The sequence below is a fragment of the Thalassoroseus sp. genome (assembly GCF_984380535.1).
The window spans coordinates 57,672-288,357 of the sequence record NZ_CFHRBF010000001.1 but is presented as its reverse complement, the minus strand read 5'-3'; the positions used below and the strand labels follow the sequence as shown (position 1 = coordinate 288,357).

The window sequence follows — 230,686 nt, the reverse complement described above, 5'->3', positions numbered from 1 at the left end:
CCGGTTGCCAAATTTCCACACAGATTACTGCTCCGACGATCATGACTTCTTGGTTGGTATTGACGTCGAGGAACTCTCGAAAACCTTCAGGAACCAGCAATCGCGAACGATTTGCCAGCTTCACCGTCTTCGAACGTGTGGACAAAAGTCGGCCTAATCGCTGAACTTCATCCCAACGTTGTTCCATTCGACCAGCTTGGATGCGTTGCTTGATCAGCCCGACGCCGTCGTCCATTCGCTTCTGCCATTCGGCGGCTCGCCACAGACTGAGACATCCATAGCGTTCCTTGGCAATAATGGTTTCCCCTTCTTCATCGGTCACGGCGGTCGCCATCTCGGTCGGAAGGGAAACGCGAAAGCGATCATCAATGGTCCTTTTGACCTCGCCAGTGATGAACGTTTCCGGCGGCATTACGAATCCTGCCAGTCGTTGACTTCAAACCTCCCCTGTTGAACGCAGCCGATCGATCCGTGGCAGCAAACTCATTGTTGGGCAGTAGTCCCACAATGTATTGTGGTCAGAAGCCACATTGGGAAGAAAACCCACAACACACGTACTTTACCCAGGCCGCACGTGAAAGGCAAATCTGTTTTTCCCGATTTGGGCGGAAATCCCACAGATTTGTTCCGTCAGACGGCCAAGAAACTCTGCCCGGGGCTTCCGCCCCATCGTACTCCATGGGAAAACGAGTGGGATTCCTGCCCACAGACTCAAGCGGGACCCAGAAAGTTGGCGGAGGCGACGTAAGATCGGCCGGACGTCGGTTGGTAAACTCTGACGGTTAGAATGATTTTGTGGATTTGACTTCAGCACCGCTGGATGCCTGCCGATAAATGAAACTGTCAGCGGAGTTCGCTTCGCCGACGCGTTCTCAAAGATCCGAGGAAGTCCGAATTCTTGAAGAACTCGCGGGTTTCTTGGTGTTGGGTCACGCGATACTTTGGAGATCGTTCCAAGATCATTCCGGACGGGAGTCGCAAAACTGTTCGAGACACTTGACTTTAAGTCTTGCATCTCTTTACAGTTGAGACGAACGGACGTCACTCCCCAAGGATGTGATCTTGCCCGAACTGATTCTCCGGGAGATCGGAAACGTGACCAAAAAAGAGATCGTCAAAGCCATCTCCGAGGAACTCAACCTTCCCCAGTTGAAGACCAAAGAGATCGTTCAGAAAACTTTCGATGCCATCATCGACACTCTCGTTCGGGAGTCCCGAATCGAGTTGCGAAATTTTGGTGTCTTTGAAGTCAAGAAACGAGCGGCCCGCAAGGCCAGAAACCCCAGAACCGGTGATCCGGTGGAAGTCGCGGAAAAATACGTCGTGACTTTCAAACCGGGTAAGGAAATGGAAGAACGAGTTCGGCAAATGGAAGAAGAAGACCGGTTGGCGAGGACGCAACAAAATGCGTCACCGACTCAACCATCTTCTCCGCCAAATCCGAATACGTATTCGCAAGAATATGGTTCGGCTCAGCCGTCGTCTCCGCTCCCTTACAACGAATCACCCGGTCATGGGCAATCGTAACTGAACATGATCCGGTTGGCCTCGAACGGCACCGGCGAATGACAACATGGAAGTGAACCGCTGGAAGTGATACGGCGGTGTCGATCAGTTCAACGGGACCGAATCACGCCCTGTTCAGGGAGGAACATGATGCGTAAATTCTTCTGCACCGTGGCGTTGTTGGCGATGATAACGGTCCAGGCGGGTTGTTTCATTCCGCTTTATTCCTCGTCGCCAGACGTGCGTGCGAAACAGCTGATTAACCAGTCGGAAAGTATGCGACATATCCCGGAAATCTGGGAACGCATCTGGTTTCTCGACATGCCTGACTTGCTCACGCCTTACCGGACGCATGGCGGTGTGATCTAGACCGCAGAGCAACAAGAGCAGAGGGCCGGAATGTTGAGTTCCCCTGGCCTTCTGTTTGGCTCTCCACTCACTGCCCTCCGCACTCCGACGGATCGTATTCGGCTGAGTAGCTAAGGGTCCTGAGAGCACATTTGTGTGCCTGAGTGATGAAAGTCGTCACGGGAATCTGCAACGCGTTGCCGATCGGCTTTGCGAATTGTACGATGAGTTTTTCCTCGTACCTTTTGCAAATGAGTGCTTTGCGACGTGTCGAATCTAATTGTCCGATTGAACCGTCTTGAACTCGCCAATCCCATTCTCGTGGCGTCCGGTACATTCGGTTACGCGCGAGAAATGGCGGCATTTATTCCGTTCGAACAGCTGGGTGGCGTGGTGCCTAAAACCATCACGCCCCATCCGCGTGCCGGGAATGCTCCCCCGCGGACGATCGAAACCGCCTCGGGCTTGCTCAACTCGATTGGCCTCGACAACGACGGTCTCGAGACGTTCCTGTCGAAGCATCTCGATTATCTACTTGGCTTAAAAACCAAGATCATTGCGAACATCGCCGCTAAGACGATCGATGAGTTCGCGATGATGGCCCGACGACTCAATGAGTTCCCCACGCTCGGTGGGTTAGAACTCAACATCTCTTGTCCAAACGTCAGTGGCGGTGTCGATTTCGGTACCGATCCCGAGTTGGCCTCCGAAGTCGTGCAGGCCGTGCGTGAGGCATGTAGTCTCCCCGTCATCGCGAAGCTGACTCCGAATGTCACGAGTGTGCCCCGCATTGCGGAAGCCGTCCGAACCGCCGGTGCAGACGCGGTGTCCTTGGTGAACACGTTCCAAGGATTGGCGGTCGATTGGAAACGTCGTCGGCCGATTCTCGGGGGCAATTTTGGCGGCCTCAGTGGGCCGGCCATCAAACCGCTGGCGTTGCGAGTGGTTTGCCAAGTTGCACAGGCGGTCGACATTCCGATCATCGCAGTGGGCGGAATTGCCAATGTCACGGACGTGCTGGAATTCCTCGTTGCGGGGGCGTCGGCTGTTCAAATCGGGACGGCCAACTTCTACAATCCGAAACTCGCCGGAGAGTTGGTCGAGCAACTGGCTCAGGTCTTGCGAGACGAAAACATCCAAGACGTCTCGGAACTGGTCGGAACCTTGCAACTCAACGAACCTCAGTCAACGCAGGCCGTGCTGGGCACGCCACCTGTCACTGACGTCACGCCATGATCAACCTCAACCGGCAACGAGAACTATAACACTTGGGTGCCACCGACTCTGCCAGTGCAAACAACCGGAGTCGGCCAATCCACGAAGCACTGGCGAAGCCAGTGGCACCCCATTCAAATTGACAACTGACCGAACATTACGAAACGGTGCATAACATGAGTCCAAGAGTCCTGTCGGGAATTCAGCCCACCGGACGATTTCACTGGGGGAATTATTTTGGCGCGATCCGCCAATACATTTCCCTGCAGGACCACGATCAAGCGTTCTACTTCATTGCGGATTATCACGCTCTGACGACGGTTCGTGATCCCAAGGTACTCCGTGGTTTTATACAGGATGCCGCCATCGACCTGCTGGCGCTCGGTCTCGACCCCGCGAAGGCAGCGTTGTTTCGACAATCGGATGTCCCAGAGATTCCCGAACTCACGTGGCTGTTGATGACGGTCACGCAGATGCACCTGCTCGAAAAATGTCACGCCTATAAAGACAAGAAAGAAAAAGGTATCGCCGCCGACGCCGGGCTGTTCACGTATCCCGTGCTGATGGCCGCCGACATTTTGGCGTATGACAGCGACATTGTGCCGGTCGGACTAGATCAGGTGCAGCACATTGAAGTCACCCGTGATCTCGCCCAGCGGTTCAATCACCTCTACGGCGAGACGTTTGTGCTGCCGAACGCAAAGGTGCTCGACAACACCGCGAAAGTGCCCGGCACGGACGGCGAGAAGATGTCTAAAAGCTACGGGAACATCATCGAACTATTCATGCCTGCGAAGAAACTGCGGAAGAAAATCATGTCGATCAAGACGGACTCCACCCCAATGGAGGACCCGAAAGATCCCGAAACCTGCTCGGTCTATACGCTCTACAAGCTGTTCGCAGATGAAACCCAGCAGGCGGCACTCGCCGAGCGTTACCGTGCCGGCGGAATGGGTTACGGTGAAGCGAAGCAAACGTTGTACGAAGCCGCCATGGAGTATTTTGGGGAAGCCCGCGATCGTCGAGCCGACTTGGAACAACGCCCTGACGACGTCGAACAGATCCTGCAAGACGGTGCCGTTCGTGCCCGAGCCAAAGCCCGCGAAGTCTTGGATCGCGCCAAGTCCGCATGCGGATTAACCGCGAGGCCGTCATGACGAACGCGACTCTCAGGAATCGCTGGGCGTGCTACGCACTCTGTGCTGTTCTGACGGGTATACTCTCGTTCGTCGTGGCTCATCTGCCGGTGCAATTGCAGAAGCCAATTATCACGGCGATTTGGCTCGGCGGGTTGATTGGCGCGATGGTCGCTTGGCTAGCCAACACCTATGCCGTTCACACGTCACGTCGGATCATCGCAGTCGCGGCATGCCTGGGCGTTGTGGCCTCCATCAGTGTGACCGGGCAACGCTATTGGATGTACCGTCAAGTCAAGACCGAAGAATATCTCGGCGACCTAAATGAAGGACGTACAAGCTCGAATAACACGCCGGACGTTTTCTCTGCGAACACGTTGCCTGCAGCAAATCTTCGTGAGCAATTTCGCGAGGAACGTGAAGCCGCCTTGGAAAGAATTCTGCCGTTTGGGGTCTATCTGCAAACGCGATTGGCTGCTTTTTACACTTCCGAGAAACCATCTACGAAACAAATTGCAATCGCGTTCTGGACGCTCGAAATTCTGCTTGCTGGTGTTGCGTCGGGGAGCGTATCGTTGATGACGGTTCGGTCTTTGCATTCAACGGAGACGCCCGCATGACGATCATCGGATTGGGGACGGACATCGTTGAAATCGTGCGGATCGGTCGGATGATCGAACGGCACGGCGAACTGTTCTTGCGGAAGATCTACACCGACGAGGAAATCAAGTACTGCCAACGTCGACGGGATTCGTATCCCAATTTCGCCGGTCGCTGGGCTGCGAAAGAAGCGGTGATGAAGACACTCGGCACGGGCGTCAGTCAGGGCGTGAGTTGGCAAAACGTCGAGGTCGTTTCGCTGCCATCGGGGGCACCCAAGTTGCGAGTTCGCGGCGGAGCTTGGGATTATGCTCAGACTTTGGGGATTGATGATTTTCTGATTACGATCTCGCATTGCCGATCTCACGCGACGGCAACGGCGATCGCCATTCGCAACGATTGAACGCGACCCACGGAACATATCATGAATGAACCGCAATCAACCGCAGATGCCGCTCACGCCGACATCGGTTTGGTGTGTGCATTGGCGATCGAGGTCAATCCCCTGCTCGATCGTTGCAGTCGCGTCCGCAAATACACCGGCGGCAAATTCACGTTTCGCGGCGGACGGTATGACGATATCCGGATTGCCGTCGTGCAAGCGGGAATGGGTTTCGCGAATGCACGGCGTGCGACACGGGCAATGCTTGAAGCTCACACTCCGCCATGGGTAATCTCCTGCGGTTTTTCGGGAGCGCTGCGAGATGGAATGCGTGTCGGCGATATCGTGCTGGCGAACAGCATTGTCGACACGCATGGGCAATCGATGAAGCTCGATCTCGGCATGTCCGCTGACCCGAAGAACGGTTTGCACGTGGGTCGGTTGCTCACGGCTGATGAGATGGTTCGCACGATCGAGGAAAAAAAAGAACTCGCTGAAAAACATAATGCGATTGCAGTCGATATGGAATCACTCGCAGTCGCACAGGTCTGCCAGGAAATGAACACGAGATTCCTCGCCGTTCGTGTGATCAGTGACGACCTCTCGACCGACTTGCCCCCGGAAGTGCTCAGCATACTCGGTTCAAGTGGTTCCGTGCGGGTGGGAGCGGCCGTTTCATCGCTGTGGAAACGCCCTAGCAGTGCCAAAGACATGTGGCGGTTGCGTCAACAAGCCACTAACGCAGCCGGTCGTTTGGCGACATTCCTCGATGGCATCCTTGTACAACTCCACGCCGCTGCGAATTCATAAGTGACGACCGGAAGCCAATGGAATTGATTGGATGCGGTGCCTGCAACGCGGTTCCATCCATGGGGGCATCCAGCTTGCCCCGGATGTGGTCACTGCCCGGCATGCGGCCGACCTCGGATCGATACCAAAACGCTGCGTCGAGATTGGAAGTGCGAGACCTGCGGAATCGCGTTTTGTTACTCCTGTGGACGCTGTCATGCGTGCGGGCAACTTCGTTTTGCCAATATTGGAGTTTGCGACTGCGGTTATCCGAACGACGAACAAACGCTGCAAGAGACCGAAAAGGCTTTTGGTACCGTCAGTGGGCCTGAATCGGGATGTCTTTCGAGCATCCTCGTGGCAATCCTGGCCTGTCTTTCGATCATTCTGCTCATGATTCTTCCGACTTAGCCGCCGTTCGTTGTAAGCGTTCTTCCGAGCGATCGAGCACCACATCGACAATTTTCGGATGCAAACCCAGCGGTGGACACAGTTCGAATTTCACGTTCGGGAACTTTGTTTCTGCATCCTGGCGATGTTGTTCCAAGTCTTCGATGACGTGCACGCCCGCTGAGAGAAAATACGGCAGTAGTCGCACGCACGTGATTCCCGGTTGCACACTTGCGGCAATTCCGTCAGGGATTGTCGGTGTGGTCAGTTCGAGGTACGCGACTTCGACGACAGCAAACTCGCATCGCTTCCGCACCTGAGCGGCCAGTTCGACAAGATCGGCATTGGCCTCTGGCCGCCGACTCCCGTGGGCAATCAGCAAAATCGCGATGGATTGTTGTTGAACCGACATGAAATCAGTTTCTCACTTCGGAAGGCTGTTGAACAGTTGTGACCGGTTCATAACGACCGCATAATAGTTATGCCACACGATCGTATCGGATTTCGATCGACTGTGTCCAAGTGGCACGTGTGAAATGACATGGGTTTTCGGGCCGCCCAACGGACACCACAATTCTGAGGAATCGACCACGTTAACGGATCTTAGTCGCTAGGCCATGCACGGACAGAGGGCATTCAGGAATTTGTGACATTCATGCGGCAAGGAGAGGATCATTGGAATGATGGATTGCGAGAACACATTGTCGGCGGGTAATTGAGGCGTCATGGACATTGAACAAATTGGACCGTACCTCATCGATCATAAGATCGGCAGCGGTGGCATGGGGACCGTCTATCTCGCTCATCATGAAGACACCGGCGAACAAGTTGCGTTAAAAACTCTGTCACCGACTCTCGCCCGCGAATCGGGTTTTGTGCAGCGGTTTCATCAGGAAATTCACTCGTTAGCCCAGCTCACGAATCCGCATGTCGTGCGGCTAATCGACAGCGGTGCAGCCAACGACACGTATTACTACGCGATGGAATACGTTGAGGGTGAAACTGTCACGCAGCGATTGCGAAAGGTCAAAAAGTTTCCTTGGGAAGAAGTCGTCGATATTGCGATTCAAGTTTGCTCAGGTTTGAAAGCTGCGCACGACGCTGGAATTATTCACCGCGATATCAAGCCGTCGAACTTACTCCTTGCCGATGATGGCCAAGTTAAATTGACGGACTTTGGGATCGCCAAATTGTTCGCGGCGGGGAAGCTTACAGCGACGGATGGCATCATCGGGACGGCTGAGTATATGTCTCCCGAACAGGCTCAAGGGAAACGAGTCACCAATTCGAGCGATTTGTACTCGCTGGGTGCCGTGATGTATACGATGCTCACGGGACGTCCGCCGTACACCGGCAAGACGGCTTTGGAAGTCATCCAGAAACACAAGTTCGGGCAGTTTGACCGCCCGGCCCGCTATGTCGAAAACCTTCCGCATTGGCTCGACGACATTGTGTGCGGATTGCTCAGCAAATCGCCCGATGATCGTCCACCGGATGCTTATGTGCTTTCGCGTCGACTGCAGGAAGTGCTCAAAAAGGTGGAACTCAGTCAATCAGACGAGACTCGCGACGCTCCCATGGCAAACACCTCGGCAGTGGGAGCAGCGCCAACGCAAGCACCGCACGAGCAGGTTGTCGAGGGCACGTTGGTGCGGGATCTTGTTCGCCGGGAATTAGACAAACTCAATCAAAAATCCCCGATCGAGCGGTTTTTCGATAACATTTGGGTGCTGACGACTCTGTTAGTGCTAGTCATCGCGGGTGGTTTTTGGTGGTTTCGTGACAAACCACAAGAAGTCGGCACGACTCCCGTGATTGATGTCCCGCCTGCGGTCCCAACGACGAACGACACTTCAGTTCCTCGACAGGCGATTACTCGTCTCAATGCATGGCTCAACACAAGTTCTCCGACCGATGTCGATTTCTTCGTCCGGGAAGTTGTGCAAGACCTCAGAGATGGTAAGTTGCGATTGGCCCAACAGAAACTCTCCGCGTTGCGGACCTTGATTGGGGCAACTGAGGATGAGAAACTGGCGAAGTTGCGCGATGAAGTTTTGCCGAGTGTTCAGGCAAAAATCGACGAAGCTCTCAGCGAACTTTCGACCGGTGGGTTTCCGCCAGCGTTGATCGAACAATCGCTGGCAAATGCCGAAATCCTGGTCGACGAGGGACGCCTTGCGGAAGCGCGGGAAATCTGGAACAGTATCGTCCTGTTGTACGAGTCTGATCCGCGTGCGTTCACATTGATTGAAGACGTTCGCAGTCGACTCGCTGATTCTGAGTCAGCTCCTTCCGCCGAATAGACCGACCCATGACCGACCCTCTCGATCTGAAATCTAGTATTCGTACCATTGCGGATTTCCCGAAACCGGGGATTCGATTCCGCGATATCACGACGCTGTTGGCCTCACCTTCCGCATTCCAAAAAACGATTGATCAGTTCGCGGATCGTTATCAGAACCAAGGTGTCACGGCGATTATCGCAGCTGAAGCTCGGGGGTTTATCTTTGCCGCTCCGTTGGCTCTGCGATTGAATGCCCGTTTCATCCCTGTTCGTAAGCCGGGCAAGTTGCCGTTTGAGACCCATTCCTTTCAATACCAATTGGAATACGGTTTCGACACACTCGAAATGCATGCCGACGCTCTGAATGCCGACGATCACGTACTTATGCTAGACGATCTGCTCGCCACCGGTGGCACGATGGAAGCCTGTATGCGGATCACAGAGAAACTCGGGGCGAATATCGTCGGGGCGGCGTTTGTGATTGAACTTCCGTTTCTTAACGGTCGGCAACGGTTGGAACCCCATGATGTCTATTCGCTTGTTCAATACTCGGCAGAGGAGTAAATGATGCCCGGGGACGTGGCGTCGACGGACGATGACGACAAGCAGGCCACAGTCAAACGCTGTGAGCAAGTCATGGCTCATCTGTGGATGGTCCGAACGTTCGTCAAGCACAGTGACGAAGTCGAAGATTTCCCGGAGTTGATGATGACTGCTCGGTCGATCTTCGACACGGCACGTGCGTTAGAAACACGCATCGACGACCCGGCAGCCTACCTCCACATGTTGCGGAAAAAGATCGGGAAACTAAGGGCGGCGGCGGAGCAATTCAAGATCGACGCCCCACAAGCTTCGTTGCATACGAACTTTCAACAAGCCGTCATTTCCTTCGACGCCGGTGTGAGCGAACTAGAATCGCTTCTGGCTCGACACTCGTAACCGTTCGAAGAAGCTTGTGTGCCGGTGAAAAATCTGGTCTCGCGGCTTGTCCGGTATTGAACTATGATTAGAGATTAAGGCTGAGGCCGTCATGGATTGATGTGTCAGCTTGTCTTTTGAATTCACCGGACCGGAACGGTCACGCGGAATGGAATCCACAGTTTGCCCAATTGAAACGCCAGAAGACCCGACAGCACCGGCTCCCGGCTGGTTGGCTGTCTCACGGGGAGTGGCATTGTTTCTGGGCACGCTGGCATGGTTGAACTTACTCGGTGATCTTCGTCAAGTCGGACCGGTTGCGACATTGTGGTGGATCGATGGGGTGTCGGTCGCTCGACCGATGGCACGTGGCGCTCTGGCGTTAGCTGCGATCCTGTTGACCGGTTTCGCGGTTGCTCCACGCTTCCCATTGCCTTTGCGTTTGCTCACGATCTGCGGATTGCTGGCAGTGTTCGCGTTGGCCCTGCAGCGAACGTTTCAACACTACCAGTTCGGGGCTCTGGCTGGTCCATCGAACCGAATTCTGTTCCCGCTTTCGCTGCAGATGGCGGCTTACATTGCCACTGTGCTGGTCGGATTGCTTGCCGGTCGACGGGGCGTGGAACATCCCTGGCGTGACGGATTTGTCGCTGCAGTCGCTGTTTGCGTGTGTCTGGCCGGATTTCCATTGGCCCAAATGCAATGTGTGGGAGCTTGTCCGTCAACCGAGACGGCGGAAGCTGTGATCGTCTTCGGCTTCCGAGACGACTATCAAAGTCTGACAGATACCGAACTGAACGATCGCGTCGAATCGGCCGTTCAATTTTTGGCACCGGAAACGACGACCAAAATCGTGTTATGTCGACAGCCCAGTTCGACTGATCCGACCCAGAATTCCATTCAGCCAAAGACACAGGTCTTCGATTGCAACACGTTGGCAGAATCCGTCGAAACGACGATCCAATGGGCCAATGATCAGCACCTGAAGCGGTTGGCGATTGTCGGTGACAACTATCTTTTGCCACGCACGAAGTTGCGATTGCAACAAGCCGGTTTCGTTGTCCAGTCGGTCCCGGTGAATCACCGAGACCAAACGACCAGACGTTGGCGACTCGTTGTGCATGAAGTCGCCGCGTTGTGGTGGTGGTATCTTCGGCCTTTGGGATGAGCGTCTCTGTCGACTATGCGGCAGATGGATCGCCACCTTCGTCAAAGACGCCAAAGCGACGAAACTTTTCGTAGCGACGGTTAAGGAGTTCGTCTTTCGGGATTGCGTGCAGTTCCTTCAGGGCGGCGTTGAGGGAACCACGAAGCATTGTCGCCATCGCCCGGTGATCCCGATGGGCACCGCCCAATGGTTCTGAAATGACTTCGTCGATCACACCCAGTTGAGCCAAGTCCGGGGCGGTAAATTTCAACGCTTTGGCGGCTTTATCTTTGTGTTCCACGCCCTTCCAAAGAATGCCGGCACATCCTTCGGGGCTGATCACGGAGTAATACGCGAACTGCAGGACCGCAACGTGATCTCCAATCCCGATTCCTAATGCGCCACCAGAACCGCCTTCGCCGATAACCACGCACACGATCGGCGTGTTGAGCATCGACATTTCCCGCAGATTCAATGCGATACTGTACGAGATGCCACGTTCTTCCGCATCCACACCGGGATAGGCACCAGGTGTGTCGATCAGGCAAATAATCGGAATTTTAAATTTCGCTGCCAACTGCATTTTACCAAGGGCTTTTCGATACCCTTCCGGATGAGCACAGCCGTAGTAGCACTCATTTCGTTCCTTCAGCGTGCGACCCTTCTGCTGACCGACGAGGAGCACTTTATGATCATCGAGTTTCGCAAAGCCGGTGATGATCGCACGGTCGTCACCGAAGGCTTTGTCGCCGTGAAGCTCAACGAACTCGTCAAAGACCAATTCCAGATAATCCAGGGTCTGTGGACGACTTCCGTGTCGAGAGACTAAACAGACCTGCGCCGGGTCGAGGTTCTCGAAAATCTCCCGCTTCATTCGCGCGATTTCGACACGCATGTTGCGAATGGCGTCTTTGGTACCGGGAGTGGGGTCGGGTTGGTTTTCGAGGATTTCGAGTTGCTGTTCCAATTCGTAAATCGGACGCTCGAAAGGCAGGATGTTGATGGGAGCCATAGTCAATCGATTTCTTGTGGTTCGGGGAACCCTATCGCTGTTCTCAAAATTCGGTCCGGATAGAATAGCAGTCACCCGACCGATTGAAAACATTGCCTCCCTCTTCCCGATGGAATCAAGACCTACAAATGAGTGAACAACCGCGTGACTGGGACAAACGTTACCGTGATGGAGACATGCCCTGGGACTCGGGGTTGCCGTCGCGGGAGTTGTTGCGTGTGCTCGACGAGGAGTCAATCAGAATCGGATCGGCTTTGGAACTGGGATGTGGCACCGGCACGAACGCGGTCGCATTGGCCGAGCGGGGATTTTCGGTGACCGCAGTCGATCTGTCTCCAACTGCGTTGGCTGTGGCGAAGGAAAAAGCACAGGCTGCCGGAGTCGTCGTCGATTGGCGTTGCGATGACATAACGGCGATTTCGTTTCGTGAAACCCCAATGGATTTCATTTTCGATCGCGGCTGTTACCACTGTGTTCGCAAGATCGATTTGCCGGGATTTCAGAAAGCCGTGTTGTCGGCCTGTCGTGAAGGCACGCAAATGCTATTAATTACCGGCAATGCGAACGCTGCAGGTTCCGGCGGTCCGCCCCGTTTATCGGCCGACGAAATCCGAGCGGACTGGGCTCCGTGGTTCGAGATCGAATTCTTGCGAGAGATTCACCTCGAAGATGCCGGTGGTGTCGAAGGACCGTTGGCGTGGTCCTGTCTGATGCGACGAAATTCACAGTCGAGCACTTGGGCGGAAGACAATTAATCGGAAAGGTATTGGAGTTTCGTGTACGATTTGATCGGAGATATCCACGGACATGCGGACGCGTTGGTTCGCTTGCTCGAAAAGTTAGGTTATGCGGAATTCGATGGGGTTTATCGTCATCCGAAACGACGGGTAGTGTTTCTTGGAGATTACATCGATCGCGGTCCCGAAATTGCCCGAACCCTGAAGATTGTCCGGGCTATGGTCGAAGCAGATACCGCAATCGCGTTGATGGGAAACCATGAGTTCAATGCTTTAGCATATTTTCTAAAGTGGCCTGATCGGGAATCATCCTCGGAGCCCGATGCGTGGGTCCGTCCGCATACCTCGGTCAAGACTCATCAACTCTCAGCGACTATGGAGCAGTTCGGAGCCACTCCAGAGTCGTGTTCTGATGAACTCCGCGATGCCTTGGAGTGGTTCCGCACGCTGCCCATGTGGTTGGAACTTGACGGCTTTCGGGCGGCTCATGCATGTTGGGATTGGGAACAGATCCAACTCATCGAGGAATCCACAGTCATCGGCGATCAACCGCTATGGACCGACGAATTCTTCTACCAAGCCGGTCGGCCGGGCACACTGTTGTTCAAAGCCGTCGAGGAGATTCTCAAAGGCAAAGAGATTCGACTACCACCGGGATCGCGACACGTCGATAAAGACGGTCACGCACGGTCAGCGGTTCGGGCTCAGTGGTACCGCTTGCCGGACGGCGAAACATTCCAAACCTATGCGTTGCCACCGAACCAGGAATACCCGGACGATTTGATCACCGAGTACGCACACATCCGCCCGTATCCAGTGAGCGAGCCACCGATGTTCTGTGGACACTATTGGCTCCGAGGCGAGTGTCCGGAGCTATTGGCCCCGAACATCGCGTGTCTCGATTGGAGCGTGGCCAAAGATGGCTTTCTGTGCGGCTATCGTTGGGACGGCGAGAACGAACTCTCCGAAGACAAGTTCGTCTGGGTTCCCGCGAAATCGTGATCGGCAAAGAACCCGACGACAACCGTGCAAGAATCATTTCGAAGTCAGTTGGAAGTCGATCGTCTGACTGCCACTTTCGACAGTTTCTTCCAGTTCCGAATTGGTATTGTACCTGTCAGGGACGATTTCCTGGTCAGTCTTGGCATCGGGGTCTTCTTCGACCGCTTCTCCCGAGTCTTGGCTAAACTCAGGACCACCACCGACGGTAAAAATCCGCACGGTTTTGGGACCTGGTTGGATGCCGGATTTTTCGGTGTTGAACATCAGATGGTAGGTGCCGGATGAATCCGTAAGACCATAGGAATAGCCACCGCCTTCGTTCTCGAATTTGACGCGAGCATTCGGCAGTGGTTTGCCGTCCAACGTGATGGTGCCGCTGACTTCGGCCAAGTCGAGTTTGCTATAATCGGCTTTGGGCCGGCCATCACATCCAAAGCAAGCAGGCAATAGTAGAAAAGCAAAAACGAGCCGAGTCGTTGCGTGTCGTTTTTTATGATCAATCACTGGAAGCCTCAATTAACAAGCGGGTTTCGAGTCAGATTCTGAGGGGCCGGGAAGTCAGCAACATCGGACGATTCGCTGCTCTTATTGTTCAATAACTTCTCGGCCTTTCCGGGTCGAAAGTGCCTGGTAGGCTGTCATATCGATGGATTCGGCGACAAACCTCACCGATCCATCACAGAGCAGGAAAAATGCACCGCCCGCGTGATAACTTCCGAAGGAGATCTCCATGTGCTTTCCGTCAGCCGCAGGATCACGCACTTGGAGGTTCATGGGAAAGTACGTGCTCCCGGCATACTCTGTGAACTCCGTGCCGCCGGTTCCACCATCGCAGCGACACGGATCAGCTTGTGGTGAGCCGATCGCCCAGAAATCCATGGCCTGACCATCTTTGACAAATTCCGGGTCGGTCATTGATTCTCCGATCAGAAACGTGTTGGACGTTCCGTCTTTGATGTCCGCAAACCTGACGGCACTACACGCATAAAAAATTCCATTCTGCCCCAAGTTTTCGAGCGAAATCGTGCCGGAGACAGTCGTGCTGGTGTCGTCGGATGTCGACAATGAGCCAGAGTTTCCACGGTAACTGACAGGAACTCGCCCGGGGATCCCTTGGTTGTCGACATGCTCGGCAACCGGCATGGTGGGGCAACGAAATACCGGAATCAAAGTTCCTGCTGCGGCTTCATTCGGGCTGCCGTCATCTCCCCAATTCCCAGGGCCGCTCTCTTGAAAAATGAGAGTATCGTAGAGATTGCCTTGCTCGATTTCCGGTAAGATCATTGTGGTCCAACCAGAGCCGCGTTGATCCCAACCAAACGGGAATTTCTGAACGCGATCGTGGTAATTGTGAAGTCCTAGTCCCAGGTTCTTCAAATTGTTGCGGCATTGGGTTCGGCGTGCGGCCTCACGCGCCTGTTGCACTGCTGGCAAAAGCAGCGCGATCAGGATCGCAATAATTGCGATCACGACGAGCAACTCGATCAGGGTGAAACCGGAACGGTACCTTTGATTGTCAATTCGCATCGGTAGCCTCAGAGAAAAGATGAATATGTCACAAAGAGGAGGGCAAACTTTGTAACGCACAACCCCGTTTCGTCTCACAGGGCGTGTATGAGTCAGGAAGGAACATCTCTGACGCGAGTATGGCTACGAATGTGAGTTTTTCATGAGTTGATCATGAATGCTTGATGCAGAATCAAATTTCTCAGAACAAACGAACTGCGAGTGGTTTTCTAGCTGTGTTCGTGACTCTTGGTTTCCTGATGATGTGCGACCGGCACCGAATTCGTTGTGATTTGTTGGTTGCGTTTTTCGAATTGCTGACGGAAGGTTTCCCGCGGTGGCGTGGGCAAATCGCGTTGTTTGCCCCACACGTTCAGCGGGTTATAGATCAAGAACCGCGGCATGACTCGGAGCCCTAATCGGGCGGCCCAACCAGCAAACCGATACAGTGTGGGACGTTTGAGGACGAATCCCATGAACTTCATGCCGACTCGTTTCGTCCAAGGCAGATACTTTTTCGCGGCAATCTCTCGACGCCACGTCAATAGTTGATGGTGTAACGGAATTTTCACCGGGCAAACATCTGTGCAAGATGCGCACAGGCTGCACGCGTGTGGCAACGACCAATATTTCTTCGCGTCTCGTGCGGGGTTCAACACCGAGCCAATCGGCCCGGGCACGGTCGCTTCGTAACTATGTCCGCCTGATCGTCGATAGACCGGGCAAGTGTTCATACATGCGCCGCAACGAATACAATTTAAACTGCGGCGAAAGTCATCGCTCCCCAAAAGTTCGCTGCGTCCGTTGTCAACAAGCACGATGTGTAACTCACCACCGGGCTTGGGGCCGTGAAAATGCGATGAGTATGTGGTGATCGGCTGCCCGGTTGCGGATCGTGCCAACAACCGCAGGAACACACTAAGGTCCTCTGCTTTGGGAATGAGTTTTTCGATACCCATGCTTGCGATGTGCAAGTCTGGTAAGCTCGTTCCCAGGTCGGCGTTACCTTCGTTTGTGCAGATGACAATGCCGCCGGTTTCCGCGATGGCGAAGTTCACGCCCGTCAAACCTGCATCGGCTGCCAGGAACCGTTTTCGCAAATCCTGCCGAGCTGCTTCGGCAAGATACTGCGGATCCGACCCGCCCGCTTCCGTTCCAAGATGCTTGTGGAAGAGTTCGCCAATTTCTTCCTTTTTGGTGTGAATCGCCGGCATCACGATGTGGCTTGGGCCTTCTTGCCGAAGTTGCACGATGCGTTCGCCAAGGTCAGTGTCGATCACATCGATACCATGACGCTCCAAAAACGGATTGAGGTGACACTCCTCCGTTAACATCGATTTGCTCTTTACGAGCCGTTCCACGTTATGTTGTTGCAGGATCGTAAGCACGATTTCGTTGTGCTCGGCCGCGTCTTTCGCCCAATGCACTTTCGCACCAAGTGCAATGGCGTTCTTTTCGAACTCTTCGAGGTAGTCGCCTAACTTGCCCTGAGTATGCTGTTTGATTTGGGAAGCCGTCTCCCGCAGATGTTCCCATTCCGGAAACAAATTGACCATCCGGTCACGTTTGCTACGGACAAACCACAAGGACGAATCGTGCCAGCGAGCTCGAAGTTTATCGTCAATAAAAGCGGCAGCGCGTTCAGGATGAGACATGAGTATTCTGTGGTTTGTCTATTGAGGGGGATTCGCTGGCAGTCGCATGTGGCCGGGCATGTGTAGTCGGCACGACCAACACGGCTCGCTGTCAGAGAACAACGGACTCCAATGCCATTCTTTCCCCCCCGGCGTTGTTCTTCAATGCAACGGATCGGAAAATCTCGCGGCGGGACCATATCGACCTGCGAACCCGTCCGCTAGAATGGGCGTCTTCGTATGAAAGGTGATCCGATGCCAGAAATTGTTCCACGTAGCCAAGTTCCGGCGGGCGAAAACTTGTGCAGCTATTGCACGGCTCGCTGTTGCCGCTATTTTGCCTTGCCGATCGAAACGCCGACCGATTGGGACGATTTCGACAATATCCGCTGGTACATGTTCCACGGTCGCGTTGCGATATTCGTCGACGACGGCACTTGGTATCTCATGGTTTATGCCGATTGCGAACATTTACAGGAAGACCACCGGTGCGGCGTCTATGACACGCGACCGAAGATTTGCCGAAAGTATTCCACGGATGATTGCGAATACGATTCGGACGACTGTTACGACAAACTGTTCGAAACCGCCGAGCAGATTTGGGAATACGCGGAAGCCATTTTGCCACCGCGAAAACGTGCCCAGAAACCTCGCGATGTCGCATTGCCCGTTCTGAACGGCCAGTCGGCATAGCATTTTGCAAAAAACTTCAATCACACTCTGACCCTGCTAGTATCGTGGCGAAAACACAACGTATCCAACCCCGGACTCTCAAAGGATTTCGGGACTATCTTCCCAATCAGATGATCGCTCGGGAACGGCTGATCGAAACGGCTCGAAACGTGTACCGGAGTTACGGTTTCAGCCCGATCGACACGCCCGCACTGGAATACGCCGAGATTTTGACCGGCAAAGGTGGGCAAGAGTCTGACAAGCAACTGTTCCGTTTTGAAGACAGTGGCGGGCGAGATGTCGCGATGCGGTTCGACCTCACGGTTCCGCTCGCAAGATTTGCGGCTCAGTACATCAATGAACTGGGGACACCTTTCAAGCGATATCATATTGCATCGGTTTGGCGGGGAGAGAAACCGCAAGCGGGTCGTTATCGCGAATTCATGCAATGCGATTTCGACACCGTCGGCACAACGTCAAACATTGCCGACATCGAGACACTGCTTGTCATTCATGACCTGATTGCCAAGATCGGTTTTGAACGATTCACTATCCGCGTGAACAATCGACTCGTTCTCAACGGTTTGCTTGAGCAACATGAAGTCGCGGAGCATTCGACCGAAATCCTTCGGGCGCTCGACAAACTGCCTAAAGTCGGTCGCGATAAAGTGTTAGAGGAAATGGTCGAAGTCGTAGGATTGTCTCGCGAACAAGCTGACGGGGTGTTGCAGTTGTCCGATTTGTCAGGCGAGCGGACCGCCGTGCTCGACCAACTCGACGAGATGCTGAAGTCTAATGAACAGGGACAGGAAGGTGTGAATCGGCTCCGAGAACTCTTCGCGACCGCAACCTCAGCCGGTGTGCCGGAGGATCGCTTGGCTCTCGACTTGTCCATTGCCCGAGGCTTGGATTATTACACGGGGACGATTTATGAAACGTTCCTGACCGATTTGCCGGGAATCGGAAGTGTTTGTTCGGGAGGACGTTACGACAATTTGGCGAACTTGTTCACTTCGCAGTCGCTGCCGGGAGTTGGGGCAAGTTTGGGGTTAGATCGATTGTTGGCGGCGATGGAAACGCTTGAACTCATCGATTCGGCCGCGACCCCGGCATCCGTATTAGTCACGATCATGGACGCAAATCGTCTCGGAGAATACTTACGGATCGGTAGAAAGTTGCGAGCGGCGGGAATTGCTGTAGAAGTCTACTCCGATACCAAGAACTTCCGAAAGCAAATGAAGTACGCAAACCAGAAGGGGTTTCGACTCGCTTTGATTGCGGGTGACGAAGAATTTGCGAATGGTCAATGGCAGATCAAGGATTTGCAAGACGGGGAACAACAAGCAGTTGGGGAAAATGAACTGATTGATGTAATCCAAACACGTGTTTAACACGTTCTTCATAGTTGGCTGGTCTGATCCGGAAACACTTCACTGATACGAACATCCAAACACTTGACCACCCTGCCCCAACTTCCAACAATATGTCCCCCGCATTAATCCATCCTGCCAGAAGGTTAGCTGCGAAATGTTGAAAGAAGCCGACTTTGAAGAGTTTCGCGAGCGACTCCAGCTTCTCAAAGCCCGACTGCGAGGCGACGTGGAGCATCTCACTGGTGAGGCGCTGGATCGCGGTCGAAACGATGGGGAAAGCCCGACCCATATGGCTGAGTTGGGGTCAACCGCTTACGAGCAGGACTTTTCGTTGTTCTTGATGGAGAACGATCAGGAAGTTCTTAAAGAGATCGACGCGGCCCTTCATCGGATTCAAGACGGCAGCTACGGAGTTTGCGAGGGCTGTATGGCTGACGGTAAACCGGCTTCCAAATGCGGCATTCCCAAAGCGAGACTTCGAGCGATTCCCTACACGCAAGAATGCGTGAATTGCAAACGCAAACGAGAAGAATCCGCAATCTGAATTGCGATGCGACGAGGATCGCAATCCCACTTACTGCAATACTTTGCGTTGGATGGTGCCCGGCGAACCGGGTTTGCATTGAGTGGGCGATCTTGAGATTTCTGGGAGACGGTGGCCGGAAATTTGGCACGCATGCGTTACAATTTCGGTATGACTACATGGGGTTAACGCGAATTCGTCTCCTATTCTTCTCGATTTGTCTTCCATTATGACATCTTCGGTGCAAAAGCCGTTGCGGCGTTGGCCGCATGTTTCCATATCGGTCTTGCTAATGTGTGGCGTTCTCGTGTTGGGCGTGGGGGCGTTTATTGGCTTGGCGTCTCTGAATAAACCGCCAGTTGTCGACAATAGTGCGCGGGTAAAGCGTTACAATGTCGAGGTTTATGACGTTTCGACGGCGAAACTCCGAGAACTGATCGTCTCCTACGGGACCGCTTTGGCCGATCGTGAGGTCACGCTGGCAGCCGAGGTCGCCGGACGAGTTGTTAACGCCGATGATCTCGAACGTGGCGTGCAGGTCTATCCGAAGTCCGAGTCCCCACGTAGCCCCGGCGACAATCGTCCCCAGGCGGGTACGCAAGTGCTGATCATTGATCCTGAGATCTATCGGCAACGGGTTGCTCAAGTGGCGGCTCAAGTTCGTGAAGCGGAGGCCGAAATTAAACGGCTCAAGCAGGAACAGTCTAACAACGCGCGGATGCTGAAGAAGGTCAAAGAGGATTACGAAACGGCATCTGAAGAGTACCGCCGAACGGCTGATTTGCGAAACCGCGGAGTCGCAACTCCCAGTGCACTGACAAAGGCGTTACTGGATCTTCGGCGGTATGAAGATTCCATTGTGAAGGAAGAAAACGAGGCAAATCTTTATCCGATTCGCATCGAGACCGCTCAAACACGGTTGGCGACCCTGCAGGCGGATTATCGAATTGCCGAACGGGACCTAGAACACACCACGATCGTGCCCCCATTCGCCGGTGTGATCAGTGACGTGATGGTTGAAAAGGGGCAATTCGTGCGTGTGGGTGATCCGCTCGTTCGGTTGACAGATGTTTCCGTCGTCGAGATTCCGCTACCGCTGAAATTGTCGGACTATACGAAGATCGAGCGTTTACTGACCAGCGGAGTGCAACCCGTCGTGGAATTGGCCCAGAATCTTCAGGATGAGGTGACATGGCGAGGTCGATTGGTTCGGAGAGCTCCCGAAGCCGACGCCCAAACCCGTACGCTGATGGTTTACGTCGAAGTCGACAACGCCGAACAGGATGTTCCCTTGTTGCCGGGGACTTTCGTCTACGCCAGAATCGAAGGGCCGGTTCTTGAGGATGCCACCGTCATTCCACGCGAGGGCATCGTGAATAATTCCGTCTTCGTGACAGTGACTTCGCATCAAGACGGGAAATTGTCGACGAGCTTCCGCAAAATCCCCCTTGGGAATCATGAGACGTTACAAACCGTCGCGATTGTCGATCGCAGTATCTTCGCTGATCTGGCGGCAGCTGACCGTGATCCGATCCAAGTGATTTTGACAAACCTCGACGTTCTTCAAGATCCCGACCAAACGTACGACGCGATTCAAGTCGATGTGCAGTCTCACATGAATCTCGAAGAACTCTTGAACATCAGTTCGGTTCCCGTTGTCCGACCGGTCACGGAGTGAGTTCCCGAAAACGAACGATAAATCGCTCTTGAGGCATTCCGGCGGTTTCCCTACATTCCGCAGGTTACTGGCCTCCGCGATTTCGATTCCGTTCGTGATGGGAAAATGCCACAGACTCGGCGACCGCGACTCAAACCTTGCTTGCGTGCTGTGGCCGTCATTGCGATTTTGCTCGCGGGCGTTGAAGTGGGATTTCGCGTTCACGACTCTTGGCAGCGGGACGAAAGCAATCCGTTCGATCGGGAATTTGAGCTCACGATGCCCTGTTGGGCGGTGCATCATCGGATGAAGCCGTTGAAGGCTCAAAAGCACCTTCATCCCGATACTCATCAGCCAATTCTTTGGCGAACCAACAGTTACGGCTTACGCGGGCCAGACGTGGTCATCCCGAAACCAGCTGATGTCTATCGTGTCGTTTGTCTTGGTGACGAAAGCGTTTTCGCTGGGGAAGTGTCTGAAGCGGATACCTTCTGTCGGCAGTTGGAAGTTGCACTTCAAGACGTGACGCGTCAGAAGGTGGAAGTCATTAATGCGGGGGTGCCGGGGTATTGCCCGCTTCTTAGCTATCTGCAACTTCGGCAGACATTGTTAACCTTTCAACCTGATTTGCTCATTCTCAATTTCGACATGACCGACGTCGCGGACGATCACCATTACCGGCGACACACGCGAATGGCAGAAGATGGCACTCCGATGGGGTGTCCTAATTCGGAGTTTGAACTGCACAACCCCGAGATGGATCACACGGGACCCCAACGCTTCATGGCGGTTCGGTGGCTGAAGACGCAATTGGAATGGCTGACGGACTCACGTCGACAGGCCGAAGATACGATCGACATCAATTCGCCACAGGGATGTTACGCGTGGTTGCGGGATGAGCCGCCCGATTGGTCGGTTTATATTGATCAGGCATTCTCGCCGATCGAGTTCATGGCGACAGTGGCTCGGCAAATCAATGCCGATTTTGTCGTCACCGCGGTCCCAACGCCTTGGCAGATTTCCGAATCGGCTTCCACCGGTCCGGGGGTTCGGCAGAGTGTCGATGTTCCACAGAACGCGGTGTATCTCAGCAGTCGTCCGCTGGAACTGTTAGGAAATTATTGCCAGGAACGGAACATTCTATTTCACAATTCGGTGCCCGAGTTTCGTAGCCATGCCGAAGCCGACGCACTGTTTCTCACGAACTCTCGCGGACTCTCTGAACTAGGCCACAAGTTCTATGCGATGCAGTTGCAGGGCTACTTGCGACACCGCCTCACACACGCCTTCACAACACGCCCGGCACCTCACTACACGACCCCGGCCACCGTCCAATAGCGATGGTGTGGTATCAAGTCATGTTGGACTCGTAAACCGTATCGGGTCGTAGAATTCCAGACGAATACCTAGGGACGACTGCTGACTTAGTCTACTAAGAGTCGAACGGCAGAAGATATCGCGGTATGATGATTGGAAAACCGATCCTTGTTTTCGGATTCCATCATGAAGCGTTCGCTTGCCATTGCCGGGTATTTCTTTCTTCTAAGTGTGACCACCGGTACGTCACTTTTGGCGGAGAGCCGTCCGAACATTCTGTTCATTTTCCTCGATGATTTCGGATGGCGTGACACCGGTTTTATGGGGTCCGACTTTTACGAAACCCCCCACCTTGATCAATTGGCGTCGGAAGGGATGATCTTTTCGGATGCTTACTCGTGTGCTGCCAATTGTGCGCCAGCACGAGCATGTTTACTTTCCGGGCAGTACACGCCGCGACATGAAATCTACAACGTCGGGACCGGACCACGCGGAAACTCCAAGCATCGTCGGTTAGAACATGTTCCGGGGACGGATACGCTGCGTTCGAACATTAAAACTTGGGCGAACCTCCTGCAAGATTCCGGTTACGCGACTGCCACGATGGGCAAGTGGCATTTGAGCAATGATCCCAAACCATTCGGCTTCGATGTGAATATTGGTGGAACCCATTCTGGTGGACCGCCACGCGGCTATTATCCACCGCACGGAAACGTGCCGGGTTTGAAGAATGCTCCTGCAAACGAGTACATCACCGATCGACTCAGTGACGAGGCCAGTCGGTTCATTCGCGAACATCGCAACGAGCCTTGGCTGTTGTACCTCACCCATTTCGCAGTGCATACTCCGCTCAACGGCAAACGCGAACTCATGGGCAAATACGAGGCGAAACCGAAAGGCAAACTTCATAATCACGTTGCGATGGCCACAATGATTCAAGCTGTTGATGACGGCGTGGGTCGAATTCGGAAGACACTGGAAGAGCTTGAGTTGGATGAGAACACGGTGATCGTGTTTTTCTCCGACAATGGTGGCTACGGTCCGGCGACCGACATGGCTCCCTTGAAGGGATACAAAGGCACGTACTACGAAGGTGGGATTCGCGTGCCGATGTTCGTGAGATGGCCCGGCGTTGTGAAAGCCGGCGGGAAATCTGCCGAACCGGTGATCGGTGTCGATATCTTTCCGACATTTTGCGAAATCGCTGGTATCGAATTGCCGAAGGGCCAACCGGTCGACGGAGTCAGTCTGGTCCCCCTGCTTAAAGGCAAAACACGGGAACTTCCTCCCCGAGGGTTGTTCTGGCATTTTCCGGCCTACTTGCAGTCGTATGCGGTGTGGACCGAGCAACGTGATCCACTGTTCCGCTCGCGACCGTGCAGCATTATTCGCTATGGCGATTGGAAGTTGCACCAGTACTTCGAGGACGGCGGTTTGGAATTGTATAACTTGCGGGATGACGTTGGCGAAGCTCATAATCTCGCCGAAAGTCATCCTGAGAAACGCGAGGAACTGCTGAAACACTTGCAAACTTGGCAACAGAAAACAAACGCCCCGATTCCCACGAAACGAAATCCCAAGTTCGATCCGCAAGCAGAGAAGCAAGCCATTGCAAAGCGAGCGACAAAGTCGGACCGTTAGCCGCTGGGCTGCTTCAGTTCATCGACTAAGACGCGTAGAAATGGTTCGACATCTGTGACCAGTCCCACAGTTTGAAAGGTGCCTCGGTCTGCAAGTTTGGTAACAGTGCTCGGATTGATATCAACGCAGACCACTTTAACCCGTGCGGGAAGAAGATTACCGACCGCGATACTGTGAAGCGTGGTGGCGATCATGAGTGCGAATGTCACTCCCTCAATCATCTCACGCATTTGCCGTTGAGCTTGGATCGTATCGGTAATCACATCCGGCAGCGGCCCATCATCGCGAATACTTCCCGCAAGCAGAAACGGGACGTCATTCTTGACACACTCGTACATGATCCCGGTTTGCAGCAATCCTTGTTCGACAGCCGCGGCGATGCTTCCTGCTCGACGAATCCGATTGATCGAACGCAGATGGTGTTCGTGCCCTTCTTCGATCGATCCGCCGTCTGACATCGACACTCCGAGACTGGTATCGAAGAACGACTGCTCGATGTCGTGCGTCGCGAGTGCATTGCCCGCGAACAGAACATTGACGAAGCCATCGCGGATCATATGACTCAGATGCTCGCGGCTGCCGGTATGCACAATCGCAGGACCTCCGACTACCAGGATACGTCCATCACCTGCGCGAGCACGACGCATCGCGTGAGCAATTTCGCGGATGGTAGCGGCCTTCGGCTTTTCTGTGGAAACGGTACTTTGCATGAAACCGAAGGCGTCGTGGGTTCCGCGATCCCGACCCACTGGCCGAACACGGGTTCCCGCACGACCGATGACAACCGCTTGGTCACGCACGACGTCCGACATCGGCACACATCGAGCGGTCTTGTGTTCATGGTCGATGACGATGCCACAGTCCATCTCTTGTGAATCGACACGGATCCACTCGCCATCGAGACGTACATCGGTATCTTCGTTCGTCGTGGCGTAGAAGCCTTCCGGGAAGGCACCGTCCATGTCGGCTAGAACAGTTTGACAGTCGCTGGGGTTCGTTGTGACGGCGCCGTGATGAGCAATTTGGGTCAGGATTTCTTCGAGCAACTTCGCCGACGGTGCCTTGACCAGCAGCCGAGAGTAACTCGGGTCGGTTCGCCCATGCCCAACTTGCATCTCGCGGATTTCGAATTCTCCGCCGGAGGCTGTGATCTCATCGAGAACTTTCGGCAACAGTAAGCTGTCGACAATGTGACCACTGAGTTCGACTTCTTCTTCGAACGAATCGACCATCACGGACCTCCTGACCTTCCGATAACAAGAACCGCTATGTGCTCATTCTACGGTGAGGAAAAATAGACGACAATTCCGATCTCAACGTTGTAGTACCATGAAAAAAAGCGAGTCCTCGATGACTCGAGAAACTCGCTGTGTTTGTAGTTGGTTATGCGGGTTTGCCTGACCGGCAATTCCGGTCGACTTAGTAACCGCCGCCTCCGCCGGAACCCCGACGGGCACGCAGACGATTCCGGGACGATGACCGACGACCACTTCCCTGCATCGCGCCATATCCGCCTTCGCCGCCTTCACCCATCATACCTTCATAGCCGAACATACCTTCGCCGCCTTCGGGAACTTCCGGAGCTTTGAGATATGCAAAGTAATCGAGCATTTTCTTGATGTAGTCCTTCTTGGAGTCCCGTTCTTTTTCGTCGGTGACCGGGCTCAGAACTTTCAACCGGCCCGACTGATCGACCACTAACGCCTGAGGCATCATACGAACCTGCCCGCGTTGTGAGGCTGGAATCTTCAAGTCCGCATGAAGATCTTCGCCACTAGAACCTGGACCGGCGGAAGTGTCGATCGCAGAGGGTTCGGTATCGATCACATAGTCATTCGATTTGAAGATCACAGTTTGCTCTTCCAGAACGACTTGCGGTTCCACGACCTCGGTCTCTTCTCGCCCGCCGATCATTTGACCAGGAGCCAGAGGAATCTTCGCGACCACAGGTGTCCCGACGTCTGGAAGCCATTGGATGATTTCCATTTCGGCGGGTGCTGGTGCGTCGGGATTCCGAGGAGGCTCGACGTTGTTGACATAGTAGTAAACATCGCGGGGAACGATGGCCGCCGGTGAAGGTTCGGACCAATCGGTCTGCCGCGTGGTTTCTTGGGCAACTTCCGGCCGAGCGATCTGTTCAAGTGGAAGGCCATAGTTGGGGTTGGTAACGATGAGCCGCACGCGGTAACGGTAAGCCGCACCCGGTTCGACGTCAAAATCGAAGAAGCGGAACAGAATCAATTCCGGAATACTTTGGAGTGCAGATTCCAGGCTGTTGAGGTTCATAGCCCCCCCCATCATGCCGCTGCCGCCTTCACCGCCATAGGCGTTTTCCATCATGGAGACAAAGGCTCCGCGAGATCGGGAGTCTGTCGCCATGGAATCCATCATTCCGCGAGTATTCACGGTCAGCAGACTTGCGAATCCACCTTTCTCAACAACGACGGGTTGATTGGCGGTATCGATTTGCATTTCCTTCTGCTGTTTCGCGAGCATTTCCGCCAATGCTTCGTTGGCTTCGATTTCTTTCTGCGACAACGTCTTGAGACGTCTGTGACCGGCATCCCGCGTGATCCAGTTGCGATCCAGTCGGGCCGGCAATGGCATGGTGATGGCAGGATCGATGTCGGACAGGTCAACAATGTCGGAATCGAAATACTCGACCTTGTTGAGAATCCCGAGTGCGAGTTCCTTGTTGATTGTTCGCCAGTCTTCGTCCTTGTCACTCCAAGGATTCGGCCCGGCTTTGGCTTTTTGTCGTTGAATTTCGAAATCGGTGATCTGGAATTTTTGCAGAACAGACTGCCATTGTGTGCGGTCGCTGCGAGCTTCGGCAATCGCTTCGACTTGCTTGCGATAAGGGTAGACCAAGCGAACCGAGACGTAGCGTTCGCCTTGGATGTTGAAGGTCGGCGCTGCACCCACTGCTCCACCGCCGTAACCACCGCCCATTGGCATTTCCATTACACCGCCCCCGTGTCCGCCAGGAGCAGCAAGTTCGCTACCTCCCCGTGGCATCGGTGTCGGTCGTGGCCGAGCGCTACCCCCTCCATGTCCACCGCCACCACCACCATATCCACCATCAGGCAAACCAATGCCTCCACCCATTGGGCCTTCGCCGCCTCCTGCATTGGTGGGGCGTCGTCCGAATGGATCGTCTAAATTGGTGGCAGGAAGACCGAATCCGTCAGCGTTTGAACCCTCGCCGCCTGCGAACTCTCCCATACCCTGGATGCCCATTTGCATATCGGGATTCGCGATGGCGATCGCAATTTGACCCGGATAGACTTCCGGATCTTGCGGCGAGAGCCACTCAGGTTCTTCGATCTTCTTTTGTTGTCGGTGGAGCGGCGCCTTCATCGGATGACTTGGCTGAAACACGTATGGCCGCGAATCGATCGGTCCTTGGCGTTGGGAGACCAACTCCTTGATATCATAAGCCGACGGATACGCGACTTTCTCGGTATCAGGCCAGGTCGCCGCCAATAAGGTTTGTTCCTCAGCGACGACTTGGTCTTTGATTTCCTGAGGCTGTTTCTCTTGGAACGTCGACCACCGAGTACCCGCCGTTACGATGAAAAGCACGAGAAGCCCAACCACACCCAACGCGATTTTCTCGCCGTGGTTGACAACCAATTGCTTCCAATCGATGTTCTTGATACCCGAGAGTGAAGGTTTCATAACGTGCTCATCCTAGCGGAATTGAATTGACAGACTGAAAATCGAACTGGCACAACGATCGGATGCAAACCCACTAAGGATTCCCAGCAGGATCGGCGGCTGGTGGATTTTCTGTCGGCGGCACCGCGGCAGGCGGCGTATTCCCGTCGGGAGTTCCCGGCGTCGGATTGCCTGCGGTCCCGTTCGGGTTAGCGAGGGGATTCGCAGGGTTCGGCGGATTGCCACCCGGAACCGGTGATGGTTGACCGGATTGCAAACCGTTTTGCGGCGTCGTTTCGTCGCCAGTACCAGGATTCGGGTTGATACCGTTCGGCTGTTCTTGGCCAGGTGGCATCGGAGCCCCGTCAGCTGGCATCGGTGTCTCGCCCTCGCCTGGTGGCGTTTGATCGGGTGTAGCATTTTGTTGAGCGGCTTGTTGCTTCGCGACGTCTTCCGCCTCAGCTTCTTGAATCGCTTCTTCGTCGATGTCTGGTGAAGAATACAAAGTCATCAGACCAGCAATCGCAACGTCGGCGAGATAAGGATCTTCCATGGCAGCATCCCAGAGCGTTTGTTGCTCTTCGATACCTGGTGTCAGGACGACACCACCTGGGCCGGCAGTTCCGCCTGGTCCGCCCGGTAGTCCGCCCATCGGACCTTCACCGTAGCCACCGCCCATTGGCGTGAAACTTCGTGGACGACGTCGCATTGGGATCCCGCCGCCACCGCCAGGGCCTTCAAAGCCCATTCGACCACGACCGCGGCCGGTGCTGTTGGTATCCATGCCTTGAAAATCATGATGTTTTGAGACGTATTGCACTCGCAACAGCGTAACTGGCCAACCTCGGCTGACCAATGCGGCTTGAAGTCGGGGCAAATCGCTATGAAGCATGGTGACGTGCAGGTAGAAGCCACGAGTCTTGTAAGGGAGATCGGGCGAATCGTCGACATAGCGACGACGGTTTTCAAGACCCCCTGCACCCTCACGGCCGCCACCTCCGGGCATGATCCCTCCACCACCGTAACCACCTGGCATCATGCCGCCACCGCCACCGTGTCCACCGCCGCCACCAGGTGAGCCTTCCATGTCTCCACCCATCGAGGCTGCTGCGATCGGTGCATCAGAGCCAAAGACTGCGTCGAGTTCCGAAGAGAAATCGGCACTTTGCATGCCACCCATTCCCATTCCCTCACGACCACCGGGTGAGCGTTGACCGAACACTCCACCCAGTCCACCGCCACCGCCACCGCCATATCCGCCGCCTTCGGGCATACCGCCCATTCCTCCCATGCCTCCAGCGGTCGCTGCGAGGGCATTCGGGTCGGGACGGCTTCCGCCACGTAGGAACAACGTGTGAATTTCACGGATCGGAGCATCGGAAACCCGTCGGGCTCCATCGTTGACATCGGCAACGGCTTCCAAAAGTTGTTGGATCAGCCACAAGTCTTCTTGGGCATCCCACATTTCCTTCGGCGTTGGAGGTTCGGTGGCCCATCGACTCTTGGCGTCAATATGCTGAATGCTGCTTGGGAACCAGTTGTTACCGAACCCGAGACCGCCACCAGCCCCACCGGGCATCATCTCTCGGCCGCCCATACGACCCATTCCACCGCCACCAAAATTCCCTGTTCCACCGTCGACTTTCACCAGGCCCGTTTCCTCGCCGGTGTAGCTGACTTTGTAGGGACGAATCGTCGCTTCGACGACATCTTTCACGAAATGGTCGGTATAGGCGAAACGGTAGTCTTGCAGAATACTATTCGAGACCCGATCGCGGTACGACTTGTCCTGCATCCGGTCGGCCACTTCCGCCGGCCAGAACCAGAGCTGTTTTTGCTCATCGTAAAGAACGCGTTCCAGTTCCTTTTGACGTTCGGCCATCGACTTATTGACGAATTGGATACCGTCGATATAGCTCTGGTTAGGAGTGTTCGCACCACTGGGTGGAGCAAGTTTCGACAGCGTATCCCAGCGTTGCTGAATACGTTCGGCAATCGCACCGCGATCCATGAACCAACCGATGATCGGAACCAACAACGCGATTCCGCTGATGATCCAGAATTTGTGTTTCAGGATGGGTTGCAGTTTTTCCATGATGACATCCGCGTCAAAAATTGTTCGCCTAGGGAATGGCCAGCTTGAAGTTCGTTCAGACTGGCATTGTCAAAATCGATTCCCAAATCAAATGACGTCGTTCGTGAATCTTAAGTTCCATCAGCGAAAGCCGATTTCCAATTTTAGTAACCGCCGTGTCCGCCACCGCCTGGCATGCCCATCGAGCCTTCACCGCCCATGCCACCTACGGCACCGGCGGGAACCACTGCACTCGGCATGACAGCTTCCGTATCGAAGTGCTTCTTCTTGAAAGCGGCGAATTTTTCTTCCGTCAGTTCGATTTCCTGCTTCTCGGTATCTTCGCCGAGAAGTTTCCGTTTCCGAAGTGCCTCGTTAAACGCGGTGACCTGAGCCGTCACATCCTGCATTGTGGCTTCCGGGTTCTGCGAGAGCACTTGCCACAGGATGTTGTTGAGGTCGCGTTCGCCAAGCGGAGTCGGTTGCCAAACGAACTGTAGGACGAACTTCCACTCCATGAGTTCGGTGTTGCTGTCCAAGAGCTTCTTGTCTTCCATGGAAAGACCGGAATCCGTCCCGCCGCCCATGGGAGTCATTGGACCTCCGAAACGCATCCCGGTACCACCGGGCGGTTCGCCGTATCCACCGCCTCCACCGCCACCTCGCCCCATAGTGTTGCCCATGAGCATTTTCTGGATACGAAGATCGGGGTTGTACGTCCATTTCGTGTTCTGGGTGTCGATCAACGTTGCATGACTGATGCCGATTTCTCGAATCGGGAAGCCATCTTCGGCACGCCACTCCTGCAAATTCTTCAGGAATGTCGCTTCCTGGAATTTATGGCCGAGCGAATGGAAGTGATAGCCGTTGATCGTCACAACAAATCCGGGGCCTTCCGGCGGTTTGCGGTCGGCTTCTTTCATATACAACGCAGCGGTCTCGCTGAGACCGGCGTACCATGTCGATAGGTCGTCATAGTGCTGCTCGACAACGGACTGCACATGAATTCGGTTCTGCTGCTTGATGTCGCTGAGGTCGGCATCGACCTGCTGTTTCGGCAACGCTTCGTTGATGGCTTTATAGAGTTCGAGCCATTGCGTGCGTGACTCCAGGTTCTCGATAAGAACCGCACCCTTCTCCATGATTCCGGCGTGGGTGGTCTGCTCTGCCTGATAAGAGCTTTGGAATCCGCTGACCTTCGTCTGGAAGTTGGCAACGGCTTTTTCAGCGTCACCGAACCGGTCTTCGCTCACGGACTTCGCGACTTGGGCATACCCGATGCCTGACAAAGCAATGCCACCCAACAAAGCCGCTGCGGCTGTTGCGGCCCACGGCTTCTTTGCACGGATCTTGCGTGCAGTCACAATCTCTGGTGGCAGGAGTGTGGTGTGAATCCGCGTTAGTTTGAGTCCCTGCAACGCGAGACCGTATGGGACGGCAAACGTCAGAATATTCTCTTGGAACATCGAACTGCCAGTGACCGCGTCACCGGCGAGTTGGTCATATCTCGAGAGCCGGACGACATCGTACTGCAGATTCTGATGCAAGAACTTTTGCAGCCCTGCCAACTTGAAACCGTTACCAACGCCGATGACCTGTTTGATCTTCGCGCTGCGATTCACGCTGGAGAAGTAACCGATCGAACGTTGAATTTCCGAGACATAATCGTTGAAGACCGGTCGCAACGCTTGGAAGACGGCTCGGGGATCAGGTGCTTTCGTGGCGTTGCACTTGAGGTGTTCGGCCTTGGCGAAGGTCAGTTTCATTTCCTTCGTAAGTGCCCGGGTAAAGTGATTCCCGCCGATCGGCACGTTGCGAATCCAAATCTTCGCACCATTCGTGACAACCAATGTCGTGTTGTCGGCACCCATGTCGAGGACGATGTTGTACTCGTCGGTCGGTTCTTTATCACCGTCGAGCCGCAGTCCCATCTTGTCATAGCTGACCATATTATACAGGGCCAGCGGAGCCATCTGGATGCCGTCCGGCTCAATCTTTTGAGCCTGGAAGTACTTCAAGCGAGCGGCGATCTCATCGCGTTTCATCGCGAAGATGCCGACTTCGGCGTCGAGGAGGAAGTCACTTTCTTCGCTCCCTGCCGAGAGCACTTGGTAATCCCAGATCACGTCTTCAAGTGCAAAGGGAATGGTCTGCTTGGCTTCGTATTTAACAATTTCAGCAACTTTGTTGCCTGGAACCGGCGGGAGGTTCACGAACTTCGCAAGCGCCGTCTGGCCGGGCACACTGATAACAACCTGATCACCCTGCACGGAATTCCGAGAGAGAAATTCCGTGAGTGCTTGCGGAATGAGTTCCTCTGGGACGGCGTCTGGTTGGCTGAGGATTTTCGGGTGAGCGACATAGTCAAACGCGACTGCCACCACTTGGTTCGCAGCCTCGGCGTACCGCAAGCGGACGGCTTTCAAACCGGCTTGACCGATCTCGATTCCCCAAACTCCGCCACCAGTTTCGGCCATAGTTCGTCTCCTATCAACTCACACCACGATTCGCCAAAGCGGTCGCGGTTAAAACGTTTTCTTCGTTACGATTGGCAATATCGACTGCCCAATCAGCTCCGGTGATCCGTCGCAAGATTGGAATTTTCAACAGGATTGAGCAGCTTGGTTCGGTATTCAAATTGGACCGCGTGACCGAGGTGTAGATCCTGGCCGCAATCACTCAAGTGAAAGCTAACACGGGGTTTGAATAAAAGTCAACGAAAAAGGTGTTCTCGGCGGGTTCGCCTGGAACTCATACAAAGACTTTGTGGGTGATGCGGAAAACACCGTTGAACGCGTTGACGGTTGCCCGTTTTGCTGCCCAATCGTCGATGTGTCCGATTTGCCCTCAATATGTCTTAGAATGGTACGCATGTTGATAGGATGCTGACCAGTCCCTTTTCGTTCCCAAAAAACGCAAGAAATTTTCAGAGTCGAAGTTTTCCCGGCGGATTCGTTATCATACGCTCCGATTTGAATTCCGTTTTTCCGCCAATCGACAACCGGACCGCTATGACTATCCGGAGCGTAACCGTTCTTATCCCCTGCCACAGCTTGGAAGATTTTCCGACCGAGCTTCCCGACGATCAGGCGAGCAGTCTGCTCAATGCCTTTGCGGTCGCGTGGCATCCGAGTTTACTGGCCGAAACCCAAGCATTACCGGTTTGGGACCGATCCGATGAACCGCCCGACGATTTGGACGATCGTTTGTTCATCGTTCCGACCGCCTGTGACGATTGGCTTCCCGGTGGTTGGGTGGAACATGCCCAACTCCAAGGGGCGATCGTAATCTCCGGGATGTCCAGTCGTACGGAAATGCTGGCGGAAATCAAACGCATTCTGACACCAGAGAGAACGGCGAAATCGGATTTCGTCGCGGATTTCCTGGCCTTGGGCACGTGTTGGCTGCAAATGGAGTTGCTCACGCGACACATGCACCATTACAGCAACCTCGATGAAGTTCACCTCGAACGCGAAGCTGTGACCGCTGCAACGGCCGTACAGAATGACGATCTGGAAACGGCCGCCCGACATCTCAAGAATGCTTTTGAAGAACTGCTCGAAGCTCGGGAGCGGTTTTATCCGATTGGTTGCTACATCATCGATTTGTGTCTGCTGATCCCCCGCCTCGTCGAAGAACAACGCGTTGCATTCGAACAGTTATTAGAAGCAAACACCTGCGTGAATTTCGTCACCTCGGCTGAAGATTGGCAAACGATTGCCGAATCGAACGGCGAGTTGGTCGACCAAGTCAAATCCCGTTGGCGTGACGATCGCTTAGATCTTATTGGCGGTGATCTTCGAGAAGCACCACTGACGTCGCTGCCGATCGGGTCCGTTTTGTGGGAATTCGAGCAAGGTCGTCGGCAGTTCCAACAACTTTTCGACCGCAGTCCGGAAGTCTGGGGACGACGACGTTACGGTTTGTCGGGACAACTGCCGCAGATCCTCTCGAAGTCGGCGTTTATCGGGGCATTGCATTTGGTCATGGATGATGGCCTGTACCCTGAGGAAGATTCCAGCAAGATTCGTTGGGAAGGAATTGATGGCAGTGCGATCGATGCTGTCTGTCGCTTTCCGTTGACCGCCGAAGGAGCCGCCAGTTTCTTGCGGTTCCCGTTGCTGATGGCGGAGTCGATGGAACAAGACCAATCCGCTGCCGTCCTGTTCGCCCGTTGGCCGGAAGTCAAATCGCCCTGGCTTGGCGACTTGCACCGCATGAGTAAATACGCTCCGGTGCTCGGCGAGTTCGTGACTCTATCGAAGTTCTTCACCGATACCGATCAACCCATTCGCGTGTCGAACTTCGAAGCCAAAGAATACGCTCCACCATTTTTCATCCAGACGGCCGCACGATTGTTGCCCGATCCGATTAGTCGGTTTGCCGATCATGTCTCGCGACGTGACCGCTTCGAAGCCGGCCAGTGGTGTATGGCGATGACAAACACCCTATGCGGGAAGCCAGTCGATGACTCGCAGACCGACGAAGTCGAAGCCCTGGTCGAAAAAGCCAATCCCGACGCAGAACCGAACGAAAAACAGAACGTCGAGGAACGACTTGAAGACTTTCTACAGACTGCCGGCCGACGTTTGGCGAACGTGATTCTTCACGGAGCGACGGGGCAACCCGGAATTCTATTGTTGAATACACTCAGTACTGCACGAACGGAGACGGTCGCACTATCCGAACTGGCGAAGCCGCCGGTTGTCGAAGGGCCTGTAAAAGCGGTGCAATTTGACGACTCCCGCAAGCTCGCTGTCGTCGAGATTCCCGGTTCGGGTTTCGTATGGTTGCCTCGTCACGGGGCGGTTTCGAAGACCAAAAGCGAACCGCCGATGGCCGTCGAAAATATTCTTCGCAATGAGTTCTTCGAGGTCATGATCAATCCCACGACCGGGGGAATTTCGCGAATCAAGAATTACGGGCGGTCTCCCAACCGGTTGAGTCAACAATTGGCGTACCGTTTCCCGCACGAGCGGCAAGTCCCGGTCGGTCAATATGGCGATACGGAACCATCGTACTATTCGCGGATGGTTTGCCGGGATTTGGCGATCACGTCGGTCGGTCCCGCGGTCGGTGAGATCGTCACGAAAGGCGACTTACTCGATGACGCCACGGAAACCGTCCTGGCGGAGTATCGCCAAACCGTTCGAGTCAGTCGCTTTCGACGAGTCGTGGATGTCGAAATCGAACTGACACCGAAGAAAACTCCCGATGCCGACCCGTGGACGAACTACTACGCTGCCCGTTTTGCCTGGCACGACCCGGGAGCGGTACTCACGCGGGCGATTCAACAGGGGGCTCACGGTTTCATGGGCGAACGGTTCGAGACCACCGATTACCTCGAAATCGCTTCTGACGATGATCGCACAACAATTATCTTCCACGGTTTGCCGGCACATCGGAAGACCGATAGTCGCTTGCTCGATACTCTGTTAATTACACAGGGCGAATCAAAACGCAAGTTCCAGCTGTCGATCGCCGTCGATGAACCCTACCCGATGCAAGCGGCACGGGCGGCACAGACGCCGATTGTGGCGGTGCCAACGGAAGTCGGGCCGCCGAAATCTGGGCAAACCGGTTGGCTGTTCCATATCAATGCGACGAACGCTCAGGTTCTCCGAGTCTTGCCAGCGATGGCGGATTCGAAAAACTCCGAATGGAAAGCCAACGGTTTCGGGTTGCGATTGTTGGAAACCGAAGGGCGTAGCCGAAACGTGGTGATTCGATGCTTCCGCAATCCCTCGAAAGCTCGGACACGCGACTTCAACGGCCGCACCTTAGACACCCTTGTGGTGAAAGACGATGCCGTCTATGTGCCGATGAACCCCTATGAAATTGCCGACGTCGAATTCGAGTTTTGATCCTTCCGCAAAAGTTTGCGATTCATGATAGTAACAATTGATGGTCCGGCTGGGTCGGGCAAAAGTACGGTGGCTCGACAGCTCGCCAACCGATTGGGGTTTGAGTTCCTCGATACCGGGGCGATGTACCGTGTTGTCGGCTTACTGTGGAGTCGCGGCGAACATACGGACGAAGCCGCGATTCATGTTGCCAACATTGTACGGATCGAGTTTCAGCACGGGCATGTCTTAGCGGACGGGCATGATGTGACGGACGCAATCCGAACCGCGGAGGCTTCCGAAGTTGCGTCTCGTGTCGCCGCGATTCCAGCGGTGCGAGAGTCGATGGTGTGTTTGCAACGTGCGGCCGCGGAAAACACCGACATCGTGACCGAAGGGCGTGACCAGGGAACCGTGGTGTTCCCGCACGCCGAACGCAAATTTTTTCTGAGCGCAGCCCCGGAGGAACGGGCACGTCGGCGGTTTGAAGATCTCAAGTCGCAGCAAACCTATGGCGAGTTGGAAATCACCGAATCCGACGTGCTCCGGCAGATCCTGGAGCGCGACGAACGCGATCAAACACGCGAAGTAGCACCACTTGTGCCCGCTGACGATGCTGTGATTATCGACACGACCAACGTCGACGTCGAAACCGTGATTCAGCAACTCCTCGAACGGATTTGACCGCATTTGCGGTCGGCAAAAGACCGGTGCCCAGGGGCGGAAAGAACGAACCCGATTTGGCTCTTGCCCCTGGTTTTATGTCCCAGCCTCTATCAGAATCCGCGACGACGTTGAGTGCTGTAGCGGGCAAGCGCGTCTTCGATGACCGGATAGGCTTCCGAAGCCGGTTGGAACTCGTCGACTTCGACGGCTTTGCCTTCCAGAAGTTTGTAGTCCTGGAAGAACCGTCGCAGCATGCTGAGGCGGTGCTGGGGAAGTTCCATCGCCTCGTTGAACGAATTGTATTCCGGGTCGTGCGTGGCGACAGCCAGGATTTTGTGGTCCGGTTTGCCGCTGTCGATCATCGTCATCAGCCCGATGGCACGACTCTCGACGAGCGTCAACGGGGAGACAGCTTCTTGACACAGAACGAGAACGTCTAATGGGTCGTCATCTTCGGCCAACGTTTGCGGGATAAAACCGTAGCTGGTCGGGTAGTGGACCGCTGAGTACAACATGCGGTCCATTTTGAGCAGCCCGGTGCCCTTGTCCAGCTCGTATTTGACCTTCGAACCCTTGGGGATCTCGATGACAGTCATAAACGTGTAAGGTGCTTGTGCCCCTGGCGTGACATCATGCCAAGCGTGAGTCATGATTCGTCCGTTGGAAGAAGTAAAAGAAGTGCGCGGCGCGATTGTAGGCACATTGCCCACGCAGGCAAAGCCCGGAATGGGACCGTAGGATATCGGCCAAGAATTGAAATTGGAACGAATGGCAACCGTCTGTCGCGTGGCGGTCGGGCAGAGTCCAAAGAAAAAGCCTACCGAATCGGTGATTCGGTAGGCACGTTGTTCGTCTCGTGTCTCAACAGAACAAGGGGAGAGCGTTTCCCGTAAGGTAGTTAGGGGCAAACTGGTGACACGATCCGATGTCCAAGGTCCCTTTGGATCGGTCCTCATCCATGAGGTTGCATGATGGTTTTGCTTGCGATTCGTGGATGACCGGTACTATTGCAACCGGCGTTGTTCACGAATCATTCAGCGGGTTTTCTCTCGCGGGAGACTTCTAGAAACCGCAAGCACCGCCGACGCACGATGAGGTAGGTGAGGAGTAGTAAGTGGCGTGGGAAACTGGAGCGTAGCTGCTGTAGCTAACGTGCCCGCAGGACGAAGGAGCCGGGCTGGAGCAAGTGGTGGCAGGGGAACAGGTGGATGCACAGGCGGAGCTAACGACCTTGTAGGACGTTTGGCAGCTGGTCGTCGGGCAAGCGGAGTGGTGCACGACGTGGCTGGTTGTGCCGCAGCTGCTCGAACAAGCCGATTCGTAGACGACATTGCAAGAAGACTTGCAAGATGTGACGGTCGGTGTGCTGCAGGACGAGTAAACCACCGACGAGCCGCACGATGTCGTGCCGCAAGAGGTGTAGGTTGGTGTGCTGCAAGACGACGTGCCACACGAAGTGTAGGTTGGCGTGCTGCAGGACTTCTTGAAGCATCCGGCCTCGACCATGGTGGCTCCAGCGAGAACCAAGCCGAGTGAGAACACTGCGTTGAACAGGGGACTAATCTTCCTCATGGGGATTTTTCTTTCCGTAAGTAAGTTGCCAAAGGAAACGCTCTCCACGACGTTTCAGGGCCCGCCAATTCCGAACACAGACTTTGTCATCCGTTGTCTGCGTTCATCTCGGCTTTTGCCGTTAATTCGGGCAGATTGTACAGAACAGGTAGAATCGCGATGTTAGCTACCTCACACAAAATCAAATCATTCAGAAAAGACAGGCTAACTGCTTCAGCCGGATTTTTACCGACCTGGTCCCGTCTGTCTAGGAGGTGATAGGGTTTTCCTGGCGACTTCGAGGAAACTTACTTGTGTTCATGTGGTCATGTCTTGTCGGGAGGTGTTGTGTTTCTCTGGGCGGGAAAATCGTTTCTCCAAGGAATCCCAAGAGAAAAGCCGATGTGAAACTGCCGACCTCGCCGAAATAACAGAAACAATCGGAATAACCTGACCAAACTGGTCCGGAAACGCCGAAAGTTAGAGGTAGCGTGTCAAGTGCGGTTCTTTACCGTGACCGGCACGCTGAAGTGCGAAAGTGGTAGCACACGGCCGCAATGTTCCGTTTCGACCGATTGGGCAGACGGAAGTTCGGTGACAGATGCAACCCGTGAGTTTCGCTGCGGGAAAACGGACATTGTAGGCTCCCCGCATGGGGGCGGGACGGAGACGACCAAGTCGGTCGGCTCCTTGCGAGAACAAGCAGGAGATTCTTCATGCTCAGGTATCGGAACTGGATTCTCGGTCTGGGAATCATGGCCGCCCCCGGTGTTGTGTGGGGTGGTCCAAACGACTTCCCAACCGCACCGGCGAAGACCACGCAGGCGGCGAAAAGCAACCAAGAGTTAGCGAATGACGTCGCCTCCGTGTTGCGGTCGGCTCGGTTGGCTGGTTCAAATATCGACATCGTTTGTGGCAACGGAACTTGCAAACTGACCGGCCAAATCGCCAACGCTCAACAAAAAGCGATGGCGACCAAGTTGGTCGGCAAAGTCCCGGGTGTGACTCGGGTCGACAACCAACTGTCTCTGATTTCCGCACCATCGACCGTGCAACAAGCCGGTTACGATCAGCGGGAAAACAGCAACTTCGTTCAACAGGTCGGCTTCACGAAGTCGTCTTGCGGAACGACCGGATGTGCTGACCCGTCTTGCTCCAGCTGCGGGACGGCTCCTTCGATGTCGGCTTTCCCGACGCCGGGAGCTCCAAACGGCATCATGCAAGCTTCGGCCAACTCCGCACCGAAGGTTGGAAATCAAGAAGTTGCCGAACGGATCGGTGTCGCGTTGCGGCAATCGAACTTGGGTGATCAGCCCATCGTGATCCGCTACAAGAACGGCAAAGTCGTGTTGGCCGGTTCGGTGGCCACCAAAGAACAAAAAGCTCTCGCCGAGCAAGTTGCCGGCAGTGTTTACGGTGTCGGACAGGTCGAAAACCAACTGCAAGTCGGTTCGATCATGCAGGCATCCGCCTACCAACAAGACGGTGCCGGTGCTCCAATGGCACCGATGCCAATGGGAACACCTCCAATGCCTCCGGCAGCCGGTGGATATCCAATGCCAGGTGGTGGATATCCAATGCCAGGCGGTGCATACCCTGGTGGCATGCCAGCCGCTCCGCCACAGTATGGAATGCCGGGACCGGGAGCAAATCCCACCCTCTACAACAACCCCGCTATGCCACCATATGCATGGCCAGCTCAAGCCCAATACCCGAACGCTGCCGCGATTCAGTATCCGAAGCAGTACTCGGCAAGTGCTTGGCCTTACATCGGACCTTACTACCCTTACCCCCAAATCCCACTGGGATGGCGTAAAGCCAGCTTGGAATGGGACGACGGACACTGGATGCTCGACTTCGACTCCAAAACCGACCGTTGGTGGTGGTTCGTCAATCCGAAGAACTGGTAAGCCATAACGCTTCCGTGGGTCGCGCTAACATCACGACCCACGTAGGCTCACGGGATCGCACAATCTGTTAAACAGAACGCCTTCGGCTCACACCGAGGGCGTTTTGTTTTGTCCGAAGGTGTTGAGCGATAATGGGTTGCGTCGGAAGAATTATTCTCGTTTCGACCCGTAAAATCCGAACTTTTTCCCCAAGTTATCGCACCCTTCGACACGATATTAATGATGCAAGCCCAATTTTCGGGCGGTCAAACTTTGCAATGCGAATCATTCGGAACGAGACACCACGGATGTCGATCTTCTCGCGATTCACAAACGACCAAATCAAAACGCAGGCCACTGGGCCTGACGCAAGATCATCTCATCTCGACCAGAGACTCCGCCAAGATTCGTACGGGCGGGACGACCATTCACGGAGGGATCCCATGACACGTTTTCAGCAACTGGTCCGGCGGTCGGTCCTGGTCCTTGGACTGTCGACCGCACTGATCGGCTCTAGCGGTTGCTTAATCATCGACGGCTTTTTCCAAGTCCAGTCGGCCTTCTCGACCTTCTGGAAGACGGCCCCGTTCATTCCGGTCGGTGCGTACTTCAGTCAACGGATTGAAGACGTTTACCACGAAGAAGAGCGATACGGCCGTGTTCCGGTTTTGGACCCGGTCGAAGGTGAGAACGCTCCGTTGTTCTGTCTCGATCCACCAAGCCCGGATGAAGTTGTGCGAGCGTTGCCATCATCCGAAACCGGTGAAGGCGGATATGCGTTCCTCGCGGAAACGCAAATCAACAATGTGCGGATTGTGGTCGAGCCTATCGTGGACCGCATCGACGAATGCAAGTTCTACCCGCTCGTTGGACCGGCTCGCTTGCATCACTGTCACTACAAGTGCACGGTGTACTACGACAAGACCATCCGTTCCGACTGGCCGATTCCCTTCAGCCACGAAGACGCGACCGAATCGGTGGTTTACATCGATCACGACCACCTGATCCGCTGTGCCGGCCCAGTCGTTCGCTGATCGACAACCAAAACCATATCGCAAAATTCATAACACCTCGGAGTTTTCGGACTCCGAGGTGTTTTGCTGCGCTTCTGGTGCTTTGCGAAGATACACCAGAAGCAAAACGGAATTCGCCTTCGAAAATGCGACCAATTGACCGGTTGGGCCATACAGTCTTGTCGCATGGCCCGCTTGCAAGATACCATACGGCGATACAGCGTTCGCGGTTTGGTTTTCGTGGGAGTGCGAAAGCCGGTTCGCTTTGCGGAGGAGAGGTATGAAACCATATCAACCGAACGGGCGGATTTCGGGATCTTGGTCTCTGATCGCCGGTTTGCTGCTGCTGAATATTGCGGGTCTGGTGGAAACCGGCTACGCCCAGAGTCCCATCGAAACCTACAATGCCGCCGCCGGGTTCTATCGCCAAGAACGTTGGCAGCTCGCGGCTGAGAATTTCGGGAAGTTCGCCGACAACAATTCGAAGCATCCTCAGGCGGAGACGGCACGTCTCTACCAAGGTTTATCGCTGACCAACGCGGAAGACTACAAAACCGCACGTCCGATTTGGGCGAAATTTCTCAATGAGTTTCCGCAGAGCAAACACCGAGCGGATGCACTCTACCGGCTCGCGGAATGCAGCTACATGATCGATGATCTCCCCGCTGCCGAAAAGGATTTCAAAGCCTTCTTGAAAGACTTTCCCAAGCACGAACTGGCTGAATGGGCCTGGCCATTCTTGGGAGAGACGGAACTGGAATTGAAGAAACCGACCGATGCGATCGTCGCTTACAAGACGGCCGTCGAGGAGTTTCCCAAGGGGCGATTGGCGAATGAAGCAGAGTTCGGCCTCGCACAGGCATACGAAGCTGCCGAGCAATTCAGTGCCGCCGCCGACACGTACCGCAAAGTCGCAGAAAAACCGATCCCGCGTTTGGCGAACCAAGCGAGTTTCAATCTCGCGACAATCCTTTTCGATCAATCCAACTTTGCCAAGGCGGCGGAAACCTACGATGCGTTGCTCGCCAAATTGGACGCCAAGGATCCGCTCCGTCCACTGACGACGTTGAACGCTGGTTACGCTTACTATCAATTAGGCGATTTTCGCAAAGCGATTGCGCATTTCAAGACCGCTGAGGAAGACGCATCACAAGCGGTGACTGCGGGTTATTGGCGTGGGGTTTCTCATAAGTCGCTCAATGAATATTCCGAAGCCGCTCGAATCCTGGAAGAAACCTTCGCATTAGCGACAACACCCGATTCAGATACCGACCCAGACCTGATCGAAAAAATTCGGTTTCATCAAGCGGACAGTCTTCTTCGCAACGAAGACTACGAAACAGCAAGGGACTTGTTTCTCGACTTGGAAAAACGCTGGCCCGAGGGGATCTATGCCGCTGACGCTGTTCATTTAGCCGCGGAAGCTGCACTGCGGTTGGCCCGTGATACATCCGACGAGCAAACTCGTGCCAAGCGATTGACGGAAGCCACCGAGATCGCTGATCGGTTTGCGGAGAAATACCCGAACTCATCACTCGCTGTACAACACGAGTTGCTTTATGGCCGGTTGCTCGATTTGAAAGGCAGCCCCGAAGACTTGGAAGCAGCGATTAAGCGTTTTCAATCTGTCTTGGATGGAGCAGCGACCGAAGACACCAAGAACATGGCTCGTTTTCACCTTTGCCGGGTATTGCAGAGGCTCAAACGCGATGACGAAGTTTTGACGATCGCTCAACCCTTGCTGAAAGAAGTGCGGGAAACGGGGGCATCATCGGAATTCATCAGCACGTTGATTATCGCAGCCCGGAGTTACCTCGCGGAAGAAAACGACGATCGCGCTATCGCATTGGCAACGACGTATCTGGAGTTGGCTCCCAAGGGGAACGAAGCCGACCTTGCCTTGGCGGTCCGGATTGTGGCGGCCACGCGAAAAGGCGACAACGAGCAAGTTCGCGTCGATCTCGCGGCGCTCCGCGATCGCTTTCCGAATAGTCCGCTGTTGGCTGAGAAAACTCTCGAAAGTGCGGAAATCGCCTATGACAATCAGGACTGGAAATTCGCGGAAGAACTCTTCGAGATGTTGGTGAAACTCGGTTCGAAGACTCCGCAATATCCGGCGGGGGTTTCGGGCCTGGCATGGACTCGATTTAATTTGATGGAGTACGCAGCCGCGGCTGCCGACTTCCGCAAGTACGTTCAGGAATTCCCGGAGAACAAACTCCAAGCGGCAGAAGCTGCGTACATGCGGGGGCAATGTCTGCAGTACGCGGATCAACTCGCCACCGCGGTCCAAGCTTATCAGTCTGCCTTCACGACGTTCTCGCCGGATTCCGTTGCCGAAGCCGGTACCGAGAATTCCGGCCCAACGCGGTATGCATTTCTAGCCGGTCTGTTGGCTGCCCGTGGATTGGAAAAACTTGAAAAACCCGAGGAAGCCGACGCTGCGTATAAAGCCCTACTCGATAAATTCCCGGAAGCCAAAGAACTCGACAAGTTGCTCGACGAATGGGCACTCGCGAACTTGCGAGCCGGACGCGAAGCCGAGTCCGATGCGGTCTACAAACGACTCATCGAAGAGCGGCCGAACAGCGACCTCGTCGACAACGCCAAACTAAGCCTCGCCGAAAGTGATTTCATCGCCGGAAAACTCGATGAAGCCAAAGCCGCCTTCGCAGCACTTCTGACGAACCCAAAGTCCGATAAGGAAGTCCGTGAGCACGCGACTTACCGCCTCATGGAGATTGCCGTTGCAGAAACGGATTGGGACACGGTTCAGAAGTACGCGACCGAAATCGAAAAAACGTATCCTCAAAGTCCGTACCGGTTTACCGCCAAATTCCGAACCTGTGAAGCGTTGTTGGCCGATCAAAAATTCGATGAAGCTCAGAAACTGCTTCTCGAACTGAAGGACCAGCAGACGAACACAGACGTCTCGCAGTCGTATTGGTATCCCCGCGTGTGGGTCTTGCTAGCGGAGACTTATCTTCGGCAGAAAAAATACGACCAAGTCGCCGAGACGGCAGCCGCGTTCGAAGCCTGGAATCCGAAAAGCGACCGACTGTTCGAGGTATTCGAGATTCTCGGCCGTGCCTACAAGAATCAGGCTGAGTGGGACAAAGCCCGCACCGCTTTCCAACGGACGTTAGACGATCCTAATAGTCGCGGGACCGAGACCGCTGCGAAAGCACAACTTTTAATTGCTGAAACGCATTGGCATCAGGAGAAGTGGGCACTAGCGCAAGAAGCCTATCTCAAGGTTTACCTGTTGTACAACTTCCCCGAATGGCAAGCACCCGCGTTATATCAAGCAGCGTTGTGTGACGAAAAACTTGATCAGTGGAACAAAGCCAAGAAGACTTACGAAGAAGTCCGAACCGAATTCCCGATGTCGCCGTTCAGCGAGAAAGCCGCCAAGCGTCTGATGGAAATTTCGACGAAAGTCTCCGGCTGAACGGAAGGCTCGTCACTCTGCCGTCGCAGGCAATTCCGGGTGTTCCAGGTGGAACCCGGTCGCCTGTTGGTAGTGATACGCGACATGGAGTAAGTCCTCGTCGCGAAACAATCCTCCCACCAGCCTAATTGCGATCGGAGTCCGTACGTCGTTAGCGTCCGTGCGAAATCCGTTGGGGAGCGAGATCATCGGGTGTCCGGTGAGGTTGGTTAGAGAGACCAAATTGCTGCCGAGTAAGACGTCGATCTCTTCGAAAAGTCCGCGTAGTTCCTGAATCCACTTGGAACGAATGCGATTGGCTCGCAGGTACTCGACGGCTGGGACGAACTCTGCGGTTCGAAATATTCTTGGCCATGCATTGAGTCCCTGTGTGTCTCCCGATCGCGTGAGTTCATCGAACACAGTCGCTGCTTCGCACTCGAGAATGATCAGCAATTCCCGGATCGGGCGATCCTCGGACAGTCGTACCGGTTTCGTTTTCAGACCGAGCTCGCGGAGCACATCCAACGACTTGCGATCGTCGTCGGAGAGTCCAGCTTCGATGTATCCGACACAAATTTCTCGCAGATCTTTTTGGATCGGCCAGTGGAACGGTTCATTGACGGCGGCGGCATCGAGTCCGTCGGCTCCATGGATGGCTCCGAACACCAGGGCACAGTCTTCGACGGAGCGGCAAATCGGTCCGAGTTTGTCCATTGTCCAAGAGAGCGTCATGCAACCATGTCGGCTGACACGTCCGAATGTCGGTCGAAAACCGGTAACACCGCATCGTTGAGACGGGGACACAATGCTGCCATTGGTCTCGCTGCCGATCGAAAAACCGACGAGTCCGGCGGCGGTTGCAGCGGCAGAACCGGCGGACGAACCGCTCGAACCCTGCTTCACGTTCCATGGGTTATTGGTCCGTCCACCGAACCATTGATCGCCCATCGCAAGGGCACCGAGCGACAGCTTGCCGACCAAAACTGCCCCCGCGTCTTCCAAGCGACGTGCAACCGTTGCGTGCCCGGGTAATTCTTGTTTCTGAAACTGAGGCGCACCCCATGTCGTGGGATAGCCTGGCACGGAAATCAAATCTTTGGCACCCCATGGAATTCCGTGAAGCGGTCCGTGGTAAATTCCTGCCGCAATTTCTCGGTCTGCCTGTCGAGCTTGTTTCAATGCCAAGTCTTCAGTCAGCGTGACGACACACTTCAAATGAAGATCAAACTGTTGTAAACGATCCAGATAAAGACGTGTGAGTTCCTCCGAGGACACCGCTCGTGTCCGGATTAACGCCGCCAATTCGGTGACGGGGAGGAAGGCAAGTTCGTCAAGTTTCGTCGGCCGAGGAAGAGCAGATGATTCCGTCGGGCGAACCGACGTCGGCGTACGATCGACGGTCGATGTTCTCCTCCAGGGAGCCGGTTCGAACGTAAACGCAACAGGCGTGTCGTACGACACTTCGGCGGAACGCAATGTACTGAGCTCTTGCAGTAGCGATGTCGCTGACCGGGCCGTTTGTTGACGCGTTTCTTCGTCCAGTTCGATGCCCGCAATCCACTCGGCAGATTGAACCATTTCGGGCGTCACCTGCGTATGCGTTGGCAAGTTCGCGGCTAGTGCTCGTCGAAAAACGGCCGTTCCCACTCCCGCGGTCGTTAGTGCTAGCAAGACAGCACGACGTGTGGGGTGTTGTTCGAAATCGTCGCTCATTGGCGATCTCCGCGGAGGAATTAATCCGTCTCTAAAACTTCATCCAACAATCGCAATTCTCGCTCAAATCCGCCCGAGAGGATCGGGAATCGGCACCAGGTTTTCGGGTCGAGGTTCTTGTCGTCAACGTGAAACGATGGGGCGTACCGCTCTCGTTTCCATTGGTTCCGCGACCACAGACGGAAGAATCGCCGGATCCATTCGACGAGTTGCCCTTGTTCGTATTGAGGAAATTCCGCTTGCATGTACTGTAGGACTTCGACCGGCATTTGCTTGTCACGAATCGCGGCTCGTTCGATTGCATCCAGCAATGGATATGGCATCAAGTCATCTTCGTCGGTTTGTTTCGCAGATTGCGGACGAAGTTCCGCAGTCGGGGCTTGCTCAGTGATTTGCTTCAGTGCTGGAATTGGCTGGCCGCCATCCGGCCCGATCGTTTCCAACCACCGCAGCCAATTGCGGAGAAACGCTTTGTCGATACCCGCAATGGGGCTGAGTCCGCCGGAAGTGTCACCGTCCATCGTTGCATAGCCGACAGCAGCTTCCGACCGATTGCTCGTCGACAGCAGTAACGCATTGTTGAGGTTCGCGAGCATCCAGACGCTGGGGGATCGCACGCGGGCTTGAATATTCTGAAGCGTAATGTCGTCGCGATCCCAGTCGAGCGGGCGTCCGATGGCTTCAGAAATTGTATCACGATAGGCCGCTGCGATCCGTTCCACATCAAACTCGTAATGCGTCGCCCCGATGGTTTCTGCCACCGTGTGCGCAGCCGACCGCGTCACGTCACCACTATTCGCGGTCGCTTGATATGCAGTCGTCAACAATCGTTTGACGCATTCCTGGGGTGTCGTGAATTCTCGCAGTTCCGGAATGTAGCTCAGCTTCTCAGCGAAGCCCTCGAATCCCAAATCGCGGACAGCAAATTCGACCATCATTGCAACCAGTACCGCACAGGCCGCCGAATCGGCACCTCCGCTCAGTGACACCACGAAACCTCGCGACCGGCTTTTTCGCATGTAGTCGAACAAGGCCAAAGCAATTGCCCGGGTGAATTCTTCTTCCTTGACGTGCGACCCGGTTTCCCAGGCGTTGAAACTGGGTTCGTGTGCCAAAGGGTTGAACGTCGCGTCGCTGACTTCTTGTATGGCGGCAGCACCAACGTCAGGAAATTCGAACGGGACCGCGATTCGGGATCGCGGGTGGACGTCCAAGTCGGGGCGGAAACTGACGATCCGGGCTTGGTTCATCCGCGTGAGATCAACATCGACCACAGCGGATTCGAGACGTACGTCCTGATAGCGAAAACGACTGCCAACGCTTTGCAGGCGACCACTCGTTGCAATCATTGTGCCGCCATCGTAAATCGCCCGCCCCGACTCGTTGCCCAAGAGATTCGCGTAAACGTAGGTCACACCGAAGGCTCGTGAACCTTCAAGCACGAATCGTTTGCGGATCTCGTTTTTGCCGAACGCAAAGTGACTGGCAGACGGATTCAAGATGACGTCCACACCCGCGCCGGCCAACCGACTGCCCGGACGATTCGCGACCCAGGCGTCTTCGCAAATTTCGAAACCGAGTGAAATCGATTTGCCGTTCGCACTTTCGCAGCGGAACACCAAATCTCCGAGCGGGTACGACTCTGATCCGCGATGCAGCGTGGTGACGACACCAGCCGGCCACGCTTTGAACCAACGGGGTTCGTAATGGATGCCGTCACCGGCGAGGTACTGCTTCAAAACGAATCCGCACAATTTGCCGTCGCAGACGACCGCGACGGCATTGAAGACCGCGTCTTGGTGGAAGATCGGCAGACCGAGGCCAACGATCAAACCTTGTGTCTGTGGTAACAGTTCGTGAAGCACCTCCCATGCTGTCGACCATACGCCGGGGGAATGGAATGCGTCTTCGCAGCCGTAGCCTGAGATGCACAATTCCGGCAGGCATAAAACGCTGATCCGTTCGTCACGCGCTCGCGTAAGAACGTCTGCAATGTTTTGGGCATTTCCTGTCCAATCCAACGGCGTCTGATTCAACGCCGCCGCTCCCACTTTGATCAACTGCATCTGTTGTCTTTCCCGCGAACAGTCACCAGTTGCCGATCTTCCCATGTCCGACTTAGAGAGTCGCGACGTAAGGTTCTTTTCAAAACGCAATCAACTATTGCTGTGCCTTCCACAGATTGAAGGTGATATGAGCCTGGCCTTGATGATGAGGCTCATGCCAGGCCATCACCTGAATGACTTTGCCGATCGACCAATTCCGCTCCCGCAATGGTTCGGGAACGTTATCGAGTTCCGTGTCGTTGAACTTCGAAATGGTGGCTTTGAGGTGTTCCCGACTCTCGTTGAGAACGGTGCGGATCATCTCGACGCTGGGAATGTCGTCGTCCGGCGTACTCCCACCTTTGAAACGCGGAACGAGATCGGAAAATGCGGCAGATGTTTGCAGGATTCGTTCTGTTGCGAACAGTTCTTCCGTAATGCCGACATGGACCAACTGCCAAGCGATGTGAGCTCGTCCCGGTCCTGGTCGCCATCCGAGAATCTCTGTCGCGTTGGGATGTTTGGCGATTTCGTCCAACGTCGCGAGGGTTCGCTGTCGGTTCGATTCCCAAATCTTGATCGTTGTTTCGATGATGCTCATGAGTCATTCCATTTTGGGGTTATAAGTTTTTCGTTGGTAGAAACATTTGCCGGGTCGCTTCGGCGTATGCGCCTTGGACGAGTACAACAGCCGTATCTCCTGCTTGCAATTGATCATCGGCTCCCGGCACACGGACAAACTCGTCACGTTCAATGGCTGCAATTAAGGCATGCGTGAGTTGCAATTCTTTCAGCGGGGCCTCTGTCACCGGACTGCCGGCAAGAATCTCCACTTCCCACACCTCCGCTTCACCGGAAAGCAACGTCCGGTCCAAAACGGGTCCGGCATCCACGAGCCCGAGAACTTGTCGAGCTAAAACTTCGCGGGGACTGACGGCCACATCGATCCCCAATTTCGCCAAGACGTTCGCGTAGTCTGGGCGTCGGACAACGCATAAAATGCGTCGACAACCGAACTCTCGCGCTTCAACACCACAGATGATGTTGTCTTCATCTCGCCCCGTACATGCGATGAACGCATCCGCTTTTCCGATTCGGGCTTCCTCCATTTCGCTGCGTCGGGTGGCATCGGCGTGAAGGATTGTCGTTTTATCCAGTCGTCGCGAAAGTTCTTCCGCTCGATGTTCATCGGACTCCATTAAAGTCACATTGAAACGACGGTTTTCGAGCAACTTGGCTAAGTGGTAACCGATCTCGCCACCACCGGCAATCACCACATTCATCGTCTTCGGCTTGCGGGCTTCGAATCGTTTTTTAATCGCCTCGACTGCATCGGTTGTGCCGATGAGTGTCACATGATCCCCCGACCGAACGACATCATCCGCACCTGCGATGATCGACCGATTGCCGCTGGTAATCACACCGACTCGAACCCCACGTGGCATATCCAGGTCGCGCATCGGAACGCCGATGATCGAAGCTTCCGCGTCCACGCCCACTTCCCGGACTTCGATTCCGCCACGGGCGAAGTTTTCGACGGTAAACAAACCGCGTTCGCGAACCTGCTTCGCCAACTCCAAAGCGGTCAGAAATTCCAAACTGAACAATCGGTCGATCTTGAAGTGTCGACGATAGTCGAAGGTACTCGTATCCCGTAGAGCCGGGCGATAGATTCTCGCCACACTGCGGCCGGCCCCCATCGCTTTGGAAATGCTGGCTGCGACCAAATTCGTTTCGTCACCGCTCGTGACCGCCAGACACAGGTCGGCACTTTGGACGCCAGCTTGAAATAACGTTGCGACATCGCAGGCACTCCCCTGTACACTCTGCACATCGAGTCGTTCCTCGACCTCGCCCAACGCTCGGGCAGATGCGTCGACGATACACACATTGTGATTGTGTTCTGCCGAGCACAGCAATTCGGCGATGGATGTGCCCACCGTACCCGCGCCGAAGATAACAACATTCATTTCGTTGGTCTCAGGGTTCGAATCGTGAATTCTCCGGCTATTGTCGGTGCTTGGAGTCTCCGCGCCAACGGCACGAGGCCGACTTGCTGACCCGAGAAGCAAAATCGGCTCCGGACCCGCCAGTGCAAACGACCCAGGACGTCGAATTCCTCTGGTCAGATTTGGCAATCTCGCCTAAACTCCGCTGAAGTCGAGTATTACGACCTCTCTCAGTTTTTCTAGTTTCTCCATTCTGACGCCGAAAATGCGATTTGACCTCCGAACAATCCGGAGTCGTCAATCCATCGCGGTGAACGCACGACGCGTAAGCCGACCGATGACCGCTATCGGTCCGTCGACTCGGTTGGGAATTCGGGTCTTCACGTTGCTGGGGATTCTCGGTCTGTTCGCGGTGAATTTTAGCGGATGTCATTGGCTGCAGCAGTTTTGTGACCGATCGTGTAACGAGGCGCGGTTTCTGACCGAGCAGGCTTATCAAGCGGAGTGTGACGGCGATCTCGATCTCGCGTATCAGTATCTCCGAAAAGCCGTAGAAACGAATCCGGAAGATCCCGAACTTCATCGGGAAGTCGCACGACTGGCGATTGATCGTGGAGAATCGCTGGCGGCTATTGAACATCTTCGATTCACGACGGCGAATCTGCCCGACGATTCCGAAAGTTTCGTCACCCTGGCGCGATTGCTGGAAGCTGAAGGACGCCAGCAGGACGCAGTCGCTGCGTTGAACTCTGCCTTGGTTGCCGATCCATTGCAACCAACCGCATTGCTCAAACGTGCGGACTACGCCGAACGTGATCATAACCTTGAGTTGGCCAGCGAGATTTATCATCGATTGTTGGCTGTCGACAGTCACCATACCGAGGCACAGATTCGTCTAGCGACTCTGCAAATGAAGGACGGTCGGGCATCCGAAGCGGCTCCGTTACTCCGTGCGGCGGCCCAGTCACCATTGGCGACCGTCATGCAGAGACATTTCGCAACTTGGAAACTCGGGATTGCCTACGGACAGATGGAGCGATGGTCCGACGCGGCAACGACGCTGGCATCGGCCGCCGAATCGCTGACTGGCGAAGTCTCTGCTGACGATTGGTACCGGATCGCTTACGCTCGACATCGTAGCGGCGATGTCACCGGTGCTCAGGCCGGATTGGAACGGGTCTTGCAGATCAATCCTGGTCATGAAGCCGCCCATGTGATGGCCAACCTGCTGAAGTTGGAGCCGCCGACGTCCGATGGGATTCGTCGCATTGGCCACAGTGTTGCGTTCGCCGCACCGGCTCCTGCGGAGTGGTCGGCACCGACCGAATGATTTCCCGCGAGTTCGCTGCCCGCTGGAGTTCATATTCGCTTCCGTTTATTCTCAAGCCGACTATCCGCCATTGACGGGCACCAAACATCGGTTTTGAGAAGGAAACGTCTGTGAAGAACATCGCTCGAAGTAGCCTAGTCGATATTCGAACCGGCATCGGATACATCGTCAGTTGCATCATTCTCCTCGTCCTGACCGTGACGCGACCGGTGATCGCTGACGACGTCATTTCTTTGGACGATGCCACCCGAGCCAAGTGTCTCAGTGTCTTGCGGGCCGGACTGCGGTCGTCGGAGTTTTGGCCGTCCATTCACGCGGCAGAGGCGCTCACCCTCGGTGGACACGGCAAGGAAGTCATCGCCTTTCTCGAACCCCTGCTCGACGGCCCATTCGATGATCAACAATGGTGTGGCCTGGCACGGGAACTTGTACGGGCCGGTCAGCGGGAGCATGTGAAAATCCTGCTCGATATTCTCGCTGGGGAGGATTCTTTCGGGCACACGCATGCCGCGGAAAGTCTCTACAAGGTTGGCGAACTCGGTGATGGAGTTGCCATGCGAAAACGGTTCGATCAGGACGATGATCAACGATTAAAGCTCATGGCCGCCGCTGCGTTGGCGAAATTCGGAGACGCGTCCGCCTTGATGCATATCCGAAAGATGGTGAATCACAAGGACCCAGAATTGGCCCGCACGGCGGCTTGGATTATCGGACGAGTCGGCGATTCCTCGGACATCGAACGACTTCATGGGGCATACGAAGCAATGCCGGACGAACTTAGCCGATGTTACTTCGAGCACTCGGCAGCGGTTCTGGGGGGACGATTCGGACGAGTCGCCCTAATCAGAAACTTGGGTTCCGAAGATGCCGCCGTCCGCACGTATGCCGCGACATTCGCCGGTGACGGTCGCCACACCGAAGCCGAGCAAGAATTGAAATCGATGCTCGATGATGAGGTCCTCGACGTGCGGGTGCGAGCTGCACAAACACTGCTAGTGCTCACGCAGGAACCGACTGACTCCGCAAGTTTCGCCGTGCTGCCGAATGCACGGGAATCGGTCTATGAAGCATCCGTGCAAAGTGCAAAACATGCGTTCGCGAAACGTCGAGAGGCGTTCGAGGCATTGAAGACTCCAGAAGACTGCGAGACTTGGCAACACGCACGACGCGAGTTTTTCGTGAACCAACTCGGCGGGTTCCCAAAACGAACGCCGCTGAACGCAAAAATCACAGGCACAATCGATGGTGCGGAAATCGGTAACGATGACATCCGCGTCGAAAAAGTTCTATTCGAGAGTCGACCGAACCATCATGTGACGGCAGTCGTGTATTTGCCCAAGTCCGGGAAATCTCCATTACCGGCCGTATTGATCGCGTGCGGGCATTCGAAGACCGGTAAAGCTGCGGAATACAACCAACGGCTTGGCATTCTGCTTGCCAAGAACGGAATGGCTGCGATGTGTTACGACCCCATCGGTCAGGGGGAACGATCGCAAGTCGCTGATGAACACGGACACCCCGAAGATTTGTCGTCGGTCACCGAACACTTTCTCACTGGCGTGGGTGCGATTTTGACCGGCACCAATACCGCCCAATATCGCATCTGGGACGGCATACGGGCGCTGGATTACTTGGCAAGTCGGGACGACATTAACGCCGAACGACTTGGCTGCACCGGTTGCTCTGGTGGCGGCACACTCACAAGCTATCTGATGGCGTTGGACGATCGGATTCTGTGCGCCGCTCCGGCGTGTTATATCACAACCATGGAGCGGCTCATTGAAACTCTCGGGCCGCAAGACGCCGAGCAAAACATCTTCGGTCAAATCAATTTCGGAATGGAGCAGACCGATTACGTCCTGATGCGGGCTCCAAAACCCACATTGATCTGCAGTACCACCAACGACTACTTCGACATCGAAGGTTCATGGGATACCTTCCGTCAGGCAAAGCGGTTCTACGCCATGTTGGGAAGCCCGGAACGAGTCAATCTCGTCGAATCCGCTGGCCAACATGGAATCACGCAGACCGGTCGGGAAACGATTGTGCGATGGATGAAGCGGTGGTTATCGGATGTCGATGAAGACGTGGCTGACCCGGGCTTCAATGTTTGGCCCGTCGAGAAACTCTATTGCACGCCAAAAGGACAAGTCTTGTTACTGGACGGCGAGCGAACGGTTTTCGATTTCAACGCAGACCGGGCGAGTCAGGCACGTCAGTCACGTGAGATCATGCGAGACTCCCCAGACAATGCCGCTCGAAAAATGATTCGCCGAGTTGCAGGCGTACGACCGGTATCTGAATTGCCGATGCCTCAGCTTAGGACTCTTGGTCTGGGAAGCAGCGGGAACATGGAATTCCGCCGACTGACAATCGACATCGGTGATGGGGTAGAACTGCCAGTTCTACGGTTACTGTCGTCCAAGCCGAATGGTCGTCGCGTGCTGTACCTCAGTGATGCAGGAAAGGCGGTCGCGGCCAGAACTGACGAGGTGCAACAACTCGTGAAAGACGGTGCCGACGTGTGGTTGGTGGATGTGCGTGGGATCGGCGAACTCCAGACGAAATCCGCTCAGAAACTGTACGGTGATTGGAAGGCATTCTTTCTCGCCTACCTATTGGGTGATGCATTCGTCGGGCAGCAGACCGAAGATGTGCTGCAATCTCTACGGGTGGTCGGAGCCGGCCTGTCAGGTGACGCGAAGGTTGAAGTCGTCGCGACCGGACAGACACGCATTGCGGCCCTTCATGCCGCTGCCCTCGAGCCGGAATTGTGTGAGCTTCATAAGTTCCGTAAGACGCTGCCGAGTTGGACAGAAACGCTGACTCAACCGCAACTGCCGGGACAACTCGTTACGACCATTCACGGCGTTCTCGACCATTATGATGTCGATTTGTTAGAACGGCTTGCGACATGGACGACCGCATCTAAGTAAGTTTCACCCCCGCGAAATGCAGAAAGACCGCCACGACGAATCACTCGTCGGGCGGTCTTTCATGTTTGTCTTCCCTAAGCCGGTATTGGCTTAGCGATTAAGCGCGTTTTCGTCGTCCATGAAGAAGTCTGTCGGTCCCCGCGTGGTGTAATACGGATAGACCGTCACACCGGCCGGTTGTCCGGCACGTGGATACACGAGATTCTTCGGGGCGTGATACTCGAATTTGTATTTATGGGTCGGAAACGTGCCAGCCGGAGCTTGTGGATTCGTCGGTTGGACGTATCGGCCTTTCCACGTCGCAGCATATTCCGGGTACGACGTCCCACGGACGCCGGGTGGAAGTTGGCCGGTACCCAGAGGGGCTTCACCATACATTCCCGGGCCATATTGGCTCATGCCAGCGGGGACTCCCGTTTGGCCATAAGCGCCCATTGAGTATGGGTTTGCTCCCGGTGGGCAATACTGCTGGCCGCCACCGTATTGTGGGCTGCCGCCATATTGATATCCACCGTATTGTGGACTGCCACCGTATCCTTGGGCCTGGGCTGTCGATTCACCGACAACCACCGCGACCGTCACGGCGACCGCCAGCATGCCAATCATTCGTCGCATTCTCTATCCCCCTTTTGCAGCCGATCCTGTGACGGGTCGGAACAGAAACTCACCCGATGTGGAGTGAATTCCCGAGACCGCTCGGAATTCGTGGACGAGAATCCTCGTCCCCCTGCTTGTATATCGGACAATCAACCGCAAAACATGGAGAATCGTTGCGAAACGCCCGCTTGGAATAACGGGATTGAGCCGTCGCACTTGCAGAATCCGCGTAATCGCTATAGATTAACACCATTCATCATTGCGAACACCGTCACGGTTGGCGGCTTTAAATTATTGTCAGAACTATGCTTAGGACGACGGTCCAGGAGTAGACCGAGTGTTTGTCGCCGCTTCGACCCACTGCTTCCGCGATAAAACCTTTGAGGAAGCCTGTGTACAGTTAACCGATCTGGACTACGATAAAGTCGAGATCTGGATGAGTTCGCAAGGCGACCATTTGCGACCCGAAGACGTCGCGGCTGATCCAGACGGGTTTCTTTCCAAATTCCGGGAGCAAACCCGACTCACGCCGATTGCATTCTGTCTCGAGGAAGACATTTCGCCGGAAACGCTGACGGCACTTTCGCGACTCGCCAAACAAATGCGGGTGACGCAAATTACGGTGCCGTCCTCGGAAATGGGGACGCCATTCAACATGGAGGTCGATCGGCTGCGGGAATTCGTCGCGATTACCAACCGCGATTCCGTGCGATTGTCGATCAAAACCAAAACCGGGCATCTTACTGAGGATCCGCATACCGCTGTCGAACTATGTCAGGCAGCGAAGGGCTTGGGGATTACGCTCGACCCGAGTTATTACATCTGCGGCCCGAGTCGGAATCAGACTTACGATCAGGTGTTTCCGTATGTGTATCACACTCATCTGCGAGACACCTCTCCGGAACAAGTGCAGGTACAGATCGGTCTGGGAGAAGTCGACTACAACCGCTTAGTTTCGCAACTCGAACGGCAACCGTACTCGGTCGCGTTGTCTGTCGAATTGCTGCCGGAACTGCTGGACGGTTCCGATCGCCTGCTGGAAATGCGGAAAATGCGGCGGTTGCTCGAAACACTTCTTTAAGTCCAGACTCTTCTAATTGACTTCGAACAGGACAATCGATGGCCGACGTGAAGCGGATTTTGGTCCTCGCGGGTGATTTCGTCGAAGACTATGAGTTGATGGTGCCCGTGCAGACCCTTCAAACCTGTGGGTATCAAGTGGATGTCGTCTGCCCCGATAAATCAGCAGGCGAGATCGTCCGCACCGCCATTCACGATTTCGAAGGCGATCAAACTTACACCGAGAAACCCGGTCACAATTTCACGCTCAATGCGACTTTCGCAGACGTGAAAACAGATGACTATGTTGGATTACTGATTCCCGGCGGGCGGGCACCGGAATACATTCGGCTCAACGAGCGGGTTCTCGAAATTGTTCGAGAGTTCGCCACAGCCGAAAAGCCGATTGCGGCGGTTTGTCATGGTGTGCAAGTTCTCGCGGCAGCGGGTGTCGTGAAAGATCGGAGTTGCTCCGCCTATCCGGCATGTCGTCCGGAAGTGACCAACGGCGGCGGTAAATTCGTGGAAGTGGCAATTGATGCTTCGCATGTCGACGGCAACTTAGTCACCGCACCTGCATGGCCCGCCCATCCGAGTTGGCTGCGAGATTTTCTGAATGTACTGGGCGCGAAAATCGAGATCTGATCACGCTCTGCCTGCAGCGATAGAAGGTTGACATCGATGACGTGGTCGGCTCTTGGGGCACTGTTGGCAGGGTTGGCGGTTGTGACCGGCGCATTTGCGGCACATGGTTTAGACGGCATGTTGCAACGCAAGTACGAAGGTCAAACGCGAACCGTGCTTGGACGGGATATCCCCGCTGCTGAAAAATACCTAGGCGACTTCAAAACGGCTGCTCATTATCAAATGGTGCATGCATTGGCTTTGTTGTTCGTTGGTCTGTTGAGTGCCACGCGAGTCTCTTCCGGTTTCCAGGTGGCAGCTTGGAGCTTTTTGGTCGGCATCGTTCTATTTAGCGGCAGCTTGTATTTGCTGGTGGTGGCCGGTCCACGTTGGCTCGGCGTGCCCTGGGGAGCCATTACTCCGATCGGCGGAGTTGCATTTCTTGTCGGTTGGGCTGCATTGTTTTTTGCGACGCTCGCGAAATCACCAGACGGGCCGTAAGCGAACTCTGTCGGTCGACACTCTACGAAAACTCATCGCGCGGTTTGTTGCCTTCGTCAAACCCAGTGATTACCCTGCACTTCTGGGGAATCACTCCGACTTGTTCGCTCGTTGATTGAAGGTTAATCCATGTATCGCGTTGTGTTTGCGTGCCTGCTCACGGCACTGATTAGCTGCTCTTGGGGATGTCAATCCGACGAATCGGCTCAACTCGCTGCCGATCTCGAAAAAACACAACTCGAACTCAAGCAAGTCCAAACTGCGAAAGACGAGCTCGAGAAAGAATTGGAGTACGTGCGTCAGAAGGCGGATACACTCCAAGACGAGAAAGACAAAATCCGAGACAATTTCGACAAGAACGTAAAAGCTGCCAAAGATGCAGCCCAGCAGCAGATCGAAGAAGCTCAGAAAGGTGTCGTTGCGGCGATCGAGTCGTTCGGCGGGAAAGTCGTCGAGCAAGACGGAACGGTCACACGGGTTGATTTCAGTAACAGTTTCGCGACCAAGAACGACCTGGTATTGCTCGCGGCATTGCCGCGGATTGAACGGCTTTATCTCTCCGGGCCGAACTATGACGACGCCAGTATGTCTCGCTTGGCACCGCTGAGCCGGTTGGTCGTTCTCGACTTGAGCGACACAACCATCGGCGACGAAGGGTTGGCAACGCTTGCCGACATCGAAGGCATGAAAGGCCTGAAAGCGCTTTACCTGCGTCGAACCAACGTCACCGGCGACGGCATGAAGCATCTCAAAAAGCTGCCCTCCGTCAAGGACCTCGATCTACGTTATACGAACATTGATGACGTCGGCATTACACATCTCAGTGAGATGAAGCAGATCACGAATCTGAAGTTGGAACAAACGCAAATCACCGAAGCGGCAATTGACGACCTGACGAAACTCGAAAATCTGGCGGAGTTGAACCTCAACAAGCAGTACTTCGGCAACGACATCATGCCGAAACTTGCCGAATTGCCGAAGCTTAAGGTTTTGTATCTCGGTTCCACACAAATTGATGACGCCGGATTGGCGGCGTTGAAGGACGTCAAAACACTCCAACGGCTCGAATTGTGGAATGACTTCGTTACGGGCGAAGGTCTGGCGCACCTCAAAGATTTAACCGAAATGCGACACCTCAACCTGCGTCAGACGCTGCCAGATGATGAAGCCATGAAGCACTTGCTGGGGATGAAGAAACTGGAAGTTCTGGATCTGAGTGAAGTCACGACAGTTGGAGACGCCGGAATCAAAAATTTGGAGCCGCTAAAGTCGCTGCGAAACCTTGATCTTTGGCAAACGACGATCACCGACGAAGCAACCAAGTCGCTCGCGACCTTGGGGAATCTGCGAAAGCTGAGTTTGGAAGCGACGCAAATCACCAACGACGGTGTGAAGAATTTGACAGCACTGAAAAACCTCGAACATTTGAACTTGGCCAAGACGCAACTCTCTGACGATGTGCTTGCAACACTGGCCGAGTTTCCGAACTTGAAGGAAGTTGTGCTCACGTTCGCCGGGGTCTCAGACGCTGCGATTGAAGCATTCCAGAAAGATCATCCGAATCTCAAATTCCTCGACCAAGCTCGGTAGTCGCTGACTATCTGACTGTCTCGCTGCAGCCCGGCTCGACGAGGTTCGTGCGTCGAATTCGCGTGTTTTGACGCGCCCTACATTCAAGAGTGTGCCCTATGAAACTCTGGAGCGGACGCTTCGCCCAGGAAACCGACCCGCGTGTGGAGTCGTTCACCGAGTCCATTAGTTTTGACGTCCGGTTAGCGCGACACGACGTTCGCGGTTCACAGGCTCATGCGACGATGCTGGCGAAAGTCGGATTGTTGACCGAGCAGGAACGTGACCAGATCGTTCATGAATTAGATGCGATTCTCAAGCGGATCGAAGCGGGCGAACTCGAGTTAACGCCCTCGCTGGAAGACGTGCATATGCACATTGAGTCGGCGTTGATCGAGAAGTTGGGCGACGTCGGTCGGAAATTGCACACGGGGCGGAGTCGGAACGATCAAGTTGCCACCGACATGAAGCTGTTCACACGGGAGGCGATCGAACATATCGATCGTCTACTGCAAGATGTGCAGTGTGCCCTTGTGGATCGAACGGATCGCGATGTCGATGTGATTCTGCCCGGTTACACGCATCTCCAACGCGCGATGCCCGTCATGGCTGGTCATTATTGGTTGGCCTATTGCGAGAAGTTTCAACGCGATCGGGATCGGCTTGCTGATTGCAAAAGCCGTGTGAATGTTAGCCCGTTAGGATGTGCGGCACTTGCGGGTACAAGTTTGCCGATCGATCGACATTACTCGGCAGAGTTACTCGGATTCACCGACGTTGCGGCGAACAGTCTGGACGTCTCAAGCGATCGAGATTATCAAATCGAATTCGTGTCGACGCTGGCACTTATCGCCACCCATCTCAGTGGTTGGGCGGAAGAGTGGATCTTGTGGTTTAGTACGGAATTTGGTTTTCTCAAGTTGCCCGATGCGTACACAACCGGTTCGTCCATTATGCCGCAGAAACGGAATCCGGATGTGCTGGAGTTGATCCGCGGGAAGGCGGCTCGGGTGATGGCGGGCGTATCCCAATTGCTGCTGTTGGTTAAGAATCTGCCGATGGCCTACAACCGCGATTTGCAAGAAGACAAACTTGCATTGTTCGATGCCTACGACACCATCGCCGCTTGCTTGGAACTCGTGCCCGATATCATTGCCGGAGCAGAACTTCAAACCGATCGAATTCAAGCACGTTTGGACGAAGGATTTCTCGATGCAACCGCGTTGATGGAATACTTGATCAAACGCGGAGTACCAATGCGATCGGGGCATGGGATCGTCGGGCGATTAGTGGCTGAGTGCGAACAACGTGGGTGTCGGTTACGCGATCTATCTTTGGCTGAGTTTCAAGCGGCCTCGGATCGAGTGGATGAAACCGTGTTCGATGTTCTCGGTCCAGAGAACGCGGTGGCGGCACTTCAGAGCTATGGTTCCGGTGGTCGCAATGCCGTAGCGGAGCAAACGCAGCGTTGGAAACAGCGACTCGCCGAAGCGTCTTCGTAGGCGATTGTCACTCCTAAAATATGGGCTCGGCTTGTTCGTCGCGTGACGAGCGGTAAAATATGGAGTATGGACTCCACGACCCTGACCGCTTTGGCATTGTTCGCGCTGGCCGCCGTTTTCGTGCTGCTGGAGTTGGTCTTTGGCTCCGACGGTTCGTTGTTGATTCTCTCGGGAGTCGCAGCGATTGGCGGGATTGTGTTCATGCTGCGATCGAGTTGGCTACCAAACGATGTCGCGTGGTGGGCCTATCCGGTCATTTCTTTGGGCGTCGTTGTCGCAGTCGGGGCTATTGGAATTTTCGTCTTTCCCCAATCTTCCTTGGGGGAGAGTTTACTCGCCGAACCCGATGACGCAGAAACCGCTCCATTTGCCCCGCAAGGTGATGAACGCCTACAATATATTGGTCGTCGTGGGAAAACCTTGACGGACATGAACCCAGGCGGGTTGGTGCTGTTGGATGGGAAACGCGAGCATGCAGAAACCGAGGGGGCAGTCATTGAACGCGGTGAGACCATCGAAGTGATTGATATTCGTGGTCATCGACTGTTGGTGCGTTTGATGCGAGAAGCCGAACCCAACACAAAGGGCTTGCCGCCAACATCGAACGCATTGCCGCCTGCCGTCGTGGATGAAACTCGTAACAGAATGGTGTAATGGACTATCAGACGCTGATTATTTTTGTTCTCTTCGCCGTGGGCTTGGCGTTGATCGTCGCGGAAATTTTCATTCCGTCCGGCGGCTTCATCGCGATCCTTTCGATCCTGAGCTTCGTTGCATCTGTGGTGTATGCTCATCGCGTGTGGTGGGCGAGTAATCGCGATGCCTTTTGGATTTTCTGCGGTTCGACATTGGTCTTGATACCCGTGACGGTTGTCGGAACCTTCTGGGTGTTGTCGAGAACTCGGTTGGGCAATCATGTATTGTTAGAGGGGCCGAGCCAAGATGAAGTCGATCCTTACGCCGCCGACGCCGACAAACGCATGAGACTTATCGGCCAAGTGGGTGAAGCGGTAACCTTGATGGCACCCGGTGGACTGGTGGCTGTCGATGGCGAGCGTTACCATGCGGTTGCTCAAGGGGGCATGATCGATCCCGGTGAACCGGTGCTCGTCATCGCCGTTCAAGGGCATCGAGTGATGGTTCGGCAACAACTTCCCGAAGAAATAGAGGCTCGGACAACGGAATCAACGTTGGACGATTCTCCAGACAATAACGGAACAGAGCTTGGTGTATCGGACAGGTTGAACAATCAACTCGCGGAACGTCAGCCGCCCGAGCACTCGCTTGACTTCGATATCCCAGACTAAATGTCGTTACTGACGAAACTCCAGCGGAAATTTTACGCCCTGCTATGAGGCTACACCGTGTTTGAGAACTTTCAAGATTTAAGCACTCCGATCGTCGTCGTCGCCTGTTTCGTGCTGCTGGGCGTCGTGGTGTTCCTGGCTGTTTTTGCTCGCTACTTTAGCCTGTGGATTCAAGCCAAAATGACACGAGCCTCGATCACTTTTGCCGATTTGGTAATGATGTCATTCCGAAAAGTGAACGCCTCTGTGATTGTGCGGGCCAAGATTATGGCAGTGCAATCGGGCGTCATGAATGAAAAACGAATTAGCACGAGAGCATTAGAAGCCCATTATTTGGCTGGTGGAAACGTGCCGAATGTGATTCGGGCTTTGATCGCTGCTCACAAGGCGAAGATCGATCTCGACTGGCAATCAGCTCAGGCAATTGATCTCGCCGGTCGTGATCTGCTTGAAGCGGTTCGGACGAGTGTGTATCCGAAAGTAATCGACTGCCCCGATCCACGCAAGAAAGCTGGCACACTCGACGCAGTGGCCGGCGATGGGATCCAATTGAAAGCCCGCGCCCGTGTGACCGTGCGAACCAACATCAAGCAACTCGTCGGTGGAGCGACGGAAGAGACGATCATTGCTCGTGTCGGCCAAGGGATTGTGCAGGCAATCGGTTCCACGAACTCCTACACCACGGTGCTAGAGAACCCGGATAACATCTCCCGAATCGTATTGAACCAAGGCTTGGAAGCACATACCGCCTACGAAATTGTTTCGATTGACATTGCCGACATCGATGTCGGCGAGAATATCGGTGCGAAACTATCAGCGGATCAAGCGGAAGCAGACATGCGAGTCGCACAGGCGAAAGCCGAGCAACGTCGTGCCGATGCCATGGCCCGCGAACAGGAAATGGTGGCCAGTGTGCAGGCAAATCGGGCTCAAGTCGTTCTGGCCGAAGCCGAAGTTCCAAAAGCGACTGCTGAGGCATTTCAGCAACGTCGGTTAGGCTTGATGGATTATTATGAACTGAAGAATGTGCAGGCCGATACGAAGATGCGATCTGCGATTGCCGGTACGGGCGAAGAGTCAAGTTCCTCCCGGCGAGACTAAGTCACGCAAGATCGGAAATCGTCCGAAATGCTTCAGACCGCGATCACGAAAGTTGTCGATTGATGACGAATTTACTAGCCGACCCAATTTTCGCGGCCGCTGGTGAAGCGGTGATCTATCTGCTCGTGGTGGTGTTCACTCTGATTAGTTGGATCGTGAACTTAGCGAACAGCCAGAAGCAGAAGAACGAGCAAACACGGGAGCGGTCGCGACCGCAGCAGCAACGCGGCCAACAGCGAACGCCTCGACGTGAACGGACTGACGAACGCATCCAGAACGAAATCGAGGTCTTTCTGCAGGACGTTCGCAGCAAACGTGATACCCGCCGGCAACCCCCGGAACCGGAACTAGTCGCCGAACTGGTTCCAGAGGAGGAACCGCATCACGAGTCGCTTCGCAGTCAGTTGGAGGAAAAACGGAGACTGGCTGCACGCGAAACAGAAAAGGCCACCCGAAAGAAAGCACGTCTGCGTCCTAAGGTGGGTGCGACCGAGTTGCCACACTTGGAAAGCAATTTAGCCAAAGCCGAAGAAGTGATTGCGCTTGGTCCAGACGGCAAAGTTGTGCCGCTCACTGAGGCTCAGCGTTCCGCCAAGCGGGCCGAAGAGAGCGCTCGCGAATTGCAAGCAGTTTATGGTGCCCAGGCGATTGGAAATGCGTGGACCGAGATTTTTCGTGATCCCGAGCAAGTTCGGCGAGCGATCGTGTTGAACGAGATTCTCGCAAAACCGAAATCACTGCGGTAGGAAAATGAGCATGGCGAATGACTCTGTGATCCGGGTCGTGCTCCTTGCCGACCGTTTTGAAGTTCGTGGATCGTCCGCCTACACGCTCCGTTTGGCTCAGAACCTCGGCACGCATAATGTCTCGGCCGAGATTGTCACCCCAGATGCCGAAGTCATCGAGTCGGAACTTCGGGAGCGACTACCGCTGCGAGTCTTCCCGCATTTGCAGACACCGCTGTGGAGGAACGTCGTTCGGGGCGCCGTATTGAAGCAACTGAAGGAGTTCAAACCCCACTTAATTCACATCCAGTCGCGACCGATGTTATCAACTGGCAATTGGCTTGCACGACATTTGGATGTGCCAATTGTCTTCACGCTACATGGATACCTCGAAAATCGCGAACGTTTGCATTTCGACCGATCCGCCCAACGCCACATTATCTGCGTGAGTCGCTCGGTTCGGTCCGAACTTCGACAGCGGACTGGCATTCGTGAAGATATGACGAGTATCGTTCACACCGGGGTGGAAACACCCGCAGTGGTCGATCGCATTCCCGTGCTTTCGCCTACCAAGACACCGGTTGTTGGTACCGCATGCCCCTTGGAAACGGTCAAAGGGTTGCCGTTCTTTTTGGGGGCCGCCCACGCAATTCATCAAGTCCGTGATGATGTAATCTTTCTTGTCGCAGGTGCCGGGCCTGAGGAGGCGAATCTTCGGCGGTTAGTCCGTGTGCTGGATCTGACAAACTCCGTGACGTTCGTGCCCAAGCTTCACGACTACAAGACAAGCATTCGCGCCATGGACATTTTTTGTCTACCGTCTCTCAAGCAAGGGCTCGGAACGATTATGCTTGAGGCGATGGCGTTGGGAAAACCGGTCATCGCCACGGGTGTGGGTGGTGTCTATAGCGTGATCCGCGACGAAGAAACCGGCCTGGTCGTTCCGCCGTCCGACAGTGCACGGTTGGCAGAACGGATTTTGGAACTTTTAGAGAACCCTGAAGAAGCTCGTCGTCTCGGAGCCGCGGGACAAGAACTCGTTCATGATGAGTTCAACGTCGACAAAATGGTTCGAGAGACCGTGGCCGTGTACCGTCGAATGCTCGGGAAGCCGACGGTCGTCGAACCGGCCGAAGCCGCTGTCGCAGTCGGTTAAGTCAACTGTTTGACGACTCGTTCACGTCCAAGCCCGGTGGAAGAAATCGACGAAATTCTGACAGAGGATTCCATCGATATCCTCCTGAGAATAACCACGTCGAGCGAGTACGTCGGCGAATTTGCCCAACTCGGCAATCGTTTCCATATCGCCGGGTGATTGCTCTTTGCCAAAGCCGCCGTCGAGGTCCGTCCCAATGCCACAATGTTTCGCATTGCCGGCGATTTGACAGATGTGATCGGTATGGTTGGCGATGTCTTCCAGACTGACGGTTTTAGGGTCGCTCACATGCTTTTTCCAGCCAGGTTGAATCATCCAATTGTCAAACGCCGCGCCGATAACGGCCCCGCGTTCAATCAACGCTTTGATCTGTTCGTCAGCCAATTGTCGGTCGCCGGGAACTAACGCCCGGCAATTGTGATGGCTGGCCAGAACCGGTCCTTCGAAAATCTCGAGTGCTTCCCAAAAGGATTGATCCGCCAAATGGGTCGCATCGAGCAACATACCCACTTGATCCATTTGCCGAAGCAATTCGGGACCGTCCGCTTTCAATCCGCCTTCGCTTCCGGTTCCAAAGCAATAGGGATTTTCGCCATAGTGGGCCGGTCCAAGAATTCGCAATCCCGCCGCGTACCACTCGTGAATTTGCTCAGGGTGGAGAATCGGCTGGCTGCCTTCCATGCTCAGAATGTAGCCGATGGGTAAACCGTTTTGCCCGTCGGGGCTGTCGTCTGCTTTCCACTCTTGGACATGCTGTTCCAAAGTGGGCCAATCGGAAATTTCGCGGAGTTCACCACGTTGGACCATCGCACGGTAATACGACAACTGTCCGTAAGCTGCTCCGTAGTCGGCTTCGCGAGATTGGAAGAACGTCAATTCCGGGTACGATCGGTGCAATCGCGGCAGCAAGGTCGAGATCGTGATGCCAACGCGACCACGTCGCAACTCGACCCAGGAAACAGAGCAGTCCCCAGGAATTTGATCCGCGAAATGTTTCTCGAAAGTGCGGATTTCCGACACCGGTTTCATCAGGTCCCGATTCCAATCGAGAGCGTTCCAGGCCATATCGAGATGAGCATCGAAGATCAACATGAATGACGTTCCGTTTTGGTCTAACCGATCCACAAGCACTGATGGAATGGCAAAGCGACACTTTACTGGGCTACGCTCGAATCAACAAGCGAGCGGTCATCGGCTGCTCGACTGTGCTGAGGTGTAAATTTTGGTATCGTGATCGACGACAGATTCCGTATGTCGAGGGAACATAATGTCACAGAGCACTCCTGGGGAAATTCAAGCGTTCGAGCGTGACGGCTTCTTTACCGTCTCCGGGCTGCTTAACACGTCCGAAACCAAGTTACTGCGCGACATCGCCCGGGCAGATCGCGACCTCGCGAACGATCGCTCAAGTCGGGCTGATGGTGAAGGTGGAGCCGTCGAATTGGTTGTTCGAAATGAATTGCCGACGGATTCGATCTATGGGGCGATTGTACGGAGTCGCCGGATCGTGGAGCGAATGAATGGTTTACTCAGCCAGTCACCGGGTGATGCGGTCTACCATTATCATCATAAGATGATCTGCAAGGAACCTCGGACCGGCGGAGCCTGGGCGTGGCATCAGGATTACGGGTACTGGTACAACTTCGGGTGTCTCATGCCAACGATGGCAAGTTGCTTGATTGCAGTCGATCGGGCGACCGAGGAGAACGGTTGTTTGCAGGTACTACGCGGTTCGCACCGAATTGGACGAATTGATCATGGCCCAGTCGGACAGCAAACCGGTGCTGACCCGGAACGCGTTGCTGTCGCTTGTGAACGATTCGAACGGGTCTATGTGAACCTCGAACCCGGCGATGCAGTTTTCTTTCACGCGAATTTACTACACCGATCGGACCAGAATCACAGCGAACACCCCCGCTGGGCGTTCATCTGTTGTTACAACACCAAGTCGAACAACCCTTACAAAGATTCGCGACATCCACGATACGCGGAACTCGAAATCTGGGATGACGAAAAGGTCGCTGAAATCGGAAAACAGCATTGGGAGTCGATTCCAAAGCTTGCGTAAGACCGGCAGGGTTTTGGAATCGAACCCACAGTTGGCTGTAGCTTGGTCAAGCACTGCGAGCAAATTTGACGACGAGGAACACGACAGCAGCCACGACCAATTTGATGACAATCCCGACGCCGGAAAACCCGCCACCGAATTTTTTATGGCACTTGGGACAGCTGTAAGCAACCTCCTCACTTGCCGCCCATTGATAGCTGCAATATTCACAGTCGTACTCATAATACACCATCGAGGTTTTGTCGGTTCGATGATCCGCCAAGCCGGGTTTGATGCCACTGGAATTGAAAGCCGATGAAAAGTCCGGCAGATTCATTTCAGGTGATGATGGAGTTGTATAGTCCGGTGTTTCCATGGGTGCATGGCTGGCCGATCCCATATCGTGCTGCGGCCACGATGGTTGAGTGCTGGCCTGCTGATTGCGGTTTTCTTTGCACTTTGGGCAGTCCCAGGCATGCGAAGACGTCACGAATTTGTAGCCGCAATCACGACACACATTTTGATAACTAAACAGGCCGCCGCCGGTCCGCAAATCGTCATAGCCAGGCGGGACATCGTTCTGCGGCTGCGATGGCATCTCCGCATGACTTCCGGGGCCGAACGCTCGACCCGGGCCGAAGTTGCCAGTCGGTGGAGTCGTTCCGGCGAATTCTTGTGACTGTGCAGCTTGCTGGGCTTTTCGTCGTTGCAGTTCCGAATCGACCCAGTCTCGATCGGCGTCCGAGAGACCGACTAACTGGAACGATTGATCTTCACCATCCACTTCAAGCACAACTTCTTTCCCGGAGACACGCTCGAACTTTGCCAGCAGCGTCCGTCCATTGCGATCGGTCCAAGTCCGAAACCCATCGGATTCTTGATCGGTCGTAAGTGGTTCTTGCTCGATTTCCGGAAAGACGTCGCGGGTTTGGTCCTTGGCGATGGCGTCCTCAATGTACTTGATGTCTTCGCGTACGAAGTTTACCAAGGCGAAGTTATCGGTCTGTCCATCTTCGGTCCGCAGTTTCGCGTGGGCCGGTGCGATCAGTTCGAGATACACTGCAGAAACTTTATTGCCACGGAGGTCAGTCCAGACACGTGCGGCCTCTTCCTGCAAAAGTTCAGGCGAAGGTACAGTAAGGCCGTAAACCTCGCGTTTTGGGATATTTCGATTGGGGCGAATGCCAATGTCAGGCAGCGGATTGGTCGCTGCGGGAAACCCTTCGGCACCAGGAAAAGCAGGCATTCCTGGTCCGTTTCCACCGGGAAATCCTGGAATGCCCGAAGCCGCTGCAACTTGCTGGCGTGCTCGGTTATTCTCGAAGGCCATCAATTGAGCAAGTAGGCCCTCATGCTTCCGCTTGAGCATGAGATCAACCAGGTAATCTCGATCTTCCAAACTGAACGCCGAGAGCGGAAACAGCTTCCTGGAGGAATTCAACGAAATGACGACCTGACCGTTTCGACAGCCAAAGTACTCGCCACGGGCGAGGAGTTCGCCGGAAGGGTCTTCCCAGTTTCTCGGCCGTCCACCGAACGCCAACGTGGGCAAAATAAGGCACAGTAAGATGCCAGACGTCAGAAATTTCATCGCATCGGTCCGCAATAGATGAGGGAGAGATAACCCCAACGCAGAAAATTATGAGGGCCCGCGGAACTCGCCTAATGCTCAAAAGAGACCGACATGCGCCATAGAGTTGAACAAAGGCTACCCGATGCTACCAGGCAAGAATTCATTCATCAAGAATTATTTAGAGTCAAATGAGTCAGCGCTCTCGTCGCGACTTTCACGGAGGGGAAGTGCGGGATCTGAAAAAATGATCCACACCCGACAGGCATGGTTTCGTTTCGTGGGAAAACGTGTCAGACTGTGAACAGTCACGGCATTTTCGCAGGATTGTAATGGAATTGGTATGGGCTCAAATGATCTGAAATTAATTGTGCTAGCGCGTGACCAAAGTCCGCGAGTGCAGCAGGCCTGGCGGGATTTGTCCGAGTTTCTGCAAATCCAACCGGCAACGGAGCTTGTGGCCGCCGAGGTCACCGAAGACTTGCAGTTGGACGGGTTGCATGCCGATCTCGTGGTCGTGCTCGGCGGAGACGGGGCCATCTTGCGAGCTTGTCGCCAATTGGGTGAGCAACAACTTCCGATCTTGGGCATCAATCACGGAAGACTGGGGTTTCTTGCGGATCTCTCAAACGAAGAGTTTCAGGAGAGTTATCAGCACATCGAAAATCGCGAGTACCGCATTGTTGAACATCTGATGTATGAATGCCGACTTGTTCGCCCTGATGGAAGTTCCGAGCGATGGCTCGGCTTGAATGAAGTTGCGATTACCGCGGGGGCTTCGTTCCGGATGATCCGGGTCGAACTCAACATCGATGGGGAGAAAGTGACAACCTACTCATGCGATGGGCTGATCGTGAGTACGCCGGTCGGTTCGACAGCGCATAGCTTATCGGCAGGTGGTCCGCTATTGCGACAAAACCTGCAGGCGTTTGTGATTACGCCGATCTGTCCGCACACATTGTCGAATCGACCATTGGTCGACAGTGCCGATTGTGTGTATCGGCTCGCTGTGCCGGAAGCACCAGAAGGCGTGCTGGTTGTCATCGACGGACAAATTCACCGACCAATTGAGAACGGTGATATCGTCGAAATTCGACGCGCACCAGTCACATTTCAACTAGCGCGATTGCCGAATCATAGCTACTACCGGACGCTCCATCGAAAACTCGGTTGGAGCGGGCAGCCGCATTATCGCCGATGAGGAATGCCGGCGAACTCAAGCACTATTGCAAGTTGTAACTGATTCTACAGTTTGAACTTACGTCGTTTTTGCTTGCGTGCTTTCGAGCTTGCAGGACGTCGGCCATGATTGGCTTTTTTCAATTTGCGTTGTGTTTTCGCCATGAGATTCGCTGCTACTGTTTGATAAGTCGTCAAAAAGTTGGTTAGATTCTTTTGAAATCATAGTACTTTGACGACAAAATCGAAAGAGGCAAAGGGTGTGTATTTTGGATCGCACCCCATAACCGATTGACGAAATAGGCCGATTTCACTGTTTATTACGGCAGGTTGGGATCGCGTGTTTCCTAGATCGACTTACTACGGCGAGTCCGTAGACGCATTTGGCGTCATGGGAGTCTGTTCAGAGTGTCATTTCAGAATGAGACTGCCTATGTTACATACACACGCGGAGGGCGGCAGGTTCGCGTCGATCTGGGCGAGAACCCCACCGTGTTCGGTCGTGGTCGCGACTGTGAGGTCGTGTTGCCTCTGAAGGGGGTCTCACGGATTCATTTTGAGATCTTTCAGACAGATTCTGAATGGTTTGTTCAAGATCTCAATAGTACGAACCATACCTTCGTCAACAAGCGACAGGTCAACCGTGTTCGGCTCCAAAACGGTGATCAGCTTACACTTGGACCACCAGGTTTAGTGCCGCTGACGTTGGTGTTTCATTCGGCATCTGGCGAGATGCCGGACCCGGCGGACGAAGAACCGGTTCCCAAAGATTTCTGGTCCGACGATGACCCGGTCCGGCAAATCGACGACGAGTCGCCGAGTCAGAATGCTCCTGACCAAGTCGAATTGCAAGCCGAGTCTGATCCGTCGTCGGCTCCCAGTGTCAATGCCATGATCAACATGGCCGATTACGAAAAGCGGATTTCGCCGACCAGTTCCGACTCGTCTCATTTTGAGGCCGGGAAGTCGAGCGTTCTCAAAATGCTCGGCACGGGTTCGCAGGACTCCAAATCGTCGCAGGCGTATTCCAGCGTCGTGGATTCCGCGGTCATCATTGGGCTGTTCACAAGGATGGGGCAAGCACTTCTGAAGAGCAAAACGCTCGACGAAATGCTCGATAAGGTTCTGCACTTGGGGTTCGAGGAACTTCCCGCCGAACGCGGTTCAATTTGGCTGGTCGACACGGATGAGGGCACCGCGTCGATCCGAGCGACTTACAGCAAGAATCCTGATCGGTCGGAACGGATCATCGTTAGTCGCACGATTGTCAATAAGGCGGTTCGGGCGAAACAGTCGCTGTTGGTCAGCAATGCCGTCGAAGAATTTGCCGGCGTTCACAGTATCGATCAGGCGAATATCCGTTCCGCGATATGTGCCCCCTTGTATTTGGAAGGTCGAGTTCTGGGGTTCATCTATGTCGATACGGTGAGCCATTTATTTTTGGAACAACACCTCGAAATCCTCACAGCACTCGCGATTTTTGCCGCGGTCGGTGTGGAAAAGTGGCAGATGCAGGAAAAGGCCGACGAAGAGCGTCGGCAACGTCAGGAAGTCCGGTTACGCGTCGAAGCGTTGCTTGAGGTGGCAGCCACGATGTCGTCTCACTTGGACACGCGGCGATTGATCGCCATGATCATGACCCGTGCGCGAGAGTTATTGGGAGCAGAGAGAGCGAGTGTTTTCCTGGTCGATCGTGAAGCCAACGAGTTGTATTCGGTCTTCATCGAGGGAGCTGAAACCGACGTGCGGTTTCCTCTTGGAGTCGGAATTGCAGGGCATGTTGCGACCACCGGTTTGACCGCCAATATCCCCGATGCCCACGCTGACGAACGATTCAATCCTGCCGTCGACCGCGAAACGGGTTACCGTACGCGAAGTGTGCTGTGTATGCCGTTGCTTAGTAAGAGCGGCGAGGTTGTTGGTGTGACGCAACTCGTCAACAAAAGTGCCGGAGGTTTTACCGAGGAGGACGAAGAACTCTTTCGCGCGTTTTGTGGTCAAGCGGCCATTGCGATGGAGAATTCTGCGTTGTTCGATGAAGCCCTTGAGATGCGGAATTATCTCGAAGGCATCATGCAAAGTATCAGTCAGATCGTGTTGACTCTGAATGAGAAAGGTCACCTCGTTAGTCACAATCGCCCATTCGAGCGATTACTCGGCGGTTCCTTGGAGCATATGCGGAGTTCACCGTTCACCGAATGGTGGCCGGCGAACAAAAATGCCGACTTGGTCGAGCATATTCAACGAGTCTATGACGATCCGACGCCAATTTATGCCGCCGATGTGGACCTCGATGCCAGCGGCAGCATGATTTCGTTCAACTACAATATCGTGCCACTCCGCGACCCGAAGGGCAATCACGACGGCGTGGTCATTGTGCTGGAAGACATCACCGAACGCAAGCGGGCCATGAACACGTTAGGACGTTATATGTCCCCGGTTTTAGCTCAGAAAGTTCTCGACGAAGGCGGCGACCGACTTGGTGGTGTTCGACAAGATGTCACGGTGCTGTTTTCTGACATTCGGGGATACACCTCGCTGACCGAGTCTTTGGACGCCGGTCGGATCGTGGAGATTCTGAATGCCTATTTCACCTTGATGGTGGACGGAGTGTTTGCAGAAGGTGGCGTACTCGACAAATACATCGGCGATGCGTTGATGGCGGTTTTCGGCGTGCCGTTTGTACGCGAAGACGATGCCGCCCGCGCATGTCGATCGGCATTGCGAATGTTGCGAGCACTCAAGGAATTTAATCAATGGCTCGCCAAGTCCGACCTACCACCGGTCGGTATTGGTATCGGTATCAGCACAGGCACGGTCATCACCGGCAATATCGGATCCGAACGCCGATTGGAATACACCTGCATTGGTGACAGCGTCAATGTGGCTTCGCGATTAGAGGGGGCCTCGAAGATTTACGGGACCACGATCATCATCAGTGAGTTCACGCGGGCGGAAGTTTCCGACGATTTTCTGATCCGCGAGTTGGACATGATCCGTGTGGTCGGCAAACAGCAACCGTTGCGAATCTATGAACTCATCGGTGATCTGCAGGATGACATCGACCCGCGTATGTTGCGGGCACTTCCCCATTACCGGTCCGGCTTGGATGCCTATCGACGAGGAAATTGGGAGTCTGCCGGGCGGGCGTTTCAATCGGTGCTGGATATCATTGACGACCCGCCCTCACGTCTATTCCAAAGACGCTGTCGCACACTGATGGAAAACCCCATCGAGAATTGGGACGGCGTTTGGGACATGACGCACAAATAAGGTTGCGGTCTCCCAAGCTGCGTTTCAATGAGCCATAATCAATGCGTGTCACGGTCGGTGAACCGTGACACGCAGAACTTTGCTTAGTTGGACTGTAAGCGGATGGTCGCTGGTTCCACGAAAAGATCCTCGTGTTGCTCACCACCGGCGGATGGAACCGGTAAGGTCCATTCAATCAGTTCTTCCTGGCTTCGATCGGAATCGGGATCGGAATCCGGAGCCGGTGCGAGTGGTATTGGGGTTTCCAACTGGAAGTCTTCGGTTGGGATTGGTCCGACTTCCGCTGGCAACGGCGAGAGTAAGTCGTCGATGCTCGGTTGCATGGCTTCCGTCGGTGTGAACGGCATCATCTCTTTCGTTTCGCCGGTCGCGAACGGTTCCGGCGTCGAGTGCAACAGTGGATCGGCTTCGAATGCGTGCGTCCGGCTCCAAGCTTGACGCAATGCCATCGTGTAGGCTTGAGGATCCCATCCGCCTTCGGCTAGTTGCACATTGTTTTGCATCAGCAATGTGCCTTTGCGGAAGTGTAATTCCGCGACGGCTTGGTTGTACTCGATTAGGCTGCGGAAGTAGGAGACCTCCGCCTGAGCCACTGCGGTTTGGGCTCGTAACAGCAAGTCGACAGTCGTTTCCTGGCGACCCGCATCGTAGCTGGCACGTGTGGCGGCCAACCGTTTGCGGGCGGCTTCTCGGCGGTTGTAATTCGTGCGAGCCGTTCGGTAAGACCGATCCAGCCGTCGAAACGCCTCAGCCAATTCATGACTGACTTCCAACTCCTGAGCCGCCAACGCCGCCCGCGCCTTCGCCACTTGGAGTTCCTGGTTTCGGACCTGTGTCTTCGCCAATCGCAATCCGATCGGCACAAAGAATTCGAAACCCAGTGTCCAACCGGTTTGGTCTCCTTGTGTCAGCGTTTCGTAGGCACTGTTCAAACCCTGAGCCGTGTTCCCCTCGTCATCGTCCATACTGCCAAAGAGTTGGTCGCCGAACATATTGACTTGGTAGCTCGAGACGAAGTCCAGACGGGGTCGGGACACACTACGAGCGGCCTGCAAGCTAAGTTCGAAACTCTTGAGCTGCCATTTCTGACGACGAAGTTCTACCCGATTCGTGAGTGCTTCCGCCAATGAGATTTCCCAGTTCGGTACGATCTCCGCGGTTGTCGGAGTGTCGATCGGCCGAAGGATCGTGCCGTCGCCCGGAGGCATGCCGAGCAGCCGACGAAGTCGTCCTTCAGTGCTATACAACTCCGCAAGTGCGGTTTCTGCCCGAGCGCGGGCGTCAAAGTATGTTTCTTGAGCTTGGGCTTCGTCGGTGATCGAACGCCGACCCGCTTCCAAGTCTGCTCGTAACGTTCGCCAAGTTCCCAGCGCTGCGTCACGCGAGACGACTTCCGCATCCCACGTGCGATAAGCCAACGCCAAATTCCAGTAAGCGTCTTCGACGTCCTTGAGCAGATTTCGGACGGCCAGTTCGAAGTCCGCCACGGAGATGCTGGTGTTGATTCGGGAGATGACCACACCTTGGTTCACGCCGACCACACCACGGATCGCCTGCGAGATCGGACCGGCAATGCGGGTGTATTCCAATCCATGCCCGGCGAGCAACGGTTGACGGTATTCCGTCGACAACTGCCCGGTGAACACCGACGGGAACAACCGCGAGGGCACATTGTTCCCGGAGTAGTTCACGTCGTGCTGTACTGCCAGAATTCCCCCGTTCGCCAGGGTTTTCTGCAATCGCGTTTGGAACTGACCGCCTTCCTCCGAGAGCGTTTGTCCGGGACGAAGACCACCCGAGGTGAACAGGTTATTTTGAACCTGTTCGTTGCGGCTCCACGTTAGGCTACTTGTGAGTTGGGCATCGAAGTCTGCAAGAGCAGCTTCCACACCACGGTTCCCGAACAACACACCAGTTTCGCTGAGAGCCGGATCGTAAACACTCGGGATACTTACAGTATTTCGCAGCAGCGTGTTGTTGGGCGAAAAGAACGAGCCCTGGTCACGAATCACTTCACTCGACGCCAATGCGGTGTGAATGGCCTCGCTGAGTGTGATATCACGAATCTCGCGACGTTCCGGGTTCGTAATACGCAGTGGCGCTTCGGAACCGGCAAGCGGATCGTCTTCGAAGGTTTCTACGTGAGCCGGAAAATCGACTTCCGTCGCGACTTCGCGGTAATATTCCAACTCGCTGTCGCGGAGGGCAAGGTATCGCTCGGGAATTCCCTTCATTTGGGCACAACCGACGGCAAAACACGTCAGTAGTAACAGTGCCCGAGAAGGTCGGCCCAGCCGACGATCCATCATAGTTTGTCTCCAGCGAGGCAAAGGATCGGCCATCCGCATGGCGGTTCGATACAATAGTCAACACTCGACGCAATTCGCCGATACAATCGGTATCGGTTGACTAATCCGACCTTCTACATCGGAATTCCCGAAATTTAGATTTTGGCGCGCGGAAAGTCCTTAAGTGTCGTGGAGTCAACGGTTTGACATTGTTGCATCGATCGGGTTTGATGGGTACGACATATGCCGGTTTGAATTCATCGCCTTCTTCTACAAAGGTTTCCCGATCCGATGCGGAAAACTCCCTACTATTTGGCCGCCTGTCTGTTGGTTTTTGGTTTGACTGGAACCATGTTCTGGCCAGACTCAGCCAAGCCAATCCGCCTGCCTGGTGCACGTCCGGTCATTGACGCCACCGATTTTGAGTCGATCCAAGCGGCTCTCGATGCCATCCCGGCCGAAGGTGGAGTTGTGCGGTTGCCACCGGGGCGATTTGAGTTGTCCGAGCCACTCTGGATCAAGCACGGGGATGTGCAGTTGCAAGGCTCTGGGGCGGCTACGCAGCTTGTGAATATTAGTGAGGATGGGAAGCCTACGATTCTTGTTGCTCATCCTGACAGAAAAAAAGTCGCCAACAAGGATCGCTTATGGCGGGTTCATATCAGTGACCTTCGGCTGACTGGGCAAGAGAAGAGCGGTCACGGGATTTTGGCGGAATACGTCAATGAGATTTATCTCGAAGGTGTAACCGTTAGCGAACATGGCGGGGATGGCATTCGACTCGACTTCTGCTACGAGGACCCCCGAGTCTGTGATTGTTTGATCACGTACAACAAGAAAATCGGTCTGAATTTGATCGGATGTCACGATATCGTGGTTTCCGCAAACCATTTCGAAGAGAATCAAGATGCCCTGCTCTGCACCGACAGCTTTAACCTGTGCATGACGGGCAACAATCTTGACGACCACCTGAGACACGGTGTGATTGTGGAGAACACTTATGGCTCCGTGATCTCCGGCAATATGATCGAGGAGTGCAACGGCACGGGTGTTACGCTCGATCGCGATTGTTACGGCGACACCGTGAGTGCCAACGTCATTGCTCACAACGGTGCCGGCATCGATCTCAAAGATGCCCACGGTTGTTCGGTCAGTGCGAACACCCTGACAATCAATCAGGAATTCGGTGTGCGAATCGGTCCGAATAGCGGGCGGATTACGGTCACCGGCAATAGCTTCTCGAATAGCTACATTGGCGACGGAAAAGTCCGCAGAGGTACAACCGATTTGGCAGCTGGCGGATTGATTCTCGAAAAGACGCGTGACATCACGGTCACGGGTAACGGTTTCTCATCCGTCCGTCCGAAAGCAATTGCCGTCACGGCTCCAACGGAGAACGTGCTAATCGACGGAAACGTCTTCACCGACGTGGAAGCCGAACTCAACAAACTTCCACGCAATGCCGCCGGGAATAATCTCGTCTCCGAGTAATCGAGGTCCGCTTTGACGCCGTATTGTGGTTCGTAGGGTGCGTTGCAACGCACCGCAGAAAGATCATTTGCAGACCGCAGGGCGTCGCGAACGATTGTGAAATTGCAAGGAACGCAAACTATTACAAGGAAAGACGTTGTGTGCCACTGCTAGCTTGCCTAGCAGTGCGAGTGACCAGCCATCCGGGAGTCGCTATAAACACTGCTGGACAAGCCAGCAGTGGCACACAATGCCGTTGAAAGATGCGAAATCGTGCATACTGCACCCTACGAGGTTCCCAAGACGTTACACTCTCAGAAACCACGTGATATTGTCGCGTTCCCACTTTCCGCATCGACCTCGACTGCAATGAGTTGTTCGCCGTCGTCAATGGTACAATTAGCGGGCGGCGGCTTCAGGTACACAACAACCCAACGGGCGGGTGAAGAATACCGCCCTGTCCGTTCATTGTAGAAATCGCAGCTGTCGAACTTGTGTTTAGTAGTCCCCCGTGTTTTCTTGAGTCGATCGTTCGCGATTTGGATCGCCGCTTCTTTGTCGATCATATTTGCTCCTAAAGCAATGCCAGGAACTCGCGCATTTCTCTTGCGGCGTGGGCGTCGTTGACGCGGTCGGCGACGGTAATGCCTTCAGTGATGATGGCTTTGGCCTCATCGACCTTCTTCAATTCCGCAAGCGTCTGGGCCTTCTGAAAATAGGAAGGCACGTGCTCGGCGTCGCGCGCTAAGACGTCGTCGAAAACCTCGAGTGCCCGCTCGTGATCTCCATCGGATCGGTACGCCATCGCCAAGGCGTAACGGAGAAAGACATCGTCCGGGGCGGATTCCAACATCGCTTCGAGTTGCTGTGGGCTGGGCATGATCGTGTTCTTTGAATGAGAAGATAGGCAGTCTTAGCGGTCCGTTCCAAATTTACCGGAAGCTCCGATTCCGCATTGGAGGCAGAAGCCGTTCGCAATCCGGTTAGGCAAGTTATGCGTCATCGGCTGCAGCGTTTCAAGGGTGCTTGGCCGGTCGGACGATGTCTCTCCCTGCGGAGACCTGATGGAACGTTCTCCGGTCGGCCCAAGGGATGAGGCACTCACTGGACAGCAACTTGATCGAGCAATCAATGCTCGGCTCGGGATTTCACAGTCGCAATGCGGCTTTGAAATCCGTCGCGCCTAGCCATTTTGCACGGTCCACCAGCGAATCGACTGAACCGGCCTATGATTAGACGCATTTTGCCATACGGACTCTGTCTGGCGCTCCAAGTCGTGTGGCTGTCGCTCGCGTCGGCTTCGGAATTGCGACAGACGCCTATCGTCCGAGCCGTTAAGCGGGCACAAGCCTCCGCTATTAATATTCACAGTGAAAAAACCGCCTCCGCGGATACCCTCTTCGCGCCCAACAAAAGCCGAAAAGTCAACGGCATGGGCACGGGGATTGTCATCGACGAACGCGGTTACATCGCGACCAATCATCACGTGGTCAAAGGTGTCGACGTCCTGCGGTGCACGCTTAAGGACGGCGGTGTCTATACGGCCCGTGTTCTGACATACGATGCCGCCAAGGATTTGGCGATCATCAAAATCGAACCGAGTCGTCCATTGCAAATCATGCCCTTGGGCACATCGTCGGACTTGATGCTCGGCGAAACCGTGATTGCCGTCGGCAACGCATACGGCTACGAACACACCGTAACCTGCGGTATTCTCAGTTCGTTGTCACGCGATGTGGAAGTCAACGAGACGCAATCGTACGACAATTTGTTGCAAACCGACGCGAGCATCAATCCTGGAAACAGTGGCGGTCCGCTGCTGAACATGGATGGCGATCTCATCGGCATCAACGTTGCGATTCGGGCTGGTGCCCAGCGAATCGGATTCGCGATTCCCATCGACGATGCACGAGAAACCATCGCTCAATTGATCAGCATCGAACAAATCGATGGCAATTGGCATGGGTTGCTTGGTAACAGTGTCAAACGTGCAGACGAGCGGCGTTTCGAAGTTGTGACGACGATGGTCAACAGCCCTGCCCGTAAAGCCGGTCTGCAAGCTGGTGATGTGGTTGTCCGTGTCGGCGACACGCCGATTGTCGATGCCGTGGACTTCGAACGGTCTTGGATCGGCGTACGACCGGGCGAGACGAAACCGGTTGTCGTGAAACGAGATGGCGAAGAGAAAATTCTGTCGATGTCGATCGAAGCCCGCGACGGTGGCGTCAAACCGCAATACGGGATGCTGGCAGTCGCTGCACACGACACCGATCAAGAGAGTCAAAGTTGGAAAACCTTGGGATTGCAACTAGCCAAGACCAACTTGATTCAACTGGGTTCTCTGTCATCCCGCTATCGAGGCGGAATGAAAGTAACGGATGTCCGCACCGGAAGTCCCGCTGATCGGAATGGAATCCGCAAAGGCGATGTGCTCGTCGGTCTGCACATCTGGGAAACCGTGAATGCGGAAAATGTGGCTTATGTCCTTGAGCACCCCAAATTGAACACGTTCAATCCACTGAAGTTTTATATCTTACGTGGCAGTGAAACGTTGTTTGGCCATCTAGCGATTCCCACGGAAATCAGCCAGAAGTAACCGAATACGCAAATCCGATTTCAAAACCCGAACTGACGCTATTCGTTAGTTCGGGTTTTTGCATTTGTGGGTTCGAATCGTCATGCGTTGGTCGTCCGGCGGCCAGACCGATCGACCAGACGACACGCGAGTCTGGCACGAAGCAGAACTCGCAAACTCTTGTGGCTGAAGGTTTTAATTGAATGTCATAGAATCTTTTTGATTTGGTCTGCAATTTGCGATCTCATTCATTGGCCAAAGACGGGCCTGAACCAAAATGAAGGAGATCACGATGAGATTCACAAACTTGATGACCCTTTGCCTCGGTGTAATGGCGTACGGGGCAACCGCTTCTGTCGGACAAGCTGACGACGACTACGAAGACTATCTCGAAGAACGCCAGGAAGCTCGGGAAGAATACCTGGAAGAGCTACAAGAGCGACGTGAGGAATTGCGAGACCGATTCGAAGATCGCTGGGAAGACCGTGACAACCACCTGCGTGGCTATGTCCGCCCATACGGTTCTTACTTCTCCAGGCCGTATCAGTCGACGCCGTATCAAGGTTATGGTTTTAGCCAACCCTACAGCGATTACTACCAGTCTCAGCAACGGAACCGATACGGTTACAGCCCCCGTAGTTACGTTCGGCCATACAGTTACAGCCCCAACTACAACTACCGCCCATACGGAACCGGTTACCGGTCGTATCGGAATGGCGGTTGGAGTTTGAGCGTACCCGGCGTCCGGCTCGATTTTGACGATTGATTTTCCCGCGCAGAATTCTTTTGATGGAACGCCGTCGGCAAAACCGACGGCGTTTTTCTTTTCGATAGAATGCGAGTGTCAATGAACGAATTTGATTGGATCAATGCCTTTCGGAAATCGAACCCTGCTCATCCGCGTGTGCCGTTGGGGATTGGCGACGATGCCGCTGTCGTGACATCCGCCTCTGGCGATCGCGTGGCAATCGCCGTGGATACACTGATCGAAGGCGTGCATTTTGTCTTCGATGAGGCTGCCGATGGTTATCCACCTGCAACACCGGAGTTAGCCGGACGGAAAGCATTGGCGGTCAACTTGAGTGATCTGGCAGCAATGGCTGCTCGACCGATTGCCGCCGTCGTTGGTGTGGTGTTTGATCGACGACGGGGAAGCGATTTTGCAACCCGTGTGATGGATGGAATACGAGGACTGGCCACCGAATTCGACATGGCGATTGTCGGTGGAGACACGAACACTTGGGATGGGCCAATGATGATCAGCGTCACGGTCTTCGGAGAATCGTCCGGCCCGATGATCACGCGAAGCGGTTCAAAAGTTGGTGACTTGGTCTGCGTGACGGGGCCGCTCGGTGGCAGTCGATTCGGTCGACATCTCACATTCACGCCACGCATTCACGAGGCTCAACAGCTTCGTGATACTCTCGAAGTCCATGCCATGATCGACGTGAGTGATGGTTTGGCGTCGGATATTCGTCACCTTCTTGAAGCGGCCGATGTCGGCGTTCGGATCGATGCCGACGCAGTTCCGCTGAACCAAGAATGCGAAAGTTGGCGGAATGCGTTCGAAGACGGTGAAGATTTCGAGTTGCTGTTCACGGTTCCGGTGGCCGAGTCGACGCGAATCCCCGACTTCAATATTCCGGTTCACATCATCGGGACAATCGAGGAACCAGCGATTCGAGAGTTAAATGTCGCAGGTGAAATCCAACCACTGCCTGAGGGAGGATGGAATCATCGCTTCTGATGGTGCTCTGGCGGTTTACGCTGGTGAAAATTTTTGTTCCTTTTGTGCGTTCGCCGATTCCAGGATCTGTTATACGGGCGAAGTGTGGTAGAATGCGGTTCCCGACATATGGTCGGAAAGAACAAATTCAATATTTCTACATTGAGGCATTTCATGGTGACGGAAGATCCCAAAGCCGATGGCCCGCTGGGGAGTTCGGTCGAAAAGTTGCGATCCGAAATGGACAAGTGGATCGAAGTTGTGCGGAGTTCCGGTTCCCGCGCTTGGGAAACGTTGAAACCGCGTAGCGTGGATCATCGCTTCATTGCGGATGCAGATATGGTCGAGACGACCGAAGACGTTCGAGTTTTTCTCGATATTCCCGGTGTCGACGCGAGAACGTTGGAAGTCAATCTGACAGGTAACATGCTCTCGGTGAAGGGAATTAAATCGCCTTCCCCGAGCGGTGAGGGGCAAGTCACGCACTTGGACGAGCGTCCGGTGGGTAGTTTCTCTCGCGCATTGCCTCTGCCTGCGCCAGTTGACCCGGAACAGGTTTCGGCGGAAGTCAAAGATGGCGTGCTGACGATCGTCCTGATGAAATCCGAACGGGCCAAGCCGCACACGATTCAGGTTCAAGTCGGCGGCCAAGGAAGTTCCGTTTCACTCGGCTCTGGCAACTAACGGTCTCGAAAACCGACAGCAGCCCACTGCTAATGTTGCAGAACTGCAACCAACAATTCGAATCCTCGCAGTCGTACCATTCGATCGCGGGGATTTTTTTTGCGCTGGTTCTGCGGGATTCTCGGTGCGTTGTCATACCGGCATTCCTTACACTGAACGGCATTCAGCAATAGAAACGGTCTCTCAGGAGTTCCTTATGCGATTGTTCGTTCGTACGTGTTGTGGATTGGGGGCAATGGCGGTTGCCGTTTGCGGATCGGTTTGGGCTCAAGAAGATACCGGGGGAAGTTCCGTTCCCGCACCGGCACCGGACAAAATAGCGGAAGCACGGGAACTTGTTGACGCATTGGCTCATCGCGATCCCAACATTCGACAGGCAGCCGCCAGTGCCATCCAAGGCTTGGATAACGAGCCCCTGATGGCGGCAGTCGGTGCACTTGTGGGAGTGATCGAGCGTGGTGACGAACCCTACGCGATCGTTGCCGGGTCAGCGTTGATCGAAATCGATCTCTCCGCGGCAGCACGGAAACCAGTTCAGGAAGCGCTCGTGCAGTCACTTTATGATCGAATGGAAAGTGGCAGCTTGTCACCGCGACGTTGGGCGATCGCAGCTCAGTTGATCCGTACATTCGCGTCGGAAACTGCAGTCGATCATATAGAAATTTGGGCCGAAGGTCTGAGGTCGCCGGACGAATTTCGGACCTACGAAGCGGTAACGATTATTGAATTCGTCACCAGCCGAAATGCCGCTGAGAATCGGCAGGCGGCGATGGAACGTATTGATGCCCGCCCCAAATCGGAGCGTACCAAAGCCGAGGCGAATGTCCGCTCTGCATTGCAAGCGGCTAATGCACGACGTCAGAAATTTCTCGACGCCCGAGCGATGTTCGAACCAGCGTTGATGAACGTGCTGCACCAACCACGAATTCGATTCACAGAAGTTGAACTCGACGCCAGCGTAATCCCCGTCGGTTTGACCGGATACATTCGACGCAATTCCGAAGTGAATCGGCTGCTCGTCTTGCGAACGCTGATTGATCTTGAAACCGATCCCGTTTTGCTGACGGCGTCGCTGTCACGAGCAATGGACACCGCCAACCAATACGCCGCGGTTGAGGCCGCGACGTTGATTGGCATTCTGCCCGGTGAGAGTGCTGCGGTTCATTCGTTGCAACAAGAAGCCGTTGCGAGACTCGTTCAGTTGGCCGGATTGCCAGGCGGACGAGTTCGCGGTGTAGCTGCTGGAGAAATCGGCGGATTGGGGAACGCCGCGATTCCGGTGTTGCCACAATTGATCGCGATGCTTCGTGATTCTGACGCCGATGTCCGTACAGGAGCCGCTCGGTCACTCGGCAATTTAGGACCAAAGGCGAACATCGCCATTCCTGCACTGAGAGAAGCAATCAAAGTGGAGGGACTCGTGAGCAAGCTTAACGTTGCGATCATGGAGGACGCACTCAAAGCGATTGATCCTGCTGAAAAGAAAACGGACACCCAGGACGAGACGTTGTAATCGCTGCTTAGTCCGTGGACGCAATCGAAACCTTGGCTTCGGGGTGAGCGTTGTGATCGCATGAGGGCGGCGTTATCTTCGGATGTGGCGAGAACCCTCGCCCTTCCTAGCTAACGCCCTCGCATCACACCGCCCTGACTGTCAAGGTTTTTCGTCGTTATGATCGAACGAAGGTTAATCTTCCAAGAAGGTGACGCTTCGCTTTGGCTATTGGCGACGGTCGTGGTTGCCGCTGTAGGGGTGATTGGCTTAGCAACGAACGCCACCAAACCGGACCGACGGTGGTTTCCGATCGCGTTGTTCGGTGGACTGACTCTCGCTGCGGTAGGTCGTTTGGTCTGGTTTTCATTGGGCGTTTGGACGGTTTGCTCGATCCTAGCGGTGTTATTGGCCGTCGGGTTGATCTTTGTGCTGTTGCAATATGAAAGGCGACTGGTTCGCCGATCTGTCGGCAACACGCTCCTGCTGTTGCGGCTGATCATTCTATTTGTATTTGTGGTCACGCTGCTCAAGCCGTCTCTGGTGTGGGACCGGATCGAAACGCACGAAGGCCGGGTTCTGGTCGCGATTGATCTGTCCGATAGCATGGATACCCTCGATTCCCACGCCAGCAAAGCGGAAAAATTGCGATGGGCTCGTGGGTTGGGAATGGTCGGCAACTCGCGGATTGACGAGCGTCTCGACGACTACCTTGCCGCCTTCGAACGAGGTGAGGAACCCGAATGGGTCTCGCCTGATGAAGCCGGCACCATCGAGGAACGCCGCGAGTTGGCAAATGCGCGACGGGAAAATCTGGAAGCGGTGTTCGCTAGTGTTGACCAATTGAGCCGAAAGACCGTCACTCAACGCTTACTCTACGCCGGTGAGTCGCCCGTCTGGCCCGCGTTGGCGGAAATTGGCGAGATGGAATTGCTTGTCTTTGCGGGGCGATCGGACAGCGTTGCCTCGTCGAGCGCCGACGAGACCGCCCAAATCATCGAGCAAATTGCGATCGATCCACCGGCAAAGATTCAAGTGGAAACGACGAACCTTGCCCAGGGTTTGCGTTCGCTCAATGCGGACTCGGAAAAACCGCTGATTGGTGTCGTGTTATTCACCGATGGCCGCGATCAAGCCGACAGTGAGGCCGTGGAGTTGGCGGCTCGATTAGGGAACGTATCCGCTCCTGTGTTCCCCGTCATGATCGGTTCCGAACGACGACCGCGAGACTTAGCCATCGCACACATTGATTATCCGCAGACCTCTTATCCCAAAGACACCCGCGTTGTGAAGGCGTTGTTGAGCACATCGGGATTCGAAGGGCAACCGGTTGTTGTGGTGCTAGAACCCGAAGGCCAGGAACCGTTAACTCAGACAATTACACCGACATCTGACGAGGCCGAAGTCCAATTCGAGTTCGATGAGGACGAAATCGGTCGGCACGAATTAACACTCCGCATCGAACCCCAGGAGAACGAAACACGGACTGACAACAACTTACAAACCTTCGCGATGACCATCGTGGACGATCAGGTTCGCATCGTGCTGCTTGACGGTGAAGCTCGTTGGGAATTTCGGTACGTCCACAATGCCTTCATTCGTGACGAGGCTGTCGGGCGGAACAATGTGTTTTCGGTCGTGTTCGATCAACCGTACATCGGCGTTTTGCAGGATACGTGGTTTCCGCGTCGATTGAATCTTCCTGCCGATGCAAACGACCAAACAAAGTCCCCGTTTGCGGAAGCGGACGTCGTGATCATTGGCGATGTCGCTCCTGAAAATCTGCCACCGAACGCTTGGGAACTTCTCGATCAGTTTGTCACCGAAGATAGCGGCACGCTGGTACTGACGGCGGGAAAACGTTACTTCCCCATGCAGCACCGTTCACCAATCCTCGAACGTTTGTTGCCGATCGAGAATCCGCACCCGCAGGTTGTGGCCGGTGCGAATCCTCTGGGAAACCCGTATGAACGTGGCTTCCATTTGCGATTGACTCCCGAGGCGGAACGGGAAGCGATGTTCCAACTCAGTACGGACGGCTCGGTCGCAAATCAAACGGTCTGGAAGAATCTCCCAGGGCATACGTGGGGTGTGTTCGGTTCCGCCAAACCACAGGCGATGGTGTACGCGGTGGCGGATACCGACGCTGCCAACCGACGTGTGGGCACAACGATCAACGATGAGCGAAACAACGCAATAATCGTGCAACAGTACGTGGGCGCCGGTCAGGTGTTGTGGGTGGGGATCGACAGTACTTGGCGTTGGCGGAGTCGTGTGGGCGACAGCTATCATCACCGCTTCTGGGGCCAACTCGCGCGGTGGGCGGCGATGAATAAAGCGATCGCCGGAAACGAGTTCGTACGCTTCGGCATGCAACAAATCGACTTGGCAGCCGGGAAGGATGCCGTGTTTCAAACGCGATGGCGTGCAAGTTTTCTTCGGCAGAATCCCAACGTCACTGGCAAAGCCATCGTCGAGAAAAAAGACGACCGCGGCAAATGGACGCAAATGTCCGAAGTAGATTTGACTCCAATCACCGAACGTTCGCTGGTCCATGAAGGACGCGCCGCAAAACTGCCGCCGGGAGAATACCGCGTGAGTTTGCGGATTGCCGGTGCCGATATTGATCCGACCGGACTGGAATCGAAATTCTATGTCACCGAACGCCCGACCGCCGAACTCACGAACGTAGCGGCAAACCGAAAACTACTCCAGCAACTCGCCGATGTGAGCGGCGGGGAACTCTTCACTCCCGACACTGTCGGCCTCCTTGCCGAACGGTTGACTCCACCCGACGTACGATCGGCGAAACGACAAGAACTCGAGCTGTGGGATAACTGGCCCGTCTTGATTCTGTTCTTCGTTTTGCTCACCGGGGAATGGCTGGTCCGTAAACTCAATGGCCTGCCCTGACGCAGATTCCGTGGAGATCGTCATCGCTTCTAACGGTTCCGCGATCACGCCGTCCAACTTGACACCGGCTTGCAGATCGGGCTCTTCAGAGTCCTCATTCGTGTCAAATAAGTCCGGTTCCAAATCGGGGGCCTCCGGCACAATGGATTCTTCCGGTGGCGGAGCGTTTTCGATATCGGAGTCGGGTTTTGATGTCGTTTCCCTAGTCTCTGGAGAAATTGCTTCGCGGGGCGGTTCGGTCAGTGGTGTTTGGGGTTCAGTCTCATTCACATTCCAGATATCCGCGGACCCTGTCGGTAACGCAGGGGCATCGGCAATACCGGCCCCGTGCAGCCATCGAGCATGGCGAACGCGGTCAGCGTGCAGCGGTCGCGAGTCGATCGTCTCCATGAACAATGCCGGTCGTCGGAGCAAGTTGCAATCGAACCAAGACCACGTCACATGGTCGTCCGCCACCACTCCGAAACCCGTCAGGCCGGGACCCGGTGTCACCTGGGCGCATCCCGAAAATCCCACCATTCCCAGGAGGATCAGCCCGCAAAATTGGCGCAACCGTGAACGACTCATACCGTTTTCATCGGCTACCCGCTATTTCCGTGATGAAAGTTTCAGCGAACAACTCCGAGAAGTGCACAGTTCGACCGCTAATCGCACTCGAGAACACGTCAACTTGAGTGCATTTGTGTCCGCAGCGGAAATATTTCGACATCCACACCTTCAGAGAAACATGCGTGCGCAATCTCTTGGCACTGGGGTAATCCAGCCGCTTGACTCAACGATTCATCGCACTGTCGGATAACCGCCGGCTGAATCTGATAAGGCGAATGATGTACTTGGCCTCTCAAAATTGCCCCGCGTCGGTTCTCCGCGAACAGGTAGTATCGTTCCACAAGAAAATGGTCGAGCGTGCCGACTGCTGCCGTCGTCGGGGAACCTTGTGAGATTTCCGCGGAAACGGTGTAGCTTGCGGACGATGGTTCCGGCCAACGGCGGTTACCGGAATATGTGATGACGTTACCCGTTTTTCGGAGACTCATATCAGCCCGAAAATACGGCAGTGCCCAGCGGGCTCGCGCGATTCGGACCGCTAGCGAGTTCGCTGCGTCGAGGCTGAAGAACCACACACCGGGAACGCCATCGAGCAGTACATACGTCCGAATGTTCGTTTCCAGAAAGTTGGAAACACCCGGTATTGGCGGACTCCACCATGGACGCACCGCTCGCATTGCGAACGGTACCACTCCCAACCACGCTTTCCCTTCGAACAGATCAAGCTCCAAATCCTTCGGGATCATGGAACGCAGAACGTCCGGAGATGTTGTCCAATGAACGAACAGCAAGTCACGCCATTTTTGGTAGCCAATCGCCCGTGCATTCGGTCGTTGGCCGGGCGATTCCCGATCGATGTCGTCTGGATCACTCATCGATTAGCACAGGATCCACAATCGATTTCCAAAGTTCGTAGCCGGCGTCATTGAGATGCAACCCGTCTTCGCGGAACAGTTCGGGTCGGGGTTTTCCATCGTCGCCGAGCATGGGGTTCCAAATGTCGATGTAGACCAAGTCGTCGTCAGTCTGGCATTGCTTTTGGATCAAGGCATTGGCCTGCTTCATGGTTTTCGCGAGACTCCACCGTTTAATCGATGGCTTGATCGCGATGAAACCGATCGAAACATGGGGGAGTTGCTGGCGAACTTTTTTCACGAACTGACGGAAGTCCTTCGCGACCGTTTCCGGCGATTTGCCTTTGCCGATGTCATTGTCACCGGCGTACATGATGATCTGCCGGGGTTCGTATTTGGTGACAATGCGATCGGCGAAGTACAACGAATCCGCCACTTCCGAACCACCAAAACCACGGTTGATGGTCTTTTCGTCGGGAAACGATTCCTTCAGGTCCCATAAACGAATACTTGAACTCCCGACGAACAAGATGGCCTGTTTCGGGGGCATCTGTTTGTCGTCGGCAGCTTCGAATTTGCGGATGGTCGATTCCCATCTGGCGGATGGGTGTTTTTCATCCGCGACCGCCGCCCACCGTCCGGCTACAACTGCGTAACAAATAAGACCGAATACGAATCTGAGTTTCATCAAGCTGCTCCGAGGACGCATCACAGTTGTCTATTTCATTGAGGACGTGGGAAGCCCTGTGCACCCGCGTTCCATCTGACAGTAGCCGATACGATCCAAAGTTGGTTGTTCGAGTTGTGAGATTTCCTATTACACGCGGTTGCGCGGCGAAATGCAATTGGGGCGTGCCTGAAACTCAGTTGCTCGCGCTACCCTTCGGCCGTCTCAAAGAAACGTCGTCGCACTTTCCGATAGACTGTTCTCAACACGAAGTAGCCAATGAAAATTGCCAATGCCGTGGGCAGAATCCAAGGTGCAAAAGCCACGCCGGCAAGAACGAGGCCAATGCCCGCATCCTTGAGCGAGTCCCAGGATCGCGTCCAAACCATGGCAATTCGATCGCCCACCGTCGGTGCTTTCGGCGGCACGTAATCTTTCTCTTCCCGCACGTCGATCGTGACCGTGCTGAACGAAGTTCGGTTTTGCAAGTACCGCAACCGACCTTCCATCGATTCAATGTCACTTCGCACACGAGCCAGTTCCTGTTCGGCGGCAATCACGTCTTGAAGTTTCCCGCTGCGATCGGCCAACAAGTCGAGGATCCGTTTCTCCAGTTCTTTCTTCGTTTTGATGCGAGCTTCGACATCGAGGTATTCCATGGTGACATCAAGTGCCGTCTGGCCCTGACGTTCGGCGACCCCGATTTCCGCCAACTCTGCAAGACAATCGGAGAACTTTTCGACGGGGATTCGCACGATCCATCGGCCGGTACGAAACGATCCTTGCGTGCGATCGACAGCCGTTTCGCCGAGGTAGCCTTGATACTTTTCAACGAGTAATAGAATATCCTGACTGGCTGCCTCAAAGTCTTCGACGACCAGGGAAATCGTGGCTTCATAGATGATCTTTCGATCCGCTGACTCGACATTGACGACTTCGTTTTCGACTTTGTCGGCGCCTGGTTCCCCACCCCCTGGGGCATCGACTTCCGCAATCGCCTCGCCCCGCTTGGCGGCAAAAAATTCCGCATTCCCTTCCGACTGATAACTCGCACCACAACCAAGCAACAGGAAAAGCAAACAACTGATTGCACGTGTATTCATGGGAACTCCTTCGATTCGGAGAAATGTTCGAAATGAGAGGTGAAGTCAAACGATCGCTGACTTGCATCATTCGATTGTTTTCACATCCTTAGAGTTCCCCAGGCTTGTTTTATTCCGCGAGTTTCCGAGATTTTTCTCGGCAGCGTACACTTTGACAGCGTTTCGGGCGGATGCTGTAATAATCGTTTCGATCCCTTAATCAGAACGTCGTCCATTATGGCCAAAACTTGGCGTTTCTTTCCATATGACGAAGCCCGTGTTCGGTCGTTTTGTCAGTCGCTGCATGTCTCGCCGCTGACGGCTCAGGTGTTGATCGCACGAGGCATGAGTACCCCAGCGGATGGCAAAAGATTCTTGGAAACGAAACTCACCGACCTGCACGACCCAAGTTTGCTCCCCGGCGTCCCGGAGGCGGCGGACCGAGTTGTTTCCGCCGTTCGCGGAAGTCGAAAGGTGACGATTTACGGTGATTACGACGTCGATGGCGTCACCGCGACGTCGTTACTATGGAACTGTTTGAAACTAGCCGGGGCGGAAGTCGACTACTATATTCCCTGTCGCTTGGAAGAAGGGTACGGACTGAATTGTGAAGCAATTCGGCAGTTAGCAGAGAGTGATCCTAAGCAGCTGGTGATTTCCGTCGACTGCGGGATTTGCTCGATCGAAGAGGCTGCGCTTGCCAAAGAATTAGGCCTGGAGTTGATCATCACCGATCATCACCAGTTCGAGGACGAACTGCCCGACGCCGCGTGCTTGGTGCATCCGCGTTTGCCGGGCACGAGTTATCCGTTCGCGGATCTTTGTGGCGTCGGCGTGGCTTTCAAATTGGCGTGGGCGATTTGTGTGCAACTTGGTGACGGCGAACGTGCCGACGAACCGCTCCGCGAATTCTTGAAAAGTGCTGTCGGCCTCACCGCGATTGGCACCGTCGCGGATGTAGTACCGCTGCTTGGCGAAAATCGCACGCTTGTTCGGTATGGATTGGGAAGCCTCGCGCAACGCTCGTCGATCGGCCTGCAAAGTCTGATGACACTCGCCGGATTGGAAATCGGACAGTCGCTCGACGCGGAAGATATCGCATTTGGCATCGCGCCCCGACTGAACGCCGCAGGGCGTCTCGGTCAGGCTCGATTGGCTGTCGAGTTACTGACGACAACGAATCGTGATCGGGCCACACAACTCGCACAGTATCTCGAAGAACTCAATCGAAATCGACGAACGGTCGAGCGACGAATTTTCAAGTCGGCCAAGGACATGGTCGAAGAAAACCCGGAGTGGGCAGATCAACACGCGTTAGTCCTTGCCGATGCCAGTTGGCATGCAGGGGTCATCGGTATTGTTGCCAGCCGCATTGCGGAGACGTTCGAGAAACCGACGATTCTCATGACGATCGACCGCAACGAGGGCGTTGCCCACGGGTCCGGTCGTAGTTTCGGCGGCTACAACTTGTATGATGGATTGGTGTCGTGCTCGGGATTGTTGGAACGGTTCGGCGGTCATCATGCAGCCTGCGGTTTGCATGTCGCTGAAGACAAACTCGATGAGTTCCGCGAACAACTTTCCCAGCACGCCTCGACACACCAAGTTCCTCGGGAAGTTGGTGAAATCCGAATTGATGCCGAAGTCCGATTGACCGACGTCACGCGAAATGGCGTCAAGGAATTAGACCGACTTGGGCCGTTCGGCGAACAAAACCCGCGTCCTGTGTTCGCTGCGAACCGAGTGGAGTTGGCTGCTCCTCCAAAGACGATGGGTGAAGGCGGAAGACATCTCGATCTGCGAATCCGGCAGCACGGCACCAGTCTGCGGGCGATCGCCTTCGGTCGCGGGGAGTGGGCCGAGGAAATCGCAGCAGTGAACGGGACGATTGATATTGGTTTCACAGCGGGCATCAATCGGTTTCGCGGCCGCGAGAACGTCGAGTTGCGTTTGGAGGATTGGCAACCCAGTCCTCCCACAACCAACGCCTGAACGTCGAACAATGTTGCCGAAAAGCAACACGTCGCGCTAGCCAGTCAGCCGTGTAGAGAGCCTGGTGATTCAGGACATCGCACTGCAAGTTTCTGCAGGTGGACAGTGCACGAGCGTGCTAGGTTTGGAAAAATGCCGTTCTATCGACCGAGGTTCTTCCGTGTCCATCCGCCGCGATATCAATCCCATCTGTGACCGCCGCGTATCACTTGCTTGCCCCAGTTGCGGACGTATCGGTCTGCAGGAATTCTACGATGCCGGATTGCTGCCGGTGCACAATGTGCTCGTGATGGAGACCTACGAAGAGGCAATTTCGCACCCGATGGGCGAAGTCGCCCTCGGACTGTGTGAGGGGTGTGGGTTCATCACAAACACTCGTTTTGATCCATCGCTACTCAACTATTCATCGAATTGCGAAGACACGCAGCATTATTCCGCGCACTTCAATCAGTACGCAGACTCGTTAGTGCGGCGTTTGGTCGATGACCTGGGAATTCGTCGCAAGACAGTTGTGGAAATCGGGAGCGGCGGCGGAGATTTCCTCGAACTGATCTGCCGAATGGGAGAGAACGACGGCATCGGGATCGACCCTGCGAGCGATCCGCAAAGATTGGCCCACTCCGATTCGGGCCGAGTCCGATTCCTGCCCGAGTACTACAACGAACGTCACGCGGAGTTAGCAGCCGATGCGATTCTCTGTCGACATTCGCTTGAACACATTCCAGCCACCCGCGAACTACTGACCACCGTCCGCAAGTCGATCGGTGAGCGACTCGAAACACAGGTGTTCTTCGAGCTTCCCGATACCGGACGGGTGCTGCGTGAGGCGGCGTTCTGGGATATTTACTACGAACACTGTTCCTATTACACCGCGGGATCGTTGGCTCGTTTGTTCCGTGAAACGGATTTCGAAGTTACGCAGATTTGGAAGGAATACGGCGACCAATACCTATGTCTAATCGCGAAACCGGCCGTCGCACCGACGCTTCCGCACCATGAGTTAGAATTCGATCTCGAGTCCATTCACCGGGATGTCAAGCAATTCCAACGAGACCTCGGGCGAACAATTCGATCTTGGCAACACCGCTTGGGGGAATACCAAGCGTTGGATCGCAAAGTCGTGATTTGGGGCGGTAGTTCGAAGACGGTTGGCTTTGTGAACACGCTGGGGTTGTCGGACATCATTGACTGTGTCGTGGATGTGAACCCACGAAAATGGAACCGATTTCTTCCCGGCAGCGGGCACGAAATCGTCTCACCGGAATCGTTACAGCAGAACCGGCCGGATGTTGTGATCGTCATGAATCCCGTGTACTTCACGGAAATCCAGAACCAACTCTCAGAACTCGGTCTGACGCCAGAACTCATCGCCGCATAACGAGCCAACTTGGAGCCGAATTACCATGTCAGCCGCACCTCGCGTGTCGATCGGGTTGCCGATTTATAATGCCTCGAACTATCTGCGTCCCACGATTGAATCGATCCTCACTCAGACAGACCCAAGTTGGGAGCTGATTCTCGCGGACAATGCTTCGACCGACAATACACTTGCCATCTGCGAAGAGTACGCGAGAGTCGACTCGCGGATTCGAATTCTTACGTCGGAGCAAAACAACGGGTCGGCGTGGAATCACAATCGCTGCGTCGCTGAAGCGCGAGGAGAATTTTTTCGGTGGGCCGGTTACGACGACCCTATCGCTCCCGAATTCAATCGCGTTTGCATCGAAAAAATGGAATCCGACAGCTCGATCGCCGTTGTTGTGCCTCGGATGAATGAGATCGATTCCCAAGGCCAATTTCTTCGGCGTCGCGCGTCACTCGACCCTGTGGACGGTGAAACCCCGAGTCAACGATTTCGGCAGGTCGTTTACGGTTATACCGGCGAGGCGTTACTCGGACTGATCCGTCTGGATATTCTGAGAACAACGCGATTGGAAGGAACGTTTGCCTTCAACGATTACGTTCTTGTCGTCGAATTGGCGTTGCAGGGGAAAATCATTCCGATTCCCGAAACGCTATTGGATCGGCGGATTCACGCAGACGCAATCAATCAACTTCACGCTACGAACCGCAGTCGTGCCGTCGCACACAACCCGAAACTTGCCGGAAAGATTCTGTTTCCCCATTGGCGGGAAGGTCTTGAGTTGTGGAAAACAACGGGCTTGGCCCGCTTGCCGTTTTCCGAACGTTGGCGGACGCGGGTTTCGATGCTGCGTTGGCTAAGACGGAGATTCGGCGATCTCGGACATGACTTAGCATTCGCGACCCGTCAGATCGCTCACCGTTCCAACCCGGCTCGCAAGTTGAAATCCCCTTCGAGCTAGTGCGTATGGACTACGACGTCATTGGCGTCGAACTTTCGTCGGCAGCGAGTTTGTATTCCATCAGTCGTCGGTTGTAGGCGGCGATGACTTCTTTTCGTCGTAGCATGCCCACGAACCGCCCGTCGTTGTCTGGATCGAGAATCGGAACCTCGTCGATATTCAACGCCGTGAACCGTCGAAGCGCGGTATTGAGGTCGTCGTTGAGTGTCACGGAGACGATGTTCGTCACCATGACATCGCGCGCGTTGGCTAGTTTCCAGATGGAATCGTCGTAAAGCCAACTACGAACGTCGTCAGCCGAGAAAATCCCGATGACCTTTTCGTCCGCATCGACAACCGGAAAATAATGCTGATGCGTCGTGGCTAACTTGTGAACGATATCGTCGAGCGAGGTTCCTTCGGGCACCAGACGGATTTTGCGGTCCTGTCGGTAGACGTCTTTGACAAGAATCCCTTCCAGCACATCGACAATGAAGTCACCCCGGTGAGCGGGAGATTCAAGTCGCGATGGAACTTGTTTCGTGTATAGACTCCAACGTCGACACAGCAGAAAGCACAGCGTGCTGGTCCACATGGTGGGAAGCAACAGGTTGTAGTCGCCCGTCATTTCACTCACCATGATGATCGTCGAAATGGGAGCGTGGGCGCATGCCGCGAAGAAACCCGCCATCCCCACGATTCCGTACATCTGTGGATTTTTGACAAGTTCTGGGAACATCGTTTGTTGCAGGAACATGCCGGTCGCAGTGCCGACGCATCCGCCGATCACCATCGAGGGGCCAAACACACCGCCCGAACCGCCCGAGCTGATCGTTAAAGACGTCGTCAGAATCTTGACGGCAGCGACCGTCAACAACAGACCCATGCCGACTGTGACACCCGGCGTAATGGCATCTTGCAATGTGCCGTAACCGGTGGAAAGCACTGCCAAAGCCTGCGGATTTTGCTGACAGAGAAAGAAAGTTCCAATCCCCAGGAACCCCGCCAACGCCGCCCCGATTGCCGGTTTGAATTGCGGCATGATTGGGAGTTTCTTGAACAAGCTGTGAACGCCATAAAACGTCTTGATGTAGATGATCGCGAACAAGACCAAGACAATCGCCATCATTCCGAACGGGATGAGTTCGAGTAGTGAACTTGGACGGTACGTCAGACCCTGTCCGAACAAGTGTTCAAACCATTTGTCTTGGGGCATCGACAGTGCAAAGACGCTGTAGGCAATGATCGAGGAAATCGCAGCCGGGACGATGACGTCGGATTCCAGGTCCGCGTCCCGATACAAAATCTCGGCGGCAAACAAAGCTCCCGCTAACGGTGCTCGGAAGATAGCACCTACCCCCGCTCCCATTCCGGCGGCCATCAAAATCCGCGTATCGCGAGCTGTCAAATTCAATCGTTGTGATAGAAACGAGCCGAACGAGGCCCCAATTTGGGCGATGGGTCCTTCGCGACCACCGGACCCGCCCGTTCCAAGCGTAATCGCCGATGCCAACGTCTTGACGATCCCGATGCGGCCCCGAATCTGTCCGCGTTTGTTGTGAAACGCGTCGATTGCCGCGTCGGTCCCGTGTCCTTCGGCTTCCGGTGCGAATGTGTACACAAGACAACCCGAGACAACGCCGCCGCCGGTCATCACGGCTACGATGAGCCACGGTCGAAACTCGGTTTCCTCCGCCACGAAAACTGTGTGTTCACCAGCCGCTTCCCGCGGATGGTACCCCGTCATCGCGCCCAATGCGTAGTGCAAGACCAGGTGACTGAGGAACTGGAAAACAATCGCCCCCACACCTGCAACGACACCGATTGCGCTTGCCAACAGGAACCATTTGCCGGAAGCATGGAGATCAAACAGCCTAAGCAACTCGGAGAAATAGCGTTTCAAGGTGGTACGTGAGGACGTTAGAGGACTGTGGGGTGTGTGGATGGTGCGCAGCGTAATTGGCAGCGACCAACCTCGCAAGGCTCCCGATCCGATCTCCACAAGTTCTACGGGGGCGATCCGATACCGGTCGTTGCGGGCATCGTGTACTCAGAGCCAGAAAGCCGCAAAAAATCTGTATCGAGCAGCACCGACAACGCACAATGAGCTAACGCCCGCCGACGTCGTCGGACGTTCGCAACTTGCTCAGCATTGCTTCAAATCGTTTGAGTGTTTGCGGACTCACATGGTGCTCGATTCCCTCGGCATCCACGGCCGCGGTGTCTTCATCCACGCCAATTGCCACAAGAAATCGATATACCGTTTCATGCCGACGACGACATTGCTCGGCGAGACTCATACCTTCGTCTGTCAGAGTCAGCGGTTGATAAGGTTCGGTCGATATGAGACCTTCGTTTGTCAGTCTCTCGACAATTCGGTGAACCGTAACATGGCTGACAGCAAACCGTTCGGCCAGGTCTTTCAGCCGACAAATCCCCTGTCGCCCCAAGATTTCGGCGATCGCTTCCACGTAGTCTTCGGCTGTTTCCGTCGCATGATCACGCCGTGTTCGCCGATGTGGTTCCGAATGGGAAAGATCCTTGGTCACACGTCGTTCCGATCTGCCGAATTGCACACTGGTGGGTCGCCTGTAGTCTAGCGGCTTGACAGTACCCTCGCCATAGCTAGAATCAGGCGGTGGCTAGTTTAGCCAGCGCTAAAAATTTTCTGAAATGGATCGACGCGTGCTTATCCGAACCTGGATCGTCATTTGTTTTCTGCTCACCGCATTGGCTGGATGTCGTGAAGGCGATTCTGGAAACAGCGCGGCGGAGTCACCGAAAGAATTCGCAGGGGACTATCCGATCCAGATCGTCGCGACCGTTGGTATGGTGGGCGACATTGTGCGGGCCGTTGGCGGCGAACACGTGCTGGTGGAACAGCTTATGGGGGCGGAAATCGATCCGCACACGCATAACCCCACTCGCGACGACGTTCAGAAAATGAGGCAAGCCGATCTCATCGTATATAACGGACTGCACCTCGAAGGGAAGATGACGGACACCCTTGAGAATTTGGGAAAACGCAAGCCAGTGGTGGCAGTTACAGATGGGCTGGATGAAGACGTCTTGCTCTCGCCTGACGGCTCTCGCGACCATAGTGATCCGCATGTTTGGATGGATGTTTCGTTGTGGTCGAAAGCGGTCGATGTGGTAGCGACCGCATTGTCTGACTTCGATCCGAAACACGCCGCCGACTATCATGCCAACGCGAAAAAGTACCAAGAACAACTTCAGTCACTGCACGAGTACGGACTCAAGGTCATCGGTTCGATTCCCGAAGAACGGCGAATACTAATTACGTCGCACGATGCCTTCAATTACTTTGGTCGCGCATACGATCTTCAGGTGGAAGGCGTTCAAGGGTTGTCGACGGAATCGGAAGCCGGTCTACGTCGGGTCAACGACCTCGTGCAACTCATTGTTGATCGAAAAGTATCCGCGGTTTTCGTCGAAAGCAGCGTCTCGTCGAAGAATATCCAAGCCCTGATCGAAGGGGCGAAGTCCAAGGGACATGAGGTTCGGATCGGCGGCATGCTGTACTCGGACGCGATGGGGAACGCAGGCACGTACGAGGGGACTTATATCGGCATGCTCGACGCAAATCTAACTCGGATCGCACGGGCCCTCGGCGGGCAGGCGTCGCCGGGGGGCATGCAAGATCGACTTAGTTCAGAAACCGAGAACGGCACATGAGTGCTAACGACCCGTCATCCACCGCGTCATCAGTTGGTGGTCAGATTTCATCGAAAGAGACGCCACTTTCGGTTTACGACCTAACGGTGGCCTACCAGCGGAAACCTGTAATCTGGGACGTTGGGTTTGACGTTCCCGCCGGTTCACTAGTTGGAATTGTCGGTCCCAACGGAGCCGGTAAGAGTACCCTTCTCAAAGCGGTGATGGATCTCATCCCCAGAGCGTCTGGGTTGATCAAAGTCTTCGGTGAGGACTATGCGGAGAACCGTCACCGAGTTGGCTATGTGCCGCAACGAGAATCGGTCGACTGGGACTTTCCGATCGACGTGCTCGATGTCGTCACAATGGGCTTGTACCGTGAAGTCGGTTGGTTTCGTCGTGTGCGAAACAAGCACCGGACTGCCGCTATGGATGCTTTGAGCCGTGTGGGTATGGCGGACTTGGCGAATCGCCAAATAAGCCAACTTTCCGGCGGTCAACAACAACGCACGTTTCTAGCGCGGGCTCTCGTTCAAGACGCCGATCTCTACCTGATGGACGAACCGTTCGCTGCAGTCGATGCATCGACGGAACGGGCCATCGTCGAAGTGCTTCGCGAAATGCGAAGTCGCGGTAAAACGGCGCTGGTTATTCATCATGACTTGCAAACCGTAGCCGAGTATTTCGATTACGTCGTTCTTCTGAACATGCGAGTTGTGGCTCACGGAACCGTTGAGGAAGCCTTCACGACTGAGAATCTCCAAAAAACATACGGCGGTCGACTGACGCTATTGGAAGAGGTTTCCGAAGCGATGCGGCAACGGGAACGTTCACTATGACGGGTCGGTCCCTTCGGACACTCTGCTTTGTTATCGCACTTGTTGTCGGATCAGCGTCCTGTCGGGCTCAGAGTATTGAGACGACAGAGTCTGCTATCACGGCGGCAGAGACGGTGTCTCGTACTGATGGGGCCGCTTGGCAGCATCTCGTATTGCTTAAAGACTACAACACGCGAATCGTGCTGTTCGGTGTGACGCTACTTTGCTGTGCCGCTGGAGTCGTCGGCAGTCTGACATTGCTTCGCAAACGAGCGTTGATGGGCGATGCGCTTAGTCATTCCACATGGCCCGGCATTACACTTGCGTTTGTTGTTGCAAACAACTTGGGCTACGAAGGCAAGTCCTTAGCGATTTTGCTAAGTGGTGCCACACTAAGCGGCTTGCTTGGTCTTTGCTGTATCCTGATTATTCGGAATTCCACGCGACTCAAAGAAGACGCAGCACTCGGGGCAGTCCTGAGTGTCTTTTTTGGGGTCGGCGTAGCCATCTTTGGTGTACTGCAGCAGATGAAAGGCAATGCAGCGGGGCTAGAATCGTTCATCTACGGAAAAACGGCATCGATGGGGATTCAAGATATCCAAACGATTGTCGTCGCCGCACTCTTTTGCCTAATAGTATGCGGGTTGCTTTTCAAAGAGTTCAAGCTCTTGTGTTTCGACGAAGGTTTTGCCGACTCGCAAGGTATCCCGTCGAAGTGGCTTGACCTTGCACTAATGATGCTTGTCACAACGATCTGTATTGTTGGATTGCAGGCAGTTGGGCTAGTGCTTGTGATTGCGATTCTTATTATTCCAGCAGCCGCCGCGAGGTTTTGGACTGAGACCTTATGGCAGATGACGCTAATTTCTGGGGTGATCGGTGCATTCTCAGGGGTTGCCGGCGGTGCGATTAGTGCTGTCTATTACCGGTTACCGTCTGGCGCTATGATTGTCCTAGTCTGTTCGACTGCATTCGGACTGAGTCTTGTACTAGGCACGAAACGGGGACTGCTCATTCGTTGGGTTCGCCGAAGACGATTTAACCAGACAATTGATCGGCAACACCTCTTGCGTGGTCTTTATGAGTTAGCCGAGCGAAATATCGATAGCGTTTCTTCGGCGGGACTTCCAACCTGCCCACCTGTGACCTTTGAAGAGTTGCTTGCCAAACGAAGCTGGTCTACAAGTCGACTTCAACGAACGATCCTGCGTGCCAAGTTTGATCGGCTCGTCATTGAAGCCAACAAAAAACTTCAACTGACGCCACGCGGCATGCGTGAAGCAATTCGACTGACTCGGCAGCACCGTCTTTGGGAGCTTTATCTCATGACTCATGCCGATATTGCTGCAAGTCGAGTCGACCGCGAAGCTGATGCCATCGAACATGTGTTGGAGCCGGAAGTCATCATTGAACTCGAAGCATTGCTCGACAAGAACTATCCTCAATTGCCGAGGAGTCCTCACCTCTTGGAGACCACTCTCGGACCATCATCAGTCATTCGAACGCCTGAGAGCGAAGAGAACTAGTTATGGGCTTAGCCGCTTGGGATTGGTTTCTTGATGGTTGGATTATCGTAATTGGTGTCCTCTCAGCAGTATCCGCCACTTTACTAGGGAACTTTCTAGTCTTGCGTCGGATGTGCATGTTGGGGGATGCAATCTCGCATGCGATTCTTCCGGGGCTAGCCGCCGCATTTTTTCTGAGTGGCAGCCGGAATAGCGGCGCTATGTTAGTGGGTGCTGTGATTGTCGGTGTACTGACTGCGTTTCTGACCGAATGGATTCGCAATTCGGGACGGGTCGATGAGGGGGCATCGATGGGGGTTGTGTTCACCTCGCTATTTGCCATCGGACTCGTGATGATTGTGCAGACGGCTGATCGAGTTGACTTAGACGCGAATTGTGTTCTGTACGGGGCGTTGGAATTGACCCCACTTGATACCGTTTTCTTATTTGACTACGAAATCCCGCGGGCCGCCCTAGTTCTAGGAGGTATGACACTCGTTAATGCTGCCTTTGTTTATCTATGTTTCAAAGAGTTGAAAATCAGCTCCTTTGATCCAAGTTTGGCAACAACTGCGGGATTTAACGCGAGTCTTATTCACTATATGCTAATGACACTCGTCGCGGTGACCTCGGTGGCTAGTTTCGAAAGTGTCGGGAACATTCTTGTCGTGGCGATGTTTGTGGTTCCGCCTGCGACGGCGTATCTGTTGACAGACCGTTTGCAGATCATGATTGGTCTCAGCGTGTTGATTGCAATCGCATCTGCAGTGTTTGGACACGTCCTCGCTATTCTAGTACCTGCCTGGTTCGGGTTTGGTAGTACCACGACGACTGGGGTGATGGCGACAACTTCCGGTCTAATGATGGGGGCGGCGGTTCTGTTTGCACCGAAGCATGGCGTGCTAGTTAAACTCGTTCGGCATCAAATGCTTTCACTTCAAATCCTGGCGGATGATGTGATCGGTGTTCTGTATCGGCTACAAGAGAAGTCGCCTGGCGAGGGAGCAGATGCTAGCGAATTGATGGACCTCTTGTTTGCTCGCAGTTCTCAATTGAAAGTGGCATTGTCGTGGCTGCAGTTTCGTGGTCAGATCGACAAGTCCGTTTCCAAATACCAACTAACGTCTTCTGGAGAGAATCGCGCCCGCGAACTCATTCGTTCCCATCGGCTGTGGGAGCAGTATCTTGTCTCACATGCCGGTTTTGAGTACGAGAGAATTCACGATAAGGCCGAGAAATTCGAGCATTTCACAAGCCGGGAACTTCGCGAGCAACTCAACGAGGAAACAGGCTTGCCGAACGTCGATCCGCACGGGCGTCCAATTCCAAATGAACAGCAGGATTGAATCTCTCAGACTTCATAGATACGTTGAATACGAATCTCTACAGAAGTGCTCTCTAGTAAGGTGTTGAAAATGAGTGTTCGAGATGTTCTTCGGGTCACTAGTTTTCTCGTCGTCTTGTTGACAACACAAAACGGTTCCGCGGAACCAAGACCGAACTTTCTATTGATAGTCGTCGACGACCAGTCGCCACTCGATCTGCAAGTTTATAACCCAAGTTCTGAATTGCAGACACCGACGATCGACCAGCTTGCACGCGATGGAATGGTCTTTGAACAGGCCTATCACATGGGTTCGATGTCCGGCGCGGTTTGTACGCCGTCTCGACATATGATTATGACCGGGCGGATGCTCTGGAACTATCAAAATGGCACTCCTCCGGCTGATTCGCAATTTCGTGGACGCAAGGGGTGGCTTCAATATCTAGCAACGCAGTCGTTGCCGGCGGTCTTTAATCGTGCCGGTTACGATACGATGAGGACTTGCAAACGGGGAAATAGCTTTGAAGCAGCGAATCAACAATTCACAGTGCGAAAGGATGCCACGAAAAGAGGTGACACGCGGGACACTAGTAGCGTGTGGCATGCTGATCAAGTTTTAGAGTATCTCGACCAACGTAAAGCCAGCAACAATGAAGATCCTTTTTTGATCTACTTCGGCTTTTCGCATCCTCATGATACTCGTGATGGAGCTCCTGAACTCTTGGAAAAATACGGGGCCGTCAATCACACTGATCAAAGTCAGCGTCCGCCGCTTCACGCTCAGCAGCCGAAACTGCCGGTCATGTATCTGCCGAAACACCCGTTTCATCATGGCCATCCGAACTTGCGAGACGAAGTCAAGGTTTCCGGGGTCTGGGAGAACCGAGACGTAGCCACTGTTCGCAACGAACTTGGCCGTGAATTCGCCTGTAGTGAACTCATCGATCAGCAGATCGATCGAGTTCTCAAGAAACTCGAAGCGAGCGGCGAACTAGCGAATACCTATGTCATCTACACGTCGGATCATGGCATCGCGATTGGTCGGCATGGTCTTATGGGAAAACAGAATCTCTACCAACATGCTTGGCGAGTTCCATACATTGTCAAAGGACCTGGAATCAAAGCAGGATCGCGAGTGACTGGAAATATCTATCTGTTAGATACTCTTGCGACATTATGTGATCTTGCTGGTGTCGAGTCGCCCTCGACAAACGAAGGTTTGAGTTTTCGAGAAGTGTTGTTCGGCGAACGCGAGTCGGTTCGCGACGTGCTTTATGGTGCCTATTGCGGCGGGACGAAGCCCGGAATGAGGTGCGTCAAGAAAGGCGATTGGAAACTCATTAAGTATGATGTGCTCGATGGGGCTGTACGAGAGACCCAACTGTTTAATCTTGCGGACAATCCGCACGAGTTACTGGCAGAGCATCATCGACCGGAAGTGGTTGAGGTGACGAAATATCAACCGTCTCCTCAAGAAATCAATCTTGCGGATGACCCGAAGTATCGAAAGCAACTCGAGGAAATGGAAGCCCTGCTGTTGTCCGAGCAGCAGCGATTGAACGATCCGTATCGGCTTTGGGACCAACCGGCTCGTAGTTCAGCCGACTGATGTCTCATCCACGATGACTGCGATGCGGTTTCGTCCGGTTGCTGGATTCCAGAAGAAGAGTTCGTCGGTTTCCGGCGAGCTAAAGAGTTCGTCGGTCAGTCGGACGACTCGCTCATACTCATCGCCATTGATCGCACCGGGATCGACGACTCTGTCAACGATGTTCGTAGACGTACTTGGGGTGAGATTAGAGAGCGCGATGCGGTTGGCCCCTGTCGTCGAACTCCATGCAAAAACGTCATCAACAGAGTCGCCGTTGAAGTCTCCGATTTCGATCTGCTGATATTCGGAACCGTTGAATGCGGTGGGCGGCACAAAATCTGACTGAAACCCGCCGAATTGGGTCGACTGCCCAAGTACGTCGCCATCAAATGACACTCGTCGATTTTCGCCGGACTGCAAATTGAAAAACAGTAGTTCTTCGGGCCCCTCCGCAATGAACTGACCGACGTGGATCGATCGATAGTTCCCATTGATCAAAGTTGGTGCAACGACGTTGGTCTGAATGTTTGCGATCGTTTCGCTGTCGTTGCTTCCGGTTTGAAGATGTGCGAGCCGATTTCGTCCGTCAGAGGGGTTCCAGAAAAACAAATCCGTCAGCCCGCCGTCATCGAAGTTGCCGGCGACGAAATGCTGAAAGTCGTTGCCGTTGATCGCGGAAGGGGCGATGATGTTGGATTGGATGGTCACTTCGATCTCACCCAACTCGACGGCAACGGTGTGAATTAACCGGTTACGGCCCGTCGTCGGGTTCCATAGGAACAGGTCGGAGCCTGCCGCCGAATTAAATTCTCCCGCGAGAATATGTGTGAAGTCGTTTCCATTGACGGCTCCAATTGGAATCGGGTTGTCTTGTCGGCCCCCGTTTCCAAATATCAATCGGTTTTCGCCCGTCAGGGGATTCCAAAAAAGGAGATCGTCGGCAAATCCGTGTTGGGCGGGGAAGTTGTCGAAATTCCCTGCAATGAGTTCTCGATAACTTCCATTAATCGACGAATTCGTGATGTGTTGATCGACAATCGTTGCCTGGCCCGTCGCTAAGTCGTCGTTGCGAATGATGCCCCTAGCTTCTGGCACGGCGATCTCGATTCGTCGACCGTTTGCTTGCAGGTTGGCGAGTTGCACCCGGAATGACTCATCGGGTTCATGCGTGGAGTCACTGACGACAATAACTTCGAATGTCTGCTGTTCGCCGGCGGTTCCTGCAAACGTGAGTATGCGGTCGGCGGGAATGAGATAGTCGCCATCGGTCGCGGTTGCCGATTCGCCGAAGGTCGTGAAGTCGACCTGAAACGGCGTGTCGACAGCCGAGTCGAGTGACACAACGAATTGAAAAGCGTGTTCGCCACCAGAGCCTTCGAAGGCGATTACGTCACGGATCGAGAGACTCGCAATATCGTCATCTTGAATGACACCACGTCCGCTGTCATCGATCAACGTGACTGCACGATCGCTAACCTGCAAGTTCGATATTTGGATGAAGAAGTCTTCGTCGAGTTCAACGATGTTGTCTGCGACGAGAATCACGGGTAGCGTGACGGCGTTTTCCCCCGCAGGAATGGTGGCTGTTCCGGCTGAAGGTGTATAGTCGGTCGAGCCCGCCGAACCGGCGACTGTGGCGAAGTTGAAAAAGATATCAGTGTCGACGGGTTGACTGATTGCAACCGTAAATATCAGGGAACCCGAGTCTTCATTGCCGGTTTGGTCAGAGATAGAAATTGTGGCAGCGTCGTCGTTGATGATCGTTCCTTGGCCTTGATTCTTCAGCCAGCGAACGTCTCTGCCAGCAGGGTTGAGGGCCGATCCCTGCACGAAAAAGATCTCGTCACGTTCGACCAACGAATCGGCTTGCAACGGCACTTGGATTGTCGCTGTGGTCGTACCAGCATTGAACCGAAGGTTTCCTGAAACGGTGGTAAAATCGTTTGAAAACGCTGAGTCTGTCGTTGTGCCAAAGGTAAATTCGACGTCCGCATCGATGACGGCACTGAGGGCAACGTCAAAAATCAGCATGCCGGAATCTTCATTTCCACTTGCGTCGCTGATAGTCAGTGTTGCCTGGTCGTCGTTGATAATTGTTCCGATACCTCGCGAGTCGGCGAGCGCGACAGCCCGATTCGTCGCACGCACATTCGAAAGCACGACATCGAAACGTTCGGTTAGCTCGACCACTTGGTCGTCGATCAAATTGACCAGAATCGTGGCCGACGCTGCTCCCGCAGGAATTACGAGAGTTCCGTTCGTGGGATCATAATCGTCGACGTTCGCGGTATCGGCGCGGGTGGTGAAGTCGACGAGAATATCCACATCCAACGGCTCGATGACCGTTACAGTGAACTCCAAGCGACCATCGTTCTCAGTTTGCGTAGCATCTTGGATTGCGACGAGTGCAATGTCATCATTTCGAATCGTGCCAACTGCCTGGGCGTTGGCGAATGTCACTGCCCGATTGGTGGTCTGGATTCGGCTAAGATTCAGTCGGAAATCTTCGTCGGCTTCGGTCGTGGAATCGGACGAAATGTCGATGGTGATCGTCGCGCTTTGTTCGCCCGCTAGAATCGTGATGGTTCCGGTTTGGGCTTCGAAGTCGCTCGGCCCAGCCGTGCCAAACATCGTTGCGAAATTAACGCTGACATCTTCATCGAGCGGGCTATCCATCGTGACGGTGAATGTCATCGGGCCCGCGTCTTCGTCTTGGGCGATGTTCGTAATTGACAATCTGGCGTCCGCACCGGCACCCAAGATCGTCGCAATCCCTTGGGCATCCCCGATGGAAACCGCTCGCCCGCTCGAACGTGGGTTGGAAAGGTTCAGCAAGAATTGCTCGTCGAACTCCATCAGCCCATCGTCATTGATCGCGACCGTGACGGTTGCAAACGAATTGCCGGCGGCGATCGTGGCGGTTCCACTGACGGGCGTGAAGTCCGAAGGACCTGCAGAATCCGCGACCGTAGCGTAGTCGATCAACACGTCGGCATCGACGGTATGGTCCAGCGAGATGGTGAAAGTCAAACTTTCAGCGGATTCTTCTTGCAGGACGTCGTCGACTGATATTAATGCCAGGTCGTCATTAATGATTTGGCCGACGGCTTCGGTATCGACAAGTGTGACATTGCGATTGTTCGGCTGAAGGTTCGAAAGACGAACCATAAACTGCTCGTCCAATTCGACGGTGTCATCGACATTCACGGCAACATCGAACGGGGTCGTTGTCGATCCCGCTGGGATTGTCACCGTTTGGTTGATTGGGTTGAAGTCTTGCGAGCCGGCCACATCGAAGGAAGTCGCCAGGTCCACAAGAATATCTGTGTCGACCGGTTGACTGAGCGAAATCGCAAAACGGATTGGGCCATCGTCTTCGAAACCGAACGCGTCGTGAATCGAGAGTTCGGCATGGTCATCATTGCGAATCGTGCCGACGGCCTGGTTATCGCCAAAGAGGACACTTCTCTGAGCGGACTGAATGTTTGAAAGATTGACGAAGAACTGTTCGTCCAACTCGACGAGCGAATCGGAAGTCAGCGGCACAGTGATCGTCGTTGAATTGGCACCCGCGTTGAACGTGGCCGTTCCCATCGTCGCAGTGAAATCGCTTGCGGCGGCCGTGTTCGTTGCGGTTGCGAAGTCGACGGTCATGTTCGCGTCAACCAATCGATCGATTGTCAGCGTAAAATTCAGTGTGCCGGCATTTTCGTCGGCAGCCGCGTCTTGAATGGTAATCGTTGCGGTATCGTCATTCAGAATTGTGCCAATGCCACGATCGTTTCCGATGACAACATCTCGCCCGCTGGCGGTGAGATTCGAGAGTCGGACATAAAATTGTTCGTTGCGTTCGACAAGTTCGTCGGACAGCGTCGTTACGGAAATTGCGGTTGACGTGTTGCCTTTGGAAATCGTTGCTGTTCCAGTGACCGGGACATAATCACTGGTGTCAGCTGAGAACGATTCCGTCGCGAATGTGACCTGCACGTCTGCATCAACTGGTCGATCGAGCTGAATCGTGAACGGGAACTCTCCGGTGCTTTCCGTACGCGAAGCGTTCGTGATGCTGATGGCAGCCGAGTCGTCATTGAGAATCGTCGCGGTTGCTCGGGCACCGTCGATCGAGACTGCCCTGTCACTCGACTGAAGAGTAAGTAGGTCCACGAAAAACTGCTCGTCGAGTTCAACAACGGTGTCAGCGGTTAACGGAATTGCGATTGTGGTGGTGGACTGCCCTGCCGGAAGAACGACGGTTCCAGCGGTCGGTGTGAAGTCGTTTGACGAAGCCGTGCTGTTCGTCGTGACATAGGTGATGGGAACCCCAACATCAATCGGATGATCGGTGACGATGGTCAGCGTCAACACACCGGTATCTTCGTCACTCGAACCATTTTGAATCGCAATCCGAGCGGTTTCATCGTTACGAATCGTCCCGAGTCCGCGTTTATCGCCGAGCATGACGGTTCGGCCGGCGGTTTGGAGATTGACCAATTCCACGAGGAATCGTTCGTCAAGCTCGACGAGTTCATCGTCAGTAATGGTCACGGACACGGTTCCATTCAGCGTTCCGGCGGGAATCGTGACGGAATTGTTGACGAGACTAAAGTCGTCCGCATTGGTCGTCTGGTGAATCGACAACACACCGCTGGTGATCGGCACGTCGACAGGATGATCGAGTCGGACCGTGAAGGTCATTGTGCCGTTGTTTTCGTCTTGCGTGACATCGTCGATCGAAACGGTCGCGGCATCATCATTGAAAATACGTGCTGCGAGGCGAAACGACGGGACGCTTAGCTTAGACAGTTCGATACTGGTTCCGGTCACTGCACCAAGCGAGACAAAGAAGGTCTCGTCTTGTTCGACTTTGTCGTCCTGATTGACACGGACTGTGATAAGTCGTCGTTCACCCTGGGTTCCAGCGAAGTTGAGTGTGCCGTCGTTGTCGATATAGTCACCGTCAGCAACGGTTGCGGTGCCGTCGTGAGTGTTGTAGCTGAGCGAGAACCCGCCGGCGACTTCTTGCTGAAGCGTGACGGCAAACGTGAATTCCGTGGTTGCCCCGCCCGTGCCTTCCTGGCGACTCACGTTCAAGGCCGTAAATTCCAGGTCGGCAGTATCATTATCCTGAATCGTTCCAGTCGCGTTCGGAGTCGATTGAATGATTCCGCCACCACCGGGAACACCACCACTTCCAGGGGTAAATCGGAACAATTCGACGAGAAAGTTTTCGTCGGTCTCAACGCGGCTGTCGTCGGTTGTGGGCACGGAGATCGTGCGAAGTTCCCCGGCGGTCCCGAGAAAATTCAGTGTTCCCGCCTGGAGTACATAGTCTGGCTGATTCGACGATTGATCTTGTGCAGTGCCCGGGATTGTGCGGAAATCGACGTTCAAACCGCCTTCGACTGCGGAATCGAGCCTGACCTGGAATAGAAGAGAGCCGCCTTCGATGGCAGTCGCGTCGCCGATCGTCACGCTGGCCGAGTCGTCATTGATGATCGTCGCTTGAGATTGCCCGCCGATAATTTGGCTGCCAGGAGATGCGTTGATCAAATTGACGAAGAACGTTTCGTCGGCTTCGACGATGTTGTCCCCTTCAACGGGAATGGTGATCGACTTCTGGGTTTCTCCTGCCAGAAATGTCACTGTACCTCGGGGAAATGCGGCGTCTTTGAAATCTCTCGGGATCGCTGTCCCACCAGAGACGGCATAGTCGACGGTGGTCACTCCCAGGAGATTAGCGGTACGTGTCACAGTAAATTCGAAAGGCGTGGTGCTCCCCGGATTGCCTTCGGCCTGGTTGCCGGATCCAAATGCGGCGATTGACAGATTGGCAAGCGACTGCAGTTCGAACGCACCGATATCGACGGCTCCTTGGACGATGCGAGTGAATCCGTCGCCGCGTTGATCGAGCGTCAAACCCGTGCTGGCGGCGGCGAGATTGCTACCAGCATTCACGGCGGGGCTGGCTAATGGCAAGGCATGTGTCGCCGTCGGACCGCCGTTGTCGCGAAGTGTTTTGTCAATAACATTCGCCGCGTCCAGAACACCACCGGCTCCGTCACCAATTTGGTTGGAATTCGTTCCGTGCAACAATCCACCGGCGAAAAGTGGGGTACTGATAAGATTATTGGAACTCGACGCTTGGACATTTCCATGAATATCTTCGGGGGCGCTGCCATCTGTTCGAAGATTGTTCACAAACAATGTGTTGAGGACTTGAACGTTTGTTCCGGTGGCAACCGACATTCCGCCGCCGCGGCCGTTCTGGTCAGCATTGCTGTCCGCCTCGTTATTGGCGAAGGTCGAGTTGACAATTGTCGATGGTCCACCGGTGCGAAGTCCGCCACCGGACGCCATGGCTGCGTTTCCTGACAGTGTCGTGTTGGCCACGAATACAATGCCATTGATGTTCGTAATGCCACCGCCACTCGTCGCGGAATTGTTGGCGACTGTCGAGTCGAATATCAGTAGAGTTCCGGAATCGTTGAAAATTCCCCCGCCGTCGCCAGTCGCGGTACTATCGGTAATTGCGACCGATCGAAGTTCCAGCCGGCCATTATCAATGGTGATTGCACCACCATTGTTTCCACGCCCACGAGTCAGTGTCAGCCCGTGTATGCTGACGTCGATATCGCCGGTAATATGGAAAATCTGAGAACTGCCCTGCCCGTCGATAGTCAGCCGATCTGCGTCGAGGCCGTTGATTTGAACATCGCGCAAGATCACAAATTGGCGGCTTCCAGAGTTTTGTGACTGCAGGTCAATTGACGATCCTGCCAATTGAGGGATGAATTCAATCGTGTCATTCGTGCCGAACGGTTGACTTGTATTGATTCGCAGCGATTCTTGTGCTGTGAGAGATCGCCCTAGAGCCACGTTCGCGTCTCCGCCGTGATTAACAAGTGCGATCGCTTCGCGGAGGGATAAAACCGCATCGGCATTGGTATTGTCACTTACGGTACTCACCGTCAGTGCGGACAGCATCGTGCGGTCCTCGAGATGTTCGAGGAACCGGACATCGAACTTCCTGACCCTTGGTTTCGGAGACGCCCACGTCGATTCGCCGAACCTTTTCGTCGTCAGTTTTTCCAGCCAACGGGCAAGTAGCATGGGTGTGGTCTTTTGGTCAGGTCGGCTCGGGCAGGACGTGGATAGTCGGCAAACGTACTCTTAGAGTAACGATTCGAAACCGGGACGTGCAATTCGAAAACCAGAGGAGACAGTTTATGATTCGGCGTCCGACGCTTTGCGACAAGGACTTTTGACCAGGTTTTGCAGGAAGTTTGGAGCAGCTACCAATGGATTTTCGTCGCTGACGCCGCCGATCAACAAAGCGTTCCTGAAAAATTGATGTTGTTAAGATCGCAGTAGCATCTAATAATCTGTGAGATTCTCTACCCAGAGTTGTCAACGAACGGCAACCGCGCAGTTCCAACTTCGGATGATCGATGGATACGCAACAGGACCTCCAAGGCCGGAATGAACAACAAGTCTGTGCGCGGCAGACAACGCCGTGTGTCGAGTTACTCACACGGCTGCTGGAGTCGCAGAAACGGACAATGGACCGTGCGGCGGTGCGTCGCGCAGTGAGCGAGGCAATGACCGCCTGGCCAGGTGAGGTGAAGACGACCTGGTGGCGGTGGTTGGTTGAGGCGGCTCGAAGTCTCGACATGGAACTTACCGTTCTCGACGTAGAACCCGTCGAGATGACCAATCTCGTCCTCAATCGGGAATGTGTCGCCACTTATCTGCCCCATCGGGAGGCACCGTGGCTGATCGCCCAACTGAAGCGACGACAAGTGGACACGGTGAGTTTCACCGACCAAACAGTCGCCGACCCCAATAAGAGAACGGTCTCGCCGAAACATTTCGAGCGGATGGTGAGTCACACCGATAATCCGCTGTCGATTCGCTGTGTCGTCTCGGACCCCGTCAAGCCAGTTCAACGCCCCGATCACGTCGGGCTTTCGCCACTGGAGCGATTGGTCCAGCTTGTTCGCCCGGAATGGCCTGACATTTGGGTCGTTCTGGTATTCGCAATGATCGTCGGTTTGCTGACTCTGGCGACACCTGTGGCGGTGGAAGCCCTTGTCAACACTGTGGCATTCGGCCGGTTCCTACAACCGGTTTTGGTGCTGGCGTTAATGCTGTTTGCGTTTCTCGCGTTCTCTGCGGCGATTCGTGTTCTGCAGACATTCGTGGTGGAAATCATCCAGCGGCGGTTGTTCGTCCGTATTGCCGGGGAACTTGCACGTCGGCTTCCGCGGGTCCAGATTGGCGCATTTGACGATCACGACGGTCCCGAATTGGTGAATCGCTTCTTCGATGTTGTCACCGTGCAAAAGGCGGTTGCAGGGCTGTTGCTCGATGCGGTTGTGATTGTCTTGGGAACATTTGTGGGGATGGCAGTTCTTGCGTTCTATCACCCGTGGCTGCTGGGCTTCGATGCCGTCTTACTGGCGATGATCGGTGTGATTGTTTTTGGTCTTGGGCGTGGTGCGGTCAAGAGTGCCGTCAAAGAATCCAAACGGAAATACTACATCGCCGGATGGTTCGAATCCGTGGTGGGCTGCCCTCATACGTTCCGCTACGGTGGTGGACGACAATTCGCCATTGAACGCTCGGATTTGCTTGTCTCCGAGTATTTGGAAGACCGCCGCAAACACTTTAAGGTTCTGTTTCGCCAGATTGCTTTCGCTCTGACTGTTCAAGCAATCACCAGCACTGCGTTGCTTGGATTGGGCGGATGGCTTGTGATCCAAGGGCAACTTACTCTTGGACAATTGGTTGCAGCCGAGTTGATTGTCGCTGTGATCGTCGGTGCTTTTGCGAAATTGGGGAAACACCTGGAATCGTTCTATGACTTGTTGGCAGCCGTCGATAAAATTGGTGTGCTTCTGGATTTGCCACTCGAACGTCGCGATGGATTGCTGCTGATCCCGCATTCAAAGTTGGCATCGGTTCAATTTGCGGCCGTTTCGCATATTCATCCGTCGACTGGTCGTGGGCTGAAACCGTTTACTGCCGAAGTTGAGCCAGGAGAGTCCTTGGCCATTTACGGCGAACGCGGTGCCGGGAAGACTACGCTAAGCGATCTTCTTTTTGGTTTGCGAGCTGCGACTTCGGGACGTTTGGAGATCGATGGATTTAACCCGCGGGACATTCGCCCGGATGTGCTACGGCATCACGTTGCCCTTGTACGGAATCCAGAAATTTTTACCGGAACTGTGACCGAGAATATCCACCTCGAGCGAACCGGTGTCACCACAACTGATGTGCAAGACGCTTTGCGACTTGTTGGAATCTATGAAGAAATCCTCGGTTTGCCCGACAGTCTGGAAACAAAACTGACGCCCGCCGGGTTGCCACTGTCACAACGCCAGGCAAGTTTGCTCGCCTTGGCACGTGCGGTTGCCGGACGTCCAAAACTGCTTGTTATCGATGGAATTCTCGATTCGTTGTCCTCCGCAGACATCGCACTGTTCTTCGAGCGGCTGAGCAGTAAAAAACTGCCTTGGACTTTGATCGTGCTCACCGCACGACGCAAAGTTGCCGAGCGTTGTGATAAAATCGCCTATCTCGAAACGCCAGTCGTCGTTTGAACACGTTTGCCGGCGGATGACATACCTGCGAATCGCCTTGTCCCTAATACAAAGCCCCTCCCGACATGCTCGATGAACGAACTCAATCGACAATGGTGATGACGGAGACAACCTACTGCGATCAGGCACTGCCTGCGTTGCGGCTGGCTCGGTCGTCGCGTTTGGCTCGACGGATCGCGAGGTTGTTGATCGGTCTGATGTTCATCACGATCATCTTGCTGCTCTTTGCACCCTGGCAACAGACAGTGAGTGGCAGTGGCAATGTGATCGCGTATGCGCCGCTCGATCGGCAACAAGTCCTCGGTGCTCCGGCGAAAGGACGAGTTTCCCGGTGGGGGGAAGGTATCTACGAGAACGCCTACGTCGAAGCTGGGCAGGTCATCTTAGAGATTCAAGACCTGGACCCCAATTACCTCACGACGCTTGTGCAACAACGCGATTTGGCACAAAACCAGGTCGATTCGTACGAACAACAACTCGCGGCGGAGAAGTCCAATCTGCGGACGGCGGAAGCGATTCTTCCCATTCAAGAGGGCATGATCGAGACCTACAAGTTAGCCCGAGATGCCGACTTAGCAGCCACCGACGCCCTCATTCTGGCGGCAGAACAAAAGGTAGTCGCCGCCAAAGAAAAGGTTCGCAAAGCCGAGGCGGAACGGAACCAACTAGAAATCGACCGCAATCGTCAGGAGCGACTGGCCGAAAAAGGTCTGACTTCGAAATTGAAGTTTCAAGAAGTCGAGGCGAAATATCTCGGGGCGGTTGCCACGCTCGGTGTGGCGAATTCCGAACTCGAAGCTAGCATGAAAGAAGTTGACGGCAAGAAGAAGGAACGAGAATCCAAACTTCAGAAGTGGGGGGCGGAAATCGCCGCTGCCGACGCCAAACTTCAAGATGTCAAAGCGAAGATCGCTCAGTCGCAGAGCAAGATTGCGAAGAGTCAAAGCGAACTCAGTAAGTCAATGCAGGAGTTAGCGAAAGCTCAAATTGCCGTCAATCGGCAGCAGAATCAAATCGTGACGGCCCCGCGTGCCGGGTATATTCAGGACTTAGTCGCTATGGAAGGGAAGATCCTGAAGGAAGGCGACAAGCTCTGTACGCTGGTGCCACGGGGCGGAGAACGTGCCGTTCAGATTTGGGTCGATGGAAACGATGCCCCGCTTGTCGAGCCTGGTCGTCATGTGCGATTGCAATTCGAGGGTTGGCCTGCGGTTCAGTTCTCCGGTTGGCCTTCGGTCGCAGTGGGGACTTTCGGCGGCACCGTCGCATCGGTGGACAATACCGATGACAACAAAGGCCGCTTTCGCGTCATCGTTCTTGCCGACCCTGAAGATCAACCGTGGCCTGATGATCGCTATCTGCGTCAGGGGGTCCGCGCAAATGGCTGGATCCTGCTTGATCGTGTCACTTTAGGTTACGAACTGTGGCGACAGCTCAACGGTTTCCCACAAAGCGTCAAAAGCGGCGACGACGATAAGCCGAAGAAAATCCCCGTTAAGGTGGGAAAATAAGTAAGTTAGAGCAAAGAATCCCGTTTTGCCGGCACTTTCCGGAGAACATCTGGAGAACCATTTCCGATTATGACGATCAGTGAAACAGTGTTCGTCTCGTATTTTGGTTCTGATGAGATCTCCGATGGTGCGCAAATTCGTCGTCCTTTGGACATGCGTACTCTCGCTGTTTGGGGCGGGTTGTTCGACCGTTGAATTGAGTGACCGCGCGGTCACGACTGCCCGTCATCAGCACCGCGGGGTCGTGTCCGAACTGCCTGCGGAATCTCAACCAGAGGCAACCGCGACAACTTCGGTTCAACTCGCGGCGCATGAGGAATCGGATCAGACGGACAACAGCGAAATCGCGCCTCTGCCGGCATTTGATGAAACAGACGATTCCTTCGCGACTCAGTCTGAAGGCTTTCCCAGCGAAGGGCCGTTGACTCTCGACGAAGTTCTCGATTCCATCGTTCGCGCATATCCGCTGTTGGAAGCGGCACGGCAAGAACAGTGGATCGCATATGGTAACGTTATTTCTGCGAGTGGGGCGTTCGATACGAAAGCCAAGGCGGAGGCCCTTGAAGCGCCGCTAGGATTCTACGAGAACTACCGTCATTACCTCGGACTTGAACAACCGCTGATGAAGAACGGAGCGGACGTGTTCGCTTCGTATCGGATCGGTCGCGGGTTCTTCGAACCATGGTACAAAGGACGGGAAACCGACGAGGGTGGCGAGTTCAAAGCGGGTATCAATCTGCCTTTGATGCAAGACAAGCTCATCGACGAGCGTCGGGCAAATCTGGGTGTCGCGAACATCGAGCAAGCCGCTGCTCAGCCGATGATTCAGACGGAACTCATTGACTATCTGTTGTCTGGGTCCGTCGCGTATTGGGACTGGGTGGCTGCGGGGCAAGGCGTGCAAATCGCATCCGATCTCCTCGAACTTGCCAACGTTCGGCAAGAAGCAGTTCAGACACGCGTGGACGAAGGCGACTTAGCCGAAATTGCATTGGTCGACAACCAACGTTTGATCGCTTCGCGACGTTCCAAATTGATCTCCGCTCGTCAGAAGTACCAACTTGCGAGCGTGAAACTTTCGCTGTTCCTGCGTACTCCGCAAGGCGAACCGATTCTGCCTAGCGAGTCGGATTTGCCTAAGGACTTTCCGACCGTCAATCCCGTCGACGCCTCGCAAGGCAATGCATTGATTCAAGCTGCTTGGAGTCAACGACCGGAACTTGCTTCACTGCTTCTGAAGCAACAAAGTCTTTCTGTCGAACTTAACCAAGCCCGCAACTTGGCGCTCCCCGAGTTGGATTGGTACACGGTCGTCTCGCAAGATGTCGGCGATCCTCGCAAGGACAAAGGCAAAGAGAACAAACAACCGCTCGAACTCGATACTCATTTGCTGCTGAGTGTACCACTCCAACGTCGTAAGGCGATTGGGAAGCAAACGTCGCTCGAAGCGAAACTTGCACAAGTGCGTGCGAAGGAAGAATTCACTCGCAATAAGATTGCGACCCAAGTTCAGATGGCGTTGGTATCACTCGAAGCAGACGTCGCATTAATCGAGCAAACTCAGGCGAATCTCGAATTGGCCCAAGAGTTGGAACTTGCGGAAGAAGAACGCTTTGCGGAAGGCGAAAGCACCCTGATTTTGGTCAACATCCGCGAACAAGCAACCGCTGATGCTCGGTCTGAAGTCGTGGCTGCTCAGGCCGACTACTTTCGTTCTCTCGCACGACTCCGAGCAGCCCTTGGTGCTCTTCCGAAGTCGGTCGATCACTAGGCCACTTTAGGATTCGCTGTGTCCGGTAGGACACGCGAACCGAGCCTGTTCAAATTCTGGACTACGGTGACACCTAAGTCGTGACCGGCAGCAGGCTCGATCCGTCATCGACACGATCGGCGTCCGATGCATCGATCAAACTTCGAGCGGCATTGTGTCGGGTTGTCACCAAATTGTCGCGACCAAGGCGATGCATCGACGTCTCGCAAATTCGACGTATCAGCCTTGGACGAATTCCTCGGTCGTCGGAAATCTCGTCACGTTCGCTCGCCAATTCTTTTGCGAAATTGGTACAGTATGATGCATCCAATCCGAAGACACTCTTCTGCGGTCGCTCAATGGATCATCTCATATCAAACCGAATCCTGTGGACAACCATAGCCGTCTTTATGGTTTGTGGCGCCCAGGTTGTCGCCGATCAGACGCCAGAAATCCACCCGGCTGTCCAGCAACTCGTCAGTACTTACTGTTTCGATTGTCATAGTAAGGACGACCCGGCAGGCAATTTCAACCTGGAGATGCTAGCGACGCAGCAGATCGGGGTTTCTCAACCCGGATGGGAAAAGGTCGTCAAGAAACTCAGCACCGGACAGATGCCGCCGGCGGGAATGGTGCAACCTGCTCAAGCCGAGACTCAAACAGCTCTAACGAAGCTCGTGAGCAGTTTGGATCACTACTCCGAGACCCATCCCCAACCCGGACGCACACAGACGTTCCGACGACTGACGAGATTCGAGTATCAGAATGTGATTCGCGACTTACTCGACTTAGAGATTGACGCAGCGGCCTTACTTCCTAGCGACGAAATCAGTCACGGTTTTGACAACGTGACAACTGGGGAATTGTCGCCGAGTCACCTCAACCGCTATGTTTCGGCGGCGCAGAAGATCAGTCGTCTAGCGATCGGGTGGGTCGGGAAAACGCCCGATGTTCGAACCGTCCGTGTCCGGCCGGACATCACACAAGACCACCACCTAGATGGTTTGCCTCTGGGGACACGTGGCGGCGTTGCGTTCCGTCACAACTTTCCCCGGAGCGGTGAATACGAGATTAGCGTACGGCTGTCGCGAGATCGTAACGAGCATATCGAAGGACTTTCCGAGCCGCATGAGTTGGAGATTCTCTGTGATCTTGAAAGAGTCGCGAAGTTCGAAGTGAAACCGCCGAGTCGAAAGTCCCAAGGCGACGGCTACTCCCAGGTCTCGCATGCGAATCTGGATCAACATTTAAAGCAACGGCTGCATATGAAGGCAGGAGCCCACGAGATCGCTGCGACGTTTATCGCAAAGGATCATTCTCTGCTCGAAACGCGTCGGCAACCATTGAATGTGCATTATAATATGTATCGTCATCCTCGGCTTGGACCGGCTGTTTATCAAGTGTCTATTGTTGGGCCCTTTAACCCAGAGACGCCAAGTCCAACACCAAGCCGAAATCGCATATTCGGCTCTCCTAGCCAGCAGACCGATGATACAACGCAACGGGCAGAAGAAATTATTGAACGACTGCTGCGTCGGGCGATACGGCGTCCCGTGAAATCTGAAGATCTCGTTAAGCCCATGAGTTTATTTCATGAGGTTGCAAACAAAAATGGTTTTGAGGCCGGAATCGAGGTTGCACTGGCTTCGATTCTCGTCCATCCCGAGTTTCTGTTTCGGATCGAAGCCGAGCCAAACGGGATCAAGCCAGGAGTGCCCTATCAAATCAGCGACATAGAACTTGCATCGCGACTATCGTTCTTTTTGTGGAGTAGCATTCCTGATGACGAGTTGCTCAGTCTCGCAGAAAGCAACCAACTCCATGACTCGGAAATACTTAGCCAACAAACGAAACGGATGCTAGCCGACGAGCGGTCCCAAACGCTAGTTCAAAACTTTTCTAGTCAGTGGTTATATCTAAGAAATCTCGATGCCACCGTGCCGGACGCGCGTTTGTTTCCAGACTTTGGCGACAATCTTCGTCAGGCATTTCGGGAAGAAACCGAGTTGTTCCTGGAAAGTGTTTTTCGCGATGATCGCAGTGTGCTCACACTTCTTCGTAGCGACTATACTTTCCTGAATGAGCGTCTTGCCAAACACTATGGCATCCCTCATATTTACGGTAGTCGGTTTCGACGAGTATCGCTCGATCCACAATCTCATCGCGGCGGCTTGCTGCGTCAGGGTAGCATCCTAACGGTCACTTCTTACGCGAACCGCACCTCGCCGGTCATCCGAGGAAAATGGATTCTCGAAAACATCCTCGGCACTCCGCCACCCCCGCCACCTCCGAATATCCCGGATCTCGAAGACAACACCGTTTCGGCTCTACTGCCGGTGCGAGAACGATTAGCTCAGCATCGCGCTGCGGAAGCCTGCGCGAGTTGTCACGATCTCATTGATCCGATCGGTTTCGCATTAGAGAACTTTGACGCTGTCGGAAGTTGGCGAGAACTCGAACTCGGCGAACCCGTGAACGCCACCGGTGAACTACCAGGCGGACACCAGTTTGACGGTGTTGAAGGGCTTGAACAAGGTCTTCTCAGTCGGCCCGAAGTCTTCGTTTCGACGCTTACCGAGAAACTCATGACCTATGCACTTGGGCGAGGGCTTCAATACTATGATGCTTCTGCCGTCCGAAAAATCGTTCATCACGCACGGGAAACAGACTTCCGTTTCTCGTCAATAGTTCTTGGAATCGTCCATAGCCGCCCCTTTCTTATGAGGATGTCTCAATGAATTTTATTAAGCGAGCGATACCGAGACGAACCTTCCTTCGTGGTGCGGGAGCGGCACTTGCGTTGCCGCTTCTAGATGCAATGGTTCCAGCCCTGACTGCCGCCGCCGATACGGTTGCTAGTCCAAATCGATTGCGTCGACTCGGGTTCGTTTATATGCCTATGGGTTGTGATATCACCAGTTGGACTCCGCCGGACGAACACACCTTGGAGACACTATCCCCAAGTCTGAGTTCCTTAAGTCCCGTGAAGAACCAGGTGGCAGTCATCAGTAACCTGGAACTGAAAAACGCCTATCCGGGAACCCATGCCACGTCGAACGCAGCATTTCTGAGCGCTGCCCAGGCCAAGCGGACTGAGAGTTCGGATTATCGGTTAGGAACCACGGTTGATCAGATTGCTGCCCAACATCTTGGTCGACAAACTCAGCTACCGTCGCTGGAAATGGCCATGGACTTGCTGTCAGTCGTTGGGCAGTGTGACAACGGCTATGCGTGCGTGTATCAGAATAGTCTCTCGTGGTCTTCGCCAACAACGCCACTACCGGCAGAAGCTCATCCGCGAATGATTTTTGAAACGCTATTTGGTGACGGCGGAACCGGAGCCGAGCGGATGGAATCGTTAAAACAACGAGCAAGCCTTCTTGACTCTTTAGGCGATGAAATCAAACGGCTTCAACGGAAACTTGGCCCTCAAGATCGTCGGACGATCGATCAATATCTACAGTCGGTCCGTGAAGTTGAGAGACGTATTCAAAGAGCCGAGCGAGCCACTGTCGAGCAACCACAGGCGGATTTCGATCGCCCAATCGGGGTGCCCGCTACTTATCAAGAGCACGCAAGGCTCATGTTCGACTTACAAATTCTTGCGTTACAGGGTGATATCACGCGTGTGATTACATTTCAGCTGGCTCGGGAAACGAGTAATCGAACATATCCTGAGATTGGTGTCTCAGAGCCACATCATCCGCTCACCCATCATGGGAACGACCCGGCTAAAATCGCGAAGGTTGCCAAGATCAATCAGTTCCATGTTTCGTTGTTCGCAGAGTTTCTTCAGAAGTTGAAAGCCACGCCCGAAGGCGAAGGGACTTTGCTAGACCACTCGCTCTATCTCTACGGGAGCGGCATGGGAAATCCGAATGTGCACGACCATACGAACCTCCCGATTCTTGTTGCTGGCGGCGCCGCGGGACGAATGCAGGGTGGGCGACATATTAAGTTTGCGAAGCCAACACCGCTCGCGAACCTCCACTTGACCTTGCTGAACCGGGTCGGGATTGATCAACACGCGTTCGCTGATAGCCAAGGCGAAATCGACGAACTCTTCGAACCGCTTGACATTTGATGACGCAACGAGTGAAGGGAATGAAAAACGTGAGTTCGAGAATCCTGTTAGTCTTTGCCATCGTCAGTGTCTGTTCGGTGTGTAGTGCTTGGTCGTCGGATCCTCAACCTAAATTAGCGGACGCAGTCAAGGCCCGAGAGACAGCACGGGTTCAGTCATTGCTAGAGAACGACGTGAGTGTCAACGTTCCACAGGCTGATGGAATGACAGCCCTGCACTGGGCGGTTTATCACGAAGATATTCCATTAGCGAAAAAACTGCTGTTAGCCAATGCAGATGTGAAAGCCGCGAACCGTTATGGAGTCACCGCGATTTCTATTGCATGCCAGAACGGCAACGGGCGTCTTGTGGGATTGTTGCTGGATCACGGTGCAGACCCCAACGGATCACAACCCGGCGGTGCAACGCCGTTAATGACTGCTGCTCGCACCGGAAAGCTGCAAGCTGTAAAAGCGTTACTAGCCCATGATGCGAACGTGGCCGCTACGGACCGTCACGGTCAGACGGCCCTGATGTGGGCGGCGGCTGAGGGGAATGTCGAAGTTGTCGAGACACTGTTGGCCGCCGGTGCCAATCGCGATGCGACATTACCTTCCGGCTTCAACGCCATGTTTTTTGCAGTTCGAGAGGGACAAACTCAAGTCGTCTTGAGGCTCATCCGTGACGGTTCGGACGTCAACGAAGTCATGCAGCCGACGAAGCGGAGCGGGAACAGTCCAGTCCCCGGCATAAGTCCCCTCGTTCTTGCGATCGAGAATGGTCACTTTGAACTCGCGGCGGAACTCCTCAAGCTCGGGGCAGACCCGAATATCAAGGTTTCTGGTTTTGCACCGTTGCATGCTCTCTCGTGGGTTCGCAAGCCCCTGAGAGGCGATGGCGATCCGCCTGCGATTGGTTCTGGCCGGTTGAGCAGTTTAGAACTTGTTCGGGCTCTTGTTGATGCCGGTGCTGATATCGACATTCGACACCCGCGTCGAGGTGCCAGGCGGGGGCAGTTAAACCGAACCGATGCCACGCCTTTTTTGCTTGCCGCCGAAACTGGTGATCTACCGCTGATGAAATTGCTGCTAGAACTCGGCGCCGATTCTCGTCTGTCCAACAAAGACGGCTTCACGCCTTTGTTGGCAGCTTCGGGCGTCGGTGTGCTAAGTGATGGAGATGAGACAGCCGGTACCGAAGACGAAGCGATCGAAGCCGTCACGTTTCTTTTAGAACGCGGTGCGGATATCAACGCGGTTGACAAACTTGGCAACCACGCCATGCATGGGGCAGCCTACAAGAGCTGGACGAAACTAATTGCCTTTCTGGACAGACATGGAGCCGACCCAGAGTTGTGGAATCAGAAGAACAAGCTCGGTTGGACGCCCTTGATGATTGCGAAGGGAAATCGTCCCGGCAACTTTCGCCCGTCACCGGATACGATCAAAGCCATTGAAGCATTGTTGAGTCGTCCGCGGAATGACTGACCATCAATAGTCACTTCCTGAGTCGCTTGCTTCCACGGAAGTCTTCCATTGCTTCCAAGCTTTGATCATCGATTGAAGTTTTTGAGAATGTTCGGCGGCGATATTATTCGACTCACTCGGGTCGCTTTCTAGATTGTAGAGTTCCCAACTCGCATTTGACGCCGGACGGATCGCTTTCCACTTGTCGTCGTGCCAGGCAGCTTTTCCACGGATGTGGAATGCCAACGGCTGTGGCCGGGCAGAGATTGTACCGGTCATTACTGGGATTAGACTGATGCCGTCTAGAGGACGGTCGTCCGGCATGTCGAAGCCAACGATTTCACGGATTGTCGGAAAGTAGTCGACGGTGCAGCTTGCGACGGAAGATACGGATCCCGCTTTAACTTTTGCCGGCCATTCGATGAGACTGGGAACACGCACGCCGCCTTCATAGAGACTTCGTTTGCGTCCACGAAACGAGCCAGCTTTTCCGGGAGCTCTATCGTTCCCCTCGGGACCGTTATCGCTGCAAAAAGTCAGCATCGTGTTGTCGGCGATTTCCCAATCCCGCAGGGCAGCACGGATGCGTCCCATTTGTCGATCCAATGCCGTCACACAACCATAATAGTTTCGCTCGTAGGCGGACGTACTGCCGTTCTCATAACTTTGTGCATCTTGCGGGCTTGCTACGACCGGAAGATGCGGGGCATGAAACCAGATGATTGCAAGAAACGGACGCTCCCGATGCTGTTCAATAAATTTGAGTGCTCGATCGGTAATGATTTCCGAGTCGTCTCCTCGTAATTCCGTCGACTCTGGATCGACCATCGTTTCCTCGCTCGTCCAATAGCGAGTCCCGTACAGAGTTTTTGGCGTGTTCTCTGTGAGTGCGTTCCACCCTTTCGACGAGAAGCCAGTGAAAGAATCGCCTCGTGATGGCTTTGAAGGCCGCCACATCGGGTCGTAAGTTGGAGTTTTAGCCTCAGTCGCGAACGTCGTGTGAACCTGATGCTGCCAAGGCGGGGAATAATCTTGCGTTTTCGGTCCACCCCGATTGGAGTCACGCACTTTCCTCGTAAGCGTTCCCAGATGCCATTTCCCGAAGTGCCCTGTCGCATATCCATGTTTTGCCAAAGCTTCGTAGAGGGTAAATTCACCGTCTCGAAGATGGCCGCTGTTCGCGTTGTAAACGCCCATGCGGTCATGATGCCGCCCCGTCACGATCGAAGCGCGAGTGGGCGAACACACAGGGGCTTGAGCATAGAACCGAGTCAGATTCAGACCGCTCGCTGCCATTTGATCCAAATGTGGCGTTCGGATGTGTTTACCGCCGTTGAAACCAACATCGCTCCACCCCATATCGTCACACATGACGAGCACAAAGTTCGGACGATCGGCAAAACAGATTTTACAGTACCCAATTAAAAACCCGATGACGATGAGGCAGCGAAGATGTGAACGCATCAGCTCGTGTTCCTAGTCGTGGAAGAAGTTCTACCAGCCTTTGGATATGTTAGCCGAAATACACTCATATAAGCGACCCCGTACCTTCAAGCAATTTTGCCCCTACCACGAAGACGACGTGAACCTATTCCGAATTCTGGCGTCATATAGTTAGCCATTGCGTTCAAAACTCCGATGGCTTTTTAGTCCCTGGAGTGTGCCAGATCGCACGCAACCTTGCGGAGGTTGAAGACTAGGTTCGATTCCTAGCAGGGGTACTGGTTGTTGAACTCGACGCTGATGCCTGATGGTCGGGCGACTGCCTGCAAAGCAGTATCGAGCAGGTTCGATTCCTGTCAGCGTCTTCGGATGACTTTCTTAGCTGCCTGTAGATATCAAGCTGCTAGCACTCTTTCGCATGTCACGTCGATTACTCGCAACGAGTTTTCGAGTCTTCAGTGTCCGTTGTAGATGTCGCCATGCCTACGGTTCTTGTTTTTTACGAACTGAAAGTCGCTATGGTCAATCGTGAACTGTTTTAGTCGGCAATACGGTTGTTTTGTAGACAATTCTCTAAAGCACTGCGAAATTGATCGACGCTTGAAAAACGATCAGATGGTCGTTTACTGAGACTACGATTGCAGACCTCGATCACGTTTTGGGAAACGGCCGAATCGGTCTTGTCCAGTGAGGTGACTGGGATTGCAGAGACAACTTGCGCGAGGACGTCGGCAAGCGTCTTTCCGGTCCAAGGTGGGGTCCCTGTTATTAGAGTATAAAGAATAGACCCTAGACCATACACGTCTGTTGTCGGGCCGATATTCCCCCAGTAACTCGAAACCTGTTCGGGGGCCATGAACGGCGCTGTTCCCTCGATGCCACGTTCGGTGCGGGAGTTGTCAGCGATCGACTGGGCCAATCCAAAATCGGTAATGAAGATGCGGTTGTCGTAGTCTTTGAGAAGATTCGCTGGCTTCAAATCACAATGTACGATACCACGCTGGTGAGCAGCTGCGACTCCGCGACAGGCCTGAATCATCCATTCAAGGATTTCTTTGATCGGAATTGAGTCTGCGGTCGAGACTGTGCTCAGGTCCGAACCGTCAATCCAATCCATGACTAAGAAATAGCCGCCGCCGGGCGTTCGTCCGATACCATGGATGCCAACAATGTTTGGATGTTGCAACTTTGCGATAGTCTTCGCTTCAGCTAGAAAACGTTCGACCGCCCGACGATCACAAGATAAAGTTTTTCGTAGGAACTTGATTGCCACGGGACGGTCCAGACTGACTTGCCAAGCGTAGTAGACTTTCCCCATCCGGCCGGCACCAATCAGGCGACGTAGTTGATAATCGGAATATGGCAACGGCGCCTGAGGATCAAACTCACCTGAAATCTTCGGTTGACTAGCAAGTATTCGTTCTTCCTCATCGGTCTCGATTGCAAGTTCGCGGTCAATCTCCTGAAGTCTGACTTTGAGAAGGGAACGAAGTGCAGGGAAGCGGTTCAGATAGACGGCGTGCTGCGGCGAGACATCGAATCGACAACGAACGCGATATTCCTCGCTAAGAAGTTCGCAAAGTGTTGAGTTGGATTTGGACAGTTCCGGGAATTCGCGGATGTAGTCCTCAACGGAGTAGCGTTTGATTCTTTTAGACGCGTCACGCTGCCAGCGGTTTTCGATATCAATCGCAATCAGTTCTATAAGAATTTTGATTCGTTCCGTATTCGGCAACTCGCTATGTAGATAACTAGATATCGCAGGTGGCACCCCTTGTTCCCAGAGTTGTTCGAACTCTTTAACGATTGATTCGAGTTGCGTACCTGCCATGCTAAAGATTGCTTTCCGTTTGCAAGCGTTGCACGAGCATCTCACGGATCTCTGCGAGCACGCGTCGGACCGTCCGTTCGGATCGTCCCGTGTCGGCGGCGATAGCTGTGTTTGACTCGCCTTGAAGACGCAGTTCAAAGATGCGTCGAACGTCTGGATCGAGTTGCGACATGATAGCCTCGAGTTCATCGGCTAATGCAATGCCTTCCTCCGGCGTTGGCTCACGATCGTTGGGGGGTTGGGAATCTAACGGTAGCTGCGTTAGCGATTCTTCCAATCCAATCGAACGCCGGATCGCTCGATGATGTCGAACTTGTCGACAGAGTTTGTGCATTGTGATCGACGCCAAGAGCCGCCACAGATCGCCACTTCGGCGTAACACGTAACGCCCCTCGCGTGCAGCCACGAAGAAGCTTCGCCATGCAGAAAGCACCACGTCTTCGGGATCTGTACGACTTGCGAGTTGTTCCGATAGACGAGCGCGAGCCAACCGCGTGAGACGGTCGAGATATCTGGCAAAGATCGCATTGGCCGCTTCGTCGTCTCCGCTTTGGTAGCGGAACAACAGTTCTGCCGACGTTCCCAATGGGGGCTGTTTACCGCTCATAACCATGACCGCCAACAAGTTCACAAAATTCCAAAAGTTTTTTGGCCATGAAGATCCGCTTTGGGCATCAACGAAGGAACGAATCCTAAAACTCGTTGAGGAGTGAAGAAATGACTTACGTAGTGACTGAGCCATGCTTCGGCTGCAAGTATACCGATTGTGTGATCGTCTGTCCGGCGGAGTGCTTCCATGAAGGTGAGCAGATGCTGTTTATTAACCCCGACGACTGTCTTGATTGTGATGCTTGCGTTCATGAGTGTCCCGTTGAAGCGATCTATGCCGACGTGAACGTGCCGGAAGACTGGCTCGAATTTATCGACCTGAACGCCGAGATGTCGAAACGATGTCCTTCGATCACCGAACGCAAAACACCGCTAAATGGCTGTCAGTGAGATCGTAGAGTCGAACCCAGTCAAATAGGTTCAGATTTGCGGATTCTTTGCGAACCTTTGTCGCAACGTCTGTGTCGAATGGCTAATCACAAACTGTTGCCAGGATTTTCGATTCATGTTCACTTCGGCTTTCAATTCGTTTTCGTCGTCCAACTCGCCATGGCGAGGTGGGGATGATATGAGTTGAAACGAAATTGAATTCGACTCTCCATCGGCCCGCCACACCTCTTGGTATGGTGGGCTTTTTTTGTGACTTCCGTTGGCTAATTGACGCGGTTTTGACTGTCCTGGTGTTGCAAGGGCGCAAAAAGGTCGTAGAGGCTGCTCATCTCTGCGATTGGACAGTTGAAACCGCAAACTCTTTGGAAAGGAGATGCGGAGCAATGGTTACCAAGACGCACGTCAATGTGGGGACGATCGGGCACATCGATCACGGCAAGACAACTCTGACGACGGCAATTCTCGCGGTTCAAGCTCAACGTGGCTTGGCTCAGGCGAAGTCTTACGCCGACGTCGCAATTGGCGGCACCTATCGTGATGAGACAAAGACAGTAACGATCATCACGAGCCACGTCGAATACGAGACAGACCGTCGGCATTACGCCCACATCGACTGTCCCGGACACGCGGATTACGTCAAGAACATGATTACCGGAGCCGCGCAGATGGACGGTGCCATACTGCTGACGTCTGCGGTCGATGGTCCGATGCCGCAAACACGAGAACACATCCTGCTCGCACGACAAGTTGGCGTGCCGCATCTGGTCGTGTTCATCAATAAGTGTGATCTGGTCGATGATCCGGAAATCATCGAACTGGTGGAGATGGAAACCCGTGAACTGCTGAATGTCTACGGTTACAACGGAGATGAAGTTTCCGTTGTTCGAGGTAACGCGAAAGGAGCTTTGGATCACCCGGCCGATCCTGGATTTGCCGGGTGTATTGTCGAGCTACTCAATGCGTTGGATACCGAAATTCCCGATCCAACACGGGAAGTCGATCGGCCGTTTCTGATGGCGGTCGAAGGTGTCCATCAAATCCTCGGACGTGGCACTGTTGTGACCGGGAAGATCGAACAGGGACAAATCCAGGCTGGTGACAAGGTTGAAATCGTCGGATTGACCGATCCGATTCAGACTGTATGCACAAGCGTGGAAACGTTCCAACGTGTTCTTGACGTCGGCGAAGCCGGTCAGAATGTGGGATTGCTACTTCGTGGTGTCCGGCATGACGACGTGCGGCGTGGCCAAGTTGTGGCGAAACCCGGAAGCATTGAACCGCGAATGCGGTTTGATGCGGACATTTACGCCCTGACGAAGGAAGAAGGTGGACGACACACTCCGTTCTTCAACGGTTATCAACCACAGTTTTTCTTCCGAACGACGAACGTTACCGGCAACGTACGATTTCCCGCTGGCACAGAGATGTGTCTCCCGGGAGATACCGTGCGGATCCATGTCGAACTCGATAAACCGATTGCGATCTCCGCGGGAACTCGTTTCGCGATTCGCGAGGGTGGTCGTACGGTCGGTTCCGGTGTTGTGAACGACTTACCTTGAAGTCGAAATAGCGGCCTTCGGTCTGGCAATCAGGTCGGAGGTCGCGTTTTAAACTACTACACCGAGGCTGTTGTCGAGACAGGAGCGGCTTGTGAGGAGATCGTTGCAGGCTGGCAACAATCACAGCAAATTTCGGCGGACGTGATATCTTCGTCGGACTCGAACGTTTGAAGAATTTTTTGCCAACGACAACCGTGCGACTCCGCAAATTCTTGCATTGCCTTCACGCCCCACTTCGCCTGTTCGATTCGCTCTTCGCCGGACCTGGCGATCTGATCAAAAAGGCTGTGCCGAACCTCCGGCAACACACAACGCCATTTGCCGCGACCGGCCGGTGCAACAACGCCATATGAGGCGAGCTGGTGGAAACAGCGCTTGAGAGTTGTGCTTCCATAGGGACTGATTTTGTTGAGGTCTTTGATGGCGACACTGCCATCGGGAAAGTTTCCGCTATCTTTTAGGCCTCGAACCAACGTATGGTGTCCGCTCGCTAACTGACAGGAATCGCTCGAACCGCTAGCAAACAGCTTCTGGATTTTGAGGTCTTCCGGGTCGTACAGCAATGTGCAGAGAGCCGGTTCGCCATCGCGTCCTGCCCTGCCCACCTCTTGATAATACGACTCAATCGAGCCCGGCAGATGATAGTGAATCACCTGTCGAATGTCGGGCATATCGATTCCCAACCCAAAGGCATTCGTCGCGACCATGACACCGGTCGGTTCATCGAGGAAGTCATGTTGGTTCTGGAACCGGTCCTTTTTTCGCATCCGCCCGTGATAGCGAAATGTCTTGAGACCCACTCCTTGCAGAAAATCTGCGAGTTCGTCGACACACTTCGTAGTGGCGACATAAACAATGGCTGGCTTTCCGATGTGAAGTCCATGTTGATCGGTGAGCAGTTCTCGCAGGCGTTCTTGCTTGGCGTCGTCACCGATTTTGCGTTCGACTCGAAGTTCGATGTTCTCTCGGAACACACCAGTCGAGATGATTTTCGGGTCGTTCAGCTTCAAGATGTGTTTGATCTCGTCGATCATGCTGGGAGTCGCCGTTGCTGTCATGGCGAGGATCGGTGGATTGCCTAACCGCTGACGTGTGTATGCCAGGCTCAAATAGTCCGGCCGGAAGTCGTGACCCCATTGGCAGACGCAATGAGCCTCGTCAATGACCAAAATATCGACGCCAACCTCTGCGATGATTTCACACAGATCGGTATTTTGGAGTCGCTCCGGCGTCGTGAACAGATACTCGACTTCGCCATTCCGCAATTTTTCTTCAGACTCAGCAAGTTGCTTCTTCGTCCGGGAGCTGTTGAGAACAACCGCTGAGAAATCGAGTTCTTGAAGATGTCGAGCTTGATCTTCGGCGAGTGAGATCAACGGATTAACGATGACGGTTACGCCGGGAAGCTCATATCCAGGAAGTTGGTAACATAGACTTTTTCCCGAACCGGTTGGCATCAAGACGATCGTGTCATCTCCGGCGACAGCCGATTTGCAAGCGGCGAGTTGTCCCGGACGAAATCGATCGTAGCCAAACTCATTGTGTAAAGTTGCACGCAGATTCATCGATGGTGCGTCCTTCGGGCCAATCTCATGGTGCAAGCGGTGTTACGCTTGTGATGGTGGGAACTTCGTCCTTCCGCACAGCAAATGCGTTACCATCGACGCCAGAATTTTTCTTGATTGAGTAGTGTCGATGTACTTAAGTCTTTGCAGCTAAATAGCTAACAGCTGATGCAGTTGGCCTGATTTTTCTCGAAATGTCGCCTCAATCACCGGGATTGTCCGCTCTACGACCAGATTTCGACGTTTCTGATGGTTGATTCCGGATCAGTTTTGAAGATAGATGCCTTCACATTGTCGATTGCCGTTTGTGATTTTTTCATCAAGTTGACCTTGACCCGCCTGACCCTAAAATAGTTCGTTCCCTAACGAATGAACCGTTTGCCAGAGCCGAGGCCTCGATGATATCTGTTCTGACTGCCTTACCCGTTTTCAACGAAGCGAAACACGTCGCTGATGTTCTGCAGGAAGTACGACGTTACTCCCAGCGGTTACTTGTGGTTGATGACGGCTCTTCCGACAACACTCCCCAAATCCTCGAAGAACTCCAAGCAGAATGGGGGCGGGATGTTTTGGCGATTGTCCGGCACGAGAAGAATAGCGGCTACGGGGCAGCGTTGAAGACGGCATTTCGATACGCCGTTGAACAAGGTTTCGATGTCTTGGTGACCATCGATTGCGATGGCCAACACGAACCAAAGTTGATCCCCGAAATCGCGAAGCGTGTGTTCGATGCCGATGCGGATCAACCGAACGATATCGTGTCGGGCAGCCGATATTTGAAATCGTTCGAGGGGGATAGCACGCCGCCGGAAGAACGTCGTTACATCAATTTGGAGATTACTCGGGAACTGAATCGACGGTTGGGGCTCAAATTGACCGATGCATTTTGCGGGTTCAAAGCATACCGCGTCGATGCACTGAATTGTCTGGACGTGACAGACTTTGGCTACGCGATGCCTTTGCAAGTCTGGGTGCAGGCTGTCTCGGCGGGGATGAAAATCGTTGAATTCCCTGTTCCTTTGGTCTATCTGGATGAACAACGCTCATTTGGCGGATCGTTGGATGACGCGCAGCGTCGGATGGCGTATTATCGCGATGTGCTCAATCGGGAATTGTCCGCCCCGCAACCGTGCGGCGCTGTTCCTGACTTACACTGAGCGGTGTATCCGATTGTCTCGCAACGTCAAATGTCGATGAAAGTCCCACCTTCGTGAATGGCATCTCCTTGACTGCAAATCCGGCATCGGTTTCCGATCCGGTGTGGATTCCCCAAGATCTTCGTGTGCCCCGCGACGATCGCACGGTGTTCGCAAAACCGGATTTGTCCGTGGCCTCGTCGCGTGCAGATGCCAATCGCGAATTGCTCGATTTGGCGTCCGTCTCGTTGCAAGGACGGACCATTCAGCAACTTCGTGAGTGGAGTCGCCAAGAGGTCCTGAAACTCGCGTGCACCTACACGGAGAAGATGACGGGGCAAACGGCGGGGAATGTCGATCCGGCAGCGGTGTTGTTCGCGACGGGGCATCAGCCGGAATTATATCACCCTGGCGTGTGGATCAAAAATTTTGCCGTCTCCGCCTGGGCGAGACAATCAAAGGGCGTTGGTCTCAATCTTGTAATCGACAACGATACCCTCAGCAAACGTCATGTCTCCGTGCCGATTGGTGATCGGTTGCGTCCCGAGGTGACGCAAATTCCCTTTGATCTGGACGCGTCAAGTTGCCCGTGGGAAGAAGTCACACTCTCGGATGCAGCCGAGTTCAACCGCTTTCCTGATCGCGTTGGTGATGCAATGCGTGCGTGGGACGTGGATTCACTCGTCCACAGATTTTGGCCCGCAGGACAGGTCGAGAGCGGTGCCAAACTTCGGGATGTTTTCACGGCGTCACGAATGCAACTCGAACGAAGTTGGAACTCCGGCAACTTGGAAGTGCCGTTAAGTTCCGTATGCGAGACCGACCCGTTCCTGTGGTTTGCCGGCTGGGTTTTGGCTCAACCGGAACGCTTTCGTGAAATCCATAACCAAGCGTTGCACGAATTCCGGGTGGTCAACAAGGTTCGCAGCGGTTCCCGTCCGGTTCCGGATTTGGTCCGACAAGACGAATGGACCGAGTCACCATTCTGGATTTGGCGCGAAGGCGACTCGCAACGTGCCCGTTTGTTTGCTCGCCAAACCGGGCGGGAAACGATACTTTCGGATGGCCGGAACGAGATCGCTCGGTTCCCGCTTGATGCTTCGATGGATGCTTGCTGTGCCGTCGAGACGCTCCGTGAGTTACCTCGGCGAGGCATTCGACTACGGACACGCGCACTGACGACGACATTGTTCGCCCGGCTGTGTCTCTCTGACCTCTTTGTCCATGGCATCGGTGGTGCGAAGTATGATGAAGTCACCGACCGGCTCATCACCAGATTACTTGGTATCCCTGCACCAAAATTCATGACTCTTTCCTGTACGCTCCACCTCCCTCTGGGGCAGCCATTTGACGTCACGAGTTCGGAACTGACTCGCTTACGGGAGCGACAACGCGATTTGCAGTGGAATCCGGAACGATCGCTAAGCCGTGCCGACGATCCCGAAATCGCGAGATTGATCGATCGGAAAGAACAACTCATTCAAGAGCATCATCAACGAACGACCGGGACCAGTGTCGATCGCGTGCGAGTCCGTCGCGAAAACCGCCATCGTCATCAAGAGCTGCGTAGCGTCTCGGAACAATTGAGTCGTTGGACGAGCTCGCAACAATCGCAATTGTCTGCAGAGATCGAACGTACCGAACAGGAACTGGCGGCGAACAAGGTGCTAAAAAATCGCGAGTTTTCGTTCGTGCTCTATCCGGAAAAGACGATCAGCGAATTCCTCTCGAACGCAGTGCAGCCAACGGCCCCCGCGAAGTAACCGTCACTCCGCCGAATGGCTGCGTCGCGAGAAACGCCTCTTGTCGGATGTGCTTGTGGTGTGTAGTGTTATGTGAAGCAGACACTTTCTGCGATCTGATTGGGAACTTACTGTTGGTTTGAGCGTTCGAAATCGTCTTGTTTGATGGTTCTTCTTCGTGATCCGAGGAAGACGGCTACGATTACCGAATGCTGTGGATCAACACGGGAGCGATCAATGCGAATTCCTCAAGCCGTTGCACTACTCGCCGTTGTGATTTTGACGTCGGCATTCTCAGCCCCTGTTGTTGCTGAGAAGCTTGATCCGAAAGTGGAAGCGGCGGTGGACAAAGGGCTTGAATGGCTCGCGCGACAACAGCGTCGACAAGGGTATTGGGAAGCCAACAGCAACCAGTATCGGGTGGCGATGACTGCCCTCGCCGGGAATGCGTTATTGTGCGAAGGTTCCACCACAACGCGGGGCAAGTACTACAAGAACATTCGGTCCGCGGTCGATTATCTCGTTTCAGTGGCTCGTCCGAACGGTTTGATTGGGTACGAGAACGACTACCACTACACCTACGGTCACGGTTATTCGATGCTGTTTCTCTCCCAAGTCTATGGTGAAGAAGAAGACGCCGAACGTCGTGAAAAACTCCGGAAAGTTCTGACCAAAGCCGTCGTGTTTTGTGCCAATGCGCAGACAAGTGCGGGCGGGTGGGGCTACGTGTCCGCGAAAGACGGTAACGGATTCGACGAAGGTTCGACGTGCATCACGCAAGTGCAAGGGTTGCGTGCGTGTCGCGATGCCGGTATTCCCGTGTCTCGGGAGATCATCGACAAGGGAAAAGAGTACGTCTGGGAGTGCACGATCAAAAAAGGTCCGCAAGCCGGTGGTGTGCAGTATAGCATCCGCGGCGGAGGAGCCCGACCGCCGATTACCGCAGCGGGGGTGGCAGCGATGTTCAACTTCGGCGACTATGAATCCGAACGGGCGTCGCTGATGCTCGATTTCTGCAAAAAGAACGTCTGGCCCGGTCAAGGCAACATGTATAGCGGACACTGGCATTACATGCACTTCTATTACGCCCAAGTCATGTACCGGTTGAAAGACGAGTGGCCCAAGTATTTTCAGGAAATCAGCCAAGAGCTCATTCGCAAACAATCGCACGACGGAGCGTGGAAAGAAGGCCACGTCGGGCCGGTCTATGTGACGGCGATCAACCTCACGATTCTCCAACTCCAACGCGGTTACTTGCCGATCTACCAGCGGTAAACGCACAGTTCAATCAGAAACGATTGCATCCGGCGTGGCGATGTTCTATGGTCATTCCCGACTGACCACTCACTCTTCGGGCGTGCATCTGTGCAAGAAGGTTTGACTGTATTTCTGGGCCTGCTGTGTTTCTTGGCATTCACGGTGAATGCGGTGTTGCTCTCCGTACTTCTGGTCCGCCGCAGTGGTCAAGGTTTAGCCCGCTGCCCGCGTTGCAATCGTCAAATCATCTGCCCGCACTGCGAGGATGACGACGAGACACCGGATTTCACGTAAGGAGGGGCATTTTTTAGGCATCAAGGAATTGGTTTAACGTAACATGACAGCTCCAACCAACCAATTGCCGCCCGTCGAGACGCTTGCTTCTCTGCCCAAACAAGCACTGATTATCTACGCTCTCCGTTGCGCACGACGAGCTGAGCCGCTCTATGCCGAAAAGAATTCCGACCCCACACGTGCTCGCTACGTCCGCGCGTGCATTGACTCTGCGTATAACTATCTCGTCACCGATCGCTTCATCAATACCTACTCTTCGATTTCATTTAACTCCTTTGCCTCAGACTACGGCGTAAAGTCCGCTGAATTCGCAGCAATGGCCGCTGAAGAAACATATAATCAAATTACTGATCCCGACTACGACGCAGAAATGGCCGAATACGATGAAGCAACACCGGCAGATCGTGCCGAATGTGCAGCGTCGTATTCACTTTTGGCTACCTACGACACTCATCTTCCAGTTGATGAAGCAAGACGATGCGAGCGGATTGCACTACACGCAGCACTCAGTGACTTCGAGTGGCTGACTGCAAATGGTCATGAACAAGGGCTCGAAGCAATGGGACCGCTTTGGCACGACAACGTGCTCGAATCGTTCCCGAAACGGCTTGAGATGCACGAATCGCTGTTGCTAGAAGCCAAGTAGATCAGGTGCGGCCTGATCTCTAACGACTGATCTACGATGTGCCGGATGATGCTTCGCGATCTCTGGCCGAACTCAAGCAGTTCACGCAGCATCGTGACGGTTTCTGTCTTTTGCAGTTCGGAAAAAAAAACGGCTTTTTCGAGTCATTCACGGACATCGACGACCGTAAAACGATCTAAAAGTGAACCACGGTCATGTATATTGTTCAGACGATTTCCACGTGGTGGACCAAAGCTTCGCGAGGTGGCAGGCTTGCGGAGATGCGAAGTCGTGTTCCGAAACGCACACCAGTTCGCATCCCGTGTGGCTTCCCCGCACTTGTTTGGCACTCGATCGCTTATTCCGAGACCAACCAGTTTCATGAACCGATCGCGAACAAGGTCTCGGAGAATTGCGAGAATAATCGGTTTGGTTGTCGCAACGCTGAGGTCGAATGGAATGCCGACTCAGCCACTTTGATTTATCGTTATCAAACCGGCGCACCCGAACGCCAATTCTTCGACAACACTGGAACCCCTGTCGCTCCGGAACACGCGATTGAGATTCCGACGAATCATTGGGCTGCAGTTGAATACAACGGCCGATTCACTTGCATCGATACCGGGAACTGGTGGTACGAGCATATGGTCGTAAATGTCGCGGTGGGGAAGAAATTGCCTCCGAACATTTTCATTATGACGCGGCCAATCGAGCGGTTCACACAACTGGCATATCTTCGCTAAGTTTGTAGGACGTAACTTCTGTTATGAAGACTCCTCGGCGACAAGCCTTCGAAGATATTCGTAATCTTCGGGAGTATCCATGTCGAGATGAATACCCGGGTCGGAAACTGCAACTTCGACGACGCTATTGGTGAATGCATGGACGAGCGTATTCAAACCACGATCAGCCGGGATTTTTGTGACGTGTGCTGCAAGCGTCCACGAAAAAATCACGGGATGTCCGCGTTTTCCTGCATGTGTTGGAATGAGAATTTTCGCAGGCGTTTTGGCCCAACTCTCAAGAAGTTTCTGAACCGTACTTGGTTTGATCGCTGGGTAATCACCAGGAATTAATAGCCAAGCGTCGTTCTCGTTTGGCCCATATGTGCTGGCGATGTTCGCTAATGCTTCCTCAACGCTGAACCGCATGTCTGGCGGATCAGAGTCGGGTTGAATCGCGATTGCGTTCGCCGATTGTACCATCTCGCGCAACGCGGTCTCATCCTTCCGCATGACGACAATTCGCTCGGTGATTCCGGATAAATCTAATACCGACAGCAACCGTTCGATTACCGTGCGATTGCGGTCGAGCGGCAATAGCAACTTGGGTTGGCCCATACGTCGGCTGTGTCCCGCTGCGGGGATGATGGCGAACACACGACCGGTAGGCATGCTCTCGACTCCTCTCTAAACTGAGACCGGGAGGGCCTTGTCGGTTGGCCGACCACTTTCTAATCTTAGAACAACCACTTCGAGCCACTTCGAACCGACGGACCGCCCATGAAGATCCTACTGGTGAACGATGATGGAATCCACGCCCCGGGTTTGCACGCGTTGTACGATGCGTTGTGCAAGTTGGGAGAAGTTACCGTCGTGGCCCCGGCCATGGAACAAAGCGGCGTTGGATTGTCGATTACTTATTTGCATCCGCTGATGGTCCACACTGAAAAACTCGACGATCAGCATTTCGGTTGGGCGGTTCATGGTAGCCCGGCCGATTGCGTGAAACTCGGCGTCCTCGAGTTCTGCGAAAGTCCGCCCGATTTGGTCGTCAGTGGGATCAATTCCGGTTCGAATGCCGGGATCAATGTGCTGTATTCCGGCACGGTCGCTGGGGCGATTGAAGGCGCGTTTTTCGGCGTGACTTCGGTCGCCGTTTCGTTGTCGATGGACACCACCCCGGATTATCCGCAGGCGGCAAAGATCGCAGCGAACCTGATCCGTGATTTGCTGGCGACCAAACCGCCGACCGGTTCGTTATGGAATATGAACCTGCCGAGAAGCACGCCTGAGGGGCCGAAAGGTGTCAAGGTCGTGCGGATGGGGGTGAAGCGGATTGACGACACGATCGAGAAACGCGTCGATCCTCGCGGACGTCCATATTATTGGAGTGGGATCGACCCGGCTTCGAATCACGCTCAAATCCCGGAGACCGATAATTACGAAGTCACGCAGGGTTACGTCACTCTCACGCCATTGCACTTTGATCTCACCGAGACCACACTGATGGAAGAAGCCGCTAAGATTTCCTGGTCAATCGATTCGGCAACCTAGTTCCTCGATGATTTGGCAAGGCATCCCTATGAAAGTCTGGTTCTCTGCTATCGCTCTCGGGTTGTTCTTAAACTGTGGTTGTGCCGACGTCGACGAACCGGCACCGGTCCCGCAACAACAAAACGTTCAGTCGCATACGTCGGCGCCGTCGTCACATAGTTCGCATACGGAAACTCCGGCTGCTCCCGTTGCACCACCGCGTCCTACGGTTCCCCAAGAAGACGGGCGACTCGTTGACATGCAAACTGAGATGGCGAAGAACCCGAACATCGTTGTGATCGACAACAAGATTCAGGGCAGCGATCCGATATCCGCGTTAGGGTCGGCATACGTGACGCAAACCTCGCGGGTGCAAGCGTTGAACATGCAACAGAACTTGCGGATCATGCAAGCCGAGAAAGGGCGGCCCCTCAACTTCACTGAATTTGAAGGGCTCGTGAAACAGTTGAATATTCAATTCAACAAACTGCCGCCGTATCGCATGTTCGGTTACGACTCCAAGACCGGTGAAATCTCGATTCTCGAAGATAAAGCTATGAAGAAAACGATCTACGAAGAAAAAGGGATCCCTTGGGACGAGTGATCAATTCGTTTTCGAACTGGCGATTCGTTTTGCTCTTGGCTCTTTCCGAAGTCCCGCAATTTGCTGCCGCAGAACGTCACCGGTGAAAATATTCGGTTCCTTGACCCGCATCGATCGGAACAAGGGGAATTCGGTGACTGGTGTATCGTCGGTCATGATCGGAACATCCGCGAGCAGCTGACGAACTTCGTCGCCTTCGCCCAAGTACAATGCCTGCAACTCAGAGGCGGAGTCGACAATTCGATCCCATTCTTGCAGGTCGTTCACAACTTGCGAATTACGATACATTTCGTCGATTCGCTGATCGATATCTTGGAACGGCGTGCGTCGGCCCAGCATATAGAATCCGCGGGGAAAGCCATCGGAACCTGGGCCGGACCAAATTCGAGTGTGTTCGAAGACATTGAGGTATGTTTTCATCACATAGCGGATTTCGTGTTCTTCCCACGGCGGAATCCATAAGCAGAATACTCCGCCGTCGGTAATGCGGCTTTTCGCTAGCTCGAAGAATTCCTGTGTGTAGAGATTCACGGTGCCTGCACTATAGAACGGTGGAGCCGGATCGACGGTGATGACGTCGTAACGACGTTCATTCATCTGCAAGTAATTACGGCCATCGTCCGCGATCGCATGCACATCGGGACGGTCGAGAAGATCTTTCTGATCAGGATGGAAGTAACCAAAGCAATCAAAAACGTCCGGCAGTAACTCCACAACCCACGATTCGACATCGTCGTAGACCATGGCGGATTTCAACGATGTGCCCATACCGCAACAAATCACACAGACACGCCGATCGCGAACGGTTTTGTCTTGCTCCGGTGTTGGGGTATCCGACAACGCAAGCGGCAAATGAGCCATGAGTTTCGTTTCGACGCACAAGTGCGTCATGCCTTCACCGTTGACCCAAAGTTGCTTATAGGGACCGAAAGCTGTCGTGGTTCCGGTTGCCGATTCTGTATGTCGAAATACCTGCAATGGCTCGGAACTCTTCAACGCCATCCGGGCTTGCATCCGTTGTTCGATGACTCGCAAGTACGGATCACCCACCGTCACCGCCAGCACACAACATGTGACAAGTAGCCCCCAAGACACATGCTTACTTTTCGACGGGGTGGATTCGCCACGAACCTGTCGCCGGGCATCGAGTTTCAACAGCCAACCGCCGATCAGTGCGCTAGCAATCGCTAACACGACACCAGACCGACTCACACCGAATGTCGAGATAAACAGGAAACCACCAGCGAGGGCCCCTAAGATGCTTCCAAATGTATTCCAGGCATAAAGATCGGAGATGTCCCGGCCTGCTCGTCCCGCGACTCGTGTGTAACAGTGAGCCGCAAGAGGGAAACCGACACCCCACAAGAACGACAACGGTCCCAATAGTAAGACCGGTGCCGAGATCAAAACACGCAGGTTGGTCCCTGTCAGGAACGACGGCCTAGCCATTCCGCCCATCCAGCCGAACAAGTGCAACGCGAACAGTGCAGCCACTGCAGAGAGAATTTGCACGCGGGCGTAAGTTCGCAAAGGATTCGTCAGATTGCCGAGCGATCGACCCATCCAGAAACTGCCGAGTCCGATCCCTGCTAACACGACACCCAACATGGAACTAAAGGCGTAGATACTCGTGCCTTGATAAAGCACCAGCATCCGTCCCCAGATGACTTCCGTTGCCAAGGCGATGAAACCGTTGACTGCAAACGCGAATAAAATTGCCCATCGCAACTTGCGATCGGTTTCGTGGACAACGGTTGATTCTTCAGCCACGGTCAGAGTTTGCTCGACCGCCCCAGACTCACATTTTCGAGACATGAACACGGCGGCCACCGCAACGGCTGTATTCAGAACAGCGCCGCACACGATGGTGGTTGTTTCGCCGACCGTTCCTAGTAAGACAAAACCAGCAGTCAGACATCCAACAAGGGCCCCAAGCGTATTCACTGCATAAAGCGTGGCGACTCCGCGACGAAAGTCGTCGAACCATCGACCGCCGAAGCTACACAATGTTGGCAGCGTCGCGCCCATCAGGAGTGTCGGCAGTAGCAGGACCAAGGTCGAAATGCAGACTTGCCAAGTGGTGAGGATTGTGCGGGAACCGTCGGCAGCGTGATAAAGCGTGCGGTACAACGGCAGTAGTTGTTCCGGCAAAATTAGCGTCATCAAGGCGGCGACGGCAACGGCGATTTCCAAACCGGCGTACCATAGAAGGGGACGACGCACGCGATCAATAAACCGCCCCGCGAGAAAACTTCCCAACGCCAAGCCACCCATGAACACCGCCAAAACGGTCGAGGTCGCGTAGGACGTGCTACCGAGAATCCGTGTGAGCATTCGCACCCACACAACTTCGTACATTAACCCGCAAACGCCGGAGACGAAAAACAGTCCGAACAGAAGTCGGGAGGCAGACGCCTTCCAGGCGGCTTGGGGCATGTCCGCACGCATGGTTCATTCCAGATCAGAAAGCCGAGGGATTTGAAAGTCCATTCGGGCGGGTATCCAAGAAATGCATCCCGCCGCAATCATTGGTGGGATAGAAAACGCGACTCGTCAAACTCGAGTTTCCGATTCGCCAAGCGGCTTGCGATTTGTCACGGGGCGACGGCGTGATTCAGCGATAATACCGATTTTAACACGTCGGTTTCCCTTGCTTCGGCAGTGGGAATACGTCAACCTCCAAATTGGCGAAACGCCGTTGAATCAACTGACGAGGAGCATTTTTCATGTCCGACCGCGTGTTCGCCGTTGGCGATATTCACGGCTGCGACACTGCCTTGAAAACATTGTTAGACCACCTTGAACTGACATCGCAAGACACTGTGGTGATTCTGGGGGATGTGGTTGATCGCGGGCCGGGAAGTCGGCAAGTGATCGAGCAACTACTGGCCTTACGGGAGAAGTGCCAAGTCGTGCTCATCACGGGAAACCATGATGAGATGATGATCAAAGCGTACGAAGGCGAAGACTCCGACATGGCTCGCATGTGGCTACAAGTTGGTGGTCTCGAGGCATTGGAATCGTATGGCGGTCAGACGCTCGGCTTGATTCCCAAGGACCACATCGAATTCCTGAAGAGCGGCATCGATTATTGGGAGACCGATCGCGACGTATTCATTCACGGCAACTTGCGTCCGGAAATCGATCTCGAAGATCAGTACTGGGAAGCGATGAGGTGGGAACATCTGAGCGGTTGGGAGGCTGCGTTATCGGACGGCAGACGAATCGTGTGTGGACATACCAGCCAAAAAGATGGTCGACCTCTGTTGATGGACGGCTGGGTCTGCATCGACACCTTCGCTTCTGGCGGCGGTTGGCTGACGGCATTGGACACGAAGACGAACCGCATCTACCGCACGAACCAAGATGGGGAAACTCAGGGACCGCTGTGGCTCGATGAAATCGCGAAAGAGTTTCCTCGCTGAGATATTGAATCTATGCATTATGTGCCAGACTCGTTCCGCGAGTTTCTTCCGACCGAATCGAGATCACAGCGGGAACGCAGCATTCATTACCGCTCTGCCCCGTTATACCTGCTGGCAGCAATTGTCGTCGGTTTGATCGGCATTGATCTGCTGCTCGGGATCGCACCGCAAACGGGATGGGAGTCCCGTTCCATTGGCGGGTATCGTTTCGCGATGTGGGCCGCGCTCATTGGTGGAAGTCGACTCCTCTATCACACCCTCGACGACCTTTGGGAAGGCAAAGTGGGTGTGGGATTGGCCCTCGTCATTGCGCTCGCAGCAGCGATTCTGCTTGGGGAATATCTGACCGCAGCGTTAGTTGTCGCGATCACATTACTCGGCGAATGTCTAGAGGGCTACACGATCGATCGGGCACAAGCCGCAATCCGTGATCGCCTCATGACGCGACCAACTTCGGCTCTCGTCATTCGCGGCGAAACAGAAATCGAGATTTCGGCAGCCGAGGTGGAAGTTGGCGAAACTGTGGTCGTTCGACCGGGGGCGATGATCCCGGTCGATGGGACCGTCGTCGAAGGAAATTCGAGCGTCGATGAGAGTTCTTTCAGTGGGGAATCCTTACCGATTGCGAAGTCAGTGGGTTCATCCGTTTTTGCGGGCACGATCAATCAATTGGGATTGCTGAAGGTTTCGGCTCAGCGAACCGGCGACGCTACAAATTCCGCGCGGATTGCGGAACTCACTCGGCAAGCGGTCGCCGAACGCACGCCGACCATGCGAGCAGCTGATCGTTGGGCTCAATTGTTCCTACCGATTCTGTTATCGGCAGCCGGATTGACTCTCATCGGGTGGCGAATCGCAACGGGCGAATGGCAGCCAGGCTTTGAACCCGCATTGGCGGTCTTGGTCGTTTCCTGCCCCTGTGCATTGGTCTTGGCGACTCCAACGGCAGCAATGGCGGCATTAGCCTGGACCAACAAGCATGGCATCATTCCGCGGGGCACTTCCGTACTAGAGCAGTTGGCGAAGGTGAGTACGTTCGTCTTTGACAAAACCGGTACACTGACCGAACCGCAGTTCGTCATCGAGCAGCTTCACCCGATAGATTCGCAAAAGACGTCCGAGTTACTATCGTTCGCCGCCGCTTTGGAGCAGCATTCCGAACACCCTCTTGCTCGTGCCATTTGTGACCACGCACGCGAACACGGGTTGACGATTCCCGAAACGAAAGACATCCAGATTCATCCTGGTTTCGGGATGACTGGCGAGACGCGGACCGATGGTCGTCAGATTATCATCGGTAGTGCAGACTTCCTTCGCACGAAAGACGTGCGGCTTGTCGGCGATACGGAAATCGACACGACGGCATTTGGAGTGGCTGTCGATGGGGAGTTTCTCGGCTGGATTACGCTGTCGAGTCAAGAGCGGGCTTCGGCACGTGAGTCGTTGGCGGAGCTACGTGGGATTGGGGTCTCGAAGCTGGTCTTACTGACCGGAGATCATCCACGGGCTGCCGATGCATTGGCAAGCCGGATTGGTCCGTTCGCCGAAGTCCGTTCCGGTTTGAAACCGCAAGACAAGGCCCAATGGATTGCCGATCATCAAACGTCCGATCATCCGGTTGCCATGGTCGGGGACGGAATGAACGATGCCCCGGCCCTGGCGATGGCATCGGTCGGAATTGCTGTCGAAAACCCACGGAGCGAATTGGTTGGGCAAGCTGGCGATCTACTTTTGTTCGGCGATCCGCTTCGTCCGCTACCGGGATTAGTCCGTTTGTCGCGAGCCATGGTCGCGAATATTCGCCAGAACATTTTGGTGTTCGCATTTGGCTTGAACCTCCTTGGTGTGTTGCTCAGTGCGTTTGGCTGGTTGAGTCCCGTGTCGGCGGCAGTGCTGCACGAAATCGGTTCGTTGGCCGTCATGCTCAACGCGATGAGATTGCTCTGGTTCGAACCTGCGCCGACAAGCCGCCTAGCCCGCTGGACTGAACAATTCGGACGCACAGCCGACGACATCGCCAAGTATCTTTCGCCGACACGCATCACGTTTTGGCTGTTGGATCGCGTGGAAATGCTTGTCCGCTTAGGGATGGCAGGTGTTGCGGTGGTTTGGCTGTGCTGGAACATCGTGCGAATCGACAGCGACGAATCTGCATTCGTGACGCGTTTCGGGAGGATCGAACAGGAACTTCCGTCCGGCTTGCACTGGCGTTGGCCGCCGCCGCTTGAGAATGTCCATCGGGCTCGAGTGGATGAAGTGCATCAACTGCCGATTGGGTTTCGTCCACCACAAGATGCGGAGGATGGGTCCTCCACCGCCGATACTGAGACGGACGGAACAATCGAGTGGGTTAGCGAACATCACAATGATCGAGGTCGCGGCGATGGTGAAGAATCACTTGTTCTTACGGGTGATGAAGTTCCCATCGAACTCACCGCCGAGGTTCAGTTTCAAATTCATGACCTTCACAAATTCAAGTTGGGAATGTCGGACCCAGAGCGAATGCTGCGATCGCTGGCGGAAACCGAAATTCGACATTTAGCCGCAGGGTTATCTTTGGACGCGATCCTCACCACGGATCGTCGTGAACTTGAAGAGCATTGTCGTGAAAGGATTGAACAGCGAATTCAGCGGACGAATATGGGAGTCACGATTGTCGCGGTGCGGCTGTTGGATGTGCATCCGCCGACATCGGTTGTGGACGCTTACCGTGACGTTGCCGATGCGATGGAACATCGAGAACAACTCATCAATCTCGCGTTGGAGTATGAGTCGCAAACTCTGTTAAACGTCGCCGGAGAGTCGGCATTGAATCGCTTGCAGGAGGGGACGGCGAATGGGTCACGCACTATCGATCCGGCTGCTTGGACAGCGGTCACGCAGTCATTGACTGCCGACGCGACGGAGACGGCAGACGAACAAGAATTCGAATTGGCCGGTCAGGCCGCGACCCGAATTTTGGAGGCACATGCTGCGGCGATTCGTTCACGCACTCAAGCTGCCGGCGACGCCGATCGGTTTCAGAGTCTCCTGCAAACCTATCGCCAACACCCCGCCGAGACCGCATTCGAAATTTATTGGCAGACCATCGTCGAGAACCTGACAGGTCGGGAAATGACGATTCTCGATCCGGCCGTGCAGGGACGACGTCGCATGTGGATCGGTGCGGGCGGTCCGATCACGTTGCCGGAATTCACACCGCAAACCGACAGCCTGGAATCCGTCGATCCGGTCGAGTAATCAGCGAAGCGAGACGATCATGCGAACTGAAAAAGAGAAAATGGTCTCAGGCGAATTCTACGATCCGTCCGATGCCGAGTTGATGCAAGAACGCATCCGAGCGCGGGAACTCTGTCTACGGTTGAATCACGCACCGCCCGGCAATGCCGAATTGTGTCGGGAGATCGTCGCAGAGTTGTTTGGCAGCGGTGGCGACAGTGTCTCACTCCAACCACCGTTCTTCTGCGATTACGGTCAAAATATTCATCTCGGGCAACGTGTGTTTTTCAATTTCAATTGCGTTGTGCTCGATGTCTGTCCGGTCGTCATCGGAGACTACACGCAGTTCGGGCCTGCGGTCCAAATCTACACAGCGAGTCATCCAATGAACGCCATGAAACGTCGTGGGAACGAGTTCGGCAAACCGATCGAAATCGGGGCGGATGTTTGGGTCGGCGGCGGTGCGATTCTATGTCCCGGTGTGAAGATCGGGGCGAAGACCGTGATCGGTGCCGGGAGTGTGGTTACAAAGGAAATCCCGGCCAGCGTGTTCGCGGCGGGGAATCCATGTCGGGTGATTCGCGATATTACGGAAGGTGATTGACCGATTCGACAGCCGCAACAATTTGCATTCGCCAAAAGACGACGGACTTCAATCGCCGATGGTCGCAGACTATGATTCGGCAACTCCCGGATCAACACCAATCTTGAATAAGGAACATCCCGTGGATCGAATTGTCGTCGATATTCTCTCGCGGTGGTTACATGTGATTTTTGCCATCGTTTTGCTTGGGGGCGGTATCTTTATTCGCTTCGTGTTGCAACCGGCTGCAGCAGAATTGCCCGAAGATCAGCACGCCGCACTGCACGGACGTGTGATCGCTCGTTGGAAACGTTTGGTGATGATCACAATTGGTTTGCTGCTGCTTAGCGGACTCTATAACTACATTTTCGTGATGATTCCAAAGCACAAGGGCGACGGTTTGTATCACGGGCTGATGGGCGGGAAGATGATTCTCGCATTTGTCGTATTTTTCCTGGTTTCCGCTCTGACCGGGAAATCGGCGGGCCTGCAAAAGATTCGCGATAACGCTCGATTGTGGACTTCCATCACAGTCGTCTTAGGACTTGTGATTGTGATGATCGCTGGATTCCTGAAAATTCGAGGGTAATCGGTGGAGCCTGACATCGAACGGCCCGCATTGGGAATTCGCCAACCCTGGGCCGAACTCATTCTACGCGGAATTAAAACCATCGAGGTCCGTTCGAGCCATACGAAACAACGTGGCACGATCTACGTCTACGCATCGAAAAAAGTCGCGAATACATCCGCAGCGAAGTTAGCGGCTGACGAGCACGAAATTGATCTCGATGCGTTGCCTCGGGGAGTGATCGTCGGGACCGTTCAAATCGCAGGTTCCAAGGCAACAACGCCGGAAGACGAAAAACAATCGTGTTTGCCACCGTCGCTGTTGGAAGGCAAGTTCGGTTGGCATCTCGAGGACGCGCGTCGGTTGGATGAACCACTTACTCCACGCTTTCTTCCCTACGGAGTCTGGTTTTATCCATTTCGACGGAAGTCGACCGCTGTGAACGGCGAATAGCGAGAAATCGGAATTGCTCGAAAAATCGTTTGGCACTCCGAGTTTTGTGACCTACGGTTGGGATGAGATATCCCACCACAACGAAACTTGGACGGTCCCTAGGTATTCCCGAACGGAATGCGGACCGCTGTACTCACGTTTTTCGGAGCAACCATTGATGAAGCCACACAGATTCCGAAACCTGTCTGACGAAAAGCCACTCCTCCGAGACCGGGAGAAGCGGCGTGGTGGTGCCATTGTGGTCATGTCGGCTGCAATGATGGTGATGATTTTGGCGATGGCGGCGTTTTCGCTCGATGTGGGCTGGATTTCGCTGACCAAGGCTCAGATGCAAAACGCCGTCGATGCCGGCGCCTTGGCTGCAGCGATGGAGTTGAACCCATACGCAGATCAAGATGATGTCGAAGAAGCAGCTCGACAAGCGGCCGGTCAAGTTGCCGCCTTGCATCGCGCGGGGGATAAGCCAGGCGTGAGTCTTGCGACCGGGAACGGCAGCGTCGAGTTTGGTCGACAGTCCTACGACCCCGATACGGGACAAACCATCTACACGTGGGGCAAGAGCGCCCGACCATACAACATGGTTAAAGTCACGGCCGAAAAACAAAAAATCGAAACGGGTGTGTCGACCGACGATCGTCGACTGCCACTTTTCTTTGGGCCGGTAATCGGGCACCCGAAAGCTCCACTGGAAACCCACGCGATCGCCACTTTCCAACCACGCGACATTGTGCTCGTGTTGGACTACTCCGCATCGATGAACGACGATAGCGAACTCCGCTCGATTGGTGCACTTGGCCAATCTGCCGTCGAAGACAACATCTATCAGATGTGGCAAGATCTCGGCTCACCAACCTACGGCAATATGGGTTTCTGGCCGGATTGGGTGACTGTTCCTGGTGAGGATGTCGATTTCGACGTGACCTGGAAGACAGACGAGGTTTACGTCAAAAAGACCGGGTCGAAGAAAATCCGAGCTATCTATCTCGAGTTTGCAAATGGCAGCTACGGGTACTGGACGACCAACACGAATAGCGGGACATGGAAAGGAACCGGGGGCAACAACGGGCAACGGATCACTTCTGCATGGGTCAACGACGGTGATGACTGGGAGGAGTTTGACTTCTATCGAAATAGCACGATCCGACGTGGCCTAGGCTTGGACGGGGTTTCGTATCCTTCAAGCGGCGACTGGGACGACTATATTGAGTACGCAAGATCGCATAGCAATAACATGCCCTGGTACGACGGTGATGTATACTCTGCGGGCTACCGACGGAAGTTTGGCGTGCTCACTCTGATTAACTTCTGGAACAAGAACAAACCGAAGCACAATCAAACGCCCGATCTTTGGAAAGCCAGCCAACAACCGATTACAGCGTTGAAAGACGCGTGCGATATCCTCTTGGATTATCTGGTTGCGGTTGCGGCGGAAGATCAGGTGGGGTTGTCGATCTACACGGCTGCTGATTCACACGGGTTACTGGAATCCGGATTAACCCACGACTACGGTTTGCTGAAGACGATTTCACGTCAACGACAAGCCGGTCACTATCACACGAATACCAACATCGGTGCCGGGATGAACAAAGGCCGGATCGAGTTGGAAAACAATGCCCGACCAAAAGCCTATCGAATGATGGTATTGATGACCGACGGTCTGGCGAACATGACTTCCACTGGAGCAAGTCCTGCAGACTACGCGATCGACGAAGCCCAATATGCGGCCGCTTCGGGAATCAAGATCATGACGATCAGTCTTGGGACCGGAGCCGACACCACATTAATGCAGCAAATTGCCGACATTACCGGGGGCAAGCACTTCAATGTTCCGGGTGGGCACGGCGTCGCCCAGTATACTGCCCAGCTGAAACAAACCTTCGGCGAAATTGCGGCTAGTCGTCCGTTGAAGCTGATTGAAGTTCCGTAAACGCAAAATGATTCCGATCAACGCCTCGGTTAGTTTCAGAACTGGCCGAGGCGTTTTTGTTGCGCAACGACGTCGTCAAACCTCAGTGCGAACCCAGCGGCCCATCGAGAACCAAGTGGCGGCCAGGACAGCCCGCAAGGCCATATCCCCACACATCCCAATCCATGCTCCCCATAATCCGCCGCCCAGTAAAACGCCACATACGTAAGCCAACGGCACACGGACCACGAACACGCAAATCAACGTGAAAAGGAGTGGAGAGAACGTGTCTCCGGCTCCGCGTAAGGCCGACCCATAGACGATCGAAATGATTAGCGGTATTTGGAACAACGCGACCATCCGAAAAGGATCAGCTCCGACTGCTCGGACTGCAGGGTCGTCGTGCATGATGTGGTAGATTTCGTCAGCTCCAAAATAGAAACTCGCGGTGACGAACACGCCGAGTAAAACGCATTGACGAGTCGCTTCGTGTCCCGAATGGATTGCCCGTTCGGGTCGCCTGGCTCCCAAGGATTGACCCACAAGGGTTGCAGCGGCGGCTCCCCATGCGACGGCAGGAAGATAAGTCATTGCTTCCACGCGAACACAAATGATGTGGGCAGCGAACGCGGCTTTGTCCATCGCGTCATCACCGAGATTTGCGACCACCATCAAGAACAAAAATTGTCCGCCCCACATAATGACGCCATCACCCGCCGCCGGTCCGCCAATACGAAGAATTCGTCGTGAGGTTTCTCCCCGCAGTTTCCATTCTCGCCAGCTCAGTCGAAAATCCCCTCTCCCCCGTGCGAGAACCGCGAGTATCAAAACGCAGCCGCAGATCCGCGCTACGACCGTGCCGAAGACGATTCCATCGATCCCGATGCCACCATCATCAGGCCAGGAAAGGGAACCGCCATCGAAGATCGGCCAGCCAAAGACGAGACACGTTGACACCAGCATATTGAGCACGTTGACCAGTCCGAGGATCGCCATCGGCGTTCGCATGTCACCTGATCCACGAAGTGCGGCCGAACCGGCTAACGTTAAGCTCGTGAATGCGAACGCAACGGCATCGATCCGCAGATATCGGACGGCATAGCGAAGAGTTTCGCCCTGCATTTGGAGTAGCGACGCCGCGACGGGGGCCAGCAACCATATGACGACGGAGAAAATGGCCCCTAAGACAACCGCCAATGCGAGCGAACGATTTAGCACGCGATTCGCGGTGGCGAAGTCCCCTGCTCCCCAACTGCGAGAGACTAAAGCCGTGGTGCCGACGGCTACCAAACTGAAAATCAATGACGCGAGCCAACCGACGTATGCCCCCAAACCGACAGCAGCAGTCGCTTCCTGACTGAGTCGGCCAGAGAGGTAGGTGTCGGTCAAACTGACACCAAAGCTCAAAGCTTGTTCGCAAAGCACTGGAAGTGCCAGCATGAAAACGGTCGAGCGGATCGATCCCGTCATCAAGGACGATTCCGCTGGCTGTTCGTCGCTCATTTGAGCAAGCCGTTAGCTCGCAATCGGTCAATGGCTTGCCCAAACGCGTCCACCGTTCGCTCGAGATGACTTGGCTCGTGAGTCGCACTCGACATTCCGCCCCAACCCATCCAATCAACGCCTCCGAGCAACAAGGCAGCCCGAAACGCATGCGTGAGCTGACGATCCACCGTGGAATCTAACCGACGAAAGTCGTTGTTGTAGGGGCGGAAATCATCGGTTTCGTCCCAGGACGGACCGTCGTAGTTCGGACAGATTCGTGTCAGCGAGTGCACACCGTAGGCAACCCAATCTGCCCCCTTCTGGATGAATAACTGGTTCAGGGCCCGCCGAAGATCGACTGCGTAACGAGTGGCTTTCTGGCAGGCCCCGCCATCCGCCAATTGCTCCAAAGCGGCGATTCCCGCGGCTGCCGACAAGGGATTCCCATTGTATGTGCCGGGGTGTTTCATCTTTTGTCCGAACGGGTTGTCGAACGCGATCGCCTCCATCAAATCGGCTCGACCTGCCAAACATCCGCCGGGAAGACCGCCTGCGAGAATTTTCGCAAGCGTTGTGAGATCGGGAGTCACGCCGGTTTCCGCCTGCATGCCGCCTGGATGGACGCGAAAGCCACTGATGACTTCGTCCATAATCATGTACACATCGTTTTGTTTCGTGACTTCACGAAGTTGCTGCAAGAATGGCACGTCGATCGGAACTTGCCCCCAGTGACCGCCGGTTGCTTCAACGATGACTGCCGCTGGTTGATGAGTTGCAATCGCTTGTCGTACGGCATCGATATCGTTCGGCGGGACGATGACGATATCCGTCGCCATGCCATCCGGGATTCCGGGAGTCGTATACTCTAGCTCGGCGGAATGCGGACCGTCACTGGCGATGATGAGTTGATCGTGCCAGCCGTGAAAGTGGCCGGCGAATTTGATGACCTTCGTCCGACCCGTCACGATACGAGCCACACGCAGGGCCATCAGTGTTGCTTCGGTGCCGCTACTGGTGAAACGGACCTTCTCGGCGGATGGCACCAACTGCTGCACCAATTCCGCCCATTGAATTTCCAATTCGTGACACGCCCCCCAGTGCGTGCCCTTCGCGACTTGATCCTGCACCGCCGCCACAACCGCCGGGTTGCCATGTCCGAGCAGCAACGACCCGTGCCCCATCCAATAGTCGACTAGCTCATGACCTTCCGGCGTCCACTTCAACGGCCCTTCAGATCGCTCGACATACACCGGAAAAGGCGTGAGATAACGCCCATCGTGCGTCACCCCACTCGGGAAACACGCCGATCCGCGTTCATACAACTTCGCGGAATCTGCGAATCGCTGTTGATATTCTGTGACCAAGCTTGTCGTGACGGTCGACATTCCTGAAACCTTATTTCAGACCAGACAACATTGAGGGGCACGCCTCTCTACTTACTTCCGCGGCACGTTGAAGTCACCGTCCACGTTTCGCCAGACCGTGTGTAGGTGGTTGGCGTCGTTTTGGGTGTTGTTGTACTCGATGATGAAGGTATCACCTTGCACGACATAGTGATGCCGTTCGTTGACTTTGTCGCTGCCCCACCAGGCGAAGCGAATGCCTTCCCAACCGGCTTTGTTGATCCGCTCGCGACGGTCAGCTTCCACGTCGGCGGGCATGTTCTTGAGATATTCAGACAACAACTCCCGCAGGAGTTTCTTCTGTTGTTCGTTCATGTCACCCGCTGCCAAACCGACAGCTTCCGTGACAACTGGTTGTGCTTCCCCGCCGCCACGGATGTCGTCCGGAGCATCTTTGCTGATCCAAATCGTTTCGATTTGCTCGGGATCAGTGACGGCCAGGATCTGACGAGCCAAGTCCTCTTCCGGACCAAGCACCCGGATTTTTCGTTTCGGACCGGCATCGACCAACGCGGGATTGGCTCCGAAGAATTCCGGTGTCGAGCTAACCACGCGACCGTCTTCGATCGTGTAGTTGAGCGACAGGTGATGACCTTCCACCCGCCAACCCCATGAACCGCGTGGGCTCGGTTTTCCGAAAACGCTGAAATAGTATTTTTGTGGATCACGGCGGTCCCGGCGATATTCCCGTTCGCCGCCTTCGAGTAGGAACAGGATTTCTTCGAGGCTCATGACATTGACGGCTTGATCGTAACCGGCTTCCGACAAACCCGCTTGCAGCAGTTCCTCAGCGGATTTTCGGGCGGCACCTTCAAGATCCTTCAATGGCAACCCCTTGCGTTCCCGCGGAATGAAATGCCAGTTCAAACGCTCGTCGCTTTTGAACGCGAAGGTCGCTTGTTCTTTTTGCTCTTCGTTCAACGTATCCAAGAACCGCTCGGCGGCCACGATCATTTTTTGACCCGCTGGGTCGGCTTTCTTCTGGTTCTGAGCCGTGACTGTCAGCAACACTCCGAAACAGCCCAAAACCAACACAGAGAGCAGCAGTTTCTTACGAGCCATGGGAATCCTTTGTCCGAATCAAGCAAAAATTGGAAAATGAACGTCTTAAGTTTCTCGTTGCAAGTCGAATGACGAACCGTCGGGCTAAGAGGGGCGAGCCGAAGAATTTTTAGGTCTTTCGACAATCGGCTCTTCGCAAACTCATCCCGGTGGCCAAGTCAGCTTACGACCGCCAAGCACATGCAAGTGCAGATGATCGACCGATTGGCCGCCATCCGGCCCGGAGTTGGCGACGACGCGGAAGCCATTTACGAGTCCTTCCTGTTCAGCCACCTTGCGGGCGACCGTCAGTAAGTGACCCATCACGGCGGAATCGTCATCGCACGATTCCTTCACCGAAACAATGACCTTCTTCGGCACGACAAGAAAGTGTGTCGGAGCCTGCGGACTGACATCTTTGAAAGCAATGCAGTCTTCGTCTTCAAAGAGAATCTCTGCCGGGATCTCACGCGCGATGATCTTTTCGAAAATCGTACGGTCCGAACCAGTGGCATCCGAGCTTGTCGACATTGATGACTCCTCGCAATCGTGCGGAAGATCGGCGTTTGTTTGTGTGTCTGAGCATAACGAGTCAAACTCCGTTTCCCAACCCAACGCCCTTGCCGCATCGGGAGCGAATTGCCACAATTCCCGGATGCCTGGTCCCAGATCGACCGCCTCATTTGAATGACACTTACGCGAATGGAACCGCGACCATGTCCGAAACTCCGACGCCCGAAAAAACACCGACCCACTTCATCCACAAAATCATCGAGCAAGATCAGGCCGCCGGCAAAAATGATGGTCGCGTTCACACTCGCTTTCCGCCCGAACCGAACGGATATCTGCACATCGGGCACGCAAAAAGCATTTGTTTGAACTTCGGGACGGCCAAAAAATACGGTGGCAAATGTAATCTGCGGTTCGACGACACGAATCCGGAAGCCGAGGATGTGGAGTACGTCGATTCGATCCGCGACGATGTGCGCTGGTTGGGTTTCGATTGGGACGATCGCGAGTTTTTCGCCAGCGATTATTTCGATCAGCTTTACGAATGGGCGGAGAAACTCATTCAAGACGGGAAAGCGTATGTCGATAGTTCGTCGCTCGAAGATATTCGGGCCGGTCGCGCGGGGTGGGACAAAGCCGGTCAAGAAAGCCCGTACCGCAACCGTACGCCGGAGGAGAATCTCGACTTGTTTCGCCGGATGAAGGCGGGCGAGTTCAAGGACGGCGAACATGTGTTGCGGGCGAAGATCGACATGAATTCGCCAAACATGAATCTGCGTGATCCGATCATGTACCGCATTCGTCACGTCCCCCATCACCGCACCGGTGACACGTGGTGCATCTATCCCATGTACGACTGGACGCACGGCCAAAGCGATTCCATCGAAGGCATAACCCACTCGATTTGCACGTTGGAATTCGAGAACCATCGTCCGTTGTACAACTGGTACATCGAGCAACTGGGAATTCATCATCCGCAGCAAATCGAGTTTGCGCGGCTAAATCTCACCTATACGGTGATGAGCAAGCGGAAGCTCTTGGAACTCGTTAAAAACGGATTGGTCAACGGATGGGATGATCCAAGGATGCCGACGATTTGCGGAATTCGCCGACGCGGCTACACGCCGGAAGCCATGCGGGCGTTCTGTGATGAAATCGGCGTGACGAAATACAACAGCCTGACGGATCTCGCTGTGCTAGAGAACGCCGTTCGGGCCGATCTCAACAAACGCTGTGAACGCCGAATGGCCGTGCTGAATCCGCTCAAGGTTGTCATCACGAACTACCCGGAAGACCAAACAGAGATGTTGGAAGCCGTCAACAATCCTGAGGACGAGTCCGCAGGTTCGAGAGAGATACCGTTCTCGCGGGAACTCTACATCGAACAAGACGACTTCATGGAAAATCCACCGAAGAAGTTTTTCCGGCTTGGTCCTGGGCGGGAAGTTCGGTTGCGATATGCGTTCTTCATCAAGTGCGATGAAGTCGTCAAGAACGACGCTGGTGAGATCGTCGAAATCCGCTGCACCTACGACCCGGAAACTCGTGGCGGCAACGCACCAGACGGTCGGAAAGTCAAGGCGACACTCCACTGGGTTTCGGCGGAGCACGCCGTCGATGCGGAGGTGCGGTTGTACGATCATCTTTTCGAGGTCGAAAACCCGGCGGACGTGCCCGAGGGCAAGGATTGGAAAGAGTTCTTGAACCCGAACAGTTTAGTCACTGTCACAGAGGCGAAACTCGAACCCAGTCTGAAAGACTTGGAAGTCGGCGAACGTGTGCAGTTCGAACGACTCGGTTACTTCTGCGTCGACAAAGACACTACGCCAGACAACCTTGTTTACAACCGCACCGTGACCCTCAAAGATTCTTGGGCAAAGGCCAAGAAGAAGTGATCCTCTGCTTGGAATACGATCTAGCTCGCGAATAGTAAGGTGGACTGGAAGCGGTATTACCGATCCAGTCCGCTTCTCACATGCTGACGACCTGAGACAAGACGTTGTCAACCGAATTGGTATTTGTGGCTAAACGTCTTCGACCATTTATAGTGTTGTCCTACTTTCGTCACCGCATTTTGTAGCATCACATTCATGATCGTCTGGAACGTGTTGCTTAGGCTCATCGGTATCGATGTCTCGCGGCTTCGGTTCTCGGATCAGAGCTTGGCCATAGGCCGCGTTTTGCCGGACGCTTTCGTCGGGGTCAGAAAGCAGCGGTTCGAGGAACTTGTCCGCCTTCATTTCCTGTAAAGCTTTTTTGGTTTTCCGGGACGCGGTGCTGATTGCCCCTAAATTACGGGCTGCGGATCGTCGCACGATGGGCGATGGATCTTTGAGCATTGAGATCACAATCTTCGCGACCGCTTTGGGGCGTTTCTTTCCCTCCCGCCGAACAATCGAGGCACAGGTGAAGGCTAAAAGTTCTCGATAAGCCGAATCAAGACTCTCCTCGTCGGTCAACTCACCCGCATCTTCTTTTTGAATGTAAGACGCATGCTCTTCAATGCCCGCGACCGCATAACGAATCAATGGTTCGAGTTCTCCAGTCGTCTCATACAGACCGATGTGCGCATTGTGAACGACGCCAAAATACGCATCATCAGTCGCCTTTTGTAAGAGTTCGACGACACGCGGTTTGTCTGACTTCAGCGTGATGAGCGTCGATACGACTGCGCTCCGCACCCGACGATCGGAACTCTCAAACCATGGAAGTAAACGCATGGCGGAGGCTTCCGTATGCTTGAGGATCGGAACGTATGTGGAAGCCGCGTTTCGCACGGTTTGATCGTCATCGCCAAGCCGATCCATCAAGACCTGCGGACAAATCATCTCGCGGTGCAGACAAATGACGGCATAGGCATGTACCGCGGCCTCGCGAACTTTGGCGTTCTCGTCCGCGCATGCAGCTTCAATCGGGATTAACAGCGACCGAGTGAACCGAACCGCGTCTTCTTTCCGAGTGCCTTGAATCCGTTGAAGAGCTTTGATTCGGACTTCACTCGGTTGGGACGAGTTCAATTTCTCTAGCGTACTCGCCGAATTAATTGCGTCTTCGCTTGCCACGATTGAGACGTGACAAGCGAACGCAATAGAAATCGTGAACATAATGTGCCAACGCGTCTTGAGAAAAGCGCGTCTCACAAGTTTCAGCCTGTCGAGATGCAACGACATACGTTCGCCTCAGAATGCAGTCCACGTTTTTGCATGACGACTGGCTTCTGTGGACCTAGTACTCGCGAGGTCGCACTCGGCCTTGCACACGGTAGGGTAAACCCATGATGCGAAGAAAGCCCTCGGCATCGTTCTGGTTGTAGCTGCCGCCAGCTTCCATGCTGGCAATTTCGTCGTCGTACAGACTATTCGGGCTGGTCCGGCTCGCGACGAGGATATTGCCCTTGTACAAGTTCAAGGTCACTTCACCAGTGACGGGCTTCTGTGTTTCCTTGATGAAGGCCATTAGAGCGTCCATCTTGGGCACGTACCAGAACCCGTAATATACCATCTCGGCGACTTCCGGACTGAGACGATCACGGAAGTGGGTCAGGTCGCGATCGAGCGTCATTTGTTCAATTTGCTGATGGGCGGCGTAGAGCACCGTCATGCCGGGGGCTTCGTACACGCCTCGACTCTTCATGCCAACGAAGCGGTTCTCGACGATATCAATCCGCCCCACTCCGTTGCGACCACCGATCGTGTTGAGTTCTTCGACCATCTCCAGAGCATTTTTGGGTTGGCCATTGATCGAAACGGGCACGCCGGACTCGAAACCAATCGTAACTTGTTCCGCTTGATCCGGCGCATCTTGCGGTGAGACACCCATGCCGAAATCGACCGTCGCGAATCCGTCGGTCGTCAACTCTTCAAGCTTCCCGGCTTCGTAAGAGATGTGCAAGACGTTTTCATCCGAACTGTACGGCTTCGCCACCGATGCTTTGACCGGAATGCCTTTTTCCTCGCAGTATGCGATCATTTCGGTCCGACCAGGGAATTTGTTGCGGAAGGCATCGATTCGCCATGGGGCGATGATCTTCACGCCCGGGTCGAGCGCTTCGGCGGCGAGTTGGAATCGACACTGGTCATTCCCTTTACCGGTCGCACCGTGTGCGTAGGCGTCGGCTCCCACTTCCCGAGCCACTTGCAAGCAAATCTTCGAGATCAGCGGGCGGGCGATCGATGTGCCGAGGAGATAAATATTCTCGTACTTCGCCTGCCATTGGAGGACAGGAAACGCGAAATCCCGGCAAAGTTCCTCGCGGACGTCCTCGATGCGTGCTGACTTCGCCCCGTTGTCGTGAGCCTTCTTTAAAATGGCTTCGCGGTCTTCACAGGGTTGGCCAAGATCGACATACACACAGTGCACATCGTAGCCTTCATCTTGCAGCCATCCCAAAATGACCGAAGTGTCCAATCCGCCTGAATAGGCAAGCACGCAGCTAGGCATCGAAAGTTGTCCGTGGTTGGTTGTCAGTAGATAGTCGCATTTTCCGCTTGCACTATAATCAACGCGGAAAAACTGTGCCACAGTCCGGAACGATGGGAAGTTGGGAGATCAATATCGTGTCTGTATACCCCTGGCAACCGGACTCCTATCGGATCACGACGACCGAGCCAAGGTTCGCGGAAATCGCCGAGGAATTGTTTCCCCTCGTTTGCCGATTCGATTTCAACACCCCCGGGTTTGCCCTCGTCGATCTGGGAGCCGATTTCGGTTCGCGAAATTTACGCCGGGCGATGGTCGCGATGATTGCCGAGTTCGATCGCTTGTTCCAAGCCGTAAATGGCAGGCAGTTGGCTATGCGGTCGCTGACACGGTTCGATCAGCAAACCACCACGAAACCACATCGCGACGGTTCCGAGGAGGAGTCGGTACTGGTATTGGGCTACGAAGCCACGCCGATCGAAAGCCGATTGTTTATGAGCGATTTCAGCGTATGTGCTGGTTCCGAAGGACTATACCCGGCAGAGTTCCTGGAGAAATTCAACCCGATGTATTCTCGCGGGGCGAAGTTGTTGGCGCCATTCACGACGGAATTGACGGCGTTCGATCCGAGTCACTTCCAGATTGTGTTGGTCAACAATAGCAGCGCTAATGGGCGACTCGACGGCAAAACGTTGCAAGGTGTTTTGCATCACGCGGACGTTCCACACCCCCGCACCGACGCGCAGCGAATCATCAATTCTATTGTGCTGACACCCGGGCCGATTGACAGCAAAGAGAAACCGCTGCCGATCGAGGAGCGACAACGGTTCTTGGAGTCTAACGAACTCAGCGAATACTAAGCCGGTCGGTTACTCGCTGGGTGTGTCCTCGCTGCGGGTTTCGACGGTGACGGCCATCACGATGGGCGAGGTGGGATCGTCGCCGCTGATCAGTTCAATTTTTTCGATCGAATCCGGCCGCTGTGGTTTGATGTTGAGATACCGCACCTGTTGTCCCCCTTCGAGACGGAAGGCGAATTCTGAACCCGGGACGTCTACGCGACGAATGTAGTCAGCGAACTCTCGGCCATTGAGAAGGTCGTGGTCTTCGGTTTCTCCGTCGGCGTAATGCAGCCGGACGGTCATCGAGACCGTAGAACCCCGATGAGCTGGGAATCCCCAACCGCTGACGCCGCTGAGGAAGTGGATCACAGTTGCCGATGTGTTGCATGGCAGACTGACCGACTTGGGCATTCGTGGAGGTTGGCTCCCTTGCGGACCGTGCAGCAGAATGATGTTCCGTTGCCGACCGCCGTCAGGGTCGATCACCGAGAACGGAACATCATGGAAGGTTTTTGGCGACCAGTCCGCGAAAATCATCCGATCCAGACCGTTTGGGGCGGTGTGGAACAATGGTGTTGTGCTGATTGCGGTCGCGGCTTTCGCGAGCGGCAACTGTACAAACCGGCCTTTTTGTGTGAGGAATTCGAGCAGGTCCGTGAGTTCCTCAGCAGACATTTGCTTCTCGAAACCCTCGGGCATGATCGATTTCTTCGAAGCGATTAACTCTTCGATGTCTTCGCGAGGAATTGCGTGTCGTTTGCCTTCGGTGTCAACAAGTTCGACTGCCGTTCGCGATTCTGCCGCCAACATCCCGGTAAACACGCGGCCTTCACTTGTCAGTACCGTGTAGCTGCGGAAGTTGCCTTCGACGCTACGGCTCGGGTCGATGATGTTGGTTAGGAATTCGACTTTGGGATGCACCGCCATTCCGGTCAGTTCCGGGCCAACTTTCTGCCCTTCTTTGCCGTGCACGTGACATTTCGCACAATGCTTCTTGTACATTTCGAAGCCACGTTTCGCGTCCCCGTGTTGTTCCGTCACAGCAAGCAACGCCTGAAGGACTTTCTCGCGGTCGGGGTTGGGCAAACCACCACCCGCTTGCATCACCTTTTGCGCCGCTTCGCGGATTGCTTGATTCGGGTGATTGCCGAGTGCAGTTTGCTGATCAAGCGACAGATCCGAAAGTTGCACATCGCCGTCAGCCAGACCATCGACGAGTGTTTCGGTCCAATCCGGTCGGGACATCAACGTCTGTAGTGCAATCCGACGAACAGCGGGTGTTGCGTTCGGAACGAGTTCGACAAGCGTTTCGCCGACCTCCGAAACTTGGCTCCTCTGCGTTGCCGCGATCAGGGCTTCTGCAAGTGGCGGAGCAGTTCGCGGTGTGATGAGGTTCAACAGTTTTTTCGTCGCCTTCGCATCATTCGGACGAAAAGCAACGAGTTGTCGAGCTGCTGCCGATCGTTCTTCGAGGGACTTCGATTCGTCGCGGATCGATTTCAGAAACGCATTCACGATTTTCGTCACTTGTCCATCGAGAACCGAAGTACCCCAGCGACTCGCTAGGGAAACTAACGGCGGTACTGCGGTCGGCGGCAGTGTTTCGGCCAGATCGACGAGTTGCTTGGCATCCTCATGATACATCTCGCTCGCCCGGTTCGCAGGCCATCCACGTTCCAGGCCAACGATTGTCGCGGTAGCGAGTGTCGGATTCATGGAAACAAGATACTTGACGAACAACGGAGCATCAGTGCTCGACCCTCCGCGACCGATATGTTCGGCCGTGCGTTCGGTGATCGCGACGAGATCGGCTTGCGGTTCGCTCTTGAACTCGTACCTCGCGAGTTGCCGGAAGAAGTCGGTTCCCTGATTTGCGGCAGCACTGGTCAGGGCGTCAATCAGCCAACGATTGTTTCGTTGCTCGCGACTGACATGATTTGCCGCGTTGTTCGCGCTTGAGACCGTAGCAATTGCGGCATCTGGACTCGCCGGCAAATCTGCGAGTTTCAAGTAAGCCGCTAAGCGAACTTGGGCGTCTAGGTCATCGAATACACCGGATTCCGCCAGCGGGTCAATCGCTTGATCGTCGTTGGGGAGGACCTGAATCGCATTGCGTCGCACGCCGGCGGAGGGGTGTTTCAGTGCCGACTCAACGGCGTTTCTCACGGTTTGATCTTGGTCAATAACCCCAAGCCCTCGAAGCGTCTGCAACGCATGAATCGCCCCCGGATTCAGTCCGATGGCATCGTAACTTTGGTCCTGCACCAGCTTAACGAGTTGTGGAACGATGTCTGTTTCGCCGCGTTCGATCAGCAATCGTTGGGCGTGCAATCGCCATAACATGGTCGGATGAGTCAGGTACCGCACGAGTTTCTTTGGATCGGCAGTGTCGAGCGGTTCCCAGAGCATGGCGAAGTTCATCGGCTCTGTGGAAACAACACGGATAATGCGGCCGTGCTTTTTGTCTCGTAGATCTGTTTCATAAGCGTTGCCTTTGCCGGTTTTGAAACCACGCGGCGTGGGGTTATGTTGCACGATGTAGTTGTACCAATCGAGCACCCACACGCAGCCATCGGGACCAACTTCCGCCATGATCGGCGCGGCCCATTCGTCATCTGCAGCTACCAGATTGCACGGACTGTGGGACTTGAACGACGCTCCATCCCGATTCAACACGAATGTGCCGACCAGGTGTCCGGTTGGTCCGCAGACGAACGCCGTGCGGTTCCACCACTGCTCGGGATAGGCTCGTGCTGTGTATAGTGCGTGACCGGCACCGGCGGTGTAGCCACCGTGATGGTCGACTTGCCGCACTTTATCGGTGATCGGATCAAACAAGTGGGAGTCGGCGATGTAGTCGGCCATCAGATCGGGTGTCCAACCGCGAACTTTCTCATAATACCGATTGGGAATCGGCATGAAATAACTTGGGTAGTGGTTTGCGGTCGAGCCGAAAATCAAACCTTCTTCACTGATTCCCAGCCCCCACGTGTTGTTCGATGTCGAGCGGACAAATTCCAGCTCCGCGACCTTCGGTGGGTCGGCATTGTCGAGCCGAAAGCGAAAGAAACCCATGCGGAAGCCGGGTTGTTGTTCGCCGTTGATGATTGGTTTGGAGTCGTTGTAACCCTGCATCCCCCAGAACCAACCATCCAGGCCATAGCGAATGTTGCTGACGCCGCCGTGTGTGTCGCCGAGTTTCCAGTTGTCGATCAGTACGGTTTTGACGTCGGCTTTATCGTCGCCGTCGGTGTCTTTCAGGAAGAGTGTTTGGGTGCCGTTCTGCACAATCGCTCCACCCCGAGCGAACGCAATGGCCGTGGGAATCGAAAGGTTCTCCGCGAACACGGTGAACTTGTCGGCTTTGCCATCACGGTCCACATCTTCACAGATCCGAATGCGATCGCGTCCCCGGTTCTCGGGTTGCAATTCGTTGGGGTAATCGACGGTTTCACAAACCCAGAGTCGCCCGCGGTGATCCCAGTTCATCGAGATCGGTTTGCCACCGAGTTGCGGTTCGGCGGCGTGAAGTTGGAGTTCCATTCCGACTGGCGTGACGTAGTGTTTCAGTGACTCTTCCGGCGTCAATGGCTTCTGCATCAGACTTCGAGCTTCGCCCTGCGTGCCCCACTTTTCGCTCGCCGTGTAATTGGGGATTTTGGGGCCAACGTCGATGTACTCAAACTTCGGCAGACCATCCGGGACCTTGGTCATTTCCGGAGTTTCGAAGCGTTTTCGCTCTTTGTATTCCGCGATTTCAGAAAGATCGCGGTCGCAAGCCCAGCGGATTCCACGTTCGATCAGGTTGTGAAAACCAGGATGACTCCAGGTGCGGGCATCGTGTCCCCAAGCCGTGTAGAACACGCGACCGTTGCCGTGTGTTCGCACCCATGTCCACGGTTCCACTTCATTGCCATCCGCTTGCATACCGCCTGGACGGACTTCAAGAATCGTGCGATCGTTAGTGGTGCGATGATGGACGTAGGTCTCATCCCAACTTTCAAACCCACCGAAGCCCCGCATCAGCGGATGCTCGCCGTTCACGATTCTCGTCGAAACCGTGCCCGTGCCGTGCTTTTGGAACTGACCGCCAACTAATTCGATGTACTTCGGCGAATTTAGGAAACAATACGTCGCACAGTGCAACGGCACGAAACCTTTTCCGGACGCAACATACTGCAGCAACGCTGTTTCTTGTTCCGGCGTGATCGACTCGTGGTTCGCGTAAACGATAAGCCCATCGAACTGTGAAAGCGTTTCCGCATTGAGGGCTTTCGGTTCGTCGGTGTATTTCAGGGCAATATTGCGTTGCTCCATTACAGGAGCCAATTGCGCGAAGCGTTCAGCCGGCCGATGATGACCGTTGTCGCCCAGGAACAGAAGCCGAAGGGACTCGTCGGCCGCGATCACCGAAGAACTGGCCAGACAGCACATCCATGTCAAGAAGAAGTAGCGAAGCATGACAGAAACTCTTGAGAGAAATGAGTCGGCAGTGTGGTGCCACAATGTCTCGAACTGATGTCGATAACGGGATTCCTACAGAGTAGAGAAATATTGGCCGAAATCTCAAGTGTTCAAGAAATCCAAGCGGAAAACGCTGGGGAAATCGGCTGTTCGAACTGGCCATGAAATCGCTTGCTGGTTTGGTCTTCCCGGGACCACGGTGGTTGGAAGACGACCGTCATCGGAGGGCTGATCAGAAGATATTCCCGGCGAATCGCCTGTAGAAACCCTTCGGCATGGCGTTTGCTTCGGGCTTTAGCATCGTCCGCCAAATATCTCGCATTAGGAGAACAGAGCATGATTACTAGCGAAGAACTCAAGGGTAGTTGGAAGCAGTTGCGTGGTAAGGTCGAAGAGCGTTGGAGTCAGCTCTCTTCGAACGATCTCGACGAGGTCAATGGAAATGTCGATCAGTTGGTCGGCGTGCTTCAAAAGAAGACCGGACAAGCGCGGCAGACTATCGAACGCGAGCTGGACGAACTTCTGTCCGCGACGTCGAGCGGTGCCAGCGGAATGGCTGAGAAGTTGGGGGCCTACTCCAAAGAGGCGAACGAGTACGCGGCCCACGTCGCTGAGCAGGCTCGCGAGCAATACATGCGTATGGCTGGTGAAGTCCGCGACGGCTACAACCAAGCCGGCGACTATGTCAAGAAGCATCCAGCAGAATCCGTCGCTGCCGCGTTCGGTACCGGTCTGATCGCCGGTGTGATCCTGGGGCTTGTTGTCCGTCGATAGTCCGTCGTGCGTCTTGTTTGGCTCGTGTGTCGTCCTCGTTATCGTCTTAGAATGGAAGAAAACCAATGCATAATGGAACCGAAGCCGCAACACAACCTCGCCCGGCACAGTCGGAAAATGAAGCCGGCGGTAGCCAATATTCTCTTGATCGCATCTCGGAAGTCTGTCGCGAGCATCCCATGACTTCGCTCATGGTCGGGCTCGGTGTTGGTCTTGGCACCGGGTTGCTGATCGGAACTGTCCTTGGTGGAAGTTCACGATCATCGTCGAGTCACGCTTACTTCGACAAAATCAATCGACGAGTTTCCGAAGCACTTGCCGATGTCGTCCCACAGTCGTGGCGATAAATCGGTTCGTGTCCTGTTCGGTGTGATGTGTAATCGCCAGTCAGTTTGAAGTGCCCGCGGAGATTAGTGCAGTGAGTGAACTCGATCGAGCCACACAGATTCGCCGAAGCATGGCGTATGTGCGTCATGAACTCGATGAAGAGGCAAGTGATATCCGGGAGAGTGCACAAACACTTTCCGACTGGCATTACTACATCAAGAACTATCCATGGGCCTGTGTCGGTGCAGCAGCCGTGATCGGCTATCTTGTCGTGCCGCGTAAGCTAGTCATTGAGCGTCCCGATCCGGAGACGCTCGAGAAACTAGCACGCAAGAATCACCTAGTCGTCGATCGCAAGCCGGAGAAACAGGCAAAGTCAGGCTTGATAGGAACAGCGTTCAGTTTCGTCGGTGGCCTCGTACTGAAGACCGCAATGACACAATTGGGTCATCAGTTGGCGTCTGTCATGGATGGCTCGCGAAACCGCGGTAGTGCGGAAGATGCCGGTTCAGCCTATCAGTCTGCCGGCGGAAATTCGCAGGCAACATAATAACAAGCGACAGAGGAATCTGAGGATATGCAACACCGTTGGTCCGAACTCGCTGGCATTCGCCCCGAGCCAACATTTGATTCCAGTTCAGATGTCAAAGGCTCTTCGAAATCATCGTCTACTTTTAATCTAGAGTGGCTTGAACAATGTACCCGTCACAACATCGTCAAGAACCCCAGAACAGCACTCGGGATCGCGCTGCTTACGGGTCTACTGGCAGGCTACTGGGTGAAGAGGTAGACCGTCAGTACCGTCGCGGTTCACAGCCGTCTGGCGTATTTGAACAAATTCGTCATCTGGGCGTCGATTTTATTACCCTTGCCGAGTTACAAGGCGAATTGCTGCGTGTCGACAGTCGAGACGCCATGCGACAACTCGTCTGGCCGATCGTGCTATCGATCATTGGCATTGGTTTTATTGTCGGTTGTTTCCCTTTAGCTGTGTTTGGCGTGTCCTGGTGGTTGGCCGACAAAACCGAACTCACACTTGCAGGCGCATCACTTCTTGTGTCCGGTTGTGGACTTGTGATCTCTGCAGCCATTTTCTACGGAGCATGGCGAAGCCTGACCCGTGTCTGGGAATACTTCAACCGCTCGCGGGAAGAGTTTAAACAGAATCTTGATTGGGTTAAGCGAATGCTTGCTCAGCGTCATTGATCGTGGGCTAACAACGATCGACTTCATTTAAGAACTCAGCTTTACTAGTGGCATCATCCAAGTGATGTGCGTTGTACCGAACTGAAAGGATATATTCATGGTAAGTCATGCGACAGAGACGACGAAAACTCAATCGGCTCCATTGCCTCGCCCGGGGGAACCGCTTCATCCGGCGGATGATGTCGTCAATTATGTGAAATCATATGCTCGGCAAAACCCAGGAACCGCTGCCCTGTGGTGTTTTGGGGTTGGCTTTATCATTGGATGGAAGCTAAAGCCTTGGTAAGTCGTTTACCGTCAACTGTGATGGTGCCTTTTTGCATTTTTGCTAGACTCGAACCAACAGAGACTCAAATTGCAACGCAGACGCGAAGACGCCCATTAGGATTGTATTGAGAAATCCTGTAACCGTACTCGTGTTGGTATTGCAGAGGCGTATTAAACAATGAGTACGGGAAGCCCTGCGATTATGAAAGACTCTTCATCAACGTCGACGGTCGACTCCAAGACCGTCGACGTTGAGTCGTCTGTAGACCAAGAGACACCAAGCCACGTCGTTGGTGACGACAAAGACGTTGGAAACTGGAGTTGGGAGCCCGGTCAGCTGAGTCTCATGATTTTAGCTGGCTTGGCGATCCTTCACACACTTTACTTTGCGAAAGCCGTTCTGTTTCCGGTCTCACTCGCCTTTGTATTGTTCTTTCTGCTATCGCCAGTCGTTCGCTTTTTGACTCGCCTTTATGTTCCTGAAATTCTAGCGGCGACGATCGTCGTTCTTTCAGCGACCTTGCTTGTTGCATTGGCGGCATTAGCCCTCTTTGGTCCGGCATCAGACTGGGTCGCGGAAGCACCGGAGACACTGCAAAAGGCCCGGGAACGACTGAGTTTCCTGATAGAACCGATTACTCAAATGGACGCCGCCACTGATAAGGCCGCAGCACTAGCAACCGACGAAGAGGATGTCGAGAAAGTCGTTGTTAAGCAGCCGGGTGTTTCAAATGCTATCGTAAACACAACAGCTAATATCGCCGCCGCAACTGGTATTACATTCGTTATGTTGTTCATGATGCTCGCAATGAGTCATCGAACGTTGAATACTATTGTCGAACTTGTGCCAAATGTGAAAGATAAGCGGGCGGTTGTGGAGTTGGTTCGAGAAGTCGAACGCGGAATTTCTGGCTATCTCATTACGGTCTCAACGATCAATATTGTGTTGGGCATCGTCATTGGGATAGCGATGGCCCTAATCGGATTGCCTGACCCGTTGTTGCTCGGGATCATGGCGGGGACGTTAAACTTCATTCCGTTCATCGGCTGTTTTGCCGGGGCTGGTATCACGTTCTTGATCGCGATCGTATCTCTGGAATCGACCGGCATGGCTATGCTAGCTCCAGCGGTCTATATCGCGATTAACTCACTCGAAGGAAATGTGATCACGCCCATGATGCTTGGACGACGCATGGAACTCAATCCTGCAATCGTTTTCTTAGGCATCGTGATCTGGGGATGGGCTTGGGGCATTGGCGGTGCACTATTATCGGTCCCAATGCTAGGGATCCTGAAAATCACGTGCGATCACTTTGTCAAACTCAAACCCGTGGCGAGATTCTTAGCGGGCTAAAACGATTGATGTCTTAAATGACTAGTCTAGAGTCGATAGACATTATCGCACTGTAAGCAGTCCTCCAACGACGGCCTAGTCGGTTGAGTTTTCAACGGTGCCGTTTGGACGGGGGCGATGACGTCGACGTGCTTCAGTCATTGCCAAGGTGTGGCGAAGCTTGTTGATGTTTAATGGCTTGAGAATATGCTGGTCGAAACCGGCCTCGAACGCCCGCTGTTGATCATCAGGCTGTCCATATCCGGTCAACGCGATCAGGAACAGCGATTCAAAACGATCGTCGCTTCGGAGTCGTTGGGCAACGTCATAGCCAGACAGAATCGGCAAACCAATGTCGACAATAGCAATATCAGGTTGAGTCTTTTCGATCAGTTCCAGGCCTTGTTCTCCATCACTCGCGATGAAGACTTCGTGACCATCAAGACGAAGTAACGCCGCTAGCATTTCGCGATTATCCGGCAAATCGTCGACGATCACGATTTGACATGGCGCGACGTTCGCACACTCCTCGCTATCACTCGTGAAGTCTTTGGCTAGCGGATCTTGACTTAGCGGGATACGAACTTCAAATGTGCTGCCTTTTCCCGGGCCGTCACTACGAACATTCACCGTTCCGCCATGAAGTCCCACAACTGATTTCACAAGTAACAGGCCGATTCCTAAGCCACTTTCCGACTTGTTCATGAGGCGATCGGCTTGAACAAACAAATCAAAGATTCGATCGATGTCTTCAGCTTTGATACCAATGCCCGTATCTTGGACTTGCAGAACCGCATCATTTTCATCGGACGACAGCCGCAAACAAACACTCCCCCCACTTGGGGTAAACCGCGTCGCATTGGACAGCAAGTTCATGACGACTTGCTGAAGACGGACTGTGTCGCCGCTAACGTAAACGGGTTCCTCGGGAAGTTCCAAGTGGAAGTCGATATCTTTCAGCAAATGCGAGGCTGACTCGGCCCAATCGTTGACTCGTTCAGCAAGATCGAAAACTTGACTGTCCAATTCGAGTTTATGACTCGTAAGACGGGACACATCAAGGAGATCGTCGAGGAGTCGACTCATCTGCTCGACTTGTCTTGCGATCGTCTTCAGGGGGCGAAGACCCTCCTCCGGTTGTTTCAACTCGCGTTTGGCTAATTCCGTGGCATTGACGATAGCTCCCAAAGGATTTCGTAACTCATGCGAGACCATGGCAATGAATTGGTCTCGCCGGTCGAGAGCTTCCCTTAACTGATGTTGGATCTGTGAAAGATTCGAAATGTCATACAGCGTAATAATAACGCCATCAATCCGACCATCGGCACGATAGGGAAGCGTTCGCAACAATATTGTCGGACCGTCGTCCCGCATGATTTCATGCTCGCCCACCTCGCGTCCTTCCAGGGCGGCTTCCGCATCTTCGACCAACCGTGGGATCTCAATTTCGCGGGCAAAATGCTGAATCGGCAAGCCGACTTCATCGGGCTCAGTCCCTAACATCTCAGATGTCAGCGGAGTCCACTTACGAATTTTCAGGTTGCCATCGAGTAAGATCATGGCCACTCCGGTGCTTTCCACCAGATGGTCCATATCATTAGTAAGAACGGTCAAATCTTCGATGCGGTTTTGGTACTCCGCATTGACGGTGTGGAGTTCCTCGTTGACGGATTGCAGTTCTTCGTTCGTGCTTTGCAGTTCTTCGTTCGACGCATGGAGTTCCTCGTTCGATGCTTGCAACTCTTCGTTGCTAGCTTCGAGTTCCTCATTGCTTGCCTGCAGGTTCTCTTCACTTTGGCGAAGTTCTCGTTCGAGAGAGTGGACCCGTTCGTTAGAGACCTCGGTAGCGTTGTATTCGATTCCCCTTTCGACCAGCGAACTTGCATCGACTCGCGGTTCGAACTTGATGAGGTAGCAGTTCGATTCGGACTTTTCATCTGGAATCGGCGTGACACTCAACGTTAGAAATCCCGATTCCTCTTTATAAGACGGGATATTGCGATACTTCACGGTCGTTTTCTCGCGGATCGCCCGTTGCACAGCGGCGGCCACGGGCACCTTGAGAGAATCGATAATCAAGTCATCGACTTTCGACGAGAAGCTACCTTTCCGAAGTTGGACATAAGGCTCGACGTTGCCGAATAGGTGCAATACTTGGAAAGCCTCGTCTATCAGGAGACTCGCCGGCATATGGTCGGTGAGCAAACGATTGAATAACGCCGCCTTCTCGGGCTCGTGGGACTCTTTTTTCTCGAGTCGTCCGATGACTGGCTTCGGCTTGCGGAGTTCCCTGGTGAATCGCAAGTCCACGGGGATTTGTACATTCCGTCGCTTTTGGAACATCCGCCAGCGACCGTTGACGGTGCTAAACTCCGATTCGAAATCCGCCAGCGTTTCGCTCGGTCCGAGCCACAGATAGCCTTTGTGTTTCAGCCCGAAGTGAAAGAACGACAGGACGCGATGCTGCGCATCGGTATCAAGGTAAATCAACAAATTTCGACAGGTCACCAGATCGAGTTTGGTGAATGGCGCGTTCTTGAGGATGTCGTGACGCGTAAACACAACCCGCTGACGCAGAAAGTCGGCCACACGGTAGCTGTCGTTGGTCTGGTTGAAGAATCGTTCCTTGCGTTCTTCGGAAACTCCCTGTAGGGCGGCTTCCGGGTAAACCCCCCGACTCGCCTGTGCCACGCTATCTTCGTGGACATCGGTGGCAAGAACCACGAAACTGCCACGACGATTTCGTTCGTCCGACAGTTCGGACAGCAAAATCGCGACCGAATAAGCCTCTTCACCCGATGCACAGCCTGCGACCCAAACACGGATTTGTTCGTCATCATTCGCGTTGTCGAAGATACGTGGGAGAACATGCTCGCCCAGTTGAGCAAAGGCATCTTCATCGCGAAAGAAATGTGTGACGCCGATCAGTAGGTCCCGATACAGTGCGTTGCGTTCGGCCACATTGTGCTCGAGTTTCTCGACGTATCCTTCAATCGAACGACAGTTTTGCATCGAAATGCGTCGTTCAATTCGGCGGAGCACTGTACCCGGCTTGTAATGGCCGAAATCAAGGTTGTGATCGTTTTGCAAGAGATCGAAGATTCGGTCGACTCCTTCCCGTTTCACCGGCGGTTGCTTTGGTGGTTCCTCGTCTCGCGGAATTTCGGAATCTGACGCTTCGTGGCCGATGATGGCGACCAACAAATCTTTGGCATCTCGAACACCATCGATGCAACCCGTTGCAATCGAGGCTTCCGGCATCCCTGCGAATTGCGCTGAATCGATGGACTCGGCGAACGCACGTCCCCCGGCTGCATGGATCGCGCGGACTCCCTTCGAACCGTCTGAACCGGTCCCGGAAAGCACAACCCCCACCGCTTGAGACCCATAACATTCGGCGAGCGACTCGAACAACAAGTCGATCGCATGAGGGGTTTCGTTCTGACGGTGTTGCTTCGTGACCCGAAAGTTTCCGTCGTGAACGGTCAACTGCGCTCCAGGCGGCGCGATGTAGACGGTGTCAGCTTCCAGCGGTTCGTTATCGTCTGGGGTGCGAATCGGCAGCTTCGTATTCCGCGCGAGCAACTCGTCCATGTAGCTCTTATGATTGGGCGAGAGGTGCTGCATGATCACATAGGCGAACCCGGTGCCCAATCTGGTTTGCTCCAGAAACCGGCCCAGCGATTGCAATCCCCCAGCGGACGCACCGATTCCAATAACCTGACACGGAGGGTTATGATGGTCTGACGTGTCTGATGATGAAGCGTGTCCAAGCAGGCTCATTGTGGTGACGTCGAAAGTTGAAGATGCGAGTTATTTGTACCGAATTTGCGTGAGCCAATCTGGGGTCATCGATACATATGTCGTGTTTTCCCTGGGCAGCGGGATGCATCTCCGGCTTTCATAGGCGGATTCGACCAACTTTATTGCGAAGTAATACGCTGGTCAACCGGTCAAATACATTTCGCGCTCAGATCGTTCACTTAAGAATTCTAGCCGCACCTTCGAAATTGCCAGGTCCGACAGATATAATAGTCTGCTTGATCGAATCGTGTTAGTGTGCGATGCCATGGAAGATTCCAATGACAAGTTGCCTCCGGTCCTTGAAAATCTCGATGTCCTCGATGATCGGGGTGATCACGTGCTTGAGCGGTTCGGCGATTCTGGGAGCCGATCGAATCGATTTCGACCGAGACATTCGCCCGATTCTGTCGGACGCCTGCTTCACTTGTCATGGACCGGATGCCGAACAACGCGAGGCGGAATTACGACTGGATCAACCGGATGATGTTTTTGCCAAGCGAGACCCACACATTGTTGTACCAGGTTCACCGGAGAAGAGCGAACTGCTTCGAAGGATTTTCTCTGAACACGATTATGAACAAATGCCGCCGCCGGAGGAAGTTCGACAGTTAACGGATCGAGAACGGCAACTCATTCGTCAATGGATTATCGAAGGGGCCGAATGGTCGGGACACTGGGCGTTTCAATCGGTCGAGAGACCGGCATTGCCGAAAGTTTCCGGGAAATGGCAACCCATCAATCCGATCGATTCGTTCGTTGTCTCCCACCTGGAGTCCACACCGCTTTCACCGAGTCCACTGGCGACTCGCGAGACACTTATTCGCCGCGTGACATTGGACCTGACGGGGTTGCCGCCGACACTGAGCGAGGTCGACGCGTTCCTGAATGATGATTCGCCGGATGCGTATGAACGGCTTGTCGATCGGTTGTTAAGTTCACCCCGCTATGGCGAACGGATGGCAACTGCTTGGTTGGACGCTGCTCGCTATTCCGATTCCAACGGCTATCAACAGGAAAAAACTCGAACCTCGTGGCCCTGGCGGGATTGGCTGGTGTCCGCTCTGAACGCGGATATGTCGTACGACCAAATGACGATTGAGATGTTGGCGGGGGATCTTCTGCCGGAGGCCACACGCGACCAAAAAGTGGCCACCGGATTCAACCGCAACCACATGCTCAATGGGGAAGGCGGGCGAATCGCGGAGGAGTCCCGCGTGGAATATGTCGTCGATCGAGTCGAGACGACCGCGACAGTTTGGTTGGGGCTGACGCTGGGATGTGCTCGTTGTCACGATCACAAATACGATCCGCTCACGCAGAACGAGTTTTACCGTTTCTACGCGTATTTCAACAGCATTGATGAACGCGGCAACGTCGACCGTGGGGGGAATGCGAACCCGGTGATTGATCTACCGTCACCGGAACAAATGCGTCGGGAACGGGAGCTTGTCGAACAGATCCGCCGAGGTGAACTTGCCCTTCGCGAGGCGACTTCCGCCGATCGGGTTTCCGCATGGTTGGTGAGTCTTCGGCAGCAGGTCGGCGTGTCGAACCCGACCGATTGGCCGGCAATCGCTGGAATTCCGTCGGATGTCATGCAAGTTCTGCGACGATCCGAGAAGGAACGAACACCGGAGCAACTGAAAACTCTCAGTGGTTACTTCCGTCAGATCGACCCCGTTGTGAAACAGGCGGATGCGACGTTATCGAAGCAGAAGTCTGCTTTGGAAAGCCTGCGGAAATCGTTCTTGGAAACGATGGTCATGCGGGACTTGCCGAAGCCACGAAAGACGTATCGTCTTATTCGGGGACAGTGGGATAAGCCGGATACCAGTCAGGAACTGTTACCCGGCACGCCGACGGCTCTCCCGCCAATCACAGATGGTGCACCAGCCAACCGGCTGACTTTGGCCCGTTGGTTAGTGCGGAAAGACCATCCTCTGACTGCCCGTGTGGCTGTCAATCGGGAATGGCAACGGTTTTTCGGTCAAGGTTTGGTCGCGACGCCGGAAGACTTTGGCACTCAAGGCGAACGTCCGACGCATCCGAAACTGTTGGATTGGCTCGCGTGGGAGTTCATGGAAAACGATTGGAGCTTAAAACAGTTGCATCGGCAGATTGTGACATCAAGAACGTATCGACAATCGTCAATCGTCTCGCCGTTGCATCTGGAGCACGATCCCTACAATAAACTTCTCGCACGTGGTCCCCGGTTTCGGCGGACAGCTCAAGTCATCCGCGATCACGCGTTGGCAGTCAGTGGACTTCTCGTGGAACGAATCGGTGGACCGCCGGTGCATCCGTATCAACCGGCCGGCGTATGGCAGGAAATGACACTTGGCAAAATCACCTATCGTCAAGATCATGACGATAAACTGTATCGCCGTAGTCTCTACACGTTCTGGCGTCGGAGCGTTGGTCCCACGATGTTGTTCGACACTCCTGCCCGACAAGTTTGCAGCGTGAGACCCAGCCGGACTAACACGCCATTGCATGCTCTGACATTGCTGAATGAAACGGCCTTCGTCGAAGCGGCTCGCGTATTTGCTCAGCGAGTTTTGCAGGCTCATTCCCAACCAGAAGACCGGCTGCGGTCTGCCTTCCGTCAAGCGACCACACGTTGGCCGACGTCGGAAGAATTGAACACATTGACCGATATTCTCAAGACCGCGCGTGAGCGATACAAAGCCGATCCCGCCGCTGCGGACGCATTGATTTCCGTCGGAGAATTCCCTGTCGACTCTCAAGTTGAACCCATCGAGTTAGCCGCCTACACAAGCGTGATGAATGTGATTTTCAATCTCGATGAAGTGATGACGAAAGAATAGAATGTCGGTTCGCCATTGGTACAAAGAGTAATCTCATGAACCCGTTACAAGAACACCTCCGCAACATTACTCGTCGGGAAATTCTGGGATGGGGCGGGTATGGTTTGGGGACAGCTGCATTAGCAACGCTATTGAACGAGCGGACGGCCAATGCAGCGTCTCCCGGCACGAATCAACAAGCCCTAGCCGGTCTGCCACACTTCGAACCGAGGGCGAAACGCGTCATCATGTTGCTCCAATCCGGGGCACCATCGCATGTCGATCTTTTTGACTACAAACCGCTGTTGGCGGAGCGTCGCGGCGAAGAGATTCCGGAGTCTGTCCATCAAGGACAAAAGCTTTCCACAATGACTGCAGGACGCGGAAAGCCTTGTCTTGGTGCGATCGCGCCGTTCCGACAACACGGTGAGACCGGCACGTGGATTTCCGATTATCTTCCGCACACGGCAAACATCGTCGACCGACTGTGTTTTGTGAAAAGTGTCAAAGCCGAGGCCGTCAATCATGCCCCTGCCATGACGTTTCTTCTCACGGGAGCGGAACAACCGGGGCGTCCCAGTATGGGGGGCTGGTTGGCTTATGGACTCGGTTCCGACAACGAAGACCTTCCGACATTCTGTGTGATGACTTCTCGCGATCGGGAAGGAAGCTGCGGACAACTCTTTTACGATTTTTACTGGGGCAGCGGGTTCCTCCCGACGCGTTACCAGGGCGTCAAGTTTCGGGGTGGCGGCGACCCGGTTTTGTATCTTTCCAATCCCGACGGCATGAGCCGCGCGATGCGGCGAGATTTGCTTGACGGTTTGCAAAGGATGAATCAGCATCACCTCGATGCGGTTGGCGACCCCGAAATTTCGACACGCATCAGTCAATATGAAATGGCCTTCCGGATGCAACAAAGCGTGCCGGAACTCACCGACCTATCACGCGAGACGAAAGCCACTTTGGATTTGTACGGGCCAGACGTTGAGCGACGCGGTTCCTACGCTTATAACTGCCTGATGGCTCGCAAACTCGCTGAGAGCGGTGTGCGGTTTGTGCAGCTGATGCACTCTGGTTGGGATCAACATCAGAACTTGCCGACACAACTCATCGAGCAATGTCGTGACACTGATCAACCGTCCGCAGGATTGATCAAAGACTTGGCGAATCGCGGGTTGCTTGAAGATACTTTGGTCGTATGGGCGGGCGAGTTCGGGCGAACTCCATTCGGTCAAGGTGACATCAACAACCCCAAGAAGCATGGACGAGATCACCATCCATATGCTTACACTGTCTGGATGACGGGCGGGGGGATTCGCCAAGGGGTTTCCTATGGGCAAACCGACGACTATGGTTACAACGTGATCGAGAACCCTGTCAGCATTCACGACTTACAGGCTACGATCTTGCATCTGCTTGGGATTGATCACGAACGCCTCACCTACAAATTCCAGGGTCGACGATTCCGACTGACCGACGTGCATGGCCACGCGGTGAAAGAACTTTTCACGACATGAGTACATCCGATTCGACTGCCGAACTCCCCTGCCTTGTTCGCCGGGAAGTCGTGGAAACTGCACAGACGCTGATTGTGAAAATCGGGACGAATGTCCTCTCGCGAGCCGACGATTCTTTGAATGTCGAACGCGTTCAGCATCTGGCGGAGCAGATTCATTCGATACGCCAGACCGGTCGCAAGGTGGTGATTGTTACCAGCGGTTCCGTCGGCGCAGGAATGGGACTACTAGGGTTGAAGGAACGGCCCAAAGATCTGCCACACCTGCAAGCCGCTGCCGCGACGGGACAAGCCCACTTGATTCGCTTGTACGACGATTGCTTGCGTCCGCATGGTTACCATGCAGCTCAACTGTTGCTAACGGCCAGCGATTTTAAAGAACGTTCCCGGTACCTTAACGTACGAAATACGCTCCATACGCTATTCGAATACGGAGCGGTGCCAATCATCAACGAAAACGACACGATCAGCGTTCACGAGATCAAGTTCGGTGACAACGACCATCTTGCCGCGATGGTCACGCATCTTTTTGCCCAACCATTGCTGGTGATTCTGTCGGTCGTTGATGGCCTTTTCGACGGCGATCCATCACAGCCACAGTCGCGGCGGATTTCACTCGTCGATCGGTGGGAGAACGATTTACTCGACTGCACGGTCGCCACGGGAAGCACTCGTGGCACCGGTGGGATGCGGTCGAAACTCCTTGCAGTTCGAAAGGCAACTGCTGTCGGCGAAAACGTGATCATTGCTGACGGCACGCGACCGGGCGTTCTGGAAGAGATTTTCGCCGGTCATGATGTCGGTACGTTGTTCCTGGCAGAGGGATTGAACGTACCCGCTTGGAAACGTTGGATCGGTTATACCGTCACGCCGAGAGGCCGCGTTATGGTGGATGCCGGCGCAAGACGGGCGATTGCCGAAGCTGGGCGATCTCTCCTGGCAATTGGTGTCACCCGCGTAGAAGGTCAGTTCGTGCAAGGCGAGTGTGTCGCGATCGTCGATGAGACCGGCAGAGAATTTGCGCGTGGGCTGTCCAACTACGATTCCGAGGATACGCTTAAGATCCAAGGTCGGCGGACCGAAGAGTTCACCGCGATTTTTGGCAGTCTGCCATATGCGGAGCTTGTGCATCGTGACAATCTTGTCGTCACGGCTTGATCAATAATTCTCAAAATGTCAGAGAATTCAATTTGCTCCGATGAGAATGCCGAGCTAGATTTTTCTCAAGTTGGATCATCCGGCGATGGTTCGCGAGAAGTGCAGTTCACAGTACGCCGTAGCGGTTCCTGATTTCCAGGAGGGCCACCATACGGGCTGTTAATGCGGGCTTGGTTCGTGTTTGCCAAAAAAACAGTGCATCTTATCCTGCAAGAAAATTCGGTGGCTTGATGCTCGACAATCTTCTCTACACGGTTTCGTACTACATCCGGTTCTACGCAAACTTTTTCGCCAAGCAATGGCGTGACATGACGCCGATGGGCTACGGCATGCTTCTGGTGAGTATCGGCGTCTTCGGCTACTTCCTAATGAAAAGCGGTACGAAGAAGCCCGGTCAGTAGAGGGCATGATAAGTTCACGCAAACCGTTCCGATTAGGCAAAGCTCCCACCCGCTGCGAATTTTGCGCTCATGAGCGCGGCTGAAAAGCCGATAAGTGCCTTACCGCGATGATGTGTTTGGCTTCGTAAGGTGAGCAATACACCAAACGCGTTCAGCGTGGTTCCTTCTGATGACAACTGCGGTTGAATTCGTAACGATTCCGTCGGAGGTGCCAGACCCTAACTTATTGACTCGGCTTCGTCCCCCAATCCATCCGGCTTCGACCGAGATGATTGGTAGCTGAGCTATCTTAAAGCGACCCCACCGTCGCAATCACGAATTCACCGTACCCGCAACATTTCTGCTGAAGTGTTGCGGGTTTTCGCGTTTCAATTGTTGTCGGAATCGCAGTGCGGTTGCATCTTGATGACCCATGCCTCCGGAACTGACTCGTGGACGACTTCCCAGGCCAGATTCACCCAGTGCTCGCAGGAATCCAAGATCACGCTGTCGCCGGTTGCGACCACATGTTTGGACCGCTTGAGAACTGGGTCTGGGTCATCGACGAGTTCAGCGGACCAATTCCAAGAGTTGTCCGATCCAATTTCGCGAATCATTTGAGCTAAGCGACCACTGTTCGAAACTGGTCTATCGAGAAGCCAGTGACACTTCAGAATGCCACAACGGGCCATGAACTGCCCTAGGAATTGCAAGGCGGGTCGAGTTTCCGCAACTCGACGATAGCTGCCGTGCATGCTCGCCATGTCTCTAGCCACATGATCTCGTCCAACGAGAATCACACCCCCGGACAATGCCGCTTCGAGCGTCGTTACCAGATTGAATCCATCAATCTCGACATCCTGCCCTGCCACGTCTTGTGATTTGAGCAGACGACTGGCACGCCGCCTCAGCGAACCATCGCTACAGCTTGACCGAACGACAGCCGTCCGTTGTCGGTCACCAAGTTGAAACCGGTCACCCACCAGCTTGATAGCGGCTTTCGGACTGTACTCACGCGTGAGTAGCCAAGAGAAATGCTCGACAGCAACCCGCAGCGTATGCAACCGCGTATCATGGAAATAGTCCGCGTCATGAGGATGCGGACCGCGATGTTTGCGGCGATCAGGCATGAGTTCCGTACAGATGTTGATAGTTTGGCCTACCAAAGACCTCAATCGGAATAGTTAACCCAGGCTTCCTTGTTTGTTTTTGTTTTGCTTTTTGCTCATCTTTTCTCGCTTGACAGCCGAAATTATGTTTATGTGGATGCCGGTTCGCAACAGTATGAGAACGAAGGAGTGGTGGATGGTAAGCGTGTCTCAAACGGATCAACAGCGACTGAACGACGTAATTGACCGCCTTGAGCAGTTGTCTAATCGACTCTACGAAAAGCACGAACGGATCGAAAGCCAATCAGGTTTGTTGGATGAGACGTGGCAAGAGGATTGGCTAGATAGCCAAGGCATGTTAATTGAGCAGATGAAGAAGATGCAATCTGGTCGTCAGATTACTGATCAGAACCGATCTTGGCGGGTTGTTCGCTGCGAGGACTAGATTTGGTCCCCGACGACTGCCTTGGGAAAAAGGAAAAGCCTTCGAGGGAAGAACGTCAAACCATTGCAAATGGGAAAAGGGGAACTGGTTGCAGAGTGGGTCGAACTGCAATCAGGGGTGATTTTGCAATCGGATAACGCTTTGTTCTTCTCTCGAAGGCTTAGCTGGGCAGAAGAAAGTTGTCCAACACCAAAATGACAATGCAACTCCCAGGCCAGAAAATAAGAACTGGCGATAAAACAAACTAAATGATCCATTTGATGGTCTGGTTCAATCCCAGGTGTGTGACGCAAGATTTTGTATAATAAATGCTTGCGTCTGCTGATCTCGCTGGTTCTGTCTTGCTGATCAAGGTGAAGGACGACTTAGAATTTTTTGCAATTGTGCGACGCGCCGTAATTTTTCAGCGCCGACAATTGCTGTTTCGGCGCCGAATAAGTAGGCTGTTGGGATCAGAATCATTATTCGGCGCGTAGAATTTCGCCATGTTTCGATCCAACAGCCAAGTCACACTGCTCGCCGGGGCGTTGACGTTCATCTACGCCGTCTTGGCGATCGGCTATATCGCTACCAGCCCGGATCTCGGAATCCGTACGGTACTTGTCGAATCGAATCGTCAGAGATCGGATGAGTTGCCGAGCGGTGTTCAGATCAGCACAACGTCCAGCATTGTCGTCAGCGGACCCTCGTTGCCGTCTGGAGTGCGATTGCTGCGGATTGGGGACCAGCCAGTCCGCAGTTCGGTGGACGTTGTCCAGAGTATCAATGCACTGCGAGCCAACAAGATTCCGGTCGGTGGCCATATGCCTGCCGGTTTTGAGCCAGGATTGCTACGGGAGCTAGATCGGTTGGGAATGCCCACCGTGATTGAGGTGGGCGAGAGCGGTCGGTGGGTCGAAGTGGAGTTCGCCGAGTCGGAACTCTCGACAGACCCGGCTGATTGGCAGACACAAACCACATGGGTGAAAGTCCAATCCCTGCCGTTTCGGGAATTAGCTCTGACATTCGTGTGGTTCATGCTGCAGGTCGGCTTCTGCCTGTTATCCGGTTGGGCATTATGGCAGCGTCCATATGACCGGACGGTACGAGTCTTTTTTCTGATGTGTACGATCACGCTCGGCGCATTCGTGGCGGGTCAGCATTGGTGGATCGTCGGTGCAAACCGTTGGCTGTTGGTGCCATTGGTAGCCTGTCTTGCCCTAACGCCTCCAATCGGATTGCACTTCTTCTTGCTGTTTCCACGTCCCAAACGCATCCTTCAACGGTATTCCGGCTGGGCACTGACGGCAATTTATGCAGCTCCGATCGTCATCATCGTTGCTGCAATTGTGCAACTGCGGCATATCGCGGCGTTACAGGATCTTGGAGCCGAAGGCGTAGAACATCTCTTCGAGGAACTCGATGCATTGCGAACATTGATTCGCGTCTATTCCGCCACTGCTGCAGTGTATTTGGTGTTTAATCTGGCGACAATCTTCCTAACCTACCGTTCCGTCCATGATGCTTCCGAGAAAAGCCAGCTTCGATGGATTTGCATCGGTGGTGGCGTCGCGGGGTTGCTATTGTTTGCGGCAATGGGAATCGGTCTGACGCGTGAGAGCGAGTTTGCGACCGGGGCGGCACGTTGGCCGTTGTTTCTAGCGAGTCTTTCATTCATGCTGGCGTACTCAGTCACCATCGTGCGTCACAAGTTGATGTTCGTCGGTGAGGCTGTTAGTCGAGATGTGCTGTACTATCTGGCAAGCAATCTGTTGACGGCTGTCATCAGCCTCACCATTGGAGCGAGTATTCTCCTGCCTCAATGGTTGCGGATCTCGATTTCCGTCCAGCAGGCGCTAATCATCGCCATGATTTGTTCGGTTTGTGTGCTGCTACTGTTGTGGCTGCGCGATCTGGTGCAGCACCTCATCGATCAGCGTTTCTTTCGAGAGAATTCCCGGTTGGATACCGTGGTAAGTCAGATCAATGCAGCCAAAGGACGGCTAGGTGATACGCAATCCGTCAGCGAAATGGTTTTGCAGTTCTGTCATGATGGCTTGGGAATCGAACGTGGTTTGCTATATCTGCAGACGGACCCGGACGGACCGTTTCACCTGAGTGCATCTCGCAGTGTGACAAACGCAGATGTCAAGATTCGCCCGTCAATCGCATTACTGGAGCAGTTACGTGAAGACGGCTCGATTCAACGCACTTCGATTGCCGGCAAAGTTCTGCCTCCCGAGCAGCGTCTTCTCGATGATTTCAACGTCGATCTGATTTACCGGCTAAGGGTCAGTCCGCAAACCGAAGGCCTGATCCTGTTGAGTGGAAAACGGTTGACGGGTTTCAGTTCCGAAGACATCGCATTTCTCAGTTCCGTCGCACAAATTGCGACGCTGGCTTTGCAAAATGCGCGGATTGTGGACCAGAACATTACACGACTTAATGAGGAGTTGAACACGCGGTTCCTGAAGTTACAGGAACAGCAGAAGCTCATTCAGGTTCTTGAGGGGGAATTGGCTCGGGTTCACCAACCCCAGGTGGAATACGCGGAATCTTCGGGGCCGCCAACGTTTCATCGCGATTCCTTCAAGGGGAACAGCCCGAGAATTCGAAGCGTACTGAAGACAGCTCAGAAAGTCGCGGCGAGTGAATCCTCGGTTTTAATTCGTGGCGAGAGCGGCACCGGAAAAGAGATCCTCGCCAGGCTATTGCACGACAACAGCCCACGGAAGGACGGTCCACTGGTGCGTGTCCACTGTGCGGCTCTCTCTCCAGGTCTGCTAGAAAGTGAGCTGTTCGGGCACGTGAAAGGAGCCTTTACCGGCGCGAATGCGGACCGCACAGGACGCTTCGAATTGGCGAACGGGGGTACGTTGTTCTTGGACGAAATTGGAGACATCTCCCTCGAAACGCAGATCAAACTGCTACGAGTTCTTCAAGAACGGTGTTTCGAGCCGGTCGGCGGAAACCGGACGGTGCACGTCAACGTCCGCTTGATCACGGCAACACATCAAAACTTGGAACGTCTGATTTCTCAAGGTAAGTTCCGTGAGGATTTGTACTATCGGCTGAACGTGATCAGTCTAACGTTGCCACCACTCAGGGAGCGACGTGAAGATATCGCCGAATTGGCGATGCACTTCCTAGTGCAATCGGCGAATCGACAGAAACGCTCGCGAAGAAATCTCGAGCCCGAAGCGATGGCCGCACTCGAACGCTACGACTGGCCGGGAAATATTCGAGAACTTGAAAATGTGATCGAACGTGCCAGCGTGTTGGCAGAGAACGGTCGCATCTCGCTTGATGAACTTCCGCCGGCGATTTCGAATCCGAAACATGCAACCCGTCCGCGTCATGAACACGAAGACTCAATCGCCCAGGAGGACACGCCTCAAGAGTTGCTAGTCCCGTCGGAATCGTCGCGATCCCAAAAGAGCGATACGGCAGAATCGTCTCCCCGGTCGCCCGGTCGTCCTCGGTCGCGGAGCACGCGAGAACGGCAGTCTTTGCAAGATGCGTTGACCCAATGTGCCGGCAACAAAGCCGAGGCCGCCCGGCTACTGGGTATGCCACGTAGCACGTTTTACAGCAAGCTGAAGAAGTATCGCTTATCTTAAGTCGGTTGTCATTCTGAATCCGTACCGTCCGACTCCGCTCGTCGGAACGCCTCCGCGATCGTCTGCGGACCGGCTTTCAGAGGGCGCAGCTCGTATCCGCTGTCTCGGAGTTGATACGCCGCCATCCGACTTCTTCCCCCTGCTTGACAATGCAAATAGATGATCTGATGACTCGGAATGTCAGATTGATCAAGCAGGGATAAAGGATCGTCCAGAATGTCACTGAGCGGGATCAGTCTGGCCCCGGGGACGTGGAATTTCTCCCACTCGGATCGCTCGCGGACATCAACGAGGATTGCTCGTCGATTTTTCACATTTCGATAAACTGTTGCCAACGAATCAGCGGTATGGTCGGGAGCTTGGAACCAACTCCCGCCAAGAGCCGCTCGAACGAGTCGCAGAAAAAATCGAAATGAAACCAATGGGTCTTCTCCACCACCAGGCGAGGCTCGCGAACCTCGCATCAATTCCAAAGGTATGGTGGAATCTTGATGGTCGCGTTGAAATAATCAACCCCTTGCGGGTAAAGCGACCTTCATCTCGTTATGTGATCGACCGTCGTGAGACCGTACCTGTTGACGTGTAGCACGAACCGACATTCCTTAACGAAAGAACCCGGCTATGCTCTTATGTCGATACCTTTTAATCTTGAGTGTGTTCGCTTGCTCGAAGTCCGACGTGGTCGCAGGAGATTGGCCTCAATTCCGAGGTCCCAACGGCAACGCGACTGCGCCGACGGCGGACATCCCTGTTCAATGGTCTGCGACGGAGAACATTCGCTGGAAAACAGAACTCCCTGGGCGTGGGTCGTCGAGTCCTATCATTGTAGGGGATCGTGTCTTTTTGACCGCATACTCTGGGTACGGGGAATCGGTCGAGGAACCGGGGGAAATCTCGAAACTTAAGTTACATGTGCTTTGCTTCCGATTGAGCTCCGGCGAATTAATCTGGGAGCGGACCTCGCAGGGAAGCCCTGATACACAGCGGGTTACGAACCGCGTGGTCGATCATGGTTTTGCAACCGGCACGCCCGCAGCAGATGGGCAAGCAGTGTATGCATTCTTCGGCGTTTCCGGGGTGATTGCTTACGACTACGACGGCAACAAACTGTGGCAAACGTCGCTTGGAACTGGGACCGCGGGTTTTGGCTCAGCTTCTTCTCCGGTGGTCTATGACGATCTCGTGCTGGTCAATGCCAGTATCGAGAGCCAGACTTTATACGCCCTCAACAAGGCAACCGGCGAAATCGTTTGGAAGGCTCATTCGATTATCCGATCATGGACGACACCATGTATCGCGGCCGTTCCCGGTGGTGGGCACGAAGTCGTGCTGAATCAGACAGATGAGATACTCGCCTTCGATCCCAAAACGGGTGAGAAACTTTGGACGTGCGAGGCAATCGACGACTACGTCGTGCCGGTGCCAATCGCTCATGATGGCGTAGTGTATTGTCTAGGTGGTCGCAGCAACCGGGCCGTTGCGGTGAAGTTGGGCGGACGCGGGGATGTCACGAAGACTCATCGTCTTTGGCGAGTCAACACGGGAGCGAACGTCACGAGCCCGGTGTACTTCGAAGGCCGACTGTACTGGGCCAGTGACAAGGCGATCGCGAATTGTTTGGATGCCAAGACTGGGGAGATCGTCTACCGCGAACGTCTGCCCACCCGTGCCCGCATTTATGCGTCCATCGTGCGTGCCGGCGAATGGTTTTACATCACCACTCGGGATGCCGGCGTGGTGGTTGCAAAGGCCGAACCGAAATTCGCGGAGCATTCCCGCAATGTCATTGAAACCGATCCCGACATGCTCAATGCGAGTCCGGCGATTGGAGATGATGTGATGTTGCTTCGCACCGATTCTTATCTCTATGCCATCGGGCACGAGACCGACTGATTAAACGATTATTTTTACCTTCGGAGGAACTCCTTTCACCATGTGGAAATCTTTTGTCTGGACGGCTTTCATGGTCGGCATTACATCTTCTGCGTTCGCAGAGCGGCCTTTGATTATCGCCCATCGTGGTGCCTCGCATGAAGCCCCGGAGAACACACTCGCGGCGTTCAATCTCGCATGGGAGCAAAATGCGGACGGGATCGAAGGCGATTTTTACCTTAGTGCAGACGGCGAAATCGTCTGCATTCACGATAAAACGACGAAGCGAACCGGCAACCGCGATTTGCAGGTCGATCAGAGTACGCTAGCGGAACTACGCAAGATCGATGTCGGCAGTTGGAAGGGCGATCGCTACGCCGACGAAAAGATCCCCACACTTCGGGAAGTCCTTGCAACCGTCCCGGATGACAAGCTGATTTACATCGAGATCAAATGTGGTCCGGAGATTGTGCCGGTGCTGAAACGCCAGTTGTCGGCCACCAATTTCCCGCTGGATCAGGTGCGTGTGATCTCATTTAATGAAGCCGTCGTCGCCGCGATTCGCAGCGAACTTCCCACGGTCACGGTGAATTGGCTGACCGGTTTCAAACAATCCGGCGGTCGATGGAAACCACTTCCTTCCACACTCAAACCGAAACTGCAAGAGCTTGATGCGAGTGGAATCGGCACTCAAAACAAACTCGGTGCCGTTTCGGCTGAGCTTGTCCAAGAAATTCACCAAGCGGAAATGCAATTTCACGTATGGACAGTCGACGACGTCGACGAGGCCCGTCAATGGGCAACACGGGGTGTCGACTCCATCACAACGAACAAGCCAAAACATTTGCTCGACGCATTCAAATAAATGAAATAGGCCCCTCATACGTGTTCACGTACGAGGGGCCTTTTTGTTTGGCGTGTGAAGCAATGACTTATTCTGTCTCGATATTAAAATCAAATGTGTTCGAACCAGGTTCGACGGTGCGTTTCAGCGTGCTTTGACTGTTGTACGTCGCTGGAATCGCGATTTTCTCTCCGCCGTCTAGGACTTCCGCCCCTTTGAGTCGTACGACGTATTCGCCAGGCGGCGTACCTACCTTGCGACCGGGAAAGTGGACCGTATAGTGTCCATTCTCGTCGGTGTAACCCATACCCGTACCACCTTCGGGACCAGCCGGTTCGAAAGATACTTCGACTCCCGATATCGGCTGATTGTTCATTGTCACGTTGCCCTCGACCTGGGCCAAGTCACTGCCACAACCGCTCAAGACAAACAGCGGAATGCCGACGAACGCAAGTAGAATGCGTGAGCGCATCTTTGAGGAACCTCTCGTTTAAGAAACTCGCCCGTCGCGAAACGGGCGAGAGTGTTGGTATTTCAGATTTTTCAACAGCGACAATTAGGGCAGTTCGAAAACTTGGCCATCTTCTCGCCACACCAACGGTCGGATCACTCCGGTTCGATTAGCGTTCTCGGAAAGAAACCGAACCGAACCGTCAGCCAATAGGATATTCAAGCCACCCGAGTGTTCGCTCGATTGGCCTTTGCCAACGTTCTGCGGTTGGCCGGCAGCGGCATAGTCGAAGTTGATTTGGAACGATCCGCGGAAGAGCGTGCGAAGCGTGTCTTGGTTTCCGAAAGAATGATTCCGACCGACGCCCAACCAAGTTGCCCCGTGACTACGGAATTCGCGTTCGCCAACCAACTGCGTATTGGTCAGTCCGTCCGTCACATCAGCGAAGCGACGAAAACTGTTGCCATAAAGCATCCCACCGCAGTCCAAGTCGCGGATCGGGTAATCGTAGGGATCGCCACTGGGGCTGCCGCTCCAACCGGCACATCCCACGTAGCTGGAGTAGCCAACTCGGAAGTGGTTGCTACTGCCGAAGTTCAAAGACGTCGCCAGTTTGTTGCCGGTATCTGACGGACACATGTAGGCAGGCAAGAACGTCTGCAACAAGTCAATCACGTTTTGCGGGGCACCGGAGACATAGCGGTCGTACAACGGAATGGTGCCAGGGTCGAGTTGCTCGTAGAGATTGTCCTGCTCCAGGAACGGCAGGATTGCAACACCCCAGCCGTAGTTACAGCGACCGTTTCCCCCGCGGTAAATGTACCCGGCTGGTAGTGCTCCATAAGCATCGTGGTAATTGTGGAAGGCAATTCCGATTTGCTTCAAGTTGTTCTTACATTGAGTACGACGAGCGGCCTCACGAGCTTGTTGCACGGCGGGCAACAATAACGCGATGAGGATGGCAATGATCGCAATGACCACTAGCAGCTCAATGAGCGTAAATCCATGTCGTTTGGAACGTTGAGCGATTTTCATGCACTGACCTATCGAAAGAGACAAGAAATAAGGGAGATTTCCCCAAAATTTAACGTAAAAAGAATAGGCAAATGTTCTGCCAAAGAAAAGCGGACCTGACCAAAACCGATTCAAATCGATTTCAGAAAGGCCCGTCTGAATTTGCTTGAGAATTTGCCAGCTATCGGGTTAGACCGCTTGACGGCAATCTGTGCTTGTGGAGGACATCAGAAGCGATTGCTTTCCAAACTCCACAAGCCCGAAGCCGTTGCGATCCTGCGACAACAAACTTAGTTGATTGAGTTCACCTGAAGACCAGCTTTCAGAACTTGCTGAATGCGTTGCTGGCTGTCCAATAGGTGCGCTCGGGAATAGTCATCGAGTTTAACTTTGTCGTTCTTCAGCAACTCGGTTAGTTTGGCATCGAGGTCGGTCAGATGCATCCGGGCAAGTGTCCGGGAATCTTCCGGATAACCATACCCACGCGTGACCAGAGCACCAAAGTCTTTCAACGCCATGCGTTGCAACCCTCGTCGGAAGCTCGACACATAGGGCTTGCGAGCCGTGTATTCACCCTCGGTCGGAGTTTTCCATTCCGAAAAGATACTGTCCGAGAGTGTTCGGATGTGCTCGGAAAGGGTGTACGCCTCCGTATCGGCGGCAACCTTCAATTCGCCATCATGAAGGCGGCTCAGCGTTGTTGAACTGAGCAGCTCTCCCAAGATTCGCGACTGCATCATTTCCACATAATCGTGGATCGGATAGTCGATCCGGCTAGTGAAGGACATGCCCCAATGATTCCAGCGGGAAGCCGCCAGATGGTTGAGTAACTCAGGATCGTACTGCGGCGTGCCGAATGCGGTTTCGGTGATGAGCTTCATTGCCTCACGTTGTTTGTCGGCTTCCACGACGCGGAATGGAGGACGTGCGTCTTTGTCACCTTTGTGATCACGATGCACATACAACCCGCCAGGGAAACGAGCAGCAAACAAAGCCGTTCGCCAATACTCGCTGAAGAGCATACCAAACGCCTGTCGGACTTTCTGATAGCCTTCGCCATCTTCGCCCACGCGTTCGAGGATTTTCTCGAGCAGTTTCGTGGACTGATCCATTCGGGTGCGAGCGTATTCGATTGGATTTTCGCCCAAGTCAAAACGGTTGGTCAACGGATCGGAATCGTAAGACCGTGTGTCTTCGTCGGTCAGATAGTCCAAACCGTCTTCCGCGCCTCGACTAGCGATCTTGTTGAGATCTTCCTCTTTGGCATCGACTTTATACCCATATTCGATGGCCCATTCGTCGTACGGTCCAATCGTCGGCGTGTAGTACGGTCCTTGTTTCGAACCCTTCGCGGCGATGTTCGCCGGCGTGTAATCCATCACGCTAGCCACGGTTGGTTGATCGGAATCGACCGGTAAGCTGTTGATCTCCTTCAGAGATTTCCAACTTGAGGCTTTGAAGTTGTGACGCAGTCCGAGGGTGTGACCAACTTCGTGCATGACAACTTCTTTCAGTGCCTGATGAATGAATTCATCCGGCAATTTCCCTTTGTCGTCGGCTTTCCCCATAGCGATTAACGCAGTCGCAGCGAATCCCATTTGCTGTTGCATGCCATGTCCGAGAGAACATTCCCGCGCAGCTAATTCCGCCCGTTTCGATTCCGGCAGAATCTGCGGGACGGTTTCACGACCGTCTTGCACGGGGATTGACGACGGATTGTTCTCGGTCGGCAACACGCCATTTGTTAAACGAGCGACTTGCTCGGGAGTGAAGATTTCCCAATCTTCCGTCCAGTAACGGAGGAAGCTAGCATCGAAAATGATGTCGGCATCGAGGATTTGACCGGTCATCGGGTTCACGCGACTTGGGCCCATTGCGAACCCAGCTTCGGCGGTGATCCAACGGAACGTGTTGTAACGCACGTCTTCCGGGTCCCAATCGTCGTCTTCGCGTTGCTGACGAACTTCAATCGCCCCATCGAAACCGAGCTTTCGGAACGCCTTGTTCCATTCGAGAATGCCCGCCTTCACGTACGGACGCAGTTCGATCGGAACTGTCTTTTCGATGTAGAACACGATCGGTTCCTTCGGCGGGGATAATTCCGCTTCGGGAGCCGCTTTCTCAAGCTTCCAGCGATTGATGTAACGAACGAAGTGCTCTTCGTCGTCGTTCTCGGAGAAATCTTTGACGGCAGTGAGAAAATAGCCAACCCGATCGTCGGCCAACCGCGTTTGATAACCGTTCGAAGGCAGCACACTAATTGAATAGTGCACGTTGATCTGCACACCCCGCGGATCGGCGACCGTGTCCATGTTTCGGCTACCGGTGTAAACGGCGGCCACTTGAAGTTCAACATTCTCCGGGAATGCTTTCAACTTCGCCCAGGTTGAGCGATCCGACGCAAACCGCAGTCCATGTGAGGAACCGATCTGCTGATCGTCGCTCATGAAGATGCGGGTCATGTCGACCAGCACGCCGCCTTTTTCTTCAGCAATAATCGGCAAGGAATACAACACGCTGTCGGAGTATGCCAACTTGACGGCGTCGGCTTCCGGCGTGCCGGCTTTCGCTTTGAACCGCACATTTCGACGCAACACATGCAGTTTGTCGCCGACTTTCTTGAACGTCCAAATGGCATCGTCGCCGAAGCCCCAACTGTAGCCGCCTAACAGTGAGCCACTGCTGATCCCACGGGCGATCGAGGTCGCGACGAAGTAGTTCTTCGAAAGGTTGGCGGTTTTGATATGTACCAGCAGTTTTTGCTCGTCGTGGTACAAAGTGAACATGCCATCGACGGATTTTAAGTCTTTCGTCGCCTTAGCAAACTTTGACTCCGTCTCTTCGTCAGCGGCATGTAACTGCGACGCGAACACCAGGCTCGCCATCACAGCGATGCACGTCGCCGAAGCGAGCCATCGTGTCTGTCTTCTCATCGCAATCTCCTGTGAACCAATGAGTCGGTTGCTACAAAAACTGGACGCAGTCACTCTCAGAGCAGCCACTCATCCTAACTGTGGCGGACTGACGTCGTGGATTAATACGCGGGGATATGAAAAATTGTGGAGGAATTCCCCGAAATAACAAGCGGTTTTATGGGGGAAATCAAATTTAATGCTACCCGAATCTGCCCAGTTTACTCAAGCTCCGCGAGTTTCTCCGCGACTTTGGCCACATGCCCCTTGACCCGCACTTTGGGCCAAACTGCAGCGATTTTGCCAGTTTTATCGATCAAAAACGTGGCCCGCTGCACACCCATCGACTTCTTGCCGTACATATTCTTTTCCACCCACACGCCGTACTTCTCGCAGATTTTGTGGTCTTCGTCGGACAGCAGCGGGAACGACAGTTCGTACTTATCCGCGAATTTTTTGTGAGATTCCAAGGAATCCGTGCTCACTCCTAGCACGACCGTGTCCTCCGACTCGACACTCGCCAGGTGGTCGCGAAACTCACAGGCTTCGGTCGTGCAGCCAGGGGTATTGTCACGTGGATAGAAATAGAGAACGACGTTTTTCCCCTTCAGTTTGCTCAGGGTGATTTTGCCTTCAGGGTGAGCCGGCAAAGTGAACGCTGGTGCTCGCTTACCAACTTCCGGGAGGGTGTTGCTCATGGTGTGATCTCTTTAGAATGCCAATTGACTGAATCCACAATCCCCTGCGGGACTGCCCGCGAATCAATTTATAGCGGCAACCCGTCGCTTTCCATCTCGATCGAGGAAGTCGAATGTCAGGAACCAACGAATTGTACGCCGAGATGGTGCAGGAACTCCGGGCGGGGAAGTTGTTGCAATCTTGCGGTGCTGTCATAGAGTGGGACGAACGCACGAAAATGCCGCCAGGCGGAGCGAAACATCGGGCGAAGCAACTCAGTATGCTGTCCGGTCTGGCACACGAGCGGTTGACGTCTCCACGGTTGGGGGAGTTGCTACGGGAGTTGCAATCGCGCGATGACTTGGGGGAACCGGATTCGCCGCGAGCGGTCAACGTCCGAGAGGCCCTTCGGGACTACGAACGTGAAACGAAATTGCCTCGGCGGTTGGTGGAAGAGTTGACGCAAGCGGAGTCCGCCGGCCAACAGAATTGGGTTGTCGCCAGGAAAAACCAAGATTTCGCCCACTTCTTGCCGTTTCTCGAAAACATCCTCGCGTTGAAACGAGAACAAGCCCAAGCCTACGGCAGCGAGAGTGGCGTGCTGTACGATGCTCTGCTTGAGGGTTACGAACCCGGCGGGCGGCAGCAAGACATCCAAGCCGCTTTCTCCGCGCTGCGGGATGAGTTGGTCCCGTTGGTCCAAGCAATTCGTGACGCCGCGAAGCACCCGGATGAATCGATTATCACCCGCAGTTACCCGATCGAAGCTCAATGTCGATTCGGAACTGAGGCTGCCACAAAAATTGGGTTTCGGTTCGAAGACGGTCGGTTGGACGAATCTGCTCACCCATTCTGTTCGGGCACTGGTCCCGGCGATTGCCGATTGACGACCCGCTACGACGAACACCATTTCCCTGGTGCGTTCTTCGGCACACTTCACGAAGCCGGTCATGGAATGTACGAGCAAGGTTTGGACAAAGAACAGTTCGGTTTGCCAATGGGGGAATCGGTTTCGCTGGGCATTCACGAATCACAATCGCGGATGTGGGAAAACTTCGTCGGTCGAAGCCCGGCGTTCTGGAATCACTTTTTCGAATCGGCCAAAGCCGCATTCCCGGATGCACTGACTGACGTCAGTCGCGAGGATTTCGTGTTTGCCGTCAACGATGTGCGGCCGAGTTACATCCGTGTGGAAGCGGACGAAGTGACGTACAACCTGCACATCATGTTGCGATTCGAATTAGAACCCGCCCTGCTCTCTGGCGATTTACCTCCCGGCGATTTGCCTGGCGTGTGGGACGAAACATTCGAACGCTATTTCGGGATGCGACCGCGAAGCGTAGCGGAAGGCTGCCTGCAGGACATTCATTGGAGTGCGGGTCTGCTTGGGTACTTCCCGACCTATGCGCTTGGCAATATGTACGCCGCTCAATTCTTCGAAACCGCAGCGGAGACGCTCGGCGAACTGGCCCCGCAGTTTGCTGCTGGGAAGTTTACGCCGCTGCGTGAATGGCTCAACCGTGAAATCCATCAACGCGGTCGACAGTATCCTGCACCAAAATTGGTTGAGGTTGTCACCGGCAAACCGCTCTCGCACGAACCATTGATGCGACATCTGCGATCGAAATACGAGGCGTTGTATGAGCTCTGAAAACGCGACCGTCGAAGCGGAAGTCCCGCCCTCACGATCCAGCTTTTGGTTGCTGATGTTGCTCACAGTTTGTGTGGCGGTCGGGTTTGCATTCTGGCTGCGGATGAAGAGTGCGACAAACGTGGGCGGTTTGGATGTCGGCCAACCCTTGCCCGCCCTCAACGCCTCCGGCTGGCTGCAGGGCGAACCACCCACTAGCGAATCACTCGATGGGGAGGTGCTCCTCATCCACGCCTGGTTTCCGGAATGTGTGTTCTGTTTTCGCGAAGCACCCGAGCTAGTCAAACTGCAACGCGAATATGGAGACCGTGTGAAATTTATCGGTCTCACATTTCGCGACGTCGATCAATTGGATTCGATTGAAGGGTTCCTCGAAGCCACTGGGATCGATTGGCTCAATGGCTACGGAGCACTCGATACGCTTCGCGCCTTCGATGCCGAGTACTTCCCGACCATCTGGGTCATCGGTCGCGACGGAACTGTGGTGTGGAACAAGGACGAATCAGAAAGCTTAGTCGACGGCATCGAACGCGCGTTGGCGCAGAAGTAGATATGCAACGCAAATCGGAGGCATGCCCACGGCTGTCCGTGGGCATGAAAAATCTATTGACTGTCGCTTGACCGTGCCCACCGAAAGCGGGGGGCATGTCACGACTCGCGATTCTCCCTACGACTTCGATGACTTCTCATCACCCAAATTCCAGTGGAGATAACTTTCCAAGAACGGATCGAGATCGCCATTGAGAACGGCATCGGGTTGGCTATTTTTGAAGCCCGTGCGAGCATCTTTCACATATTGCTCGGGATGCAGCACGTAATGCCGAGTGGTTTCACCACCGAATCCAATTTTCGACTTTTCTCCCCGCCGGGCAGCGACTTCGTCGAGTCGGCGTTCCAGTTCCATTTGGTACAGTTTCGACAGCAACATCTTTCGGGCGGTGGCCCGGTTCTGGTGCTGACTGCGTTCACTCTGACAGAGTGCGAACACTCCGGTTTCCAAGTGTGTGACACGTACCGCGGACTCGGTCTTGTTCACGTGCTGACCGCCGGCACCACTGGAACGTAGCGTGTCCTCGCGAACGTCTTTGTCCCAATCGATGTCGATGTCGATGTTGTCGTCGACTTCTGGAGTCACATCGACCGCAGCGAACGAAGTTTGCCTACGTCCGGCGGCATCGAATGGGCTGATACGGATCAAACGGTGATTGCCGTTCTCGCCCTTGAGCCAACCGTAGGCGTATTCTCCGCTGATCAGGATCGTCGCGTTGCGAATGCCCGCTTCTTCGGCGTCGGATCGGTCGATCATTTCGACCTTGAATCCACGTTGTTCGGCCCACCGCAGATACATCCGGAGCAGCATTTCCGCCCAGTCCGACGCATCAGTACCGCCTTCACCGGCTTGTACTTTGAGGAACGCATTCGAGGCGTCTGCCGGGTCGCTCATCATCGCCTGCAGTTCGACCGCTTCGAGTTTCGGCATCAAACGGGGAACCGTCTCGGCGAGTTCCTTCTCTGAGGCCGGATCGTCCGCAGCGAATTCGAGCAGCACACCGATGTCTTCGGCGGATTGGATCAATTCACCAAGTGGTTTGACGTTGGCGTTCAACCGGCTAAGTTGCCCGACCGTTTGTTGAGCGCGTTCCTGATCATCCCAGAAATCGGGTGCGGCCATTTTCTGGTTGATCTCAGCGACATCTTGCAGTTTGGCATCGTAGTCAAAGAGAGTCTCGTAGATGCACAATGCGCTCGATCATTTCATGAGCTTGGTCGCGAAGTTCCGGGTCCACCATGATTGTTCCTTCTTGCGTTGTTTGTGCGGTCAGGTCGTGACCGTATTATTCGTCTTTGCCACCACCGAATGTGACGGTAATTCCATAATCTTTTTGCAGCTTGGCGTGGGCTTGGCTGGCGTGGCCGTCCTTGGGGTACTTTTTGCACACCTGCTGAAACGCCCGAATGGCGGCTTCCTTGTTACCAGAATGCTCGTAGCACTCGCCGATTTGGAGCAACGCCCAAGCTGCACGGTTCTGATTCTCCGTGCTCCCGACAACCTGTGCGTAGGATTGAATCGCCGACTTCCATTCTTTTTGCCGACGATAACAATCCGCGATTTCAATTACGTTTTGTGGGAAGTCGCTGCAGGCCTGGTATTGGCGAATCGCATCGTCATACCGACCGGCATCACGTAGCGTGCGGCCGATTTCCATTTGCCACCGCGTAGGATTGTTCGCGTCATCGACGATCAACTCTCGATACAACGCAATCGCAGGGTCCGGTTTTTTGGCGTAGCGATAATTAATGGCAATCGCCGGTTTCCAGGTCAGAGGGTTTTCGGGATCGAGGGCCAGGACTTGCTGATAGGCGTTCGCCGCTTTCGCATATTCACGTTGTTGATGATAACTTTCCGCGATTCGCGATTGGCCTTTGATTTGGTCTTGGAACTGGTTGTATGTCTGACGAGCCAAGTCGTATTTGTCTTCTGATTTCTGCCAACTCGCGAGATGGTCGAGAATCTCATCGTCTTTGCCGAAGCGTTTCTGCATGTCCTGGAACAGGTCCGCGATTTGTTGATCCCGCCCGATGGCTTGGTTTAAATCGATAATCGCAAACCAACGTTGTTTCGCGGCTTGTTTCACCTCGTCGTTAGCGAGATCCGTCGGCGTTTGTTTTTTGAGCCATTGAATGCCGTCGTCGACGAGTTTGGCCGCCTCAGTTTGTTTCTTGGGGTCACGGTGTAGCGTCGTCGCTGCGGATTTGACGTATTGAAAAACCTGGTGCGGTAAGTCCGTCTCTTGGTAGCTCGTTTCTAGCGTTTTCACACCATCGCTGAACGCGGCCTCATGGAAGTAATACGAAGCCAACTCTTGCGAAGCCTTTACGCAGAAACTTTCGGTGTCTTTCGTTCGCGGCGTATCGAATGATAGCCGTTTCCACAGGCCGACTCGTTCGTCGAGATTTCCTTCGACTTTGCTGATGTCGATCAAATCATGTAATGCGTAGACTGCGACGAGATGCTTTGGATGGTTCTTCAAAACGTCCGCGTACGCCTGCTTGGCTTTCTTGGGTTCGCCGATGTTCTTATAAGTTTGACCGATGAAATACGCGGCCGCGGTAGCCTCTTCGGAGTCCGGCCAGTAGTCGATGACCGACTGAAACCCCTCGCTAATGGCGGTGTTCTGTTTCCGCAATTGCAGTTGGCACAGTCCCCACTTTAACAGCGAGTACGGAGCCGCTTCGCTTGTTTCGTAGAGGGTGAGAAATTTTTCGTACTCGTCGGCTGCGATCTTCCATTTCTTGTCGCGGTAGTATTCCTCACAGATTTTCAGTTGATACCGTTCGACTTCCCGCAACTGCTTCCAACGGTCGAGCGATAACTCATCCAACTTGGCGGCTGATGCGATATTCGAGACCAAAATGGCCGAGAAAACCGCGAGTAGAAGACTCGCTCGTTTGATTGCATTTGGCATGGGATTCTCCGAATCACAGTTCGCGATTTGCCCTCCCGACTCTATCGACTGACACCGGAATTTACAACGAGCGATCGTCGTTCAGATCCCTTGTCATGCATGCCGTCGGTGGACCATTGCGTAAACGCAGGGCACGAGAATCAACGTCAGGACAGTCGATGCCACCATCCCGCCGAGCAATGCCCGGGCGAGGGGAATCATCGCTTCGTTGCCGGGAGCCAGCTGGAACGACAATGGCAACATCGAAGCCACGAGTGTGAGCGAAGTCATCAAAATCGGCCGCAACCGTACCTGGGCTGCCGACAACGCCGCATCCGATGGGGATGCACCTTCCGAGAGTCGGCGGTTCGCAAATTCGACAAGTAGAATCGAATTGTTCACGACCACGCCAATCATCATCAGAATGCCCATTAGCGATTGGATGTTGAGCGTTGTGCCGGTGAGGAACAAGATGACCAGTACGCCACCCAGTCCGAGCGGCACCGCGAGCATGATGATCAGCGGATCAACGAATGAACGGAACTGGGCCATCAATACGAGGTACACCAGCACGCCCGCCACGAGTAGACCGACTCCGAGCAGGTTCATGCCGGACTTCATTGTTTCCACCGGTCCGCGTGTCGATACGGAAACACCGTTGGCGAATTCCATTTCCGCCAAAGCGTTCTCGACGTCCCGCGCGACGGAACCGACATCCCGTCCCGAAACGTTCACATGCACATCATTTACACGGGCGATGTTGTAATGCGCGATTTCGCCGGGGATCGTGACCCGATTGACGGTGGCGATATTCGACAACGGAATCGTGACGGGGCCATCGGGTGTGTCGAGGGAAATTGGAATGTTGCGGATTTCATCAAGCGACTGGAAATGGTTGTCTTTGTACTGCACGCCCATGAAGAAATCGACGCCGGTTTTCGGATCGATCCAAATCGTCGGCGAATAACCCACGCTCGATCCAAGAGCCGTCAACACAGTTTGAGCGACGTCCTCCTGATCGACACCGAGGTACTTGGCCCGTGTGCGATTGACCTGAACATCGAATTGCGGATAGTCCAACGACTGTGCGATTTGCACGTCTTCGGTGCCGGGGATGTGCGAGACGACTTCAACGATTCGCTCGGCTGCGTCTCGACATTGGCCAAGAGTTCCCGCTGAAACCTGCACGCTGATCGGGGTGGGCACACCTTCGTTGAGTGCCATGTTCACGATGCCGCCGGAGACGAACAGAAACTGTTCGAGCGGGTAATCATCGGCGAACTTCCGACGCAGGCGATCGATGTAAGTTTTGGAACTCGTCTGTCGCCCGGTCTGTTTGAGGTTCACGATGATGTATGCCGTGTCTGGCCCGGAATTCGAACTCAGGACCGTCGAGAACCCCGCCCCCTTGCCGACGGGTAAACCGATGTTGGCGATGAGCGTCTCGATTTCCTCTTCGGGAATGACCTCTTTGATAGTGTCCTCAATCCGTGCGACGAGTTCTTCGGTTTCGCTGAGTTCGTTGCCGGGGACGGTCTTCATACGAATTTCGAACGAGCCGGCGTCGACATCGGGGAATAGTTCCGTCCCGATGAACGGCCAAAGTAGAAACGTCGCACCAACTCCCACGAGAATCACCAGCACACTCAGCGCCGGAACCTTCAAGGCGACATTTAGGCTGCGACCGTAAAGGCCCCGCGGTTGGTCTTCGCTCGCGGCATTGGTGTCGTTTTTCCGGGAGTCGTCTTGTGGTCGAACTTTGTCACGAACAAAGGTTGCACAGAATGCGGGAACAACGGTCAACGCCAACACGTACGAAGCGCCAATCGTGAAGGTCGCTGCCAATGAGAGGGGTTCAAACAGGTATTTGATCATCCCAGTCAGAAAGACAGCCGGCAGAAAGACGGCGAGTGTCGTGATTGTCCCAGCCAAGATCGCGCCAGAAACTTCTTGCGTTCCTTCACGGGCGGCATCGAGTGTGGACTTGCCCATACGTTGGTGTCGAACCACGTTTTCGACCACCACAATGCCGGCGTCAACCACCGTGCCGATGGCAAGCGCGATGCCGCCGAGTGTCATCACGTTGATGGTTTGGCCAGTGAAGGCGAACCCCAGACCGCCGATGAGAATCGCAAGCAGAATCGTGGCGACAATGATCAGCGTTGGCAAAAATCGTCGAAGGAACATAAGCACCACAACCGCCACTAACGCTGCCCCCAATCCGATCTGCCTGAGTAAATTCGACATCGCGTTACGGATGTAATGTGATTGATCGGAAACCAGCGTGACCTCCGTCGCTTCCGGAATGTCGCCGCGTTCTTTCATCTTCGGAATTTCGCTGGCGATGCCCTCCGTGATGCGGTCGACGACAGCGATCGTGTTTTCGCCCGGTTCCCGCAACAGCGGACAATACACGCTGCGTTTGCCGTTCACGCGGACGATGTTGTACTGAAGTGCTGCATCATCCTCGACGACGCCGACATCACGAATGAAGATCGGTCGTCCGTCACGAACCGCCACCGGGATCGCTTCGATTTCCTCGGTCGTTGGCAGCGTATTTCGGGGATGGATTTGGTAATCCGTGCCACCGAGCCGAGCGGTTCCTGCAGCGAGCACCAAGTTCGACTTCTGCAAGGCGTCGACGACGTCCGTCGCACTGATATGATGAGCTTGCAGTTTCGCGGGGTCGACGTAGACCATCATCTGTCGAAATTTTCCGCCGAACGGGTGCGGAATTTGAACACCTTTCAACCCGCCCATTTTATTGCGGACAGCGTAATAGCCGATGCTGTAAAGTTCCGATTCGCTCAGGCCCTCACCGGAAATCGCGGCAAGCACGACAGGCAAATTCGATGGTTCGCTTCGCAATGTGAATGGCCATTCGATCCCCGGCGGCAGGTGAAACATATCGCTGGCTTCGAGGTTCACGATGTCGTTCATCGCGGAACTCGAGTCAGCCCCCGGTTGGAAGAACACCTTGATGACGGCTGCTCCGGGCACCGTTCGCGATTCCTGGTGTTCGATCTTTCCCGCCAACGTAAGGGCCCGTTCCACACGCGAGGTGACCGACTTTTCCATGTCGAGCGTTGGCAAACCGGGATAGGAAAAGAAGCTGACGACCACCGGCTTTTTGAAGTCCGGCAGAATATCGACAGTGATGCCGGGAATCACAGCCGCCCCTAGCAAACACAACGCGCATGCGGCAGCGAGGACAGCGAACCGGTTCTTCAGCGAAAAGTTGATCAGACCCATATCGGTTTCTTCGTTGGCAGTTGGCCGGCGGATCAGTGAGGTGAGTATCTGGTCGAGTTGCCGACCTAGTCGGCGGGCAAGACACGTACGGTTTGACCGTTCGCGAAACGGTTGAGGTGTGCATCGATCACGCGTTGGCCGGTCTCCAATCCCGAAACAATTTCGATCGAGTGACCGTTGTCGATGCCCGTGGTGACGGTCTGCATCGTCACCTTTTCATCATCGCCGATGATATAAACGAACGGCTGCCCCGCTTCGTCGAAGCGAACCGCCCGAGCGGGCAACATGTTGGCGGCAACTTTCGTGGACAGTGTGATCGTCGCTTCCCCAAACATTCCGGGTAGTAATTTTCCGTCCGCGTTCTCGATTTCCGCTTCCACGAGCATCGTACGCGTGTTGGGATCAAGCTCACCCGCGACCCGTGTGACTTCGGTCGTGATTGGTTCCTCACCGGTGAACGAGGGGAATTGCAGCGTCATGATGTCACCGCGTGAGACCAAGGTCGCGTCGACTTCCGGTACCGGTACTTGCACGCGTACCGGGTCGAATTGGCTGACAACAAACAGTGGCTGGCCGTCACCAACTTCGTTGGCTTCGCGAACCAAGTCGCCTAGATCGATCGCTCGGTGTGTCACCAGGCCGTCAAATGGGGCTTTTAGCGTGGCATAATCGATGAGGACTTGGATTTCCTCGAGCTGTTTCTCAGCGATTGTCGTATCGGCCTTCGCGGCTTTCAGGTCAGCATCAGCCGAAGTCAGTTTCGCTTTGGCAACTGCCACATCGGCGCGAGCGGAGTTGATCGCCGAGTCCACCGCGTCGCGGTTAGCCAATTCCGAATCTCGTTTCTTGCGGACTTCATCCAGTATGCGATTTTGCAGCGATTGTCGTTGGACCAAGTCCTGCGTCCGGCTGAATTCGGCTTCGACGGCAGCGAGACTGGCTTCAGCTCGTTTCAGTTCCGACTCGGCTTGGGAGAATCTGGCCTCGGCGGATTCCACATTCGCCTTGGCCAACGTGACACCGGCTACCGCCCGTGTTTCCTCAGCTTTCGCACGAGTCAATCGGGCCTCGATGACCTGCAACTGCTTTTGCATTTCAGGAACGTCGATCACGGCAAGTGGTGTGTCTTTTTCGACGACATCACCTATATCGACATGGATTTTGCCGACGTAACCGCTGACCTTCGCTCGCACTTCAGCGCGAAAATACGCATGCACCGTCGCAGGTTGTGTACTGGTGCGTCGCACGTCTTCCGGCACGACAGCCACCGCCTTGACAGGAACGGTTTTCGCGGATTTCTCAGGTGGTTCACCGACCGCAACATCACCGCAGCCGGAGGACAGAAAAACGCAGCCAAGTATCGCTGTCACGAAAGAATTGTGCACAAATTGCGCGCGAACCATCGCAAGAATCCCTCGTTGGTCAATTCAGGTAGAGTGAGTCGAGTTTAATGGTCCAGTCGAGAGAAGCATAGCAAGACTCTGGCTTTTGCGTTCCAGGTTCATGGAATTCATGTCGTTTGAGCAGTTGTTTCCCATCTGACCCATCTTTTCAGCTCAGCGTGATCGGCACGAACCGACCGGAGAACTCGCAAAACCTGCATCACCGGTCTATTCGGCAACGTCTGACACTGGCTCATGACCGATGCTGAATTGTGATGTCACCGGAAATGATTCTGCAGAAGGTCTCCCGACATGCAGCGGAAATGGATTTCGACCAGTGTTCTGTTCGCGACCTTGGGCGGATTCGCCGGGTGCGCCAATACGAATCGGTTCGAAGGTTTGCCCTCACCGAACGAGCCTACGATTGTGGGGCAAGATCACAACGGTCCGAGAGTGGAATCTCCGTTTCCCCGCGCATGTCGACCGATACGCAGGCTTGAACCGTCCAACATCAACAAGATTCGGCTTGTTGACGAGCAGACATCTGTGAAGGATATTCCGCTTCCGGTTGCACCCGCTCCCGATGCGATGGTTGAAAACTCGCCCGGACAACTTCAACCAGAGTTCGAATCGGCGGCGACGAGTATCGACGCAGTCCAACTGAATCTGCCAACGGTACTCTCGATGATTGGTGGGCAACATCCGGTTGTCGGATTCGCTCAGTGGCGTGTGCAGGAGGCGTATGCGCAGTTCGACCGGGCAAAGGTGCTTTGGTTGCCTTCGATCCAGCCAGGTTTCAGCTTCCATCGGCATGATGGAAACTATCAAGCGAGCAACGGCGAAATCGTCGATGTGAACCGGAACTCCCTCCAATACGGACTCGGTGCCGGTGCAACGGGAGCCGGCACGACTAACACTCGCCCCGGTTTGGTGGCTCAGTTCCACCTCGCCGATGCCATCTTCCAACCCGAAATCGCGGAGAAAACGGCATGGGCTCGCGGACATGCGGCGAATGGAGTGTTGAACGATCAACTTCGCGATGCGGCTCTCGCGTATCAAGACCTGTTGGACGCCGAACAAGACCTGCGAATTGTGGAAGACAGTCGACGTCGCACGGCAGATTTGGCGAAATTGACGAGTGACTTTGCGGAGGCGGGCGAAGGCTTGCAGGCCGACGCGGATCGGTTGAAGACGGAATTGATGTTGGTCGACGATCGCCTCGTTTCCGCTCGGGAGCGTGTCGATGTGGCGTCGGCAAACTTGGCTCAAACGCTTAGTTTGGATGCGGGCCGAATGATTACGGCTCTCGACGCAACTGTGATTCCGCTCGATTTGACGACCATCGACGCCGAACCGGCAGCATTGATTCCCGTGGGTTTGTCGAATCGTCCGGAACTCAAGGAAGCCCAGGCATTGGTCGCAGCGGCTTGCGAACGATACCAACGCGAGAAATACGCCCCACTTGTGCCAAGTTTATTGATGGGATTCAGCACTGGCGATTTTGGCGGCGGACTGGGCAACGATGTGAACGATGTTGCAGGTCGATATGACTTCGACGCGATCGTCACCTGGGAGATTCGGCAACTCGGATTCGGTGAGGCTGCCGCTCGACGTGAGACCCACGCAAATGTCGAGCAGGCAAAGTTCGCGAAACTTCGCACAATGGACCGTGTCGCTCGCGAAATTGTCGAAGCACATGCGCAGGTTTTGCATCGACGTCGGCGAATCAGCATCACTCAGCAAGCAATCGAAACCGCCGAGAATTCCTACAACCGCAATTTGAGCCGAATCAGAGACGGTCAAGGGTTGCCGTTGGAAGTGTTACAGTCTGTGCAAGCACTCGAAGATGCACGCCGAGCGTATTTGCGGGCCGTCGTCGATTACAACCGAGCCCAATTCCAACTGCAATGGGCACTCGGCTGGCCCGTCGATCAGGCTTCAGCTGCAGGGTTGGGGACACACTGCGAACCCCGTTTCTAGACCGTGTCACGGTTCTCCACTTCCGCCAGGGACACGCAAAAGTCAGCGTTCTCGGCCATCTGTGCTACCGCAACCGCGACGAGCAACGCGAAACCCTCGAACCCAACCAACCGGTCCAGCCCGACGTAACCGCCGAGAAGCTGGTCGCTCGCTTTTGAAGTCCAACGTCGACTCGGTTAAGATCTGCATTAGCAATATCCATTTCTCCCACACGCTTCAAACGCAATTTGAGAAGGACTCACACTGATGTCACATCCGCCACGACCCACGCGTCGTCAATTTCTCCAAGGGCTCGCAGCTGCCAGTGCTGCGGGAGTCATGTTGCCTTCGAGCCGTTACGCTCTCGGTTACGAATCGCCCAATGAACGCCCCGTGTTCGCTACGATTGGTCTTCGGAACCAGGGGTGGGGAATCACTAGCAAGTCGTTCAAGTTTGCCGACTTCGCGGCGTTGGCCGATGTCGACAAGAACGTGCTCGAAGAAAACGTCGCCAAGACTGAGCAGCGTCAAAAGAAGAAGCCGGATGCCTATACCGATTACCGCAAGATTCTCGATCGTAAAGACATCGATGCGGTCATGATCGCCACGCCGGATCACTGGCACACGAAAATCGCCGTCGAGGCAATGCTGGCCGGCAAAGACGTTTACTGTGAAAAACCGCTGACGCTCACGATCGACGAAGGCAAGCTCATCGAGAAAATGGTGAAGCTGACCGGTCGTGTGTTCCAAGTCGGAACAATGCAGCGGACCGAAAGTGGCCAGCGCTTCCTGCAAGCGATCGCCCTGATCCGTGCCGGTCGAATTGGGAAGGTCCAAAAAGTAACCTGTGGCATCAATGGTATGGAGGCGTCGCCGGTCATTCCGGAAGCCGATGTCCCGGCCGGATTGGATTGGGATTTCTGGTTGGGGCCAGCGGAAAAAGTTCCTTACCGGGCTCTTCCCGAAATGCGAAAAGGTTACGGCGGCGGAGTGCCATTGTATAGCAACTGTCACTACTCCTTCCGGAATTGGCATGAGTATTCCGGCGGAAAGTTGACGGACTGGGGTGCCCATCACGTCGACATCGCATGTTGGGCACTTGGGGCCACCGACACCGGCCCGAGCAAGATAACACCACTCGAGTACAATCTGCCGGTGGAATACAAGGACGGACATCCTGTGGTGCACGACCAATACAATGCGGCGACCAGTTTCCGCATTCAGGTCGATATGCCGAACGACGTGGAAATGATCATCACGAGCGAAGGCGACAATGGGATTCTCTTCGAAGGCACCAAAGGCCGGTTCTTTGTCAATCGTGGCAAAATCGTCGGCAAACCCGTCGAGGAACTCGCCGACAATCCGCTGCCTGACGGTGCCATCGAAGAAGTCTACGGCGGCAAAGTCAGCGAGAACCATACGGCGAACTTCATTGAAGCGATGAAGTCTCGTGAGCAACCGATTTCCGACGTGTGGTCGCACAACCGCATGCTCGAAATCTGTCACCTCTCGAACATCGCCATGCGGTTCGGCCGCGCGATGAAGTGGGACCCAGTGGCCCGTCAAATCATTGACGACGAGCAAGCCAACACGCTTCTTTCACGAGAAAACCGCAAAGGTTATGAGATCGACATGTAATCGGCACCGTTAAGGTGCAAGAAGATGCCGAGTGAGAAACTCCATGCGGAGCCGATTTCCGTATGGAGTTTCTGCCGCTCCATGCCCTGCCCCGATGATCGGCATGAAGTCGAATTGTTTCCCCGCTTTCTGTAACGCACCAACGACTTGCAACGTGCTCGCCGGATCGACGTTCCGATCGAGTTCACCGACGATCAGCAGTAATTTGCCCTTCAGTTTGTGTGCGTCAACCGTGTTCGAGTTGCGTGCGTAACTCTCGTCGACGGGCCAACCCATCCACTGCTCGTTCCACCAAACCTTGTCCATTCGATTGTCGTGACAACCGCAGTCGGCAACGGCCACTTTGTAGAAGTCGTGGTGATCGAGCAACGCCCGCATTGCGTTCTGGCCACCCGCGCTGCCGCCGTAAATGCCGACGCGTGACAAATCCATCCACGGTCGGTCTTCCGCAGCGGCTTTGATCCAGGCAATCCGATCTGGAAAACCGGCGTCTTTGAGGTTCTTCCAGCACACATCGTGAAATGCCTTACCTCGGTGATTCGTGCCCATCCCGTCGATCTTCACAACGATAAAACCCAACTCGGCGACACGATACAAACCCGTCATCCGGCCAAAATCTTTGGGCACGTGGGCCGAGTGGGGCCCGGCGTAGATGTTCTCCACAATCGGGTAAGACTTTTGTGGATCAAAGTTGGACGGCTTGATGAGAAACCCATGAATCTCGGTTTTGCCATCCCGACCCGGTGCAACGAACCGCTCCGGCAAACTCCAACCGGTATTCAGTAGCGGCTCGATGTCGGCTTCCTCAGGTGTGCACACGAGGCTGCCGTCGTTGGAACTGCGCAATTCATGCACCGGCGGGTGATCGACTCGCGACCACCTGGCGACAAAAAATTTGCGGTCGGGTGAGAATTCGATGTGATGATTGCCATCCGCGGCGGTCAGTTGTTGAAACTCGCTGCCGTCAAAATTCAACCGGCAAAGATGCAAGTGGTACGGGTCTTCGTCTGAGTTGAGTCCACTCGCCATGAACCAAATTTGTCGATGCTCGTTGTCGACGTGGATCACGTCCCGAACCGGCCACGCCCCCTCAGTGATGCGGTTTTTCACTTCACCGGTTTTTGTGTCGATCAACCACAGATGACACCATCCGTCACGTTCGCTCATCCAAATCAGTTCGCCGGTTTCATGAAGCCAGTGTCGCCACGACTTCCCGCTGTAATCGATGAAGGTGTCCGAGGTTTCTTCAACAACCACCCGAACGTCTCCCGTCTCCGCGTTTGCAGCAAGAATCCGGTAGCACTGATGTCCCCGCTCGTTGTAGTTGAAATAGAATTCACGACTGTCAGGCGACCACACCACTGGCAACGCTTGCGATTCCGTAAACGGATTCGGAAATAAGTCGGTCGATAGGACATTCCATTGATGGTTTGCACCATCGATTCGGAACACGACCGGCACCGGTTTCGGCAGCGGATCACCCGGCTTGGGATAGGAGTAATCGCGGAGTTTTGGTTGCAATTGGTCGCGTGGTGAAGATTCGACGATTGTAACTTCGCGTTTGGAAATTGATTCGCAGTTGCTCACCACGAATGCAGAGGAATCGGGCGACCAATCGACTCGTCCATGGAAAGGCGTTTTGCGATCGAGATCGGTTGCCAAATGTCGCGTCTGTTGGGTTTCCCGATCCTGCAATTTGACAACTCCATCTTCAACAAACGCAGACCATTTGCCATCCGGCGACGGTGTTCCTCGACGAGTCGGACTCGGACGGCGGCGATTACGTGTCGAAGACTTCGCGGGGCCGTCAATAACGATCCGACTCGGAGCGGCGATGGCTTCGATGGTTGCCAACTCAGTCCCGTCAGGCCGGGCCACGAGCCACACGTGCCCCGCGAACGTATGTTGCGAATGAGTCTCCCCCGCTTCGACCGTTCCGTAAGGCACACGTCGACCGTCGCTATTCAACCAAAACAACTGGACCTGCGTGTCGAGCGAATTGACGAAAGTCACTCGCGATTCCGGTCCGTTTGTCCGAGTTCGATCGCGTCGATTCGTCATCTCCGAAGTCCGCGTCGGTTCGGTCTCCGGAAGACCCAGTTCGTTGAGGTTTTGGGCCGTCTTCCGTTGGCCGGTCTCGGCGTCGATCAATACAAATTCGTGCGATGCGGGTCCCGTTTGCACGCGATACCAAAACGACTTATTCCCTGGCAGCCAATGTGTCTGAATGTGATCGCGGAAAGTTTTGTTTGCGGTCCGCTGCGCAAACTTCAACGCCCGCTCAATCCGATCGTCAGCGAATGTCGTCGAAAGTCCAACGAGTAGAAATCCAACGAGAATAGCAATACGCATGGCGGCAACTACGTGCGGTTGGAAGAAGTAGCGGGGATGAATGACGTAAAGAAGCGGCGTCAACGAATTTCTCGGACGATGCGAAAACCGGTGTAGACGGCGGAGTCTGCGGCTTCGGCAAATGTGCGGATCGAACAGCGGACTGCCGCCGGTGCACACGTCCATCCGCCGCCACGCATTAAACGCCAATCACCATACTTGTGCTGATCGGTCTCGTCGAGAAATAACGGGTCTGTCACGACGACATCGCCACGCTGCTGGCGGGGCACACCGTCGAAGTGGCGGTCGTACCGATCCGCAGCCCAACGGTCTTGGCACCATTCCCACACGTTGCCATGCATATCGAACAGTCCCCACGGGTTCGGTTTGAAGCTGCCGACTTTCGCCGTGAAGACGACACCGTCACCCTCATCGGCTCCTAGTCGGACGGCCCGTTGGAACTGAGTTGTCTTCGGCTGCGCGGCTTCCAGTGCACCGTCCGCAACGTTGGCATGCTCGTATGCCAAGTCGGGGTCTTCGCCCCAAGAGTACCATGTCTTCTGCCCTGCGCGGCAGGCGTATTCCCATTCCGCTTCACTCGGCAATCGATAGTTCTGACCGTCCTTTTTCGAGAGCCACTTGCAGAATGCGTTCGCGTCGGTCCAACTCACGCAGACAACAGGATGTTCGTCGGTTTGCTCGAACCCCGGTGTTCGCCAGGTGATCTCGGATGACTTGTGAAAGCGGTCCACATAGTCGTTCTCGTCCGGAAAGCAGCCGAGCGCTCCGCCATTTTTCTCGGCATCGGTTTTGTAGCCGGTCGCGTCGACGAATTGACGAAATTGGCCAACCGTGACTTCCGTCGTCGCGATCTCAAAACCCCGCGTGATCGCCACTCGGTGTGATGGCGATTCGTTCTTAAAGTTCTGACTATTACTGTATTGGTGAACGAGTGCAAAACGGCGCTCGCGTTGATTGGACGTGTCGAACCCGCGAGTAAACTCGCCGGGCTCAATTTGAACAAACCGCATGCCGATGGTATTCGTCGTGAGCTTCTTAGACGCATCCGCAGCCGAACCGACACTCGTGTACGAGATACATAGCAGGTGCACAACGAAGAATGTCGTCAGACGAAAGACTCGATCGCAGGTCCTATTTCTGAGTCGTTTCATCCGAGTAATTCTCCGATCACGCCGGTGCTGTCTTGATAGGAATTTTCCACCAGTACGCCCATCTTATGAATCATGGTTTGCCACAGTGAGGACAGCGGCGTTTGTTCTTTGAGTTCGACGTGCGTTTGATGTTGAATGCCCAATCCGCCGCCACCCGAGAGAACCGTCGGCAAAATATCCTTACTGTGCCCAATTCCCATACCGCTGGAGAAGCCAAGCATCGTGTGATCGAGAAGCGTGCCGTCACCGTCCTGAATGGAAGCGAGTCGGTCTAGGAAGTAACTCCAGTGCTTCATGTAGATGGTGTCGACCTTGGCGAGTTCTTCAAGATTCTTGGGGTCGTTGCCATGATGGGTCAGTTCGTGATAGCCCTTGGACACCCCGAATTCCGGGTACACTCCGCCAGCTAGTTCGGTCCGCACAACGTAGGAGATGACGCGAGTCGAGTCTGTTTGGAACGCCAATGCGATCAAGTCGTACATGAGTTTGGCGTAGGTGTCGTAAACAAATTTGCCGTTGCCTTCGGGAGTGGGGGCGTTTTCGTAATCGCCATATCCATTGAGATTCGGCGTGGGTTTCGGACGGTCCGCCCAATCGATTTCCCGCTTGAGTGTCTGTTCGACTTCGCGGATCGAGTTGAAATACTGATCAAGCTGCTGACGGTCGGCCGCCCCGAGTTTGCCTTCGAGCTGTTTCGCGTCAGAGAGGATGGCGTCGAGCACGCTGCCGCGCTGACGGAACTCGTCGCTTTGCTGTGTTTGTTGGTCTTCACTGTTCGGTTTGAAGAGTCGATTGAAAATGGTTTGTGGGTCGTTTTCAGCGGCTAACGGCACACCTTGGCGGTTCCAAGAAATTGTCGCGAGCACCTGGCTACCGAAACCCGTCCCACGTTTGACCGAAAGTTGTAGAGAAGGAAATCGTGTATGCTTTCCGTGTAACTCGGCGGCGAGTTGGTCGGGCGAAATGGTTTGTTTCTCACCGCGAGCGATGGAAGTTGCGAATGGGTAGGCTCCATCATGCCCGCCGCCGTGATTGAGCCATGTGTTCGATAACACGGTGAACTGCCCCCGATGTTTTTCCATCGGCTTGAGGATTCGCGACATTTTGGCGTCGTTTCCGAATCCTTCCGGGTAGAACTCCCGCATGTTCATGCCGGTGCCGAAGTAGAACGTGCCCATCCGCGGTACAACTTCCGGCGTGGAGGCGGCAAAAGCTCCGCGGGGCATCATCGCTTCCAACCAAGGCAATGCGAGACAGGCACCCGAGCCACGCAGGAATGTTCGTCGATCAATCGGCTTGAGATTCAGAAAATTCATTTGGTCACGAACGCCTTGCTGTTAACGAGAGAGTGAATGAGCGAACGGAACGTGTCTTCGTTCGATTTCAAATCGGAAACGATTTGCGAAATGGCAGGGTCGTCGGTTGGTTCGATGCCTCGACCAAGTGCATAGACGAAGAGTTTCTCCGTAAGTGCTCGGCGGAACCGGTCATCCTGTGCTCGGAGCAGTTGGCGGAATTCCTCGAAATTGGCGAACGAGTTGCCATTCGGAAGTTGCCCACTGGCATCGATCTCTGGGCGGTTGTTGCCTCGGAAGTCTTCGCCGTCTTGTTGTTCCCGCCACGCTCCGATGACGTTGAAGTTTTCCAGTGCCAACCCGTACGGATCAAGCGACCGGTGACAGGCGGCACACGCTTCGATCTGTTGATGTTGCAGCAAGCGGTCCCGCACCGTCAGCCGTTCGCCTTTGATGTTCGGTTCGACTTCACCCGCGTTCGGCGGCGGAGGGTCCGGAGGATCGTTGAAAAGCACTTCCCGCACATAAACAGCTCGTGAAACGGGTTTCGTGCGGATGCCATCGGAACCGGCTTGATGAACCCCCGCCATCGCCAATAGTCCTCCGCGATCGGAATTCGGTGGCAACGTCACTCGGCGAAAATCTTCACCCTCGACATCGTCGATGCCGTAGTGCTCCGCGAGGCGATCATTGATGACCACAAAATCCGAATCAAGAAAATTCAACACGCTCAGGTCGTTCCTCAGAATCGTGCGGAAGAACTCCAGCGGTTCGCGGACGACCGCTTCGGCGAGTTTCTCGTCGTATTCGCGATAGAGATATTGGTCAGGCGTGAAATTGAGGAACGTTTCCGTCCGCAGCCATTGCCTGGCGAAACCGTCGACAAAGCGATCCGCTTTCGCGTCGGCCAACATGCGATCAACTTGAGCGATCCGCTGCGCGGGGTTTGTCAATTCACCGGCTTCCGCGGCTCGGAGCAGTTCGTCGTCGGGCATGGAACTCCAGAGGAAGTACGACAACCGCGAAGCGATCTCGTAATTATCAAGCGGCCGAGATTTGCCGGCTTCAGTCAAATTCGGTTCGACGAGATACAGAAACCTTGGCGACGTCAGTGCGACTGCCAAACCAACGCGGATGGCCTCGTGGAATGTTTCGTCGTGTTCCAATTCCGTTTCGACAACTTGCAGAATCGGCTCGATTTCTTCATCCCGAATCGGTCGTCGCCATGCTCGCGGTAAGAATCGGCGGAAGATTTCGCGGGCGTACTCGAGATCTTCGGAACCCTCGTCGCCGCGAAACAGCAGCGTAGTGTGACTTTTCGGAGGCCATTGGTCATACAACGGGCCTTCGACTTCGAGATAATCCAGAAACACTCGGGGAAATTGCGTGAGGTCTAACTTCTCTGGATCGGGCGTCGAACGGTCACCACCCCAACCTTCGGCGACTTTTCGGCCGTCGAGTCGTAACGTCTCCGCGAATTTGCCCTGCTTTCCAAGTTCCCCATTGCGACGCATAAAATTTTCGCCGGGACGCTGGCCCATGTACAACTTCGCTTCATTCAAAATGCGAATGTTGAGTTCACCACCGAGCGTGTCCCGTGGGATGACTACCGAATATTCCTGGGGCTTATCCCAGGGGGCTTTGACGTCGAATTCCATCACGGTTCGCATTTTGTCGTCGGGATGGTTGTGATTGAGTTGCAACCGGGGGACCGTTCCGTCTGCTCCCGGAGACGCGCCCGCTTTGATCGTGAATCGGTAATACCCATTCACGGGAGCGACGTTGTTGTCGCGACGACCAGGGTATCGCAGCATGCCAAACGAACGTGTGCTGCCCTCGATCAATTGCAGCCCGTTCGGCACGGGTTTCATTCCCAACCGCGTTACCAGATAGCCGATGGCGATACTGTCGGCCATATCTTCGTATTCGAGCCGCATGGTTTCCGTGGGAAACTCGGGCGGACCGTCCACGATTGCCCGATCCGCAATTCGTCGGGCGACTTCGTAGTATTGCTGCATCAACGACGGATCGAACAACAACGCGGTGCTGACTTTGTCGAAGCCTTCGGCCGTCCCATCCGGAGGCAACACATCAAGTGGACTTTCGCCGGTGGGGAACTTCATCGAGAGCAAGTCGGCGACTGTGTTCGTGTATTCATGCCGATTCATTCTTCGCAGCAGAATGCGTCCATCCGTGCCGGTACGATTTCGTTCGGCTTCCCGCAAACCAGCCGCGATCCACTTTGATGTCGTTTCCACCCACGTCGCAGGCGGCTGTGGTTCGTCTTTAGGGGGCATCTGGCCGAGGTTCAGTTGATTACGAATCTCGATCCAGGCCAGTGCGTTATCGCGATTGGAAAAATCCCCGGTGAGTCGATCAACCCGCATCTTGCCTTCCGACAAATCCGGTCCGTGACAATCCATGCAGAACTGTTTGAGCAGCGAGATGATTTCCGAATGATCGACGGCTGCATCTGCGAAACGTGGCAGAAGGACAAGCAAAACGATGAGGACACGCATGGGCATAACGAGTTGGGCCACTGAGTCGTCGAGAGAACGGCCGGTTCTAGATTGAACCGCTTACTCCCGAAGTTGTGTCGGAGAACATAGGCGGTTTCGCGGAATTCCTGGGATCCTACCCATTTTCCCTCAAGAAGTCAGGGATTGAGACGGTGTTCGACAAGGGACCAATAGCGTCGCCGGATGTTAATTTGGGAGAGATTTGACGGTTGTAGCAATTCTGATGTTGGAAACGATGCGAGAACCTAGAATTTCTTTCCGACTTAGCAAACCTGGGCGTCCGTTTCAGCCGATATAACCAGCACGACCCTCCGACTCGTCGGATGCGGTCCGAAGGTCTCCATGCAGAATGAGACGCATGGAGCGGGCACCTGGGCCGGACAACACGGTTTTCGCGGTATGACGAGGAGCGATAATGGACCAATCTGACCTTTGGACGAATTTACGTCGTTGGGCATGGTCTGGTTTGGGATTGGCTGGAATGGCCGTAGTTTCCGCCGGTCCGATGAGCGCTTCGGCATTCGGGGGCGATACCAAATCGTGTGCTGCCACCTGCATTCCGCCTCATGTCGTGCAGAACGGAAAAGTTTCCTGCACGACGACGGCTATTCCGTACGTGTGCACCACAGCGCCGGGTAAGAATTCCTGTGCAGACGTCTGTGTGCCACCCTCAGCGGTCACGGTCGGTTCGAAAGGGTCTTGCACGGATATCTGTATTCCGACGAGTTGCGTGACTCAGTCCGCAATTGCGAATCCGGACTTGTTACCGACTTCATCGCCGGCACGTTCGGTCTCGATGATTCAACAAGCCGCCGCGGTTCAGCCGCAACAGCCGATTCAATCTGAGAAGGTTGTTCCCGCAGCCGTCGAAAACAAACCGGCGACGACCGTGGATGTCGATCCCTTCGCCGACTGGCTCCCCGCTGGTGCCAAAAGTCAGCAACAGCCCGCATCGAAGACAGCGGACCTGTTCAACCTGCCGACGAAATCCGTTCCCGAGCAGCCGAAACGATCGACGGTACCGGCGAAGCAAGTCGCAATCGCCAAGCCGGTTGAAGCTCCGAAGTCGGTCGATGTGTGTTTGGTCGCGTTACGAGTTGAAAAGCGACTGGTCCCGGTTAATAAGTCCTTCGCTGCAAACTATGGCGAGAAGACGTATTACTTCTCAACCGCAAAAGCGTTGGCGGAGTTTCAGTCGAACCCAGATGCCTATGTTCCGGTTGCTAACGGCCATGACGTCGTGGCACAGGCCGGTCATCAGCAGACCGCTGCTGGGAGTGTCGAGCACGCACTGTGGTTCCGTAATCGACTGTACCTGTTCGCCAATGCCGCGAACGCGACTCAGTTCGTGAATAATCCCACGCAATTTGTGGTCACCAAATAGTCGGCCAATCGGTCAATCATTGAATCTACAAAACGAACGCCCCGATCGTCACCGGTCGAGGCGTTCGTTTCGTTCATTGGTAGAGTTTGATACGATGGGCAAACGCGATCGGAACCTCAATCGACACACTCTGATGCAGAACAAATTCCCATGGCGAAATACCATTTTCCACGCTGCCAAGTGACTCCTCTGCCCGACCATCGAACCGAAGTTGCGATCGACGGGAAAACCCGGATGTGCTGGCGATTTGGCGAGGACTACCCTCGGCCTTTTATCTTTCCACTCAACGGCCCCTCGGGGAGTTGTTTGACGCGAATGGGTCATCCGGGGGCGGAGAACCACGACCATCATCAATCCGTCTGGTTCGCACACCACAAAGTGCTAGGGATCAACTTCTGGGCGAACGAGAGTGATGCCTTCATCCGGCAAAAAAACTGGCTGGTGTACGAAGATGGGGACGAGGAAGCAATCGTCGCGGTCTCCCTCGGATGGTATGACGGACATGATCCCAAGGAACTACTCACGCAAGAGTTAATCATGGCTGTCCGACCCGGGCTCACCAACCCGGATGAGACGATCATCGATTTGCAAAGCCGATTCGTGCCAACGTCGGAATCTTTGGAGTTTCAGAAAACGAACTTCGGGTTCCTGGCCGTCCGGGTGGCGAAGAACATCTCTGCTTACTTTGGCGGAGGAAAGCTGACCGATAACGAAGGCCGCGTCGACGAGAAAAACATCTTCGGCAACCAAGCGAAGTGGGTCGATTACAGTGGTCCCGTGCCCGGCACAATCGCAACTGGTGATCTTGGTGTCGAGCAACCGTGGGAGGGAATCACCTATTTCGATCATCCCGACAATCCAAGATTTCCCACGCGTTGGCATGTCCGTGAAGACGGTTGGATGGGAGCGTCGTTGTGTTTTGACGAACCAATTGTCACAACACAATCCGAGCCGCTGTTCGTGCGATATCGGTTACATGCCCATGCGGGACCGGTAGACGCCGCCCAAGCCGAAGCTGTTCAGGCCGATTTTGCGAGTCGGCCGGAATACCGCATCGAAAAACCCACTGGGGTGAAACACCGCCAGTGGGTCGTCGTTAAAGCAGATCGCTGAGAAACAGCGGGCAATCTGGGTTAAGTCAGTGCGGGGAGTGGACCGTCGCCGCAGAAGTTCGAGTTTCCAAAGGAATCGACATGATGCCCAAAGCTATGGGACAATGACATCAAAAGGCGGTTGTGTGGCACGTTCGGATAGAACAACGAACGGCCAGTGCGGTAACCCAAACCACCACCGACAAGCACAAACGGAATATTGTCGAGCGTATGTGAGTTGCCTTTGCCGAGTTCGTTGGTCCAGACGATCGTGGTGTTATCCAACATACTTCCGTTGCCACCAGGTTCCGGTGTTTCGGCGAGACGCTTCGCCAGATGAGCGATTTGCTCGCAGTACCACTTGTTGATTTTGATCAACTTGTCTTGCGATTCCTTGTCGCTATCGGGTTTGTGTGAGAGTTCATGTTGACCCTCTTCAATACCCAACCAACGCATCCGCGGCTGACCGACCGAATTCGTGAACTGGAAGGTTGCGATCCGCGTGAAGTCCGCCGCGAAGCTATTCACGAGCAACTCGATTTGCATCTGCGTGATCTTCGGGATGTTGTCGTTTTCCTCTTTCACGCCTTTTTCGAGTTCCGGAACCGCGTGGCCGACTTCCGTTTCACTCGGCGTTTTGAGTTCGCGTTCCATCTCTCGGACAAACGTCGTTTGGGCATCGAGGAGGTCACGGTCTTCGGTGCTAACGAGTGTACGGATCTTGGCGAGGTCCATTTGGACTTCGTCGAGCACGCTTTTCAAACTCTCTTGATCGTCAAGACGACCATAGAGTTTTTGGAACATCTGGTACGGATCGTCGATCGGGGCCACCGGTTGGTTCGGACCGGTGTAGGACATCCGCGTCCAAGTGTCGGCCCGATCCGGCACCATCACGCCAAACTCCAAGGAGCCGAAGCGTGTTCGTGTCGCGGGGTTGGATTGCAAAAAGTTCTTTAGCTCTTGGTCGAGCGAAATCCCCTTTGACCAACCAGCGGGCGTGTGCGATCCGCCTTGGATGTTGCCAGGGAAAAGTTCGATTCCGGTCAGCAAGCAGCCCATGCCACGCATGTGGTTGTCGCCATCACCACGAACTTTGTCGCAAAGACCTTTCAAGATCAAAGTTTGATCTTTGAACGGAGTCAGCGGTTCCAGAATCTCTTTGAAAGAGACTTCATCTTCCCGCAGTTTTGGCCAAACCTTATCAAGTAGGTTCGCATCTTTATCATCGGGCCAGAAAGCATCGGGAATTGTGCCGTCCGGGCTGAACACCACGACTAACCGCTGCTTCTTTTGCCCGGTGTTCGCGAAAGCCAAGCTCGGAAGATTGCAGATGAACGGCAACGACGCCGCACCAAGTCCGCAATCCTTCAGAAAACGCCGTCGTGATAGATGATTGTTCATATCAAAATCCTAAGAGGGGAGTTATTAAAGTCAAGTGAGGTCAATCGTTAGCCGCGGTTGTCGTAGACTCGCGTGCAGTCAGCACAGAGGATGTCACCGACTCCACTAGGGCTTCCCGAATACTGAATTCCTGGTCGACGAAAGATTTCCGCAAGTGCTCCATCTGACCGGCTCCAAATGCTTGGACCGGCTGTTTATTGAAGTAATTAAACAGCTGCTCAGTGAAAGCGGCCTGCACTTCTTGGCTATTGGCGAGAAAATCTCCCAACTCCCGGGCACCGTTGAACTGAACGATTTCGCCGGAAGTCGTTCGGTAAGAACCGCTAGCGTCGATCGGTTGTTGTTTCTCCTCTTCACGGTATCGACCAACGGCATCGAAATGTTCCAACGAGAATCCCAAGGAATTGATCATTACGTGACACGATTGGCATTGAGCCGGGCTCGTCTGCATTTTCGTGCGTTCACGGGTGGTGAGGTCGGGGTGCAAATCCGGTGCAAGCGGACTGACCGCAATTGGCGGCGGTTTCAAGAATCGACCGAGTACACTTCGCGAGAGAAACACTCCACGGTGAATCGGTGAGGATTCGGTGTAATACGCCAGTCCTGTCAGCATAAATGGATGAGTAAGGACGCCCGATCGTTTCTCCGGTTCGAACGAGACCTTTTGGAAAGGAGCGTCGGCAGGCAAATCGACACCGTAGAACTTAGCGAGTCGACCGTTCAGGAATACTTGGTCCGTTTTCAACAATTGGCGAAAATCGCTGTTTCCGTTCCAAGCGACGTCTTCGACCGACAGCTCCAAGCTCGTTCGCAGATCGGACAAGATTATTTCGTCGAAATCCGGAAAGTGCTTGTCGTCTTTGCCAACATCATGGAAGCGATTGACCCCGAGCCATTGCCGGAAGAACTCCGCAAGTTTTGCCTTTGTGCGAATGTCGTTGACCATTCGACGAGCTTGTGATGCGATTTGTTGTCGCGTTTGCAACTGCCCTTTCGCCGCTGCACTGAGCAACTGATCGTCGGGGATAGAATCCCACAAACCGAACGATAGCCAAGATGCGGTCGCGTAAGAGTCAAATTCTCCCCAGCCATATTCCCGGTAGAGGAAACGCGGAGAAAGGAGCGTCAACAAGACGACACGTTTGACGGCGGTCGCATCGTCATTGGTTTCTTCGAATTGTCGATCGATGACGATCTTTCGGAGTTCATCGGTCAACGGGCGACGGAAGGCGGATTCGACAAACCGTGTCGCAAAGTCTTTGAGCTTTTGCGATCGGTCTTTCGCGTCGGCTTTCGTTTTCGCAAACCGATCGAGATTTCGCATGACATAACCTGCTACTTCGATAGCGGCGTTTGTCTTCGCCTGGTCCCAGGCTTTCGAAATGGAATTCCCACGTTCGTAACCGATACTGCTATCATCCGGCGGAAACGGAGTCGTCAGTACGAACGTCTCTGGAAACCAATTCGGCGAAAGATTCCGCTTCGGAATGACTTCCTCCGTTTGGTGCGGCGGTTTCCAATGGAGCGACACAGAAGCCGTCTCACCGCGTTTCGACTTGAACCATTCCAATCGCAACGGGTATGCCCGACCACCGAGCAGACGGATGGTGCCGCGGTACTCCGTATCATTGCCGGACTTCACCCAAGCATCGATCAAGGGTGTCTCGTTGTCATTGACCCACAGCTTCATGCCGTTTTCGGTGTGGACGATGAACTCGTAATCCCCCGTTTCACGGGCCAAGACGGCTCCGCTCCACTTCGCGGAAAACTCGGTCTCTTTGTCTTTTTTCTGATCGTCCGTCTTGGCGTTGTCGTCCTTCTCGTTCGCTTCGAATGGTGTTCCATCGCCGAATTGAAAGTCCACTACATCATCGGTTCGGTCGATTTTCCGCTTATCGCGTCGGAACCGGGCATCGGCGAAATACTCACCGTGGAGTCCCAGTTTCTCGTTCCAGGTACCGCGACCTGTGAATTGTGCAATGAGATCCGCGACGGAATTCTCGTATTGGCGAACCGTCAGCCGAGAGAACGCAATACGCGGCGGTTCATTTCGCATTTGAGCCGCGGGCGAGTAAAACTCTTCGTAGATATACTTGGCCACTTCCGTCGCCTCGGCACCGACGCAGTCCTTTGGCGAACCCTCGGGCATCGTTTTGCTGATGAGCTCCGCCAGTTCCGCGACAGGACGATCACCAATAAGCTGCTGTTCGTACGCCCCGGAGACACCTTCGCCACGCTCACCATGACAGTCGGCGCATTGCTGCCGGTAGATTTGCTGTCCGACCGACAGATCATCAGCGTAGACAGACACCGTCAAAATGTTTGCGATACCGAATACTGCGAGGGTGAGTGAATATGTTTTCATGGGGGCAACCGGCAAGATGCGATTGTCGCCGAATGGGGGTTCGGCTGGTGGAGGTAGGTCTTCGAGGCGAGAACGACAATTTCGTCGAAATCGTCGCCATCCATAAGTTTACCACTTTCTGGTAACCGGTCAAATCCAAAAGCGGATCGCGGTTTTTGTTGCGACCACGATTGTTTTCGCAATCCGATCGAATCTGCGAAGAATCCAGAGGACATTTCATGAATGGAGAACGTCGCGTTGACGCCGTGTATTGCGCGTTAGTACATTACATCAACGGACCATGATGCCTTCCAAGTTCCACTCGACAGAACTGAGTCCATGCCGCGTTCCAAAAACTTTCCCGTCTGTCTTCTAGTTCTTTGCGTCGTCGTCACATCGCAAACTGTCTTCGCCCAAGCGTATCCAGCGTGGGCCGAGACGACAGAATCGAAATATCCGAACGGGTTGCTTGCAGACTCCCCATCGTTGTTCTGGGTTTTTGGTCACTCCACAAACATTGTTGATCGGATCGAGAAGCTTCCCGCGGAGAAGTCTGGAAGCGTACGTTTAGACCAAGCCGGTCCACGTCCACCGCAGTTTCCGGCGTTCTCGTCGAAGACATCCGCCGTGGCAATCACCGGGACCGGCGGGCTGAAAGTCGAAGACCCCGGAGATCAGAGCGTGCTCGATTTCGAGAATGGGGATACGTTGACAGTCGAGGCTTGGGTCAATCCGACTTCTATTCCCGAAGGCCAGCACGCCCACATCGTCTGCAAGGGGCGGACTCATCGTGAAGGCTTTTCACGGAATAACCTGAACTATGCATTGCGACTGACGAGGGTGGGAGGCACTGCCCGGCTCAGTTTTCTGTTTCATTCCGTAGGCAAAGGATCGCAATTTCACCGTTGGACTTCCGATCGCGGGTTCGTCGTTGGTAGTGGTTGGCATCATGTCGCTTGCACATACACCTTTGGTGAACCGGACAGTTTGGCCGGTTTTATTGACGGTCAGGCTGTGAAAGGTCAGTGGGACTTGGGCGGAAAGACGACACTTCCGCCAGTCGTTGACAACGATCAACTTTGGATCGGTTCGGCGATGGGACCGAATCCATCTAGCACGTTCCAAGGTCGTTTGGCACAGCTCGCGATTTACCGTCACGCATTGAAAACGGAAGCCGTTGCAGCTCGGTTTTCCAAGTTGTCGCTCGATCAGTTCGTTCCAGAAGTGACAATTCCTGATGGCAAGGTGTTCGTTCAGATTACCGAGGGGATACCCGATCGTTACGGCTGGGACGGCTTGGAATCGAAACCGCAGGACAGCTACACCATTGATGCGTTTGCATTGACTGCGATTCCAAAGAAGTACAACTCCCAAGGACTGATCACGGACCGGACGAGCCCACTTCTGCTGCAAGCGACCGGACGGGTCGTGCTGCCGAAGGGCGAGCACCGGCTCTTGCTGCGAGCACGAAATGGCGCACGACTTTGGATCGACGGACGACAAGTTGCCCAGGCTCCGTTTCATACGATCAACTCCGGTGGACATGGTCGAATACGCGATGTCTCCGTGCTGAAAACTGACAGCCTTCGTCCCTTGCAAGTCGGTGACAATGAAGTCGTCACGACGATTGAAGGCGACGGGAAACCGCACACTCTGAAGCTAGAGTTGTTTCTCGGTGGGAAGAAGAAGCGGGCCGAACTTGGGGAAACCTCAGTAAGTTTGGAACGGTCCCCGGGTGAGTTCGTGGTTGTGAGTCCGAAAGAATCGAACGGTTTTCCATTGACCGATGAAGGTTGGCTGGCTTTTCGGCGTGCGAATCAAATGGAGATGATCGCACTCAACGCCAAGCGTCGACAGATAGCCGGACGCGAAGAAAACGAATACTGGCGTCAACGCCATGCGCATGCGAAGTTCGTATGGGAATCGAAACCCGCCTCCAATGTCCCAGCGATTCACTGGCCGGAACAGACGCACAACGAAATCGATCAGTTCATCAACCATCGGCTCCACGCAGCCGGCGAAACACCGGCTCCGTTACTTGACGACTTGGCATTCCTTCGACGAGTTTCGCTCGACGTCATTGGCACAATTCCAACGCCCGAACAGATCGCAGCGTTTGAGGCGGACCAATCTGGCGAACGTCGGGCGAATGCAATCGATCGACTGTTAGAACACCCCGGTTGGGCGGACCATTGGGTCGCCTATTGGCAAGATGTGTTGGCGGAGAACCCAAGTTTACTCAAGCCAACTCTCAACAACACGGGTCCGTTCCGGTTCTGGATTCATGAATCATTCTACGACAACAAGCCGTTCGACCGTTTCGCGACCGAACTGATTCGCATGGAAGGCAGTCGGCTCGGCGGAGGGCCGAACGGGTTCGAGTTGGCCACGCAGAATGATGTTCCCATGGCTGCGAAAGCACACGTCATCGGCCAAGCGTTTCTCGGCTTGGAGATGAAATGCGCGCGGTGTCATGACGCACCATTTCATGATTTTGAACAACGCGATCTCTTCAACTTAGCCGCCATGTTGGCCCGCAAACCCCAATCGGTTCCGGCAACCAGCAGGATCCCGGGCACTCCCGACGAGTTGGAAAATCTGATTGTTCAAGTCACGATTGCTCCCGGTGAAAAGATTCAACCCGAATGGCCGTTTGTTGAGTTGACCACCCAGGGCCTAGACGGCGACTTGTCACGAGCCGGTTCGGATACGCGAACACAAGTGGCGGAGTTCGTGAACTCTCCCGAAAACGAACGCTTCGCTGAAGTCATCGTCAATCGACTTTGGCAACGCTATCTCGGTCGAGGAATCATTGATCCCGTCGATGATTGGCAAGACGCCGAGCCATCTCACCCCGAGCTGCTGAATTACCTCGCGCGAGAATTGGTGCTTTCCGGCTATGACCTCAAGCATGTTGCTCGGCTCATTCTTAACTCGCACACCTATCAGCGTCAGGCTCACGGTGGACGAGTCGAAGAACCGTATCTGTTTGCCGGTCCTTTTAGGCGACAGATGTCTGCGGAGCAGATTCTGGATTCCCTGTTCGTGGCGTGTGGGAAAGATCTGCACGCGGGGCTTTTGACACTTGATCCAGACAGTGCCCAGAGCGGGTCGACGTTCGTGAATTTCGGATCGCCTCGTCGAGCTTGGGAATTTGCCTCGCTATCGAACGAACGTGACCGGCCTAGTTTGTCGTTGCCGATGGCTCAGGGTTTCACGGACCTGCTGAAAACCTTCGGTTGGCGGCCATCGCGAGCCGAACCCGTTACGAATCGGAATGTTCAACCGACCGTCTTGCAACCGGGAATTCTCGCCAATGGCGTCATCGGCCGACGGTTCACGTCGATGTCTCCCGATAGTGCTTTCACCGAACTGGCATTGCAGAATATATCGGTGGACGAACTGATCGACGCGATCTATCTTCGCAGTCTGACGCGACAACCTACAACGGAAGAACGAACGACGTTCCAGCAGCTCCTTCAAGACGGTTTTGCGAATCGGATTCGTCAAGTCTCCGACGACGTGACTGTTCCTCAACGTCCGTACAATCGTGGTGTTTCATGGTCGAATCATCTCAGTGAAGACGCGAACTCCGTCATGATCGACCTGCAGAAAGCCGTTGCAGCCGGCGATCCCCCGACGCCGCGACTGAACGCCGATTGGCGAATGCGAGCGGAAGATCTCCTGTGGTCGGTGATCAATACCCCGGAATTCATTTTCATTCCGTAGTTCTTTGCCGCACGAGCCGGGCGGAATGTGCGAATCATCTCATTAGACTTTGGCAAGAAAATCGAAATCCATGTCCACACGCCGTGAGTTTCTTCAATCCTCGACCGCAGGCATTGCTGCTGCAACCGCATTGCCGAGTGTGCTGAACGCGATGGAATCGCCCGCGATCAATTTGCCGACTGGTCAAGCGGAACACTGCATTATGGTTTGGCTCGGCGGCGGTGCTTGCCAAGTCGATACCTGGGATCCGAAACGTCTTGGCGATGCAAAGACGAAAAAGCCGGGATCGTACTACCCGAGCATCAAGACCGCCATTTCGGGGGTCGAGGTTTGTGAGCATCTCTCGAAGTGTGCTCCGATTCTCGATCGTTTCAATCCGATCCGATCGGTTCATCACGACGTGATCGACGAACACGCCGCCGCAACAAACCGGATGCACACCGGTCGCCGGACGAGTGGAACGATCGTTTATCCGTCGATCGGCTCGATCATTGCTCATAAACGGGGGGCTGCCGGTGACGGCGTACCCGCGTATGTGTTGATCGGTTATCCCAACGTCACCCGCGGTCCCGGATTTCTAGGGGCCTCTGCGGGCTATGTGTATTTGACGGATACATCTCAGGGGCCCGCGGGTTTGTCACGACCGATCGGTATTGACGAGACCCGACAACAACGCCGCGAAAGATTGTTAGAGACTGTGCGGAAAGCGAACCGTCGCAAGTCTGCAGGCGATCGAAAAGTCGCCGGCTACGACGATGCGATTACGGAAGCACTTCGGCTATCTGGTCCAGACTTCATGAAAGTCTTCGACCTAGACCGGGAAGATAGTTCCCTGCGGACCGAGTACGGTGGGGAATTTGGTCAGCGGTGTTTGCTGGCTCGTCGATTGATTGAAGCCGGCACGCGGTTCGTCGAGGTCTCGCACAATTTGAACTTCGTCAACGGCACCGGTTGGGATACGCACAATGATGGGCAAAAGAAGCAACACTTGCTGATCCAGGAACTCGACTCCGCTCTGGCAACCTTGGTTCTGGACCTGGAGAAACGCAAACTGCTCGATAAGACGTTGATCGTTGTCAACACCGAGTTTGGACGCCCCTCGAAATTTGATGGGGGCGGCGGACGCGGTCACCAGGGGAAGGCGTTCACCGTGACACTCGCCGGCGGCGGCCTCAAGACGGGCCAAGCCATCGGCACAACCGACGAACTGTGCACCGAAATCGTCGACCGCCCCGTCTCCGTGCCCGACTTGTTCGCCACCATGTGCCATGCAATGCAAATCGACACCCGCGAAGAACTCTACACCTCAAACAACCGTCCTGTACCAATCACAGATGGTGGCATACCGGTAACAGAGTTGTTCGTCTAGACGCACGTTTTAAGGTGATCCCCGAAACCATGAACGCATCAATAGCAATCAGAGGGCCGGAAACACACCATTTCGAGCTACTCCCAAGTGGGTAGCGGCTTAGGTTCTTTACTCTCGGCGGTGTTCGATAGCAGCAAATCTGAGCGTCGGTATGTCAATCTGCAATGTTGGCAGATCGGCCATCGTTTAGAATTCGCTCATTTGTTACGGCATTCTGCGAAGTTGCTCGGCAAGCGGGACGTGGCCGTGGTGATTAGGCGACAGTTGCTGGAGTTGAGTGGCAACCGTAGCTGCGAACGTTGGTAAATCGCCGGAGAAACAATCTTGTTCCATTTCTTTCAGTCGAGCGATTCCGTTCGGAACTTGCCCCAGGACTTCCGGTAGCAGACCAGCCAGGCCGACAGCGATGGCTTCGCAATCACCCATTCGTCGAGATTCCCACATCCAATCCCACTCATGGTGCAACCGCACACACACAATAAGGTCATCAGGAAAACCCCAGCCGGCCATCACTTGGCTCGCGGCTTGGGCATGATCCCAACCAAGTTCCTCTTGTTCGATCTCGACCAAAGGTCGCTGCGTCTCCTTCACAATTTGGAGCAAGCGGATGTATTGGTCCGGCATCTCGGCTGTAAGCGCCAAGAGCATGAAGTCTTGGAGGATTCCTGCGGAAAATGCTAAATCCGAATCTCCGCCATTTCGTTGCACAATCTCGCGGGCAAACAGTGCACGTTCTAACCCCGCCATGGCGAAGCGTTGATTCATCAACAATGGACTCTTGATGTGCCGAGTCGAGTGATTTACGGCTGTCGTCAGAACAAACAGCTTCAATTTTCGGGTTCCGAGAATTGCTGCAGCTCGCTGTGGGGTTGCGATCGGATTGCGAAGACCGTGGATCGCAGAATTGACGAATTTGAGCAGTTCGCAGGTCAGACCCGCATCACGGGAAATGAGTGTGCCGAGTTCCTGAGCGTTGCCGCCGTCCGAAGCCTCTTGGATAACCTGCAATGCCACATCGGGCAGTGCTGGGATTTTCACATCCGGAACGGAAACGTCCGAAACATTTTCAACCCAATGACGTCGGAGCTCGGACCAAACGATCATCGATCAGACCTTCGTAGCTATTTCGCTTGTTTGAGGAGACTTTCATGAGAATCACCTTTGGATATGGGCGTTCAGGGAACGATAGCTCGTATTTGAACTGCATCTGAACATTTTTTCAATCAATATGGCCCTACCGTACAAAAATCCGAACGGGAATGAAGACAGAACGAAGAGTTGATACGCGAGCATACTTTGGCTTAGCGAATGATCGCCAGTGGCATGGGTAGAAACCCTTGATTGCATCCACCTAGCCAACCGATCCTACCCTTTGTTCTTGGCTTTCCGTTTTCGTTCGATTGGCCAGGCAATTCACCGGTGAGCCGGGTCGAATGTTTGAGGGCAAAACACACCAAAGCAAACTGGGAAAGCAGGCAACCAGTGCGGTCCGAGAGGATTCTGACCGAAGTGAAATACCTCAACAATCGTCATTTCGGAGACGATTGGAGCGAACGTGATCAACAGTATCACTAACTAGAGCAATACCGCCCAAAGAGTCCTGAAGTAACCGAAACCGCAAGTCATTGCGAGAAAACGGTTTAAGTATTGGCCGAGGCGGGACTTGAACCCGCACGAGGTTTACCCTCACCGGATTTTAAGTTTGCGGTGAGCCGACTCGACCCGACACCACACGACGCTCAATCCTTGTTTTCCCTAGGATTGGGCGTTTTCTCGTCGGGCTGAAATTGCTGCATGTCGGCAGGGTTGGTGGGAATGGGGTGGGAACGGATTGAACGCGATACGGGGACCGGTTAGGATCAAATGTTCAAGGTTTTGCGTTGCGAAAGGTCAGTCAATGGATACTTTCGAGATCACCTGTGTCGAATGCGGCAATCACGGCAGCGTTTCCGAACGGTCCAAGGGGCGAGAGGTCAGATGCCGGAAGTGCGGCAAGCGATTCATCGCCGAGCCTGGATCCTCAACGCCAGTGCGAAGTGTTTCCGAATCGTTGGCGGATCGTGCCGAACCGGAACCGGAAACGTATTCCGAACCGGAACCACGCGTTTGGGCTGACGGTGTGTTTGATCCGGAACGTCATTCTTGTACGTGTGGGAGCGAGTATTGCCCACAATGCGGGCACTATCACTACGATTGAAGTTCCTTCGGACCATTTTCGATGCCTCGTGTGATTCTGCTCATCGCTTTGATGGTCGGCTGTTCTGCGAATGATCCACTAATTGACCGCACCGCAGACATTCCCGTGGTCGATTCTGTGTCGATTTACGGCGATGGTGAGAAGACGCTGATTCACGTGTGCGACTGGCACCACGTTTCCATCAAGGACTTCCGCAAGGAACTGCCCGCAAAAGTGACCGCCGCGGAAGTTGAGTTGCTGCATTCCGAGTTCCTGCGAACTATCGCGGACGTTCAGATTGAACAACAGATGGTTTTGACGTCGCTTGACGTGAAGCGAGTTTGGTTGGAAGGTTTGATCGATGACGACGGCTATCATCGTCTCCGCGTGGCGTTGCGGGAAGCCAAAGATTTTCCCGACCTGGAATCGATCGTCGAATCGGACGCAACCGAGATGGGTGCGGCGGCCCGTATGATCATCGACGGTGAAGAACTCGAGGTCATGTCGGCTGAGGATCTCGAAATCCACCAAGCGGGCTATCCTCTCCGCGAAGGCGTTACCGAAGCTGACATGGAACGCCAGGAAAATGAATTGGTACGGCGGATCGTCGCGGCGGGAGAATCGCCAGCGGTGTTGATTTGCGGCGGCGATCATGAATTCAGCGACAACGTACCGGACGGTTGGCAGGTGGTGCGCGTCGAGGTCGCGGCGTGGCAAGTGGCGACGGTTCACCTGCGGGCGGCGGGTAACTGGACAAGAGTATTTTTTGGTTGTCGTGAATATCGTGTTTTTTGTTCACTGTGGTTGTTTGTGATTATTTTGTTCACTAAATTGAAAACACGTTTTTGGCAATATGTTACAAGTTTTTAGACTAAAGAGCCGCATATGTTTCACAATCAGAAAGTAGCGTCAATGAGAATCTGGACCATGGCGATCGTGACGCTGTCTACTGGCATACTTTTACAAGAAGTAGCTGAGGGTGGTATGGTGTTCTATGACCGCTCGGATTTTCTGGCTGCGAGCGGTCAAGTAAAAACGGAGGGTTTCGAGAGTCATCCAATTGGTTTGACCTCGGGGACAAGCAGTCGGACTTTCGATGATTTCGAAGCCACATTCTTTGTTAGCCCTGGAGGTTCTTCGTTTCAACGCTTTGGTGTTAGTGATGGCATAACTTCCAGTCGTGCTCCGACTGCTGGTACTCGGTATTTGTTAGCCGACCTTCAACCAGGTAGGAGCCTAACTTTTACATTTCAGTACGCAATTTCTGAATTCGGAACCGATATCCGCGACCTAGAGGGACCACCGTTTGTTGTCATGACATCGGGCGGCGAAGCGAGCGAAACTGGTCCGCCAGCAGGTAATGGGGCTGTCCAGTTCTTCGGTTTCATCGCTGCAACGCCATTTCAGTCGATCACATTCCAAACAAACCCCACAAGCACGTCTTTCGATGGCCTTGTATTTGACGAGGTCGCATATTCAGCAACAGCCGTTCCCGAACCCGCATCAATGTCCCTCTTCGGCATCGGTGCGAGCATCATGGGCATCGTAGCTGCACGACGTCGGCGGAGCGAACAGAAAAGCGGACTGTAAGCGGTCTAGTGTTTCAAGCGGCTAGCAGATCATTCTCGCAAAGCGGGCAACCATTCGGTTGTCCGTTTTTTTTGTTGCTTCTCAACATCGACCCGCCAACCAACCCACGCCGGACGTAATCACTCGGGCCGCTTCCACAACCGGAGCGGCACAAGAACTACGTGACTGAAGAACATTTCGTGGCGATGTACAATCACTGTAGCGAGGCGGCTAGGCCTGGCGGTTTATCGGTCACACCGGAGCAATGGTGGCGGGCGTTGCTCACGATGGCGTACATGTGTGGTTGGCGACTCGGCGAATTGTTGTCACTTCGATGGGATGACGTCGATTTGGAAACCGGTACGGCCATCACACGGGCGGCGAACAACAAGGGCAAGCGAGACGAAACTGTCCGGCTTCATCCAATTGTGATCGAGCATCTCGAACCGCTCCGATCGTTCGACTCGTTAGTGTTCTCGTGGGACCGTCACCGACGGGCATTGTATTTCGACTTGGAACGCATCCAGACGGCAGCGGGGATTCATCTTCCCTGCCCTGACGCCGGTACGGAACGCCACGGGGATTGCACACCGGCTTGCCATTTATACAGCTTCCACGATGAGCGGCGAGCGTTTGCGACCAACAATGAAGGTCGAGTCTCACCGGAGACTCTGCAAAAATTGATGCGGCACCGAAGCTACGCAACCACGCAAGGGTACATTCAGATGGCTCGAAAGCTCAATCCGGCTGTCGATGACTTGCACGTTCCAGCAATTCCACGCGTTGCTGGGAAGATTGGTTGATGGTGGGAACTGGGTGGGAACAGATTCCCGGTTTTGTCGTCACTTGACGTAAGTAATGGCCGAGGCGGGACTTGAACCCGCACGAGGTTTACCCTCACCGGATTTTAAGTCCGACGCGTCTGCCTATTCCGCCACTCGGCCGTTGTGTCATCGTTACACTGAGTAATGTATGAATGTGTATTGTGCTTCGGTCTAGATTGTCTTTCGCCAGATTCTAACTGGAAACCTTTGGTGTCGCAAAGGTTCGGAGAAAATTCCATTCCATCTTGCTCCACTTGCGGGGGCCACTTTGCCCTTGACCGGTTTTCCATGTTGAATTAACAGGCCGATGAATGGCTGTCATGGAAGTTAAGCCGTCACGTGTCGAAGAGCAAGTTGATGCGCATAGTCTACACCCCGGACATTTTTTCCCGGCAGTCAGTGGGCGGGATTTCCCGCTACTTCGTGGAACTTATTCGCGAATTCTTGGTCGCCGAACGGGTCGATGTCGAACTTTCTCAGCGGTGGCACATCAACGAACATTTGCGGGAACTGCAAGACACAACGGAATTGCCCGGAAAATTCGATCCGCGACTGCGAGTATTACGTCATGTGCTTCCGTTTCTCAATTCGGACTTCGGGCTTCGATCGCGGACACGAACGAACTCGACGGCAATCGTCCACCATACCTACTATTCGTTCTCGTCGCCGAACGGGGCTGCGTGTTTGATTGCCACGGCTCACGACGTTATGCCGGAGTTGTTCTGGAACCGAAGTCACCCGCGAGTCAAAGGTTTGTTGCTCGCCAAGCGACGAACTCTGGATGCAGCGAACCGCGTGATAGCAGTTTCGGAACACACGAAACGCGATATCGTCAACTTTTACGATCTCGACCCGGAAGTTGTCGATGTAATCCCTCATGGCAACCGGATGGTCAGCTCGACGCTCGATGACGTTCGCGGGACGAGTGTCGTTCAGCGATCGAAACCGTATTTGCTCTATGTCGGCGCTCGGGGTGGATATAAGAATTGGGTGACGCTCGTCAGAGCGTTTGCGGAGTCGCGTTTTCTTCGTCGCGAATTCGAAATTCTTTGCTTCGGCGGCGGAGTGTTTTCCCGCACGGAGCAGGAATTGTTGGCAACCTTAGGCGTCTCCGATTCGGTGTCTGTGACTGCGGGAGATGACACGGCTTTGGCGGCAGCATATCACGGGGCAACGGCATTTGTTTACCCATCGTGTTACGAGGGGTTTGGGTTGCCGCCGTTGGAGGCAATGGGATGTGGCTGTCCGGTAATCACCTCCGATGCAGCGTCGATCCCTGAAGTTGTCGGTGGAGCCGGCGTTTATTTCGATGCAACAGACGTCGATTCCATTCGATCGGCCATCGAGTCGACCGTTGAAAGTGCCAGTAAGCTGTCCCGTCTTCGCCAAGCGGGTTTGGATCGGGAGAAGCAGTTTCGCTGGCAAAGGACGGCGGAGCTCACGCTTTTGACCTATGAAAAAGCGTTGCAGTCGGATGCGATCGCTCCCCCAAGTTCGAGACGCGCCGCTGCATAATTCGACAGGAAAACGGGACCGCTATGCGTATTTATTTAGAGTGTACCGCCACGCATCAACAGGACTGGCACACGGGAATTCAACGTGTGGTTCGCAATCTGGTGAATGCATCGCGAACGATTGGGCCAGAGGTTGGTGTTTCCTGTCAGCCGATTGTTTATGACTCGCGACAGGGACTGGTCGAGATCGAAGGGCTGCCCGTTCGCAGTGGTCAGTCACCTGCGAACACTGCGTCTCCGCGGAATACCGTGCGACGTGTGAAGACGATGCTCAAGCACATGAGGCTATTACGTGTTGCGCAGCGGGCGGACTTGGTGCGGCGGCAAACGCAGGATTGGCTACAGACATCGCTGCGACGTGGCTCTGGGCAATGTCTCACGGTTCAGTCGGGCGACGTGATTCTGATGTTAGACGGCACATGGAAGTCGCCATATTGGTCGGATTTGGAAACCGCCCGGAGCCAGGGGGCGAAAGTTGGGTTCGTAATTCATGACGTGCTGCCGCTGACGTTTCCCCAATTCTACCCGGCACACACTATTGATGTTTTTCGACGTTGGTGGCTGTCCGCCTGTCGGTCCGCTGACTTTCTCTTGTGTTCCACTCAGGCCGTTTCGAAAGACGTGCTCACGGTTCTCCCGTCTGGGGCGCGGCCACAGATTGAGTATTTTCGGCTGGGAATGGAACTTGATGGGGCTCAGGCGAGTTCTCCGATCCGCGAATCGCTTCAGACACTTTTCACAGCGGAATCAACAACATATCTAGCTGTCGGCACGCTTTCGCCTCGGAAAAACGTGTCCCTGTTGCTTGATGCATTCGACCAATTGCCCCCACACGCGGCTGATACAAAACTAGTGATTGTCGGCGGTGAGGGGTGGGACGCTGAGGAATTGGTCGAGCGGATTCGATCTCATCAGGAACTCGGTCGGCGATTGTTCTGGTTCGATGATCTGCACGACGGCGAGCTCGACTTCTGCTACCGACACGCGACGGCGATGGTCACAGCGTCCAACGCGGAAGGATTCAACCTGCCGATCGTGGAAGCCCTGAGCCGAACGTGCCCCGTGATTGCCAGTGATGTGCCGGTTCATCGGGAAGTCGGTGGCGAATGGACGTGCTTTTTCCCGGCGAATGATTCCCGTTCGCTGGCCCGTGTGCTCGCTGATCGTCGGACGGTCGACGAATTGAGAACGCGGCTGGTTGGTTATCATTGGCCCGATTGGCAGGCAAGTTGCCGGGAAATGCTGCAGGCTGTTCGCGGTCTCGAAAACAGATCTGCGAAAGCAGCTTGAGTGAATCTTGCGAATCGTCGGTCAGACCAACTTGCGTTTTCGTGTGCTCGCGGTCGATAATCCGCCGTCATGAGCGATTCTAAGATTCCCGTCAATCGGACTCTGGTCGGACTACTGTCGATCGCGTGTCTGTTGGCTGCGGGCTACTTATTTTTCTTCGTCGATGCCGATCAGGAATCACGCACGTTGATGTGGTCGGGGGCGTTTGTGCGTGTCGGACTACTTTTGGGAGCGTTCTGGCTCGCGTTACCGACAAAACAGCGAGATGCCGCATGGGCGGGTGTCTCACCTTGGCAGTTTATCGGTGGGCTGCTGATGGTCGCAGCCGTCGCACAACGTCCGCGTGTGATGATTCCCATTCTTTCGGTCTTGGCCGTCGTCGGCTACTTGCTTCGCCCGAAACCGAAATATCGACCACCGCGACGGTAAGGACAACCGCGCTGACTTAAACAGTTGGTTCCCGAGCAACCAGCCCGGTTGGAATTTGCGCGGTTTGAGTTACTTGACAATTCGGGTTAAGTTCGTTCATCTGTCGCGGTGTTCGGCGGCGAAATATCGGCACGTGGATTGCATAATTACGTGATTGCTGCGTGAGCGACATTCGGCGTGCTAAGTACATTGAACGAGACAACTACGAATTGAGGCCATCTATGACGTTGCCGGAACGGGGGCGGAGCCGTGTGATTATCACGGGAGTGACACCACAACTCGACGGCGGACGGTATCCAGTCAAGCGTGTCCAGGGTGACGTCGTTCGTGTGGAGGCCAACATCTTCACTGACGGTCACGACCGCATCTCCGGCATGTTGCAATACCGTGAGGTCGGTGCGGATACTTGGCTGGAAGTTCCCTTGGTCGCCACCCACAACGATCGTTGGCACGCTACATTCACCGTAGATGAATTGGGGTTGTACGAGTACGACCTTCTGGCTTGGATCGATCACTTCGAGACGTGGTTTCAGGATCTCAAGAAACGCGTTGCCGCCGGCCAAAATGTTGAAGTGGATTTGGCAATCGGGGCGGGCTATGTCGAGGAAACCGCGAAACGAGTCACAGGGGCAGATGGCGAATTGCTCGCCGATTGGGCAAAACGACTAACGAGTTCCGAGGCCGCTCAGAATCCGGATGCGATCTGTGAGCAGGCGGAGTTGGAAGCGTTGATGCTCAAGCACTCTGAACGGCGGTTCGCTGTGCGGTCTGGTCGGGAGTTGCGAGTCAAGGTCGATTGCAAGCGGGCAGAGTTCAGTTCTTGGTATGAGTTTTTTCCCCGCTCGACGGGGCCTGAAGGGCAGCACGGGAACTTCCGCACCGCGGCGGATCGTTTGGCCTATGTGGCGAATATGGGCTTCGATGTTGTCTATCTCCCGCCGATTCACCCGATTGGTGACAAGTTTCGCAAAGGGCGGAACAACTCGGTTACCGCGGAACCCGGCGATGTGGGCAGTCCGTGGGCGATCGGTTCGAAAGACGGCGGACATAAGTCGATTCATCCTGATTTAGGATCGATGTCCGACTTTCAGCGGTTCGTGGGCATCGCGAACGATCATGGGATTCAGGTCGCTTTGGATATCGCGTTTCAATGTTCGCCGGACCATCCATATGTGAAAGAGCACCCAGATTGGTTCAAAAGTCGGCCCGATGGCACCATCCAATACGCGGAGAATCCGCCGAAAAAATATCAGGACATCTACCCGTTTCACTTCGAATGTGAAGACTGGCAGAACCTCTGGAACGAATTGAAAAGTGTGTTCTTGTTCTGGATCGAACGGGGAGTTCGTATCTTCCGTGTGGATAATCCGCACACGAAACCACTGCCGTTTTGGCATTGGTGTATCACAGAGATTCACAAAGAGCACCCCGATATCATTTTCCTCGCTGAGGCGTTCACACGCCCGCGGATCATGGAGCAACTCGCGAAGTTCGGCTTCAATCAGTCCTACACCTATTTCGCATGGCGAAACACCAAGGCCGAACTGACCGAGTACATGACCGAACTGACGAAAACGGAAGTCTCCGAGTATTTCCGGCCGAACTTCTGGCCGAACACGCCGGATATTCTCACGGAGTATCTGCAGACGGGCGGGAAGCCGGCGTTTCAGGCTCGTGTGACACTTGCAGCTACGCTCACCGCGAACTACGGCATGTACGGTCCGGCATTCGAACTGCAACACAGCACCCCGGTAAAGCCCGGGAGCGAGGAGTACCTCGACTCCGAAAAATACCAAGTCCGCCACGACGACTTGAATCATCCGGGCAGTCTGCGGGAATTCATCAGCCGTCTGAACACGATTCGCAAAGAGTTCCGGTGTTTGCAATCCAATGAGAACTTGGAGTTCTATCCGGTCGACAACGACCAACTCATTGCGTATGCGAAAAGCACAGACGATGGCAGCGAACTATTGTTGACGGTTGTGAATCTCGATCCTCGGTATAAACAGTCAGGATTCGTCACGCTTCCGTTGGAAGACCTGCGAATCGATCCCACGCGACCGTTCCAAGTGCATGACTTGCTTAGTGGCAATCGTTACATGTGGCAGGGTTCGCGGAACTATGTGGAACTCAATCCGCATATCACGTCTTCTCATGTGTTTCGAGTTCGCAGCGATGTGCACTCGGAAACTGACCCGCATTTTTACTCTTAGTGTGGCATCGGCCGCGAATAGATTTCTGCAACCGAAAGTCTTAATTGGCGTTGGTTGCTTTTGACACGAGCCCTGAAACAAACACGAAGTCGATTTTCAGACCATACTCGCGACAACCCCTCAAACTGAACCAACTCCATGCCCCGTCAAACCGAGACGCAACCGACTACCGAACAAGCTCAATGGTACAAAGACGCCCTGATCTATCAGATTCATGTCCGGGCGTTCGCTGATAGTAATGGGGATGGCATCGGTGATTTTCGTGGGCTGACCTCCAAGCTCGACTACATTCAAGAGTTGGGTGTCACTGCGATTTGGTTGTTGCCGTTCTTTCCGTCTCCGCTTCGCGACGGCGGATATGACATGTCCGACTATCGCGGTGTGCACCCGAATTACGGCACGCTGCGGGACTTTCGGGGGTTTCTCGATGCCGCCCACGACCGAGGCATTCGCGTTATCACCGAGATGGTGATGAACCACACGTCCGATCAGCACGAGTGGTTCCAAAAATCCCGACAAGCGAAACCCGGTAGTCCCTGGCGGGATTATTACGTGTGGTCTGACAACCCGGACCGCTACCAAGACGCCCGAATCATTTTCCAAGACTTCGAGTCCTCGAACTGGACTTGGGACCCGGTTGCAAATGCGTATTTCTGGCATCGGTTTTATTCACATCAGCCCGATTTGAACTTCGAAAACCCGGCTGTGCAACAGGCGATGTTCGATGCCGTCGATTTCTGGCTGGACATGGGAGTCGACGGCTTGCGGTTGGATGCCATCCCGTATCTCTTCGAAGAAGAAGGTACGAACTGCGAGAACTTGCCGAAAACTCATCAATTTTTGAAATCGCTGCGTGCCCACGTCGACGAAAAGTACGGCGATCGAATGTTGCTCGCGGAGGCAAACCAATGGCCTGAAGATGCCGCTGCGTATTTCGGTGACGGTGACGGCGACGAATGCCAAATGAACTTTCACTTCCCGTTGATGCCGCGATTGTACATGGCGGTCGAGCGGGAAGACCGGTTTCCGATTATTGATATTCTCGAGCAAACGCCGGAGTTGCCAGCGACTTCGCAATGGGCCATTTTCCTGCGAAATCATGATGAGTTGACGCTGGAAATGGTTACCGATGAGGAACGCGATTATATGTATCGCGCATATGCGGAAGACCCCCGTGCTCGCGTGAACCTGGGAATTCGCCGTCGGCTTGCGCCCCTATTGCGGAACGATCGGCGTAAAATCGAGTTGATGAACGGTTTGCTGTTGTCGCTGCCCGGAACTCCCGTCATTTACTATGGCGACGAGTTGGGTATGGGAGACAATATCTTCCTCGGCGACCGCGACGGTGTTCGCACGCCGATGCAATGGAGTCCCGACCGCAACGCAGGGTTCTCACAATGCAATCCGCAACGACTTTATCTGCCGGTCATCATTGATACCGAATATCACTATCAGAGCATCAACGTCGAAGTCGAAGCCAATAGCCCGCACTCTCAATTGTGGTGGATGCGACGGATCATTCACTTGCGACGAGATCACCATGTATTTGGACGCGGCAGCCTGGAATTTCTTCAGCCTGAGAATTCCAAAGTCTTAGCGTACATTCGCGAGTCGGAAGACGAAACGATTTTGGTGGTGGCTAATCTATCTCGTTTCACTCAGTGTGCCGAGTTGGACCTCTCACGTTTTCGTGGACGCACGCCGACCGAGTTGTTCGGGAAGACGAATTTCCCACCGATCGGAGAGCTGCCGTATTTCTTGTCACTCGGACCGTATGGGTTCTATTGGTTCCAGCTAAGTTGGAAAGACAACGAAGCCGACGAAACTGGAAACGACCAGACACCGCCTTTGCGTATTTCGAGTGACTGGACCACCGTTTTCACGAAAACAAAACCGGGAGCGTTTGAAAACGCATTAGCGAAATGGTTGCCGCGACACCGGTGGTTCGGTGGGAAAGCTCGGACGATTCAAGCCGTCAAGATTGAAGACTCGATTCCGCTTGGAGACTCGCAAGCAGAGCCAATCGCCGTCGTTGTTGTGCGGGTAGAATATACCGAGGGCGAATCCGAACGCTATATGCTTCCGTTGATCTTCGCCAACGCAGAGCGAGCCCGGAACATCACTGGCGATCATCCACGTGCGAAATTGGTCGAAGTGGAAAACACCAAAACCGGCGAAACTCGCACCCTCTGCGAAGCGGTCTGGGAGTCGGAGTTTTGGCAACCGCTGTTCACCCATATTGGAGGTCAACAAATTCTCGCGACCGATCGCGGCGAATTCCGGGGAGTCGCGACTGAGCAATTCACCGCCCTGAGTGCTCGTCTCAGCGAGACTCCAGAACCGTCAGTGCATGGCGGTCAGCAGAGCAATACGTCGGCAATCTTCGGGGACAAAATGATTCTGAAGTTGTTCCGAAAGATCGCGCCGGGCGTCAATCCTGATTTGGAAATCTCACGTTTCCTTTCCGAGTTCAATACGAGTTCCGAGTACGAATTCCGAGCACCCGTCGCACCCCTAGCCGGGGCTTTGGAATTCGAGGGCGGCCGAGATGATGCGATGACCTTAGCCATCATGCAAGGT

168 protein-coding genes and 3 tRNA genes (2 of these 171 only partly in view) are annotated in these 230,686 nt (G+C 54.3%); 107 read left to right on the top strand and 64 right to left on the bottom strand.

What is annotated here, in order from left to right:
- Window positions 1-412 carry the 5' portion of a division/cell wall cluster transcriptional repressor MraZ gene (locus tag AC5DDB_RS01060; RefSeq protein WP_491737809.1) on the bottom strand. 71 nt of this gene lie to the left of the window's left edge, so 412 of the gene's 483 nt are visible here — the first part of the coding sequence; the start codon lies at window positions 410-412; its stop codon lies beyond the left edge, outside the window.
- Between the two features lie 683 nt (window positions 413-1,095).
- On the opposite strand from AC5DDB_RS01060, the gene AC5DDB_RS01055 reads away from it, so the two are divergent.
- From AC5DDB_RS01055 to AC5DDB_RS01025, 7 genes are all read left to right on the top strand, one after another.
- Window positions 1,096-1,527, top strand: a complete 432-nt coding sequence (locus AC5DDB_RS01055) for an HU family DNA-binding protein (RefSeq protein WP_491738055.1) — start codon at window positions 1,096-1,098, stop codon at window positions 1,525-1,527.
- A 126-nt stretch (window positions 1,528-1,653) separates the two neighbouring features.
- Window positions 1,654-1,875 carry a hypothetical protein gene (locus tag AC5DDB_RS01050; protein WP_491737808.1) on the top strand — a complete coding sequence of 74 codons (222 nt, stop codon included), beginning with the start codon at window positions 1,654-1,656 and terminating at the stop codon, window positions 1,873-1,875.
- A gap of 246 nt (window positions 1,876-2,121) precedes the next feature.
- Window positions 2,122-3,090, top strand: a complete 969-nt coding sequence (locus AC5DDB_RS01045) for a dihydroorotate dehydrogenase (RefSeq protein ID WP_491737807.1) — start codon at window positions 2,122-2,124, stop codon at window positions 3,088-3,090.
- 155 nt (window positions 3,091-3,245) lie between these two features.
- Window positions 3,246-4,226, top strand: coding sequence for a tryptophan--tRNA ligase (trpS, locus tag AC5DDB_RS01040; protein WP_491737806.1), 981 nt, complete (start codon window positions 3,246-3,248; stop codon window positions 4,224-4,226).
- On the top strand, window positions 4,223-4,825 hold the full coding sequence (locus tag AC5DDB_RS01035) for a hypothetical protein (protein ID WP_491737805.1): 603 nt from the start codon (window positions 4,223-4,225) through the stop codon (window positions 4,823-4,825). The genes trpS and AC5DDB_RS01035 overlap by 4 nt, the downstream gene beginning before the upstream one ends.
- Window positions 4,822-5,208: a holo-ACP synthase gene (gene acpS, locus AC5DDB_RS01030; RefSeq protein WP_491737804.1), complete on the top strand. Its 387-nt coding sequence runs from the start codon at window positions 4,822-4,824 to the stop codon at window positions 5,206-5,208. The genes AC5DDB_RS01035 and acpS overlap by 4 nt, the downstream gene beginning before the upstream one ends.
- A 21-nt stretch (window positions 5,209-5,229) precedes the next feature.
- Window positions 5,230-5,997 (top strand): phosphorylase family protein, encoded by a 768-nt coding sequence (locus AC5DDB_RS01025; RefSeq protein WP_491737803.1) that lies wholly within the window; start codon window positions 5,230-5,232, stop codon window positions 5,995-5,997.
- 370 nt (window positions 5,998-6,367) lie between these two features.
- Here AC5DDB_RS01025 and AC5DDB_RS01020 read toward each other — a convergent pair whose 3' ends face one another.
- Window positions 6,368-6,778 carry a sirohydrochlorin chelatase gene (locus tag AC5DDB_RS01020; RefSeq protein WP_491737802.1) on the bottom strand — a complete coding sequence of 137 codons (411 nt, stop codon included), beginning with the start codon at window positions 6,776-6,778 and terminating at the stop codon, window positions 6,368-6,370.
- A gap of 313 nt (window positions 6,779-7,091) precedes the next feature.
- On the opposite strand from AC5DDB_RS01020, the gene AC5DDB_RS01015 reads away from it, so the two are divergent.
- The 4 genes from AC5DDB_RS01015 to AC5DDB_RS01000 all read left to right on the top strand — a co-directional run bounded on the left by AC5DDB_RS01015 (window position 7,092) and on the right by AC5DDB_RS01000 (window position 10,736).
- Entirely contained in the window at window positions 7,092-8,669 is a 1,578-nt protein-coding gene (locus tag AC5DDB_RS01015; protein ID WP_491737801.1) for a serine/threonine protein kinase, read from the top strand.
- Window positions 8,670-8,677: 8 nt separating this feature from the next.
- Complete coding sequence (locus tag AC5DDB_RS01010) at window positions 8,678-9,214, top strand: adenine phosphoribosyltransferase (RefSeq protein WP_491737800.1); 537 nt, start codon at window positions 8,678-8,680, stop codon at window positions 9,212-9,214.
- Window positions 9,215-9,589, top strand: coding sequence for an amidohydrolase (locus AC5DDB_RS01005; protein WP_491737799.1), 375 nt, complete (start codon window positions 9,215-9,217; stop codon window positions 9,587-9,589).
- A 148-nt stretch (window positions 9,590-9,737) separates the two neighbouring features.
- Window positions 9,738-10,736: a YdcF family protein gene (locus tag AC5DDB_RS01000; protein ID WP_491737798.1), complete on the top strand. Its 999-nt coding sequence runs from the start codon at window positions 9,738-9,740 to the stop codon at window positions 10,734-10,736.
- A gap of 13 nt (window positions 10,737-10,749) precedes the next feature.
- On the opposite strand, the gene AC5DDB_RS00995 is transcribed toward AC5DDB_RS01000, so the two are convergent.
- Entirely contained in the window at window positions 10,750-11,727 is a 978-nt protein-coding gene (locus tag AC5DDB_RS00995; RefSeq protein ID WP_491737797.1) for an acetyl-CoA carboxylase carboxyltransferase subunit alpha, read from the bottom strand.
- Between the two features lie 128 nt (window positions 11,728-11,855).
- On the opposite strand from AC5DDB_RS00995, the gene AC5DDB_RS00990 reads away from it, so the two are divergent.
- On the top strand, window positions 11,856-12,482 hold the full coding sequence (locus AC5DDB_RS00990) for a class I SAM-dependent methyltransferase (protein ID WP_491737796.1): 627 nt from the start codon (window positions 11,856-11,858) through the stop codon (window positions 12,480-12,482).
- 21 nt (window positions 12,483-12,503) lie between these two features.
- Window positions 12,504-13,466, top strand: a complete 963-nt coding sequence (locus AC5DDB_RS00985) for a metallophosphoesterase (RefSeq protein ID WP_491737795.1) — start codon at window positions 12,504-12,506, stop codon at window positions 13,464-13,466.
- A gap of 33 nt (window positions 13,467-13,499) precedes the next feature.
- On the opposite strand, the gene AC5DDB_RS00980 is transcribed toward AC5DDB_RS00985, so the two are convergent.
- The 3 genes from AC5DDB_RS00980 to AC5DDB_RS00970 all read right to left on the bottom strand — a co-directional run bounded on the left by AC5DDB_RS00980 (window position 13,500) and on the right by AC5DDB_RS00970 (window position 16,627).
- Window positions 13,500-13,970 carry a carboxypeptidase-like regulatory domain-containing protein gene (locus AC5DDB_RS00980; RefSeq protein ID WP_491737794.1) on the bottom strand — a complete coding sequence of 157 codons (471 nt, stop codon included), beginning with the start codon at window positions 13,968-13,970 and terminating at the stop codon, window positions 13,500-13,502.
- An 81-nt stretch (window positions 13,971-14,051) separates the two neighbouring features.
- The gene (locus AC5DDB_RS00975) at window positions 14,052-14,993 is read right to left on the bottom strand and encodes a DUF1559 domain-containing protein (RefSeq protein ID WP_491737793.1); all 942 of its coding nucleotides are present in this window, start codon (window positions 14,991-14,993) and stop codon (window positions 14,052-14,054) included.
- A gap of 209 nt (window positions 14,994-15,202) precedes the next feature.
- Entirely contained in the window at window positions 15,203-16,627 is a 1,425-nt protein-coding gene (locus AC5DDB_RS00970; protein WP_491737792.1) for a lactate utilization protein B, read from the bottom strand.
- Window positions 16,628-16,861: 234 nt separating this feature from the next.
- On the opposite strand from AC5DDB_RS00970, the gene AC5DDB_RS00965 reads away from it, so the two are divergent.
- The 6 genes from AC5DDB_RS00965 to AC5DDB_RS00940 all read left to right on the top strand — a co-directional run bounded on the left by AC5DDB_RS00965 (window position 16,862) and on the right by AC5DDB_RS00940 (window position 23,789).
- Window positions 16,862-17,299, top strand: a complete 438-nt coding sequence (locus tag AC5DDB_RS00965) for a YkgJ family cysteine cluster protein (protein ID WP_491737791.1) — start codon at window positions 16,862-16,864, stop codon at window positions 17,297-17,299.
- A gap of 41 nt (window positions 17,300-17,340) precedes the next feature.
- Window positions 17,341-18,669: a histidine--tRNA ligase gene (hisS, locus tag AC5DDB_RS00960; protein WP_491738054.1), complete on the top strand. Its 1,329-nt coding sequence runs from the start codon at window positions 17,341-17,343 to the stop codon at window positions 18,667-18,669.
- Between the two features lie 136 nt (window positions 18,670-18,805).
- Complete coding sequence (locus AC5DDB_RS00955) at window positions 18,806-19,195, top strand: TraR/DksA family transcriptional regulator (RefSeq protein ID WP_491737790.1); 390 nt, start codon at window positions 18,806-18,808, stop codon at window positions 19,193-19,195.
- A 208-nt stretch (window positions 19,196-19,403) separates the two neighbouring features.
- On the top strand, window positions 19,404-20,852 hold the full coding sequence (locus tag AC5DDB_RS00950; RefSeq protein WP_491737789.1) for an efflux RND transporter periplasmic adaptor subunit: 1,449 nt from the start codon (window positions 19,404-19,406) through the stop codon (window positions 20,850-20,852).
- Window positions 20,853-20,957: 105 nt separating this feature from the next.
- The gene (locus AC5DDB_RS00945; protein ID WP_491737788.1) at window positions 20,958-22,169 is read left to right on the top strand and encodes an SGNH/GDSL hydrolase family protein; all 1,212 of its coding nucleotides are present in this window, start codon (window positions 20,958-20,960) and stop codon (window positions 22,167-22,169) included.
- A 165-nt stretch (window positions 22,170-22,334) separates the two neighbouring features.
- The gene (locus tag AC5DDB_RS00940; RefSeq protein WP_491737787.1) at window positions 22,335-23,789 is read left to right on the top strand and encodes a sulfatase; all 1,455 of its coding nucleotides are present in this window, start codon (window positions 22,335-22,337) and stop codon (window positions 23,787-23,789) included.
- Here AC5DDB_RS00940 and AC5DDB_RS00935 read toward each other — a convergent pair.
- From AC5DDB_RS00935 to pilM, 4 genes are all read right to left on the bottom strand, one after another.
- Window positions 23,786-25,021, bottom strand: coding sequence for an ornithine cyclodeaminase, nickel-pincer nucleotide-dependent (locus AC5DDB_RS00935; protein ID WP_491737786.1), 1,236 nt, complete (start codon window positions 25,019-25,021; stop codon window positions 23,786-23,788). The genes AC5DDB_RS00940 and AC5DDB_RS00935 overlap by 4 nt on opposite strands.
- A 187-nt stretch (window positions 25,022-25,208) precedes the next feature.
- Window positions 25,209-27,470, bottom strand: coding sequence for a hypothetical protein (locus AC5DDB_RS00930; protein WP_491737785.1), 2,262 nt, complete (start codon window positions 27,468-27,470; stop codon window positions 25,209-25,211).
- Window positions 27,471-27,543: 73 nt separating this feature from the next.
- The gene (locus AC5DDB_RS00925) at window positions 27,544-29,544 is read right to left on the bottom strand and encodes a hypothetical protein (RefSeq protein ID WP_491737784.1); all 2,001 of its coding nucleotides are present in this window, start codon (window positions 29,542-29,544) and stop codon (window positions 27,544-27,546) included.
- 143 nt (window positions 29,545-29,687) lie between these two features.
- On the bottom strand, window positions 29,688-32,000 hold the full coding sequence (gene pilM / locus AC5DDB_RS00920; RefSeq protein ID WP_491737783.1) for a type IV pilus assembly protein PilM: 2,313 nt from the start codon (window positions 31,998-32,000) through the stop codon (window positions 29,688-29,690).
- 534 nt (window positions 32,001-32,534) lie between these two features.
- Here pilM and AC5DDB_RS00915 point away from each other — a divergent pair.
- Both AC5DDB_RS00915 and cmk read left to right on the top strand, forming a co-directional pair.
- On the top strand, window positions 32,535-35,387 hold the full coding sequence (locus tag AC5DDB_RS00915; RefSeq protein ID WP_491737782.1) for a hypothetical protein: 2,853 nt from the start codon (window positions 32,535-32,537) through the stop codon (window positions 35,385-35,387).
- 24 nt (window positions 35,388-35,411) lie between these two features.
- Window positions 35,412-36,050, top strand: a complete 639-nt coding sequence (cmk, locus tag AC5DDB_RS00910; protein WP_491737781.1) for a (d)CMP kinase — start codon at window positions 35,412-35,414, stop codon at window positions 36,048-36,050.
- 92 nt (window positions 36,051-36,142) lie between these two features.
- On the opposite strand, the gene AC5DDB_RS00905 is transcribed toward cmk, so the two are convergent.
- Window positions 36,143-36,682, bottom strand: coding sequence for an inorganic diphosphatase (locus AC5DDB_RS00905; RefSeq protein ID WP_166819795.1), 540 nt, complete (start codon window positions 36,680-36,682; stop codon window positions 36,143-36,145).
- 572 nt (window positions 36,683-37,254) lie between these two features.
- On the bottom strand, window positions 37,255-37,524 hold the full coding sequence (locus tag AC5DDB_RS00900; protein ID WP_491737780.1) for a hypothetical protein: 270 nt from the start codon (window positions 37,522-37,524) through the stop codon (window positions 37,255-37,257).
- A gap of 775 nt (window positions 37,525-38,299) precedes the next feature.
- Between AC5DDB_RS00900 and AC5DDB_RS00895 the strand changes: the two genes are divergently transcribed.
- The 3 genes from AC5DDB_RS00895 to AC5DDB_RS00885 all read left to right on the top strand — a co-directional run bounded on the left by AC5DDB_RS00895 (window position 38,300) and on the right by AC5DDB_RS00885 (window position 43,936).
- Window positions 38,300-39,493, top strand: a complete 1,194-nt coding sequence (locus tag AC5DDB_RS00895; RefSeq protein ID WP_491737779.1) for a BON domain-containing protein — start codon at window positions 38,300-38,302, stop codon at window positions 39,491-39,493.
- A gap of 422 nt (window positions 39,494-39,915) precedes the next feature.
- Entirely contained in the window at window positions 39,916-40,506 is a 591-nt protein-coding gene (locus AC5DDB_RS00890) for a hypothetical protein (RefSeq protein WP_491737778.1), read from the top strand.
- Between the two features lie 259 nt (window positions 40,507-40,765).
- Complete coding sequence (locus AC5DDB_RS00885) at window positions 40,766-43,936, top strand: tetratricopeptide repeat protein (RefSeq protein WP_491737777.1); 3,171 nt, start codon at window positions 40,766-40,768, stop codon at window positions 43,934-43,936.
- Between the two features lie 12 nt (window positions 43,937-43,948).
- On the opposite strand, the gene AC5DDB_RS00880 is transcribed toward AC5DDB_RS00885, so the two are convergent.
- The 4 genes from AC5DDB_RS00880 to trkA form a co-directional block, all read right to left on the bottom strand.
- Entirely contained in the window at window positions 43,949-45,631 is a 1,683-nt protein-coding gene (locus tag AC5DDB_RS00880; protein WP_491737776.1) for an amidase, read from the bottom strand.
- Window positions 45,632-45,651: 20 nt separating this feature from the next.
- Complete coding sequence (gene nadE / locus AC5DDB_RS00875) at window positions 45,652-47,697, bottom strand: NAD(+) synthase (protein WP_491737775.1); 2,046 nt, start codon at window positions 47,695-47,697, stop codon at window positions 45,652-45,654.
- Between the two features lie 94 nt (window positions 47,698-47,791).
- Window positions 47,792-48,277: a DinB family protein gene (locus AC5DDB_RS00870; protein ID WP_491737774.1), complete on the bottom strand. Its 486-nt coding sequence runs from the start codon at window positions 48,275-48,277 to the stop codon at window positions 47,792-47,794.
- Window positions 48,278-48,296: 19 nt separating this feature from the next.
- Window positions 48,297-49,646 carry a Trk system potassium transporter TrkA gene (gene trkA, locus AC5DDB_RS00865; RefSeq protein ID WP_491737773.1) on the bottom strand — a complete coding sequence of 450 codons (1,350 nt, stop codon included), beginning with the start codon at window positions 49,644-49,646 and terminating at the stop codon, window positions 48,297-48,299.
- 244 nt (window positions 49,647-49,890) lie between these two features.
- Between trkA and AC5DDB_RS00860 the strand changes: the two genes are divergently transcribed.
- On the top strand, window positions 49,891-50,955 hold the full coding sequence (locus tag AC5DDB_RS00860) for a tetratricopeptide repeat protein (RefSeq protein ID WP_491737772.1): 1,065 nt from the start codon (window positions 49,891-49,893) through the stop codon (window positions 50,953-50,955).
- A gap of 110 nt (window positions 50,956-51,065) precedes the next feature.
- A complete protein-coding gene (locus AC5DDB_RS00855; protein ID WP_491737771.1) occupies window positions 51,066-53,891 on the top strand; it encodes a HEAT repeat domain-containing protein in 2,826 nt (941 codons plus the stop codon).
- Window positions 53,892-53,981: 90 nt separating this feature from the next.
- Here the strand turns inward: AC5DDB_RS00855 and AC5DDB_RS00850 are convergent, their stop codons facing one another.
- On the bottom strand, window positions 53,982-54,506 hold the full coding sequence (locus AC5DDB_RS00850; protein WP_491737770.1) for a hypothetical protein: 525 nt from the start codon (window positions 54,504-54,506) through the stop codon (window positions 53,982-53,984).
- 319 nt (window positions 54,507-54,825) lie between these two features.
- Between AC5DDB_RS00850 and AC5DDB_RS00845 the strand changes: the two genes are divergently transcribed.
- The 10 genes from AC5DDB_RS00845 (at window position 54,826) to AC5DDB_RS00800 (ending at window position 64,032) form a co-directional block, all read left to right on the top strand.
- Window positions 54,826-55,569, top strand: coding sequence for a sugar phosphate isomerase/epimerase family protein (locus AC5DDB_RS00845; protein WP_491737769.1), 744 nt, complete (start codon window positions 54,826-54,828; stop codon window positions 55,567-55,569).
- A gap of 38 nt (window positions 55,570-55,607) precedes the next feature.
- Complete coding sequence (locus tag AC5DDB_RS00840) at window positions 55,608-56,192, top strand: DJ-1/PfpI family protein (RefSeq protein WP_491737768.1); 585 nt, start codon at window positions 55,608-55,610, stop codon at window positions 56,190-56,192.
- A 36-nt stretch (window positions 56,193-56,228) separates the two neighbouring features.
- Window positions 56,229-56,672, top strand: coding sequence for a DUF423 domain-containing protein (locus tag AC5DDB_RS00835; protein ID WP_491737767.1), 444 nt, complete (start codon window positions 56,229-56,231; stop codon window positions 56,670-56,672).
- Window positions 56,673-56,801: 129 nt separating this feature from the next.
- Complete coding sequence (locus tag AC5DDB_RS00830) at window positions 56,802-58,262, top strand: leucine-rich repeat domain-containing protein (protein ID WP_491737766.1); 1,461 nt, start codon at window positions 56,802-56,804, stop codon at window positions 58,260-58,262.
- A 98-nt stretch (window positions 58,263-58,360) separates the two neighbouring features.
- Window positions 58,361-59,743, top strand: a complete 1,383-nt coding sequence (gene argH, locus AC5DDB_RS00825) for an argininosuccinate lyase (RefSeq protein WP_491737765.1) — start codon at window positions 58,361-58,363, stop codon at window positions 59,741-59,743.
- Between the two features lie 66 nt (window positions 59,744-59,809).
- Window positions 59,810-60,397 (top strand): NfeD family protein, encoded by a 588-nt coding sequence (locus AC5DDB_RS00820; protein WP_491737764.1) that lies wholly within the window; start codon window positions 59,810-59,812, stop codon window positions 60,395-60,397.
- The gene (locus AC5DDB_RS00815) at window positions 60,397-61,050 is read left to right on the top strand and encodes an NfeD family protein (protein WP_491737763.1); all 654 of its coding nucleotides are present in this window, start codon (window positions 60,397-60,399) and stop codon (window positions 61,048-61,050) included. The genes AC5DDB_RS00820 and AC5DDB_RS00815 overlap by 1 nt, the downstream gene beginning before the upstream one ends.
- Before the next feature lie 57 nt (window positions 61,051-61,107).
- Window positions 61,108-62,151 carry a flotillin-like protein FloA gene (floA, locus tag AC5DDB_RS00810; protein ID WP_491737762.1) on the top strand — a complete coding sequence of 348 codons (1,044 nt, stop codon included), beginning with the start codon at window positions 61,108-61,110 and terminating at the stop codon, window positions 62,149-62,151.
- A gap of 62 nt (window positions 62,152-62,213) precedes the next feature.
- Window positions 62,214-62,897, top strand: a complete 684-nt coding sequence (locus AC5DDB_RS00805; protein WP_491737761.1) for a hypothetical protein — start codon at window positions 62,214-62,216, stop codon at window positions 62,895-62,897.
- A 10-nt stretch (window positions 62,898-62,907) separates the two neighbouring features.
- The gene (locus tag AC5DDB_RS00800) at window positions 62,908-64,032 is read left to right on the top strand and encodes a glycosyltransferase family 4 protein (RefSeq protein WP_491737760.1); all 1,125 of its coding nucleotides are present in this window, start codon (window positions 62,908-62,910) and stop codon (window positions 64,030-64,032) included.
- A gap of 21 nt (window positions 64,033-64,053) precedes the next feature.
- Here the strand turns inward: AC5DDB_RS00800 and AC5DDB_RS00795 are convergent, their stop codons facing one another.
- Window positions 64,054-65,124, bottom strand: coding sequence for a dipeptidase (locus tag AC5DDB_RS00795; RefSeq protein ID WP_491737759.1), 1,071 nt, complete (start codon window positions 65,122-65,124; stop codon window positions 64,054-64,056).
- A 175-nt stretch (window positions 65,125-65,299) separates the two neighbouring features.
- On the opposite strand from AC5DDB_RS00795, the gene AC5DDB_RS00790 reads away from it, so the two are divergent.
- Entirely contained in the window at window positions 65,300-66,100 is an 801-nt protein-coding gene (locus AC5DDB_RS00790; RefSeq protein WP_491737758.1) for a phytanoyl-CoA dioxygenase family protein, read from the top strand.
- 46 nt (window positions 66,101-66,146) lie between these two features.
- On the opposite strand, the gene AC5DDB_RS00785 is transcribed toward AC5DDB_RS00790, so the two are convergent.
- Window positions 66,147-67,670 (bottom strand): hypothetical protein, encoded by a 1,524-nt coding sequence (locus AC5DDB_RS00785; RefSeq protein ID WP_491737757.1) that lies wholly within the window; start codon window positions 67,668-67,670, stop codon window positions 66,147-66,149.
- A 322-nt stretch (window positions 67,671-67,992) separates the two neighbouring features.
- Here AC5DDB_RS00785 and AC5DDB_RS00780 point away from each other — a divergent pair, with 322 nt between their 5' ends.
- Window positions 67,993-68,850 carry an NAD(+)/NADH kinase gene (locus AC5DDB_RS00780; RefSeq protein ID WP_491737756.1) on the top strand — a complete coding sequence of 286 codons (858 nt, stop codon included), beginning with the start codon at window positions 67,993-67,995 and terminating at the stop codon, window positions 68,848-68,850.
- Between the two features lie 44 nt (window positions 68,851-68,894).
- Here AC5DDB_RS00780 and AC5DDB_RS00775 read toward each other — a convergent pair whose 3' ends face one another.
- Complete coding sequence (locus AC5DDB_RS00775; RefSeq protein WP_491737755.1) at window positions 68,895-68,993, bottom strand: 50S ribosomal protein bL37; 99 nt, start codon at window positions 68,991-68,993, stop codon at window positions 68,895-68,897.
- 243 nt (window positions 68,994-69,236) lie between these two features.
- Here AC5DDB_RS00775 and AC5DDB_RS00770 point away from each other — a divergent pair, with 243 nt between their 5' ends.
- The gene (locus tag AC5DDB_RS00770; protein ID WP_491737754.1) at window positions 69,237-72,101 is read left to right on the top strand and encodes a GAF domain-containing protein; all 2,865 of its coding nucleotides are present in this window, start codon (window positions 69,237-69,239) and stop codon (window positions 72,099-72,101) included.
- Between the two features lie 83 nt (window positions 72,102-72,184).
- On the opposite strand, the gene AC5DDB_RS00765 is transcribed toward AC5DDB_RS00770, so the two are convergent.
- Entirely contained in the window at window positions 72,185-74,410 is a 2,226-nt protein-coding gene (locus AC5DDB_RS00765; protein WP_491737753.1) for a TolC family protein, read from the bottom strand.
- Between the two features lie 270 nt (window positions 74,411-74,680).
- Between AC5DDB_RS00765 and AC5DDB_RS00760 the strand changes: the two genes are divergently transcribed.
- Complete coding sequence (locus tag AC5DDB_RS00760; protein WP_491737752.1) at window positions 74,681-75,880, top strand: right-handed parallel beta-helix repeat-containing protein; 1,200 nt, start codon at window positions 74,681-74,683, stop codon at window positions 75,878-75,880.
- A gap of 293 nt (window positions 75,881-76,173) precedes the next feature.
- Here AC5DDB_RS00760 and AC5DDB_RS00755 read toward each other — a convergent pair whose 3' ends face one another.
- Together AC5DDB_RS00755 and AC5DDB_RS00750 are read right to left on the bottom strand one after the other, a co-directional pair.
- Window positions 76,174-76,425, bottom strand: a complete 252-nt coding sequence (locus AC5DDB_RS00755) for a hypothetical protein (RefSeq protein ID WP_491737751.1) — start codon at window positions 76,423-76,425, stop codon at window positions 76,174-76,176.
- Window positions 76,426-76,433: 8 nt separating this feature from the next.
- Window positions 76,434-76,739, bottom strand: a complete 306-nt coding sequence (locus AC5DDB_RS00750; RefSeq protein ID WP_491737750.1) for a tetratricopeptide repeat protein — start codon at window positions 76,737-76,739, stop codon at window positions 76,434-76,436.
- A 348-nt stretch (window positions 76,740-77,087) separates the two neighbouring features.
- Here AC5DDB_RS00750 and AC5DDB_RS00745 point away from each other — a divergent pair, with 348 nt between their 5' ends.
- The 6 genes from AC5DDB_RS00745 (at window position 77,088) to AC5DDB_RS00720 (ending at window position 85,249) form a co-directional block, all read left to right on the top strand.
- Window positions 77,088-78,455, top strand: a complete 1,368-nt coding sequence (locus AC5DDB_RS00745; RefSeq protein WP_491737749.1) for a trypsin-like peptidase domain-containing protein — start codon at window positions 77,088-77,090, stop codon at window positions 78,453-78,455.
- A 271-nt stretch (window positions 78,456-78,726) separates the two neighbouring features.
- On the top strand, window positions 78,727-79,200 hold the full coding sequence (locus AC5DDB_RS00740; RefSeq protein WP_491737748.1) for a hypothetical protein: 474 nt from the start codon (window positions 78,727-78,729) through the stop codon (window positions 79,198-79,200).
- A gap of 81 nt (window positions 79,201-79,281) precedes the next feature.
- Window positions 79,282-80,181 carry a thiamine-phosphate kinase gene (gene thiL / locus AC5DDB_RS00735; protein ID WP_491737747.1) on the top strand — a complete coding sequence of 300 codons (900 nt, stop codon included), beginning with the start codon at window positions 79,282-79,284 and terminating at the stop codon, window positions 80,179-80,181.
- Window positions 80,182-80,334: 153 nt separating this feature from the next.
- Window positions 80,335-80,844 carry an Hsp20/alpha crystallin family protein gene (locus AC5DDB_RS00730; RefSeq protein WP_491737746.1) on the top strand — a complete coding sequence of 170 codons (510 nt, stop codon included), beginning with the start codon at window positions 80,335-80,337 and terminating at the stop codon, window positions 80,842-80,844.
- Window positions 80,845-81,040: 196 nt separating this feature from the next.
- On the top strand, window positions 81,041-82,357 hold the full coding sequence (locus AC5DDB_RS00725) for a HEAT repeat domain-containing protein (protein ID WP_491737745.1): 1,317 nt from the start codon (window positions 81,041-81,043) through the stop codon (window positions 82,355-82,357).
- A 159-nt stretch (window positions 82,358-82,516) separates the two neighbouring features.
- Window positions 82,517-85,249 (top strand): hypothetical protein, encoded by a 2,733-nt coding sequence (locus AC5DDB_RS00720; RefSeq protein WP_491737744.1) that lies wholly within the window; start codon window positions 82,517-82,519, stop codon window positions 85,247-85,249.
- 665 nt (window positions 85,250-85,914) lie between these two features.
- Here the strand turns inward: AC5DDB_RS00720 and AC5DDB_RS00715 are convergent.
- From AC5DDB_RS00715 to AC5DDB_RS00705, 3 genes are all read right to left on the bottom strand, one after another.
- Window positions 85,915-86,673 carry a YqjF family protein gene (locus tag AC5DDB_RS00715; protein WP_491737743.1) on the bottom strand — a complete coding sequence of 253 codons (759 nt, stop codon included), beginning with the start codon at window positions 86,671-86,673 and terminating at the stop codon, window positions 85,915-85,917.
- Window positions 86,666-87,340 (bottom strand): SGNH/GDSL hydrolase family protein, encoded by a 675-nt coding sequence (locus tag AC5DDB_RS00710; protein ID WP_491737742.1) that lies wholly within the window; start codon window positions 87,338-87,340, stop codon window positions 86,666-86,668. Before AC5DDB_RS00710 ends, AC5DDB_RS00715 begins: the two co-directional genes overlap by 8 nt.
- A 188-nt stretch (window positions 87,341-87,528) precedes the next feature.
- Window positions 87,529-88,422, bottom strand: coding sequence for a DUF4349 domain-containing protein (locus AC5DDB_RS00705; protein WP_491737741.1), 894 nt, complete (start codon window positions 88,420-88,422; stop codon window positions 87,529-87,531).
- A gap of 216 nt (window positions 88,423-88,638) precedes the next feature.
- Between AC5DDB_RS00705 and recJ the strand changes: the two genes are divergently transcribed.
- From recJ to AC5DDB_RS00690, 3 genes are all read left to right on the top strand, one after another.
- A complete protein-coding gene (gene recJ / locus AC5DDB_RS00700) occupies window positions 88,639-90,393 on the top strand; it encodes a single-stranded-DNA-specific exonuclease RecJ (protein ID WP_491737740.1) in 1,755 nt (584 codons plus the stop codon).
- A gap of 160 nt (window positions 90,394-90,553) precedes the next feature.
- Complete coding sequence (locus AC5DDB_RS00695) at window positions 90,554-91,771, top strand: class I SAM-dependent methyltransferase (RefSeq protein ID WP_491737739.1); 1,218 nt, start codon at window positions 90,554-90,556, stop codon at window positions 91,769-91,771.
- Window positions 91,772-91,796: 25 nt separating this feature from the next.
- A complete protein-coding gene (locus AC5DDB_RS00690; protein ID WP_491737738.1) occupies window positions 91,797-92,717 on the top strand; it encodes a glycosyltransferase family 2 protein in 921 nt (306 codons plus the stop codon).
- A gap of 10 nt (window positions 92,718-92,727) precedes the next feature.
- Here the strand turns inward: AC5DDB_RS00690 and AC5DDB_RS00685 are convergent, their stop codons facing one another.
- Both AC5DDB_RS00685 and mntR read right to left on the bottom strand, forming a co-directional pair.
- Window positions 92,728-94,599 (bottom strand): chloride channel protein, encoded by a 1,872-nt coding sequence (locus AC5DDB_RS00685; protein ID WP_491737737.1) that lies wholly within the window; start codon window positions 94,597-94,599, stop codon window positions 92,728-92,730.
- A 205-nt stretch (window positions 94,600-94,804) separates the two neighbouring features.
- Window positions 94,805-95,245: a manganese-binding transcriptional regulator MntR gene (mntR, locus tag AC5DDB_RS00680; protein WP_491737736.1), complete on the bottom strand. Its 441-nt coding sequence runs from the start codon at window positions 95,243-95,245 to the stop codon at window positions 94,805-94,807.
- Between the two features lie 136 nt (window positions 95,246-95,381).
- On the opposite strand from mntR, the gene AC5DDB_RS00675 reads away from it, so the two are divergent.
- The 5 genes from AC5DDB_RS00675 (at window position 95,382) to AC5DDB_RS00655 (ending at window position 101,627) form a co-directional block, all read left to right on the top strand.
- Entirely contained in the window at window positions 95,382-96,392 is a 1,011-nt protein-coding gene (locus AC5DDB_RS00675; protein WP_491737735.1) for a metal ABC transporter solute-binding protein, Zn/Mn family, read from the top strand.
- On the top strand, window positions 96,389-97,210 hold the full coding sequence (locus AC5DDB_RS00670; RefSeq protein ID WP_491737734.1) for a metal ABC transporter ATP-binding protein: 822 nt from the start codon (window positions 96,389-96,391) through the stop codon (window positions 97,208-97,210). Before AC5DDB_RS00675 ends, AC5DDB_RS00670 begins: the two co-directional genes overlap by 4 nt.
- 113 nt (window positions 97,211-97,323) lie before the next feature.
- A complete protein-coding gene (locus AC5DDB_RS00665; RefSeq protein ID WP_491737733.1) occupies window positions 97,324-98,715 on the top strand; it encodes a metal ABC transporter permease in 1,392 nt (463 codons plus the stop codon).
- A 2-nt stretch (window positions 98,716-98,717) separates the two neighbouring features.
- A complete protein-coding gene (locus tag AC5DDB_RS00660; protein ID WP_491737732.1) occupies window positions 98,718-100,040 on the top strand; it encodes a metal ABC transporter permease in 1,323 nt (440 codons plus the stop codon).
- Between the two features lie 69 nt (window positions 100,041-100,109).
- Window positions 100,110-101,627 (top strand): sulfatase family protein, encoded by a 1,518-nt coding sequence (locus tag AC5DDB_RS00655; RefSeq protein ID WP_491737731.1) that lies wholly within the window; start codon window positions 100,110-100,112, stop codon window positions 101,625-101,627.
- Here AC5DDB_RS00655 and AC5DDB_RS00650 read toward each other — a convergent pair.
- Window positions 101,616-108,719 carry a Calx-beta domain-containing protein gene (locus tag AC5DDB_RS00650; RefSeq protein WP_491737730.1) on the bottom strand — a complete coding sequence of 2,368 codons (7,104 nt, stop codon included), beginning with the start codon at window positions 108,717-108,719 and terminating at the stop codon, window positions 101,616-101,618. The two genes, AC5DDB_RS00655 and AC5DDB_RS00650, sit on opposite strands and share 12 nt — an antisense overlap.
- Before the next feature lie 338 nt (window positions 108,720-109,057).
- Between AC5DDB_RS00650 and AC5DDB_RS00645 the strand changes: the two genes are divergently transcribed.
- The 3 genes from AC5DDB_RS00645 (at window position 109,058) to AC5DDB_RS00635 (ending at window position 114,493) form a co-directional block, all read left to right on the top strand.
- Entirely contained in the window at window positions 109,058-111,211 is a 2,154-nt protein-coding gene (locus tag AC5DDB_RS00645) for a peptidase domain-containing ABC transporter (RefSeq protein WP_491737729.1), read from the top strand.
- Between the two features lie 98 nt (window positions 111,212-111,309).
- Complete coding sequence (locus tag AC5DDB_RS00640) at window positions 111,310-112,722, top strand: HlyD family secretion protein (protein WP_491737728.1); 1,413 nt, start codon at window positions 111,310-111,312, stop codon at window positions 112,720-112,722.
- Window positions 112,723-112,846: 124 nt separating this feature from the next.
- A complete protein-coding gene (locus AC5DDB_RS00635) occupies window positions 112,847-114,493 on the top strand; it encodes a TolC family protein (protein ID WP_491737727.1) in 1,647 nt (548 codons plus the stop codon).
- 73 nt (window positions 114,494-114,566) lie between these two features.
- On the opposite strand, the gene AC5DDB_RS00630 is transcribed toward AC5DDB_RS00635, so the two are convergent.
- Entirely contained in the window at window positions 114,567-114,689 is a 123-nt protein-coding gene (locus AC5DDB_RS00630; protein WP_491737726.1) for a hypothetical protein, read from the bottom strand.
- A 142-nt stretch (window positions 114,690-114,831) separates the two neighbouring features.
- Between AC5DDB_RS00630 and AC5DDB_RS00625 the strand changes: the two genes are divergently transcribed.
- Genes AC5DDB_RS00625 through AC5DDB_RS00615 form a run of 3 tightly spaced genes read left to right on the top strand, consistent with a single transcriptional unit; the run spans window position 114,832 to window position 120,022 of the window.
- Complete coding sequence (locus tag AC5DDB_RS00625; protein ID WP_491737725.1) at window positions 114,832-117,210, top strand: DUF1592 domain-containing protein; 2,379 nt, start codon at window positions 114,832-114,834, stop codon at window positions 117,208-117,210.
- A 5-nt stretch (window positions 117,211-117,215) separates the two neighbouring features.
- A complete protein-coding gene (locus AC5DDB_RS00620; protein WP_491738053.1) occupies window positions 117,216-118,556 on the top strand; it encodes a DUF1552 domain-containing protein in 1,341 nt (446 codons plus the stop codon).
- Window positions 118,557-118,585: 29 nt separating this feature from the next.
- On the top strand, window positions 118,586-120,022 hold the full coding sequence (locus AC5DDB_RS00615) for an ankyrin repeat domain-containing protein (protein WP_491737724.1): 1,437 nt from the start codon (window positions 118,586-118,588) through the stop codon (window positions 120,020-120,022).
- 3 nt (window positions 120,023-120,025) lie between these two features.
- Here AC5DDB_RS00615 and AC5DDB_RS00610 read toward each other — a convergent pair whose 3' ends face one another.
- Window positions 120,026-121,465, bottom strand: coding sequence for a sulfatase family protein (locus AC5DDB_RS00610; protein WP_491737723.1), 1,440 nt, complete (start codon window positions 121,463-121,465; stop codon window positions 120,026-120,028).
- Window positions 121,466-121,737: 272 nt separating this feature from the next.
- Between AC5DDB_RS00610 and AC5DDB_RS00605 the strand changes: the two genes are divergently transcribed.
- Window positions 121,738-121,809, top strand: a tRNA-Cys gene (locus tag AC5DDB_RS00605).
- A 173-nt stretch (window positions 121,810-121,982) separates the two neighbouring features.
- Here AC5DDB_RS00605 and AC5DDB_RS00600 read toward each other — a convergent pair.
- Window positions 121,983-123,275 carry a serine/threonine protein kinase gene (locus AC5DDB_RS00600; protein ID WP_491737722.1) on the bottom strand — a complete coding sequence of 431 codons (1,293 nt, stop codon included), beginning with the start codon at window positions 123,273-123,275 and terminating at the stop codon, window positions 121,983-121,985.
- 1 nt (window position 123,276) lies between these two features.
- Window positions 123,277-123,882, bottom strand: coding sequence for an RNA polymerase sigma factor (locus tag AC5DDB_RS00595; RefSeq protein ID WP_491737721.1), 606 nt, complete (start codon window positions 123,880-123,882; stop codon window positions 123,277-123,279).
- Between the two features lie 110 nt (window positions 123,883-123,992).
- On the opposite strand from AC5DDB_RS00595, the gene AC5DDB_RS00590 reads away from it, so the two are divergent.
- Window positions 123,993-124,274 carry a 4Fe-4S binding protein gene (locus AC5DDB_RS00590; protein WP_491737720.1) on the top strand — a complete coding sequence of 94 codons (282 nt, stop codon included), beginning with the start codon at window positions 123,993-123,995 and terminating at the stop codon, window positions 124,272-124,274.
- A 383-nt stretch (window positions 124,275-124,657) separates the two neighbouring features.
- Window positions 124,658-125,833, top strand: coding sequence for an elongation factor Tu (gene tuf / locus AC5DDB_RS00585; RefSeq protein WP_491737719.1), 1,176 nt, complete (start codon window positions 124,658-124,660; stop codon window positions 125,831-125,833).
- Between the two features lie 56 nt (window positions 125,834-125,889).
- Here the strand turns inward: tuf and AC5DDB_RS00580 are convergent, their stop codons facing one another.
- Complete coding sequence (locus tag AC5DDB_RS00580) at window positions 125,890-127,398, bottom strand: RecQ family ATP-dependent DNA helicase (protein WP_491737718.1); 1,509 nt, start codon at window positions 127,396-127,398, stop codon at window positions 125,890-125,892.
- A 398-nt stretch (window positions 127,399-127,796) separates the two neighbouring features.
- On the opposite strand from AC5DDB_RS00580, the gene AC5DDB_RS00575 reads away from it, so the two are divergent.
- From AC5DDB_RS00575 to AC5DDB_RS00555, 5 genes are all read left to right on the top strand, one after another.
- Complete coding sequence (locus AC5DDB_RS00575) at window positions 127,797-128,555, top strand: glycosyltransferase family 2 protein (RefSeq protein ID WP_491737717.1); 759 nt, start codon at window positions 127,797-127,799, stop codon at window positions 128,553-128,555.
- 53 nt (window positions 128,556-128,608) lie between these two features.
- Window positions 128,609-130,297 carry a hypothetical protein gene (locus AC5DDB_RS00570; protein WP_491737716.1) on the top strand — a complete coding sequence of 563 codons (1,689 nt, stop codon included), beginning with the start codon at window positions 128,609-128,611 and terminating at the stop codon, window positions 130,295-130,297.
- Window positions 130,298-130,513: 216 nt separating this feature from the next.
- Complete coding sequence (locus AC5DDB_RS00565; RefSeq protein ID WP_491737715.1) at window positions 130,514-131,551, top strand: prenyltransferase/squalene oxidase repeat-containing protein; 1,038 nt, start codon at window positions 130,514-130,516, stop codon at window positions 131,549-131,551.
- Between the two features lie 319 nt (window positions 131,552-131,870).
- Window positions 131,871-132,473 (top strand): hypothetical protein, encoded by a 603-nt coding sequence (locus AC5DDB_RS00560; RefSeq protein ID WP_491737714.1) that lies wholly within the window; start codon window positions 131,871-131,873, stop codon window positions 132,471-132,473.
- A gap of 194 nt (window positions 132,474-132,667) precedes the next feature.
- A complete protein-coding gene (locus AC5DDB_RS00555; RefSeq protein ID WP_491737713.1) occupies window positions 132,668-133,195 on the top strand; it encodes a hypothetical protein in 528 nt (175 codons plus the stop codon).
- A 21-nt stretch (window positions 133,196-133,216) separates the two neighbouring features.
- Here AC5DDB_RS00555 and AC5DDB_RS00550 read toward each other — a convergent pair whose 3' ends face one another.
- The gene (locus tag AC5DDB_RS00550; protein WP_491737712.1) at window positions 133,217-133,846 is read right to left on the bottom strand and encodes a nucleotidyltransferase family protein; all 630 of its coding nucleotides are present in this window, start codon (window positions 133,844-133,846) and stop codon (window positions 133,217-133,219) included.
- Window positions 133,847-133,954: 108 nt separating this feature from the next.
- Between AC5DDB_RS00550 and surE the strand changes: the two genes are divergently transcribed.
- A complete protein-coding gene (surE, locus tag AC5DDB_RS00545) occupies window positions 133,955-134,728 on the top strand; it encodes a 5'/3'-nucleotidase SurE (protein WP_491737711.1) in 774 nt (257 codons plus the stop codon).
- Window positions 134,729-134,756: 28 nt separating this feature from the next.
- Window positions 134,757-135,311, top strand: a complete 555-nt coding sequence (locus AC5DDB_RS00540; RefSeq protein WP_491737710.1) for a hypothetical protein — start codon at window positions 134,757-134,759, stop codon at window positions 135,309-135,311.
- Here AC5DDB_RS00540 and AC5DDB_RS00535 read toward each other — a convergent pair whose 3' ends face one another.
- Window positions 135,312-137,759, bottom strand: coding sequence for a fused MFS/spermidine synthase (locus tag AC5DDB_RS00535; protein WP_491737709.1), 2,448 nt, complete (start codon window positions 137,757-137,759; stop codon window positions 135,312-135,314).
- Between the two features lie 278 nt (window positions 137,760-138,037).
- Here AC5DDB_RS00535 and AC5DDB_RS00530 point away from each other — a divergent pair, with 278 nt between their 5' ends.
- The 6 genes from AC5DDB_RS00530 to AC5DDB_RS00505 all read left to right on the top strand — a co-directional run bounded on the left by AC5DDB_RS00530 (window position 138,038) and on the right by AC5DDB_RS00505 (window position 145,486).
- Complete coding sequence (locus AC5DDB_RS00530) at window positions 138,038-138,736, top strand: metallophosphoesterase family protein (RefSeq protein WP_491737708.1); 699 nt, start codon at window positions 138,038-138,040, stop codon at window positions 138,734-138,736.
- Between the two features lie 12 nt (window positions 138,737-138,748).
- Complete coding sequence (locus tag AC5DDB_RS00525) at window positions 138,749-141,976, top strand: cation-translocating P-type ATPase family protein (RefSeq protein ID WP_491737707.1); 3,228 nt, start codon at window positions 138,749-138,751, stop codon at window positions 141,974-141,976.
- Window positions 141,977-141,995: 19 nt separating this feature from the next.
- Window positions 141,996-142,559, top strand: coding sequence for a sugar O-acetyltransferase (locus AC5DDB_RS00520; RefSeq protein ID WP_491737706.1), 564 nt, complete (start codon window positions 141,996-141,998; stop codon window positions 142,557-142,559).
- A 121-nt stretch (window positions 142,560-142,680) separates the two neighbouring features.
- A complete protein-coding gene (locus AC5DDB_RS00515; RefSeq protein WP_491737705.1) occupies window positions 142,681-143,127 on the top strand; it encodes a hypothetical protein in 447 nt (148 codons plus the stop codon).
- 3 nt (window positions 143,128-143,130) lie between these two features.
- Window positions 143,131-143,559: an ASCH domain-containing protein gene (locus tag AC5DDB_RS00510; protein ID WP_491737704.1), complete on the top strand. Its 429-nt coding sequence runs from the start codon at window positions 143,131-143,133 to the stop codon at window positions 143,557-143,559.
- Between the two features lie 157 nt (window positions 143,560-143,716).
- Window positions 143,717-145,486: a vWA domain-containing protein gene (locus AC5DDB_RS00505; protein ID WP_491737703.1), complete on the top strand. Its 1,770-nt coding sequence runs from the start codon at window positions 143,717-143,719 to the stop codon at window positions 145,484-145,486.
- Window positions 145,487-145,561: 75 nt separating this feature from the next.
- Here the strand turns inward: AC5DDB_RS00505 and AC5DDB_RS00500 are convergent, their stop codons facing one another.
- The 4 genes from AC5DDB_RS00500 to AC5DDB_RS00485 all read right to left on the bottom strand — a co-directional run bounded on the left by AC5DDB_RS00500 (window position 145,562) and on the right by AC5DDB_RS00485 (window position 149,925).
- A complete protein-coding gene (locus AC5DDB_RS00500) occupies window positions 145,562-146,968 on the bottom strand; it encodes an MATE family efflux transporter (RefSeq protein ID WP_491737702.1) in 1,407 nt (468 codons plus the stop codon).
- Window positions 146,965-148,335, bottom strand: coding sequence for an aspartate aminotransferase family protein (locus tag AC5DDB_RS00495; RefSeq protein WP_491737701.1), 1,371 nt, complete (start codon window positions 148,333-148,335; stop codon window positions 146,965-146,967). The genes AC5DDB_RS00500 and AC5DDB_RS00495 overlap by 4 nt, the downstream gene beginning before the upstream one ends.
- Before the next feature lie 51 nt (window positions 148,336-148,386).
- On the bottom strand, window positions 148,387-149,415 hold the full coding sequence (locus tag AC5DDB_RS00490; protein ID WP_491737700.1) for a DUF3500 domain-containing protein: 1,029 nt from the start codon (window positions 149,413-149,415) through the stop codon (window positions 148,387-148,389).
- A 141-nt stretch (window positions 149,416-149,556) separates the two neighbouring features.
- On the bottom strand, window positions 149,557-149,925 hold the full coding sequence (locus tag AC5DDB_RS00485) for a histidine triad nucleotide-binding protein (RefSeq protein ID WP_491737699.1): 369 nt from the start codon (window positions 149,923-149,925) through the stop codon (window positions 149,557-149,559).
- Window positions 149,926-150,110: 185 nt separating this feature from the next.
- Between AC5DDB_RS00485 and AC5DDB_RS00480 the strand changes: the two genes are divergently transcribed.
- Complete coding sequence (locus AC5DDB_RS00480) at window positions 150,111-151,799, top strand: glutamine--tRNA ligase/YqeY domain fusion protein (RefSeq protein WP_491737698.1); 1,689 nt, start codon at window positions 150,111-150,113, stop codon at window positions 151,797-151,799.
- A 147-nt stretch (window positions 151,800-151,946) separates the two neighbouring features.
- Here AC5DDB_RS00480 and AC5DDB_RS00475 read toward each other — a convergent pair whose 3' ends face one another.
- Window positions 151,947-153,074: a HEAT repeat domain-containing protein gene (locus AC5DDB_RS00475; RefSeq protein ID WP_491737697.1), complete on the bottom strand. Its 1,128-nt coding sequence runs from the start codon at window positions 153,072-153,074 to the stop codon at window positions 151,947-151,949.
- 55 nt (window positions 153,075-153,129) lie between these two features.
- The gene (locus AC5DDB_RS00470) at window positions 153,130-154,344 is read right to left on the bottom strand and encodes an argininosuccinate synthase (RefSeq protein WP_491737696.1); all 1,215 of its coding nucleotides are present in this window, start codon (window positions 154,342-154,344) and stop codon (window positions 153,130-153,132) included.
- A 116-nt stretch (window positions 154,345-154,460) separates the two neighbouring features.
- Between AC5DDB_RS00470 and AC5DDB_RS00465 the strand changes: the two genes are divergently transcribed.
- Window positions 154,461-155,183 (top strand): hypothetical protein, encoded by a 723-nt coding sequence (locus AC5DDB_RS00465; protein ID WP_491737695.1) that lies wholly within the window; start codon window positions 154,461-154,463, stop codon window positions 155,181-155,183.
- A gap of 9 nt (window positions 155,184-155,192) precedes the next feature.
- On the opposite strand, the gene AC5DDB_RS00460 is transcribed toward AC5DDB_RS00465, so the two are convergent.
- A complete protein-coding gene (locus AC5DDB_RS00460) occupies window positions 155,193-159,626 on the bottom strand; it encodes a PVC-type heme-binding CxxCH protein (protein ID WP_491737694.1) in 4,434 nt (1,477 codons plus the stop codon).
- Between the two features lie 113 nt (window positions 159,627-159,739).
- Window positions 159,740-159,967, bottom strand: a complete 228-nt coding sequence (locus AC5DDB_RS00455) for a hypothetical protein (RefSeq protein WP_491737693.1) — start codon at window positions 159,965-159,967, stop codon at window positions 159,740-159,742.
- Between AC5DDB_RS00455 and AC5DDB_RS00450 the strand changes: the two genes are divergently transcribed.
- From AC5DDB_RS00450 to AC5DDB_RS00430, 5 genes are all read left to right on the top strand, one after another.
- Complete coding sequence (locus AC5DDB_RS00450) at window positions 159,966-160,403, top strand: CsbD family protein (RefSeq protein ID WP_491737692.1); 438 nt, start codon at window positions 159,966-159,968, stop codon at window positions 160,401-160,403. The two genes, AC5DDB_RS00455 and AC5DDB_RS00450, sit on opposite strands and share 2 nt — an antisense overlap.
- 65 nt (window positions 160,404-160,468) lie before the next feature.
- Window positions 160,469-160,750: a hypothetical protein gene (locus AC5DDB_RS00445; protein WP_491737691.1), complete on the top strand. Its 282-nt coding sequence runs from the start codon at window positions 160,469-160,471 to the stop codon at window positions 160,748-160,750.
- 71 nt (window positions 160,751-160,821) lie between these two features.
- Entirely contained in the window at window positions 160,822-161,280 is a 459-nt protein-coding gene (locus tag AC5DDB_RS00440; protein ID WP_491737690.1) for a hypothetical protein, read from the top strand.
- A gap of 146 nt (window positions 161,281-161,426) precedes the next feature.
- A complete protein-coding gene (locus AC5DDB_RS00435) occupies window positions 161,427-161,936 on the top strand; it encodes a phage holin family protein (protein WP_491737689.1) in 510 nt (169 codons plus the stop codon).
- A 445-nt stretch (window positions 161,937-162,381) separates the two neighbouring features.
- On the top strand, window positions 162,382-163,557 hold the full coding sequence (locus tag AC5DDB_RS00430; protein WP_491737688.1) for an AI-2E family transporter: 1,176 nt from the start codon (window positions 162,382-162,384) through the stop codon (window positions 163,555-163,557).
- 75 nt (window positions 163,558-163,632) lie between these two features.
- On the opposite strand, the gene AC5DDB_RS00425 is transcribed toward AC5DDB_RS00430, so the two are convergent.
- Window positions 163,633-167,319, bottom strand: a complete 3,687-nt coding sequence (locus tag AC5DDB_RS00425; protein ID WP_491737687.1) for a CheR family methyltransferase — start codon at window positions 167,317-167,319, stop codon at window positions 163,633-163,635.
- A 332-nt stretch (window positions 167,320-167,651) separates the two neighbouring features.
- On the opposite strand from AC5DDB_RS00425, the gene AC5DDB_RS00420 reads away from it, so the two are divergent.
- The 4 genes from AC5DDB_RS00420 (at window position 167,652) to AC5DDB_RS00405 (ending at window position 173,225) form a co-directional block, all read left to right on the top strand.
- Window positions 167,652-170,168 (top strand): PSD1 and planctomycete cytochrome C domain-containing protein, encoded by a 2,517-nt coding sequence (locus AC5DDB_RS00420; protein ID WP_491737686.1) that lies wholly within the window; start codon window positions 167,652-167,654, stop codon window positions 170,166-170,168.
- Between the two features lie 35 nt (window positions 170,169-170,203).
- Window positions 170,204-171,667: a DUF1501 domain-containing protein gene (locus AC5DDB_RS00415; protein ID WP_491737685.1), complete on the top strand. Its 1,464-nt coding sequence runs from the start codon at window positions 170,204-170,206 to the stop codon at window positions 171,665-171,667.
- Window positions 171,664-172,824, top strand: coding sequence for a glutamate 5-kinase (gene proB, locus AC5DDB_RS00410; protein ID WP_491737684.1), 1,161 nt, complete (start codon window positions 171,664-171,666; stop codon window positions 172,822-172,824). Before AC5DDB_RS00415 ends, proB begins: the two co-directional genes overlap by 4 nt.
- A 230-nt stretch (window positions 172,825-173,054) precedes the next feature.
- The gene (locus tag AC5DDB_RS00405; RefSeq protein WP_491737683.1) at window positions 173,055-173,225 is read left to right on the top strand and encodes a hypothetical protein; all 171 of its coding nucleotides are present in this window, start codon (window positions 173,055-173,057) and stop codon (window positions 173,223-173,225) included.
- Between the two features lie 368 nt (window positions 173,226-173,593).
- Here the strand turns inward: AC5DDB_RS00405 and AC5DDB_RS00400 are convergent, their stop codons facing one another.
- Window positions 173,594-174,334 (bottom strand): DUF434 domain-containing protein, encoded by a 741-nt coding sequence (locus AC5DDB_RS00400; protein WP_491737682.1) that lies wholly within the window; start codon window positions 174,332-174,334, stop codon window positions 173,594-173,596.
- A gap of 175 nt (window positions 174,335-174,509) precedes the next feature.
- On the opposite strand from AC5DDB_RS00400, the gene AC5DDB_RS00395 reads away from it, so the two are divergent.
- On the top strand, window positions 174,510-174,758 hold the full coding sequence (locus tag AC5DDB_RS00395) for a hypothetical protein (protein WP_491737681.1): 249 nt from the start codon (window positions 174,510-174,512) through the stop codon (window positions 174,756-174,758).
- Window positions 174,759-175,243: 485 nt separating this feature from the next.
- Window positions 175,244-178,357 (top strand): sigma-54 interaction domain-containing protein, encoded by a 3,114-nt coding sequence (locus tag AC5DDB_RS00390; protein WP_491737680.1) that lies wholly within the window; start codon window positions 175,244-175,246, stop codon window positions 178,355-178,357.
- Between the two features lie 8 nt (window positions 178,358-178,365).
- Here AC5DDB_RS00390 and AC5DDB_RS00385 read toward each other — a convergent pair whose 3' ends face one another.
- Window positions 178,366-178,821 (bottom strand): rhodanese-like domain-containing protein, encoded by a 456-nt coding sequence (locus AC5DDB_RS00385; protein ID WP_491737679.1) that lies wholly within the window; start codon window positions 178,819-178,821, stop codon window positions 178,366-178,368.
- Between the two features lie 157 nt (window positions 178,822-178,978).
- Here AC5DDB_RS00385 and AC5DDB_RS00380 point away from each other — a divergent pair, with 157 nt between their 5' ends.
- Window positions 178,979-180,250, top strand: a complete 1,272-nt coding sequence (locus AC5DDB_RS00380) for an outer membrane protein assembly factor BamB family protein (RefSeq protein ID WP_491737678.1) — start codon at window positions 178,979-178,981, stop codon at window positions 180,248-180,250.
- 40 nt (window positions 180,251-180,290) lie between these two features.
- A complete protein-coding gene (locus tag AC5DDB_RS00375; RefSeq protein WP_491737677.1) occupies window positions 180,291-181,094 on the top strand; it encodes a glycerophosphodiester phosphodiesterase in 804 nt (267 codons plus the stop codon).
- Window positions 181,095-181,161: 67 nt separating this feature from the next.
- Here the strand turns inward: AC5DDB_RS00375 and AC5DDB_RS00370 are convergent, their stop codons facing one another.
- From AC5DDB_RS00370 to bcp, 4 genes are all read right to left on the bottom strand, one after another.
- Complete coding sequence (locus AC5DDB_RS00370) at window positions 181,162-181,545, bottom strand: peptidase associated/transthyretin-like domain-containing protein (RefSeq protein ID WP_491737676.1); 384 nt, start codon at window positions 181,543-181,545, stop codon at window positions 181,162-181,164.
- A gap of 84 nt (window positions 181,546-181,629) precedes the next feature.
- Complete coding sequence (locus tag AC5DDB_RS00365) at window positions 181,630-182,559, bottom strand: DUF1559 domain-containing protein (RefSeq protein WP_491737675.1); 930 nt, start codon at window positions 182,557-182,559, stop codon at window positions 181,630-181,632.
- Window positions 182,560-182,828: 269 nt separating this feature from the next.
- On the bottom strand, window positions 182,829-185,471 hold the full coding sequence (locus AC5DDB_RS00360) for a zinc-dependent metalloprotease (RefSeq protein ID WP_491737674.1): 2,643 nt from the start codon (window positions 185,469-185,471) through the stop codon (window positions 182,829-182,831).
- Between the two features lie 200 nt (window positions 185,472-185,671).
- A complete protein-coding gene (gene bcp, locus AC5DDB_RS00355) occupies window positions 185,672-186,148 on the bottom strand; it encodes a thioredoxin-dependent thiol peroxidase (protein WP_491737673.1) in 477 nt (158 codons plus the stop codon).
- 113 nt (window positions 186,149-186,261) lie between these two features.
- Between bcp and AC5DDB_RS00350 the strand changes: the two genes are divergently transcribed.
- Window positions 186,262-187,779, top strand: a complete 1,518-nt coding sequence (locus tag AC5DDB_RS00350; RefSeq protein WP_491737672.1) for a carboxypeptidase M32 — start codon at window positions 186,262-186,264, stop codon at window positions 187,777-187,779.
- On the top strand, window positions 187,769-188,329 hold the full coding sequence (locus tag AC5DDB_RS00345; protein ID WP_491737671.1) for a TlpA family protein disulfide reductase: 561 nt from the start codon (window positions 187,769-187,771) through the stop codon (window positions 188,327-188,329). Before AC5DDB_RS00350 ends, AC5DDB_RS00345 begins: the two co-directional genes overlap by 11 nt.
- A gap of 117 nt (window positions 188,330-188,446) precedes the next feature.
- Here the strand turns inward: AC5DDB_RS00345 and prfB are convergent.
- From prfB to AC5DDB_RS00325, 4 genes are all read right to left on the bottom strand, one after another.
- A protein-coding gene (prfB, locus tag AC5DDB_RS00340) for a peptide chain release factor 2 (protein WP_491738052.1) occupies window positions 188,447-189,566 on the bottom strand; the annotation gives its coding sequence in 2 pieces (ribosomal slippage) (window positions 188,447-189,496 and window positions 189,498-189,566; 1,119 coding nt in all).
- A gap of 48 nt (window positions 189,567-189,614) precedes the next feature.
- Window positions 189,615-191,246, bottom strand: a complete 1,632-nt coding sequence (locus AC5DDB_RS00335) for a tetratricopeptide repeat protein (RefSeq protein ID WP_491737670.1) — start codon at window positions 191,244-191,246, stop codon at window positions 189,615-189,617.
- Window positions 191,247-191,339: 93 nt separating this feature from the next.
- Entirely contained in the window at window positions 191,340-194,477 is a 3,138-nt protein-coding gene (locus tag AC5DDB_RS00330; protein WP_491737669.1) for an efflux RND transporter permease subunit, read from the bottom strand.
- Window positions 194,478-194,542: 65 nt separating this feature from the next.
- The gene (locus AC5DDB_RS00325) at window positions 194,543-195,880 is read right to left on the bottom strand and encodes an efflux RND transporter periplasmic adaptor subunit (RefSeq protein WP_491737668.1); all 1,338 of its coding nucleotides are present in this window, start codon (window positions 195,878-195,880) and stop codon (window positions 194,543-194,545) included.
- A gap of 291 nt (window positions 195,881-196,171) precedes the next feature.
- Here AC5DDB_RS00325 and AC5DDB_RS00320 point away from each other — a divergent pair, with 291 nt between their 5' ends.
- Together AC5DDB_RS00320 and AC5DDB_RS00315 are read left to right on the top strand one after the other, a co-directional pair.
- Window positions 196,172-197,839 (top strand): TolC family protein, encoded by a 1,668-nt coding sequence (locus tag AC5DDB_RS00320; RefSeq protein WP_491737667.1) that lies wholly within the window; start codon window positions 196,172-196,174, stop codon window positions 197,837-197,839.
- A 246-nt stretch (window positions 197,840-198,085) separates the two neighbouring features.
- Window positions 198,086-199,456: a Gfo/Idh/MocA family protein gene (locus AC5DDB_RS00315; RefSeq protein ID WP_491737666.1), complete on the top strand. Its 1,371-nt coding sequence runs from the start codon at window positions 198,086-198,088 to the stop codon at window positions 199,454-199,456.
- Between the two features lie 9 nt (window positions 199,457-199,465).
- Here AC5DDB_RS00315 and AC5DDB_RS00310 read toward each other — a convergent pair whose 3' ends face one another.
- From AC5DDB_RS00310 to AC5DDB_RS00295, 4 genes are read right to left on the bottom strand one after another with little or no spacing between them, the layout of a single operon-like run.
- On the bottom strand, window positions 199,466-201,871 hold the full coding sequence (locus tag AC5DDB_RS00310) for a prolyl oligopeptidase family serine peptidase (RefSeq protein WP_491737665.1): 2,406 nt from the start codon (window positions 201,869-201,871) through the stop codon (window positions 199,466-199,468).
- Complete coding sequence (locus tag AC5DDB_RS00305) at window positions 201,868-202,959, bottom strand: formylglycine-generating enzyme family protein (RefSeq protein WP_491737664.1); 1,092 nt, start codon at window positions 202,957-202,959, stop codon at window positions 201,868-201,870. Before AC5DDB_RS00305 ends, AC5DDB_RS00310 begins: the two co-directional genes overlap by 4 nt.
- On the bottom strand, window positions 202,956-204,275 hold the full coding sequence (locus AC5DDB_RS00300) for a DUF1552 domain-containing protein (protein WP_491737663.1): 1,320 nt from the start codon (window positions 204,273-204,275) through the stop codon (window positions 202,956-202,958). Before AC5DDB_RS00300 ends, AC5DDB_RS00305 begins: the two co-directional genes overlap by 4 nt.
- Window positions 204,272-206,794, bottom strand: a complete 2,523-nt coding sequence (locus AC5DDB_RS00295; RefSeq protein ID WP_491737662.1) for a DUF1592 domain-containing protein — start codon at window positions 206,792-206,794, stop codon at window positions 204,272-204,274. The genes AC5DDB_RS00300 and AC5DDB_RS00295 overlap by 4 nt, the downstream gene beginning before the upstream one ends.
- Before the next feature lie 394 nt (window positions 206,795-207,188).
- On the opposite strand from AC5DDB_RS00295, the gene AC5DDB_RS00290 reads away from it, so the two are divergent.
- The gene (locus tag AC5DDB_RS00290; protein WP_491737661.1) at window positions 207,189-208,157 is read left to right on the top strand and encodes a hypothetical protein; all 969 of its coding nucleotides are present in this window, start codon (window positions 207,189-207,191) and stop codon (window positions 208,155-208,157) included.
- Window positions 208,158-208,307: 150 nt separating this feature from the next.
- Window positions 208,308-209,270 (top strand): DUF6807 domain-containing protein, encoded by a 963-nt coding sequence (locus AC5DDB_RS00285; protein WP_491737660.1) that lies wholly within the window; start codon window positions 208,308-208,310, stop codon window positions 209,268-209,270.
- Window positions 209,271-209,290: 20 nt separating this feature from the next.
- On the opposite strand, the gene AC5DDB_RS00280 is transcribed toward AC5DDB_RS00285, so the two are convergent.
- Complete coding sequence (locus AC5DDB_RS00280) at window positions 209,291-210,649, bottom strand: DUF1552 domain-containing protein (protein ID WP_491737659.1); 1,359 nt, start codon at window positions 210,647-210,649, stop codon at window positions 209,291-209,293.
- 40 nt (window positions 210,650-210,689) lie between these two features.
- On the bottom strand, window positions 210,690-213,014 hold the full coding sequence (locus tag AC5DDB_RS00275) for a DUF1592 domain-containing protein (RefSeq protein WP_491737658.1): 2,325 nt from the start codon (window positions 213,012-213,014) through the stop codon (window positions 210,690-210,692).
- Window positions 213,015-213,332: 318 nt separating this feature from the next.
- Between AC5DDB_RS00275 and AC5DDB_RS00270 the strand changes: the two genes are divergently transcribed.
- Together AC5DDB_RS00270 and AC5DDB_RS00265 are read left to right on the top strand one after the other, a co-directional pair.
- Complete coding sequence (locus AC5DDB_RS00270) at window positions 213,333-216,722, top strand: DUF1553 domain-containing protein (protein WP_491737657.1); 3,390 nt, start codon at window positions 213,333-213,335, stop codon at window positions 216,720-216,722.
- 70 nt (window positions 216,723-216,792) lie between these two features.
- A complete protein-coding gene (locus AC5DDB_RS00265; RefSeq protein WP_491737656.1) occupies window positions 216,793-218,091 on the top strand; it encodes a DUF1501 domain-containing protein in 1,299 nt (432 codons plus the stop codon).
- Window positions 218,092-218,295: 204 nt separating this feature from the next.
- Here AC5DDB_RS00265 and AC5DDB_RS00260 read toward each other — a convergent pair whose 3' ends face one another.
- Together AC5DDB_RS00260 and AC5DDB_RS00255 are read right to left on the bottom strand one after the other, a co-directional pair.
- Window positions 218,296-219,195, bottom strand: a complete 900-nt coding sequence (locus tag AC5DDB_RS00260) for an HDOD domain-containing protein (protein WP_491737655.1) — start codon at window positions 219,193-219,195, stop codon at window positions 218,296-218,298.
- A gap of 544 nt (window positions 219,196-219,739) precedes the next feature.
- Window positions 219,740-219,814 (bottom strand) — tRNA-OTHER (locus AC5DDB_RS00255).
- Window positions 219,815-220,309: 495 nt separating this feature from the next.
- Between AC5DDB_RS00255 and AC5DDB_RS00250 the strand changes: the two genes are divergently transcribed.
- The 3 genes from AC5DDB_RS00250 (at window position 220,310) to AC5DDB_RS00240 (ending at window position 222,639) form a co-directional block, all read left to right on the top strand.
- Window positions 220,310-221,137 (top strand): hypothetical protein, encoded by an 828-nt coding sequence (locus tag AC5DDB_RS00250; RefSeq protein WP_491737654.1) that lies wholly within the window; start codon window positions 220,310-220,312, stop codon window positions 221,135-221,137.
- A 15-nt stretch (window positions 221,138-221,152) separates the two neighbouring features.
- Window positions 221,153-221,857, top strand: a complete 705-nt coding sequence (locus AC5DDB_RS00245; protein WP_491737653.1) for a PEP-CTERM sorting domain-containing protein — start codon at window positions 221,153-221,155, stop codon at window positions 221,855-221,857.
- 161 nt (window positions 221,858-222,018) lie between these two features.
- Window positions 222,019-222,639 carry a tyrosine-type recombinase/integrase gene (locus tag AC5DDB_RS00240; protein WP_491737652.1) on the top strand — a complete coding sequence of 207 codons (621 nt, stop codon included), beginning with the start codon at window positions 222,019-222,021 and terminating at the stop codon, window positions 222,637-222,639.
- 56 nt (window positions 222,640-222,695) lie between these two features.
- On the opposite strand, the gene AC5DDB_RS00235 is transcribed toward AC5DDB_RS00240, so the two are convergent.
- A tRNA-Leu gene (locus AC5DDB_RS00235) sits at window positions 222,696-222,780 on the bottom strand.
- A gap of 237 nt (window positions 222,781-223,017) precedes the next feature.
- Between AC5DDB_RS00235 and AC5DDB_RS00230 the strand changes: the two genes are divergently transcribed.
- From AC5DDB_RS00230 to treS, 5 genes are all read left to right on the top strand, one after another.
- Window positions 223,018-224,175: a glycosyltransferase family 4 protein gene (locus AC5DDB_RS00230; RefSeq protein WP_491737651.1), complete on the top strand. Its 1,158-nt coding sequence runs from the start codon at window positions 223,018-223,020 to the stop codon at window positions 224,173-224,175.
- A gap of 23 nt (window positions 224,176-224,198) precedes the next feature.
- Window positions 224,199-225,464 (top strand): glycosyltransferase family 4 protein, encoded by a 1,266-nt coding sequence (locus tag AC5DDB_RS00225; protein WP_491737650.1) that lies wholly within the window; start codon window positions 224,199-224,201, stop codon window positions 225,462-225,464.
- Window positions 225,465-225,533: 69 nt separating this feature from the next.
- Complete coding sequence (locus tag AC5DDB_RS00220; RefSeq protein ID WP_491737649.1) at window positions 225,534-225,893, top strand: hypothetical protein; 360 nt, start codon at window positions 225,534-225,536, stop codon at window positions 225,891-225,893.
- A 221-nt stretch (window positions 225,894-226,114) separates the two neighbouring features.
- Window positions 226,115-228,106 (top strand): alpha-1,4-glucan--maltose-1-phosphate maltosyltransferase, encoded by a 1,992-nt coding sequence (locus tag AC5DDB_RS00215; protein WP_491737648.1) that lies wholly within the window; start codon window positions 226,115-226,117, stop codon window positions 228,104-228,106.
- A 138-nt stretch (window positions 228,107-228,244) separates the two neighbouring features.
- On the top strand, window positions 228,245-230,686 hold the 5' portion of the coding sequence (gene treS, locus AC5DDB_RS00210; protein ID WP_491737647.1) for a maltose alpha-D-glucosyltransferase. It continues 933 nt past the right edge of the window; the window shows 2,442 of its 3,375 coding nt (coding positions 1-2,442); the start codon lies at window positions 228,245-228,247; its stop codon lies beyond the right edge, outside the window.

Coding starts and splice junctions, on each gene's coding strand:
- AC5DDB_RS01050 (WP_491737808.1), top strand. CDS start 1,654: ATGATGCGTAAATTCTTCTGCACCGTGGCGTTGTTGGCGATGATAACG.
- trpS (WP_491737806.1), top strand. CDS start 3,246: ATGAGTCCAAGAGTCCTGTCGGGAATTCAGCCCACCGGACGATTTCAC.
- AC5DDB_RS01035 (WP_491737805.1), top strand. CDS start 4,223: ATGACGAACGCGACTCTCAGGAATCGCTGGGCGTGCTACGCACTCTGT.
- acpS (WP_491737804.1), top strand. CDS start 4,822: ATGACGATCATCGGATTGGGGACGGACATCGTTGAAATCGTGCGGATC.
- AC5DDB_RS01025 (WP_491737803.1), top strand. CDS start 5,230: ATGAATGAACCGCAATCAACCGCAGATGCCGCTCACGCCGACATCGGT.
- AC5DDB_RS01020 (WP_491737802.1), bottom strand. CDS start 6,778: ATGTCGGTTCAACAACAATCCATCGCGATTTTGCTGATTGCCCACGGG.
- AC5DDB_RS01015 (WP_491737801.1), top strand. CDS start 7,092: ATGGACATTGAACAAATTGGACCGTACCTCATCGATCATAAGATCGGC.
- AC5DDB_RS01010 (WP_491737800.1), top strand. CDS start 8,678: ATGACCGACCCTCTCGATCTGAAATCTAGTATTCGTACCATTGCGGAT.
- AC5DDB_RS01005 (WP_491737799.1), top strand. CDS start 9,215: ATGATGCCCGGGGACGTGGCGTCGACGGACGATGACGACAAGCAGGCC.
- AC5DDB_RS01000 (WP_491737798.1), top strand. CDS start 9,738: ATGGAATCCACAGTTTGCCCAATTGAAACGCCAGAAGACCCGACAGCA.
- AC5DDB_RS00995 (WP_491737797.1), bottom strand. CDS start 11,727: ATGGCTCCCATCAACATCCTGCCTTTCGAGCGTCCGATTTACGAATTG.
- AC5DDB_RS00990 (WP_491737796.1), top strand. CDS start 11,856: ATGAGTGAACAACCGCGTGACTGGGACAAACGTTACCGTGATGGAGAC.
- AC5DDB_RS00975 (WP_491737793.1), bottom strand. CDS start 14,993: ATGCGAATTGACAATCAAAGGTACCGTTCCGGTTTCACCCTGATCGAG.
- AC5DDB_RS00970 (WP_491737792.1), bottom strand. CDS start 16,627: ATGTCTCATCCTGAACGCGCTGCCGCTTTTATTGACGATAAACTTCGA.
- AC5DDB_RS00965 (WP_491737791.1), top strand. CDS start 16,862: ATGCCAGAAATTGTTCCACGTAGCCAAGTTCCGGCGGGCGAAAACTTG.
- AC5DDB_RS00955 (WP_491737790.1), top strand. CDS start 18,806: ATGTTGAAAGAAGCCGACTTTGAAGAGTTTCGCGAGCGACTCCAGCTT.
- AC5DDB_RS00950 (WP_491737789.1), top strand. CDS start 19,404: ATGACATCTTCGGTGCAAAAGCCGTTGCGGCGTTGGCCGCATGTTTCC.
- AC5DDB_RS00945 (WP_491737788.1), top strand. CDS start 20,958: ATGCCACAGACTCGGCGACCGCGACTCAAACCTTGCTTGCGTGCTGTG.
- AC5DDB_RS00940 (WP_491737787.1), top strand. CDS start 22,335: ATGAAGCGTTCGCTTGCCATTGCCGGGTATTTCTTTCTTCTAAGTGTG.
- AC5DDB_RS00935 (WP_491737786.1), bottom strand. CDS start 25,021: ATGGTCGATTCGTTCGAAGAAGAAGTCGAACTCAGTGGTCACATTGTC.
- AC5DDB_RS00930 (WP_491737785.1), bottom strand. CDS start 27,470: ATGAAACCTTCACTCTCGGGTATCAAGAACATCGATTGGAAGCAATTG.
- AC5DDB_RS00925 (WP_491737784.1), bottom strand. CDS start 29,544: ATGGAAAAACTGCAACCCATCCTGAAACACAAATTCTGGATCATCAGC.
- pilM (WP_491737783.1), bottom strand. CDS start 32,000: ATGGCCGAAACTGGTGGCGGAGTTTGGGGAATCGAGATCGGTCAAGCC.
- AC5DDB_RS00915 (WP_491737782.1), top strand. CDS start 32,535: ATGACTATCCGGAGCGTAACCGTTCTTATCCCCTGCCACAGCTTGGAA.
- cmk (WP_491737781.1), top strand. CDS start 35,412: ATGATAGTAACAATTGATGGTCCGGCTGGGTCGGGCAAAAGTACGGTG.
- AC5DDB_RS00905 (WP_166819795.1), bottom strand. CDS start 36,682: ATGACTCACGCTTGGCATGATGTCACGCCAGGGGCACAAGCACCTTAC.
- AC5DDB_RS00900 (WP_491737780.1), bottom strand. CDS start 37,524: ATGCTTCAAGAAGTCCTGCAGCACGCCAACCTACACTTCGTGTGGCAC.
- AC5DDB_RS00895 (WP_491737779.1), top strand. CDS start 38,300: ATGCTCAGGTATCGGAACTGGATTCTCGGTCTGGGAATCATGGCCGCC.
- AC5DDB_RS00890 (WP_491737778.1), top strand. CDS start 39,916: ATGACACGTTTTCAGCAACTGGTCCGGCGGTCGGTCCTGGTCCTTGGA.
- AC5DDB_RS00885 (WP_491737777.1), top strand. CDS start 40,766: ATGAAACCATATCAACCGAACGGGCGGATTTCGGGATCTTGGTCTCTG.
- AC5DDB_RS00880 (WP_491737776.1), bottom strand. CDS start 45,631: ATGAGCGACGATTTCGAACAACACCCCACACGTCGTGCTGTCTTGCTA.
- nadE (WP_491737775.1), bottom strand. CDS start 47,697: ATGCAGTTGATCAAAGTGGGAGCGGCGGCGTTGAATCAGACGCCGTTG.
- AC5DDB_RS00870 (WP_491737774.1), bottom strand. CDS start 48,277: ATGAGCATCATCGAAACAACGATCAAGATTTGGGAATCGAACCGACAG.
- trkA (WP_491737773.1), bottom strand. CDS start 49,646: ATGAATGTTGTTATCTTCGGCGCGGGTACGGTGGGCACATCCATCGCC.
- AC5DDB_RS00860 (WP_491737772.1), top strand. CDS start 49,891: ATGCGATTTGACCTCCGAACAATCCGGAGTCGTCAATCCATCGCGGTG.
- AC5DDB_RS00850 (WP_491737770.1), bottom strand. CDS start 54,506: ATGCGACGAATGATTGGCATGCTGGCGGTCGCCGTGACGGTCGCGGTG.
- AC5DDB_RS00840 (WP_491737768.1), top strand. CDS start 55,608: ATGGCCGACGTGAAGCGGATTTTGGTCCTCGCGGGTGATTTCGTCGAA.
- AC5DDB_RS00835 (WP_491737767.1), top strand. CDS start 56,229: ATGACGTGGTCGGCTCTTGGGGCACTGTTGGCAGGGTTGGCGGTTGTG.
- AC5DDB_RS00830 (WP_491737766.1), top strand. CDS start 56,802: ATGTATCGCGTTGTGTTTGCGTGCCTGCTCACGGCACTGATTAGCTGC.
- argH (WP_491737765.1), top strand. CDS start 58,361: ATGAAACTCTGGAGCGGACGCTTCGCCCAGGAAACCGACCCGCGTGTG.
- AC5DDB_RS00820 (WP_491737764.1), top strand. CDS start 59,810: ATGGACTCCACGACCCTGACCGCTTTGGCATTGTTCGCGCTGGCCGCC.
- AC5DDB_RS00815 (WP_491737763.1), top strand. CDS start 60,397: ATGGACTATCAGACGCTGATTATTTTTGTTCTCTTCGCCGTGGGCTTG.
- AC5DDB_RS00805 (WP_491737761.1), top strand. CDS start 62,214: ATGACGAATTTACTAGCCGACCCAATTTTCGCGGCCGCTGGTGAAGCG.
- AC5DDB_RS00800 (WP_491737760.1), top strand. CDS start 62,908: ATGGCGAATGACTCTGTGATCCGGGTCGTGCTCCTTGCCGACCGTTTT.
- AC5DDB_RS00795 (WP_491737759.1), bottom strand. CDS start 65,124: ATGTTGATCTTCGATGCTCATCTCGATATGGCCTGGAACGCTCTCGAT.
- AC5DDB_RS00790 (WP_491737758.1), top strand. CDS start 65,300: ATGTCACAGAGCACTCCTGGGGAAATTCAAGCGTTCGAGCGTGACGGC.
- AC5DDB_RS00785 (WP_491737757.1), bottom strand. CDS start 67,670: ATGAAATTTCTGACGTCTGGCATCTTACTGTGCCTTATTTTGCCCACG.
- AC5DDB_RS00780 (WP_491737756.1), top strand. CDS start 67,993: ATGGGCTCAAATGATCTGAAATTAATTGTGCTAGCGCGTGACCAAAGT.
- AC5DDB_RS00775 (WP_491737755.1), bottom strand. CDS start 68,993: ATGGCGAAAACACAACGCAAATTGAAAAAAGCCAATCATGGCCGACGT.
- AC5DDB_RS00765 (WP_491737753.1), bottom strand. CDS start 74,410: ATGATGGATCGTCGGCTGGGCCGACCTTCTCGGGCACTGTTACTACTG.
- AC5DDB_RS00760 (WP_491737752.1), top strand. CDS start 74,681: ATGCGGAAAACTCCCTACTATTTGGCCGCCTGTCTGTTGGTTTTTGGT.
- AC5DDB_RS00755 (WP_491737751.1), bottom strand. CDS start 76,425: ATGATCGACAAAGAAGCGGCGATCCAAATCGCGAACGATCGACTCAAG.
- AC5DDB_RS00750 (WP_491737750.1), bottom strand. CDS start 76,739: ATGCCCAGCCCACAGCAACTCGAAGCGATGTTGGAATCCGCCCCGGAC.
- AC5DDB_RS00745 (WP_491737749.1), top strand. CDS start 77,088: ATGATTAGACGCATTTTGCCATACGGACTCTGTCTGGCGCTCCAAGTC.
- AC5DDB_RS00740 (WP_491737748.1), top strand. CDS start 78,727: ATGAGATTCACAAACTTGATGACCCTTTGCCTCGGTGTAATGGCGTAC.
- thiL (WP_491737747.1), top strand. CDS start 79,282: ATGAACGAATTTGATTGGATCAATGCCTTTCGGAAATCGAACCCTGCT.
- AC5DDB_RS00730 (WP_491737746.1), top strand. CDS start 80,335: ATGGTGACGGAAGATCCCAAAGCCGATGGCCCGCTGGGGAGTTCGGTC.
- AC5DDB_RS00725 (WP_491737745.1), top strand. CDS start 81,041: ATGCGATTGTTCGTTCGTACGTGTTGTGGATTGGGGGCAATGGCGGTT.
- AC5DDB_RS00720 (WP_491737744.1), top strand. CDS start 82,517: ATGATCGAACGAAGGTTAATCTTCCAAGAAGGTGACGCTTCGCTTTGG.
- AC5DDB_RS00715 (WP_491737743.1), bottom strand. CDS start 86,673: ATGAGTGATCCAGACGACATCGATCGGGAATCGCCCGGCCAACGACCG.
- AC5DDB_RS00710 (WP_491737742.1), bottom strand. CDS start 87,340: ATGAAACTCAGATTCGTATTCGGTCTTATTTGTTACGCAGTTGTAGCC.
- AC5DDB_RS00705 (WP_491737741.1), bottom strand. CDS start 88,422: ATGAATACACGTGCAATCAGTTGTTTGCTTTTCCTGTTGCTTGGTTGT.
- recJ (WP_491737740.1), top strand. CDS start 88,639: ATGGCCAAAACTTGGCGTTTCTTTCCATATGACGAAGCCCGTGTTCGG.
- AC5DDB_RS00690 (WP_491737738.1), top strand. CDS start 91,797: ATGTCAGCCGCACCTCGCGTGTCGATCGGGTTGCCGATTTATAATGCC.
- AC5DDB_RS00670 (WP_491737734.1), top strand. CDS start 96,389: ATGAGTGCTAACGACCCGTCATCCACCGCGTCATCAGTTGGTGGTCAG.
- AC5DDB_RS00660 (WP_491737732.1), top strand. CDS start 98,718: ATGGGCTTAGCCGCTTGGGATTGGTTTCTTGATGGTTGGATTATCGTA.
- AC5DDB_RS00655 (WP_491737731.1), top strand. CDS start 100,110: ATGAGTGTTCGAGATGTTCTTCGGGTCACTAGTTTTCTCGTCGTCTTG.
- AC5DDB_RS00650 (WP_491737730.1), bottom strand. CDS start 108,719: ATGCTACTTGCCCGTTGGCTGGAAAAACTGACGACGAAAAGGTTCGGC.
- AC5DDB_RS00645 (WP_491737729.1), top strand. CDS start 109,058: ATGGATACGCAACAGGACCTCCAAGGCCGGAATGAACAACAAGTCTGT.
- AC5DDB_RS00640 (WP_491737728.1), top strand. CDS start 111,310: ATGACGGAGACAACCTACTGCGATCAGGCACTGCCTGCGTTGCGGCTG.
- AC5DDB_RS00635 (WP_491737727.1), top strand. CDS start 112,847: ATGGTGCGCAAATTCGTCGTCCTTTGGACATGCGTACTCTCGCTGTTT.
- AC5DDB_RS00630 (WP_491737726.1), bottom strand. CDS start 114,689: ATGCATCGCCTTGGTCGCGACAATTTGGTGACAACCCGACACAATGCC.
- AC5DDB_RS00625 (WP_491737725.1), top strand. CDS start 114,832: ATGGATCATCTCATATCAAACCGAATCCTGTGGACAACCATAGCCGTC.
- AC5DDB_RS00610 (WP_491737723.1), bottom strand. CDS start 121,465: ATGCGTTCACATCTTCGCTGCCTCATCGTCATCGGGTTTTTAATTGGG.
- AC5DDB_RS00600 (WP_491737722.1), bottom strand. CDS start 123,275: ATGGCAGGTACGCAACTCGAATCAATCGTTAAAGAGTTCGAACAACTC.
- AC5DDB_RS00595 (WP_491737721.1), bottom strand. CDS start 123,882: ATGAGCGGTAAACAGCCCCCATTGGGAACGTCGGCAGAACTGTTGTTC.
- AC5DDB_RS00590 (WP_491737720.1), top strand. CDS start 123,993: ATGACTTACGTAGTGACTGAGCCATGCTTCGGCTGCAAGTATACCGAT.
- tuf (WP_491737719.1), top strand. CDS start 124,658: ATGGTTACCAAGACGCACGTCAATGTGGGGACGATCGGGCACATCGAT.
- AC5DDB_RS00580 (WP_491737718.1), bottom strand. CDS start 127,398: ATGAATCTGCGTGCAACTTTACACAATGAGTTTGGCTACGATCGATTT.
- AC5DDB_RS00575 (WP_491737717.1), top strand. CDS start 127,797: ATGATATCTGTTCTGACTGCCTTACCCGTTTTCAACGAAGCGAAACAC.
- AC5DDB_RS00565 (WP_491737715.1), top strand. CDS start 130,514: ATGCGAATTCCTCAAGCCGTTGCACTACTCGCCGTTGTGATTTTGACG.
- AC5DDB_RS00560 (WP_491737714.1), top strand. CDS start 131,871: ATGACAGCTCCAACCAACCAATTGCCGCCCGTCGAGACGCTTGCTTCT.
- AC5DDB_RS00555 (WP_491737713.1), top strand. CDS start 132,668: ATGTATATTGTTCAGACGATTTCCACGTGGTGGACCAAAGCTTCGCGA.
- AC5DDB_RS00550 (WP_491737712.1), bottom strand. CDS start 133,846: ATGCCTACCGGTCGTGTGTTCGCCATCATCCCCGCAGCGGGACACAGC.
- surE (WP_491737711.1), top strand. CDS start 133,955: ATGAAGATCCTACTGGTGAACGATGATGGAATCCACGCCCCGGGTTTG.
- AC5DDB_RS00540 (WP_491737710.1), top strand. CDS start 134,757: ATGAAAGTCTGGTTCTCTGCTATCGCTCTCGGGTTGTTCTTAAACTGT.
- AC5DDB_RS00535 (WP_491737709.1), bottom strand. CDS start 137,759: ATGCGTGCGGACATGCCCCAAGCCGCCTGGAAGGCGTCTGCCTCCCGA.
- AC5DDB_RS00530 (WP_491737708.1), top strand. CDS start 138,038: ATGTCCGACCGCGTGTTCGCCGTTGGCGATATTCACGGCTGCGACACT.
- AC5DDB_RS00525 (WP_491737707.1), top strand. CDS start 138,749: ATGCATTATGTGCCAGACTCGTTCCGCGAGTTTCTTCCGACCGAATCG.
- AC5DDB_RS00520 (WP_491737706.1), top strand. CDS start 141,996: ATGCGAACTGAAAAAGAGAAAATGGTCTCAGGCGAATTCTACGATCCG.
- AC5DDB_RS00505 (WP_491737703.1), top strand. CDS start 143,717: ATGAAGCCACACAGATTCCGAAACCTGTCTGACGAAAAGCCACTCCTC.
- AC5DDB_RS00500 (WP_491737702.1), bottom strand. CDS start 146,968: ATGAGCGACGAACAGCCAGCGGAATCGTCCTTGATGACGGGATCGATC.
- AC5DDB_RS00495 (WP_491737701.1), bottom strand. CDS start 148,335: ATGTCGACCGTCACGACAAGCTTGGTCACAGAATATCAACAGCGATTC.
- AC5DDB_RS00490 (WP_491737700.1), bottom strand. CDS start 149,415: ATGGCTCGTAAGAAACTGCTGCTCTCTGTGTTGGTTTTGGGCTGTTTC.
- AC5DDB_RS00485 (WP_491737699.1), bottom strand. CDS start 149,925: ATGTCGACAAGCTCGGATGCCACTGGTTCGGACCGTACGATTTTCGAA.
- AC5DDB_RS00480 (WP_491737698.1), top strand. CDS start 150,111: ATGTCCGAAACTCCGACGCCCGAAAAAACACCGACCCACTTCATCCAC.
- AC5DDB_RS00475 (WP_491737697.1), bottom strand. CDS start 153,074: ATGTCGTTGCATCTCGACAGGCTGAAACTTGTGAGACGCGCTTTTCTC.
- AC5DDB_RS00470 (WP_491737696.1), bottom strand. CDS start 154,344: ATGCCTAGCTGCGTGCTTGCCTATTCAGGCGGATTGGACACTTCGGTC.
- AC5DDB_RS00460 (WP_491737694.1), bottom strand. CDS start 159,626: ATGCTTCGCTACTTCTTCTTGACATGGATGTGCTGTCTGGCCAGTTCT.
- AC5DDB_RS00450 (WP_491737692.1), top strand. CDS start 159,966: ATGATTACTAGCGAAGAACTCAAGGGTAGTTGGAAGCAGTTGCGTGGT.
- AC5DDB_RS00455 (WP_491737693.1), bottom strand. CDS start 159,967: ATGCTCTGTTCTCCTAATGCGAGATATTTGGCGGACGATGCTAAAGCC.
- AC5DDB_RS00445 (WP_491737691.1), top strand. CDS start 160,469: ATGCATAATGGAACCGAAGCCGCAACACAACCTCGCCCGGCACAGTCG.
- AC5DDB_RS00435 (WP_491737689.1), top strand. CDS start 161,427: ATGTACCCGTCACAACATCGTCAAGAACCCCAGAACAGCACTCGGGAT.
- AC5DDB_RS00430 (WP_491737688.1), top strand. CDS start 162,382: ATGAGTACGGGAAGCCCTGCGATTATGAAAGACTCTTCATCAACGTCG.
- AC5DDB_RS00425 (WP_491737687.1), bottom strand. CDS start 167,319: ATGAGCCTGCTTGGACACGCTTCATCATCAGACACGTCAGACCATCAT.
- AC5DDB_RS00420 (WP_491737686.1), top strand. CDS start 167,652: ATGTCCTCGATGATCGGGGTGATCACGTGCTTGAGCGGTTCGGCGATT.
- AC5DDB_RS00415 (WP_491737685.1), top strand. CDS start 170,204: ATGAACCCGTTACAAGAACACCTCCGCAACATTACTCGTCGGGAAATT.
- proB (WP_491737684.1), top strand. CDS start 171,664: ATGAGTACATCCGATTCGACTGCCGAACTCCCCTGCCTTGTTCGCCGG.
- AC5DDB_RS00405 (WP_491737683.1), top strand. CDS start 173,055: ATGCTCGACAATCTTCTCTACACGGTTTCGTACTACATCCGGTTCTAC.
- AC5DDB_RS00400 (WP_491737682.1), bottom strand. CDS start 174,334: ATGCCTGATCGCCGCAAACATCGCGGTCCGCATCCTCATGACGCGGAC.
- AC5DDB_RS00395 (WP_491737681.1), top strand. CDS start 174,510: ATGGTAAGCGTGTCTCAAACGGATCAACAGCGACTGAACGACGTAATT.
- AC5DDB_RS00390 (WP_491737680.1), top strand. CDS start 175,244: ATGTTTCGATCCAACAGCCAAGTCACACTGCTCGCCGGGGCGTTGACG.
- AC5DDB_RS00385 (WP_491737679.1), bottom strand. CDS start 178,821: ATGCGAGGTTCGCGAGCCTCGCCTGGTGGTGGAGAAGACCCATTGGTT.
- AC5DDB_RS00380 (WP_491737678.1), top strand. CDS start 178,979: ATGCTCTTATGTCGATACCTTTTAATCTTGAGTGTGTTCGCTTGCTCG.
- AC5DDB_RS00375 (WP_491737677.1), top strand. CDS start 180,291: ATGTGGAAATCTTTTGTCTGGACGGCTTTCATGGTCGGCATTACATCT.
- AC5DDB_RS00370 (WP_491737676.1), bottom strand. CDS start 181,545: ATGCGCTCACGCATTCTACTTGCGTTCGTCGGCATTCCGCTGTTTGTC.
- AC5DDB_RS00365 (WP_491737675.1), bottom strand. CDS start 182,559: ATGAAAATCGCTCAACGTTCCAAACGACATGGATTTACGCTCATTGAG.
- AC5DDB_RS00360 (WP_491737674.1), bottom strand. CDS start 185,471: ATGAGAAGACAGACACGATGGCTCGCTTCGGCGACGTGCATCGCTGTG.
- bcp (WP_491737673.1), bottom strand. CDS start 186,148: ATGAGCAACACCCTCCCGGAAGTTGGTAAGCGAGCACCAGCGTTCACT.
- AC5DDB_RS00350 (WP_491737672.1), top strand. CDS start 186,262: ATGTCAGGAACCAACGAATTGTACGCCGAGATGGTGCAGGAACTCCGG.
- AC5DDB_RS00345 (WP_491737671.1), top strand. CDS start 187,769: ATGAGCTCTGAAAACGCGACCGTCGAAGCGGAAGTCCCGCCCTCACGA.
- AC5DDB_RS00335 (WP_491737670.1), bottom strand. CDS start 191,246: ATGCCAAATGCAATCAAACGAGCGAGTCTTCTACTCGCGGTTTTCTCG.
- AC5DDB_RS00330 (WP_491737669.1), bottom strand. CDS start 194,477: ATGGGTCTGATCAACTTTTCGCTGAAGAACCGGTTCGCTGTCCTCGCT.
- AC5DDB_RS00325 (WP_491737668.1), bottom strand. CDS start 195,880: ATGGTTCGCGCGCAATTTGTGCACAATTCTTTCGTGACAGCGATACTT.
- AC5DDB_RS00320 (WP_491737667.1), top strand. CDS start 196,172: ATGCAGCGGAAATGGATTTCGACCAGTGTTCTGTTCGCGACCTTGGGC.
- AC5DDB_RS00315 (WP_491737666.1), top strand. CDS start 198,086: ATGTCACATCCGCCACGACCCACGCGTCGTCAATTTCTCCAAGGGCTC.
- AC5DDB_RS00305 (WP_491737664.1), bottom strand. CDS start 202,959: ATGAAACGACTCAGAAATAGGACCTGCGATCGAGTCTTTCGTCTGACG.
- AC5DDB_RS00300 (WP_491737663.1), bottom strand. CDS start 204,275: ATGAATTTTCTGAATCTCAAGCCGATTGATCGACGAACATTCCTGCGT.
- AC5DDB_RS00290 (WP_491737661.1), top strand. CDS start 207,189: ATGGACCAATCTGACCTTTGGACGAATTTACGTCGTTGGGCATGGTCT.
- AC5DDB_RS00285 (WP_491737660.1), top strand. CDS start 208,308: ATGGCGAAATACCATTTTCCACGCTGCCAAGTGACTCCTCTGCCCGAC.
- AC5DDB_RS00280 (WP_491737659.1), bottom strand. CDS start 210,649: ATGAACAATCATCTATCACGACGGCGTTTTCTGAAGGATTGCGGACTT.
- AC5DDB_RS00275 (WP_491737658.1), bottom strand. CDS start 213,014: ATGAAAACATATTCACTCACCCTCGCAGTATTCGGTATCGCAAACATT.
- AC5DDB_RS00270 (WP_491737657.1), top strand. CDS start 213,333: ATGCCGCGTTCCAAAAACTTTCCCGTCTGTCTTCTAGTTCTTTGCGTC.
- AC5DDB_RS00265 (WP_491737656.1), top strand. CDS start 216,793: ATGTCCACACGCCGTGAGTTTCTTCAATCCTCGACCGCAGGCATTGCT.
- AC5DDB_RS00260 (WP_491737655.1), bottom strand. CDS start 219,195: ATGATCGTTTGGTCCGAGCTCCGACGTCATTGGGTTGAAAATGTTTCG.
- AC5DDB_RS00250 (WP_491737654.1), top strand. CDS start 220,310: ATGCCTCGTGTGATTCTGCTCATCGCTTTGATGGTCGGCTGTTCTGCG.
- AC5DDB_RS00245 (WP_491737653.1), top strand. CDS start 221,153: ATGTTTCACAATCAGAAAGTAGCGTCAATGAGAATCTGGACCATGGCG.
- AC5DDB_RS00230 (WP_491737651.1), top strand. CDS start 223,018: ATGCGCATAGTCTACACCCCGGACATTTTTTCCCGGCAGTCAGTGGGC.
- AC5DDB_RS00225 (WP_491737650.1), top strand. CDS start 224,199: ATGCGTATTTATTTAGAGTGTACCGCCACGCATCAACAGGACTGGCAC.
- AC5DDB_RS00220 (WP_491737649.1), top strand. CDS start 225,534: ATGAGCGATTCTAAGATTCCCGTCAATCGGACTCTGGTCGGACTACTG.
- AC5DDB_RS00215 (WP_491737648.1), top strand. CDS start 226,115: ATGACGTTGCCGGAACGGGGGCGGAGCCGTGTGATTATCACGGGAGTG.